At 66.9% G+C, this 222,728-nt stretch carries 219 protein-coding genes, 9 pseudogenes and 2 riboswitches (2 of these 230 running past the window's edge); of the genes and pseudogenes, 136 read left to right on the top strand and 92 right to left on the bottom strand.

The features are described from left to right. Together ACWPN3_RS15415 and ACWPN3_RS15420 are read right to left on the bottom strand one after the other, a co-directional pair. Nucleotides 1-242: the 5' portion of a hypothetical protein gene (locus ACWPN3_RS15415; RefSeq protein ID WP_098740047.1), read on the bottom strand. It extends 121 nt beyond the left edge of the window; only the first 242 of its 363 coding nucleotides appear in the window; the start codon lies at nt 240-242; its stop codon lies beyond the left edge, outside the window. A 384-nt stretch (nt 243-626) separates the two neighbouring features. Next, the gene (locus tag ACWPN3_RS15420) at nt 627-1,301 is read right to left on the bottom strand and encodes a hypothetical protein (protein WP_492261551.1); all 675 of its coding nucleotides are present in this window, start codon (nt 1,299-1,301) and stop codon (nt 627-629) included. Between the two features lie 475 nt (nt 1,302-1,776). Between ACWPN3_RS15420 and ACWPN3_RS15425 the strand changes: the two are divergent. Continuing rightward, nucleotides 1,777-3,630 (top strand): annotated as a pseudogene (locus ACWPN3_RS15425) ([protein-PII] uridylyltransferase); the annotation flags it as partial. 469 nt (nt 3,631-4,099) lie between these two features. Then, a complete protein-coding gene (locus ACWPN3_RS15430) occupies nt 4,100-4,522 on the top strand; it encodes a hypothetical protein (protein ID WP_492261552.1) in 423 nt (140 codons plus the stop codon). A 71-nt stretch (nt 4,523-4,593) separates the two neighbouring features. On the opposite strand, the gene ccoG is transcribed toward ACWPN3_RS15430, so the two are convergent. Together ccoG and ACWPN3_RS15440 are read right to left on the bottom strand one after the other, a co-directional pair. After that, nucleotides 4,594-6,111 carry a cytochrome c oxidase accessory protein CcoG gene (gene ccoG, locus ACWPN3_RS15435; RefSeq protein WP_492240391.1) on the bottom strand — a complete coding sequence of 506 codons (1,518 nt, stop codon included), beginning with the start codon at nt 6,109-6,111 and terminating at the stop codon, nt 4,594-4,596. A 342-nt stretch (nt 6,112-6,453) separates the two neighbouring features. Continuing rightward, a complete protein-coding gene (locus ACWPN3_RS15440) occupies nt 6,454-7,032 on the bottom strand; it encodes an HD domain-containing protein (protein WP_492240393.1) in 579 nt (192 codons plus the stop codon). Nucleotides 7,033-7,101: 69 nt separating this feature from the next. Here ACWPN3_RS15440 and ACWPN3_RS15445 point away from each other — a divergent pair, with 69 nt between their 5' ends. From ACWPN3_RS15445 to ACWPN3_RS15455, 3 genes are all read left to right on the top strand, one after another. Next, a complete protein-coding gene (locus ACWPN3_RS15445) occupies nt 7,102-8,292 on the top strand; it encodes a vWA domain-containing protein (protein ID WP_492240394.1) in 1,191 nt (396 codons plus the stop codon). 132 nt (nt 8,293-8,424) lie between these two features. Further along, complete coding sequence (locus ACWPN3_RS15450) at nt 8,425-8,712, top strand: hypothetical protein (RefSeq protein ID WP_492261553.1); 288 nt, start codon at nt 8,425-8,427, stop codon at nt 8,710-8,712. Nucleotides 8,713-8,932: 220 nt separating this feature from the next. Beyond that, nucleotides 8,933-9,367: a hypothetical protein gene (locus ACWPN3_RS15455; protein WP_492261554.1), complete on the top strand. Its 435-nt coding sequence runs from the start codon at nt 8,933-8,935 to the stop codon at nt 9,365-9,367. A 645-nt stretch (nt 9,368-10,012) separates the two neighbouring features. On the opposite strand, the gene ACWPN3_RS15460 is transcribed toward ACWPN3_RS15455, so the two are convergent. Then, nucleotides 10,013-10,825, bottom strand: a complete 813-nt coding sequence (locus ACWPN3_RS15460; RefSeq protein ID WP_492261555.1) for a DUF2189 domain-containing protein — start codon at nt 10,823-10,825, stop codon at nt 10,013-10,015. A gap of 334 nt (nt 10,826-11,159) precedes the next feature. Here ACWPN3_RS15460 and ACWPN3_RS15465 point away from each other — a divergent pair, with 334 nt between their 5' ends. Beyond that, nucleotides 11,160-11,675 (top strand): hypothetical protein, encoded by a 516-nt coding sequence (locus tag ACWPN3_RS15465; protein WP_492261556.1) that lies wholly within the window; start codon nt 11,160-11,162, stop codon nt 11,673-11,675. A 317-nt stretch (nt 11,676-11,992) separates the two neighbouring features. On the opposite strand, the gene ACWPN3_RS15470 is transcribed toward ACWPN3_RS15465, so the two are convergent. Further along, nucleotides 11,993-14,263: an SLC26A/SulP transporter family protein gene (locus tag ACWPN3_RS15470; protein WP_492261557.1), complete on the bottom strand. Its 2,271-nt coding sequence runs from the start codon at nt 14,261-14,263 to the stop codon at nt 11,993-11,995. A gap of 303 nt (nt 14,264-14,566) precedes the next feature. Between ACWPN3_RS15470 and ACWPN3_RS15475 the strand changes: the two genes are divergently transcribed. From ACWPN3_RS15475 to ACWPN3_RS15495, 5 genes are all read left to right on the top strand, one after another. Continuing rightward, nucleotides 14,567-16,672, top strand: a complete 2,106-nt coding sequence (locus ACWPN3_RS15475; RefSeq protein WP_492240401.1) for a multicopper oxidase family protein — start codon at nt 14,567-14,569, stop codon at nt 16,670-16,672. Between the two features lie 141 nt (nt 16,673-16,813). Continuing rightward, a complete protein-coding gene (locus tag ACWPN3_RS15480; RefSeq protein WP_109449406.1) occupies nt 16,814-18,259 on the top strand; it encodes an NADP-dependent isocitrate dehydrogenase in 1,446 nt (481 codons plus the stop codon). A 42-nt stretch (nt 18,260-18,301) separates the two neighbouring features. Next, nucleotides 18,302-18,853, top strand: a complete 552-nt coding sequence (locus ACWPN3_RS15485) for an RNA polymerase sigma factor (protein ID WP_109449404.1) — start codon at nt 18,302-18,304, stop codon at nt 18,851-18,853. Continuing rightward, nucleotides 18,853-19,653, top strand: a complete 801-nt coding sequence (locus ACWPN3_RS15490) for an anti-sigma factor family protein (RefSeq protein ID WP_492240402.1) — start codon at nt 18,853-18,855, stop codon at nt 19,651-19,653. The genes ACWPN3_RS15485 and ACWPN3_RS15490 overlap by 1 nt, the downstream gene beginning before the upstream one ends. A gap of 174 nt (nt 19,654-19,827) precedes the next feature. Next, the gene (locus ACWPN3_RS15495; protein ID WP_109047672.1) at nt 19,828-20,196 is read left to right on the top strand and encodes a GcrA family cell cycle regulator; all 369 of its coding nucleotides are present in this window, start codon (nt 19,828-19,830) and stop codon (nt 20,194-20,196) included. A gap of 99 nt (nt 20,197-20,295) precedes the next feature. Here the strand turns inward: ACWPN3_RS15495 and ACWPN3_RS15500 are convergent, their stop codons facing one another. The 9 genes and pseudogenes from ACWPN3_RS15500 to rpsF all read right to left on the bottom strand — a co-directional run bounded on the left by ACWPN3_RS15500 (nt 20,296) and on the right by rpsF (nt 27,690). Then, complete coding sequence (locus tag ACWPN3_RS15500; protein WP_492240403.1) at nt 20,296-20,739, bottom strand: NfeD family protein; 444 nt, start codon at nt 20,737-20,739, stop codon at nt 20,296-20,298. A 3-nt stretch (nt 20,740-20,742) separates the two neighbouring features. Continuing rightward, a complete protein-coding gene (locus tag ACWPN3_RS15505) occupies nt 20,743-21,699 on the bottom strand; it encodes an SPFH domain-containing protein (RefSeq protein WP_109449398.1) in 957 nt (318 codons plus the stop codon). A gap of 107 nt (nt 21,700-21,806) precedes the next feature. Beyond that, nucleotides 21,807-22,187 carry an oxidoreductase gene (locus ACWPN3_RS15510; RefSeq protein WP_492240404.1) on the bottom strand — a complete coding sequence of 127 codons (381 nt, stop codon included), beginning with the start codon at nt 22,185-22,187 and terminating at the stop codon, nt 21,807-21,809. A gap of 146 nt (nt 22,188-22,333) precedes the next feature. Beyond that, nucleotides 22,334-23,558 (bottom strand): annotated as a pseudogene (locus ACWPN3_RS15515) (NADP-dependent isocitrate dehydrogenase). Nucleotides 23,559-23,883: 325 nt separating this feature from the next. Then, nucleotides 23,884-25,152, bottom strand: a complete 1,269-nt coding sequence (locus tag ACWPN3_RS15520) for a class I SAM-dependent methyltransferase (RefSeq protein ID WP_492240405.1) — start codon at nt 25,150-25,152, stop codon at nt 23,884-23,886. 254 nt (nt 25,153-25,406) lie between these two features. Then, complete coding sequence (gene rplI / locus ACWPN3_RS15525; RefSeq protein WP_109449392.1) at nt 25,407-25,970, bottom strand: 50S ribosomal protein L9; 564 nt, start codon at nt 25,968-25,970, stop codon at nt 25,407-25,409. Next, entirely contained in the window at nt 25,970-26,767 is a 798-nt protein-coding gene (locus tag ACWPN3_RS15530; protein ID WP_492261558.1) for a DUF2232 domain-containing protein, read from the bottom strand. Before ACWPN3_RS15530 ends, rplI begins: the two co-directional genes overlap by 1 nt. 212 nt (nt 26,768-26,979) lie before the next feature. Continuing rightward, nucleotides 26,980-27,249 (bottom strand): 30S ribosomal protein S18, encoded by a 270-nt coding sequence (gene rpsR, locus ACWPN3_RS15535; RefSeq protein ID WP_012974291.1) that lies wholly within the window; start codon nt 27,247-27,249, stop codon nt 26,980-26,982. Continuing rightward, a complete protein-coding gene (gene rpsF, locus ACWPN3_RS15540) occupies nt 27,250-27,690 on the bottom strand; it encodes a 30S ribosomal protein S6 (protein WP_109047679.1) in 441 nt (146 codons plus the stop codon). A gap of 426 nt (nt 27,691-28,116) precedes the next feature. On the opposite strand from rpsF, the gene ACWPN3_RS15545 reads away from it, so the two are divergent. The 7 genes from ACWPN3_RS15545 (at nt 28,117) to ACWPN3_RS15575 (ending at nt 34,361) form a co-directional block, all read left to right on the top strand. Next, complete coding sequence (locus tag ACWPN3_RS15545; RefSeq protein WP_492240406.1) at nt 28,117-29,103, top strand: acyltransferase family protein; 987 nt, start codon at nt 28,117-28,119, stop codon at nt 29,101-29,103. Nucleotides 29,104-29,360: 257 nt separating this feature from the next. Next, nucleotides 29,361-30,302: an ACP S-malonyltransferase gene (gene fabD / locus ACWPN3_RS15550; protein ID WP_492240408.1), complete on the top strand. Its 942-nt coding sequence runs from the start codon at nt 29,361-29,363 to the stop codon at nt 30,300-30,302. Between the two features lie 41 nt (nt 30,303-30,343). Continuing rightward, nucleotides 30,344-31,081, top strand: a complete 738-nt coding sequence (fabG, locus tag ACWPN3_RS15555) for a 3-oxoacyl-[acyl-carrier-protein] reductase (protein WP_492240409.1) — start codon at nt 30,344-30,346, stop codon at nt 31,079-31,081. A gap of 188 nt (nt 31,082-31,269) precedes the next feature. After that, nucleotides 31,270-31,509 (top strand): acyl carrier protein, encoded by a 240-nt coding sequence (locus ACWPN3_RS15560; RefSeq protein WP_014247969.1) that lies wholly within the window; start codon nt 31,270-31,272, stop codon nt 31,507-31,509. A gap of 127 nt (nt 31,510-31,636) precedes the next feature. Next, the gene (fabF, locus tag ACWPN3_RS15565) at nt 31,637-32,899 is read left to right on the top strand and encodes a beta-ketoacyl-ACP synthase II (RefSeq protein ID WP_109449382.1); all 1,263 of its coding nucleotides are present in this window, start codon (nt 31,637-31,639) and stop codon (nt 32,897-32,899) included. Nucleotides 32,900-32,948: 49 nt separating this feature from the next. Then, the gene (gene mltG, locus ACWPN3_RS15570) at nt 32,949-33,956 is read left to right on the top strand and encodes an endolytic transglycosylase MltG (RefSeq protein WP_492240411.1); all 1,008 of its coding nucleotides are present in this window, start codon (nt 32,949-32,951) and stop codon (nt 33,954-33,956) included. Between the two features lie 114 nt (nt 33,957-34,070). After that, entirely contained in the window at nt 34,071-34,361 is a 291-nt protein-coding gene (locus ACWPN3_RS15575; protein WP_109449378.1) for a DUF2934 domain-containing protein, read from the top strand. Nucleotides 34,362-34,400: 39 nt separating this feature from the next. Here the strand turns inward: ACWPN3_RS15575 and ACWPN3_RS15580 are convergent, their stop codons facing one another. Further along, a complete protein-coding gene (locus ACWPN3_RS15580) occupies nt 34,401-34,640 on the bottom strand; it encodes a hypothetical protein (protein ID WP_109449376.1) in 240 nt (79 codons plus the stop codon). Between the two features lie 245 nt (nt 34,641-34,885). Then, nucleotides 34,886-36,889: a methyl-accepting chemotaxis protein gene (locus ACWPN3_RS15585; RefSeq protein WP_492240412.1), complete on the bottom strand. Its 2,004-nt coding sequence runs from the start codon at nt 36,887-36,889 to the stop codon at nt 34,886-34,888. Between the two features lie 215 nt (nt 36,890-37,104). On the opposite strand from ACWPN3_RS15585, the gene ACWPN3_RS15590 reads away from it, so the two are divergent. The 7 genes from ACWPN3_RS15590 to recG all read left to right on the top strand — a co-directional run bounded on the left by ACWPN3_RS15590 (nt 37,105) and on the right by recG (nt 47,747). Next, nucleotides 37,105-38,346 carry a methyl-accepting chemotaxis protein gene (locus ACWPN3_RS15590; RefSeq protein WP_492240413.1) on the top strand — a complete coding sequence of 414 codons (1,242 nt, stop codon included), beginning with the start codon at nt 37,105-37,107 and terminating at the stop codon, nt 38,344-38,346. Further along, complete coding sequence (locus ACWPN3_RS15595; RefSeq protein WP_492240415.1) at nt 38,343-39,269, top strand: CheR family methyltransferase; 927 nt, start codon at nt 38,343-38,345, stop codon at nt 39,267-39,269. The genes ACWPN3_RS15590 and ACWPN3_RS15595 overlap by 4 nt, the downstream gene beginning before the upstream one ends. After that, on the top strand, nt 39,266-40,714 hold the full coding sequence (locus ACWPN3_RS15600; protein WP_492240417.1) for a chemotaxis protein CheW: 1,449 nt from the start codon (nt 39,266-39,268) through the stop codon (nt 40,712-40,714). Before ACWPN3_RS15595 ends, ACWPN3_RS15600 begins: the two co-directional genes overlap by 4 nt. Further along, nucleotides 40,711-41,790, top strand: a complete 1,080-nt coding sequence (gene cheB / locus ACWPN3_RS15605; RefSeq protein ID WP_492261559.1) for a chemotaxis-specific protein-glutamate methyltransferase CheB — start codon at nt 40,711-40,713, stop codon at nt 41,788-41,790. Before ACWPN3_RS15600 ends, cheB begins: the two co-directional genes overlap by 4 nt. A gap of 56 nt (nt 41,791-41,846) precedes the next feature. Further along, nucleotides 41,847-42,269, top strand: a complete 423-nt coding sequence (locus ACWPN3_RS15610; protein ID WP_492240419.1) for a response regulator — start codon at nt 41,847-41,849, stop codon at nt 42,267-42,269. 38 nt (nt 42,270-42,307) lie between these two features. After that, nucleotides 42,308-45,250 (top strand): chemotaxis protein CheA, encoded by a 2,943-nt coding sequence (locus tag ACWPN3_RS15615; RefSeq protein WP_492240420.1) that lies wholly within the window; start codon nt 42,308-42,310, stop codon nt 45,248-45,250. Nucleotides 45,251-45,665: 415 nt separating this feature from the next. Then, nucleotides 45,666-47,747, top strand: coding sequence for an ATP-dependent DNA helicase RecG (gene recG / locus ACWPN3_RS15620; protein WP_492261560.1), 2,082 nt, complete (start codon nt 45,666-45,668; stop codon nt 47,745-47,747). Here recG and ACWPN3_RS15625 read toward each other — a convergent pair. Together ACWPN3_RS15625 and ACWPN3_RS15630 are read right to left on the bottom strand one after the other, a co-directional pair. Further along, on the bottom strand, nt 47,699-48,535 hold the full coding sequence (locus ACWPN3_RS15625; RefSeq protein ID WP_492240422.1) for a DUF502 domain-containing protein: 837 nt from the start codon (nt 48,533-48,535) through the stop codon (nt 47,699-47,701). The two genes, recG and ACWPN3_RS15625, sit on opposite strands and share 49 nt — an antisense overlap. Before the next feature lie 97 nt (nt 48,536-48,632). After that, a complete protein-coding gene (locus tag ACWPN3_RS15630; RefSeq protein WP_109447431.1) occupies nt 48,633-49,034 on the bottom strand; it encodes a hypothetical protein in 402 nt (133 codons plus the stop codon). Between the two features lie 213 nt (nt 49,035-49,247). Here ACWPN3_RS15630 and ACWPN3_RS15635 point away from each other — a divergent pair, with 213 nt between their 5' ends. Beyond that, nucleotides 49,248-49,982 (top strand): Crp/Fnr family transcriptional regulator, encoded by a 735-nt coding sequence (locus tag ACWPN3_RS15635; RefSeq protein ID WP_492240423.1) that lies wholly within the window; start codon nt 49,248-49,250, stop codon nt 49,980-49,982. A 131-nt stretch (nt 49,983-50,113) separates the two neighbouring features. On the opposite strand, the gene ACWPN3_RS15640 is transcribed toward ACWPN3_RS15635, so the two are convergent. Next, nucleotides 50,114-50,320 (bottom strand): hypothetical protein, encoded by a 207-nt coding sequence (locus ACWPN3_RS15640; protein ID WP_492240424.1) that lies wholly within the window; start codon nt 50,318-50,320, stop codon nt 50,114-50,116. Between the two features lie 44 nt (nt 50,321-50,364). Next, nucleotides 50,365-50,559 (bottom strand): hypothetical protein, encoded by a 195-nt coding sequence (locus ACWPN3_RS15645; RefSeq protein WP_247873041.1) that lies wholly within the window; start codon nt 50,557-50,559, stop codon nt 50,365-50,367. 260 nt (nt 50,560-50,819) lie between these two features. Between ACWPN3_RS15645 and hisE the strand changes: the two genes are divergently transcribed. Next, entirely contained in the window at nt 50,820-51,284 is a 465-nt protein-coding gene (hisE, locus tag ACWPN3_RS15650; RefSeq protein WP_492240425.1) for a phosphoribosyl-ATP diphosphatase, read from the top strand. Here hisE and ACWPN3_RS15655 read toward each other — a convergent pair. Then, on the bottom strand, nt 51,281-52,870 hold the full coding sequence (locus ACWPN3_RS15655; RefSeq protein ID WP_492240426.1) for a sensor histidine kinase: 1,590 nt from the start codon (nt 52,868-52,870) through the stop codon (nt 51,281-51,283). The two genes, hisE and ACWPN3_RS15655, sit on opposite strands and share 4 nt — an antisense overlap. A gap of 619 nt (nt 52,871-53,489) precedes the next feature. Between ACWPN3_RS15655 and ACWPN3_RS15660 the strand changes: the two genes are divergently transcribed. The 4 genes from ACWPN3_RS15660 to ACWPN3_RS15675 all read left to right on the top strand — a co-directional run bounded on the left by ACWPN3_RS15660 (nt 53,490) and on the right by ACWPN3_RS15675 (nt 57,388). Beyond that, nucleotides 53,490-55,250, top strand: coding sequence for a hybrid sensor histidine kinase/response regulator (locus tag ACWPN3_RS15660; RefSeq protein ID WP_492261561.1), 1,761 nt, complete (start codon nt 53,490-53,492; stop codon nt 55,248-55,250). Between the two features lie 118 nt (nt 55,251-55,368). Next, nucleotides 55,369-55,920 (top strand): SiaB family protein kinase, encoded by a 552-nt coding sequence (locus tag ACWPN3_RS15665; protein WP_109447419.1) that lies wholly within the window; start codon nt 55,369-55,371, stop codon nt 55,918-55,920. Further along, on the top strand, nt 55,917-56,342 hold the full coding sequence (locus tag ACWPN3_RS15670) for a DUF1987 domain-containing protein (RefSeq protein ID WP_492240429.1): 426 nt from the start codon (nt 55,917-55,919) through the stop codon (nt 56,340-56,342). Before ACWPN3_RS15665 ends, ACWPN3_RS15670 begins: the two co-directional genes overlap by 4 nt. Further along, entirely contained in the window at nt 56,339-57,388 is a 1,050-nt protein-coding gene (locus ACWPN3_RS15675) for a sensor histidine kinase (protein ID WP_492240431.1), read from the top strand. Before ACWPN3_RS15670 ends, ACWPN3_RS15675 begins: the two co-directional genes overlap by 4 nt. 9 nt (nt 57,389-57,397) lie before the next feature. On the opposite strand, the gene ACWPN3_RS15680 is transcribed toward ACWPN3_RS15675, so the two are convergent. The 5 genes and pseudogenes from ACWPN3_RS15680 to ftsH all read right to left on the bottom strand — a co-directional run bounded on the left by ACWPN3_RS15680 (nt 57,398) and on the right by ftsH (nt 62,672). Further along, nucleotides 57,398-58,159, bottom strand: coding sequence for a response regulator transcription factor (locus tag ACWPN3_RS15680; protein WP_109447415.1), 762 nt, complete (start codon nt 58,157-58,159; stop codon nt 57,398-57,400). 173 nt (nt 58,160-58,332) lie between these two features. Then, entirely contained in the window at nt 58,333-58,650 is a 318-nt protein-coding gene (locus ACWPN3_RS15685) for a PP2C family protein-serine/threonine phosphatase (RefSeq protein ID WP_492261562.1), read from the bottom strand. 181 nt (nt 58,651-58,831) lie between these two features. Beyond that, nucleotides 58,832-59,893: pseudogene (locus ACWPN3_RS15690) on the bottom strand (HAMP domain-containing protein); the annotation flags it as partial. 74 nt (nt 59,894-59,967) lie between these two features. Continuing rightward, the gene (locus tag ACWPN3_RS15695) at nt 59,968-60,714 is read right to left on the bottom strand and encodes a substrate-binding periplasmic protein (RefSeq protein WP_492240435.1); all 747 of its coding nucleotides are present in this window, start codon (nt 60,712-60,714) and stop codon (nt 59,968-59,970) included. Nucleotides 60,715-60,890: 176 nt separating this feature from the next. Beyond that, complete coding sequence (gene ftsH / locus ACWPN3_RS15700) at nt 60,891-62,672, bottom strand: ATP-dependent zinc metalloprotease FtsH (RefSeq protein WP_492261563.1); 1,782 nt, start codon at nt 62,670-62,672, stop codon at nt 60,891-60,893. A gap of 239 nt (nt 62,673-62,911) precedes the next feature. Between ftsH and ACWPN3_RS15705 the strand changes: the two genes are divergently transcribed. The 4 genes from ACWPN3_RS15705 to ACWPN3_RS15720 are packed head-to-tail and all read left to right on the top strand — an operon-like array spanning nt 62,912 to nt 66,178. Beyond that, nucleotides 62,912-63,736 (top strand): ABC transporter ATP-binding protein, encoded by an 825-nt coding sequence (locus tag ACWPN3_RS15705; RefSeq protein WP_109447407.1) that lies wholly within the window; start codon nt 62,912-62,914, stop codon nt 63,734-63,736. A gap of 7 nt (nt 63,737-63,743) precedes the next feature. After that, on the top strand, nt 63,744-64,544 hold the full coding sequence (locus ACWPN3_RS15710) for an ABC transporter permease (protein WP_492240437.1): 801 nt from the start codon (nt 63,744-63,746) through the stop codon (nt 64,542-64,544). Nucleotides 64,545-64,565: 21 nt separating this feature from the next. Further along, nucleotides 64,566-65,594, top strand: a complete 1,029-nt coding sequence (locus ACWPN3_RS15715) for an ABC transporter substrate-binding protein (RefSeq protein ID WP_492240438.1) — start codon at nt 64,566-64,568, stop codon at nt 65,592-65,594. Nucleotides 65,595-65,629: 35 nt separating this feature from the next. Continuing rightward, nucleotides 65,630-66,178, top strand: coding sequence for an ArsC/Spx/MgsR family protein (locus ACWPN3_RS15720; RefSeq protein ID WP_492261564.1), 549 nt, complete (start codon nt 65,630-65,632; stop codon nt 66,176-66,178). A gap of 6 nt (nt 66,179-66,184) precedes the next feature. On the opposite strand, the gene ACWPN3_RS15725 is transcribed toward ACWPN3_RS15720, so the two are convergent. Continuing rightward, nucleotides 66,185-66,580 (bottom strand): acyl-CoA thioesterase, encoded by a 396-nt coding sequence (locus ACWPN3_RS15725; protein WP_109447399.1) that lies wholly within the window; start codon nt 66,578-66,580, stop codon nt 66,185-66,187. 108 nt (nt 66,581-66,688) lie between these two features. Between ACWPN3_RS15725 and parE the strand changes: the two genes are divergently transcribed. The 3 genes from parE (at nt 66,689) to ACWPN3_RS15740 (ending at nt 70,335) form a co-directional block, all read left to right on the top strand. Beyond that, nucleotides 66,689-68,677, top strand: coding sequence for a DNA topoisomerase IV subunit B (gene parE / locus ACWPN3_RS15730; protein WP_492261565.1), 1,989 nt, complete (start codon nt 66,689-66,691; stop codon nt 68,675-68,677). Between the two features lie 138 nt (nt 68,678-68,815). After that, nucleotides 68,816-69,676, top strand: a complete 861-nt coding sequence (locus tag ACWPN3_RS15735; RefSeq protein ID WP_247873037.1) for a hypothetical protein — start codon at nt 68,816-68,818, stop codon at nt 69,674-69,676. Nucleotides 69,677-69,780: 104 nt separating this feature from the next. Next, nucleotides 69,781-70,335, top strand: a complete 555-nt coding sequence (locus ACWPN3_RS15740) for a hypothetical protein (RefSeq protein ID WP_109447395.1) — start codon at nt 69,781-69,783, stop codon at nt 70,333-70,335. On the opposite strand, the gene ACWPN3_RS15745 is transcribed toward ACWPN3_RS15740, so the two are convergent. Then, nucleotides 70,265-71,074 carry an alpha/beta fold hydrolase gene (locus tag ACWPN3_RS15745; RefSeq protein ID WP_492261566.1) on the bottom strand — a complete coding sequence of 270 codons (810 nt, stop codon included), beginning with the start codon at nt 71,072-71,074 and terminating at the stop codon, nt 70,265-70,267. The genes ACWPN3_RS15740 and ACWPN3_RS15745 overlap by 71 nt on opposite strands. A gap of 16 nt (nt 71,075-71,090) precedes the next feature. Continuing rightward, nucleotides 71,091-71,636, bottom strand: a complete 546-nt coding sequence (locus ACWPN3_RS15750) for a hydrolase (RefSeq protein WP_109447391.1) — start codon at nt 71,634-71,636, stop codon at nt 71,091-71,093. A gap of 257 nt (nt 71,637-71,893) precedes the next feature. On the opposite strand from ACWPN3_RS15750, the pseudogene ACWPN3_RS15755 reads away from it, so the two are divergent. Beyond that, nucleotides 71,894-73,463 (top strand): annotated as a pseudogene (locus ACWPN3_RS15755) (DEAD/DEAH box helicase). A 4-nt stretch (nt 73,464-73,467) separates the two neighbouring features. Then, nucleotides 73,468-73,710 carry an Lrp/AsnC ligand binding domain-containing protein gene (locus ACWPN3_RS15760; protein ID WP_085089209.1) on the top strand — a complete coding sequence of 81 codons (243 nt, stop codon included), beginning with the start codon at nt 73,468-73,470 and terminating at the stop codon, nt 73,708-73,710. A gap of 83 nt (nt 73,711-73,793) precedes the next feature. Here ACWPN3_RS15760 and ACWPN3_RS15765 read toward each other — a convergent pair whose 3' ends face one another. The 4 genes and pseudogenes from ACWPN3_RS15765 to ACWPN3_RS15780 all read right to left on the bottom strand — a co-directional run. Next, nucleotides 73,794-74,213, bottom strand: a complete 420-nt coding sequence (locus ACWPN3_RS15765) for a winged helix-turn-helix domain-containing protein (protein ID WP_492240442.1) — start codon at nt 74,211-74,213, stop codon at nt 73,794-73,796. A 17-nt stretch (nt 74,214-74,230) separates the two neighbouring features. After that, nucleotides 74,231-75,358 (bottom strand): PLP-dependent cysteine synthase family protein, encoded by a 1,128-nt coding sequence (locus ACWPN3_RS15770; protein ID WP_109447387.1) that lies wholly within the window; start codon nt 75,356-75,358, stop codon nt 74,231-74,233. Between the two features lie 92 nt (nt 75,359-75,450). After that, complete coding sequence (locus ACWPN3_RS15775; protein ID WP_492261883.1) at nt 75,451-75,957, bottom strand: methyl-accepting chemotaxis protein; 507 nt, start codon at nt 75,955-75,957, stop codon at nt 75,451-75,453. 424 nt (nt 75,958-76,381) lie between these two features. Continuing rightward, nucleotides 76,382-77,158, bottom strand: a pseudogene (locus ACWPN3_RS15780) (cache domain-containing protein); the annotation flags it as partial. 215 nt (nt 77,159-77,373) lie between these two features. Here ACWPN3_RS15780 and ACWPN3_RS15785 point away from each other — a divergent pair. Further along, on the top strand, nt 77,374-78,105 hold the full coding sequence (locus ACWPN3_RS15785; protein WP_109447385.1) for a DUF6065 family protein: 732 nt from the start codon (nt 77,374-77,376) through the stop codon (nt 78,103-78,105). 15 nt (nt 78,106-78,120) lie between these two features. On the opposite strand, the gene gmk is transcribed toward ACWPN3_RS15785, so the two are convergent. Together gmk and ACWPN3_RS15795 are read right to left on the bottom strand one after the other, a co-directional pair. Further along, a complete protein-coding gene (gene gmk / locus ACWPN3_RS15790; protein WP_109447384.1) occupies nt 78,121-78,768 on the bottom strand; it encodes a guanylate kinase in 648 nt (215 codons plus the stop codon). 39 nt (nt 78,769-78,807) lie between these two features. Next, nucleotides 78,808-79,674: a YicC/YloC family endoribonuclease gene (locus ACWPN3_RS15795; protein ID WP_492261567.1), complete on the bottom strand. Its 867-nt coding sequence runs from the start codon at nt 79,672-79,674 to the stop codon at nt 78,808-78,810. Between the two features lie 142 nt (nt 79,675-79,816). On the opposite strand from ACWPN3_RS15795, the gene ACWPN3_RS15800 reads away from it, so the two are divergent. Then, nucleotides 79,817-80,578 carry an SDR family NAD(P)-dependent oxidoreductase gene (locus tag ACWPN3_RS15800; RefSeq protein WP_492240445.1) on the top strand — a complete coding sequence of 254 codons (762 nt, stop codon included), beginning with the start codon at nt 79,817-79,819 and terminating at the stop codon, nt 80,576-80,578. An 8-nt stretch (nt 80,579-80,586) separates the two neighbouring features. On the opposite strand, the gene ACWPN3_RS15805 is transcribed toward ACWPN3_RS15800, so the two are convergent. Both ACWPN3_RS15805 and rnd read right to left on the bottom strand, forming a co-directional pair. Then, nucleotides 80,587-81,873, bottom strand: a complete 1,287-nt coding sequence (locus tag ACWPN3_RS15805; RefSeq protein ID WP_109447378.1) for an EAL domain-containing protein — start codon at nt 81,871-81,873, stop codon at nt 80,587-80,589. Nucleotides 81,874-82,172: 299 nt separating this feature from the next. Continuing rightward, the gene (gene rnd / locus ACWPN3_RS15810) at nt 82,173-83,363 is read right to left on the bottom strand and encodes a ribonuclease D (protein WP_492240446.1); all 1,191 of its coding nucleotides are present in this window, start codon (nt 83,361-83,363) and stop codon (nt 82,173-82,175) included. 356 nt (nt 83,364-83,719) lie between these two features. Here rnd and aspS point away from each other — a divergent pair. Next, nucleotides 83,720-85,547: pseudogene (gene aspS / locus ACWPN3_RS15815) on the top strand (aspartate--tRNA ligase). A 58-nt stretch (nt 85,548-85,605) separates the two neighbouring features. On the opposite strand, the gene ACWPN3_RS15820 reads toward aspS, so the two are convergent. Then, a complete protein-coding gene (locus ACWPN3_RS15820) occupies nt 85,606-86,460 on the bottom strand; it encodes an EcsC family protein (RefSeq protein WP_109447372.1) in 855 nt (284 codons plus the stop codon). A 245-nt stretch (nt 86,461-86,705) separates the two neighbouring features. Between ACWPN3_RS15820 and rpsB the strand changes: the two genes are divergently transcribed. The 15 genes and pseudogenes from rpsB to gloA all read left to right on the top strand — a co-directional run bounded on the left by rpsB (nt 86,706) and on the right by gloA (nt 100,912). Beyond that, nucleotides 86,706-87,488 carry a 30S ribosomal protein S2 gene (gene rpsB, locus ACWPN3_RS15825; protein WP_098739982.1) on the top strand — a complete coding sequence of 261 codons (783 nt, stop codon included), beginning with the start codon at nt 86,706-86,708 and terminating at the stop codon, nt 87,486-87,488. A 149-nt stretch (nt 87,489-87,637) separates the two neighbouring features. Next, a complete protein-coding gene (gene tsf, locus ACWPN3_RS15830) occupies nt 87,638-88,570 on the top strand; it encodes a translation elongation factor Ts (RefSeq protein ID WP_492240448.1) in 933 nt (310 codons plus the stop codon). A 66-nt stretch (nt 88,571-88,636) separates the two neighbouring features. Then, a complete protein-coding gene (gene pyrH, locus ACWPN3_RS15835; RefSeq protein ID WP_109447368.1) occupies nt 88,637-89,392 on the top strand; it encodes a UMP kinase in 756 nt (251 codons plus the stop codon). A 40-nt stretch (nt 89,393-89,432) separates the two neighbouring features. Continuing rightward, a pseudogene (gene frr, locus ACWPN3_RS15840) lies at nt 89,433-89,955 on the top strand (ribosome recycling factor). A 6-nt stretch (nt 89,956-89,961) separates the two neighbouring features. Then, a complete protein-coding gene (locus tag ACWPN3_RS15845) occupies nt 89,962-90,702 on the top strand; it encodes an isoprenyl transferase (RefSeq protein WP_109447365.1) in 741 nt (246 codons plus the stop codon). Beyond that, complete coding sequence (locus tag ACWPN3_RS15850; protein WP_492240449.1) at nt 90,644-91,537, top strand: phosphatidate cytidylyltransferase; 894 nt, start codon at nt 90,644-90,646, stop codon at nt 91,535-91,537. Before ACWPN3_RS15845 ends, ACWPN3_RS15850 begins: the two co-directional genes overlap by 59 nt. Then, complete coding sequence (locus ACWPN3_RS15855; protein ID WP_492261568.1) at nt 91,528-92,724, top strand: 1-deoxy-D-xylulose-5-phosphate reductoisomerase; 1,197 nt, start codon at nt 91,528-91,530, stop codon at nt 92,722-92,724. The genes ACWPN3_RS15850 and ACWPN3_RS15855 overlap by 10 nt, the downstream gene beginning before the upstream one ends. 36 nt (nt 92,725-92,760) lie before the next feature. After that, the gene (gene rseP / locus ACWPN3_RS15860) at nt 92,761-93,894 is read left to right on the top strand and encodes an RIP metalloprotease RseP (protein WP_492240451.1); all 1,134 of its coding nucleotides are present in this window, start codon (nt 92,761-92,763) and stop codon (nt 93,892-93,894) included. Nucleotides 93,895-93,921: 27 nt separating this feature from the next. Next, nucleotides 93,922-96,261: an outer membrane protein assembly factor BamA gene (bamA, locus tag ACWPN3_RS15865; protein ID WP_492261569.1), complete on the top strand. Its 2,340-nt coding sequence runs from the start codon at nt 93,922-93,924 to the stop codon at nt 96,259-96,261. Between the two features lies 1 nt (nt 96,262). Beyond that, nucleotides 96,263-96,907 carry an OmpH/Skp family outer membrane protein gene (locus ACWPN3_RS15870; protein WP_492261570.1) on the top strand — a complete coding sequence of 215 codons (645 nt, stop codon included), beginning with the start codon at nt 96,263-96,265 and terminating at the stop codon, nt 96,905-96,907. 228 nt (nt 96,908-97,135) lie between these two features. Beyond that, nucleotides 97,136-97,618, top strand: a complete 483-nt coding sequence (gene fabZ, locus ACWPN3_RS15875) for a 3-hydroxyacyl-ACP dehydratase FabZ (protein ID WP_109447354.1) — start codon at nt 97,136-97,138, stop codon at nt 97,616-97,618. After that, nucleotides 97,615-98,409 carry an acyl-ACP--UDP-N-acetylglucosamine O-acyltransferase gene (lpxA, locus tag ACWPN3_RS15880; protein WP_492240453.1) on the top strand — a complete coding sequence of 265 codons (795 nt, stop codon included), beginning with the start codon at nt 97,615-97,617 and terminating at the stop codon, nt 98,407-98,409. Before fabZ ends, lpxA begins: the two co-directional genes overlap by 4 nt. A 12-nt stretch (nt 98,410-98,421) precedes the next feature. After that, on the top strand, nt 98,422-99,279 hold the full coding sequence (locus ACWPN3_RS15885) for an LpxI family protein (protein ID WP_109447350.1): 858 nt from the start codon (nt 98,422-98,424) through the stop codon (nt 99,277-99,279). An 11-nt stretch (nt 99,280-99,290) separates the two neighbouring features. Next, entirely contained in the window at nt 99,291-100,520 is a 1,230-nt protein-coding gene (gene lpxB / locus ACWPN3_RS15890) for a lipid-A-disaccharide synthase (protein WP_492240454.1), read from the top strand. Next, the gene (gloA, locus tag ACWPN3_RS15895) at nt 100,517-100,912 is read left to right on the top strand and encodes a lactoylglutathione lyase (protein ID WP_098739969.1); all 396 of its coding nucleotides are present in this window, start codon (nt 100,517-100,519) and stop codon (nt 100,910-100,912) included. The genes lpxB and gloA overlap by 4 nt, the downstream gene beginning before the upstream one ends. Nucleotides 100,913-100,924: 12 nt before the next feature. Here gloA and ftrA read toward each other — a convergent pair whose 3' ends face one another. Beyond that, nucleotides 100,925-101,989, bottom strand: a complete 1,065-nt coding sequence (gene ftrA, locus ACWPN3_RS15900; protein WP_492261571.1) for a transcriptional regulator FtrA — start codon at nt 101,987-101,989, stop codon at nt 100,925-100,927. Nucleotides 101,990-102,059: 70 nt separating this feature from the next. Between ftrA and ACWPN3_RS15905 the strand changes: the two genes are divergently transcribed. Beyond that, complete coding sequence (locus tag ACWPN3_RS15905) at nt 102,060-102,458, top strand: rhodanese-like domain-containing protein (protein ID WP_492261572.1); 399 nt, start codon at nt 102,060-102,062, stop codon at nt 102,456-102,458. A gap of 9 nt (nt 102,459-102,467) precedes the next feature. On the opposite strand, the gene ACWPN3_RS15910 is transcribed toward ACWPN3_RS15905, so the two are convergent. The 3 genes from ACWPN3_RS15910 to gltX form a co-directional block, all read right to left on the bottom strand. Continuing rightward, nucleotides 102,468-102,641, bottom strand: a complete 174-nt coding sequence (locus tag ACWPN3_RS15910; RefSeq protein WP_158285394.1) for a hypothetical protein — start codon at nt 102,639-102,641, stop codon at nt 102,468-102,470. Between the two features lie 22 nt (nt 102,642-102,663). Beyond that, nucleotides 102,664-103,977 (bottom strand): citrate synthase, encoded by a 1,314-nt coding sequence (gltA, locus tag ACWPN3_RS15915; protein WP_174469813.1) that lies wholly within the window; start codon nt 103,975-103,977, stop codon nt 102,664-102,666. A 100-nt stretch (nt 103,978-104,077) separates the two neighbouring features. Beyond that, the gene (gene gltX, locus ACWPN3_RS15920) at nt 104,078-105,484 is read right to left on the bottom strand and encodes a glutamate--tRNA ligase (protein WP_492240457.1); all 1,407 of its coding nucleotides are present in this window, start codon (nt 105,482-105,484) and stop codon (nt 104,078-104,080) included. 156 nt (nt 105,485-105,640) lie between these two features. Between gltX and ACWPN3_RS15925 the strand changes: the two genes are divergently transcribed. Next, the gene (locus ACWPN3_RS15925; RefSeq protein ID WP_492261573.1) at nt 105,641-107,626 is read left to right on the top strand and encodes a ComEC/Rec2 family competence protein; all 1,986 of its coding nucleotides are present in this window, start codon (nt 105,641-105,643) and stop codon (nt 107,624-107,626) included. Then, nucleotides 107,580-107,795 (top strand): hypothetical protein, encoded by a 216-nt coding sequence (locus ACWPN3_RS15930; RefSeq protein WP_492261574.1) that lies wholly within the window; start codon nt 107,580-107,582, stop codon nt 107,793-107,795. The genes ACWPN3_RS15925 and ACWPN3_RS15930 overlap by 47 nt, the downstream gene beginning before the upstream one ends. 73 nt (nt 107,796-107,868) lie before the next feature. Here the strand turns inward: ACWPN3_RS15930 and lexA are convergent, their stop codons facing one another. The 8 genes from lexA to ACWPN3_RS15970 all read right to left on the bottom strand — a co-directional run bounded on the left by lexA (nt 107,869) and on the right by ACWPN3_RS15970 (nt 114,079). After that, the gene (gene lexA / locus ACWPN3_RS15935; RefSeq protein WP_109096268.1) at nt 107,869-108,594 is read right to left on the bottom strand and encodes a transcriptional repressor LexA; all 726 of its coding nucleotides are present in this window, start codon (nt 108,592-108,594) and stop codon (nt 107,869-107,871) included. 212 nt (nt 108,595-108,806) lie between these two features. Next, entirely contained in the window at nt 108,807-110,036 is a 1,230-nt protein-coding gene (locus ACWPN3_RS15940; protein ID WP_109096269.1) for a molybdopterin molybdotransferase MoeA, read from the bottom strand. 4 nt (nt 110,037-110,040) lie between these two features. Then, nucleotides 110,041-110,538, bottom strand: coding sequence for a cyclic pyranopterin monophosphate synthase MoaC (gene moaC, locus ACWPN3_RS15945; RefSeq protein WP_109096270.1), 498 nt, complete (start codon nt 110,536-110,538; stop codon nt 110,041-110,043). After that, on the bottom strand, nt 110,535-111,032 hold the full coding sequence (locus tag ACWPN3_RS15950; protein ID WP_492240460.1) for a GNAT family N-acetyltransferase: 498 nt from the start codon (nt 111,030-111,032) through the stop codon (nt 110,535-110,537). Before ACWPN3_RS15950 ends, moaC begins: the two co-directional genes overlap by 4 nt. A 4-nt stretch (nt 111,033-111,036) precedes the next feature. Beyond that, nucleotides 111,037-111,840, bottom strand: coding sequence for an indole-3-glycerol phosphate synthase TrpC (gene trpC / locus ACWPN3_RS15955; protein ID WP_492240461.1), 804 nt, complete (start codon nt 111,838-111,840; stop codon nt 111,037-111,039). Beyond that, the gene (gene trpD, locus ACWPN3_RS15960) at nt 111,840-112,874 is read right to left on the bottom strand and encodes an anthranilate phosphoribosyltransferase (protein ID WP_109096273.1); all 1,035 of its coding nucleotides are present in this window, start codon (nt 112,872-112,874) and stop codon (nt 111,840-111,842) included. Before trpD ends, trpC begins: the two co-directional genes overlap by 1 nt. Then, the gene (locus tag ACWPN3_RS15965) at nt 112,871-113,479 is read right to left on the bottom strand and encodes an anthranilate synthase component II (RefSeq protein ID WP_492240462.1); all 609 of its coding nucleotides are present in this window, start codon (nt 113,477-113,479) and stop codon (nt 112,871-112,873) included. The genes trpD and ACWPN3_RS15965 overlap by 4 nt, the downstream gene beginning before the upstream one ends. 147 nt (nt 113,480-113,626) lie before the next feature. Then, entirely contained in the window at nt 113,627-114,079 is a 453-nt protein-coding gene (locus ACWPN3_RS15970) for an STY0301 family protein (RefSeq protein ID WP_109096275.1), read from the bottom strand. Nucleotides 114,080-114,311: 232 nt separating this feature from the next. Between ACWPN3_RS15970 and ACWPN3_RS15975 the strand changes: the two genes are divergently transcribed. The 3 genes from ACWPN3_RS15975 to ACWPN3_RS15985 all read left to right on the top strand — a co-directional run bounded on the left by ACWPN3_RS15975 (nt 114,312) and on the right by ACWPN3_RS15985 (nt 115,918). After that, nucleotides 114,312-115,352, top strand: a complete 1,041-nt coding sequence (locus ACWPN3_RS15975; RefSeq protein WP_492261575.1) for a divergent polysaccharide deacetylase family protein — start codon at nt 114,312-114,314, stop codon at nt 115,350-115,352. Nucleotides 115,353-115,377: 25 nt separating this feature from the next. Then, nucleotides 115,378-115,596, top strand: a complete 219-nt coding sequence (locus tag ACWPN3_RS15980) for a heavy-metal-associated domain-containing protein (protein ID WP_492240464.1) — start codon at nt 115,378-115,380, stop codon at nt 115,594-115,596. 91 nt (nt 115,597-115,687) lie between these two features. Then, complete coding sequence (locus ACWPN3_RS15985; RefSeq protein ID WP_492240465.1) at nt 115,688-115,918, top strand: FmdB family zinc ribbon protein; 231 nt, start codon at nt 115,688-115,690, stop codon at nt 115,916-115,918. Here the strand turns inward: ACWPN3_RS15985 and ACWPN3_RS15990 are convergent. Further along, on the bottom strand, nt 115,915-116,712 hold the full coding sequence (locus ACWPN3_RS15990) for an alpha/beta hydrolase (RefSeq protein WP_492261576.1): 798 nt from the start codon (nt 116,710-116,712) through the stop codon (nt 115,915-115,917). The two genes, ACWPN3_RS15985 and ACWPN3_RS15990, sit on opposite strands and share 4 nt — an antisense overlap. A gap of 245 nt (nt 116,713-116,957) precedes the next feature. Between ACWPN3_RS15990 and ACWPN3_RS15995 the strand changes: the two genes are divergently transcribed. The 4 genes from ACWPN3_RS15995 to ACWPN3_RS16010 are packed head-to-tail and all read left to right on the top strand — an operon-like array spanning nt 116,958 to nt 120,034. Then, nucleotides 116,958-117,419 carry a cupin domain-containing protein gene (locus tag ACWPN3_RS15995; RefSeq protein ID WP_492240467.1) on the top strand — a complete coding sequence of 154 codons (462 nt, stop codon included), beginning with the start codon at nt 116,958-116,960 and terminating at the stop codon, nt 117,417-117,419. Continuing rightward, nucleotides 117,416-117,940 carry a bifunctional adenosylcobinamide kinase/adenosylcobinamide-phosphate guanylyltransferase gene (gene cobU, locus ACWPN3_RS16000; RefSeq protein ID WP_492240468.1) on the top strand — a complete coding sequence of 175 codons (525 nt, stop codon included), beginning with the start codon at nt 117,416-117,418 and terminating at the stop codon, nt 117,938-117,940. Before ACWPN3_RS15995 ends, cobU begins: the two co-directional genes overlap by 4 nt. Continuing rightward, entirely contained in the window at nt 117,937-118,551 is a 615-nt protein-coding gene (gene cobO, locus ACWPN3_RS16005) for a cob(I)yrinic acid a,c-diamide adenosyltransferase (RefSeq protein ID WP_492240469.1), read from the top strand. The genes cobU and cobO overlap by 4 nt, the downstream gene beginning before the upstream one ends. A gap of 37 nt (nt 118,552-118,588) precedes the next feature. After that, nucleotides 118,589-120,034 (top strand): cobyric acid synthase, encoded by a 1,446-nt coding sequence (locus ACWPN3_RS16010; RefSeq protein ID WP_492240470.1) that lies wholly within the window; start codon nt 118,589-118,591, stop codon nt 120,032-120,034. Between the two features lie 20 nt (nt 120,035-120,054). On the opposite strand, the gene ispH is transcribed toward ACWPN3_RS16010, so the two are convergent. After that, nucleotides 120,055-121,032, bottom strand: coding sequence for a 4-hydroxy-3-methylbut-2-enyl diphosphate reductase (gene ispH / locus ACWPN3_RS16015; RefSeq protein WP_174469829.1), 978 nt, complete (start codon nt 121,030-121,032; stop codon nt 120,055-120,057). Between the two features lie 235 nt (nt 121,033-121,267). On the opposite strand from ispH, the gene ACWPN3_RS16020 reads away from it, so the two are divergent. The 5 genes from ACWPN3_RS16020 (at nt 121,268) to gcvPB (ending at nt 126,677) form a co-directional block, all read left to right on the top strand. Next, on the top strand, nt 121,268-121,789 hold the full coding sequence (locus tag ACWPN3_RS16020) for a hypothetical protein (RefSeq protein WP_247872814.1): 522 nt from the start codon (nt 121,268-121,270) through the stop codon (nt 121,787-121,789). A gap of 150 nt (nt 121,790-121,939) precedes the next feature. After that, nucleotides 121,940-122,055, top strand: a riboswitch (glycine riboswitch). A 169-nt stretch (nt 122,056-122,224) separates the two neighbouring features. Further along, a complete protein-coding gene (gcvT, locus tag ACWPN3_RS16025; protein WP_492240471.1) occupies nt 122,225-123,337 on the top strand; it encodes a glycine cleavage system aminomethyltransferase GcvT in 1,113 nt (370 codons plus the stop codon). Nucleotides 123,338-123,389: 52 nt separating this feature from the next. After that, a complete protein-coding gene (gcvH, locus tag ACWPN3_RS16030; protein WP_492240472.1) occupies nt 123,390-123,764 on the top strand; it encodes a glycine cleavage system protein GcvH in 375 nt (124 codons plus the stop codon). A gap of 1 nt (nt 123,765) precedes the next feature. Further along, nucleotides 123,766-125,109 (top strand): aminomethyl-transferring glycine dehydrogenase subunit GcvPA, encoded by a 1,344-nt coding sequence (gene gcvPA / locus ACWPN3_RS16035; RefSeq protein WP_492240473.1) that lies wholly within the window; start codon nt 123,766-123,768, stop codon nt 125,107-125,109. Next, nucleotides 125,106-126,677, top strand: coding sequence for an aminomethyl-transferring glycine dehydrogenase subunit GcvPB (gene gcvPB / locus ACWPN3_RS16040; RefSeq protein ID WP_492240474.1), 1,572 nt, complete (start codon nt 125,106-125,108; stop codon nt 126,675-126,677). Before gcvPA ends, gcvPB begins: the two co-directional genes overlap by 4 nt. 56 nt (nt 126,678-126,733) lie before the next feature. On the opposite strand, the gene ACWPN3_RS16045 is transcribed toward gcvPB, so the two are convergent. Next, entirely contained in the window at nt 126,734-126,997 is a 264-nt protein-coding gene (locus tag ACWPN3_RS16045; RefSeq protein ID WP_492261577.1) for a hypothetical protein, read from the bottom strand. 140 nt (nt 126,998-127,137) lie between these two features. Between ACWPN3_RS16045 and ACWPN3_RS16050 the strand changes: the two genes are divergently transcribed. The 3 genes from ACWPN3_RS16050 to ACWPN3_RS16060 all read left to right on the top strand — a co-directional run bounded on the left by ACWPN3_RS16050 (nt 127,138) and on the right by ACWPN3_RS16060 (nt 131,463). Then, entirely contained in the window at nt 127,138-129,783 is a 2,646-nt protein-coding gene (locus ACWPN3_RS16050) for a glycosyltransferase (RefSeq protein WP_109096290.1), read from the top strand. Nucleotides 129,784-129,985: 202 nt separating this feature from the next. Continuing rightward, nucleotides 129,986-131,077, top strand: coding sequence for a phosphotransferase family protein (locus tag ACWPN3_RS16055; protein WP_492240476.1), 1,092 nt, complete (start codon nt 129,986-129,988; stop codon nt 131,075-131,077). Continuing rightward, nucleotides 131,077-131,463, top strand: coding sequence for a DUF6285 domain-containing protein (locus ACWPN3_RS16060; RefSeq protein ID WP_109096292.1), 387 nt, complete (start codon nt 131,077-131,079; stop codon nt 131,461-131,463). The genes ACWPN3_RS16055 and ACWPN3_RS16060 overlap by 1 nt, the downstream gene beginning before the upstream one ends. A gap of 41 nt (nt 131,464-131,504) precedes the next feature. On the opposite strand, the gene ACWPN3_RS16065 is transcribed toward ACWPN3_RS16060, so the two are convergent. Next, a complete protein-coding gene (locus ACWPN3_RS16065; RefSeq protein WP_492261884.1) occupies nt 131,505-131,978 on the bottom strand; it encodes a GGDEF domain-containing protein in 474 nt (157 codons plus the stop codon). Continuing rightward, the gene (locus ACWPN3_RS16070) at nt 131,860-132,522 is read right to left on the bottom strand and encodes a GAF domain-containing protein (protein WP_492261909.1); all 663 of its coding nucleotides are present in this window, start codon (nt 132,520-132,522) and stop codon (nt 131,860-131,862) included. The genes ACWPN3_RS16065 and ACWPN3_RS16070 overlap by 119 nt, the downstream gene beginning before the upstream one ends. Nucleotides 132,523-132,906: 384 nt before the next feature. Between ACWPN3_RS16070 and uvrB the strand changes: the two genes are divergently transcribed. The 3 genes from uvrB (at nt 132,907) to ACWPN3_RS16085 (ending at nt 136,938) form a co-directional block, all read left to right on the top strand. Next, nucleotides 132,907-135,048 (top strand): excinuclease ABC subunit UvrB, encoded by a 2,142-nt coding sequence (gene uvrB / locus ACWPN3_RS16075; protein ID WP_492240477.1) that lies wholly within the window; start codon nt 132,907-132,909, stop codon nt 135,046-135,048. Nucleotides 135,049-135,143: 95 nt separating this feature from the next. Further along, on the top strand, nt 135,144-136,043 hold the full coding sequence (locus ACWPN3_RS16080) for a lytic transglycosylase domain-containing protein (RefSeq protein WP_492240478.1): 900 nt from the start codon (nt 135,144-135,146) through the stop codon (nt 136,041-136,043). Between the two features lie 31 nt (nt 136,044-136,074). Then, nucleotides 136,075-136,938: an alpha/beta fold hydrolase gene (locus ACWPN3_RS16085; RefSeq protein ID WP_492240479.1), complete on the top strand. Its 864-nt coding sequence runs from the start codon at nt 136,075-136,077 to the stop codon at nt 136,936-136,938. Nucleotides 136,939-136,958: 20 nt separating this feature from the next. Here ACWPN3_RS16085 and ACWPN3_RS16090 read toward each other — a convergent pair whose 3' ends face one another. Next, on the bottom strand, nt 136,959-138,077 hold the full coding sequence (locus ACWPN3_RS16090; RefSeq protein ID WP_492261578.1) for an alpha/beta hydrolase: 1,119 nt from the start codon (nt 138,075-138,077) through the stop codon (nt 136,959-136,961). Nucleotides 138,078-138,317: 240 nt separating this feature from the next. Here ACWPN3_RS16090 and ACWPN3_RS16095 point away from each other — a divergent pair, with 240 nt between their 5' ends. Further along, the gene (locus tag ACWPN3_RS16095; protein WP_492240481.1) at nt 138,318-138,821 is read left to right on the top strand and encodes a hypothetical protein; all 504 of its coding nucleotides are present in this window, start codon (nt 138,318-138,320) and stop codon (nt 138,819-138,821) included. Between the two features lie 18 nt (nt 138,822-138,839). Here the strand turns inward: ACWPN3_RS16095 and ACWPN3_RS16100 are convergent, their stop codons facing one another. After that, on the bottom strand, nt 138,840-139,496 hold the full coding sequence (locus ACWPN3_RS16100; RefSeq protein WP_492240482.1) for a GNAT family N-acetyltransferase: 657 nt from the start codon (nt 139,494-139,496) through the stop codon (nt 138,840-138,842). Nucleotides 139,497-139,889: 393 nt separating this feature from the next. Here ACWPN3_RS16100 and ACWPN3_RS16105 point away from each other — a divergent pair, with 393 nt between their 5' ends. Then, a complete protein-coding gene (locus tag ACWPN3_RS16105) occupies nt 139,890-140,060 on the top strand; it encodes a hypothetical protein (protein ID WP_158285358.1) in 171 nt (56 codons plus the stop codon). Between the two features lie 91 nt (nt 140,061-140,151). Here the strand turns inward: ACWPN3_RS16105 and ACWPN3_RS16110 are convergent, their stop codons facing one another. The 4 genes from ACWPN3_RS16110 to ACWPN3_RS16125 form a co-directional block, all read right to left on the bottom strand. Further along, a complete protein-coding gene (locus tag ACWPN3_RS16110; RefSeq protein WP_109096300.1) occupies nt 140,152-141,498 on the bottom strand; it encodes a globin-coupled sensor protein in 1,347 nt (448 codons plus the stop codon). Nucleotides 141,499-141,852: 354 nt separating this feature from the next. Continuing rightward, the gene (rpoH, locus tag ACWPN3_RS16115) at nt 141,853-142,743 is read right to left on the bottom strand and encodes an RNA polymerase sigma factor RpoH (RefSeq protein ID WP_109096301.1); all 891 of its coding nucleotides are present in this window, start codon (nt 142,741-142,743) and stop codon (nt 141,853-141,855) included. A gap of 714 nt (nt 142,744-143,457) precedes the next feature. Then, nucleotides 143,458-143,868: a Ros/MucR family transcriptional regulator gene (locus tag ACWPN3_RS16120; RefSeq protein WP_109096302.1), complete on the bottom strand. Its 411-nt coding sequence runs from the start codon at nt 143,866-143,868 to the stop codon at nt 143,458-143,460. A 35-nt stretch (nt 143,869-143,903) separates the two neighbouring features. Beyond that, nucleotides 143,904-144,179, bottom strand: a complete 276-nt coding sequence (locus ACWPN3_RS16125) for an HU family DNA-binding protein (RefSeq protein WP_012974184.1) — start codon at nt 144,177-144,179, stop codon at nt 143,904-143,906. 435 nt (nt 144,180-144,614) lie between these two features. On the opposite strand from ACWPN3_RS16125, the gene ACWPN3_RS16130 reads away from it, so the two are divergent. After that, nucleotides 144,615-145,607, top strand: coding sequence for a TerC family protein (locus tag ACWPN3_RS16130; RefSeq protein WP_492241381.1), 993 nt, complete (start codon nt 144,615-144,617; stop codon nt 145,605-145,607). A 54-nt stretch (nt 145,608-145,661) separates the two neighbouring features. Here ACWPN3_RS16130 and ACWPN3_RS16135 read toward each other — a convergent pair whose 3' ends face one another. The 6 genes from ACWPN3_RS16135 to ACWPN3_RS16160 all read right to left on the bottom strand — a co-directional run bounded on the left by ACWPN3_RS16135 (nt 145,662) and on the right by ACWPN3_RS16160 (nt 152,145). After that, on the bottom strand, nt 145,662-146,120 hold the full coding sequence (locus ACWPN3_RS16135; RefSeq protein ID WP_492240483.1) for a hypothetical protein: 459 nt from the start codon (nt 146,118-146,120) through the stop codon (nt 145,662-145,664). Between the two features lies 1 nt (nt 146,121). Further along, nucleotides 146,122-148,074, bottom strand: a complete 1,953-nt coding sequence (locus ACWPN3_RS16140; protein ID WP_492240484.1) for an acetoacetate--CoA ligase — start codon at nt 148,072-148,074, stop codon at nt 146,122-146,124. Between the two features lie 243 nt (nt 148,075-148,317). Continuing rightward, on the bottom strand, nt 148,318-148,926 hold the full coding sequence (gene plsY / locus ACWPN3_RS16145) for a glycerol-3-phosphate 1-O-acyltransferase PlsY (RefSeq protein ID WP_492261579.1): 609 nt from the start codon (nt 148,924-148,926) through the stop codon (nt 148,318-148,320). A gap of 4 nt (nt 148,927-148,930) precedes the next feature. Further along, nucleotides 148,931-150,226, bottom strand: a complete 1,296-nt coding sequence (locus ACWPN3_RS16150) for a dihydroorotase (protein WP_492261580.1) — start codon at nt 150,224-150,226, stop codon at nt 148,931-148,933. Continuing rightward, nucleotides 150,226-151,200 (bottom strand): aspartate carbamoyltransferase catalytic subunit, encoded by a 975-nt coding sequence (locus ACWPN3_RS16155; protein WP_109096307.1) that lies wholly within the window; start codon nt 151,198-151,200, stop codon nt 150,226-150,228. Before ACWPN3_RS16155 ends, ACWPN3_RS16150 begins: the two co-directional genes overlap by 1 nt. A 57-nt stretch (nt 151,201-151,257) precedes the next feature. Next, complete coding sequence (locus ACWPN3_RS16160) at nt 151,258-152,145, bottom strand: transcriptional regulator GcvA (protein WP_098739923.1); 888 nt, start codon at nt 152,143-152,145, stop codon at nt 151,258-151,260. Nucleotides 152,146-152,318: 173 nt separating this feature from the next. Here ACWPN3_RS16160 and ACWPN3_RS16165 point away from each other — a divergent pair, with 173 nt between their 5' ends. From ACWPN3_RS16165 to ACWPN3_RS16190, 6 genes are all read left to right on the top strand, one after another. Then, nucleotides 152,319-152,558, top strand: a complete 240-nt coding sequence (locus ACWPN3_RS16165; protein WP_109096308.1) for a DUF1127 domain-containing protein — start codon at nt 152,319-152,321, stop codon at nt 152,556-152,558. Between the two features lie 3 nt (nt 152,559-152,561). Beyond that, on the top strand, nt 152,562-153,011 hold the full coding sequence (locus ACWPN3_RS16170; RefSeq protein ID WP_492240486.1) for a GFA family protein: 450 nt from the start codon (nt 152,562-152,564) through the stop codon (nt 153,009-153,011). Continuing rightward, the gene (locus ACWPN3_RS16175) at nt 153,008-153,421 is read left to right on the top strand and encodes a GFA family protein (RefSeq protein ID WP_492240487.1); all 414 of its coding nucleotides are present in this window, start codon (nt 153,008-153,010) and stop codon (nt 153,419-153,421) included. Before ACWPN3_RS16170 ends, ACWPN3_RS16175 begins: the two co-directional genes overlap by 4 nt. A 191-nt stretch (nt 153,422-153,612) precedes the next feature. Continuing rightward, a complete protein-coding gene (locus ACWPN3_RS16180) occupies nt 153,613-153,960 on the top strand; it encodes a cupredoxin domain-containing protein (protein ID WP_109096311.1) in 348 nt (115 codons plus the stop codon). A gap of 75 nt (nt 153,961-154,035) precedes the next feature. Further along, entirely contained in the window at nt 154,036-154,878 is an 843-nt protein-coding gene (locus tag ACWPN3_RS16185) for an FTR1 family iron permease (protein WP_109096312.1), read from the top strand. Between the two features lie 102 nt (nt 154,879-154,980). Beyond that, nucleotides 154,981-156,792 (top strand): monovalent cation:proton antiporter-2 (CPA2) family protein, encoded by a 1,812-nt coding sequence (locus ACWPN3_RS16190; RefSeq protein ID WP_492240488.1) that lies wholly within the window; start codon nt 154,981-154,983, stop codon nt 156,790-156,792. Here the strand turns inward: ACWPN3_RS16190 and ACWPN3_RS16195 are convergent. From ACWPN3_RS16195 to ACWPN3_RS16205, 3 genes are read right to left on the bottom strand one after another with little or no spacing between them, the layout of a single operon-like run. After that, nucleotides 156,789-157,586 (bottom strand): ABC transporter ATP-binding protein, encoded by a 798-nt coding sequence (locus ACWPN3_RS16195; RefSeq protein WP_109096314.1) that lies wholly within the window; start codon nt 157,584-157,586, stop codon nt 156,789-156,791. The two genes, ACWPN3_RS16190 and ACWPN3_RS16195, sit on opposite strands and share 4 nt — an antisense overlap. Continuing rightward, a complete protein-coding gene (locus tag ACWPN3_RS16200) occupies nt 157,583-158,479 on the bottom strand; it encodes an ABC transporter permease (RefSeq protein WP_109096315.1) in 897 nt (298 codons plus the stop codon). The genes ACWPN3_RS16195 and ACWPN3_RS16200 overlap by 4 nt, the downstream gene beginning before the upstream one ends. A 57-nt stretch (nt 158,480-158,536) precedes the next feature. Beyond that, entirely contained in the window at nt 158,537-159,517 is a 981-nt protein-coding gene (locus ACWPN3_RS16205) for an ABC transporter substrate-binding protein (RefSeq protein ID WP_492240489.1), read from the bottom strand. Between the two features lie 175 nt (nt 159,518-159,692). On the opposite strand from ACWPN3_RS16205, the gene ACWPN3_RS16210 reads away from it, so the two are divergent. Further along, nucleotides 159,693-160,085 (top strand): DUF983 domain-containing protein, encoded by a 393-nt coding sequence (locus ACWPN3_RS16210; protein ID WP_492240490.1) that lies wholly within the window; start codon nt 159,693-159,695, stop codon nt 160,083-160,085. A gap of 24 nt (nt 160,086-160,109) precedes the next feature. Next, nucleotides 160,110-160,418, top strand: a complete 309-nt coding sequence (locus tag ACWPN3_RS16215) for a hypothetical protein (protein WP_492240491.1) — start codon at nt 160,110-160,112, stop codon at nt 160,416-160,418. Nucleotides 160,419-160,527: 109 nt separating this feature from the next. On the opposite strand, the gene ACWPN3_RS16220 is transcribed toward ACWPN3_RS16215, so the two are convergent. The 3 genes from ACWPN3_RS16220 to ACWPN3_RS16230 all read right to left on the bottom strand — a co-directional run bounded on the left by ACWPN3_RS16220 (nt 160,528) and on the right by ACWPN3_RS16230 (nt 162,144). Then, complete coding sequence (locus tag ACWPN3_RS16220) at nt 160,528-160,695, bottom strand: RSP_7527 family protein (RefSeq protein ID WP_158285359.1); 168 nt, start codon at nt 160,693-160,695, stop codon at nt 160,528-160,530. 219 nt (nt 160,696-160,914) lie between these two features. Next, complete coding sequence (locus ACWPN3_RS16225; protein ID WP_492240492.1) at nt 160,915-161,289, bottom strand: hypothetical protein; 375 nt, start codon at nt 161,287-161,289, stop codon at nt 160,915-160,917. A 39-nt stretch (nt 161,290-161,328) separates the two neighbouring features. After that, nucleotides 161,329-162,144 carry a hypothetical protein gene (locus ACWPN3_RS16230; RefSeq protein ID WP_492240493.1) on the bottom strand — a complete coding sequence of 272 codons (816 nt, stop codon included), beginning with the start codon at nt 162,142-162,144 and terminating at the stop codon, nt 161,329-161,331. A 97-nt stretch (nt 162,145-162,241) separates the two neighbouring features. On the opposite strand from ACWPN3_RS16230, the gene ACWPN3_RS16235 reads away from it, so the two are divergent. The 8 genes from ACWPN3_RS16235 to moaE all read left to right on the top strand — a co-directional run bounded on the left by ACWPN3_RS16235 (nt 162,242) and on the right by moaE (nt 169,396). Next, nucleotides 162,242-163,012, top strand: a complete 771-nt coding sequence (locus tag ACWPN3_RS16235) for an SDR family oxidoreductase (RefSeq protein ID WP_492240494.1) — start codon at nt 162,242-162,244, stop codon at nt 163,010-163,012. A 416-nt stretch (nt 163,013-163,428) separates the two neighbouring features. Continuing rightward, complete coding sequence (gene uvrC / locus ACWPN3_RS16240; protein ID WP_492261581.1) at nt 163,429-165,447, top strand: excinuclease ABC subunit UvrC; 2,019 nt, start codon at nt 163,429-163,431, stop codon at nt 165,445-165,447. 78 nt (nt 165,448-165,525) lie between these two features. Continuing rightward, complete coding sequence (gene pgsA / locus ACWPN3_RS16245; RefSeq protein ID WP_109049932.1) at nt 165,526-166,128, top strand: CDP-diacylglycerol--glycerol-3-phosphate 3-phosphatidyltransferase; 603 nt, start codon at nt 165,526-165,528, stop codon at nt 166,126-166,128. Between the two features lie 11 nt (nt 166,129-166,139). After that, nucleotides 166,140-166,640 carry a molybdopterin-guanine dinucleotide biosynthesis protein B gene (mobB, locus tag ACWPN3_RS16250; protein WP_492240496.1) on the top strand — a complete coding sequence of 167 codons (501 nt, stop codon included), beginning with the start codon at nt 166,140-166,142 and terminating at the stop codon, nt 166,638-166,640. Nucleotides 166,641-166,670: 30 nt separating this feature from the next. Further along, entirely contained in the window at nt 166,671-167,342 is a 672-nt protein-coding gene (locus ACWPN3_RS16255) for an HAD hydrolase-like protein (RefSeq protein ID WP_492240497.1), read from the top strand. Between the two features lie 70 nt (nt 167,343-167,412). Beyond that, nucleotides 167,413-168,678 (top strand): molybdopterin molybdotransferase MoeA, encoded by a 1,266-nt coding sequence (locus ACWPN3_RS16260; protein WP_492240498.1) that lies wholly within the window; start codon nt 167,413-167,415, stop codon nt 168,676-168,678. A gap of 10 nt (nt 168,679-168,688) precedes the next feature. Beyond that, on the top strand, nt 168,689-168,940 hold the full coding sequence (moaD, locus tag ACWPN3_RS16265; protein ID WP_109096325.1) for a molybdopterin converting factor subunit 1: 252 nt from the start codon (nt 168,689-168,691) through the stop codon (nt 168,938-168,940). Nucleotides 168,941-168,943: 3 nt separating this feature from the next. Beyond that, a complete protein-coding gene (moaE, locus tag ACWPN3_RS16270) occupies nt 168,944-169,396 on the top strand; it encodes a molybdopterin synthase catalytic subunit MoaE (protein ID WP_492240499.1) in 453 nt (150 codons plus the stop codon). Between the two features lie 25 nt (nt 169,397-169,421). Here the strand turns inward: moaE and ACWPN3_RS16275 are convergent. Beyond that, a pseudogene (locus ACWPN3_RS16275) lies at nt 169,422-170,013 on the bottom strand (YqgE/AlgH family protein). A gap of 195 nt (nt 170,014-170,208) precedes the next feature. On the opposite strand from ACWPN3_RS16275, the gene ACWPN3_RS16280 reads away from it, so the two are divergent. From ACWPN3_RS16280 to ACWPN3_RS16290, 3 genes are all read left to right on the top strand, one after another. Next, nucleotides 170,209-172,296, top strand: coding sequence for a protein-disulfide reductase DsbD family protein (locus ACWPN3_RS16280; protein WP_492261582.1), 2,088 nt, complete (start codon nt 170,209-170,211; stop codon nt 172,294-172,296). Nucleotides 172,297-172,385: 89 nt separating this feature from the next. Next, nucleotides 172,386-172,739 carry a zinc ribbon domain-containing protein YjdM gene (locus ACWPN3_RS16285; protein ID WP_492261885.1) on the top strand — a complete coding sequence of 118 codons (354 nt, stop codon included), beginning with the start codon at nt 172,386-172,388 and terminating at the stop codon, nt 172,737-172,739. 141 nt (nt 172,740-172,880) lie between these two features. Then, nucleotides 172,881-173,363 carry a peroxiredoxin gene (locus tag ACWPN3_RS16290; protein WP_109049924.1) on the top strand — a complete coding sequence of 161 codons (483 nt, stop codon included), beginning with the start codon at nt 172,881-172,883 and terminating at the stop codon, nt 173,361-173,363. A 47-nt stretch (nt 173,364-173,410) separates the two neighbouring features. On the opposite strand, the gene rnhA is transcribed toward ACWPN3_RS16290, so the two are convergent. The 4 genes from rnhA to cysQ are packed head-to-tail and all read right to left on the bottom strand — an operon-like array spanning nt 173,411 to nt 176,495. Beyond that, a complete protein-coding gene (gene rnhA / locus ACWPN3_RS16295) occupies nt 173,411-173,887 on the bottom strand; it encodes a ribonuclease HI (RefSeq protein WP_492240502.1) in 477 nt (158 codons plus the stop codon). A gap of 4 nt (nt 173,888-173,891) precedes the next feature. Beyond that, the gene (locus ACWPN3_RS16300) at nt 173,892-174,875 is read right to left on the bottom strand and encodes a homoserine kinase (RefSeq protein ID WP_492240503.1); all 984 of its coding nucleotides are present in this window, start codon (nt 174,873-174,875) and stop codon (nt 173,892-173,894) included. A 13-nt stretch (nt 174,876-174,888) separates the two neighbouring features. Next, nucleotides 174,889-175,722, bottom strand: coding sequence for a ferritin-like domain-containing protein (locus tag ACWPN3_RS16305; protein ID WP_492240504.1), 834 nt, complete (start codon nt 175,720-175,722; stop codon nt 174,889-174,891). Then, entirely contained in the window at nt 175,719-176,495 is a 777-nt protein-coding gene (cysQ, locus tag ACWPN3_RS16310) for a 3'(2'),5'-bisphosphate nucleotidase CysQ (protein ID WP_109049920.1), read from the bottom strand. The genes ACWPN3_RS16305 and cysQ overlap by 4 nt, the downstream gene beginning before the upstream one ends. A gap of 159 nt (nt 176,496-176,654) precedes the next feature. On the opposite strand from cysQ, the gene ACWPN3_RS16315 reads away from it, so the two are divergent. Then, nucleotides 176,655-177,146 carry a GNAT family N-acetyltransferase gene (locus tag ACWPN3_RS16315; protein WP_492240505.1) on the top strand — a complete coding sequence of 164 codons (492 nt, stop codon included), beginning with the start codon at nt 176,655-176,657 and terminating at the stop codon, nt 177,144-177,146. A gap of 3 nt (nt 177,147-177,149) precedes the next feature. Here the strand turns inward: ACWPN3_RS16315 and ACWPN3_RS16320 are convergent, their stop codons facing one another. Together ACWPN3_RS16320 and ACWPN3_RS16325 are read right to left on the bottom strand one after the other, a co-directional pair. Beyond that, the gene (locus ACWPN3_RS16320) at nt 177,150-177,848 is read right to left on the bottom strand and encodes an EAL domain-containing protein (RefSeq protein WP_492261583.1); all 699 of its coding nucleotides are present in this window, start codon (nt 177,846-177,848) and stop codon (nt 177,150-177,152) included. Nucleotides 177,849-178,052: 204 nt separating this feature from the next. Next, the gene (locus ACWPN3_RS16325) at nt 178,053-180,389 is read right to left on the bottom strand and encodes a xanthine dehydrogenase family protein molybdopterin-binding subunit (protein WP_492240507.1); all 2,337 of its coding nucleotides are present in this window, start codon (nt 180,387-180,389) and stop codon (nt 178,053-178,055) included. A gap of 200 nt (nt 180,390-180,589) precedes the next feature. Between ACWPN3_RS16325 and ACWPN3_RS16330 the strand changes: the two genes are divergently transcribed. From ACWPN3_RS16330 to ACWPN3_RS16340, 3 genes are all read left to right on the top strand, one after another. Continuing rightward, entirely contained in the window at nt 180,590-181,324 is a 735-nt protein-coding gene (locus tag ACWPN3_RS16330; RefSeq protein ID WP_492240508.1) for an SOS response-associated peptidase, read from the top strand. Continuing rightward, nucleotides 181,302-181,880 carry a thermonuclease family protein gene (locus tag ACWPN3_RS16335; RefSeq protein WP_109096337.1) on the top strand — a complete coding sequence of 193 codons (579 nt, stop codon included), beginning with the start codon at nt 181,302-181,304 and terminating at the stop codon, nt 181,878-181,880. Before ACWPN3_RS16330 ends, ACWPN3_RS16335 begins: the two co-directional genes overlap by 23 nt. A 248-nt stretch (nt 181,881-182,128) precedes the next feature. After that, complete coding sequence (locus tag ACWPN3_RS16340) at nt 182,129-182,932, top strand: response regulator (RefSeq protein WP_492240509.1); 804 nt, start codon at nt 182,129-182,131, stop codon at nt 182,930-182,932. Nucleotides 182,933-183,027: 95 nt separating this feature from the next. Here ACWPN3_RS16340 and ACWPN3_RS16345 read toward each other — a convergent pair whose 3' ends face one another. Beyond that, nucleotides 183,028-183,285, bottom strand: coding sequence for a GlsB/YeaQ/YmgE family stress response membrane protein (locus tag ACWPN3_RS16345; protein WP_085089454.1), 258 nt, complete (start codon nt 183,283-183,285; stop codon nt 183,028-183,030). A 223-nt stretch (nt 183,286-183,508) separates the two neighbouring features. Further along, the gene (gene rpe, locus ACWPN3_RS16350) at nt 183,509-184,162 is read right to left on the bottom strand and encodes a ribulose-phosphate 3-epimerase (RefSeq protein ID WP_492240510.1); all 654 of its coding nucleotides are present in this window, start codon (nt 184,160-184,162) and stop codon (nt 183,509-183,511) included. A 279-nt stretch (nt 184,163-184,441) separates the two neighbouring features. On the opposite strand from rpe, the gene modA reads away from it, so the two are divergent. The 12 genes from modA (at nt 184,442) to ACWPN3_RS16410 (ending at nt 195,933) form a co-directional block, all read left to right on the top strand. Beyond that, on the top strand, nt 184,442-185,203 hold the full coding sequence (gene modA, locus ACWPN3_RS16355) for a molybdate ABC transporter substrate-binding protein (RefSeq protein WP_247872818.1): 762 nt from the start codon (nt 184,442-184,444) through the stop codon (nt 185,201-185,203). Nucleotides 185,204-185,213: 10 nt separating this feature from the next. After that, nucleotides 185,214-185,909: a molybdate ABC transporter permease subunit gene (modB, locus tag ACWPN3_RS16360; protein WP_109096341.1), complete on the top strand. Its 696-nt coding sequence runs from the start codon at nt 185,214-185,216 to the stop codon at nt 185,907-185,909. Nucleotides 185,910-185,911: 2 nt separating this feature from the next. After that, a complete protein-coding gene (modC, locus tag ACWPN3_RS16365; protein WP_492240511.1) occupies nt 185,912-187,033 on the top strand; it encodes a molybdenum ABC transporter ATP-binding protein in 1,122 nt (373 codons plus the stop codon). A gap of 735 nt (nt 187,034-187,768) precedes the next feature. Beyond that, on the top strand, nt 187,769-188,140 hold the full coding sequence (locus tag ACWPN3_RS16370) for an FtsB family cell division protein (protein WP_199237508.1): 372 nt from the start codon (nt 187,769-187,771) through the stop codon (nt 188,138-188,140). Nucleotides 188,141-188,334: 194 nt separating this feature from the next. Further along, on the top strand, nt 188,335-189,348 hold the full coding sequence (pdhA, locus tag ACWPN3_RS16375) for a pyruvate dehydrogenase (acetyl-transferring) E1 component subunit alpha (RefSeq protein WP_193548464.1): 1,014 nt from the start codon (nt 188,335-188,337) through the stop codon (nt 189,346-189,348). A 78-nt stretch (nt 189,349-189,426) separates the two neighbouring features. Then, nucleotides 189,427-190,815, top strand: a complete 1,389-nt coding sequence (locus tag ACWPN3_RS16380; RefSeq protein ID WP_109096344.1) for a pyruvate dehydrogenase complex E1 component subunit beta — start codon at nt 189,427-189,429, stop codon at nt 190,813-190,815. A 16-nt stretch (nt 190,816-190,831) separates the two neighbouring features. After that, complete coding sequence (locus ACWPN3_RS16385; RefSeq protein ID WP_492240514.1) at nt 190,832-192,160, top strand: pyruvate dehydrogenase complex dihydrolipoamide acetyltransferase; 1,329 nt, start codon at nt 190,832-190,834, stop codon at nt 192,158-192,160. A gap of 19 nt (nt 192,161-192,179) precedes the next feature. Further along, entirely contained in the window at nt 192,180-192,482 is a 303-nt protein-coding gene (locus ACWPN3_RS16390) for a chorismate mutase (protein WP_492240515.1), read from the top strand. Between the two features lie 15 nt (nt 192,483-192,497). Further along, entirely contained in the window at nt 192,498-193,895 is a 1,398-nt protein-coding gene (gene lpdA, locus ACWPN3_RS16395; protein ID WP_109096346.1) for a dihydrolipoyl dehydrogenase, read from the top strand. Nucleotides 193,896-193,937: 42 nt separating this feature from the next. Beyond that, entirely contained in the window at nt 193,938-194,423 is a 486-nt protein-coding gene (locus ACWPN3_RS16400; protein WP_492240516.1) for a DUF29 domain-containing protein, read from the top strand. A 61-nt stretch (nt 194,424-194,484) separates the two neighbouring features. Further along, complete coding sequence (gene lipA, locus ACWPN3_RS16405) at nt 194,485-195,441, top strand: lipoyl synthase (RefSeq protein WP_492240517.1); 957 nt, start codon at nt 194,485-194,487, stop codon at nt 195,439-195,441. Between the two features lie 36 nt (nt 195,442-195,477). Continuing rightward, nucleotides 195,478-195,933 carry a type II toxin-antitoxin system RatA family toxin gene (locus tag ACWPN3_RS16410; protein ID WP_109049901.1) on the top strand — a complete coding sequence of 152 codons (456 nt, stop codon included), beginning with the start codon at nt 195,478-195,480 and terminating at the stop codon, nt 195,931-195,933. A 33-nt stretch (nt 195,934-195,966) separates the two neighbouring features. Here the strand turns inward: ACWPN3_RS16410 and ACWPN3_RS16415 are convergent, their stop codons facing one another. Genes ACWPN3_RS16415 through ACWPN3_RS16425 form a run of 3 tightly spaced genes read right to left on the bottom strand, consistent with a single transcriptional unit; the run spans nt 195,967 to nt 197,910 of the window. Next, nucleotides 195,967-196,173, bottom strand: a complete 207-nt coding sequence (locus ACWPN3_RS16415; protein WP_282188100.1) for a 4-oxalocrotonate tautomerase — start codon at nt 196,171-196,173, stop codon at nt 195,967-195,969. A gap of 24 nt (nt 196,174-196,197) precedes the next feature. Continuing rightward, nucleotides 196,198-196,701 (bottom strand): CinA family protein, encoded by a 504-nt coding sequence (locus tag ACWPN3_RS16420; protein WP_109049900.1) that lies wholly within the window; start codon nt 196,699-196,701, stop codon nt 196,198-196,200. Between the two features lie 36 nt (nt 196,702-196,737). Next, the gene (locus ACWPN3_RS16425) at nt 196,738-197,910 is read right to left on the bottom strand and encodes a bifunctional 2-C-methyl-D-erythritol 4-phosphate cytidylyltransferase/2-C-methyl-D-erythritol 2,4-cyclodiphosphate synthase (RefSeq protein WP_492240518.1); all 1,173 of its coding nucleotides are present in this window, start codon (nt 197,908-197,910) and stop codon (nt 196,738-196,740) included. Between the two features lie 694 nt (nt 197,911-198,604). Between ACWPN3_RS16425 and ACWPN3_RS16430 the strand changes: the two genes are divergently transcribed. The 13 genes and pseudogenes from ACWPN3_RS16430 to ACWPN3_RS16490 all read left to right on the top strand — a co-directional run bounded on the left by ACWPN3_RS16430 (nt 198,605) and on the right by ACWPN3_RS16490 (nt 211,244). Further along, on the top strand, nt 198,605-198,916 hold the full coding sequence (locus ACWPN3_RS16430; RefSeq protein ID WP_492261584.1) for a hypothetical protein: 312 nt from the start codon (nt 198,605-198,607) through the stop codon (nt 198,914-198,916). Between the two features lie 156 nt (nt 198,917-199,072). Then, on the top strand, nt 199,073-200,059 hold the full coding sequence (gene dusB / locus ACWPN3_RS16435; RefSeq protein WP_492240519.1) for a tRNA dihydrouridine synthase DusB: 987 nt from the start codon (nt 199,073-199,075) through the stop codon (nt 200,057-200,059). Nucleotides 200,060-200,073: 14 nt separating this feature from the next. Further along, nucleotides 200,074-201,273, top strand: a complete 1,200-nt coding sequence (locus tag ACWPN3_RS16440; RefSeq protein ID WP_492261585.1) for a two-component system sensor histidine kinase NtrB — start codon at nt 200,074-200,076, stop codon at nt 201,271-201,273. After that, nucleotides 201,273-202,719, top strand: a pseudogene (ntrC, locus tag ACWPN3_RS16445) (nitrogen regulation protein NR(I)). The gene ACWPN3_RS16440 and the pseudogene ntrC overlap by 1 nt, the downstream one beginning before the upstream one ends. A 236-nt stretch (nt 202,720-202,955) precedes the next feature. Continuing rightward, complete coding sequence (locus ACWPN3_RS16450) at nt 202,956-204,569, top strand: HAMP domain-containing protein (protein WP_492261586.1); 1,614 nt, start codon at nt 202,956-202,958, stop codon at nt 204,567-204,569. Further along, nucleotides 204,508-205,275: a sensor histidine kinase gene (locus tag ACWPN3_RS16455; RefSeq protein WP_492261886.1), complete on the top strand. Its 768-nt coding sequence runs from the start codon at nt 204,508-204,510 to the stop codon at nt 205,273-205,275. Before ACWPN3_RS16450 ends, ACWPN3_RS16455 begins: the two co-directional genes overlap by 62 nt. Further along, nucleotides 205,265-206,665, top strand: coding sequence for a nitrogen assimilation response regulator NtrX (gene ntrX, locus ACWPN3_RS16460; RefSeq protein ID WP_109446139.1), 1,401 nt, complete (start codon nt 205,265-205,267; stop codon nt 206,663-206,665). The genes ACWPN3_RS16455 and ntrX overlap by 11 nt, the downstream gene beginning before the upstream one ends. A gap of 178 nt (nt 206,666-206,843) precedes the next feature. Further along, nucleotides 206,844-207,572: an HAD family hydrolase gene (locus ACWPN3_RS16465; protein ID WP_109446141.1), complete on the top strand. Its 729-nt coding sequence runs from the start codon at nt 206,844-206,846 to the stop codon at nt 207,570-207,572. 61 nt (nt 207,573-207,633) lie between these two features. Further along, nucleotides 207,634-207,882 carry an RNA chaperone Hfq gene (gene hfq, locus ACWPN3_RS16470; protein WP_012974114.1) on the top strand — a complete coding sequence of 83 codons (249 nt, stop codon included), beginning with the start codon at nt 207,634-207,636 and terminating at the stop codon, nt 207,880-207,882. A gap of 52 nt (nt 207,883-207,934) precedes the next feature. Next, a complete protein-coding gene (gene hflX, locus ACWPN3_RS16475; RefSeq protein ID WP_492241383.1) occupies nt 207,935-209,215 on the top strand; it encodes a GTPase HflX in 1,281 nt (426 codons plus the stop codon). A 163-nt stretch (nt 209,216-209,378) separates the two neighbouring features. After that, nucleotides 209,379-209,687, top strand: coding sequence for a hypothetical protein (locus ACWPN3_RS16480; protein ID WP_492240521.1), 309 nt, complete (start codon nt 209,379-209,381; stop codon nt 209,685-209,687). A 142-nt stretch (nt 209,688-209,829) separates the two neighbouring features. Beyond that, on the top strand, nt 209,830-210,393 hold the full coding sequence (locus ACWPN3_RS16485) for a hypothetical protein (RefSeq protein WP_492240522.1): 564 nt from the start codon (nt 209,830-209,832) through the stop codon (nt 210,391-210,393). A gap of 110 nt (nt 210,394-210,503) precedes the next feature. Next, nucleotides 210,504-211,244 carry an inositol monophosphatase family protein gene (locus ACWPN3_RS16490; protein WP_492261587.1) on the top strand — a complete coding sequence of 247 codons (741 nt, stop codon included), beginning with the start codon at nt 210,504-210,506 and terminating at the stop codon, nt 211,242-211,244. Between the two features lie 43 nt (nt 211,245-211,287). On the opposite strand, the gene ACWPN3_RS16495 is transcribed toward ACWPN3_RS16490, so the two are convergent. The 4 genes from ACWPN3_RS16495 to ACWPN3_RS16510 form a co-directional block, all read right to left on the bottom strand. Further along, nucleotides 211,288-212,115 (bottom strand): universal stress protein, encoded by an 828-nt coding sequence (locus ACWPN3_RS16495; protein WP_109446152.1) that lies wholly within the window; start codon nt 212,113-212,115, stop codon nt 211,288-211,290. A 115-nt stretch (nt 212,116-212,230) separates the two neighbouring features. Next, nucleotides 212,231-213,172 carry an ABC transporter substrate-binding protein gene (locus ACWPN3_RS16500; protein ID WP_492240524.1) on the bottom strand — a complete coding sequence of 314 codons (942 nt, stop codon included), beginning with the start codon at nt 213,170-213,172 and terminating at the stop codon, nt 212,231-212,233. Between the two features lie 17 nt (nt 213,173-213,189). Beyond that, on the bottom strand, nt 213,190-213,957 hold the full coding sequence (locus ACWPN3_RS16505) for an ABC transporter permease (protein ID WP_492240525.1): 768 nt from the start codon (nt 213,955-213,957) through the stop codon (nt 213,190-213,192). Beyond that, nucleotides 213,954-214,685: an ABC transporter ATP-binding protein gene (locus ACWPN3_RS16510; protein WP_492240526.1), complete on the bottom strand. Its 732-nt coding sequence runs from the start codon at nt 214,683-214,685 to the stop codon at nt 213,954-213,956. Before ACWPN3_RS16510 ends, ACWPN3_RS16505 begins: the two co-directional genes overlap by 4 nt. Before the next feature lie 47 nt (nt 214,686-214,732). Then, nucleotides 214,733-214,839: riboswitch (TPP riboswitch) on the bottom strand. A 235-nt stretch (nt 214,840-215,074) separates the two neighbouring features. Between ACWPN3_RS16510 and ACWPN3_RS16515 the strand changes: the two genes are divergently transcribed. The 3 genes from ACWPN3_RS16515 to ACWPN3_RS16525 all read left to right on the top strand — a co-directional run bounded on the left by ACWPN3_RS16515 (nt 215,075) and on the right by ACWPN3_RS16525 (nt 217,559). Beyond that, nucleotides 215,075-216,202 (top strand): acetoin utilization protein AcuC, encoded by a 1,128-nt coding sequence (locus tag ACWPN3_RS16515; protein WP_492240527.1) that lies wholly within the window; start codon nt 215,075-215,077, stop codon nt 216,200-216,202. 182 nt (nt 216,203-216,384) lie between these two features. Then, a complete protein-coding gene (locus ACWPN3_RS16520) occupies nt 216,385-217,008 on the top strand; it encodes a hypothetical protein (RefSeq protein ID WP_492240528.1) in 624 nt (207 codons plus the stop codon). After that, nucleotides 217,005-217,559 carry a hypothetical protein gene (locus ACWPN3_RS16525; RefSeq protein WP_492240529.1) on the top strand — a complete coding sequence of 185 codons (555 nt, stop codon included), beginning with the start codon at nt 217,005-217,007 and terminating at the stop codon, nt 217,557-217,559. Before ACWPN3_RS16520 ends, ACWPN3_RS16525 begins: the two co-directional genes overlap by 4 nt. A 108-nt stretch (nt 217,560-217,667) precedes the next feature. On the opposite strand, the gene ACWPN3_RS16530 is transcribed toward ACWPN3_RS16525, so the two are convergent. Next, nucleotides 217,668-219,314 carry a hypothetical protein gene (locus ACWPN3_RS16530; protein ID WP_492240530.1) on the bottom strand — a complete coding sequence of 549 codons (1,647 nt, stop codon included), beginning with the start codon at nt 219,312-219,314 and terminating at the stop codon, nt 217,668-217,670. Between the two features lie 435 nt (nt 219,315-219,749). On the opposite strand from ACWPN3_RS16530, the gene ACWPN3_RS16535 reads away from it, so the two are divergent. The 3 genes from ACWPN3_RS16535 to ACWPN3_RS16545 all read left to right on the top strand — a co-directional run bounded on the left by ACWPN3_RS16535 (nt 219,750) and on the right by ACWPN3_RS16545 (nt 221,934). Then, nucleotides 219,750-220,472 (top strand): hypothetical protein, encoded by a 723-nt coding sequence (locus tag ACWPN3_RS16535; RefSeq protein WP_247872957.1) that lies wholly within the window; start codon nt 219,750-219,752, stop codon nt 220,470-220,472. Between the two features lie 212 nt (nt 220,473-220,684). Then, on the top strand, nt 220,685-221,113 hold the full coding sequence (locus ACWPN3_RS16540) for a response regulator (RefSeq protein WP_109446168.1): 429 nt from the start codon (nt 220,685-220,687) through the stop codon (nt 221,111-221,113). A gap of 320 nt (nt 221,114-221,433) precedes the next feature. Next, nucleotides 221,434-221,934 (top strand): single-stranded DNA-binding protein, encoded by a 501-nt coding sequence (locus ACWPN3_RS16545; RefSeq protein ID WP_492261588.1) that lies wholly within the window; start codon nt 221,434-221,436, stop codon nt 221,932-221,934. Nucleotides 221,935-222,024: 90 nt separating this feature from the next. On the opposite strand, the gene ACWPN3_RS16550 is transcribed toward ACWPN3_RS16545, so the two are convergent. Beyond that, nucleotides 222,025-222,728, bottom strand: partial view of a LysR family transcriptional regulator gene (locus ACWPN3_RS16550; RefSeq protein ID WP_109446172.1) — the 3' portion only. 199 nt of this gene lie beyond the right edge of the window; the window shows 704 of its 903 coding nt (coding positions 200-903); the start codon falls outside the window, past its right edge — the gene reads right to left on this strand; the stop codon is at nt 222,025-222,027.

The following is a 222,728-nucleotide window of genomic DNA, read 5'->3' on the forward strand; positions in this document are numbered from 1 at the left end:
GACAGGTCGTCGCCGGTGACGAGGTCGGTCACCTGCCACATCAGCGTGTCGTCCACCGAGCGCGGGAACATCGCCGCCACCCGCAGCAGCCGCGCCATCAGCGCCGCCACCGTCTGCCGTCCCAGCCCGCGTTCGGCCAGCGCCAGCGCGTCGTTCAGCGCCGCCAGCTCCCGCCGTCCCTTCAGCGACGTCTCCTTCGCCGATGTCTCCGCCGCGCGTCCCGTGCTCGTCCGGCCGGTCATGGCCCGTCTCCCGCATTACGCTCCACACGGGACCAGTTTGACGACGCGATGGCGGTGCCGCTGTGACGGCGGTCACAACCGGCGGCATCAGCGGCGCCGGTGGCGCTTTTTTCAGTGCGGGCGTTCGTGCCCGCCGATCCGGCGCCGAGGGTCGGGAACGCGGTCGCTTCCCCACACTCCTGACGCCGGGGCCGCACCCGTCGGCGTTTCGGTGGCATTTTCCGGAAACTGGCGGCAGTCCGCACCGCCAGCCCGAGGGGCGGCATCGAGTGAAATCCGGATCAATCCCCTGATCGGGCCCCTGATCGGGCCCCTGATCTGGATTTCCTCGTCCCATCACTTCAATCGGCGCGAGGACTCCCGATTTCGCCGGCCGCGAACGGATTATTTGTCCACGCCGAAATCGAAGTAGCTGTCCATGGCGCCGGCAGCGAACCCGACCGCGCGGACTTGGCTGTTGTAGAAGATCATCGCGTATTCGCCCTCGTTCAGGGGAGCGTTCACCGCCACCGCGTAGAGGATGGAGCCTTTCGGGGCCTTCGATTGATCCGGCATCTTCTCGACCGAGGTCGGAACGACGCGGTCCTTGTTCACGCCGGTCGAGTAGCTCATATAGCCGCCGCCGACGATGACCTCGCGGGTTCCGTTGTCGCGCACGGCGAAATTGGCCAGCGTGAAGTAGCTCTCGGGCTGGGCATTGCTGGGAACGGCGATCACGAACATCGGCTGCTTGCCGGTCAGGCGCAGCGTCGCGCGAACACCTCTCAGCACCGCATATTGTCCGACACCACCAAAACCCAAGGCCCGCACGGCCGTCCGCAACTGCGGCGTGAGGTACTGCATCGATTTTTGCTGGCCGTTGTCGATCAGGATGACTTCTTCGGGGTTGACGGTGTTCCTTAACTTGATGGCGGAGAAATTGATTTTCACCGGCGCTTGCGCGGCCGGGTGGAATTCGAGCGTGGTGTTGGCACGATTTTGATTGCAGGCCGAAAGGCCAACGACGAGAGCCAAGGAAAGCAGGGAGTTCTGCAAAAATTTCAGAGACATGCCATTCATCTTCCAGTGACTCCGCGAAGTTGAGGAAAAGCGTCAGAACTGGAAAATCGATACGTAAATTGCGGGAACCTTCTCGTACGCAGCGAATTTTCTTACTGAAAAAGGGGGTATTGGTCCAGTGAAATCCTCCTCTAAAGCGATAGGCACCGTTAGGCGACAGCCAATGGATGATCGTCCTTGCAATGAGGCCGTCGCCGCGGTCGGCGCGCAACTTCTGCGGTCCGGTCGCCGCGCGGATCGGTCGGGCCGCGCCCTGCGCCGGGATTCGATCCTGGACGTGCTACCTGATCGTGCTACCTGATGGCTTTAACGCTATAGTGCGAACGGTGCGGCCCGTCCGGACCGCGCGAACGCCGAGGTTTTTCCTGACCGATGCTGTCCTCCCGCTCCAAGACGCCGGCCCCGCCAGAGTCGCCCGCGCCCGCCATCCCCAACAAGCGCGCCATCATCTCCCGCCGCAAGCTGTCGGGGGAGCTTGAGGATTCTGGTCGCCGAGCACGGCACCGGCGACAAGCTGCGCCCGGCGCTGATCGCCTGCCTGCGCAAGTCGCTGGCCGAGGGCAGGGCGGAGGTGCGGCGGCGCTTCGATGCCGGCGGATCGGGCGAGCAGTGCGTGCGGGAGAACTGCTACCTCGCCGACCGCGTGGTCGGCACGCTGGCCGACTTCACCGTCCGCTTCATCTTCCCCACCGCCAACCCGACGTCGGGCGAGGTGTTCGACGTGGTGGCCACCGGCGGCTACGGCCGCGGCGAGCTGGCGCCCTTCTCCGACATCGACCTGCTGTTCCTGCTGCCCTACAAGCGCACGCCGCGGGTGGAGCAGGTGGTCGAATACATGCTCTACATCCTGTGGGATCTCGGGCTGAAGGTCGGCCATGCCGTGCGCAGCATCGACGAGTGCATCCGCCAGTCCAAGGCCGACGTCACCATCCGCACGGCGATCCTCGAATCCCGCTATCTCTGGGGGCCGGGCAAGCTGTTCGCCGAGCTGCGCAAGCGCTACGACAAGGAGGTCGTCGCAGGATCCGGTCCCGAATTCGTCGAGGCCAAGCTGGCCGAGCGCGACAACCGCCACCTGAAGATGGGCGACAGCCGCTATGTGCTGGAACCCAACCTGAAGGACGGCAAGGGCGGTTTGCGCGACCTCCAGACCCTGTTCTGGATCGCCAAGTATCTCTACCGGGTCGAAGGGGTGGACGAGCTGGTCGGCAAGCATGTGCTGACGCCGGAGGAGGCGCAGCGCTTCGCCAAGGCGCAGAACTTCCTGTGGACCGCGCGCTGCCACCTGCATTACCTGACCGGCCGTCTGGAAGACCGCCTGACCTTCGACGTCCAGACCAGCATCGGTGCCGCCATGGGCTACACCGACCATGCCGGCACCAAGGGCGTCGAGCGCTTCATGAAGCATTACTTCCTGGTCGCCAAGGATGTCGGCGACCTGACGCGCATCTTCTGCGCCGCACTCGAAGCGGAATTGAAGCGCCCGCCCAAGTTCAACCTGCTGCGCCTGGCCTCGGTCGCAAGGCGCAAGGACGTGGACGGCTTCATCGTCGACGGCGAGCGGCTGAACGCCCGCAACGACAAGCAGTTCAAGGAGCAGCCGATCGACATGATCCGGCTGTTCCACACCGCGCAGATGAACGACATCGACATCCACCCGGCCGCACTCCGGTCGATCACCCGGTCGCTGTCGGCCATCGGCCCGAAGCTGCGCAACGATCCGGATGCCAACCGGCTCTTCCTCGACATCCTGACCGGGCCGAAGGATCCGGAGATCACGCTGCGCCGGATGAACGAGGCCGGGGTGATGGCCCGCTTCATCCCCGACTTCGGCCGGGTCGTCGCGCAGATGCAGTATGACATGTACCATGTCTACACGGTGGACGAGCACACGCTGTTCGCGCTCGGCATCCTGCACAAGATCGCGTCCGGCGAGCATGCCGACGAGCTGCCGCTGTCCACCGAGGTGATCCACAAGGTGGTGTCGAAGCGGGCGCTCTATGTCGCCGTCCTGCTGCACGACATCGCCAAGGGCCGCGGCGGCGACCATTCGGTGCTGGGCGCCCGCGTCGCCGAGAAGCTCTGCCCGCGCCTGGGATTGACGGCGGAGGAGACGGAGACGGTGGCGTGGCTGGTGCGCTGGCACCTCGCCATGTCGCACACCGCCTTCAAGCGCGACCTGGAGGACGACAAGACCGTCCGTGACTTCGTGGCGCTGGTCCAGTCGCCGGAGCGCCTGCGCCTGCTGCTGGTGCTGACGGTCGCCGACATCCGCGCGGTGGGCCCGCAGCGCTGGAACAACTGGAAGGCCACGCTTCTCCGCGAACTCTACAACCGCTCCGAAGAGCTGATGTCCGGCGGCATGACGGTGGAGGGCCGCGGCCGGCGCGATCCAGGCCGCCCAGGCTGCCCTGCGTGCCGAGCTGACCGACTTCGACGAGGCGGCTTTCGAGCATCACAAGGGGCTGGGCTATCCCGGCTACTGGCTGGCCTTCGACACCGACACGCTGGCCCATCAGGCCCGCATCGTCCGCGAGGCGGAGCGGGCGCAGCGCCCGCTGACGGTGGAGACCCGCGTCGACCGCGGCCGGGCGGTGACGGAGGTGACGATCTACGCCACCGACCACAGCGGCCTGTTCTCCCGCCTCGCCGGGGCGCTGGCCGCCTGCGGCGCCGACATCGTCGATGCCCGCATCTTCACCATGACCAACGGCATGGCGCTCGACGTCTTCTCGGTGCAGGACGCCGCCGGCGGCGGTGCCTTCGAGAGCGGCGACAAGCTCGCCAAGCTGTCGGTGATGATCGAGAAGGTGCTGTCGGGCCAGTTGAAGCCGCTGAACGAGCTGTCGACCCGCCGCACGCCCCATGCCAGCCGCACCCGTGTCTTCCATGTGCCGCCGCGCGTGCTGATCGACAACAACGCGTCGACCACCCACACGGTGATCGAGGTGAACGGCCGCGACCGTCCCGGCCTGCTCTACGACCTGACCCGTGCCCTGTCGAACCTGACCCTGCAGATCAGCTCGGCCAAGGTCTCGACCTTCGGCGAGAAGGCCATCGACGTCTTCTATGTGAAGGACGTCTTCGGCCTGAAGGTGACGCATGACGGCAAGCTGTCCAAGATCAAGGAACGGCTGCTGAGCGCGCTCGACGACCCCACCGGCGACGCTCCCCCGCCCGCGACGGTGAAGCGCACGCGGACGAAGGTGACGGGGGCGTAAAACACACCCTCTCCCTCGGAGCGGTAACCCTCTCCCCCCGGGAGAGGGCATGGACCCCCGGAAACAGCCGTCTACGGCGCCATGAACACGCTGGCGTGCTTGCCGGCCTCGCCGCTGCCCAGATCCTTGGCGATCACCGCGACATCCGTCGACCCGGACTTCACCGCCGCCGCCGGCACCTTCACGAACACCCGGAAGGTCGCCACCGAATCCGCCTCCGCGGTCAGCGTCAGGCTGCCGCCGCTGCCGGCCGCTTCATCGCCGGCCACCGACAGATGCGCATCGCGCAAGCCCTCGAGACTCACCGCATAGCTGCGGGCGATGTGCGTCTTGTTCAGCACCTTGATGGTATAGGCGTTCTGCACCGACCCGTCCGACAGCATGACGAACAGCGGCGCCCGGTCGCGCAGCACGCTGACGTCCAGCGTCGGCCGCAGCATCAGCGCGATGCCCATGGCGCACAGCACGATCAGCATGATCAGCGAATAGATCACCGTGCGCGGCCGCACCAGCTTCACCCGCTCCGGCTTGCCGTCGATCTTGGCGATCTGGTTCGACTGGGTGTCGAAGCGGACGAGGTCGATGGGCCGGCCGATCTGCCGCATCACGTCGTTGCAGGCATCGACGCACAGGCCGCAGCCGATGCAGGAGATCTGCTGTCCCTCGCGGATGTCGGTGCCGGTCGGGCAGACATGGACGCACTGCTTGCAGTCGATGCAGTCGCCCAGGCCCGCCGCCTGCCGGTCGTCCCAGCCCTGCGACTTGCGCAGCGGCGCCCGGCCTTCGCCGCGCCAGTCCTCATAGGTGACGAGGAAGGTGTCCTCGTCCACCATCGCCGACTGGAAGCTGCGCCACGGGCAGACATAGATGCAGATCTGCTCGCGCGCCCAGCCGGCGAAGAAATATGTCGTGAAGCTGAACAGCGCGATGAAGGTCGCCACCCCGCTGGTGATCTGCCCGTGCAGCAGCTCGCCCATCAGCGTCGGCGCGTCGTTGAAATAGAACACCCAGGCGCCGCCGGTCAGCAGCGAGATGCCGACCCACGCCGCATGCTTGGCGGTCTTGCGCGCCAGCTTGGCCCCGGTCATCGGCGCCTTGTCCAGCCGGATGCGGGTGGTGCGCGGGCCTTCGATCTTGCGCTCCACCCACATGAACAGGTCGGTCCACACCGTCTGCGGGCAGGCATAGCCGCACCAGATGCGCCCGGCCAGCGTGGTGGCGAAGAAGATGCCGAAGGCGCCGAGGATCAGGAGGCCGGTCAGGTAATAGACCTCCTGCGGCCAAATCTCGATCCACAGGAAATAGGCGCGGCGCCCGACCATGTCGATCAGCACCGCCTGGTCCGGGATGCCCGGCCCGCGTTCCCAGCGCAGCCACGGCGTGATGTAGTAGACCGCCAGCAGGACGATCAGCACCGCCCATTTCAGCTGCCGGAAGCGGCCCTTCACGTCGGCGGCATAGACCTTGGGCCGGTTGATGAACCAGTGGCGTCCCGGCTCCTCATGCGGCTCGGCATGGGAGGACGCGGCCGGTTTGCCGGCAGGGTCCGGGCGGCGGGTGAGGGTGGTGTCTTCTTGGCGAAGGGACATGGCATCTTTCCTCGGCCGTCAGCGGCACGGGTGGCGTCAGCGTCGTCCCTTCTCCATAAGACTTCCGTGATGGAGCCGCATTGCGCAATGTCAATCCGGCCCGCTTAATCTGGCGAACGCCCGCTTGAACCCGACGCATCGGCGATGCCGGCAAGATCGACACGGATTTCACGGATTAAAAACGGATTTCACGGAACCTCCCCGGTTCAGCGCGCTCCATATCCGGACATTCCCTCCCAAGGAGCGGCCCGATCCGTGTAATCCGTGTCAAAATCCGTGTAATCCGTGTGAATCGTTGCCTGCGGCGACACGGCTCTGCGGTCGGGCGACCGCCCTTCCGCCTCACACCGTCTGCCCGCGCAGCTCCGCCAGCCCGTCGTGGTAGGCGCGGTCGAACAGCGCTTCCAGCCGGGCGTCGGTGCCGCGCAGGCCGGCGACCACCGCATGGGCCCATTCAAAATACTCGACCTTGCGCGACAGCGGCCAGTCGGCGGGCGGGCTGTGCGCCATGGAGCGCAGGTTCGACACCTTGTCGGCCAGCTTCACCAGCTTGGCGCGGGTCGAGGCCTTGGGGGCGGCGTCGATCTGGTGCTGCTTGCGCTCGGCCTTCGACATGCGCTTGTCGTCGGTGGTCTCGGCGACGACCTGCACCACCTCGGTGCCGAACAGCTGCTCGATCTCCTCATAGCTGGCGTCGGTGTCCTCCAGCGTGTCGTGCAGCAGCGCCGCGATCACCACGACGGAATCCTTGCCCGCCGTCGCCTCCGCCACCAGCAGGGCGACCTCCGACAGATGGTTGACGTAGGGTTCGGCGCGCACGCCCTTGCGGCGCTGGTCGATGTGCTTGTGCGCGGCGAAATCCAGCGCGCGGGCGAAATCGAGGAGGGGAGCGCCTGTCGGGGAGGCGTTTGGCAAGGTCATGCTGTTCTCTCGGCTGGGGCATTGCAGTATCCTCCGCCCCGGGGACCCCGATGCCGAAGGACTGCGCCCATGTTCACGTCATTCTTCTTCGATCTGCGCAAGGCCGGCGTGCCCGTCTCGCTGACGGAGTACCTGACGCTCATGGAGGCCATGAAGCAGGGCACCGCGTCCTTCCGCGTCGAGGATTTCTATTATCTCAGTCGTGCATGCTTGGTTAAGGACGAACGCAACCTCGACCGCTTCGACCGCGTCTTCGGCGCCACCTTCAAGGGCCTGACCGAGGAGATGCCGGCCGCCGACGAGGTCCCCGTCACCGACCTGCCGGAGGAGTGGCTGCGCAAGCTGGCCGAACGCTTCCTGACCGACGAGGAGAAGGCGCAGGTCGCAGCACTCGGCGGCTGGGACAAGTTGATGGAGACGCTGGCCCAGCGTCTGGCCGAGCAGAAGGGCCGGCACCAGGGCGGATCGAAATGGATCGGCACCGCCGGCACCTCACCGTTCGGCGCCTACGGCTACAACCCGGAGGGCGTGCGCATCGGCCAGCACGAGAGCCGGCACCGCCGCGCCGTCAAGGTCTGGGACCGCCGCGAGTTCAAGAACCTGGACGACCGGGTCGAGATCGGCACCCGCAACATCAAGGTGGCGCTGCGCCGTCTGCGCAAGTTCGCCCGCAGCGGGGCGGCCAGCGAGCTGGACCTGCCCGGCACCATCCGCGCCACCGCCAACAACGCCGGCTGGCTCGACCTGAAGATGGTCCCGGAGCGGCACAACACGATCAAAGTGCTGCTGTTCCTCGACATTGGCGGCTCGATGGACGACCACATCCGCCTCGTCGAGGAGCTGTTCTCCGCCGCCCGCAGCGAGTTCAAGCATCTGGAGCACTTCTACTTCCACAACTGCGTCTATGAGGGCGTCTGGCGCGACAACGCCCGCCGCCACACCGAGCGGCTGTCCACCTGGGACGTGCTGCACACCTATCCCGCAGACTACAAGCTGGTCTTCGTCGGCGACGCCGCCATGAGCCCCTACGAGATCGTCTATCCCGGCGGCAGCGTCGAGCACTGGAACGAGGAGGCCGGGCAGGTGTGGATGCAGCGCCTGCTGTCGGTCTACGCCAAGGCGGTGTGGCTGAACCCGACCCCGCCGCAATACTGGGACTACACGGAAAGCACCCGCCTGCTCCAGCGCCTGATGGGAGGACGGATGTTCCCACTGACGCTGGAGGGGCTGGACGGGGCTATGCGGGAGTTGGGGAGGTAGTCCCTTGCATCGTTATATGTTGATGAATTAGTCTTTTAATGCCCGCTATTTCTTATTATACAGCTAAAAGTAGAAAGAAAAATGAATATATACCTTGAAGATTTGAGTGCCATCCCCTCAGTAATGGCGTCTATGAAGGCATCTCTCGACAGAAATGTTGTGATAGAGAGGGATCGTACAAATTTGGAATGGATGGAATTGAAGAAAGTTATTCTGAAAATTGAAGAAATGAGAATTTCCTTTTTCCCTTACGTGAGGAAAGATCATTATGATCTTGATTATATTGGAGAAGGTGTATCTGAATTAACTGATGGTCTAGAAGATTTACTGAAGTCGAAAGAGTTTTCTAAATTTTCATCTGTTCCTTGTCGTCTATCTGCGCCTGCGCGTAAAGTAATGTTTATTCAAAGTTTTTATTGAAGAAATTGGTCCTATGCCCACTGTCGGCCGGGCGGCATATATGTATTATAACGACACTCTGCTATCTGTTGATTTGCCAAAAAAAGCGAACCGAATTTGAGTTTGATGCGACTGCTATTAGGAAATTGCTTCCGCCGCAGAGAGTCGCCCCGGTTCAGTTCGATATGATGAATGGGAAAATAGTTATTCTTAGAGCTGGAAATGCAATCAGATAAAGAAGATGAAAAAGGGATTGCACTTGGGAAAGAAGCGATTTTTGAGCCAGGGTGCCAATTTAATAGAAAGGCTGGCAAAGTCGAATTGTGACAAGAGAATAATTGAGGGTTTGGAAAAACTAAATATGCAAATTGCAAACGAAGAAAATATTGTTCTGATTGGATTGTCAAATTTAACATGTGAAATGATAAGGAACTCTTCTGAAGGTGAGATGTCAGATGTAATTAATTCCATGTATCAGGCGCATACGCGTGGTGTCGATATGTATCTATCCCAATACCCAGATTGGAACAGATTTTTAGAGAATGCATCTTCTGCTCATCTCGATACCGATGACATTGAAAAGATTAAAGAGTCAGCTGAGTCTCTTGTTAACAAGCTTGAAAGGGATCGATCTGCTTCGGAGACCGGAAGTTCCCGAGACCTTAAAACATATTAATGAGCTTTTGTCTAATCCCAGCAGTGCGTCCGCAAACGTGCGGCTTTTGCAATGATGAGAACTATAGAGAACTTTGTAAGACAGGGCATATTTGTATGGAATTGAATTAATAGATCAGACGGCTAAGAAGACTATCGAGAATGTTTCATCTGCTATATCAAAGGCAGCTGCAATTGGTATTTTAGGTTTGGCGCTAGGTGTTGCAACTCAAATAGGTCCAGCAACTTCGAAGATAGGTGAAATGGCGTGGTTAAAAAGCGTATCTACAATGGTTCAGAAGCAAATTGAGAAACTTTCAAATTAGCGCGCCTCTACATTTTATTTCCGTAAAAGCAGGCATTGAATGTCGTTTTTCATTAATTTTATTGGTGAATTTTTCGAAGTGGCAGATTTTTAATTTCAATCTGGTCAGACAAGAACTTGCGTGCTGTGCGATGACTCGGCGGGTGGCGGCTGATCTTACAGTAGACGAAGGTGTAAACGGTTCAACGATCTCCGGATCGTCGTCCTTAGAGCTCGTTTGACAACCGCTTCAGTGGCAAACTCATCGAAGTAGCAGGCTTGCCATGGCGAGCTGTATCATGTCGCCGGAGACGTCGATCCGAGCTTCATAGTCTCGAACCAAACGTCTCCAACGGGTCATTCTCACCCCACCACCCGCCGATACAGGTGCCACGTCGCGTGCCCCAGCACCGGCATGACCACCGCCAGCCCGACGAAGGCCGGCAGGCACCCGACCGCCAGCATCGCCACCACGATCACGCCCCACAGCATCATCGGGCCAGGGTTCGCCATCACCGCGCGCACCGAGGTCTGCATCGCGATGATCCAGTCCACCTCGCGATCCAGCATCATCGGGAAGGACACCACGCTCAGCGCCAGGGTCGCCATTGCGAAGATCAGGCCGACGGCGTTGCCCAGCACGATCATCTGCCAGCCCTCCGGCGTGGTGAACAGCAGATGGACGAAGGCGCCGACGCTTCCGGGCTCCAGCCGGCCCAGCGTGTGGTCGTAGACGATCTGCGCCGCCCCCAGCCACAGCACATAGAGCGTCAGCATCAGCAGCCCCAGCGCCGCGATCGACCAGATCGCCCGCGACCGGAAGACATCCAGCGCGTTGACCCAGGAAACCGGCTGTCCGCGTTCCCGCCGCCGGCTCAGCTCGTAGATGCCGACGGCGGCGAGCGGGCCGACGAAGGCGAGGCCGGCGACCAGCGGGTAGAACAGCGGCAGCAGATCGCCGCCATAGGCGATGCGCGCCGTGACCAGCCCGACGAGCGGATAGATGACACCCAGGAACAGCAGCTGCGTCGGTGCCGCCAGGAAGTCGCGCCATCCCAATGCCAGCGCCTCGCCCAGGCTGAGGGTGTCGATGGAACGGATGCGGACATCCTCGGGCACCACCAGCATGTCTGTCAGCGGGACCTTATGCTCGGGCATGTACCAGCGGTTCGCCATGGCGGGACTCCTCCCTCTTCCTTGACCGGCCCGGTGGGGGCGTGGACGGGCAGTCGGTGGTGTCGCGAGGGCGGTTCGATCCGGCGAACGGGCGGGGCGGCGTGAGACTGTGCCGGCGAGGCGGGGACGGGGGATCGGGCCGCGGTCCGGCAGAGGATACACCCGCTGCCGAAATCGGGCGCGACGAATGATGGGTATACATACATTTTCGGGGAATGAGTCCGCGCAGCCCTTCGGACCAAGGAACCAAAAAAGAGGGGTTTTTAAACCTATCATTGCCGAGGGATCGCGGTTGATTTAGGATTAATAGCCCATATCTCCAAGGAGACGCCCCATGCCCGACTGCCTGCCCCCCACCGCCTCCCACCCCGCCGACCGCTTCCCCCGCTGGGCCGAGGAGCCGCCGGTTCCGCCCGAGGGCTCGCTCGTCCCCGGTTCGCGCTTCCACGAGGAACAGTGGGTGATGGCCGCCGGCATGCTGGCGCGCGGCGCGTCCTTCCAGCAGGTCGCCCGCGCCATGGGGTGCAGCCGCACCACACTGTGGCGGGCCTATTACGGCTCGCAGGCCTTCCGCCATCGCGTCTGGTGGGAGCGGCAGGCGCTGAACCGGGAGTCGGAGCTTCGGCTCGGCTCGCTGCGCGCCCTGGTGACCGAGCAGATCGAGCGGCTGGTCTCCGCCGGCGATCCCTCCACCGTGCGCTGGCTGGCCGAGCGGCTCGGCCTGTTCAGGGACTTCGACGATCTTGCCGCCCGGGCCGGCCGCCGACAAGCAGACCACCGACAAGCAGACCACCGACAAGCAGGCAGCCGCCCGGCAGGACCAGCCGGCGCCCCCGGCGACTGCGACTGAAGCCGCCGCCCGCGCTCCCCGGTCTCGACGACGACAGCATCCCCGGCGCGATCCGCGAGCATACCCCGCCCGATCCCAAGGTTATCGCCGCCATCGTCGCCCGGCCGGAGGCGGAAGGGCCGAAGGGTGCCTATCCCTGGACCTTCAACCCCGACGATCCCTATCCCAATCTCGGCTCGGCCCTGGAGCGCCAGGGCGGGGCAGGGGCGTTTCCCCGCCGCCGCTGAGCGGATGCGACAGTGGAACGCCGCCCGGAAAGCGGTTCACGGCGTTTCACACGTTCCATCCGCCCCAAACCGCAACCCCAGACCGCCGCCTCACACCGCCGCCTGTTCGATCAGCCGGTTCGCCAGCGTCACCTTCTGCGCCAGCGTGGTCGCCAGGATACGGTGCAGGACCAGCGCAAGTTCCGGATCCTCGCGCTCCAGCCGGGCGAGCGTCGCCGCGGTCAGCCGGTGGATGGTGGCGGGGGTTTCCACCACCACGTCGGCGCCGCGGGTCTGGCCCAGCAGCAGGGCGATCTCGCCGACCACCGCCCCGGCGGTCATGGTGCGCAGGCGCAGGCTGCGGCCGTCGGGCAGGGCGATCTGCACCTTCACCCGGCCGCGCCCGATGATGAAGACGTCGCTGGCCGCCTCGCCGGCGCGGATCAGCACCTCGTCCGGCTCCAGATTCAGGGTGTCCAGCGCCGCCACCGCATCGGCCAGCCGGGGGTGCGGGCCGGTCATCGCCTCCAGATGGCGCAGCAGCGGCGCGTCGGCTCCGCCGCCATCCGCGCTACTCTGGGCCAGCAGCGCCTCCTCGCAGGATTCCAGCGCATGGTCGAGGTCGGGGGCGCGGCGCAGCACCGGGTCGCGGTCGGGATCCAGGCCGCAGCTGCGGAAGGCGTCCTCCACCGCGTCGGGCAGGGCGCTCAGCACCAGCGTGGCGCCGGCCGCCCCGATCAGGTTGCGGATGCGGCGGAACACCCCGGCGGCGGCCGAATCCATGCCCTTGATGTGGCGGAAGTCGATGATCAGGAAGCGCAGAGGCTGCGCACCGGTCTGTCCACCTATCTGCGCCCCCGTTCGCTCCAGCCGGTCGCGCACCGGCCCGACGATCTGCTCGGCGGTGCCGAAGAACAGATAGCCCTGCAGCTGCATCGCCTCGATGGCCGCACCGGCGCCGGTCAGATGCAGGCTGGCCGCCGGGCTGCGGTCGACCCGGCTGCGCAGCTCCGCCCCGCTGTGCCGGCCGCGGATCACCGGCAGCCGGGAATAGCTGTAGACGAACATCGCCAGCGACACCGCCAGACCCAGCGCCAACCCCTCCATGAAGCCGATCCCGGCAATCGCCAGCACCACGGCCAGCACGATCAGCCACTCCGTCCGCGGCAGCCGGCGGCGCGCGTCGATCAGCCATTCCTGCAACAGCTCGACGCCGAGGAACAGGATCAGCCCGGCGGTCAGGAACACCGGCGTCACCGACACCAGCCACCCCGCGACGAACAGCCCGCCCAGGATCACCGCCGCGGTCGCCAGCCCGGCGCCGCGTCCGCTGGCGCCCATCCGCCCGGCCAGCAGCGTCATGCCCAGCCCGACATAGCCGGACGGCCCGCCCAGCGCGCCCGCCAGCAAATTGGCCGCCCCGGTGCTGCGCAGCTCGGCATCGGCATCGATGTCGCGGCCCTGCGCCGATTCCCCCTGCGCCAGCTCGATCCCGCTGACATTCAGCAGAAGGCCCAGCATGCCCAGCACCGCGACCGAGACCATCGCCGGCAGCGCCGCCGCCACCCGGCCCCAATCGGCCAGCGCCAGCACCTCCGTCGGCACCGGCAGGCTGAACCCGCCGCCGCCGGCCACGCCGGGCAGCCAGCCCCAGCCGCGCGCCTCCTCCGCCGTCAGCCCCATCAGGGGCAGCCCGGCATGGAAGGCCAGCGCCGCGGCCAGCAGGACCAGCGGCATGGCGAAGGGGCTGTCGCTGCGCCGCATCGCCAGCACCAGCAGCCCGGCCAGCCCGACCGCCGCCGCCGCGGTGACCGCCACCATCGGCGCCGCCAGCCCGGCGATGCCGGCGCCCAGCCCATGGCGTCCGCTGACCATCGCCAGCGCGCCTTCCACCAGAAGCCAGCCCGACCCGGCGAGGAATCCCGCCACCACCGGGTGGGGAAAGAAGCGCACCAGCCGCCCCAGCCGAAGCCGTCCCACACTCCAGAACAGCAGCCCGGTCACCAGCGTGCTGCCGCCCAGGATGGCGAAGGCGGTGGCGATCCTCACCCCTTCCGGCGCGCTCTCCAGTCCGGCGGCCATGGTGGCGACGGTGGAGGCCAGGATGGCGACGCCGGTCTCCTGCACCAGCGCGACGGAATTCGGCTGCGTGCTGCGCAGGGCGACCAGCAGCGCCAGGATGGCGGCGCTCAGCAGCACCACCCCGACCCCGGCGCCCAGCCCGGCCGCCAGCGGCCCGGTGAACAGCAGTGCTGCAATCGCCAGCCCGTTGCCCAGATTGTCGATACCCGCGATCAGCCCGATCATCGCCGATGCGATCAGGCTCCGGCCGGGGTTTGGAACGGGGCCGGTGGAGGGCTTCCGAATGGGGGAGTCGCTCATGATGTCGCGTTCGGTCCGGCTGGTCGGGCGGGTCTTGCGCAAAACGCTGCGTCACTGCGGCGCTTCGCCGTCACGGTTGCAGCAATGAGCGGAATTCCGCGGCACAGGCAAGCAATAAGCGGTGATGAATTGTGCTGCGCCACCCTGCATTGCGCCAGCCGCTTCGTCCCCTGTCGATCCACGGCCCTCCGTTCCGGCCGCATCCGGGCGGGCCGGCATATGTTTATGCGTGTGTCATCGTTGCAAAAATCAATTATCAGGAATCATATCTCCCGATATAGGACGTTGAGGAGGGAGTATTTCATGAAACATGCATATTTGTTTGGCCTGTTGATGCCCTTGGCGCTGGGCGCCGCCTCAGGCGCGCTGGCCGCCACCGCCGCGAAGGACGGTGCGGAGCCGGCCGGCGAAGCCATCGGCAATCCGCCACTGCTGACCAATTCCGAATCGCCGCGCGTCGGCTCTCTCCTGATGCGCCAGCCGCAGGCGACTGCCCGTCCGCACACCGGGCAGGCGCGCAATTACGACCTGTTCGTGTCCTTCACCGACGGCTATATCCGCAACCCGGCCCAGGGCCGTCCCGACGCCGTGCGGCTGCGCAGCTATCGCGGCACCAACGTCGATCCCAACCATCCCTATGTCGCCCCGACCATCGAAGCGACGCCGGGCGACACTGTGCGCATCAAGCTGCACAACCAGCTGCCGGCCGATCCCAACTGCACCGACCAGCCGGCGGCGGACATCAACAAGCCGCACTGCTTCAATGGCACCAACCTGCACAGCCACGGCGTCTGGGTCAGCCCGACCGGCAACAGCGACAATGTGCTGATCTCGCTCAATCCGGGCGTCGATTTTGAATATGAGTACAACATTCCGGCCGATCATCCGGCCGGCACCTTCTGGTATCACCCGCACCGCCACGGCTCGACCGCCCTCCAGGTCGGCAGCGGCATGGCCGGCGCGCTGATCATCCGCGGCGACCGTCCGCCGACGCGCGAGGCGAACGGCGATCTCGACACCCTGCTGACCAGCCCCAAAGGCGTGGCGATGACCGACCGGGTCCTGCTGTTCGAGCAGATCCCCTATGCCTGCACCAAGGACGGCAAGCTGAAGACCAACGCCGACGGCTCCATCGACTGGAGCTGCGCGCCGGGCGAGGTGGGCGAGGTCGTGTCCTACGACCAGTTCGGTCCGGGCACCTGGGAGCAGTCCGGGCGCTTCACCACCGTCAACGGCCGCGTCCGTCCGATGTTCGCCAACGCCAGGACCGGCGAGCCGGAACGCTGGCGCCTGATCCATGGCGGCGTCCGCTCCCCCATCACGGTGGAGTTCCGCAAGCTCGACCCGACCGGCTTCTTCCAGAGCGAGAAGACCCTGTCGGCCACCGGCCAGGACCGCTTCGCCAAGGAGCGCTGCGTCGGGCAGCCGGTGCCCTACATCCTCGCGGCCTCCGACGGGCTGACCATGGAGGAAGGGCAGGTGCGCACCAGCGTGCCGATGCAGCCGGGCTACCGCGACGATCTGCTGGTCAACTTCCCCGAACCCGGCATCTACTGCGTCATCAACAAGCCGTCCGCCGCCAACGCCAGCCCGGACCAGACCGCCACCTCCACCGGCGTGCTCGGCTTCGTCCGGGTGAAGGGCGACCGCGTCGTCAAGGATCCGGTGAAGGAGACCATCCGCCGGCTGACGGTCAACGCGACCAAATACGCGCCGTCGGTCGCCAAGGAGGTCATCGACGGGCTGACCGCCCGCTGCTTCGCCAAGACGATGGCCGACACCCCCTATTGCCCGCGCTTCTCGAAGTTCACCGCCCACCGGCCGATCACCGAGCATGAGGTGATGCACCAGCCCAAGCAGGAGCTGACCTTCTTCATCAACCTGCCGCCGGACGGGGGCAAGCGCACCAACCCGCTGTTCCAGGTCGCCGACAGCTTCGAGGTGGTGGAGAATCCTGACGGCACCTATGGCCCGAAGGGGGCGGCCGCCTACCGGCCGAACGTGGACAACCGGCCGGTGGTGCTGGGCACCGCCCAGCAGTGGGAGCTGGCCTCCTACTTCGTCAGCCATCCCTTCCACATTCACGTCAACCCGTTCCAGATCGTCTCGGTCATCGGTCCGGACGGCCGCGACGTCAGCGAGCCCGGGTCCGGCGACCCGGACTATGCCGGCATGAAGGGGGTGTGGAAGGACACCATCTGGGTGAAGAGCGACAACAGCAGCGCGCTGACCTCCACCGAGCCGCCCAAGGGCGTCTACAAGGTGACGGTCCGCACCCGCTACGAGCGCTTCATCGGCGCGTATGTGCTGCACTGCCACATCCTCGACCATGAGGACCAGGGCATGATGCAGAATGTCAGCATCGGCGTGCCCGATGGCCGCGGCGGCGTCGCCGGGGCGCATCACTGACCGGACGCGCGCACTCCCCGCTTCGGCAAAGCCGGGCGCGGGGAGTGCGCCCCACCCGATGCTGCGATCCGTCGCTGCCTCCAACCATTGAAAAAGGCCCCTGTTTGCGTCTACGGTCGCGCGTCCCCTTGGAGTGAGTGCATGCGCGATATCACCCCCGTCACGGTCGCACGCGGCGACGGCATCGGCTCGGAGATCATGGATGCCGTGCTTTATGTGATGAACGCGGCCGGCGCGCGTCTGAAGGTGGAAGAGGTTCCGGCCGGCGAGGCCGTCTACAAGCGGGGGCATCCTGGCGGGCTGGATGCCGCCGGCTGGGGCTCGATCCGCCGCACGCGGGTCTTCCTCAAGGGGCCGATCACCATGCCCCAGGGATACGGCAACAAGTCGCTGAACGTCGTCGCCCGCACCACGCTGGGTCTGTTCGCCAATGTCCGTCCCTGCGTTTCCTACCACCCCTATGTGCGGACCCGGCATCCGCGCATGGACGTGGTCATCATCCGCGAGAACGAGGAGGACCTCTACGCCGGCATCGAGCATCGCCAGACCGACGACGTGATCCAGTCGGTGAAGCTGATCTCGCGGCCGGGGTCGGAGCGCATCGTCCGCTACGCCTTCGACTTCGCCCGCTCCAACCACCGGCAAAAGGTGACGGCCTTCGTCAAGGACAACGTCATGAAGATGACGGACGGGCTGTTCCTGAAGATCTTCTACGAGATCGCGGCCGATTATCCGGAGATCAAGGCCGACCACATGATCGTCGACATCGGCGCCGCCCGTCTGGCCGACCAGCCGGAGCGCTTCGACGTCATCGTCACCCTGAACCTCTACGGCGACATCGTCTCCGACATCGCCGCCCAGCTGACCGGCTCGGTCGGGCTGGCCGGTTCCGCCAACATCGGCGAGACCTGCGCCATGTTCGAGGCGATCCACGGCTCGGCCCCGATGATCGCCGGGCAGGGCATCGCCAACCCCTCGGGCCTGCTGATGGCCGCCGTGATGATGCTGGTCCATATCGGCCAGGGCGACATCGCCGCCCGCATCCACAATGCGTGGCTGAAGACCATCGAGGACGGCATCCACACCGCCGACATCTACGCCCGCGGGCTGGGCCGGGTCCGCGCCGGCACCGCCGCCTTCGCCGAAGCGGTGGTGGAGCGGCTGGGCCAGACCCCGGTCACCATGCCGCCGGTGGGCTATTCCACCGCAAGGCCGGCCTATGACGGCATCAACCGGCTGTCCCCGCGCGTCCGCGCGCTGAAGGAACTGGTCGGGGTGGACATCTTCCTGCAATGGTCCGGCGGCCTGCCCGACGATCTGGCGGAGCTGGTGCTGCCGCTGTCGACCGATGCGTTGAAGCTGACCAGCATCTCCAACCGCTCGCAACGGGTCTGGCCGGACGGCAATGCCGACGTCTTCTGCACCGATCATTGGCGCTGCCGCTTCCTGGCGCAGCACGGTCCGGTGCAGCATGGCGCCATCGTCGAGCTGCTGGGCCGCCTGGCCGAGGCCAAGATCGACTTCACCCAGACCGAGAATCTCAGCAATTTCGACGGCAAGGCCGGCTTCTCCTCGCCGGGCCAGTGATCCGATGGGCGGCGTGGGAATAAAGCGGCGGGGCAGGGCGTCATGACAGACGACGACGCCATCCCCGGACCCGACATGAGCCCGCCCGACATCGACGACCGCGCCATCGCCGCGCATGTGCCGCGGCTCCGGCGTTATGCCACCGCCCTGGTGGGCAACCGGCCGGACGCCGACGATCTGGTGCAGGACTGCGTGGAGAAGGCGCTGGCCAACCGCCATGCGCTGCGTGACCCGTCGAAGCTCGGCGGCTGGCTGATGACGATCCTGCACAACCTGCACATCTCCAGCCAACGCGGCCGGCGGCGGCGCGGGGCCGAGGTGCCGGTGGAGGATCTGGCCGACGATCTGGCGCTGAGCGCCCCGCCAGCCGACCGCGGGGCGGTGCGCGATTTCGTCCGCGCCTTCGCCCAGCTCACCGACGAACACCGCACCATCCTGTTGCTGACGGGAATGGAGGGGCTGTCCTACCGCGAGGTGGCGGAGGTATTGGAATTGCCGATCGGGACGGTGATGTCGCGGCTGGCCCGGGCGCGCGAAAAATTGAGGCTCCTGCTGGACGGTGGTACCCAGCAGGTCGTCAGGAGGATCAAGTGATGAGCGGCATCAGCAATCCCGTGACCGAAGCCGAGCTGCATGCCTGGCTGGACGGCGAATTGCCGGAGGAACGGCTGGCCGCCGTCGAACGCCACCTCGCCGACTATCCGGAGGTCGCCCAGCGCTTCGAACGCTACCGTGCCCAGCGCTCCCTGTTGGGGCAGAGCTTCGGTCCGCTGATCGACCAGCCTCTGCCCGACCGCCTGACCCCGCCCTTCACCGCCCGCGACCATTCCGAAAAGCCGCTCCCGTCCCGTGGCCGTGCCGTCTGGTGGGGAACGGCGATTGCCGCCTCCCTTCTGGTGTTCCTCGCCGGCGGCGCCAGCGGCTGGGTGATGCGCGACCGCATCGGCGTGCGGGCCGAGCCGCCGACCGCCGCCTTCATCGCCGACGCCGTCGCGGCTCACCGCGTTTTCTCCGTCGAGGTCCGCCATCCGGTCGAGATCGGCGTTGAGGAGGAAGCGCATCTGGTCAACTGGCTGTCCAAGCGGCTGGGCAAGAATATGCGTTGCCCAAAAGTCACACGAGGGGGGTACCAACTGATCGGCGGCCGGCTTTTGGCCGATTCCGCTGGACCTGTTGCAATGTACATGTACGAGGATGCGGCCGGGCGTCGCATTACGTTGTATATCCGCCCCTCTCCCAACACCTCCGGTTCAGCGTTCCGGTTCGCCCAGGATGGCGGCGTCCGCGCTTTGTATTGGCAGGACAATGGGTTGGCTCTGGCCGTCGCCGGGGAAACCGATCGGGATACTCTGTCCGGCGTCGCCGAGGAGGTCTATGGTGCGCTGAATTCGTGAGTCTACCCACGGACTTATCAACAGGAATGTTGCCGCGCCCCCCTATCGTCCGCGGCCGTCATCTGGTAGCTTCCTCACCGGCTGGCACAAAATGTTGCGGCTTATGGAAAACGGCACTAGACCGTGACCTGTTTGCCACAGCATAACCGGACACCGGATCGGGAGTACTCGGGGATGAGTTGGACGGACGAGCGGATTCAACAGCTCAAGGACCTCTGGTCCCAGGGTTTGAGCGCGAGCGAGATCGCCGACATTCTGGGAGACATCACCCGCAACGCGGTCATCGGCAAGGCCCATCGACTGGGCTTGTCGGGCCGGCCGTCGCCCATCAAGAAGAAGCCGACCCGTGGCGCCACCATCCTCGCTCTGACGGAGCGGATGTGCAAATGGCCGGTCGGCGACCCCAAGCACCAGGATTTCCACTTCTGCGGCAAGACCGCCCTGCCGGGCATGCCCTATTGCGCGGAGCATGCCGCCCTGGCCTATCAGCCGGCGTCGGGCAGCAAGAAGCGTGAGGAAGACCGCAACGTCGGCGCTGCCTGACAGTCCGGCAAGATACCAACAAAAAAGCCCGCTCTCGGGGGAGAGACGGGCTTTTTTGTTGGGTGATTTGTGGGCCGGCTGGTTGCGTGGGGAGGAACCCTACCGGACCTCCGCCGCATCGCGCAGCACCAGAACCATCCCCTTATGGCCGGCGACCAGCATCGCCGCCCCGGCCGGCCGATCCGGTCCCTCGACCGACCACAACGTGTCGCCGACGAAAACCCGGCCCTGTCCGTTGACGATCGGTTCGCTCAGCGTCAACGCACGGCCGACCAGTTGACCGGCGCGGTCGTTGATCCGGGCGGCATCGCTGTCCGACGACGCATTGCGGCGGCGCGCATGGACCATGGCGACGGCAACGGCAGCCCCGGCGGCGACGGTGAAGAATCCGGCCTCGTTGACCAGTCCCCAATCATGCCACAGTGCGGTGACCAGCCCGGTCAGCATCGCCGCCCCGCCGAACCAGATCAGGAACAGGCCGGGGATCACCAGCTCGGCCGCGATCAGCACGGCGCCCAACGCTCCCCAAAGCAGAGGTGACATCCGTCACTCCCCATCCGCAGCGGATGCGGTCGGCGGCACCGACCAGGGATTGCGCTTGGTGGCGGCGGGAGGCTCCGGCGGTCTCGGCGGGGTCGCGTCGCGCAGCAACTCGCCCAGACCCGACAGGGCACCCGCCACGCCGGCCAGTTCCACCGGCAGGATCATCGTCTTCTGGTTGGGAGAGGCGGCGAATGCCTTTAACGCCTCCATGTATTTCTGGCCGAGGAAGTAGCCCAGCGCCTGGTTAGAACCCTGGGCCACCGCTTCCGAAACCAGCCGCGTCGCCTTGGCTTCGGCCTCCGCCAGCCGTTCGCGCGCCTCCGCCTCCAGCTTGGCGGCTTCCAGCTTGCCCTGCGCGATGCGGATCTGGCTTTCCTTCTCGGCGTCGGCCTCAAGAATCTGGGCGCGGCGAAGGCGTTCGGCCTTCAACTGCCGGCCCATCGCCTGGACGATGTCGTCGGGCGGGGTGATGTCGCGCAACTCGATGCGGGTCACCCGCACACCCCAGGAGGCGGTCGCCTCGTCCACGGCACGCAGCAGGTTGGCGTTGATCGCCTCGCGCTGGCTCAGCAACTCGTCGAGGTCCATGGAGCCCATCACTGTCCGGGTGGTGGTCATCGCCAGCGTCTGGATCGCCCGTTGCAGGTCGTTGACCTCGTAGGTCGCCTTCATCGGGTCGAGCACCTGGAAGTAGAGCACCCCGTCCGCGGTCACTGCGGCATTGTCCTTGGTGATGACGCTCTGTGACGGCACGTCCACCACGGTCTCGCGCATATCCACCTTGGCCCGGATCGAGCTGATGACAGGAAAGATCACGTTGAAGCCGGGATGCAGGGTCTCCTGATAGCGGCCCAGCCGCTCGACGATGAAGTTGAAGCCCTGGGGGACCGTGCGGACGCTCGTGATCGCCAGAATGACGACCAGCACGAACGCCGCGATGACCAGAATGCCGAGTTCCATCAATCGCCGCTCCTGACATGGACGGGCGTCGTCGCAGACGCCCTCGCACCCCATCATGAGCCAATTCGGAGAAGCTGCAAATCCCGCCCCTGCCTCGACAGCGTGCCTCAGTAATCCCGGGTGTCGTGCTTTAGCCGCACCAGTTCGCCGTTCAACAGCGACAACATCAACTGCACCACCATTTCATGGACGATCACGGTGTGGTGGTTGCCGGTCTCCTGCATCGCCTTGCGCAGCGATTCCCGCACCGCGGGCACGCCGGTGACATCGATCAGTACATCCAGACCATCGCCCAGTTCCGCCAGATCGTGGAAGTTGGTGGTGGTCTTCACGCCCCGGTGTTCGGCAAGGCGCATGCCCGGCGCCGCCGGATCGAGATCCGCCACACCCAGCAGTTCGACGAAGGGAGCGGCCAGCAGCTTGCGCAGCAGCGGCGTTCCGGTCTCGCCGGCACCGATGACGGCGACGCGGAACAGATCGTTGGGCATCGGGTTCATTCCTTTTTGAATTCGGACAAGAAAAAAGCGGGGAGTCGAAACTCCCCGCTCGAACCCTAGCCGAGCCGCGGTCCGGTTTGACCCGGACGCGGCGTCGCACCCTGTGAAGAAAGCGCCGGCTGAAGAAAGCGCCGACCTTACGACCAGGCGGCCATCTTCTTTTCCAGGTTGTCCGACAGCTTGTCCAGGAACTGCTTCGTGGTCAGCCACGGCTGCTGCGGGCCGATCAGGATGGCGAGAATCCTTGGTCATGAAGCCGGACTCGACGGTCTCGACGCAGACGCGCTCCAGGGTCTGGGCGAACTTGATCACGTCCGGAGTGTCATCGAACTTGCCGCGATAGGCCAGGCCCTGGGTCCAGGCATAGATCGAGGCGATCGGGTTGGTCGAGGTCTCCTTGCCCTTCTGGTGCTCGCGGTAGTGGCGGGTCACCGTGCCGTGGGCGGCCTCGGCCTCGACGGTCTTGCCGTCCGGCGTGACCAGGACCGAGGTCATCAGGCCCAGCGAGCCGAAGCCCTGCGCCACGACGTCCGACTCCACGTCGCCGTCGTAGTTCTTGCAGGCCCAGACGAAGCCGCCTTCCCACTTCAGGGCCGACGCGACCATGTCGTCGATCAGGCGGTGCTCGTAGACCAGGCCCTTGGCCTTGAACTGGTCGGCATAGGTCTCGTCGAAGACCTTCTGGAAGATGTCCTTGAAGCGGCCGTCATAGGCCTTCAGGATCGTGTTCTTCGTCGACAGGTAGACCGAGTAGCCGCGCTCCAGCCCGTACATGAAGCTGGAGTGGGCGAAGCCCTCGATCGAATCGTCGAGGTTGTACATGCCCATCGCCACGCCGGCGCTGGGATAGTCGAACACCTCATGCTCGATCTTCTGGCTGCCGTCGGCCGCTTCCCACTTGATCGTCATCTTGCCCGGGCCGGGGACGACGAAGTCGGTGGCCTTGTACTGGTCGCCGAAGGCGTGACGGCCGATGATGATCGGCTTGGTCCAGCCCGGAACGTAGCGCGGGACGTTCGAGCAGACGATCGGCTCGCGGAAGACGGTGCCGCCCAGGATGTTGCGGATCGTGCCGTTCGGCGACTTCCACATCTTCTTGAGGTTGAATTCCGTCACCCGCGCTTCGTCCGGGGTGATTGTCGCGCACTTGACGCCGACGCCATACTGCTTGATGGCGTTCGCGGACTCGACGGTGACCTTGTCATCGGTCTTGTCGCGGTTCTCGATGCCGAGGTCGTAATACTTCAGGTCGATGTCGAGGTAGGGCAGGATCAGCTTGTCTTTGATGAACTGCCAGATGATGCGCGTCATCTCGTCGCCGTCGAGTTCGACGACCGGATTGGCTACCTTGATCTTGGTCATGGGTGCGAGATCTCCCCGAACGGGTAAGGGCGTTGTCATTCCTTGGGAGCCGGGCGCGTCGTCCAGCGGGCGCTTGTTGCCGGGGAGCATGCCGCATGGGTGGCTCCCCGGTACCCCGGGCGGAAATCAATCGCGGTTATATAGCATCGCCCCGTGACGGAAAGGAAGGCGCGGCGGTGGTTCAGGCGTCGATGTCGCACGATTCCGCTTGCAACACGGCCCTGCGCCCGGCCATGATGGTCAATTGGTATTACCGGTTGGCTGGATTGTGGCCCTTTGACGGCGGAATGCCGTGCCGGGGCCGCAAATCCGACGACTGGAGCGGTCAGGTTGCCGACTCCGGTGTGCGGGAGGGCCGCCGTTCCACCGGATGACCGGCCGACGCACCGGCAAGGTCGCGCTCCGCATTCAGCATGTAGTCGCGGGTCAGGGGCACCGCTCCCTGCGAGCGTGCAACCTGGACCTGGAACACCATGTGCCCCTGCAGGCGGAAGGCCAGCTCGGCACCGGCCAGATAGAATTCCCACATGCGGCAGAACCGCTCGTCGTACAGGGACTTGGCCTCCTCCCAGCGGTCGAGGAAGCGGGCACGCCAGTGGCGCAGCGTTTCGGCGTAATGCAGGCGCAGCACCTCCAGGTCGGTGGCGAACAGGCCGGACCGTTCGATGACCGGCAGCACCTCCGACAGGGCAGGGGAGTAGCCGCCGGGGAAGATGTATTTGCGGATCCAGGGGTTGGTGCTCGCCGGTCCGTCGAGCCGGCCGATGGAGTGGATCAGCGCCACCCCCTCGTCGTTCAGCATCTCGCGTACCGCCGAGAAGTAATCGCGGTAATGCGGCACGCCGACATGCTCGAACATGCCGACCGAGACGATACGGTCGAAGGCTCCCCGATGGGCGGCGGCGAATTCGCGATAGTCGCGCAAATCGAAGGTGACCCGGTCGGCCAACCCCGCTTCCTCCGCCCGACGGCGGGCGACCGCCAGCTGTTCGGACGACAGGGTGATGCCGGTCACCCGTGCCCCGGTGTGCCGCGCCAGAAAGAGCGCCATGCCGCCCCAGCCGCAGCCGATGTCGAGCACCCGCATGCCCGGCACGATCAGCAGCTTGGCCGCGATGTGCCGCTTCTTGGCCTCCTGCGCCTCGTCCAGCGATAGTCCCGGCTCCGGGAAATAGGCGCAGGAATACTGCATGTCCCGGTCGAGGAAGAGTTGATAGAACTGGCGTGACAGGTTGTAGTGGTGTTCCACATTCTGCCGCGACCGCTGCATCGGGTTGTATTGCTGCACACGGCGCAGCATTGGAGACAGCGTTTCCAACGCCCGGCCCAGCGCACCCTGCACCTCGGCGCCGCTCATCAGCATCGCCAGCAGGTCGTAGATGGTGCCGCCCTCGATTGAAAAGCGGCCGTCCATATAGGCTTCGCCAAAACGCAGGCGGGGATTGATCAGCAGGTCACGCTCGACCTTGCGGTCATGGAGGCGAAGGGTCAGATGTGGAGGGCCGGAGCCAATCCGGTGATGCTTTCCATCGGCCGTAACAAGATTCAGGGTTCCGTCGCCCTTGGCGGCGGCAAGCAGACGAACCAGCAGCATGCCGAACTCCTTCCGCGGTGCCGTCCAAGCATCGCGCGCAAGGCGGGGTGCGACAATTCGTCAATCGGTCAGAGCTGCTACCCAATTGGGCATTGCTGCCCTATGCGCTGAGTTATGTGCGGCGACGCTCGCCGAGGACCTGAATGCGGAAAACCGCCCGGCCCCTGGTGGGGCGGGCGGCTCCCGGACGAGCGGTGCGACGGTGCCGCGAAAACCCCGAAGACCTCTTCGGGACTGCCGCGGCAGAAGGGCTATCAGCCCTCCTCTTCCTCGGTCGCGGTCTCTTCGACGAAGGTCTCTTCTTCCTCGTCGTCGTCGCGCAGGTCGGCGGCGGTGATCATGCCGCCGCGCTGGGCCTGCAGCTCGGCCTCTTCAGCCGAACGGGCGACGTTGACCGTGACCGTGATCGACACTTCCGGGTGCAGGACCAGGCGCAGCTTGAACAGACCCAGGGTCTTGATCGGGGTGTCGATCTGGACCTGCTTGCGGTCGGTCTTGTAGCCGGCGGCGGTCAGCGCGTCGGAGACGTCGCGGGTGGTCACGGAGCCGTACAGGACGCCGGTCTCGGCGGCCTGACGGATCACGACGACCGTCACGTTGTCCATCTTGGTCGCGACATGCTCGGCGTCCTTGCGGCGCTCGAGGTTCACGGCCTCAAGGTGGGCCTTCTGCTTCTCGAAGACAGCCAGGTTCGCCTTGGTGGCGCGCATGGCCTTCCGCTGCGGCAGCAGATAGTTGCGGGCGAAGCCGGGGCGCACATTGACGACCTGGCCCATCTGGCCGAGCTTCTCGACCCGCTCCAGCAGAATAACTTCCATCACTCGTCCTCCTGACCGGGGGCCGCGGGGGAAAACCGGCGGCGCAGCCCGATCCATTGCTCGATCATGCCCAGGCCGACCAAAAGCAGGATCGGCCACCCGAAGAGAAACAGCATCATGTAGAAGCCAACCAGGATCAGCGTTCGCGCCGATTTGCTGCTGGCGAATACATGAACCACCGAAAGCCCGGCGAAGGCGAACGGGATTGCCAGGATCAGGGCCAGATTGACCGCCAGGAACCCGACGGTTCCCGGTACGGCCGATGCCGCCGCCACCGACACCGCGAACAGCGGCGCCAACCAGCTCGGCAGTTCCAGCTCTGCCAGACGCATGGCAGGGCGCCGGTTGCGGCCGAACCGCATCAGCGCCCCCTGCGCCAGCACCGCGTTGACGATCGTCATGACAAGCCATGAGACCGCAACCAGTCCTGGCAGGACGGCCGCCACCCAGAATGCCTCGGGATCCGGAGCCGGCTGGCCCTGCGAGCGGAACGCCGGCTCGACAACTCGGGCCAGGGTCTGCCGCATCAGCCCTTCCAACCCACCGGGCTGGTCGAGCGTCAGGATCACCGCGGCGAGCAACGCCGCCACGCCCATCCCGGTCAGGCCCATCAGGACCCGGCCGGGCGGATACCATTCAAGGGAACCATCCTCCCGCGAGCGCGCCAGCAGCGACTGCCGCACCACCAGGATCGCCGGGGCAGCCCCGGTCACCAGGTAGGACAGCGCAACCAGCATGCTGCCGGAGGTGCCCAGCATCACCGCGGCGGCACCGGCCAGACCGGCCAGCGCCACCACCGGAACCCCCAGCCACAGTCCCGTCAGGAACAGGGGCAGGGGGGCCGAGATAGCCCAGGATCAGCGCACCCATCCCGCCGAACGTGACCGACAGGTAGAAGAACGCGCTCGCCAGACCGCCGCCGACGGCGACCACCAGCGGAACGGCCGGACCCAAGGCCATGGAAACCCCTTGAAGAACCTTCACCGAAACAATTCGGCCGTTGCCGGGCTTACTTCACCACGTAGGGGAGAAGGGCCAGGAAACGGGCGCGCTTGATGGCGCGGGCCAGTTCGCGCTGCTTCTTCGTCGAGACCGCGGTGATGCGGCTCGGGACGATCTTCCCGCGCTCGGAGATGAAGCGGGACAGCAGCTTGACGTCCTTGTAGTCGATCGCCGGGGCGTTCGCGCCCGAGAACGGGCAGGTCTTGCGGCGACGGAAGAACGGGCGGCGAGCGCCGCCGGTGCGGGCCGGAGCGCCCGTGGTCTGCTTGTCGGACATTTACGCGGACTCCCCTTCGGCGGCGGCAACGTTTTCCTGGCGACGCGGCGGACGCGGGCCACGGTCGTCGAAGCGACGCGGACCACGATCGCCACGCTCGCCGCGCTCACCACGCTCGTTGCGGCTCTGCATCATCGCCGACGGGTTGGCGTCGAGTTCGTCGACACGCACGGTCATGAAGCGCAGCACGTCTTCGCTGATGCTCATGTTCCGCTCCATCTCGGCGACGGCAGCGGCCGGCGCGTCGATGTTGAAGAGGGTGTAGTGACCCTTGCGGTTCTTCTTAATCTTGTAGGTGAGGGTCTTCAGACCCCAGTATTCGCTCTTGGCGATCGTGCCGCCGTTGTCGCGAACGATCTGGGCAAACTGCTCAGAGAGCTGCTCGGCCTGGGCGGCCGAAATGTCCTGGCGCGCGATCAGCACGCACTCATAAAGTGCCATTGCACTCCCCATGGCTGTTCATGGTCCGGCGCTGCGCCCCATCCCTCATGGATCGGATCAGCCGCCCGGGCCTAGCCGGCGGCGGACCGACGGCAAGGAGTTATGAAGCGGCGCAGTATGCACAGGCCGGCGGTGGTAGCAAGTGGAAAACCTTCCCACCTTTTGGAAAATCTATGTCGGCCATAGGGTGTTGTCCGGATGAACGGGGGTGCTGCCCGGATGAACACCGCTGCGCTTGCCGGGAATGGGCTGGGTAGGGGTGGGGCAAGGGTGGATATCGCGCGGGATACGGTCCGGCGCATTTGACCGAAGTGCAATACACTGCCCCAGGCGCCATGTTGCGACTGCCGTTCCCGGCGGAGCTATGCGTCGAATCGCCCACGCATGCTCCGCCGGCGGCATCACAGCCCGGTGCCTGGAGTAGCCATGCGCAAGAACATGTTGCCGTACCATGTCGTGGAACTGAGGGGGTTGGCCTGCATCCTGCTGGTCGCCTATCACGTGGTCGGCATTCCCGGATCCGGAATGCAGGTGGCGGAGGGGTCGATCTACCGCTACGCCACCGACAGCTTCGAGCTGATCCGTATGCCGCTCTTCACCTTCATCTCAGGCTTGGTCTATGCCCTGAACCCGGCCCGGAGCGACCGGCTGAAGACCTTCTTCGTCAAGAAGCTTCGCCGCCTGGGCTTCCCGTTCCTGGTGGTATCCGCCATCTTCTATTTCCTGCAGACGCATGCACCGGGCGCGAACGGAAGCTTCGTCCCCGAGTCGATGTGGCAGATCTACGTCTACCCCTATGCCCATTTCTGGTATTTGCAGGCGCTTTTCCTGATCTTCTCCGTCGTGGCGCTGCTCGACGCGCTCCATGCCATGGACAGGCCGGGCGGATTCGTGCTGGCAATGGCCGCAGCGGTGGCGGCCTGCCTGACGGTCCATGTCGAATCGAACATCCTTTCGATCAACGAGGCCTGCTTCCTGTTGCCGCACTTCCTGTTCGGGGTGGGCGTCACACGGTTCCGGGCGATGGTTCCGCGGCAGACGATGCAGGCGGCGGCCGGTGCTGCACTTGCCCTCGGTGTCGCGCTTCATCAGGCGTCGCTGTGGGGGTATCTGCCCCATTTCGGCTGGAACAGCGGCGTTGCCCTGTTGTGCGGCATGGGGGGAGCGGTGACGCTGCTGCATGCCATGCCGTCGAGCCGGATTTTCCGGACCGTCGGCGGCTCCTCCTATGCGATCTACCTGCATCATGCCCTGTTCGCCGCCGGCACGCGGGTGGTGCTGCACCATGTGGAGGCTCCGGACGGCGTGATTTTCTGGGGGGCTCTGCTTTCCGGCCTGATCGGCCCGATGGTGCTGGAGATGCTGGCGCAGGTCAGGCCATGGACCAGGGTGGCGCTGATGGGCAAGGCATGACCGCAGGCCTTTGATTTGCACTGCGGCAAACGGTGCAAGACCCGGTGGGCGGCACCTCTGTGCGAGCCCACGAACAACCCCTTCGGAATGGCGGTTTTTCGTGGGCTTTCTGCCTCAATACGTGGCGTTTTATCGCACCATTGTCGCTTTGGTCATCGCGCGTCGCTTGACTTGCTCAAAAGTGAGGGTATGACTGTCGCCCAATCCATGGTGCCGCCGCAGGGGCGGGGCGCATTCATCCAGGGTTTCACCGAAGCATGACCAGGGCGTTCGTCTTTCCGGGGCAGGGCAGCCAGGCCGTCGGCATGGGCCGCGAACTCGCCGAGGCGTTCGAAGTCGCTCGTCACACCTTTGAAGAGGTGGACGACGCGCTGAACCAGCGGCTGTCGCGCCTGATGGTCGAGGGCCCCGAGGCCGATCTGACCCTGACCGAAAACGCCCAGCCCGCCCTGATGGCGGTCAGCGTCGCGGTGATGCGGGTGCTGGCGAGCGAGGGCGGTGTCGATCTGTCCAAGCATGCCACCTTCGTCGCCGGCCATTCGCTGGGCGAGTATTCGGCGCTGTGCGCTGCCGGCGCCTTCTCGCTGGGCGACACCGCGCGCCTGCTGAAGCTGCGCGGCCAGGCGATGCAGAAGGCCGTTCCGGTCGGCAAGGGCGCCATGGCGGCCTTGCTGGGTGCCGATCTGGACCAGGCGCAGGGGATTGCCGCCGACGCGGCCCAGGGCGAGGTGTGCAGCATCGCCAACGACAATTCGGTCGGGCAGGTGGTGATTTCCGGCAGTGCCGACGCCATCGACCGTGCCATCGCGCTGGCGGCGGAACGTGGTCTGAAGCGCTCCGTGCGTCTGCCGGTGTCCGCTCCCTTCCATTGCTCGCTGATGCAGCCGGCCGCCGACGCGATGGCGGAGGCTCTGGCGAACGTCACGATTTCCGCGCCGGTGATTCCGGTGGTTGCCAACGTCACCGCTTCGGCGGTGTCCGATCCAAACGCCATCCGCCGCCTGCTGGTCGAGCAGGTAACCGGCATGGTCCGCTGGCGTGAATGCGTGCTCTATATGAAGGAGCAGGGCGTCGAACGGCTGGTCGAGGTCGGATCGGGCAAGGTGCTCGCCGGGCTGACCAAGCGCATCGACAAGGATATGGCGGCGGTGTCGGTCGGTACCCCGGCCGATGTCGAGTCGTTCCTGAAAACCCTGTGATTGTATCAGCACTCTGATAAATCAGCGTCATGAGGCCATCCATGTTTGACCTGACCGGCAAGTCGGCCCTCGTCACCGGCGCGTCCGGCGGCATCGGCGCGTCGATCGCCCGTGCGCTGCACGCCCAGGGCGCCGCCGTCGCGCTGTCCGGCACCCGCGTCGCCCCGCTGGAGGCCCTGGCCGCCGAACTGGGCGAGCGCGCCTTCGTCGTGCCCGGCAACCTGTCGGAAGCCGCCGCAACCGAGCAGCTGTTCAAGGACGCCGAGGCGGCGCTTGGCAAGGTCGACATCCTCGTCAACAATGCCGGCCTGACCCGCGACCAGATCGCCATGCGCCTGAAGGACGAGGACTGGCAGTCGGTGATCGACGTGAACCTGACGGCGGCCTTCCGCCTGTCGCGGGCCGCCATGCGCGGCATGATGAAGCGCCGCTGGGGCCGCATCATCAACATCACGTCGATCGTCGGCGTCACCGGCAACGCGGGGCAGGCGAACTACGCCGCCTCCAAGGCCGGCCTGATCGGCATGTCGAAATCGCTGGCGGCCGAACTGGGCTCGCGCAGCATCACCGTCAATTGCGTCGCGCCGGGCTTCATCGCCACGGCCATGACCGACGCCCTGAACGACGAGCAGAAGCAGAAGCTGCTCCCGTCTATCCCGGCCGGCCGCATGGGCCAGTCGGACGAGATCGCCGCCGGGGTCGTGTACCTCGCGAGCGAGGAGGCCGCCTACGTCACCGGCCAGACGCTGCATATCAACGGCGGCATGGCTATGATCTGATGAGGATCAGACGGGGCGGCATCGCCACGTGTGAAGAACGGCGCCAACCAGGGTCCCTCGCGGGTGCTGGTCAAGGCTGCTGAAATGTGTTATCGGACGGGGCTTTTCGCGGCAGGACGGCACGTTCTTCGCGTGTTGCTCCGACCGGATTATCCCGAGCGGTTTCAAGGATTGGAAGGTCTTAAAAGATGAGCGACATCGCCGAGCGCGTGAAGAAGATCGTTGTGGACCACCTGGGTGTCGAGGAGTCGAAGGTGGTGGAGAACGCCTCCTTCATCGACGATCTGGGCGCTGACAGCCTCGACACCGTCGAGCTGGTCATGGCCTTCGAGGAAGAGTTCGGTGTCGAGATCCCGGACGACGCCGCGGAGAAGATCCTGTCGGTGAAGGACGCCATCGACTTCATCAAGGCCAACGCCGCCGCCTGATCGGGCCGCGGGCATTGAGCCCCCGAGGGCCAGGCAAACCGCATTTGCAACACCAGCAGCGCGGGGCCTGGCCGTCGACGACCAGATCGTCGACAGTTTATTCGAGGAAAGGTCAAGGAACAGCCTCATGAGACGTGTCGTCGTCACCGGACTCGGTATGGTCACGCCGCTCGGCGTCGGCCACACGCTGAACTGGGAGCGGCTGATTTCCGCAACGTCGGGAATCCGCGGCATCACGGGGTTCGACGCTTCGGACCTGGCCTCCAAAGTCGCCGGGCAGGTCCCGCGCGGAAACGGTGAGGGCGAATTCAACGCCGACACCTTCATTCCGCCGAAGGACCAGCGGAAGATGGATGATTTCATCATCTTCGCCATCGCCGCGGCGCAGGAAGCAATCAAGGATTCGGGTTGGGTTCCCCAGACCGATGAGGAGCGCGAGCGGACCGGCGTCATGGTCGGTTCGGGCATCGGCGGCCTTCCGGGCATCGCCGACGGCGCCGTCACCCTGCACGAAAAGGGCCCGCGCCGCCTGTCGCCCTTCTTCATCCCGGCCTGCCTGATCAATCTGGCCTCCGGCCATATTTCGATCCAGCACGGCTTCAAGGGCCCCAACCATGCGGTCGTCACCGCCTGCTCGACCGGCGCGCACGCCATCGGCGACGCTGCCCGTCTGATCATGTGGGACGATGCCGACATCATGGTCGCCGGCGGTACGGAGGCGGCGGTCAGCCGTCTCGGCGTCGGCGGCTTCGCCGCCATGCGCGCGCTGTCCACCAACTTCAACGACACGCCCGAAAAGGCGTCGCGCCCTTATGACAAGGACCGCGACGGCTTCGTCATCGGCGAGGGTGCCGGTGTCGTCGTGCTGGAGGAACTGGAGCACGCGAAGAAGCGCGGCGCCACCATCTATGCCGAAGTCGTCGGTTACGGCATGTCCGGCGACGCGCACCACATCTCCGCTCCGGCGGAAGACGGCAATGGCGGTTTCCGCGCCATGAAGGCCGCGTTGAAGCGCGCCGGGATGAACCCGTCCGATGTGGATTACGTCAACGCCCACGGCACTTCGACGCCGCTCGGCGACGAGATCGAGCTGGGTGCGGTGAAGCGCCTGTTCGGCGACGCCATGGACAATCTGGCGATGTCCTCCACCAAGTCGGCCATCGGCCACCTGCTGGGGGCCGCCGGTGCGGTCGAAGCGATCTACTCGATCAAGGCGATCAACCACGGCATTGTGCCGCCCACGCTCAATCTGGAGAATCCGTCCGAGAGCTGCCTGGGCGTCAATCTGGTGCCGAAGGTGGCGCAGGAGCGCCGCGTGCGCGCCGCACTGTCGAACTCCTTCGGGTTCGGCGGCACCAATGCCTCGCTGGTGTTCAAGGAATTTGCGTAAACGAAGCGCCGCACCCGCGTTGCGGTCTGCAGTCTTCAAGAGGTGAGCGATGGGCTGGGGTCTCCGGATTTTTGCGGGGACGCTGGTCCTCGCTGTCGGTGCGGCGGGCGGAGTCGGCGTCTGGGGCTACCAGCGCTATTCGGCCCCCGGACCGTTGGAGCAATCCGAAACGGTCGTCATCCCGCGTGGCAGCGGGCTGGAGGCCATTGCCATCACGCTGGGCGACTCCGGCGTGATCGGTTCGCCGCTGGTGTTCGCCGCCGCGGCCAAGCTGTCCGGCACCTTCCGTGAACTGAAGGCCGGCGAATACCAGTTCCCCGCGGGAATCAGCATCGAAGGCGTCCTGGAGCAGATGCGCCAGGGCCGCACCGTTGTGCGTCGCTTCACCGTGCCGGAAGGGCTGACCTCCGCCCAGGTGGTCGCACTGCTCGCACGGGAAACCGGACTGACCGGCGATCTGCCCAAGCCGCCGAAGGAAGGCTCCCTTCTGCCGGAGACCTACCACTTCGCCTATGGCGACAGCCGCGCCGCTCTGATCGAGCGGATGCAGACGGCGATGACCCAGGCGCTTGCGGAGGCCTGGAAGAACCGCGACCAGAATTTGCCGTTCGAAACGCCGCAGCAGGCGTTGACTCTCGCCTCCATCGTCGAGAAGGAGACCGGCATCGCTGCGGAGCGGCCGCGGGTGGCGGGGGTTTTCGTCAACCGGCTGGAAGCCGGCATGAAGCTGCAGTCCGATCCGACGGTGATCTACGCGCTGACCGATGGCAGCGGCGAGCTGGGACGGGCACTGACCCGCAATGACTGGAAGTTCGAGTCGCCCTACAACACCTATGTCACCACCGGCCTGCCGCCGGGGCCCATCGCCAATCCGGGCAAGGCCTCGATCCAGGCGGTGATGAAGCCCGAACGGCACGAATTCCTGTATTTTGTCGCCGACGGCACCGGCGGCCACGTCTTCGCCAAGTCGCTGGCCGACCACAACCGCAACGTCACCAAATGGCGCGAGGTCCAGCAGAGCCGCCAGCCCGAGCACGGCGAAACGTCATCGGAGTGACGGCCGATTGATCGGGCGGAGGGCCGATAACGTTTCGCCTTGTTGCGCGCATTCGAGGAATTCGGCAGTCTTTGCATTGCAGCAAAACTGACCACCATTCCCCGGGGAGATGTAATGAGTGTGGATGTCGAAAAGCGCATCCGTGATCGCGCCTATGCGATCTGGCTGGAAGAGGGCTGTCCCCATGGCCGCGATGCCGACCATTGGGTCCAGGCAGAACGCGCGGTCCTGGCCGAAGCGGTTGCCGTTCCCGATCACGCGCCGGTCGTTGCCGTGGTGAAGGCTCCGCGCAAGACCACCAACGCCAAGCCGCGCGGTGTGGTGAAGCCCGCTGAAGCGGAAGCCGTGCCTGCCGAGCCCCCGAAGACGCGCAAGCCGCGGACCCGCAAGGCGGTCACCGCCTGATCTGTCGCGGCCTGACCGGTCGCAGGATGGCTTCCGGGGTCAGGCGGCGTTCGAAGCCTGCGGCAATTGCAGGTTGGAAATGACCATCACCCCGGCGGTCGTGCCGTAAGACTTGCGGGCGGCGCGCAGGGCCTCCAGCGCTTCCGCAAGGCTTTCCTCGGCGAAGCCCGGAGCCAGCCCGGCCAGTTCCCGCTCCGTCAAATCGATGAAGGCGTCCAGCAGGCGCGCGTGGATGCGGCTGGCCAGGCGGACTTCATCGGCGACCTTCTGTGCGGGCATGGGGAACTCCCTTGGTGTCGTGTGGGTCTAATGTTCGGTAGAGCGTCTTCTCGGGATCGAGCGTTCCCGCAAACCGATTAGGCATGGAATAGGGTTAAAAGAACTTTAAATGCCATGTAATCCCGGCTGGGATTAAGAATTACCACTTCGGAGACTGCGGCCAGGCGGGCCTGGGCAGAAGCATGCGGCGCCGGAAACGCTTCCCAGTCTCACTCCCTATTCAGAATTTCGGCAAAGGCCAAGCTTCAGCCGGCCTGAAAGCGCGACACCTGACGTCGTGTTTCATCGGCGAGGCGGGAGAGGTGCACCATCGTCGCGGCGATCTCCTCCGACGCGGCGGCATTCTTGGAGGCGACGGTACGCACGCTCTCAACCGACCGCTCGATCTCGCGGACGGAGGCCTGCTGTTCTTCCATGGCGACCGCAACCGACTGAAAGGCGCCGTCGATGCGGTCGACCCGTTCGGCCAGACCGTCCATCCGGCGCCGCGCCTGTTCGGTGACGGCTTTGCCCTCTTCGGCCAGTGCGGCGGCGGCCTCGACGATCTCGGCAATCTGGCGGGCGCTTTCGACGGCGTTGTCGGCGAGCTTGCCGACCTCTTCGGCGACCACCTCGAAGCCCTTGCCCTGCTCACCGGCGCGGGCGGCCTCGATGGAGGCATTGACCGACAGGATGTTGGTCTTCACTGCGATCTGGGTGATCGCCTCGGTGATGCGGCCGATGCGGCGGCTGTTGTCGGCGATGGTCTGCGAGACGCGCAGCAGCCGCGCCATGTCCTGCCGTCCACCGTCGGCGAAGTCGGCGGCATCCTTCACCATGTCGGACGCATCGCGTGTGCTGTCGGTGACATGGGCGATGGCGCGGGCCGATTGTCCGACCGCGGTCGCCACCTGATCCAGATCGTCGGTCTGTTCGGAGGCGCCGTCCGACACATGGGCGATGGCGGTGCTGGCCTGCCCGGCGGCGACGGCGACCTGGGTCGCCTGCTCGCCGATGGTGTGGAAGGCCGTGCCGGTTTCCTGCAGTAGGGCCACCATCTCGCCATACGCCCCATGAAAGTCCGGGGTTTGCTGCGCCCCGACCGTCTCGGGCGATCCCACCGGCTTGCCGGACAGCCTGTGCATCTCGCCATGCAGTCCGTGCAGCACCCGGATGACGGTGGCGACGGCACGGCCGATCGATCCCAGCTCGTCCTGCCGGCCGGTGTTCGGCACCGCCACCGTCAGATCGCCGTCCGACAGGCGCTGGACCGCCGCGGTGGTGGCGGCGATGGGGCCGGTCAGGCTGCGGGCGATCAGGATGGACAGGATCGTGCCGGCGGCCAGCGCGCCGAGCGCGCCGCTCCACAACAGCATGACTGCACGCGACCGCCCGGCCTCGCGCTCGGCCGTCTGGGCCGCCACCAGCTGCGTCACCTGATCGTTGACGATCCTGGCGGCGTCGCGCATGGCGTCCCGCGCGGCGTTGCGCCGTACGACGATGTCGGCCACCAGCAGGAACTCCGTCTCCACCCCCATGATGGCGGCGGTCAGCTTCTCCGACTCGCGCAGCGCTTCCCCGTCGTTGGCCGCCTTGCGGACATCGCCGACGACCGCCAGCAGCCGGTCGATGCTGGCGCTGAGGGAGTTGCGGCCTGAACCGCCATGGTCGATCAGGAACTGTTGCACATCCAGCAGAGCGCCACGGGTGTCCTGGATCAGCCGCCCGGCGATGGCGACCAGCAGCGCCGAGGATTCCAGCGCCGTCACCGCCGCACGGTCGCCGGGGTCCGCTTTCACCCGCGCCAGCGCGTCGGCATAGCGTGCCGATTGCTCGTGCGTCAGCGTCTGGGCGATCACCAGCAGGGCGGCGGTCTGCTTGCGCAGCTTTGCCAGGCTGGCGAAGCGGTCGACCTCCAGCCCGACCACCTCGTCGAAGGATTTGCGATAGGCCGCCAGCTTTTCCAACGCCTCGCGCAACGCTTCCGGGGGGACCGCGTGATCGGGCAGGGCCAGCAGAGCCTCGGCCTCCGTCCTCAACTGGTCCGTCAGTTGCCGTACCCGCCGGCTGGCCGAAGGGTCGACGTCCAGCAGGTAGCGCGATTCCTCCTGCCGGGCGCTGTACAGCAGGGTGTCCAGACGGGCGGTCTGGGCGGCGATCTCCACCCGCGAGGCGTAGGTGTTCAGCCCGCTCCAGCCGACGACGGCGACGGCGAGCGTCAGCAGCAGGACGGCGGCGAAGCCCAGGGCGATGCGGGTGGCGATGGACATGCCGGTGGGGGTCCGATCAAGGCCGCCCCTTGGGCGGCGCCGGGTTGAGCGATGGGCGGACGGCGGAAGCCCCGCGTGATCTGCGGCATCCCGGTCCATCTGCCGGATTCACCTTGCTTCGGTTGGGGTGCATCCGGCAAGTCATAAGGGTGGCGTGCGGTCTCCGCGAGATGTCGCGGGATGCCGCTGGTCGTTCGTAAGGAGTCTGTACCGCGATGTCCCTTCCGGCCAGCTTGCGGATCCTTCCCCGCTTCGGACTCGCCGTTCTTCTGCCCGCGGCAGCAGCGCTCGTTCCCCTTCTGCTTCCCCAGGCGGTTCCGGATGCCGCGCCGCAGACCGTCTGGCTCGCCACAGGCGGTACGCTCGCCCTGGCGCTGCTGATCGGCTGTGTCCTGGCGTTCGATCTGTCGGACGCGATGACGCGGCTGGAGGCGGCCGCGGACCGCCTCGCCGCCGGAACGCCGGACCCCGGGATGCCGGCTCTTGGGATGCGGAACGATGCATCCGCGTTGTCCGTCCGCGGCGACGAGGCCGGAGGCATTGCCGCGGCGCTCGCCCGTGTCGTGCGGACCCAGGACAGCCTGCATGCGACCCTCCGCCGCCTGACGCATGAGGCCGACGGCGACGCACCGGCCGCAACGCCTCTCCCCGGCCGCTATGGCGAGATGGCGGCGCTGGTGGAGGATGCTCGTGCCTCCTTCCGGAACATCGGCCAGCAGGCGGCCCAGGTCGCCGTCGCCGCCGGGCAGGCCAGCACCGCGGTGTCGCAGGTCGCCGACGGTGCCGCCATCCAGACCGAGGATCTCGACCGGGTGGTGAACGCGGTCGGCCGCTCCGTCCGGGCCATCGCCGACGTCACCGACAGCACCCGCGCCGCCTCCGACATGGTGCGGGTCACCGCCGGATTCGCCGACCGCGGCAAGGCGGAGATGGCGCGGCTGGTCCGTGTTTCCCAGACCATCGGGGACAACAGCCGCCGCATCGGCCGCATCACCGAGGCGATCACCCAGATCGCGGTGAAGACCAACATCCTGTCGGTCAACGCCTCCATCGAGGCCGCCCGCGCCGGCGAGCAGGGCAAGGGCTTCGAGGTGGTCGCCGAGGAGGTCGGCAAGCTCGCCGACAACGCCGTCGAGAGCGCCCGCCAGATCGCCGAGATCGTCGAGGCCGCCGCCGCGATGGCGGAGGAGGGGATGGCTGCCACGGCGGAAGTGGTGCAGATGATGGACGGCATCGCCGAACGGGTCACACAGATCGACCGCATGGTCCAGTCGGTCGCCGCGGCCATGGCCCACCAGCAGGACCATATCGTCGAGATCGAATCGAACGTCGGCAACATCCGCACCGTCGCCTCCAAGAACGCTGCCGCGTCGGAGGAGATCACCGCGACCATGGTCCATCTGTCCCGGCTGGCCGACGACACGCGGCGGCTGGCCGAACGCTTCCGGGCGTCGTGACCGGCGGCGCCGCTCCTCCTGAGTCCGGGTCGGATGGACCGCTGCACGATCTGGTGCGGCGGCTGCTGGAGGATGTCCGGCGCAAGGCGGGGATTCGCCACGACCGCCCGCTGGAGCGCAAGCTGGTGCGCATCCTGGCGGCGATGCCGCTGGCGGTGCTGGAGGACTGGGTGGCGCAGATCGAAGGGGCGCCGGCCGACAGCCCGGACTGGTTGAGCCTGATCGAGAATCTGACGATCCACGAAACCTATTTCTTCCGCGACCTGCCGCATCACGCCTATCTGCGCGGCCATCTGCTGCCGCGCCTGATCGCCGAACGCGCCACGACCCGAAATTTGCGGCTGTGGAGTGCCGGCTGCGCCACCGGGGAGGAAGCCTACGGTCTCGCCATCGTGACGCTGGAGGCCCTGGCCGACGCCGGGCAGGCACGCCGTACCGCACAGGGGCTGGAAACCGACTGGACCGTCGAGGTTCTCGGCACGGACCTCAGCCGCATCGCCGTGCGGCAGGCCGCCAATGCCTGCTATGGCGGCGAGGGGTTGGGGCCCTTCCGCGAAATGCCGTCGGACTATGAAAACTGGTTCGTCCCGCTGGGGGCGGAGGCGCCGCTGCACCGGCGGGTGCATGGCGATGCCCGCCGGGTGGTGCGCTTCGCCCGCCACAATCTGATGGACGCCGACTTGCCGGATGAGGTGCCGGCCGGTGGCTTCGATCTCGTGTCCTGCCGCAACGTCATGATCTATTTCGACGACGACAGCCGCGAACGGGCGCTCTCCCTGCTGACCGCGGCGGTGGCGCCGGGCGGCTGGCTGGTTCTCGGCACCACCGACCGGCTGCCGGACGACTGTTGCCGGAGCAATGGCTTCGAACGCCATCGCGGCGACCGCGCGCTCGCTTACCGGCGGAGAGAGGCGGCGGCATGACGACCTGCGGCTATCTCACCTTCGACATCGCCGGCACGCCCTTCGCCGTCGCCGCCGATCGGGTGGAGGAGGTGGCGGAGCCGACCGGCATCACCCGGCTGCCCTTCGCCCCGCCGCAGGTGGAGGGGCTGGCGAATGTCGCCGGTCGCATCCTGCCGGTGCTGGACGTCACCGGCTACCCGTCGCTGCGGCTGGCCTGGGGCGGCGGACGGCGCGGCGGACTGCTGATCGTGCTGCGCGCCGGAACCGGCGTGCTGGCACTCCGCGCCGGCCGCATCGGCGGCACGTTGACGGCGGAGCGGGTGGAGCTGTGCGCGGCGGAGCCGGAGGATTGCGGAACACCGGTGGCCGGCCGGCTGCGCCATGGCGACCGGTCCCTGCGGTTGCTCGATCCCGATCTGATGCGGCTGGGGCGCGGCGGGGCGCTCGCCGTTCCGGGGCTGGCGGATGCCGATGCGCTGTCCGGCGGTGCAGCGGAGCCGCCCGACCCGTCGCGCGAGCGCGCCAGCATCCGCCTGCTGATGGTGGAGGTCGCCGGCCAACCCCATGCGCTGGAAATGGACGATCTGCTGCTGGTCTTCCCCCTCGGCGACCTGCGTCCGCTACCCCATGCGCCGGCACTGGTGCGGGGCGTGGCGCGGGTGCAGAAGCGGTCGATCCTGGTCACCGATCCGCTCGGTGCCGGTGCCGGCGCCGGTATCGGGGATCGGCCCGGCGGCTACGCCGTCGTCCTGCGGACGCGGCGGGGGCCGGTGGGCGTCCGGGTGGACGGGGTGCGGGGCGTGGTGCGCGTGCCGCTGGACCGCCTGCGCGCGGGCGAGGCCGGGACGGCGGCCCGGATCTTGGATTACGATGGACTCTGGCTCGACGTGAGGAGCGTGGCGCGCATGCTGGGCGATCAACTCGACGACATCGGCCGCTTCGTACCCGAGGGTAGCGATCCCGACGACGATCTGGCGGAAAGCCGCCTGCCGCGCCGCTTCTACCGCCGCTTCCTCACCCTGGTGGTGGAGGCCCGCATCTATGCGCTGGAGTTCGAGAAGGTCCGCCGCGTGGTGGAGGTGTCCGACCGGCTGCGTTTGCCACAGGGCGCCGAAAGCTTCGACGGGCTGACCGATGTTGACGGCCGCATCCTCCCGGTTCTCGATCTCCGCCGGTTGCTGGCGCGGGCGCCGGTCGGCGCGCCTCCTGCCACGCCCGGCATCGCCGTTCTGGTAGAGATCGACGGCGGGACCGTGGCGGTGATCGCCGACGAGATCCAACGCATCCGCAAGATCGACAGCGAGGATGTCGACCCGCTGTCCGACCGCCTGACCGCCGCGGTGATCCGCCTGGACAATGCCCTGATCCCGGTTCTGCGGCCCGAGGGGTTGACCGCCGCCGCGGCTGCCGGCACCAGGGTGCTGCCCATCGGAGACGCCCGGAGCGAGGTTGCCGCGCCATGACCGACCCGCGCATCCGCCTGCTGGTGGTGGACGACAGCAATTTCGTCCGCATCGCGCTGCGCAAGATGCTGGAGCCGGCGCCCGACATCGAGATCGTCGGCGAGGCGCGCAACGGTGCCGAGGCCTTGCGCCTGTCGCGGAAGCTGAAGCCGCATGTGGTGGCCATGGACCTGAACATGCCGGTCATGGACGGAATCGAATCGGTTCAGGCCATCGCCGCGGAAAAGGGCCCGCCCTGCATCATGGTTTCCAACGAAACGTCGGAGGGGGCGGCCGCCACCATCCGGGCGCTGGAAACCGGGGCGGTGGATTTCATCTGCAAGAACAGCTCCTTCATCACCTTCGACATGGCGTCCATCGAACGCCAGCTGACCGAGAAGGTGCGCCACTGGGGCCGCTGGCGCATGGCGCTGACGGGGGAGCGGGCCGCCGATTCCGTTCCGGCTTCCGTGGCCGAGCCCGCACCCGAACCGCCTCCGTCTCTGCGTCCGTCCGTCCGCGGACACCGCCCCGACCTCGTCGTCATCGGCGTGTCCACCGGCGGGCCGGTGGCGCTGGCGGAGTTGCTGGGCGCGCTCGGACCGCTGCCCTGTCCGCTGGTGGTGGCGCAGCACATGCCGGCCAGCTTCACCGCCGGTTTCGCCGCGTCGCTCGCCCGGTCGCTCGGCCGGCCGGTGGGGGAGGGGGCCGACGGTGAGACGCTCGACCCCGCGGCCGTCACCATCCTGCGTGGCGGCGGCGACTGGGCCGTGCGCCGCAGCACCTCCGGCCGCTTCACCCTGCATGCCGCCGACCCGGCCGGCGCCATCTACCACCCCTCGGCCGACCGGCTCTTCCGCAGCGCCGCGGAAGCGGCGGAGTCGCCGGTCGCCGTCGTCTTGACCGGCATGGGCGACGACGGCAGCAACGGTGCGACGGCCTTCGCGGAACGCCGCTTTCCCGTTCTGATCCAGGATCCGGCGACCTGCGCGGTCGACGGCATGCCCAGGGCGGCAATCCGTGCCGGTATCGCCACGGAGGTGTTGCCGGTTACGTCAATCGCCCGCAAGCTGAACGCTCTCTTCACACTCTCCTGACAATCGGGAAGACCCCGGAAGCCGACAGGCGCTGCAAACATAGGAAGTTTTTACTCATGGCGAAGCCGACGATCCTGCTGGTCGATGACTCGGTGCTGATGCGCACCATCATCGGCGACATCGTGCGCGCTGACGACGAGCTGTCCCTCGTCGGTGCGGCCGAAAACGGCAAGGTGGCTCTGGAGATGGTCAAGAGCCTGAAGCCCGACATCGTCCTGCTCGACATCGAAATGCCGGAGATGTCGGGTCTGGAGGTGATGGAGCATCTGTCGCTGATGTCGCGCGCCAAGGTGATCATCATCTCCTCCGTCGCGCAGGTCGGCTCGCCCGAAGCGAACGAGGCCCGAGCCCTGGGTGCGGTGGAGATCATCGCCAAGCCGTCCGGCACCATGAGCCTCGACCTTGCCCACAAGAAGGGCCACGACATCGTCGCCGCCATCCGCCGCGCCGCCGGCTTGCCCCCGCCCTTGAAGCCCTGAGTCTCCGGTTCGGCGCCTTCTTTTGTGAGCGGTGACCCATGACCAGCGAACTGATCGAGACCCTGTGGCGACAGTTCGGCGTCGAGGCCGGCGAACATTTCGACCTGCTGGAAAAGCTGCTGTCCGCCGGCCCCGGCGACGGGCCGGAGGCGGAACGGATCGCTGCCCTGTTCCGCTCCTTCCATTCGCTGAAGGGGGCCGCCCGCGCCATGGACCTCTTCGCGATGGAGGCGGTGGCGCACCGGGCGGAAACCATCCTCGGCCGTGTGCGCGGCGGTGCGCTGGCGCTGACGGAGGAGGTCGCCGCCCCGCTGCTGGAGGCTCTGGACGCGCTGCGCGGGCTTGCCGAGGCCGGCATGCGCGACCGCCGCGACGGGCAGGCGCCGGCCGACCTGCTGGCGCGGCTCGACGCGCTGGGCGGGGAGGGGCCCGCCGCCAAGCCCGTTCCCGCCCCGCCGCCGCCCCCGCCGGTGCGTCTGCACGAGAACGAGCGGATGCTCGGCCTGTTCGTCGGGCTGCTGCATGACGGGATGGCGACGCTGACCCGCGCGCTCGACCTAGACAGCCTGGACGAGGAGGGGCTCCGCAGCGTCGACGACACAGCCGACCGGCTGGAGCTGGCCTGCGAGCGGCTGAACTTCCTGCCCTTCGCCGACACGCTGCGCCGGTTCCGCGAGGCGCTGGCCGCCCGTGATGCCGACGCTATCCTGCGCGAGCTTCAGGCCGTCGCCACCGCCAGCGCCCGCATCGGGCGACTGACCGGCAAAGATGCCGGTGCGGCGATCCTGGCGACCCTGCTGGCCGACCACAACGCCCAGATCCTTGCCCAGGGCGGCGCCCGCGCCGATGCGCTGCTGGCCGATCCGTCGGTGCTGGCCGATGCGTCCGTTGCCGCCGAACTTGCCGGGCTGCTCGACCGTATGGCGGCGACGCTGGACATCGTCCGGCTGCCGCGCGGCTCCGCCCTGCTGCGGGTGCTGGCCGATGTGATGCGCCGTACACCCGCCGCCGACCATGCCGACTGGCCGATCCTGATGGCCGACGCCCGCACCATGATCGCCGATCTGGCGGCGCGGGCAGCGTGCGATCCGGCCGGGGATTTGGACGCGGACGGGGTGGCTGCGCTGGAAGGCCGCCTGCGCACCTTCGTCGATGCCGTCTCGGCCGAGCGGGAGGCGGGCGAGGCGCGCCGTCCGCTGAACGCCGACGATCTTTCGGCCCTTGGGCTCGATCCCGGCCTGCTGCGCTTCCTGTCGCCCGACAGCACCGCCGACCTGCGCGCCGCCATCGCCGATCCGGAGATGCGGCTCTACGAGGTCACCGCCTTTCTGGAAACCTCGCCGGAGGTCGCGTCCGGGTTCGTCCAGTGGATGGGCAGCAAGGTGCGCGCCATCACCAACTGGCCGGAGTTCATCGACGGCAAGACCTGGCTGCGTGTGCTGATCGCCTCCCCGCAGGAGCTTCCCGCCCTGGCGGACGCCCTCGCCGGCATCGACCCCGGCGGCGGCTTCCTGCGCATCCGCGCCTGCGCGCCGTCCGATCCGGCCGGGGATGGCGGGGAGCCGGTCACACCTGACCTGCCGGTCCCTGCCGATGCGCGGACCCTGCCTGCGGTGCAGTCCGCCGGTGCACCGGTGACGACCGCTGCCCCGCAGCCTGCCGCCCCATCCGCCCGCCCGGCGGCCCCCGCCGCTGGTGGCGTGCTGCGCGTGCCCGGCGAGGTGATCGACCGCTTCATGGCCCGCATCGACGGCATGGTCCTGCTGTCCGGCGACCTCAACGCCACGGCCAACGACCTGCGGCTGGAGTCGGCGCTCGCCGCCTTGACCGAGCGGCTGGGTGCCGGCGATCCCGACCTGCGTCTCCTGCGTGAGGCGGTCGAGCATCACCGCCGCGACCTGCTGGACCTCGACGCCCAGCTCAGCCGCTCCGTCGACCGGCTGCGCGAGGCGGCGCTGGACCTGCGCGTCGTTCCCATCGAGACCCTGTTCAACCAGTTTCCCCGCGTCGTGCGCGAACTGGCACGCGGGCAGGGCAAGTCGGTCCGCTTCGCCACCGAGGGCGGCGAGGTCCGCATCGACAAGAGCATGGTCGAGATGCTCTACGACCCGCTGATGCACATGGTGCGCAACGCCATCGACCACGGCATCGAGCCTGCCGCCGACCGTGAGGTGGCCGGCAAGCCGGCCCAGGCCACGCTTTCCCTGCGCGCCATCCAGCGCAACAGCCGCGTCGTGGTCGAGATCGTCGACGATGGCCGCGGCATCGCGACGGAGGCGGTGCGCGCCAAGGCGGTGAGCCAGGGCCTGATCGGCGAGGAGGACAGCCTGCACCTGTCGCCCGATGCGGTGCGGGAATTCATCTTCGCCCCCGGTTTCTCCACCGCCGACACGGTGACCGAGACGTCCGGCCGCGGTGTCGGCATGGATGTGGTGCGCAATGCCATCACCCGGCTGGGCGGCAGCATCGCCATCCGCACGCGGGACGGGGCGGGCACCGCCTTCGCCATCGACCTGCCGCTGTCGGCGGCGATCCTGCGCACCCTGCTGGTCCAGGTCGACGATCAGGTGCTGGCGATCCCCGACCGCTTCGTCGAGGAGGTCTGCGGCTTCACCGCCGACGATTTCCACCGCGTCTCCGGCTGCTGGACCGTCATGCGCCGCAAGCGGGTACTGCCGGTGGTCCGCCTCGCCGATGCGCTGGGCTTTCCCGCCGAGGGGGAGTGGCCGCTCTGCGGCCCCGGCCAGCGCCTCGTCGTCGTTCTGCGCCAGGGCGGCCGCCGCATCGGGCTGGAGATCGACAGGCTCCTGCGCCGCGGCGACCTGTTCGTCCGCGAAAGCCATCCCGGCCTCGCCGAGGTGCCCGGTGTCGGCGGCGTCTCCCTGCTGAACGACGGCCGCATCGTCATTATCCTGGACGGCGACGAACTCTATCGCCTCGCCGCGCTGGCCCAGCGGCGGGAGGCCGATGCGCCGGCCTGATGCACCCGTTCGGCTTGGCCGGTTCATGAAGGGAAATTCATGGTTGAGTCAGGTTGGGGACAGGGCGGACGGGCTAATGTCCTTCTTGTGACGCGGTCGGGCCAGCCCCCCTGAAACACCGGCCCGTCACAATTGAGCGTCTTCTTATCTGGTGTCTCTTCCCGATGGTTCCCTGCCATCGGACCCGACCGTCCGGTTCTCCCGTTTGCCTCCGGACGGTACCTATCGGCGGAGCGCGTCCAAGCCAATTTCCTGGCCGACGTTGCCCCCCACCATAGGCCCCCTGGCCTTGGGTGCGCTCCGCCGTCCCTTCTTTTCCCCGCCTTTTCCCCAATGCCGTTCAGCAGCCTTGACGCAGGAAGGCCCACCCGGCTTTCTGGTGGCCGTCGAAGGCTTTTCCGGTAGCGACCCGCCCGTGCGTCCCGCCATCCTGTTTCCGCTGTTCAAACCGGTCACGGCACTTCCCGGCCTCGGCCCCCGGCTGGGCAAGCTGGTGGAGAAGCTGGCCGGCGCCCATGTGGTCGACCTGCTGTGGCATCTGCCCTGCGGCGTGGTCGACCGCCGCTTCTCGCCGACGATCGCGCAGGCGCCGCATGGGCGCATCGCCACCCTGACCGTGCGCATCGATTCGCACGCGCCGCCGGTGAACCCGCGCCATCCCTACAAGATCCGCTGCACCGACGAGACCGGCGTGCTGGAGCTGGTCTACTTCCATATCCGCGGCGACTGGCTGTCGAAGCAGATCCCCGCCGGCACCACCATGGTGGTTTCCGGCAAGGTGGAGTGGTTCAACGACACCGCCCAGATCACCCACCCCGACGCCGTCGTCCCGGTCGACGCCAAGGAAGATCTGGAACTGGTCGAGCCGGTCTATCCGATGACCGCCGGCCTGCCGGCCAAGACCTTGCGCAAGGCGGTGCGCGCGGCGCTGAACGATGTCCCGCCGCTCGACGAATGGCAGGATCCGGCATGGCTGGCCCGCCGCCAGTGGCCGAGCTGGGCCGAGGCGCTGAAGCGCGCCCACACGCCGGAGGATGAGGGCGACCTCGCCGCCACGGCCCCCATCCGCTGTCGCCTCGCCTATGACGAACTGCTGGCGAACCAGCTCGCCCTGATGCTGGTGCGCGCCAGCCAGCGCCGGCTGGCCGGGCGGGCGACCCAGGGCGACGGCAGCCTGCGCCGCGCCGCGCTCGCGGCGCTGCCCTTCTCCCTGACCGGTTCGCAGGCCGGGTCGCTGGAGGAGATCTATGCCGACATGGCCGCCGAGCGGCGGATGCTGCGGCTTCTCCAGGGCGATGTCGGCAGCGGCAAGACCGTAGTCGCGCTGATGGCGATGCTGAACGCGGTGGAGACCGGCGCCCAGGCCGCGCTGATGGCGCCCACGGAAATCCTCGCCCGTCAGCATGCCGAGAGCCTGGCGCCGCTGTGCAGGGCGGCCGGCGTCGAGATCGGGCTGCTGACCGGGCGCGACAAGGGCAAGGCACGCCAGGCTGTGCTCGACCGGCTGGCCTCCGGCGAACTGCCGCTGCTGGTCGGCACCCATGCCCTGTTCCAGGAGGATGTCGCCTTCAAGGATCTGGCGCTGGCGGTGATCGACGAGCAGCACCGATTCGGCGTCCATCAGCGCCTTCAGCTGTCGGCCAAGGGGCGGGCGGTCGATGTGCTGGTGATGACCGCCACCCCGATCCCGCGCACTCTGACCCTGACCGCCTATGGCGACATGGACGTGTCGCGCCTGACCGAGAAGCCGGAGGGCCGCAAGCCGGTGCAGACCGTCACCATCGCGCTGGACCGGCTGGAGGAGGTCGTCCACGGCATCCAGCGCAAGGTGGCGGAGGGGGCGCGGGTCTATTGGGTTTGCCCGCTGGTCGACGAATCGGAGCAGAGCGACCTCGCCGCCGCGACCGAGCGCCATGCCTTCCTGCGCGCTACCTTCGGCGACCGTGTCGGGCTCGTCCATGGCAAGATGCGGGGGCCCGACAAGGACGCGGTGATGGCCGCCTTCGCCGAAGGCAGCCTGGACGTTCTGGTCGCCACCACGGTGATCGAGGTCGGCGTGAACGTGCCGGAAGCGACGGTGATGGTGATCGAGCATGCCGAACGCTTCGGCCTCGCCCAGCTTCACCAGCTGCGTGGCCGGGTCGGCCGTGGCGAGAAGCCGTCGAGCTGCCTGCTGATGTTCGAGTCGAACCTGACGGAGACGGCGCGGGCACGGCTGAAGACCCTGCGCGACACCGAGGACGGCTTCGTCATCGCCGAGGAGGACTTGCGCCTGCGTGGTGCCGGCGAGGTTCTGGGCACCCGCCAGTCGGGCCTGCCGGGCTTCCGGATGGCCGACCTCGCGGTGCATGGCGACCTGCTGGCGGTGGCGCGCGACGATGCCCGGCTGGTGGTGGAGCGCGACCCCGACCTCGCCAGCCCGCGCGGGGAGGCGCTGCGGACCCTGCTCTACCTCTTCGAACGCGATGCGGCGGCCAAGACCTTGCGGTCGGGCTGATCGCCGTCCAGATCCTCATCGTCGGGATCGGCCGGTATTTCCACCAGGGTGGGGCGGCGGTCGGGCGGGACGACGATGCCGCCGGACATCACCAGCTTCAGCCCATCCTCGACGGTCATGTTCAGCACGGTCACCTCGCGCCGCGGCACCATCGCCAGATAGCCGGCGGTGGGCGGCGCGCAGGGGATGAAGACGTTGACGATGTCGTCGGCTTCGCCGGCCAGCTTCACCTGCACCTCGGGGTGGGCGCTGCCGGTGATGAAGCCCAGCGACCACACGCCGGGGCGCGGATACTGGATCGCCACCACCTCGCGGAAGGCGTTCGACTTCTTGGCCAGCACCGTCTCGAAGATCTGCTTCACCCCGCCATAGACGGAGCGGACGACCGGCATGCGTCCGACCACCCCCTCGCCGACACCGAGCACCAGCCGGCCGACATAGCCGGCGGCGAAGGCGCCGATCAGGGTGACGGCGATGATCACCACCAGAACGCCGATGCCGGGGATCGAGAAGGGCAGGTAGTTTTCCGGATTGTAGACGCTGGGGATCAACGGTCGGATATAGCCGTCGATCAGCGACACGAACCACCATGCGATATAGACGGTGATGGCGATGGGGGCCGTCACCAGGATGCCGGCCAGGAAATAGGCCCGCAGCCGTCCCATCAACCCGATGCCCTCGCGGCGGTGCCGCGCCGGCTCCCCCATCTGGCCTTTCGCCTGGGGCTTGCCCTGGGACTTCGGGTCGGCCTTCACCTCGGCCTTCGGTTCAGTCTGATCTCCGCTCACGCCTGCCCATCCGCCCATCGTCCATCCGCGCCATAGTGGGGCAAGCGCCGTCCGCTCTCAACTGCCGCGTAAGGGAACGCGGGAATTGGGAAAAGCGTCAGCCGACCAGCGAGCTCGCGATCACGGACAGCAGCGTGACGGCCCCGGCGATGGCGGCGCCGTCGACATGGTTGGGGAAGGCGCGCCAGAACTCGTCCTTCGAGACTGGTTCCGGTGCGTCGTATTCGTCCATCGACAGGCCGGCGGCGAGGCTGCCGCAGGTGTGGTCGGCGATGGCGCCCGACAGATGCGCCATGGCGACGGCGAGATAGCAGAACTTCACGAAATCCAGCAGGAAGCCCAGCGTGCTGCTCGCCTCGCCCAGCGGGCTGGCGGTGAAGCCGGTGGCGGCGACCGTGCTCGCCATGGCGATGGCCGCCGCGAAGGGGATCAGGGCGACCGACAGCAGCCGTTGGCGGTCGATGCGGCGGGCGGTGGGCACGGGGAACAGGGTCGGCATGGTCGGCGCTCCGGGCAACGATGGGTTCGGCAAATGGGAAATTCGGCGAGGCGTCACCCCCTTCTGCGCGCTTGGCGTTAACGGAGGGTTGACACCGGCCAATAGTCACAGCGCCTTCCACCTTTGCGCAGGTCACGCTATCCTTCGGGGCAACATACAGTCCGGGGCGAAGCCGGAATCTTCCGCGCCAAAGACCGACATGACGAAACCAGAATGACCAAGCCCGACAGCCCGGCCGATGGGCTGGCCGAGGCATCCGCCGCCGGCCTGGACCGCATCGCGCTGCTTCGACCGCTGTCCGCCGACCAGCGCGCCGCGGTGGCGCGCCAATGCCGCTGGCGCCGCTTCGCTCCCGACGAGCAGCTGATCGACCATTGGGCCGAGACCCGCGACGTCGCCTTCCTGGTCGAAGGGCGGGTGCGGGTGCTTAGCCATTCGGCCGGTGGGCGCGAAATCAGCTTCAACGACATCGAGGCGGGGGAACTGGTGGGGGAAATGTCGGCGCTGGACGGCCGTCCGCGGTCGGCGTCGGTGGTGGCGCTGGGGGAGGGCGCCTTGGTCGCCTTCCTGCCGGCCAAGCCTTTCCAGGCTTTGGTGACCGTCCATCCGGAACTGGCGATGGCGACGATGCTGCGGCTGTGCGACAAGCTACGCGGGGCCACCGACCGCATCATGGAACTGTCGACGCTCGGCGCCAACAACCGCGTCCATGCCGAACTGCTGCGCCTTGCCAAGCGTGGCTCACGCCAGGGTGCCTCGGCGATCATTGCGCCGATTCCCGTCCATTCCGACATCGCCGCCCGCGTCAGCACCACGCGTGAAACCGTCGCCCGCGTTCTGAGCGACCTGACCCGCGACGGGCTGCTGGAACGCCGTCCCGACGCGCTGGTGGTGCGCGACCTGTCACGGCTGGAAATGCTGGTCGAGGATGTCCGCGGCGGCGCCTGAGAGCGCGGGCAGGGAAACGGACCCTGAGAACGGACCCTGAAAAAGAAAAGGCCGCGGCAGCCCGTATGGTCGGGCCGTGCCGCGGTCGCCTTTCAAACCCTCAAGACTTTTTTTGCTTTTTTGTACCGCGATCAGCGGTGCAGAGACCGGACCAGGATCGCCACCGGGGTGGCCAGGGCCCATTCGGTCAGGAACGCGGCAACCGGACGCAGCAGGATCGCCGCGGGCGTGGCCTCGAACCAGTCGGCGGCGAAATCGCGGACCGAATGCTGGGGCTGGGCGTCGCCATGGATGCCATGATCGCCATGATCGCCATGATGAAGGCTGAGGATGCTCATGATCGTCTCCGTCGGCTGAAAATGTCGGAAGGGGTGGCGGGGTGTCAGCGCTTCAGCAGGCCGAGCAGGTAGCCGGCCGGGGTGGCGGCAACCCATTCCTGCAGAAAGGCGCCGACCGGACGCAGGACCAGATAGGCCGGGGTGGCTTCAAACCAGGCCACCGGGAATTCGGCGACGGCATGCAGGGCATCGGTCGAAGCGTGGTGTTCGGTGCCGGGCTGGAAAGTGGTGGTGGTCATCGTTGTCTCCATCGGGCTGTTGAGGAGACTATATACTGGTATACCCAATGCCAAATACGCGGCCTTTGCATTGCTGGATGCTGCAAAAATTACAGCTATACAGAGGTTTCCTTTGGCAAATCGTCATTATACAAACCAATCAGCATTACGAACTATCAACCCACGGCGACGCCTTCCGGACTGTTCGCCCGCATCCCTAGGATGTTCGGCCGACCAACCAACATCTTGACAGTGCTGCCGGAAAAAACGACTTCAGGGGGATGGTTCAGTACATCGGCCCCGATCCGCTCCGCAGTCTCTACGACGCCGTCCAGACGATGCGGCGCGAACCGTCTGCCATTCCCGAGACTTCCCGCACCGGAAAGCTGCTGGCCCAAGGCCGCGCCCGCATGGCGCGCAAGGTGGGAGAGGAAGCGATCGAGGTGGCGATCGAGGCGATGCGCGGCGACCGCGGCGCGCTGGTGATGGAGGCGGCGGACCTGCTGTACAATCTGGTGGTCCTGCTGGCCGACCTCGATGTCGCCCCCGACGAGATCCTGGCGGAACTGCGGCGGCGCGAGCTGGCCTACGGCATAGCCGAGAAGCTGCCGAAATCGGACGACCCCATCAATGGTGTCGCCGCCGGCCATGACAGGCCGCTTTCCCCCAAATCCAATCCGGACAAATCCAGTTCGGACAAGTCCAATTCCGACAAGTCCAATCAGGCCAAACGCTGCAAGCGTTAGGCGGGGTCCGCCTCCCGCGGGAAGACCAGATCGAACCGCGTGCCCACTCCCCTGGCGAAATGGTATTCGCCGCGGATTTGCCGGCTGAAGGCCCGGATCAAATCCATGCCCATCGACCGCCGTCCGGGCGGGGCGGCATCCTCCGGTTCCGGCGCGCCGGTGCCGTCATCCTCGATGGTCAGGTGCAGCGATCCGTCTTCCGCCGTCACCGCGATGTCGATGGTGCCGGAGCAGCGGCCCGTGAAGGCATGCTTGTAGGCGTTCGACACCACCTCGTTCAGGATCAGGGCGAAGGGCACCACGCGGTTCAGGTCGAGGCTGACGGGCTCGACCCGGTGCCTGATGACGATGGTCCGGCCGGGGCGGCTGTGGAAGCTGTTGAGGTGCCCGGCCAGCGCCTCGACGAAATTGTCGAGCCGGACCGCCGACACGCCGGTGGAGCGGTAGATCTGCTCGTGGATCAGACCCATCGTGTTGATGCGCGTCAGGGCTTCGCTGAATGGCGCTTCCAGTTCGGGCGACCGTTGCGCCTGCAACTCCAGCAGGCTGAGAATGACCTGCAGGTTGTTCTTCACCCGGTGATGAATGTCGCGCAGCAGCACTTCCTTGTCGGCAAGTGCCTGATCGAGATGGCGGGTGCGCTCGGCTATGCGCCCCTCCAGCGCCTCGTTGGCGCGGCGCAGCGCCACCTGCGCATTGGCGGCCTGCCGCGACCGGTGCAACGCGATGCCGCCCAGCAGGCCCAGCAGGCCGAGCGCCGGGAAAGCCGTCAGGACATAGGGCAGCACCCGGTCGAGCCAGGCGGCCTCGATGGAGGCGACATCGGTGCCATAGACCACGTAGACGGGCAGGTCGGGCACCTTGCGGCGGGCCAACAACCGCTCCACCCCGTCGGAGGGGGTGACCGCGCGGAAGATGCCGTTCCTGTCGGGGGTGGAGATCAGCTCCGGGAAGCGTCCGATGGCGGCGCTGTCCTCCGGCGCGATCATCGGATTGCGGACCAGCACCTCGCCATCCTCGCGCATCAGCAGGATCACATCGCGGGACCCATGCAGGACCGAACGGTAGAAGTCGGTGAAATAGCTGGGAAGCAGCGAGATCTGCGCCACACCCTGGAACCGGTGGCCGGGCAGCTCCATCCGCCGGCTCAGGGTGAAGACGACCTCCGGCACGATCTTGCCGTTCAGCCGCGGGCCGATGTGAAGCATCGTGCCGGGATTCAGATGGGCGCGGAAATATTCGCGGTCTCCCGCGTTCAGCGGGCGCATCGGCCATTCGTAGCTGCTGGCGCGCACCCGCCCGGTCTCGTCGGTGATCCAATAGGACTGGACCTCCGGCGATTGCGCGGCCATCGCCTTCAGCCGCTCGAACAGCAGGGGAGTGCCGTCGATCCGGTCCCAGCCCAGATCGTCCACCATCCATTCCATGTGCGACAGGGTGGAGGCATGGATGCCCAGCGTCCTGGCCGCATGTTCCTCAAGAACGCGGGCGATGGCGATGCTGCGGTTCTCCGCCTCGGAGATCACTTGGTTGCGATACTGGTAGGCCGAAAACACCAGAAGGGCGCCGGTGAGGAGGAGCGACACCGCCAGCAATGCGCCCACAGCCAGGGACGCCGCCTTGCGCCCCCCCGTTCCGCAACCCGGCTTCCCGCGGCATGTGAGTCCTGTTCGAGGCCGGCAGGGGTCATCGGGGCGAGGTGGTCCTTCCACTAAAGGGGATGGCCTTACAGGAGATGGCCTTAGAGGAGATGGGCTGGGCGCGAGAATAGCTCAACCGTTGCATTCCGTCATCCAACAACCATGTCGGGTTAAGAGTGGATACTATTTCCCCGAATGGTGGGCCTCGTCCAGCCTTCCGCCAGATCGGGTGGCCGTCCGGCATTCACGCCCTGGGGCTTCTGCCGGCGGAGCATCCCCGCAGCATGGACAAAGGAATCCTCCATCCTCTCTCCTGGTGGGCAACCATCCCGTGATCAGTGTCGCACCCGCTCCGTCCTTTGCACAGCTTCCGTTGTGTGTCTGGGCAATGAACTCTTGCAAAACATTGACGAACTGACACAGCGCTGTTCGCTCATATGCGACAAATTGAAACGAATGTTGTCGATTCGTCCGATCTGACTTGGAACAGGCACCGGACGGTGGTTCCATTGTGCTGCGGTGAGGGCGGTCATGCGCAGTGGTGTGGGGGCGGCGGATGATGGGGATGGTCGGTGGGCTGGACGACGAGCTGCTGTTCGGCCCGGAAGACAGCGCCGTAACGGTGGCGACGCCCCAGCGGCCCTCCGGGCTGCCCTGGCCCGTTCTGGTGGTGGACGACGATCCCCAGGTCCATGCCATGACCGCGGTTCTGCTGCGCGACTTTGATTTCGACGGACGCCCGTTCGAGGTGGTGAGCGCGCTGTCGGCGGAGGAGGCGAAGGCGGTCCTCGCCCGGCGGCCGGACCTGCCCATTGCCCTGCTCGACGTGGTGATGGAGACGGAGGATGCCGGCCTGAAACTGGTCCGCCACATCCGGGAGGAACTGGGCAACCACCGCATGCGCATCATCCTGCGCACAGGCCAGCCGGGACAGGCGCCGGAACGCGACGTCATCGTCGGCTATGACATCAACGATTACAAAGCCAAGAGCGAGCTGACCGCCCAGCGTCTTTTCACCACCCTGGTCAGCGCGTTGCGCGCCTGGCGCGACATCGTGACGATCGAGCGCAACAGGCAGGGGCTGGAACGGATCCTCAGCGCATCGGCCCCGCTGTTCGAGATGCGGCCGATGCGCAGCTTCGTCCAACGGCTGGCGGAGCAGATCGCCCGCGTCGTCGATCACGGCGCCGCGCCGGCGGTGCTGGCCTGCCGGCCGGTTGCGCGTGCCGACGGCGGCCTGACCGACGAAATCGTCGCCGGGCTGGGTCCGTTCGCCGACAGCATCGGCATGCCGGTGGGCGACGTCCTGACTGCCACCGCCGCCGCGGAGGTGGCAACTGCGCTCGCCACCCAGTCCAACCTCTACAGTGACGACCATTGCGTCCTGGTTTTCCGCACGCGCGAGCATGGCGTGACTGTCTTCCGGCTGGAACGGACGGAGCCCTATGTCGCCGACGAGCACCGCCTGCTGGAGCTGTTCTGCAACCGCGTCGCCATCGGGTTCGACAATGTCTGCCTGTATGAGGAACTGATGGCGCTGAACCGCTCGCTGGAACAGCGGGTGGAGGATCGCACGCTGGAACTGGCCGCCAACCAGAAGGCGCTGATCCTGGCGAAGGAGCGGGTGGAACGGGCGCTGGAGCGCGAACTGCTGGCGCGCGACCAGCAGCGCCAGTTCCTGGGCATGGTCAGCCACGAATTCCGCACGCCGCTCGCCATCATCGACAGCGCCGCCCAACTGCTGGCGATGCGGGCCGGGCAGGTGGAGCCGGAGATGCTGGAACGGCTGGCGGTGATCCGCGGCAGCGTGCAGCGCCTGACCGGCCTGATCGACTCCCATCTGACCGACGAGCGGCTGCAGAGCAACGCCCTCGTCGTGGAGCGGGCCGAAATCGATCTGCCGGACCTGATCCGCACCGTCGTCCAGCCTTTCCGCGTCGCCTACCCCGACCGCGAGTTCCGGCTGACCTTGGACCGCTTGCCGCCGCGGGCGGAGATCGACGCCAACCTGATCGGTCTGGTGATCAGCAATCTGGTCAACAACGCCCTCAAATATTCCGGACCGGGTGGGCCGATCCTCCTCAGCGGCGACACCGACGGCGCCATGGCGGTGATCGAGGTGACGGACCATGGCCGCGGCATTCCAGAGGTGGAGCTTCCGCGCCTGTTCGACCGCTTCTTCCGCGGGACCGGCGCCTCCGGAGTGCCGGGCACCGGCATCGGGCTGCACACCGTCCAGCAGATCGCCCTGCTGCATGGCGGCGCGGTCGCCGTCGACAGTGTGCCGGGGAAGGGCTCGACCTTCCGGATCGTGGTGCCGGTGTGATGCAACGCGTTGGCGCGCCTGCTTCCATGTCGCCTCTCCGAAAGTCTGTGGCCCTTTGTCATAGGAGGTGACATAGTCGGGCGGAACCCCGGTATCCGTGGAACCTCAGGCTACAGCCATGCTTGCCCAGCAATATGCGTCGATTAAGCGCGATCTCGACGACAAGGGGATCGTGTTCTCTTTCAGCGGTTATTTGTCGGAGGGGATACTTTATTCCCTGGGTGAGGCTCTGCGCGAGAAGATGGCCTTGGAAGCAGCCGACGGACCCACCATCCGCCGTGTCTTCTCCGTCTTCGTCGAGCAGATGCAGAACATCATCCGCTACTCGGCGGAGAAGGTGTCCGGCACCGCCGGCCGCGCGGTGGAACTCAGCGCCGGAATGGTCACCATCGGCATGGAACGCGGCAAGGTCTTCATCGTCTGCGGCAACACCGTGCGCAACAGCGAAGTGCCCCGTCTGAAGGAACGGCTCGACCATCTGAAGAGCCTGGATCGCGACGGCATCAAGACCTACTACCGCGAACAGCTTCGCGAGGAGCCGGACGACGGCAGCCGCGGCGCCACGCTGGGATTGATCGAGATCGCCCGGCGGGCCAGCGATCCCATCGATTACGATTTCAACGCGATGGACGCCGACCGCAGCTTCTTCTGCCTCAAGGTCAGCGTATGAACGTCCGGGCCGAGCACCACGCGATGGGCTGCCTGACCATTCCCGCCACCGGACGGACGCCGGGCGTGTCGTTCGATTTCGCCAGCGGCCATCTGCGGATGACCGGCGAGTCCTATCCCGACGATGTCGCAGCGTTCTTCGGCCCGGTATTCGAGGCGCTGCGCGGCTTTCTCGGCGATCCAGATGGCGGTCCCATCCGCTTCGACATGGAGCTTCTCTACTTCAACAGCTCCAGTGCCAAGGCGCTGATGAACATTTTCCAGATGCTCGAGACGGTGGCCAAGGGCGGGCGGCCGGTGACGCTGACATGGTGCGTCGAGGAGAGTGACGAGTCCATGCGCGAACTGGGCGAGGATTTCGCGGAGGATTTGCGGCACGTCGTCTTCCAGATGCGGGAGATGCCCGCCGGCGGCCCGCCATGAGCTTCAATCTCTTCGCCGCGGAGGAGGAGGCCCTCGCCAAGGCCCGCGCTCTGGAAACGAGGCTGGGCACGCTGGCGCCGGACTGCCTACCCGAATTCCGCGACCTGATCGCCGCCTTTGAGCTCAGCACGCGGGAGCAGCAGCGGCTTGTGCGGGTCAGCGACCGGTTGCAGGCCCAATTGAGCGACGCCATCCACGAGTTGGATCGCCAGCGCAGCGAGGCGGAGGCGGCACTCGATCACCTGCGCGAGGCGCAGGAGGCGATGGTCCAGTCGGAGAAGCTGGCGTCGCTCGGCGCGCTGGTCGCCGGCGTCGCCCATGAGATCAACACGCCGGTCGGCATCGCCGTGTCCTGCGCCTCGCATCTGGCCGACGCCACCCAGGCGATGCGCCGGCGCGCAGACGACGGGACCTTGGGCAAGGCGGAGTTCGCCCGCTACCTCGCGACGGCGGTCGACACCACCGATCTGATCCTCGGCAATTGCGAAAGGGCGTCTCAGTTGATCGCCGGCTTCAAGCAGGTGGCGGTGGACCGCGCCAGCGCGGTCCGGCGAACCGTCAATCTCGCCGCCTATATCCAGGACACGCTGGTCAGCCTTCAGCCCAAGTTCCGGCCATCGGGCCATGCGGTGGCGGTCTATTGCCCCGCCGACCTGGAACTGGACAGCTATCCCGGCGTGCTGTCGCAGATTTTGTCGAATCTGGTGATGAATGCGCTGACCCATGCCTTCGTCGACGGGCAGGCAGGGGGGATGGCGATCACGGTGGATTGTCCGGACGCCGACACCGTCCGCATGTGCTTCGCCGACAATGGCCGCGGCATGAGCGAGGAGCACAGTGCCCGGGTGTTCGAGCCCTTCTTCACCACCAGGCGCGGTCGCGGCGGCAGCGGGCTTGGGCTCCACATCGTCCACAATCTGGTGGTCGGTGTTCTGATGGGCTCGATCACGGTGTTAAGCGCGCCCGACCTGGGCACCAGTTTCACCCTGCAGTTCCCACGCCGGACACCCGACCGCGAACTGCCGGTCGAGGCTCTGACGATGTAGAGCCGGGACTCAGCCCTGGCCCGTCCCGACCACCCGGATCGGGGCGGAGAACACGTAACCGACGCCATGCACCGACTTCAGCGGCGCAGGACCGCCGATGGCGCCCTCCACCTTGTGGCGCAGGCGGCCGACAACGGTGTCGATGGAGCGGTCTTCCGGGTTCCAGCGGCGATTGTACAAGGCCTGCGAGATCTGGTCGCGGGTCGCCGGCTTGCGTGCCTGGGCGGCGAGCAGGCTGGTCAGCTTCATCTCCATGCTGGTCAGGCTGATGCGGATGCCGGCGGGGTTGGTCAGGCTCCATTCCGTCGGGTCCAGCGACCAGCGCGCCTCGTCCGCCCCGTCGCCGGCGGCCTCGCCGGACGCCACACCGTTGGCGGACTGGGCGGCCGACTCCGCGGCGCGCTCGCTCAGCCGCCGCAGCAGCGACTTCACCTGCGCTTCCAGTTCGCGAAGCTCGACCGGCTTCACCAGATAGGCGTCGGCGCCGATCTCCAGCCCGACGATGCGGTCGACCGTCGAACTGCGGGCGGTGACCATGATGATGCCGGCGCCATGATGGTCGCGCAGCCGGGCGGCGATCTTGAACCCATCCTCGTCGGGCAGATTGACATCCAGGATGACGATGGCGGCGGTGCGGGTCTGCAACAGCCGGTCCAGTTCCGTCCCGTCCCGTGCGCCGATGGCATCGAATCCGCAGCTCGACAGATACTCCACCATGTCGGACCGCAAAGAATTCTCATCTTCGACCACGACGATCGTCGGACCGGCCATGCCGTGTTCTCCCTATCACCACTCCAGCGGGTGCAACATACCCCGGAATGCCTAAATTTTAAAACAAACTTGAGAGGTAGCCGCTGCTCCCGCTGCTCCCGCTGCGTGTGCGTCACAACCCGTCACAATATATGACATGTCTGTAACAGATACGCACAATCGGTCCAGGACTTTTACGCCGCCCGGCGGCCGGACCCTGTGCTGGAGACGGCGACTGCGTCCGTCAGCCGCACGCGGAAACCGAACAGGGTGATGTCGTCACGCTGTTCGCGGCCGCACTGGAACCGGTCGAGCGAGCTTTCCACATCGGTCTTCAGACGGTCGAGTGGCGTGTGGGCGCCTTGGCTCAACAGCTCGTGCAGCCTGATTCGGCCAAAGCTGCGTCCCCGCTCCCCGCCATTCTGGTCGACCAGCCCGTCGGTGCTCATCAGGAAGGTCTGGCCGGGCCGCAGGGCAACGCTGTGGTTGGTGAAGGGCGAACTCGGCGCCACCGCCGACCGGCTCTCTGCCGGTCGCGTGAAATGCGCTCGGACGATAGCCCAGGCTGCGGCGGTTGCCCCGCAGTTCCGTCACGCCGCAGTCCACCCCGCCGTCCACGCTGCCGTCCACGCCGCCCTCGGCAACGACCAGCAGCGGGATACGGGCGCCGGCAAAGACCAGTTTGCCCGCGGCCGGCCGGATGTGGCACAGCCCCAGGTCGAGGCCGTTGTCGAAGCAGTCGGCTCCGCCGCGCGCTTCCTCCTCTTGGTGCAGGGCGGCGCGGACCTTGCGGTCGACGGCGGCAAGCACCGCGGCCGGGTCCGCTGCGCCAAGCTGGTCCAGCACATTGTTGAGGATCGCGCTGGCGGTCATGGTCATGAAGGCGCCGGGGACGCCATGGCCGGTGCAGTCGGCCACCGCGACCACGAATCCGTCCTCGACCTCGCGGCAGACATAGAAGTCGCCGCTGACCACGTCGCGCGGGCGCCACAGAACGAAATGTTCGGTCAAGCCGGCCGACAGCGTGCCGGCTGACGGCAGGATGGCCGACTGGATCAGCTGGGCGTAGTTGATGCTGTCCATGATGGCGCGGTTGGTGGCGGCCAGCGCCTCCGTCCGGTCGCGGACCCGGCTTTCCAGGGTGCTGGTGTGGTCCTGCACCGTCGCCGCCATCCGGTTGAAGCCATCGGCAAGCACACCGATCTCGTCGCTCCGCCCGGCATCCATGCGGGCGCCGTATTCTCCGCGCGCCATGGCGCCGGCCAACTGCGTCAGGCGGCGCAGCGGACGCAGAACCATCCGGTTCAGCGTCAGCCCCAGCGCCGCCATCGCCCCCAGCAGCGACAGCAGAAGCAGCCCGGCGACCGGGATCAGCGCATCCAGCGTGGCTTGCCGCACCTCGGCCGTCGAATAGGCGATGCTGAGATGCCCGACCGTCTGCACCCGCCCTTCACGCCCGTGCAGAAGGATGGGGCGTTCGACGGTGACGATGCCGTCGGTATCCTCGGCCTTTCCTGTGGTTTTTCCGACCACGGTCCGTGCCAGCGGTTGCTCCCGGTCCGTCTCGAAGACGGAAATGGAGAGGATCGCCGGATCGCGGGCGGTCAGCGCCTCGATCATGCGCTGGGCGCTGCGGTTGTCCATTTCCCAGACGAAGCCGCTGAGCGCGTCGGCCTGGGTGGCGGCGACCAGCTCGGCCCGCCGCAGCAGATCCTGATGGCGCTGTCCTTCGACGATCTGCGCCGACAGCAGCATCGCGATGGTGCCGATGCTTGCCGTCGTCAGCAGGATGGCCCCGGCCACCCGCGCAAGCAGGGAGGATCGCCGTTTCAAGACAGGATTCCGCTGCGCCGCCAGAGGGTTTCCAGGCGCCCGTCCGCCTCCAGACGGTCGAGCAGCGCATTGAGCCAGCCGGTGGTGAGCGCCGCACCGTGCCGGATCAGGATGGTGTGCTCGTAAATCTGATCGGTGCGGTCGGAGACCAGGATCTGCCGGGCCAGATCCGGTTCGCGCTGCAGGAAACGGGTCAGGAAGGATCGGGTGACGATGGCCAGGTCGGCCCGCCCGGCGACGACGCTGCGGACATTGCCCTCATGCGTCACCGTGACGCGGGTGCGATAGCGCTGCTCCAGCCGCTTGGGGTCGGCATCGAAGCCGGCGAAGGCATAGTGATAGCCGAGCCGTCCGAGAATCGTCTTCCCGTTCAGATCGTCGAAATAATTCTGGTCGATCCCCGGCGCCGCCCTGGCGATGAACACCTCCGCGTCGCGCAGAAAGGGGCGGGTGGCGTCGACCGGACGGTCCTGCCAGCCCCAATTGCGGCACTCGAAGGCGATCATGTCGAACCGCCCCTGTTCCAGATCCTCGTAACGGCGCTGCGGGGCGGTCCTGACCGTCTCGAACCGGAATTCACCCTGCGCGCCGTTCAGCAGTTCCAGAAAGTCGCGGGTGATGCCGCCGCCGGTTTCGTCGACATAGGGCGGGAACTCATAGGCGCCGACCTGGACGACCGTGGCCGTCGCGTGTGCCGGGGCCGGCCGAAACCCGAGGAGCGGAAAGCTGCAGAGAAAGGGCAAGGCGGTTCCAAGAACCGTCCGGCGGGATATCGGCCCCGACATTGCGCCCCTCTCGTGCTACCTCGAACAGAACAGGGCTAGTCTACCCCGGTATGCACTCACCCCGCAATGCGGGACATTTCCTTATCAAGTCCGGGCAGATATTCGTTCCGGCTCGGTAACTTTCTCTCGGGGTCTTAAGCCGCCTCGGTGGCCCTTTCCGTCTGGGCGTCGGCCAGCGCGGCAATCTCGCCGCCGGTCAGGGTCTCGCGCTCCAGCAGGGCCTGGGCGATGCCGTCCAGGGCGGAGCGGTCGGTGCGCAGCAGGCGGCGGGCATGGTCCATGCCTTCGTCGGTGATGCGCCGGACCTCCTCATCGATGCGCCATGCCGTCCGTTCGGACCGGGCTCCGGGCTCCGCCGCCGCATGGGCGACGAAGCCGATCTCCTCGCTCATTCCCCAGGCGGTGACCATCCGCCGCGCCAGGTCGGTGGCGGCACGGAAGTCGGCCTCGGCCCCGGTGGTGACCTGATCGGCGCCGAAGGCGATCTCTTCCGCCGCGCGGCCGGCCATTGCGACGGCGATGTCGGCCATCAGCTTGGCGCGCGAGACCGAGACGCGGTCGCCCTCCGGCAGACGCACCACCATGCCCAGCGCGCCGCCGCGCGGGATGATGGTGGCCTTGTGGATCGGGTCGGCCTGCGGGCAGCGCAGCGACACCAGCGCGTGGCCGGCCTCATGCACCGCGATCAGCCGCCGCTCGTGCGCCGTCAGGGCGAGGCTGCGGCGCTCGGTGCCCATCAGCACGCGGTCCTTGGCGGCCTCGTAATCGGCCATGGTGACGATGACGCGGCCCTGGCGCGCCGCCGACAGCGCCGCCTCGTTGGTCAGGTTGGCCAACTCCGCGCCGGAGAAGCCCGGCGTGCCGCGCGCCACCGTGCGGGCGCAGACGTCGGGGGCCAGCGTCAGGCGCCCGGCATGAACGCCGAGGATGGCCTCGCGCCCGGCAACGTCGGGCAGGCTGACATGGATGTGGCGGTCGAAGCGGCCGGGGCGCAGCACGGCGGGGTCCAGCATCTCCGACCGGTTGGTGGCGGCGATCACCACCACCTCGCCACCCTCGACGATGCCGTCCATCTCGACCAGCAGCTGGTTCAGCGTCTGCTCGCGCTCGGAATGGCTGGTCAATTCGCCGCGCTTGCCGGCCAGCGCGTCGATCTCGTCGATGAACAGGATGCAGGGGGCGTTGGCACGGGCGGTCTTGAACAGGCTGCGCACGCGCGCAGCACCCAGCCCGACGAACATCTCGACGAAATCCGATCCCGACGCGGCGAAGAAGGGGACGCCGGCCTCGCCCGCCGCCGCCTTGGCCAGCATGGTCTTGCCGGTACCGGGCGGGCCGACCAGCAGGATGCCCTTCGGCACGCGCGCACCGGCCATGGCGAAGCGGCGCGGGTCCTTCAGGAACTGTACCGTCTCGCGCAGCTCCTCCTTGGCCTCGTCCACGCCGGCCACGTCGGCGAAGACGGTCTTGGTGTCCTCCGGCCGCACGCGGGTGGCGCGGCCCATGCCGAAGAACTGCCCGCCGCTCATCAGCAGCCCGCCGATCAGCAGCGCCACCACCACGAAGGGAGCGGTACGGTCCAGCACGCCCACCGTCTGCGCCATCAGCCCGCCGGGACCCTCGTCGAAGGCGATGGCGACCTTGTGGGCCCGCATCTCCTTCAGCAGATCGTCGGTCACCGGCATGACGACACGGTAGCGGCTGCCGTCCGTACCGACCGCATGGCCGGTGCCGTTGGCGAAGGTGATCGAGCCGAGTTCGCCGCGCCCGGCCTGTTCGATCAGCGCGCTGTAGGTGGCCGGCCGTTCATCCGCCCGCTGGTGGTGATCGTACCAGGCGGCGAAGCCGAGCCACACGGCAAGCAGGGCGGCCAGGACAGCAAGTGCGATCAACGGGCGTTTCGGCAGCGTGGGCATGTCGGCTCCGCAAAGGGAAAAGGACTGGCTTTCGATCTATGCCATTGATGCTGGAGGGCAGGGCATGGCGGCAACCGATAAGGCCCCGCGTCTCTTCTTTGACACCGTAAGCGGTGCATTTCCGGAATGGCTCCTTTCGGATTCTACGGAGATCTCAATCGGTTGCCGATAGGCTTCTCTTCGGACAGTATGGTCCTCCAACCAAAGCATACCGCCCGAACGATAAGGACCACACCGACATGGCCGAGGCCGCCGCCGCGGCGCCCGCCCTCCAGCTGGAAGGCGTGACCTGCACCTTTCCCTCACCCGACGGCCGGGGACGTTCCTACACCGCCGTCCAGGGCGCCAGCTTCACCGTGGCCGACGGGGAGTTCGTGTCGATCGTCGGCCCGACCGGCAGCGGCAAATCGACGATGCTCAACGTCGCCGCCGGCCTGCTGAAGCCCAGCGAGGGCCGCGCGCTCTCCTTCGGGCAGCCGGTGACCGGCATCAATCCCAAGGCCGGCTACATGTTCCAGGCCGAGGCGCTGATGCCCTGGAAGTCGGCGCTCGACAATGTCGCCGCCGGGCTGGAGTTCCGCGGCGTGTCGAAGGCGGAGGCGCGGGAGCGCGCGCTGCCCTGGCTGTCGCGCGTCGGGCTGGAAGGGTTCGGCAACCGCTTTCCGCACCAGCTTTCCGGCGGCATGCGCAAGCGCGTGGCGCTGGCCCAGACGCTGATCGTCGATCCGAAGATCATCCTGATGGACGAGCCTTTCTCGGCGCTCGACGTCCAGACCCGCCAGATGATGGAGAACGAGCTGCTCGACCTGTGGGCGGCCGACCGCAAGTCGGTGGTCTTCATCACCCACGACCTGGAGGAGGCCATCGCCATGTCCGACCGGGTGCTGGTGCTGTCTGCCGGGCCGGGATCGCGGCTGATCGGCGAATACCGCATCGGCCTCGACCGGCCGCGCGACGTGGCGGAAATCCGCATGACCCCGCAGTTCCTCGCCTTGCACCAGGAGATCTGGGCGCAACTGCGCGACGAGGTGCTGAAGGGCTACGCCCAGACCAAGCTGCGGTGACGACATCATGAGATCCCACGCCAAACGCCTGCCCAGCCGTCCGGTCATCCTGCTGCTGCAGCTGGCTGTCCTGATCGCTTTCTTCCTGATCTGGCATGTCCTGACAGACACCAAGATCCTCAGCCCCTTCTTCTTCGGCACGCCGGGGGCGGTGCTGGCCCGCACCTGGGCCGACTTCGCGTCGGGCGTCATCTGGTACCATCTCGGCATCACGCTGCTGGAGACCGCGCTGGCCTTCATCATCGGCACGGTGGCCGGCATCGCCTTCGGCTTCTGGTTCGCCCGCGCGCCGTTGGTCTCCGTCGTCTTCGACCCCTACATCAAGGCGGTCAACGCGCTGCCCCGCGTGGTGCTGGCGCCGATCTTCGCGCTGTGGCTCGGGCTCGGCATCTGGTCGAAGGTGGCGCTGGGGGTGACGCTGGTCTTCTTCATCGTCTTCTTCAACGTCTACCAGGGCGTGAAGGAGGTCAGCCCGGTGGTGCTGTCCAACGCCCGCATGCTGGGCGCCAGCTCCCGCGACCTGTTCCGCCATGTCTATCTGCCCTCGGCCCTGTCCTGGGTCTTCTCCTCACTGCACACCGCCGTCGGCTTCGCCATGGTCGGCGCGGTGGTGGGCGAGTATCTGGGCTCCGCCGCCGGACTCGGCTACCGCATCCATCAGGCGGAAGGCGTGTTCGACACGGTCGGCGTCTTCTCCGGCATGCTGGTGCTGACGATCTTCGTCGTCCTGATCGATGCCGCCGTCACCATGATCGAGAAACGGCTTTTGCACTGGCGCCCGCAGGACACCGGCGCCGGGCAGCATTGAAATTCAAAAGGGAGGAAACCCATGAAACTCAAATCGCTGATCGCGGCCGCCGCGGTCGCTCTCACTCTTGGGACGGCCGGGCTGGCCGCAGCCCAGCAGAAACTCGAAAAGACCGACATCAAGATCGCCGTCGGCGGCAAGCCGCTGCTTTATTACCTCCCGCTGACGCTGGCCGAGCGGCTGGGCTATTTCAAGGACGCCGGGCTTAACGTTGAGGTCAGCGACTTCGGCGGCGGGGCCAAGAGCCTCCAGGCCCTCGTCGGCGGCTCCGCCGATGTCGTGACCGGCGCCTACGACCACACCATCCAGATGCAGGCCAAGGGCCAGCCCATCGTCGCGGTGACGCAGCTCGGCCGCTATCCCGGCATCGTGCTGGCGTCGGTCAACAAGTCCGGCACCGTCAAGTCGGTGCAGGACCTGAAGGGCAAGAAGGTCGGCGTCACCGCTCCCGGCTCCTCGACCAACTTCATGCTGAACCATGTGCTGACTTCGCTCGGCTTGAAGCCTGAGGATGCCTCGGTCATCGGCGTCGGCGGCGGCCCCAGCGCCATCGCGGCGATCAAGCGCGGCGAGATCGACGCCATCGTCAATCTCGACCCGGTGATCAGCCAGGCCCAGGCCGACGGCGACATCACCATCCTGGCCGACACCCGGACCGAGAAGGGCACGATGGACGTCTATGGCGGCCCCTATCCCGCCGCCGTGCTCTACATGAAGCCGGACTTCATCAAGGAGAACCCGAAGACCACCCAGGCGCTGGCCGACGTCTTCGTCCGCACCATGCTGTGGCTGAACAAGGCCAGCACGGACGACGTGCTGAAGGTGCTGCCGGAGGAGTATTTCCTGGGCAACAAGTCGCTCTACGCCCAGGCCTTCGAGCATTCCAAGCCGACCTACTCGCCGGACGGCCGCTTCACCCAGGAGGGTGCCGACGCGGCCCTGAAGGTGCTGAAGGCCTTCGACCCGGCGGTTGCGTCCGCCAGCATCGACCTGTCCAAAACCTACACCAACCAGTATGTCGAGGATGCACTGAAGCGCCTCCAGAACTGAGTCGCCGGGCTCGCTCCGGAATACCCATAGGAAAAATGTGGGCGCGGCATTCTGTCGCGCCCTTTTCATGCTGCGCCGCCGTTAGACTGGACGAAATCGGTCCTGATTGCTCCCGGATCAGGACCGCCCATCCAGCAGCGGAGTGTCCCATGGCCGAAGTGATTTTCTACGGACTGGCCGGTTGCCCGGCGAACGCCAAGCAGAAACAGCAGTTGGCCGCCGCCGGCCACACGCTGGTGGACCGCGACCTCGCCACTGCCGACCTGACTGCCGCGGAACTGCGTGCCTTCTTTGGCGGCAAGGAGGTCGATGCCTGGTTCAACCGCCGTGCCGCCGCGGTGAAATCCGGTGCCGTGACGCCCGGCGCCCTCGACGAGCCCGCCGCGCTGGCGGCGATGCTGGCCGACCGCGACCTGATCCGCCGTCCGCTGATCCAGGTCGGCGACCGCCGCGAGGCCGGTTTCGACCCCACCACTCTCCACGGCTGGATCGGCCTGACCTCCGCCGAAAGCTGCGACGACAAGCATGCCCGCGGCCAGTGCGACCACGGACACCAGCATTTCGTCAAGGCGCCGGCAGCCTGAGGCTGCTTACTCCGGCGGCACTTCGCGCGGCTTGCGGTCCTCGCCGATGGCGACATAGGTGAACATGCCCTCCGTCACCTTAATCGGGTCGGAGCCGGACCGTTCGCGCCGCACCCAGGTTTCGACGCGGATGCGGATCGAGGTGCGGCCGACCTTTTCGATCCGGGCGAAGCAGCTGACCTCGTCACCGACGAAGACCGGCTTGTGGAAGGTCATCGCCTCGATCCCGACGGTGGCGACGCGGCCATGGCTGCGCCGCACCGCCACCGTCCCGCCGGCCAGATCCATCTGCGCCAGCAGCCATCCGCCGAAGATGTCGCCGTTCGGATTGGTGTCCGCCGGCATCGCGATGGCCCGCAGGGCAGGGCCGTTGTCGAAGTCATATCCGTCCGCTGCGCTCATGCTTCCTCCGGCGTCAAAAAAATTTCGCCCACAAAACCATGTGGCGACGCAGTATAAGCGGCCCAGGATGCGCTTGCGCACCCCTGACGAAATTCCTATCATCCCGTCATGAGCGATCTTTTCGAGAACACGGCCCCCAAGGCCGACAGCTATTCCGCCCAGGACATCGAGGTTCTGGAGGGGCTGGAGCCTGTCCGGCGCCGGCCGGGCATGTATATCGGCGGCACCGACGACCGCGCGCTGCACCATCTGGTGGCCGAGGTCCTGGACAACGCCATGGACGAGGCGGTGGCCGGACATGCCAGCCGAATCGACCTGGAGCTGACCGCCGACTATACGGTGATGGTGCGCGACAACGGGCGCGGCATCCCCATCGACGACCACCCGAAATATCCGGGCAAGTCGGCGCTGGAGGTCATCATGACCACGCTGCACTCCGGCGGCAAATTCTCCAACAAGGTCTACCAGACCTCGGGCGGCCTGCACGGCGTCGGCCTGTCGGTGGTCAACGCTCTGTCGGACCGGCTGACCGTCGAGATCGCCCGCGAAAAGCAGCTCTACGTGCAGGAATACAGCCGCGGCCTGCCGCAGGGGCCGCTGGCCCATCGCGGCAACGTCAACCGGCGCGGCACCACCATCCGCTTCCACGCCGACCCGGAAATCTTCGGCGAGACCGCTCATTTCGAACCGCACCGGCTGTACCGGCTGGCGCGCTCCAAGGCCTATCTCTACCGCGGCGTGGAGATCCGGTGGAGCTGCGATCCGGCCCTGCTGTCGGTCGACGCCACCACCCCGGCCTCGGAAACGCTGCATTTCCCCGGCGGCCTTCAGGATTACCTGACCGCCGCGCTGAAGGACCGCAAGACGCTGACGCGCTTGCCCTTCTCCGGAGCGCTCGACTTCCCCAACGGCCAGGGCCGGGTGGAATGGGCGGTGGCGTGGCCCGACGATGACGAAGGCTTCTCGCACACCTACTGCAACACCGTGCCGACCCCGCAGGGCGGCACGCGCGAGGCCGGCCTGCGCACCGCGCTGACCCGCGGCCTGAAGGCCTATGGCGAGCTGACCAATAACAAGCGGGCCGGACAGGTCACCGCCGACGACGTGATGGGCGACGCCTGCGTCCTGCTGTCCGTCTTCATCCGTGAACCGCATTTCCAGGGCCAAACCAAGGAAAAGCTGGTGACGGCGGAGGCGCAGCGCCTCGTCGAGACCGCGGTGAAGGACCATTTCGACCATTGGCTGTCCGGCGATCCCCAGAGCGCCAACGGCCTGCTGGAACGGCTGATCGAAAAGGCCGAGGAGCGGGCGCGGCGCAAGCAGTCCAAGGAGATGACGCGCAAGTCGGCGACCCGCCGCCTGCGCCTGCCCGGCAAGCTGGCCGACTGCTCGCGCAACTCGCCCGAGGGCACCGAGCTGTTCCTGGTGGAGGGCAATTCGGCCGGCGGTTCCGCCAAGCAGGCCCGCCAGCGCGAGACCCAGGCGATCCTGCCGCTCCGCGGCAAGATCCTGAACGTCGCCAGCGCGTCGGTCGACAAGATGAAGGCCAACCAGGAGCTGAACGACCTGACCCAGGCGCTCGGCTGCGGCATCGGCAAGGATTTTTCGACCGACAAGCTGCGCTACGAGCGGGTCATCATCATGACCGACGCCGACGTCGACGGCGCCCACATCGCCTCGCTGCTGATGACCTTCTTCTACCGCGAGATGCCGGGGCTGATCCAGGAGGGCCACCTCTACCTTGCCCTGCCGCCGCTCTACCGTCTCAGCCACGGCAACAAGCAGGTCTATGCCCGCGACGACGCCCACAAGGACGAGCTGCTGTCGAAGATGTTCAAGGGCAAGAAGCCCGACATCAGCCAATTCAAGGGCCTGGGCGAGATGATGCCGGCCCAGCTGCGCGACACGACGATGGACCCGTCCAAGCGTTCGCTGCTGCGCGTGGTCGTGCCCAACGCCGCCGACCCGGAGGAAAAGCCGGAATGCGAGCGCACGCGGTCGCTGGTCGAGGATCTGATGGGCAAGCGTCCGGAGCTGCGCTTCAAGTTCATCCAGGATAACGCCAAGTTCGTGAAGGCTGACGACATCGACGTGTGACGGGGGGAGGGTTAACTCCCTCCGCCCAAAAGCCGTCTTTCAAGCGTTCCAACCCGTATCGCGGCACGGGTTTCCGGTGGTAAATTCGGTGAAAAGTTCCCGGTTGAAGCGAGGTGCCACCGATATATCCTTCTGGAAATGGCTATTCCCGAGACTTTCTCTCGTCACTTAGCCAATTCCTCCAGGAGGCGCATGTATCCCTCGGAAACTGACGGAACACATATCCCGGTTGACGCCATCCCTCCCGAAATTCTGGCGGATGCGCTGGCTCCGCTGACTCCCTTCGTCACCGACTTGTTCATACCGCATTACCAATCCTGCGAGGTTGGACGCTGGCGGCTTCAGGTGGTTCCTCTCCTGCTAAGTCCCGGCTACTGGAATCCGGCCCGGCTGACCAGGAATACCGCGATTCTCAGCCGGCGCGAGGTCGGTCAGGACTATCGAACCTGGATGTCGATGACGCCGATGGAAATCGAAAGCCAGGAGATCGGTGTGCGCGCCGCCACCGGCCACACGGTGGTGATGGGGATGGGCATGGGCTGGGCGGCGGTGAACGCGGCGCTGAAGCCGGAGGTGACGAGGGTCACCGTTGTCGAACTGGACCCCGACGTCATCGAGATGAACCGGCTCATCGGTCTGTTCGACCAGCTTTCGGCCGACATCGTGGCGAAGATCGACGTGGTCAATGCCGACGCGATGGAATATCGCTCCGGCACCCCGGCCGACATGCTGATGACCGACATCTGGCTGCCAATCAACGGCGACGAGCGGATGGAGCAATCCCGGGTGATGGCGCGCAACACCGACGCGCGCCAGGTCTATGTTTGGGGGCAGGAACTCGCCATCGCCCGCCGCGCCCGCGTGCTGGGGCTGGAATTGACGGACGTGACGGTGGCGCGCATCGTTGCGGAGTTCGATCTTTCCCTTGTAGGTCCGGAACGTCCCGACTATCCGGGCCTGATCGCCCGCGCCGCCGAAAAGTGGTTGAGAGACGTGTGACGGCGCCTGTCGGCGGAGCAGGGGAGCACTCGCCCTTGTGGCAACTGCACCCCATATCCGGCCAAACGATACCGATGCCAGCCACATCAACGGACACCCCGATCATGCGCACGCTCCCGCCGCTCGCCGCCCTTCTGCTGGGCGTCTCCGCCCTCGCCGCCTGTACCAACGAGCGGGTGGTGGCGAGCGAGCCGACGCCGGCCTATACGCGCAGCGAGGTGGCTTATGCGGCGAGCGACCGCGATCTTCGGGTGGTCCTGCACGGCAACCCCTTCGGCCTGACGCCCGACCGCTTTGCCGAGAAGGTTCTGCCCCACATGCAGGACCGGGTGTTCGGCGTGAGGACCAACCTCACCACCACGCCCAACGACACGGCGCGGCGCGAGTACAAGGTGGTGCTGGCCTTCAACGTATCGGAAAACATGCTGAACTCGGCCCTCTGCACCGAAGGGCCGATCCCGACCGCACCGCCGGGCGGACCGATTATCGTCCAGGGGGCGTTCTGCCGGTCGGGTGGCGCGCTGACCTCCGCCACCGGCTGGCTCGACCGGCCGCAGGGCCCGGACGATCCGGATTTCCGCAGCCTGATCAGCGACATGACCTTCTCTCTGTTCCCGAGCCAGCGCTCGGATCTGCTCTGCGGCAGGCCGGACTGCTGAAAAAGTTGCAGTCCCGCAGCAGCCAGTCGCGCATCAGGGCGGTGACCGCTTGCGGCTGCTCCATCGCCGACAGGTGGCCGCAGTCTTCGATCACCACCAGCCGCGCGCCGGGAATGGCCGCCGCCATCTCCTCGTGCAGGGCCGGCGGCGTCAGGATGTCCTGGCGGCCGCAGACGACCAGCGTCGGGCAGCGGATGGCGGCCAAGCCCGGCCGGCTGTCCGCCCGGTTGATGATCGCCTCCTGTTCCCGCGCATAGCCGTCGACGCCCACCCGTTCCATCTGCGCCAGGACGGAGCGGACGAAGCCCTCGTCGGCAAGCCGTTCGGGATGGATCAGGCGGGGCAGGGCGGCGCGGATGACCTGCCCGTAGCGGCCCTGGCGGGCCAGCGCCACCGCCTCCCGCCGCGTGGCCGTCGCCTCCGCCGTGTCGGGGCGGGCGTTGGTGTCGAGCAGGGCGAGCCGCTCCACCCGCTCCGGCGCCCGGCGCAGGATCTCCAGCGCCACATAGCCGCCCATCGACAGGCCGGCGACGGCGAAGCGGTCCGGCGCCTGGGCCAGCACCTTGCCGGCCATCGCCGCGATGCCGTCGCAGTCGGCCAGCTCGACCACCTGCGGATCCGCCAGCTCGCCGAGATGCCGGACTTGATGCTCCCACAATGCGGCGTCCAGCGGCATGCCGGGCAACAGCATCAGCGCGGGGCGACGGCCGGAGTTCGCAGAAGTGGAGGTCGGGGACATGGGATTTCTCCTGCGCTCACTTCACCAGCGCGCTGACGAGCTTGAAGACGGGGGTGCCGGCGCGCTCCATCCACTCGAACAGCACCATTTCGGTGGTGACGATGGTCACGCCGGCGGTGCGCATCCGTTCCAGCGCCATGGCGCGGTTGTCGGGCGTGCGCGACGATACGGCGTCGGCCACCAGATAGACCGCATGGCCCTGCTGGCGCAGTCCGAGCGCCGTCTGCATCACGCACACATGGGCTTCCGTCCCGCACAGCACGATCTGCGGGCGCTTCAATTCCGCCAGCGCGGCGTTGAAGGCCGGCTCGCCGGTGGAGCCGAAGGTGATCTTCTCGATCACCGGGGTTCCGGGCGGCAGGTCGGCGCGCACCGCTTCCACCGTCGGCCCCAGGCCGCGGGAATATTGCTCGGTCACCAGCACCGGCACCGACAGGGCGGCAGCGCCCTTCAGCAGCATTCCGGTATTGCGGACGACGCGGACGGCGTCGTGGATGGCCGGCAACAGCCGTTCCTGCACATCCACCACCACCAGCACCGAGTCCTGGGCACGAAGAATCATCAAATGCTCTCGACCGTTCCATTTGAAGCGGGCCACCCCGGTTCAGGGTGCCGGCAAGCGCCGCGACTCGCGGCATTGCCGGACGACAACCTAGCGCAGGGGAGCGATTTCGCCAACGCGGCGTATTTTCGCGTCAATTTTCGGCCTCCGAACATCGGATCTATTGACATGTAGCTTTGACTTCCTATTCTTCGGCCTCATCCAGGCATCGGGCGTCGAACGCTCGATTTGCGCACTCCAGAACAGAAACAGGTTGGATGCTTTTTTCGGAACTTGGGCTTGGCCCTGACGTCCTGCGCGCCATCGAGGACAAGGGTTACACCCAACCGACGCCCATTCAGGAACAGGCAATTCCCTGTGTCCTGCAACGCCGCGACGTGCTGGGCTGCGCGCAGACGGGCACTGGCAAGACGGCGAGCTTCACCTTGCCCATGATCGACATCTTGGCGTCGGGCCGTGCCCGCGCGCGGATGCCGCGGTCGCTGATCCTGGAGCCGACGCGCGAGTTGGCCGCCCAGGTGTCGGAAAGCTTCGAGACCTACGGCAAGTACCACAAGCTCAGCATGGCGCTGCTGATCGGCGGCGAGACCTTCACCGAACAGGTGAAGAAGCTCGACCGCGGCGTGGATGTTCTGATCGCGACTCCGGGTCGTCTCATCGACCTGTTCGAGCGCGGCAACATCATGCTGAACGACATCAAGGTCTTCGTCATCGACGAGGCCGACCGCATGCTCGACATGGGGTTCATCCCGGACATCGAGCGCATCGTCAGCAAGCTGCCGAAGAACCGCCAGACCCTGTTCTTCTCGGCGACCATGCCGCCGGAAATCCGCCGTCTGGCCGATGCCTTCCTGACCCAGCCGCTTGAGATCTCCCGTTGCTCCGCCCGCTTCTCCGGCGGAAACGGTGACCCAGGCACTGACCCTCGTGCATGAGATGGACAAGCGCAAGGCGCTGCGCCATCTGCTGCAGACCGAGGACGTCAAGAACGCCTTCATCTTCTGCAACCGCAAGCGCGACATCGCCGTGCTGCAGAAGTCGCTGGAGCGCCACGGCTTCAATGTCGGCGCGCTGCATGGCGACATGGTGCAGTCCAAGCGGACCGAGACGCTGGAACGCTTCAAGCAGGGCGAGATCACGCTGCTGGTCTGTTCCGACGTCGCCGCCCGCGGCATCGACGTCCAGGGTCTGAGCCATGTCTTCAATTTCGACGTGCCGCTGACCCCCGACGACTATGTCCACCGGATCGGCCGCACCGGCCGCGCCGGCAAGCAGGGCCGCGCCTTCATGCTGGCGACGCCCGACGACACGAAACTGGTCGGCGCGATCACGCGCCTCATCAAGCGGGAGATCCCCATGATCGCCATCGACGGCCTGGAAACGGCCGAGTTCGGCGAGGAAGACAGCAGCTCCCGTGGCCGTGGCCGTGGCCGTGGCGGTCGTGGAGCCAAGACCGACTCCCGTTCGGAAGCCCGTCCGCCCCGTGGTGGCCGTGAAGAGCGCGCCCCGCGCGAGGAAGCTGCGCCCCGCGAAGAGCGCGCCGCCCGCGAGGAGCGTCCCGTCCGTGAGGAGCGCCCGATGCGTGAAGAGCGTCCGGTCCGTGAGGAGCGTCAGCCCCGCGAATCGCTGGCTGCCGCCGAATCCCGCCGCAGCAACGACCCGCGCCGGGATCGCGACCGTGACCGTGATCGCCGCCGTCGCCGTGACGACGACGAAGACGACGTGCCGGTGATCGGTTTCGGCGACCATATGCCGGCCTTCATGTTGCGTTCGGCCCGTCCGCGTCCGTCCAGCGAGACCTCGACCGATCCGTCGCAGGAGGGCTGAGCCCGTGCAGACCATCTTCGTCATGGTCAAATGCGATCTCGGACGCGCCTATGAGGTCGCCGATCAGGCTGTGCAGCTGATCGAACAGGTGTCGGAGGTGCATTCCATCTCCGGCCAGTACGATCTGCTGATGAAATGCTACCTGAAGCAGGACGACGATATCGGCCGCTTCGTGACAGAGCATGTGCAGACACTGCCCGGCGTGCGGGACACCTTCACGCTGATTGCGTACAAGGCGTTCGCATAGACGCTTTCGCACAGCCTGTTCCTGTGTGCGGATATGACAAGGCCGGGCAGTTGCCCGGCCTTTTTCGTTGTCGTGAAGCCCGGTCATTTGTCCGGACCACATCCAGGCCCGACGGCGGGATCGTTCGCGAAGCTGCCGTCAACGACCCGGCTGTCCGTCCCATAATCGGGATTGGTCCCTGCCGCCAGCGCCGCCAGCCGGTGGGCGGTCGCCACATGCGCTTCGCGTTCGACCGCACGGTAATGGTCGATCACCTGTTCGCCGAAGGCGGTCAGCACCGTGCCGCCGCCATGCTTGCCGCCGACCGCGGCGCTCACCACCGGTTCGCTGAAGATGCGGTTCAGGTCGTCCACCAGCAGCCACGCCCGCCGGTAGGACATGCCCAGCGCCCGTCCGGCGGCGGAGATGGAGCCGGTGTCGCGAATCTGCTCCAGCAGCGCGATCTTGCCCGGCCCGATCGAGCCGCCGCTCTCGAAATCGATGCGGATTCTCATGCGGGTCATGGCTGTCGGCTTCCCCCTCAACGCTCGGCCGAGTCCAGACCGTCGCCGCTCCAGGCGCCGGTGCGGAAGAAGGCGTCGATCCGCTCGCACCAGGGATCGATGTCCAGCCCGGCGGCCTCCAGCCAGTCGCGGTTGAAGTAGGTCCCCATATAGCGGTCGCCCGGGTCGCAGATCAGCGTGGCGACGCTGCCCTGCCGGCCCTCGCGCATCATTCCGGCGATCAGCTCGATGGCGCCCACCAGATTGGTGCCGGTGGAACCGCCGCAGGCGCGGCCCAGCCGGTCGCGCAGCACCCAGACGGCGGCGATGCTGGCGGCGTCGGGCACGCGGATCATCCGGTCGATCACCGTCGGCTGGAAGGACGGCTCCACCGTCGGGCGCCCGATGCCCTCGATGCCGGAGCCACGGCCGACGCCGGCCTTCGGATCGTTGTCGCGGAAGCCGGCGAAGAAGGCGGAATGCTCGGGATCGGCGACGCAAACCCGCGTCGGCAGCCGGCGATAGCGCACATAGCGCCCGAAGGTGGCCGAGGTGCCGCCGGTGCCGGCGCCGCAGACGATCCAGTCCGGCACCGGATGCGGCTCCTGTGCCAGCTGTTCGAAGATCGACTGGGCGATGTTGTTGTTGCCGCGCCAGTCGGTGGCGCGCTCTGCATAGGTGAACTGGTCCATGAAGTGGCCGTCGCAGTCGCGGGCCAGCCGCTGCGCCTCGGCGCAGACCTCCGACGCGCGCTCCACCATATGGCAGCGGCCGCCATAGAACTCGATCTGCGCGATCTTGGCCGGCGAGGTGTTGCGCGGCACCACGGCGACGAAAGGCAACTCCAGCAGCTGGGCGAAGTAGGCTTCCGACACCGCGGTGGAGCCGGACGAGGCCTCGATCACCGTCGTGCCGGCGCGCACCCAGCCATTGCAGATCGCGTAGAGGAACAGCGACCGCGCCAGCCGGTGCTTCAGGCTGCCAGTGGGATGGGTCGACTCGTCCTTCAGATACAGCGTGATCCCCTGCGCCGCCGGGATCGGCATCCGGAGCAGGTGGGTGTCGGCGGAGCGGTTCACGTCCGCCTCGATCCGGCGCAGAGCCTCGTCGAGCCAGCCCCGGCGGGCGACGGTGGGAGCGGCTGCGGCGGGGGAGGGGATGGTCATGGCGTCATATCCGGCGATTGGCTGCCCCATCCATAGCGCGGAATTTTACCGAATGCATCCGGTAGAATAACCCTCCCCGCCAGGGTGGAAAGTCAGCCCTGCCGGATGCGGGCAACGAAGGCCGACACCTCGCCCAGCATGCGGTCGGCACGCTCGCCCACCGCGCGGGCCGCGGCGGCCACTTCGGCGGAGGCCTGGCCGGTGGCGGTCGCGTGGCTGCACACCAGGTTCAGGCTGTCGGACACCGAGCTGACGCCCTGCGCCGCCTCGTTGACGTTCTGGCTGATGTCGCGGGTCGCCGCTCCCTGCTCCTCGATGGCGGCGGAGATGCTGGAGGCGACGTTGTTCACCGTCTCGATGGCGCCGCCGACGCCGCGCATCGCCTCGACAACGGACGACGTGGCGTCGGTCATCGCGGCGATCTGCGCCTGCACGTCGTCGGTCGCCTTGGCGGTCTGGTTGGCGAGATTCTTCACCTCGCTGGCAACCACCGCGAAGCCCTTGCCGGCCTCTCCGGCGCGGGCCGCCTCGATGGTCGCATTCAGCGCCAGCAGGTTGGTCTGCTCGGCGATGGAGCGGATCAGGTCCACCACCTCCACCGTGCGGCGGGCGACACCGTCCAGCTGTTCGATCAGGGCATAGGTGCGGCGTACGTCCTCGACGGCGCGGGCGGAGCCGGTCGTCGAACTCGGCGATCTGCTGCGCGATCTCGCGGATGGAGGCGGCCAGCTCCTCGGTGGCGCCCGCCACCGCCTGGACGTTGCCGGAGGTGGTCCCGGCGGCGCGGGCGGCGCCGTCCATCAGCCGGGTGGTCTGCTCCGCCCCGCTGCTCATCGCGCCCGAGGTGTGGGTCAGCTGCCCGGCCGACTCGGCGACGGAATGGACCAGCGCACCGACCGTGCTCTCGAACTCGTCGGCCAGCCGCCGCATGGTGGCGCGGCGGCCTTCCTCGGCTTCCCGTTCCAGCGCGGCATGGCGGCGGCGCAAATCCTCGGCTTCGATGGCGCTGAGCCGCAGGGTCTCGACCGAGCGGGCCAGGGCCCCAACCTCGTCGGCCCGGTCGGCGCCGGCAACCTCGGCGGCCAGATCGCCCTTAGCGATGCGGTCGGTGGCGTGGGCGATGCCGTCCAGCCCCTTGCCGATGCGCGACACCAGACGGAAACCGAACAGCCCGAGCAGCAGGGCCGCCGCCAGCGTCACCAGCAGCGTCTTGATCAGCGTGGCACGGAAGGCGGCGTCGACATCGTCGATGTAGACGCCGGTGCCGATCATCCAGCCCCACGGCTCGTAGATCGCGGCGTAGGCCAGCTTCGGCATCGGCTCGGTCCCGCCGGCCTTGGGGAAATTGTAGATCAGGGTGCCGTCGCCGCTGCGGGCCGCATCGATCAGGCCGCGGATCACCAGCACGCCGTTGCTGTCCTTGAAGTCGGCGAGCTTGCGGGTGCCTTCCAGGTCGGCGCGGACGCCGTGGAACACGTTGGTGCCGTCGAATTCGTACCCGAACATGTATTCGTTGCCGAAGAAGCGCAGGGCCCGCAGCGCACCCTTGGCAAGGGTCTGTGCCTCCTCCCGGCTGAACTCGCCCTTGGCGGCACGGGCGTCATAGGACTTCATGATCGACAGCGAGGTCTGAACCACCGCCTGGATGGAGTTGCGGTAGCCCTCCACCATGGTTTCGCGCTTCGAGGTCGCCGACCAGATGCCGCCCACCAGAATGGCGACGAGGAACAGCCCCTGGAGGATCAGGAGCTTTGCCTTGATGCTGTGAAGTTTGCCGATCATCGCCCTGTTCCACCCCATGAGCGCGATGCCGCATCCGCCGCCCGATGGCGCGTGACGGTGCGGTCCGCTAATCAAAAGAACTCTAATACAACGGGTCGGTCATACTGGAGTACTGTCCGTCGACGCAATGCCCGACGTCGAGCCAGGGGTAGTCCGGATGGTCGCGAAACGGGTTGTGATCATTGGAGCATCAGGGTTACACCGGATAAAGAAGTCTGTCAGGATGCGACGCCATGACGCTGATCGCTTATCCCCTCTCGGGCGCGATGCCCGACATCCGCCCGGCCCGCCCGACCCGCGACTGGATCGACGCCCTGCCGGAACAGTATGGCTACCGCTGCCTGCCGCTGAACATCGCCAGCATGCATGGATGGGAGGTTTGCTGCCCTGTGCGGGCCACCGCCGTGTGGAACGGCGGAACGGGGCTGGATGCCATCACCGTCACGGCCGACGAGCAGCATCCCCTGCTGCCGGCCAGCCATTTCGGCAGCGGCGTCCTGACCTTCCATGTCGCGGCGCTGTTCCGCACGCCGCCGGGCATCAACCTGATGGTCACCGGCCCGCTGAACCATCCGAAACACGGGATCCTGGGTCTGTCGGGAATCATCGAGACCGACTGGTCGCCCTATCCCTTCACCATGAACTGGAAGTTCACCGCTGCCGGCGTTCCGGTGACCTGGGAAAAGGGCGAGCCCTTCGCCCATCTCATGCCGATCCAGCGCGGTCTGGTGGAAAGCCTGACGCCGGAGGTTCGCGACCTGGACAGCGATCCGGAGACCGCGGCTCAGTACCGTGCCTGGGCGACCTCGCGCAGCCAGTTCAACAGCGACCTGCAGACGCCGGGCAGCACCGCCGCGCAGGAACGCTGGCAGAAGGGCTATTACCGCGGCAGGAAGCCGGACGGAAGCGACGGCCCGCCCGACCATGAAATCAAGGTGCGGGCGAAGCCGTTTCCAAACAAATAGATATCAAACAAACAGTTACAGCGTGTCCTGAATGCTGCGCACGAACTCCGGCAGGCCGACCTGACGGCGGCGGCGCAGCCGTTCGGCATGCAGGATGGACTCAACCGCGGCGATGCTCTCGGTCACGTCGCTGTTGACGATGACATAGTCGTATTCCGGCCAGTGGCTGATCTCGTTGGACGCCTTCGCCATCCGGTTGGCGATGACCTCCTCGGAATCCTGGCCGCGGCCGCGCAGGCGGCGTTCCAGTTCGCTGACCGACGGCGGCAGGACGAAGACGCTGACCAGATCGTCGCGGGCGTTCTGCGCCAGCTGCTGCGCGCCCTGCCAGTCGATGGCGAACAGCACGTCGCGGCCGGCGCCCAGCGCGTCCTCCACTGCCACGCGGGGCGTGCCATAGCAGTTGCCGAAGACGCGGGCATGTTCCAGCAGGTCGCCGGTCTCCGCCATGCGGTCGAAGCGCGGCTGATCGATGAAGTAGTAATCCAGCCCTTCGACCTCGCCCGGACGCATCGCGCGGGTGGTCACCGACACCGACATGGTGATGCCGGCATCGCGGTCCAGCAGCCCGCGGGCGATGGTGGTCTTGCCGGCCCCCGACGGTGAGGACAGCACCAGCATCAGGCCGCGGCGGTGGATCGGGGATGTGTTGGACGCAGCCATGGCGGTCACTCGCAGTTGCCAGTCATTCGGGAACGATGGTCATTCGATGTTCTGCACCTGCTCGCGAAGCTGCTCGATGGAGGCTTTCAGCGACAGGCCGATGCGGGTCAGTTCGACGTCCGCCGATTTGGAGCAGAGCGTGTTGGCCTCGCGGTTGAACTCCTGGCACAGGAAGTCGAACCGGCGGCCGATGGCGCCGCCTTCCGCCATCATGTCGCGCGCGGCCTGGATATGGGCGCGCAGGCGGTCCAGCTCCTCGCGCACGTCGGCCTTGCCGATCAGGATCGCCGCCTCCTGGGCCAGCCGCTCCTCTGACAGGGCGGGGAAGGAGCCGAGGATCGCCGCGACCTGGGTGCGCAGCTTCTCGCGCAGCGCGTCCGGCTGGGTCGAGGCGCAGGCCGACGCCGCGTCGACCAGCCGGGCGATCTCGTCGAGATGGCCCTTCAGCACATCGGCGATGCGGGCACCCTCGGCGAGGCGGTTGACCGACAACTGGTCGATCAGCCTGGACAGGTCGCCCTTCAACGCCAACTCGACGCGCTCGCGCGCCTCGGTTTCATCCTCTTCGACCGGCTCGATGATGCCGCGGACAGCCAGCAGCGAATCCAGCCGCGGCGCGGCGGCCCCGGCCCCCTCGATCTCCCGCGCGATCTCCAGAACCTGGGCCAGAAGCTCGCGGTTGATGCGCAGCTGCGACACCGCCTGGGCGCGGTTGACGGTCAGCGTCAGGTTGACGTTGCCGCGGGCCAGCCGCTTCGGCACATCGGCCCGGGCCGCCGCCTCGACGCTGTCGAAGCCGGACGGCAGGCGGCACCGCAGATCCAGGCTGCGGCCATTGACGCTCTTGGCCTCGAAGGTCCAGGAATAGCCGTCGCCGTGCCCGTCGACGCGTGCGAAACCGGTCATGCTGGCAATGACGGGGCGATGGGCTGGCAACGGCGGCCTCACTTGAAAAGCGGTGTCGAATGATGTCGTGCTTATAAACGCGACATCACCCCACAACAAGCGTCGGCGCCATAGGGCAGCCGACGGTCAGGGCGGAAATCCCATGAAGCAGCCGCGGTCCATCGTCATCACCGGAGCCTCCAGTGGCATCGGCGAAGCCCTGGCTGTCCTCTACGCCGCCCCCGGAGTCCGACTTGCCCTGAGCGGCCGCGACTCCGCAAGGCTGGAGGGCGTGGCGCAACGCTGCCGCGCCGCCGGTGCCCTGGTCGAGACGACGGTGATCGATGTGTCCGACCGCAAGGCGATGGCGGACTGGTTGGCTCGGGTCGATGCGACCTCGCCGGTCGACCTGCTGATCGCCAATGCCGGCATGTCGGCTGGCACCGGCGATGGCGGGGAGACGGAGGAGCAGGCGCGGCGCATCCTGGCGGTGAACATCGACGGCGTTCTGAACAGCATCCACCCGCTGCTTCCGGCGATGCGGGAGCGGCGGAGCGGACAGATCGCCATCATGGCCTCGCTGGCCGGCTTCCGCGGCCTTCCCGGCGCGCCCGCCTATTGCGCCAGCAAGGCGATGGTCCGGGTCTATGGCGAGGCGCTGCGCGGTGATCTGGCCGGGGAGGGGATCGGTGTCTCGGTCATCTGTCCGGGCTTCGTCAAAAGCCGGATGACGGCGGTGAACCGCTTCCCGATGCCGTTTCTGATGGAGACCGATGCCGCGGCCAGGGTCATCCGCCGCGGGCTGGAGCGCAACCGGGCGCGAATCGCCTTCCCCTGGCCGATGATGGCCGCGGTCTGGCTGCTTGCCCTTCTTCCCCCAGCCTGGACCGATGGTCCGCTGCGGCAGGCTCCGCGCAAGACCTGAACGCGCGCTCAGTCCACCTTGGCGTGGGCGATGGCTTCGCGGACGCTGACGCCCTTGCGCATGATGTTGTCGACCGCACGGCCCTGGACCAGGTTGATCCCCATCTTGTGGGCATAGACCAGGCTGGTGACGCTGTCGCAGCGGGCCAGGATGAATTTGCAGCGGTCCTGTTCGGCGATGCGGTCGCGGAAATACTTCTCGAACGACGGGTCCATCTCCAGCATGTCGTTCGACCAGAAGATCTTGGCGTAGTCGGCGTTCAGATATTCCAGGTCGAAATTCGTCACCCAGAACGGGTTTAGCCCGTCGACCGCGATCTGGTAGCGGCGGTCCTGGGCGAACTCCACCACCTCGTTGAACAGCGACAGGTTTTCGATCAGGTCGCCCTTCGACACCTCAAGCACCACCTGCCCGCGGAAGTCGATCGGCAGCCGCTCGTCGAACTTCACGAATCCGGTCGAAATGACGGTGGACAGGTTGATGTTGATGCCGATCCGCCGCCCCCGCATGAAGCTGAGCCCATGGTTCAGGGCCCGCAGCACTGACTGGTCGAGATTGGCGGTGAAGTAGTTGAACAGCCACTTGTTGGCGGTGATGTCGTAATCCGGGCAGAGCCGTTCCTGAAGAAGCTTGATCGAGATGTAGAGCTCAAAATACTCCATCTCGGCTTCGCCGCTGCCGATGTTGGCAATGCCCTGGTTGAACAGGAAGGGCGACAGGTCGAACATCTGCATCGAGCGTTCGAGCTTGCCGAGTTCTTCCAGCGTGATCGGCGGCTTGGTCTCGGTGACGTGGCTGCCGGTTTCGTTCGCCTGCAATTCTTCGATGAAACGGATGACGTTGATGAAATTCAACGCCAGTTCCATGATCGAATAGAGCGAATATTCCTTGTAGGGGTTGGGGCCGGTCAGCGTCGTCTTCGACAGGAAGACCTGTTCGACCGTCTGGCAGACGTCGGTCACGCCGGTGAGCTTCAGCCCCTTGTAGAGGATGATGACGTCGCCGTTGGAAATGTTGAAGGACTGCAGATAGGACGCCTTGCTCGCCAGCTCCTGGATGATGGAGCGCACCATCATCTGGCTGCTGGGGTCGCGGTCCTTCAAAAGCGACAGGTGCATGTGGATCAGACGCATGCCCTGCAGCTCGTTCTTCGCCGACCGCAGCAGATTCAGCAGTTTGTCGTTGTCGAAGTCCGGCTTCTGATCCTTGGCGGCTGCGACGGCGGCCTGCTTCTCCGTGGTGGAAAGCCGGACACGGTCCCGTCCAATGGGTGGTCTGCCGCCAAACTTGCTCATACCTTGCTCACTCCCACAACAAGCGTCACGCCTGCCAACCACCCGTATCTACGGCCGCTCGTTGTTCGGCGGCCTTTTGCTTTCCATCCGGGCCTGTCTGCCCGGGTGGCGTTGTCGGCAGGCCGCCAGGCCGGGCATGCCCCGGTCGGCATACCCCGGTCCGCTCGATGCTGCGAAGCCGAACCGATCTTAACGGTAACTTTCTTTAAAAAGCCCTTAAGGCTGAAGTCCGGGCGCAGGAGGTACCCGGACCGCAGCAAAAGGCGTCACAGTCATCGAAGCGACGCCATCCGAAAAGGTCAAGTTTCCGGTTCCGGCGGAACCGCCGACGGGCGTGGTTCGCCAGCAGGAACGATGCGGACGCGACGATCTATGACCGCAAGTCCGATCTTTCCATGCTTCAAGGCAAGTGCATCATTGCCGAAGAGTTCGCGCCGCCATCCCTGCATCGCCGCAATGTCTGCGCCATCGTCGGCCGCCAGGGCCTCCAGATCGGCGGACGACGCCACCAGCTTCGCCGCGACATTGTTCTCGTCGCACTTCATCTTCAGCAGGACGCGCAGAAGCTCGACGATCGGTTGCAGGCCGGGCGGCGGCTCCTCGCGCGGTTCGACGCGGGGCAGGGCGCTGTCCGGCAGATCCAGCCCGCCCTTGACCGCGGCCAGCACGTCGGCGCCCTGCCGCCCCTCGGCGAAGCCCCGTCCCAGCCCGCGCGTGCGGGCGAGGTCATCGACGGTGGTCGGCGCATGGGCGGCGATTTCCAGCAGGGCCTCGTCGCGCAGGATGCGGGACCGCGGCTGGTCGCGGCGCTGGGCCTCGCGTTCGCGCCAGGCCGCCAGCTCCTTCAGGATCGCCATGAAGCGCGGCTTGTTGGTGCGCACCTTCAGCCGCAGGTAGGAGCTCTCCGGATCGACTTGGTAGGTGGCCGGATCGGTGAGGATCGCCATCTCCTCCTCCAGCCAGTGCGACCGGCCGGAGCGGGCGAGGCGGCGCTTCAGCTTCTCGTAGGCCGGGCGCAGATGGATGACGTCGGACAGGGCGTAGGTCAGCTGCCGCTCGGTCAGCGGGCGGTGCGACCAGTCGGTGAAGCGGCTGGACTTGTCGATGCGTGCGCCGGCCAGCTTGGTCACCAGCGTTTCGTAGCCCACGCTCTCGCCGAAGCCGCAGACCATCGCCGCGACCTGGGTATCGAACAGCGGATGCGGGATCTGGCCGGACAGATGCCAGAAGATCTCCACATCCTGCCGGGCGGCGTGGAACACCTTCAGGACCGTCGGGTCGCTCATCAGCGCGAACAGCGGCGCCAGGTCGATGCCCTCGGCCAGCGGGTCGATGGCGACCGCGCCGTCGGGCCCGCCGACCTGGACGAGACACAGTTGCGGCCAATAGGTCTTTTCCCGCAGGAACTCGGTATCGACCGTGATGTATTCGGTCCCTGCCAGCGACTGACAGAAGGCCTGGAGGGCGTCGGTTGTCGTGATGAGCGTCATGGTTGCTTCATACACGACCGAACGGGTGCTTGAAAGTCCGGCGAAGCGCGAAGGCGATGCGTTTTCCGGGACGGCCGGCCGGGCGGGCAGGGGGCGGATGGCTCCGGCCGGATTTTCCCGGTCCGCTTACCCCGCAGCCGCCAGAGTGTTAAACTGGCGGTCGACGACCCGAGCTCTGGCGGATGGAACAGGTGAACAGGGGCGCGCAGAGTGTTTCACAGCGTTCCAAATGTCGCGTTCCGGCCCTGTCCGCTGCACGCTCCGTCCTATCGCGGCTTGACTTTCGCCCGCGTCCGGTGTGGTGTGTCGGACCGCTTTTTCCGCCGGAATCCGCCCTTTTCAAGGTGTTTCGACCCATGCACCCCTACCGCACGCACACCTGCGGCCAGCTTCGTGAAGAGAATGCCGGTGAAACCGTCCGCCTGTCGGGCTGGATGAACCGGAAGCGCGACCATGGACAGCTGCTGTTCATCGACCTGCGCGACCATTACGGCCTGACGCAGTGCGTGGTCGATACTTCCAACCCGGCCTTCGAGGTCGCGAACCGGCTGAAGCTGGAATCGGTCATCACCGTCACCGGCAAGGTGGTGAAGCGCACGGCCGAGACCATCAACGACAAGCTGCCCACCGGCCGTATCGAGATGCAGATCGCCGAGCTGACCGTGGAAGGCGAGGCGGAGCAGATCCCGCTGCAGGTCAACCAGGACACCGATGCCGGCGAGGACGTCCGCCTGCGCTACCGCTTCCTCGACCTGCGCCGCGAGCGCATCCACGAGAACATCATGCTGCGCTCGCGCGTGATCGCCTCGGCGCGCCGCCGCATGATCGACCAGGGCTTCACCGAATTCCAGACGCCGATCCTCACCGCCTCCTCTCCGGAAGGCGCGCGTGACTATCTGGTGCCCAGCCGCAACCATCCCGGCAAGTTCTACGCCCTGCCGCAGGCGCCGCAGCAGTTCAAGCAGCTGCTGATGGTCGCCGGCTTCGACCGCTACTTCCAGATCGCCCCCTGCTTCCGCGACGAGGACGCCCGCGCCGACCGCAGCCCGGGCGAGTTCTACCAGCTCGATTTCGAGATGTCCTTCGTCACCCAGGAAGACGTCTTCGCCGCCATCGAGCCGGTTCTGCACGGCATCTTCGACGAGTTCGGCAGCTTCCGCCGCGAACTCGAAGCCGGTCATCGACGGCCTGCCGTTCCGCCGCATCTCCTACGCCGAGTCGATGCTGAAGTACGGCAACGACAAGCCGGACCTGCGCAACCCGCTGGTCATCACCGACGTGACCGAGGTGTTCAAGCGCGACGACGTGGAATTCCGCGCCTTCAAGCAGACGCTGGAGAAAGGCGGCGTCGTCCGCGCCATCCGCGCGCCGAAGGTCTCCGACCGTCCGCGCAGCTTCTTCGACAAGCTGAACGACTGGGCCCGCGGGCTCGGTGCTCCCGGCCTCGGCTACATCGTCATGGAGGCCGGCGGCGGCAAGGGTCCGATCGCCAAGTTCGTGCCGGAAGCCGCCCAGGCCGCCCTGCGCGAGCTGGCCGGCCTCGAGGACGGCGACGCGATCTTCTTCGTCTGCGACCAGCCCGGCCCGGCGGCCAAGCTGGCCGGCTTCGCCCGCACTCGCATCGGCGAGGAGCTGGACCTGATCGAGAAGAACGCCTTCCGCTTCTGCTGGATCGTCGACTTCCCGATGTACGAGCTGGACGAGGAGACCAACAAGGTCATCTTCAGCCACAACCCGTTCTCCATGCCCCAGGGCGGCCTGAAGGCGTTGCAGGAGAAGAACCCGCTGGAGATCAACGCCTACCAGTACGACATCGTCTGCAACGGCGTGGAACTGTCCTCGGGCGCGATCCGCAACCATCTGCCCGAAGTGATGTACAAGGCCTTCGACATCGCCGGCTACCCGCCGGAGGAACTGGAAGCCCGATTCGGCGGCATGCTGAGCGCCTTCAAGCTGGGCGCCCCGCCGCACGGCGGTTCGGCCCCGGGCATCGACCGCATCGTCATGCTGCTGGCCGACGAGCCGAACATCCGCGAGGTCATCGCCTTCCCGCTGAACCAGCGGGCCGAAGATCTGCTGATGCAGGCCCCGGCTCCGGTCGACACTGCGCGTCTGCGCGAGCTTCACCTCAAGCTCGACCTGCCGAAGCCGAAGGTGGCCGCTCCGACGGCGCCTCAGGCGTAAAGGACGAGTATTCCCGAGAATTGGAGAGGCCGCGCCATTGAGGCGCGGCCTTTTTCAGTTACGGAAACATCCTCGACTTTCCGGCGATTTTCCTGGCTTTGATGCTATCGATGGCATCGATAAAGCTCTGCCGCGTTGCTTCCTGACCGAATTCGGCCTCGATGGGCTTCAGAGTGAACATGACGGCCGCCATCGATTGGTAGAAGGACATGTAGGTCAGGTTCAGCCCGGCGCCGGCCACGGCCCCGGCGATCGGTACCGATTGCGCCACGATCTTCGGCGACAGCGTTATCGCGAAGCGGCTGGCGATCTTCGTGATCATTTCAGCCAGCTTCGGCGCGGCAATGTTCGCTCCAACTCGCGAGGCAACGAAGAGGGCGTCCGCCTCGTCGTCATCGTCCAGGGGACCGCCAAGCGCGAAGACCTGGAGACAGGCGAGCTGTACCGCCGGGTCCTTCAAATCCGCACCCATGGAGCGGGCCACGTCGGCGATGGACCGAAGGATCGCTGTGGTGGTCACGGGCAATTCCGCCAGAATCCCCGGCGCCCCGAAAAAGCCACCCGCCGCACCGGTCGCGGCACCCAGCAACTTGTAGAGGCCTTTCGACGCCTCCTTGCCCGTCTCGCCATCCATGTTCAGGATCGCGACCTTGAACGCCTGGTCGAGCGCCGATCGAAGCGTATCGTGCAGGGAACTGCGAATGCCCTCGGGCAGCAGGTTCAACGTGCCGTCGACGGTGCTGCCCAGCTTGGCAACCGCGGACATCAGGATGCCCTGCGCCGCCATATATTGCTCTGCGGCGCCCTCCACCGCGGACAAGGCTTTCGAGTCCAAAGTCATCTGGTTCATCCACTGAAATAGACCGCGATACGCTGCGCCGCCGGTCTGACGGGAGCGGCCGAGGCTGAGCATCTGGCGCCCCTATAACGATGAGAATGCGGAGAGAGGATCACAACGACAAAAAGACTCTCCGTACCTGCGTGGCTGTTGCCAAAGTGATGCAAGAGAGCTATGTAAGCGCCGTCGTCAAAACCTCACGCGGGCTGGCGGACCCTCGGTTTTACCCCGATGGCCCGATCCGGTGTCTTCAGCCATGGTTTCCATGCGCTGTCGACAATGCCCGCGGCGGAGCAACCGGAAAAAGGGATTTTTTCCACATGACCATGCCCACCTTCACCATGCGCCAGCTGCTGGAAGCCGGTGTCCACTTCGGCCACCACACCCGCCGCTGGAACCCGAAGATGAACCAGTACATCTTCGGCGTGCGCAATGGCGTGCACATCATCGATCTCGAGCAGACCGTCCCGATGCTGCACCGCGCCCTGCAGGCCGTGCGTGACGTCGTCGCCGGCGGCGGCCGCGTCCTGTTCGTCGGCACCAAGCGCCAGGCCCAGGAGCGCATCGCCGAGGCCGCCGCCAAGTGCGGCCAGTACTACGTCAACCACCGCTGGCTCGGCGGCATGCTGACCAACTGGAAGACGATCTCCCAGTCGATCAAGCGCCTGCGCGAGATGGAAGAGCGTCTGGGCGGCGACACCTCGGGCCTGACCAAGCGCGAGATCCTGGAGCTGACCCGCGAGCGCGACAAGCTGGAGCGTGCGCTGGGCGGCATCAAGGAGATGGGCGGCCTGCCGGACGTCATCTTCATCATCGACACCAACAAGGAGTCGATTGCGGTCAAGGAAGCCAACAAGCTGGGCATCCCGGTCATCGCGGTCCTCGACAGCAACTCCGATCCGGACGGCGTGGCCTTCCCGATCCCGGGCAACGACGACGCGCTGCGCGCCATCGAGATGTACTGCGACCTGACGGTCGGCGCCGTGCTTGACGGCCTGCAGGCCGAGATGAGCGCCGCCGGCATCGACGTCGGCGCCGCCGAGGACGCCCCGGCCGAGCAGCTGCCGGAAGAAGAGACCGCCGAGACTGCCGCCCAGGCCTGACCCTGACGGTTGAAGGGCAGCCGGGCCTTATGACCTATGGCCCGGCTGCCTTTTTTATGGGCTGCCTTTTTGATGGGTTGCCACCCGTTTTGACTTTGTGACTCAATCCGATCCGCCTGCCGGATCGCTTGGAAGGAAGAGGGCGCAACATGGCCGAGATTACCGCCTCGCTCGTCAAGGAACTGCGCGAGAAGACCGGCGCGGGCATGATGGACTGCAAGAAGGCGCTGAACGAGACGCAGGGCGACCTCGAGGGCGCCGTCGACTGGCTGCGCAAGAAGGGCCTCGCCGCCGCCGCCAAGAAGTCGGGCCGCGTCGCCGCCGAAGGTCTGGTCGCCGTCGCCACCGCCGGCACCAAGGGTGCCGTCGTCGAGGTGAACGCCGAGACCGACTTCGTCGCCCGCAACGACAAGTTCCAGGCTTTCGCCGCCAAGTCCGCCGAGCTGGCCCTGGCCACCGGTGGCGATGTCGAGACCCTGAAGGCCGCCGCCTATCCGGGCACCTCGCACACCGCCCAGGACGAGCTGACCAGCCTGATCGCCACGGTCGGCGAGAACATGAACCTGCGCCGCGCCGTCACGCTGTCGGTTTCGGCCGGTGTCGTCGTCAGCTACGTCCACTCGGCCATCGCGCCGGGCCTGGGCAAGATCGGCGTTCTGGTCGCCCTGGAGTCGACCGGCGATGCCGGCAAGCTGGCCGACCTTGGCAAGCAGATCGCCATGCACATCGCCGCCGCCCGTCCGGACGCGCTGGACATCGCCGACGTCGACAGCTCGTCGCTGGAGCGTGAGCGCAGCGTGCTGGCCGAGCAGGCCCGTGCTTCGGGCAAGCCGGAAGCCATCATCGAGAAGATGGTGGAAGGCCGCGTCCGCAAGTACTACGAGGAAGTCTGCCTGCTGGAGCAGACCTATGTGATCGACGGCGAGACCAAGCTCCGCAAGGTGGTTGAGAACGCCGCCAAGGACATCGGCGCCCCGGTCAAGGTCACCGGCTTCACCCGCTTCGCGCTGGGCGAAGGCATCGAGAAGGCCCAGTCGGACTTCGCCGCCGAAGTTGCCGCCGCCGCCGGCGGTCAGGGCTGAGACCGGCAAGGTCGAACGCTTAGATCCGCAAGCCGTATTCTGAAACAGCAAGGGAGCGTTCCCCCCATGGTCGATACCACCGGGACCACCACGCCGGCCGGGAGCGCCCGCTACAAGCGCGTTCTCCTCAAGGTGTCGGGCGAAGCGCTGATGGGTCAGCGCGACTATGGCCTGGACCCGGAGATGGTCAACCGCATCGCCAACGAGGTGAAGGCGGTGATCGGGCTCGGCGTCCAGGTCTGTCTGGTCATCGGCGGGGGGAACATCTTCCGGGGTGTGAAGGGTGCGGCGAGCGGCATGGAGCGTGCCTCGGCCGACTATATCGGCATGCTCGCCACCGTGATGAACGCGCTCTCGATGCAGAGCGCGCTCGAGCGGATGGGCGTCAGCACGCGGGTGCAGTCGGCCATCCCCATGTCGACGGTCTGCGAGCCCTACATCCGGCGCCGCGCCGTCCGCCACATGGAAAAAGGCCGGGTGGTGATCTTCGCCGCCGGCACCGGCAATCCCTTCTTCACCACCGACACCGCTGCGGCGCTGCGCGCCTCGGAAATGGGTTGTGACGGTCTGCTGAAGGGGACGCAGGTCGATGGCGTCTATACCGCCGATCCGAAGAAGGATCCGACGGCCGAGCATTACGAACGCCTCACCTACATGGATGTCCTGACCAAGGAACTCCAGGTGATGGACGCTTCGGCGATCGCGCTGTCGCGCGAGAACCACATTCCCATTCTGGTCTTCTCGATCCACACGCCCGGCGCCTTCGCCGAAGTGATGCAGGGCCGTGGCAAGCACACCATCATAACGGAAGAAAGGGAGTAGGCCCGTGGCTGCGCCCGACCTATCGGATCTGAAGCGCCGCATGGAAGGCGCGCTTGAACTCGTTTCGCAAGGAACTGGGCGGCCTCCGTACCGGCCGCGCCTCTTCCAACCTGCTGGAACCGGTGATGGTGGAGGCCTATGGCAGCCGCATGCACCTGCGCGAGGTCGCGACGGTCTCCGTTCCGGAGCCTCGCCTGATCTCGGTCCAGGTCTGGGACCGCGGCATGACCAAGGCGGTCGAGAAGGCCATCCGCGACAGTGGACTGGGCCTGAACCCGCAGGCCGAAGGCCAGGTTATCCGCGTGCCGCTGCCGGATCTGACGCAGGAGCGCCGCGCCGAACTGGCGAAGGTCGCCCACAAGTATGCCGAGCAGTGCCGGGTCGCCATCCGCAACATCCGTCGCGACGGCATGGACGGCCTGAAGAAGGCGGAGAAGGCGAGCGAGATCACCCAGGACGAGCACAAGGTCCAATCGGACAAGGTGCAGGTTCTGACCGACCAGCACATCAAGCTGGTCGACGATTCGCTTGCGCAAAAAGAAAAGGAAATCATGCAGGTCTGATCCGGAATGCGCGACGCGGACGACAACCGGTCCAACACGGCTCCTGGGCACGTCGCCATCATCATGGATGGCAATGGGCGCTGGGCCAAGGCGCGCGGCTTGCCGCGCACCGCCGGGCACAAGAAGGGCGTGGACGCCGTCCGCCGCACCGTGGAAGCGGCGCGCGAACTTGGCATCGGCACTCTGACCATCTTCAGCTTCTCCTCGGAGAACTGGCGCAGGCCGGAAGAGGAGATCAGCGACCTGATGGGCCTGCTGCGCTTCTATCTGCGCAGCGAGGTTGCCGAACTGCACCGCGGCGGTGTCCGCCTGCGGGTGATCGGCGACCGGACCCGCCTGTCCGAGGACATCAACCGGCTGATCGACAATGCCGAGGCATTGACCCGCGACAACCGGACCATGACCCTCGTCGTGGCTCTCAGCTATGGTTCGCGCCTGGAGATCGTCCATGCGGCGCGCCGGCTTGCGGAAGAGGTCGCTGCCGGCCGCCTCTCGCCGGAGTCCATCGACGAGGACGCGCTGTCGGCCCGGCTCTACACGTCCGACATTCCCGACCCCGACCTGATCATCCGCACCAGCGGCGAGAAACGGATCAGCAATTTCCTGCTCTGGCAGGCGGCCTATGCCGAGTTGGTCTTCGTCGATACGCTCTGGCCCGATTTCACCAAGCGCGATCTGGAGGCGGCGATTGAAGAGTTCCACCGACGGGAACGCCGCTTCGGCGCCACCACCGCCGGGTCCCGCTGACAGCGCGGCGCCCGCCGCCGCGGCTCCGGTCAAGCCATCCAAGACAGGCGACCTCAAGGTCCGTGTCCTGTCGGCGCTGGTCATGGCGCCGGTTGTTCTTGGCGCCGTCTGGGCCGGCGGCTGGGTATTCCATGCCCTGATCGCCTTCGGATCGGTGATTGCCGTTTCCGAATGGACCAGCATCGTTCCCAGTTCCCGCCGGCTTCCCGCACGCCTGATGGCGAGCATCGGAATCCTGGTTGCGCTGATGGTGCAGATCGTCGCCGGTCCGGCTGCCGGGTTGGGAGCGGCGGCTGCCTTCGCGGTTTTGACCGCCATCGTCGGCGGCGGCTCCGACCGCGGCCTGCTCGGCTTCGGTGTGCTGTATGTCGCAGTCGGGATGGCCGGCCTGATGTGGCTGCGCGATCTGCCCGACAGCGGGCTCTCCCTGTTCCTCTTCGTCCTCATTGCCATCTGGGCTACCGATATCGGCGCCTACGCCGCCGGGCGCAGCATCGGCGGCCCGAAGCTGGCGCCGCGCATCAGCCCCAAGAAGACCTGGGCCGGCCTGATCGGCGGCATGGCTGCGTCCGCCCTGTTCGGCTGGCTGGTGGCGCTCGCCTTCGGGGCGGCACGTCCCGACATCGCTCTGGCGGTCGGCGCGGCCACCGCCGTGGTCGGGCAGGCCGGCGACCTGTTCGAATCGGCGGTCAAGCGGCGCTACAATGTGAAGGACAGCGGCCAGCTCATTCCCGGGCATGGCGGCATCCTCGACCGCATCGACGGGCTTCTGGCCGCTGCCCCGGTGCTGGCCTTGTTCCACGCGGCCGTTGGATCGGTTCTGTCATGGTGGTGAAAGCGGATGCGCCGCGCAGCGTGACGATTCTCGGGTCGACCGGCTCGGTCGGCACGCAAACCGTCGACCTCGTCTCCCGCGACCCGGAGCGCTTCCCGGTTGAGGCGCTGACCGCCAACCGCAACGTCACCCTTCTGGCGCAGCAGGCGCGGCAGTTGAATGCCCGCATGGCCGTGGTCGCCGATCCTGCTGCCTATGCCGAGTTGAAGCAGCTTCTATCCGGTACCGGCATCGAGGTCGCCGCCGGCTCCGAAGCGGTCGCCGCCGCGGCGGAACGGCCGGCCGACTGGGTGATGGCCGCCATCGTCGGCGCCGCCGGTCTGGAGCCGACGCTCGCCGCCATCCGGCGCGGCGCCATCGTCGCCTTCGCCAACAAGGAGGTGCTGGTCTGCGCCGGCGCCCTGATGATGGAGGAGGTCAAGGCGCACGGCGCTACGCTTCTGCCGGTCGACAGCGAGCACTCGGCGATCTACCAGGTCTTCGATTTCGAGCGCACCGACAGCGTTTCCCGCCTGATCCTGACCGCATCCGGCGGTCCCTTCCGCGCCAAGGACCGCGCCTTCATGGCGGCGGCGACGCGCGAGCAGGCGGTGGCCCATCCCACCTGGGACATGGGCGCCAAGATCTCGGTCGACAGCGCCACGATGATGAACAAGGGGCTGGAGCTGATCGAGGCCCATTTCCTGTTCGGCATTCCCGAAGAGCGCATCGATGTGCTGGTCCACCCGCAGTCGGTCATCCACTCCCTGGTGGAGTATGTCGACGGCTCGGTGCTGGCGCAGCTCGGCACGCCCGACATGCGCACGCCCATCGCCTATGCCCTCGGCTGGCCCGCCCGCATTGCCACCCCGGCGGAGCGGCTGGATCTGGTCAAGGCCGCGACGCTGACCTTCGAGGCGCCGGATCCCGTGCAATTCCCGGCACTTCGGCTGGCCCGGGCTGCCTTGCAAAGCGGTGGGGGCGCTCCTACTATACTCAGTGCCGCCAACGAGGTGGCCGTCCAGGCGTTTCTCGACCGCCGGATCGGCTTTCTCGACATCGAACGGATCGTCGAGGAGACGTTGACGGCGTTGCCCCACCGCCCGCTGCGCGATCTCGCCGCCGTGCGGGAGGCCGACGCGGATGCGAGGCGGGATGCCGCCGGCCGTGTTGCGGCCATCGGTGCGACGGCGGTTGGCAGCCGATGATCCGTGTTCGAGGCGCTGGAAGGCGCAAGGGTTGAAATGGACGTTATCGGCGGTTTCTGGACCTCGGTGTTGGCCTTCCTTCTGGTCCTCACCGTGCTCGTGTTCGTGCACGAGCTTGGTCACTATCTGGTCGCGCGGCGCAATGGCGTGCGGATCGAGACCTTCTCCATCGGCTTCGGGCCGGAGATCTTCGGCTTTACCGACCGTGCCGGCACGCGCTGGAAGTTCAGCGCTCTGCCGCTCGGCGGCTACGTCAAGATGTTCGGCGACGCCGATCCGGCCAGCACGCCGGGCGCGCATCTGACCGCAATGTCAGCGGAGGAGCGTGCGGTCTCCTTCCACCACAAGCGGGTGGGGCAGCGCGCGGCCATCGTCGCTGCCGGTCCGATTGCCAATTTCGTCTTTTCCATCGTCGTGCTGGCCCTGCTGTTCATGACGGCCGGCCAGTCCTTCACCCCGCCTGACGTCGGCGGCATCCAGCCAGGCAGTGCCGCGGAGCGGGCCGGCATCCAGCCGGGCGACCTGATCCTGTCGGTCGACGGCACCGGCGTCCAGCGATTCGAGGAAATCCGCCAGATCGTTTCGATCCGTCCCGGCCAGCCGCTGGCGGTCGAGTTGAAGCGCGATGGCCGGGTGATGACCCTGACCGCGACGCCGGATTCGCAGACCGTCACCGACCAACTCGGCAACGCCCATCAGATCGGGCTGCTCGGGATCAGCCGCGGCAGCGTCGGTATGATGCGCCACGATCCCCTGACCGCCGTCTGGCAGGCGGGACGAGAAGTCGCAGGCATGATCACCGGCACCTTCACCGCGCTGGGCCAGATGGTCCAGGGATCGCGCGGGACGGAGGAGCTGGGCGGGCCGCTCCGCATCGCCCAGATGTCGGGCGAGGTGGCCCAGTCCGGCTGGTATCCGCTGGTTTGGTTCATGACCTTCCTGTCGGTCAATCTGGGGCTGATCAACCTGTTCCCGGTCCCGATGCTCGATGGCGGACACCTGCTTTTTTACGGGATCGAAAAGCTGCTCGGCCGGCCGTTGGGAGCGCGAGCGCAAGAATACGGTTTCCGAATTGGATTGGCCTTGGTATTAACGCTCATGGTCTTCGCCACGTGGAACGACTTGGTTCAGTTGCGCGTGGTCGATTTCTTCCGGGGACTGGTTTCCTAAAGCCAGCCCCTTGCCAGGGAGCGTGATTTGCCGGTGTCGAGCAAAGTTCTGGTGGCGGGCCTGCTGGCCGGCTGCGCCATGACGACGGTGTCTGTCGCCCACGCCCAAACCGCATCCTCGCCCGGACGGGCGACGGGTGCCACGGGGTCCATGGTCGCCCAGGTGTTCAGTGGCGGTACGGTGCGCGACATCCGGGTCGAAGGCACCCAGCGAATCGAGCCCTCCACGGTCCGCTCCTATCTGACGATCCAGCCGGGCGACCCGTTCGATCCCGACCGGATCGATCAGTCGTTGAAGTCGCTGTTCAACACCGGCCTGTTCGCCGACGTCGTGCTGAAGCGCGAGGGCGATGCACTGGTCGTGACGGTCGCCGAAAACCCGATCATCAATCGCATCGCGTTCGAGGGGAACCGGCGCATCGACAAGGAGACGCTGGATAAGGAAATCCAGCTGCGTCCCCGCGTCGTCTACACGCGCACCCGTGTCCAGTCCGACGTCCAGCGCATCCAGGACATCTATCGCCGCCAGGGCCGCTTCGGCGCGACGGTCGAGCCGAAGATCATCCAGCTCGACCAGAACCGCGTTGATCTGGTGTTCGAGATCAACGAGGGCGTGCGCACCGGTGTGCGCGGCATCACCTTCATCGGCAACGAACATTTCTCGGACGGCACCCTGCGAGAGAACGTCCAGACGAAGGAATCGGCCTGGTGGCGCTTCCTGACGTCGGATGACAATTACGATCCCGACCGGTTGAGCTACGACCGCGACCTGCTGCGCCGATTCTATCTGAAGGAAGGCTATGCCGACTTCCGCGTGGTGTCTGCGGTCGCCGAGTTGACGCCGGACAAGTCGGACTTTTTCATCACCTTCACCATCGAGGAAGGTGAGCGTTACAAATTCGGCAAGGTCGACATCAACACCTCGCTGAAGCAGCTCGATCCGGCCGTTCTGCAGAACAGCGTGCTCACCACCGAGGGCGATTGGTACAACGCCCAGAAGGTTGAAGACACCATCACCAAGCTGACGAACGCTGTCGGCGATCTGCAATACGCTTTCGTCGATGTCCGGCCGCGGATCACGCGCAACCGCGAAACCCACACGATCGACATCACCTACGAGATCAACGAAGGGCCGCGCACCTTCGTCGACCGCATCGACATCTCGGGCAACGTCCGCACGCTCGACAAGGTGATCCGTCGCGAGATGCTGCTGTCCGAAGGCGACCCCTTCAACTCCTCGAAGTTGAAGCGCTCGGAACAGCGCATCAAGGATCTTGGTTTCTTCGAGCGCGTGAACATCACGACCGCCGAGAGCAGCGCGCCCGACCGCACCGTGGTCAATGTCGATGTCGCAGAGCAATCCACCGGTGAAATCTCCATCGGTGCCGGCTTCTCGACCTCCGACGGTCCGCTGGGTGACTTCTCGATCCGCGAGCGCAACCTGCTTGGCCGCGGTCAGGATCTGCGTCTGGGTGCGACCCTGTCGGGCCGGCGCCAGCTGTACGATATCTCCTTCACGGAGCCGTACTTCATGGACCGCGACCTGTCGGCCGGCGTCGACGTGTTCCGGACACGCTACAACTACCAGGATGAAAGCTCGTTCAACGAGAAGAACACCGGATTCGCCCTGCGCCTCGGCTATCCGCTGACCGAGCGCCTGCGCCAGCGCGTCTACTACCAGCTGCAGGACACGCTGATCGAGGAAGTGCCGACGACCGCGTCGAAGTACATCCAGGAGCAGCGCGGCGAACGGCTGACCTCGCTGATCGGCCAGGAGCTGACCTACGACGTCCGCAACAGCAAGCTGACGCCGACGGAAGGTTATTTCATCCGCCTGACCAACGACATTGCCGGCCTCGGCGGCTCGGTGCGCTTCCTGCGGAACAAGCTGGCCGGTGGATACTATCTGCCGCTCGGCGATGACCAGTGGGTGCTCAGCACGACCGGTGAGATCGGCTACATCCACGGTCTCGGCAAGAAGGTGGATCTCGGCGACCGCTTCTTCATCGGCGGCGATACCCTGCGCGGCTTCAACACCGCCGGCATCGGCCCCCGCGACGTTTCGACCGGCGACGCGCTGGGTGGTACGCGCTATGCCCGTGCGTCGGTGGAGATGAGCTTCCCGTTCGGCCTGCCGGAGGAATTCGGCCTGCTCGGGCATGCCTTCACCGACGTCGGCACCCTCGGCAAGGTCGACATCGAAGATCCGAACGTGAAGGATGACGAGAGCATCCGCGTTTCCATCGGCACCGGTGTGTCGTGGAAGTCGCCGTTCGGCCCCATCCGGCTCGACGTTGCGCTGCCGATCCGCAAGGAAGGCTACGACAAGAAAGAGCTCGTCCGCTTCAGCTTCGGAACCAGGTTCTAAGATGCAATCCACGCTGTCCAAGACGCGGCTTCGCGTCGCCCTTCTGTCGGTCGTCACGGCTGCCGGTCTCGTTCTTACCGCAGGTGCTGTTCAGGCCCAGTCGGCGCCCAAGGCCGAGGCTCCCAAGGCGGAAGCTCCCAAGACCGATGTGCCGGCGCCGGGTGCGGAGCTGAAGGCTCCGGTCATTGCCGTGATCGACGTGCAGAAGATCATGCAGGAATCGAACGCGTCGAAGGGCATCACCAAGTCCTTCGAATCGCTGCGCGACTCCTACCAGAAGGAAATCTCCGCGCTGGAGGACAAGCTCCGCAAGAACGAGGACGAACTGCGCAAGCAGCAGACCGTTCTTTCGCCGGAAGCGCTCGCTACCAAGCGCCGCGACTTTGAAAAGCAGGTCGCCGACGTCCAGAAGACGGTGCAGACCCGCAAGCGCGCCCTGGAAACCAGCCTGAACGAGGCGATGGCCGTCGTTCACAAGACGATGGTCGAAGTGGTCGCCGACATTTCCCGTGAGCGGGGTGCCAATCTCGTCCTGGCCCGCCAGCAGTTCGTTCTGGTCGACACTCAACTCGACGTTACCGACATGGTGATGGAGCGGGTGAACAAGAAGCTGCCGCAGGTTGCACTGAACGTTCCGAAGCAGTGATGCAACTCTGACCGGGGCCGCTGCCATCCCGGGTGGAAGGCGGCGGCCCCGTTCTGTTTCCGGTCTCGGTGCTCTTCCGGGTTCGGCGTTGCGGTCGCCGCGGAAATGGGGCAAGAAGGCGGAGCAAACAAGAAGGTGCCGGTGGCCCCCATCGGGGCGGCGGTGCCCATTCCCTGAAACGGGGAAAACTGAACTCTATCGGTTGGTGGAAAGGCGGGCGGCCGGGCAATGGACGTGACGGCGGACAACAGCGCACAAAGCAACAAGATCGACGACATCGACATCCTGCGGATCATGAAGATGATTCCGCATCGCTACCCGATCCTGATGATCGACCGGGTGATCGATGTCACGCTGGGCGAAGGCGCCACCGGCGTGAAAAACGTCACGATCAACGAACCCTTCTTCCAGGGGCATTTCCCGTCGCGTCCCGTGATGCCGGGCGTGCTGATCATCGAGGCGATGGCCCAGACCTCCGCCGTTCTGGTGGTTGCCACGCTGGGTCCGGATGCCGAAGGCAAGCTGGTCTATTTCATGACCGTCGACGAGGCGCGTTTCCGCCGTCCCGTCACCCCCGGCGACACCATCCACATCCACGTCACCAAGCAGCGCCAGCGCGCCAACGTGTGGAAGTTCAAGGGCGAGGCCAAGGTCAACGGCGTCCTCGTCGCCGAAGCCGTCTATTCCGCCATGATTCTGGACGAAAAATGACCGTTACCATCCATCCGTCCGCCATCGTCGATCCCGCGGCCAAGCTGGGGGAAGGGGTCAGCGTCGGCCCCTTCTGCGTCGTTGGTCCCGACGTCACGCTGGGCGATGGCGTTCGGCTGGTTTCGCATGTGGCGGTCGCTGGGCGCACCAGCATCGGTGCGGACACCGTCATCTACCCCTTTGCGTCCATCGGCCATCGCCCGCAGGATCTGAAGTTCCATGGCGAGCCGTCGGAGCTTGTCATCGGTGCCCGCAACCAGATTCGCGAGCATGTGACGATGAACCCGGGCACCGAGGGCGGCGGCATGATCACCCGCGTCGGGGACGACGGGCTGTTCATGATGGGCTCGCATGTGGCCCATGACTGCGTCGTCGGCGATCATGTCATCATGGCCAACAACGCCACCCTGGGCGGCCATGTGACGCTGGGCGACTATGTCATCATCGGCGGGTTGTCGGCGGTGCGCCAGTTCGTGCGCATCGGCTCCCACGCCATGATCGGCGGCATGTCGGGCGTTGAGAACGACGTGATTCCCTTCGGTCTCGTGATGGGCGACCGGGCGCGGCTTGCCGGCCTGAACCTTGTGGGGCTGGAGCGTCGCGGCTTCAAGAAGGACGACATCCACGCCCTGCGTGCAGCCTATCGCATGCTGTTCGGTCCGGAAGGCACCTTCGCCGAGCGGGTCGACGGGGTCGGGCGCGATTTTGGCGAGCGGGCGCTGATTTCGGATGTTCTGTCTTTCATCCGGGCCAAGGAAGCCCGGTCTCTTTGCCAGCCGCGCGAGAGCTGAGGCAGCCGGCCGATGGCCGATACCGCGCAAAGCACAGGATCGCCGGCGGCTGGACCCAAGCTGGCGATCCTCGCCGGCGGCGGCACGCTGCCCGCCCGCATCGCCGAAGCGGTGCGTGGGCAGGGCCGTGAAGTCTTCATCATCGCCTTCGACGGTCATACCGATCCGCAGACGGTCGCGGGGCTTCCGCATCTCTGGAGCCGTTTCGGCGCTGCCGGCACGATCCTGCGCCGCCTTCACGAGGAAGGTGTCGGCGAGGTCGTGCTCGCCGGTCCCGTCAGGCGACCGTCCTTTACCGAACTGATGCCGGATTGGCGCACCGCGCGCTTTCTCGCCCGCGTCGGGACACGCGCTTTGGGCGACGACGGCCTGCTGCGCGCCGTCGTGCGCGAGGTCGAAGAGGACGGGTTCCGTGTGGTCGGTTTGCACGAACTGCTGAAGGATCTGCTGACCGTTGCGGGACCGGTCGGCCGGCTGATGCCCGATGCCGACGCGGAACGCGACATTGCCCGCGGGATCGAGGTTGCCCGTGCCCTTGGCGCGCTCGACGTGGGGCAGGGAGCGGTGGTTCAGCAAGGCATCGTCCTCGCGGTCGAGGCGATTGAGGGGACCGATGCGATGCTTGGCCGCTGCGCCGGAGTGATCCGGCCGGGCCTTGGCGGGGTGTTGGTCAAGGTGAAGAAGCCCCGGCAGGACCGCCGCATCGACCTGCCCACCATGGGTGTCACCACCGTGGAACGTGCTGCGGCCTCGGGGCTGCGTGGCATCGCGGTCGAAGCCGGCGGCAGCCTGCTGGTCGACCGTGCCGCGGTGGCCGAGGCGGCAGACCGTCTTGGCCTGTTCGTCGTCGGCATCGAGATTCCGCAATGACTGCCGGTGACATGGATGACGATGTTGTTGGCGATGCACCGACGCTGTTCCTGATTGCGGGCGAGCCGTCCGGCGATGCGCTTGGCGCCCGGTTGATGGCGGCGGCGAAGCGGCTGACCGGCGGCAAGGTGCGCTTCGTCGGCATCGGCGGCGAGCGGATGACGGCGGAAGGGCTGGTCAGCCTCTTTCCGATGGCGGAGCTGACACTGTTCGGCATTTTCGAACTGCTGCCCCATTTGCCGAACCTGATCCGTCGCATCGACCAGACGGTGGCTGAAATCCTGCGCATGCGTCCCGACGCGGTGGTCGGTATCGACTCGCCCGGATTCACGGTGCGCGTTGCGAAGAAGGTCCGTGCGGCCGATCCGGCAATTCCGTTGGTCCATTACGTGGCTCCGACGGTCTGGGCATGGAAGCCCAAGCGCGCGGCGAAGTATGCGGCCATCTACGATCACCTTCTTGCGGTGCTTCCGTTCGAGCCGCCCTATTTCGAGAAGGAGGGGCTTGCCTGCACCTTCGTCGGCCATTCGGTTGTCGAGGGTCGGGCGGGCAGGGGAGACGGTCCGGGATTCCGGCAACGCCATGGGATTGCCGCGACCGACCGTGTCGTGGCCGTGCTTCCAGGCAGCCGCAAGGGCGAGGTGTCGCGCTTGCTGCCGGATTTCCGAGCGACGTTGGAACTGCTGCGCCCGTCCCATCCCGATCTGGTGGCGGTGGTGCCGACTGTGGCGACGGTGCGCGACCGTGTTGCTGCCGCCATTGCTGACTGGCCGGTCCGAACCCTTCTTGTCGAGGGGGACACGGAGAAATACGACGCCTTCGCCGCGGCGGAGGTGGCGCTTGCCGCTTCCGGGACGGTGGCGTTGGAGTTGGCGCTTGCCCGGCTGCCGACGGTCATCGCCTATCGCCTCAACCCGGTGACGGTCGCGCTCTATCGGCGGCTGATCCGGGTCAAGTATGTGAACCTCGTCAACCTGATGCTCGACCGCATGCTGGTTCCGGAACTGCTGCAACAGGACTGCCGCCCCGATAAGCTGGCGGCCGAAGTGGGGCGCCTGCTGGACGATCCGAAGGCGCGCCAAGTGCAGGTCGACGGCGTCGCCGAGGTTGCCCGCTGGCTGGGGCAGGGAGATATCCCGCCGAGCGAACGGGCCGCGCGCGCCATTCTGGACGTTGTCGCAGAGCACCGCTCGATCAGGCCCCTAGAGGGCAAACCCCGAACGGGAGAACAGAGACCATGAGCGAATTCCGTCTGTTGCATACGATGCTGCGCGTGTTGGATCTGGAGAAGTCGCTGGACTTCTACACCCGGCTGCTGGGTATGAAATTGCTGCGCCGAAACGACTTTGAGGGCGGCCGTTTCACCCTCGCCTTCGTCGGCTATGGCGAAGAGTCCGACACCGCCGTCTTAGAACTGACCCACAACTGGGATCAGAAGGAGCCGTACGAGATCGGCACCGCCTATGGCCACATCGCGCTGGGCGTACCGGACATCTACGGCACCTGCGAGAAGCTGGCGGCCGAAGGCGTGAAAATCCCGCGTCCGCCCGGCCCGATGAAGCACGGAACCACGGTGATCGCCTTCATCGAGGATCCGGACGGCTATAAGGTCGAGCTGATCGAGCGGAAGTGACCGTTCGCGACATTACCGCTTTCGGGAAAGGGCGTGGTCGGTGACGGCCGCGCCCTTTTTCGATGCGGTCGGCTCATCGACAGGAATCCGGCGGAATCGCGTCCGGTAACTTGCCGGGCTGAGGCCCAGCCTTTGCCGGAAATGATGGCGCAGGGTGGAGGCGGAACCGAAGCCGGTCAAGGTCGCGACCTCCTCCACTGGCAGGCTGCTGCATTCCAGCACCTCGCGGGCGCGGGCGAGACGTTCGGTCAGCAGCCAGTCGCCGGGGGTGGTGCCGGTCATCGCCTGAAAGCGGCGCAGAAAGGTCCGCAGGCTCATGCCCGCCCGCGACGCCATGCTGGACAAGCTATGGTCCTCTGCCAGCGTTTCCCGCAGATGGTCGAGCAGGGGGGCCAGGCGCGCACCCTCGCGGGCAATCGGCACGGGCGTTTCGATGAACTGCGCTTGGCCGCCTTCGCGGTGGGGCTGCACCACCAAGCGGCGGGCGACGCTGTTCGCAGCCTCCGGGCCGAAATCGCGACGAACAAGATGCAAGCAGAGGTCGATGCCGGCCGCGCTGCCGGCCGAGGTCAGAATGTTGCCTTCGTCCACATACAGCACATCGGGCACCACCCGGATGTCGGGATAGAGGTCCGCAAGCGCTGCGGCATATCGCCAGTGAGTGGTCGCCCGGCGGCCGTTGAGCAGACCGGATGCGGCGAGAACGAAAGCCCCGGAGCAGATCGACAGGATGCGGGCGCCCCTGGCGTCGGCCTGTCGAAGGGCGGCAGTCAATGCAACGGGAACCGGCTCCAGTGCGCCGCGCCATCCGGGAATGACGATGATGTCGGCTTGGTCGAGCAGGTCGAGACCGCCATCCGCCTCGATGCGGATGCCTCCCATGGCACGCAACGGGCCGTCGTCGAGTGCCGCAACGGCGAAGCGATACCAATCCGGTCCCAACTCCGGACGGGGAAGGCCGAACACCTCGACGGCGACACCGAACTCGAAGGTGCACAGACCGTCATAGGCGAGTGCGACCGCCAGCGGGGAAATGGCTTTTGGCATGAACTGCACGATAGCTGGCAACCGCGCCACTTTCCAGCCGATGCCGTCACAGGGAAGATTGGATCCTCATCATTCATCGGGCAATTGCGAAGAGGATAGCATGGCCAGTCTCGTCAGCGAAATACCCGCCGCTCCTTCCGAACAGGCGGAGGCGCACTTTGCCAGGCGCCTGTCGCTGGAAACCGATTGCTGGGATGTTCACGACTCATCGAAGTCCGGGGCGCCGGATTTCGTCCTGCTCGATGTCCGCGGGCCGGCAGCTTACGCGCGTGGCCATGTGCCGGGTGCCTTGAACCTGCCACATGGCAAGATCACGGAGCGGCGGATGGCCGAGTGGCCTGATGGGACGCTGTTCGTGGTGTATTGCGCCGGCCCCCATTGCAACGGGGCGGATCGTGCGGCATTGCGTCTGGCACGGATCGGGCGGCCGGTCAAACTGATGATCGGCGGCGTGACCGGCTGGATCGACGAAGGCTTCGCGTTGGAAAGCGACGGCTGAGGGACTGCCTCAGACGAAGACGATCCCGGCGATCAGCGCCAGGATCAGCAGATAGACGATCAACCGGCGGACGCGCCAGCCAAGCGGCGCCCGATTGTCGTTGGCCGGCGGGCGCAGACGCACCCGCCGGGCCGGAACGATGTACGCAGTCGGGTCCTGGGCGGCTCCGTTGGAGCCGCCCATTCCGATATGGGCTGTGGGCCGGTTAGCCACGCTCGGCCAGCGGCACGAAGGGCCGCTTCACGTCGCCGGTGTAGAGCTGACGCGGACGGCCGATCTTCTGCACCGGGTCCTCGATCATCTCCTTCCACTGGCTGATCCAGCCGACGGTGCGGGCCAGCGCGAACAGCACGGTGAACATGCTGGTTGGGAAGCCCATCGCCTTCAGGATGATGCCCGAGTAGAAATCGACGTTCGGATAGAGCTTCTTCTCGATGAAGTACTCGTCCGACAGGGCGATCTTCTCCAGCTCCATCGCGATGTCCAGCAGCGGCTCGTCCTTGATGCCGAGCTCGCCGAGAACCTCGTGGCAGGTCTGGCGCATGACCTGGGCGCGCGGGTCGTAGTTCTTGTAGACCCGGTGGCCGAAGCCCATCAGGCGGAAGTTGTCGTTCTTGTCCTTGGCGCGGCGGACGAACTCGGGGATGCGCTCCACCGAGCCGATCTCCTCCAGCATCTTCAGCACGGCTTCGTTCGCACCGCCATGGGCCGGACCCCACAGCGAGGCGATGCCGGCGGCGATGCAGGCGAACGGGTTGGCGCCCGACGAACCCGCCAGACGGACGGTGGAGGTCGAGGCGTTCTGCTCGTGGTCGGCGTGCAGGATGAAGATCTTGTCCATCGCCTTGGACAGGATCGGGTTGACCTTGAACGGCTCGCAGGGCGTGCCGAAGGTCATGTAGAGGAAGTTTTCCGCGTAGGACAGGTCGTTGCGCGGATACATGAAGGGCTGGCCGGTCGAGTACTTGTAGGCCATCGCCGCGATCGTCGGCATCTTGGCGATCAGGCGGTGCGCGGCGATCTTGCGCGCGGTCGGATCGTTGATGTCCAGCGAGTCGTGGTAGAAGGCCGACAGGGCGCCGACGACGCCGCACATGATCGCCATCGGGTGGGCATCACGGCGGAAGCCGCTGTAGAACTTGGTCAGCTGCTCGTGCACCATCGAGTGGCGGCGCAGGATGTTCTCGAACTCCGTGCGCTCGGCCGCGGTCGGCAGGTGGTTGTTGAGCAGGAGGAAGCAGACTTCCGGGAAGGTCGAATGCTCGGCCAGCTCATCGATGGCGTAGCCGCGGTGCAGCAGCACACCCTCGTCGCCGTCGATGTAGGTGATGCCCGATTCGCAGCTGCCCGTGGAGGTGAAGCCCGGATCGTAGGTGAAATAGCCGGTCTCGGCGTAGAGCTTGCGGATGTCGATCACGCTCGGCCCGACGCTGCCGTGCATGATCGGCATCGTGACCTGCTTGCCCGTCTTATTGTCGATGAGGGTAACGGTGTCCTTGCCGTCCTCAGTCTGGGTCATCTCGGCACGTCCTTATCGTTGAGGGTCGGGCTTAGCGCCCTTTTTTCGTCGGCGCAGCATAGTTCCATGGCTGCCCGATGGCAACGCACGGAAATGACCATTATGCTGCACCCGCTGCATCGCGGATGCGAGAAAGCGTCGCTTCCCGACCCAGCAGTTCAGCCACCTCGAAGATCGGCGGCGATACCGTCGAACCGGTCAGCGCGGCGCGCAGCGGCTGCGCCACTTTGCCCAGCTTTTCGCCCCGTGCCTCGGCGAAGGCGCGGACCTGGGATTCGAGCGCGGCGGCGGTGAATTCCGGCTCGGCGGCGAAGGCTGCCGCCAGTTCCTTCAACAGAGTGCGGCCCTTTTCATCCAGCAGAGCGGTTGCTTTTTCGTCATAGCTGAGCGGCCGCGGCGCAACGTAGAAGCGTGCGCTCTGGGCCAGATCGACGACAGTGCGGGCGCGCTGCTTCAGCCCATTCATCGCCCGCGTCAGAAGGTCGCGTTCCGCCTCGGACAGGTTGCGGCCGAGATCGGCCTCCAGCCTCGGGGCGATCAGGCCGAGCAGGCGGGAATCATCGGCCAGACGCATATAATGGGCGTTCAGATTCTCCAGTTTGGCGAAGTCGAAGCGCGACGCCGACCGGCCGATGCTCTCCAGGTTGAACCACTCGATCGCCTGTTCGGTCGAGATGATCTCGTCATCGCCGTGCGACCAGCCGAGCCGCAGCAGATAGTTGCGGACCGCCTCCGGCAGATAGCCCATGTCGCGGTAGGCATCGACGCCCAGCGCGCCATGGCGCTTGGACAGCTTGGCGCCGTCCGGCCCGTGGATGAGCGGGATATGGCCGAAGCGCGGCAGGTCCCAACCCATGGAATTGAAGATCTGGATCTGGCGGAAGGTGTTGGTCAGATGATCGTCGCCGCGGATGACGTGGGTGACGCCCATGTCGTGGTCGTCCACCACCACCGCCAGCAGATAGGTCGGCGTGCCGTCGGCGCGCAGCAGGATCAGGTCGTCGAGCTGGGCGTTCTGCACCGTCACCTCGCCCTGGACGAGGTCGTTCAGGACGGTCTGGCCTTCCTGCGGCGCCTTCAGGCGGATCACCGGTGCCACGCCCGGAGGGGCGTCGGACTCGGGACGGTCACGCCAGCGGCCGTCGTAGCGCATCGGCTGGCCGGCGGCCTTCTGGGCGGCGCGCATCTCCTCCAGCTCTTCCGGGCTGCAATAGCAACGATAGGCCTTGCCGGCGGCCAGCATCTGGTGCGCGACCTCGGCATGACGGTCCTTGCGCCCGAACTGGCTGACGGCATCGCCGTCCCAATCCAGGCCCAGCCACTTCAGCCCGTCGATGATGGCGTCCACCGCCGCGTCGGTGGACCGTTGCCGGTCGGTGTCTTCGATCCGCAGCAGGAACTGACCGCCGGTGTTGCGGGCGTACAGCCAGTTGAACAGGGCGGTGCGGCCACCGCCGATGTGCAGAAAGCCGGTCGGCGACGGAGCGAAGCGGGTGACGACGGTCATCGGTCTCTCAATTTCCGGTTCGGCGCTGGTATGATGCGCCGGTGGTTCGACACCGTGGTTTAACACAGCCACCCGGCTTGGAGGCAATGCGATGCGCGCATGGACGGTCGTTGAGGGGCTCGCGGGTGGCATCGCTGCGCCCGGAATCCGTTACCGGTGACGGCCGCCGGCTGGCCGGAGGAGGAAACCGACGGCCCCCCGGCGCTCGGCGGAGGCTGGCGGCGCCTGCTGGCGCGCGTGGGTGGGCGACTCGTGGCGCTCGCGGAGGCGGAGGGCGAGCGCTGGGTGCTGTGGCTGCCCGTCGCCTTCGGGGCGGGGGTATCGTTCTATTTCGGCCTGCGGCAGGAGCCCGACTGGTGGATTGGCGCGGCTGCGGTCGGCGGCTGCGCGGTGCTGGTTCTGGCGCTGCGGCGATGGTTCGCCATGACCGGTGTGGCGATGGCGCTGTTGATGCTGGCGGCGGGGTTCCTGGTGGCGCAGGCGCACACCATCCGCATGGCGGCACCGGTGCTGAGCCGCAGCATCGCCGGGGCGACCGTCACCGGCCGGGTGATGGCGGTGGAACGGCGGCCGGGCGCGACGCGGATCACACTGCGGGAGGTGAGCGTCAGCAGGCTGGCGCCGGAACGGACGCCGGCCGCCGTGCGCATCCGCCTGTCGGACCGCTTTCCGGCACCAGCGCCCGGGTCGGTGGTGCGGCTGCGGGCGACGCTGCTGCCGCCGCAGGCGCCGGCCGAACCAGGCGCCTTCGACTTCCAGCGGCGGGCCTGGTTCATGGGGCTGGGCGGCACGGGCTTCGCCACCGGTGCGCCGGAACTGGTCGAGGCGCCGCCGGTGACGGGATGGAGCACGGTCGCCATCGCCTTCGAGAAGGCGCGCGGCGCGATTGCCGAGCGGGTGGCGGCAGCCATCGGCGACCCGGTGGAGGCGAGCGTCACCACGGCGCTGCTGAACGGCGAGGAGTTCGGCATCCCGGAAGCGACGATGGACGACTTCCGCAACAGCGGGTTGGCGCATCTGCTGTCGATCTCCGGCCTGCATGTCGGCATCGCCGCCGGCATCCTGTTCTATGTCGTGCGGGCGTTGCTGGCGTCGGTGCCCTACATCGCGCTGCGGTGGCCGATCAAGAAGATCGCCGCGCTGTTCGGCATCCTGTCGGCGCTTGGCTACACGCTCCTGGTCGGGGCGCCGCTGCCGACGGTGCGGTCGGTGCTGATGACCGGCATGGTGATGGGAGCGATCATGCTGGACCGTCACCCGTTGAGCATGCGGCTGGTCGCCTTCGCCGGGCTGGTCACCATGGCGATGGATCCGGAGGGGATGCTGGGCCCGAGCTTCCAGATGTCCTTTGCCGCGGTGGTGGCGCTGATCGCCGCCTTCGAGAAGGGCAGCGCCAGGCTGGCGGACTGGCGGCGCGATGCGGGATGGATCGTGCGCGGGCTGTTCTATGTCGGCGGGATCCTGCTGACCAGCGTGGTGGCGACGCTGGCGACCTTGCCCTTCTCGCTCTTCCATTTCCAGCAGATCGCCTTCTATGGCGTGCTGTCGAACCTGATCGCCATTCCCATCACGTCCTTCTGGGTCATGCCGTGGAGTCTGATCGCCTACGCGCTGCTGCCCTTCGGACTGGAGGCGCCGGCGCTGATCGCCATGAACTGGGGCGACCGGGCGGTGATCTGGACGGCGGAATTCTTCGGCCGTCTCCCCTGGGCTTCGCTGACCGTGCCGGCGATGCCGGCGGAAGGCTTTGCGGTGCTGGTGATGGGAGGGATTCTGGCTCTGTCTTTGGACGCGCTGGTGGCGGTGGCTGGGGATGCTGCCGGTCCTGGCCGGGCTGGCCTCGCCGATGCTGGCGGTGCGGCCGGATGTGCTGGTGGCCGGCGACGGGACGGTGATGGCGGTCAGGCTGCCGGACGGACGACTGAGCGCATCGGTCAAGGGCGGCGGCCGGATGACCGAAACCTGGCGGGAGCGCGATGGCGAGCGGTCGGTGGCCGATCCCTGGCCGGCCGACGGGGGATGGAGCGGGGGAGGGCGGTCGCTGGACTGCGACGCGTTTGGCTGCCTGTACCGGGTGCAGGGAAAGACAGTGGCGTTGCCGCGGCTGCCGGATGCGCTGGACGAGGACTGTGGGGCAGCTGATGCGGTGGTGACGGCGGAGGTGGCGCGGCGCTGCCGGGCGGATCTGGTGGTGGACCGCTGGACCCTGCGCCATGAGGGCGCGCATACGCTGACGGTGACCGCCGAGGGGGTGACGGTGGAGACGGTGCGCGGGCTGCGGGGAGATCGGCCCTGGACCGGAGGAAAGTGAGAGGAACTTGGACATCGCCGATCCCATCCGCCGCGGGGACGGAGGAGAGGATCGGCGGTTGGGCTCGAAAAGCTCAGTACTTGCGCACGAGACCGACCAGCTTGCCCTGCACGCGGACGCGGTCGGCGCCGAAGATGCGGGTTTCATAGGCGGCGTTGGCGGGTTCCAGGGCGATGGTGTTGCCCTTGCGGCGCAGGCGCTTCAGCGTCACTTCGCCCTCGTCCACCAGAGCGACGACGATGGTGCCGTTCTCCGCCGCATCGCAGCGCTGGATGACGATGGTGTCGTGGTCGAGGATGCCGGCCTCGATCATCGAGTCGCCGGAAACCTCCAGCGCATAATGGTCGCCACCGGTCAGCATGGAGGCGGGGACATCGACGAAGGCGCTGTTGTCGCGCAGCGCCTCGATGGGCGTACCGGCGGCGATCCGGCCATAGAGCGGGAGCTGCACCGTCTCGTTCGCGGCGGCCGGCGTCGGTGCGGGGGGAGCGGCGTCGCGGCCGGCGAAGGCGAAATCGCCCTTGATGACGTTGGGCTGGAACTTCGGCTTGGGAGCCGCGGTCCGGTTGCGGGAAGCGTCGAGACCCTCGGGAAGGCGCAGAACCTCCAACGCACGGGCCCGGTGGGGCAGGCGGCGGATGAAGCCGCGCTCCTCGAGCCCGGTGATCAGGCGATGGATACCCGACTTGGACTTCAGGCCCAGGGCGTCCTTCATCTCGTCGAACGACGGCGAGACACCGCCCTGGCCAAGCCGTTCGTGGATGAACAGCAGCAATTCGTGCTGCTTGCGCGTGAGCATGGATGCCTCCCGGCCTCGGCCAGACTGAAGATGGAACAAAAACTAAACGTTGCTCCATGTTCTAGTTTGGTTCCTGCCGCGCGTCAAGCCCTCCATCGGCATCTTTTAGAACTTGAGGGGAACATCTGGAACGGCATGAAACAGTTTTCCGGGTGATGTTCAACTGTTCCAGCCGGCCGTTCCGGCGCTCTGCTCAGGCGCTCTGCTGAAGTCTAGATGCTGAGCGCCCCATCCGTCAAAGGAAGCACTGTCACCATCGCGCCGGCCGGTTCCGGGTCGGCATGGGGCGGGCGGGGGATCAGGCAATCGGCCTGGGCGTACAGGGTGGTGATGGCGCTGTCCTGCCGGGCGAAGGGTGTCACGGTCAGGACACCGTCCGGGCCGGCGGCCAGCGTGGCGCGCAGATACTCCTCGCGCCGGTCGTTGGCCCTCAACGGGCCGGTCAGGCGGGCGCGCAGCGGCAGACGGTCGTCCTCCGGCGGCAGGCCCTGCAGCACGCGCAGGACCGGGCGGAGGAACAGGAGCGCCGTGACGCCGGTGGACACCGGGTTGCCGGGCAATCCCAGCAGCGGCACAGACCCGGCACGGCCGAACATCAGCGCCTTGCCCGGACGCATCGCCACCGTCTGCACCTCCAGCGCCACGCCGCGTTCGGCAAGCACATCGCGCACGAGGTCGTAATCGCCCTGTGCCGCCCCTCCGGTGGTGACCAGCAGGTCGCAACCGGCCGCACCCTTCGCCAGTGCCGCCACGCTCTCCGCCGTGTCCCTGGCGACGCCCAGATTGTGGGCGATCCCACCCTGGGCGGTCACCAGGGCGCAGAGGCCAAGCGCATTGGTGCTGACGATCTGGCTCGGACCCAGCGGGTCGCCGGGCAGGGCGATCTCGTCGCCGGTGGCAAGCACGGCGATGCGCGGCCGGCGATGGACCGACAGCCAAGGCACGTTGCCGCCGGCGGCCAGCGCGATGTCGCGCGCGGTCAGGCGCCGGCCCTTTGGCAGAAGCTCCTGACCGGCCGTGAAGTCGAATCCGGCCTCGCGGACGAAGCGGCCGGCGGCCACGGCGCGGCCGATCCGCACGGTGGCGTCGTCGGCGCTGCAATCCTCCTGCATCACCACGGCGTCGGCACCGCCGGGCAGGGGCGCGCCGGTGAAGATGCGCACCGCCTCGCCCCGGCCGACGCTGCCGGTGAAGGCATGGCCGGCGGCGGATTCGCCGATGCGGCGCAGCGGGACGGGGGCCTCGGCGGTCGCAGCGGCGATGTCGGCGGCACGCACGGCCCAGCCATCCATGGCGGCGGCGTGAAAGGGCGGCTGGGTCAGCCGGGCGACCACCGGTTCGGCCAGCACACGGCCGAGCGCGTCGGGCAGGGCGACGGTTTCCGCCGGGAGGGCGGCGAAGGCCGACAGGATGCGGGCGCGCGCCTCGGCGACGGAGATCATCGCGTCAGGCTCCGGTGGAGGAGGATGTGGACGCGCCCCACTCGCCGCTCTTGCCGCCGGCCTTGTGCAGCAGGCGCACATCGGTGACGGTCATGCCGCGGTCCACCGCCTTGCACATGTCGTAGACCGTCAATGCTGCGATGGTGACGGCGGTCAACGCCTCCATCTCCACGCCGGTCTGGCCCTTCAGCTTGCAGGTCGCCGTCACGTCCACCGCGTTGCGGGCGGGGTCGCAGGACAGGTCGACCTTGACCGAGGTCAGCATCAGCGGGTGGCACAGCGGGATCAGGTCGGGCGTGCGCTTGGCCCCCATGATGCCGGCCAGCCGGGCGACCGACAGCACGTCGCCCTTCTTCACCCCGCCCTGCATGATGAGATCAAGGGTTTCCGGCTGCATCAGCACGGTCGCCGCGGCTGTCGCGGTGCGTTCGGTGTCGGCCTTGTCGGAGACGTCGACCATCACCGCCTTGCCCTCGGCGTCGAAATGGGTGAAGCCGGTCATCGGGCGGTCTCCGTCAGAAATTTTTCCATGAAGACGCTGACGCCATTGTCTTCGTAGCAGGCATAGGGGCCGCGGTCGGTGAAGCCGGCCTTGCGGTAGAGCGCCAGCGCTTCGGGCTGGTGGATGCCCGATTCGAGCAGCAGGGCGTCCAAGCCCTCCGCCCGCGCCAGATCCTCCAGCCGGGCGAGCAGACGGTCGCCGATGCGCTGTCCGCGGGTGGCGGGATCGACATACATCCGCTTGATCTCGCCATAGCCGGTCGGATCGACGCGGAGTGCGGCGCAGCCGACCGGAACGCCGTCCTTGCGGGCGACGAGGAAGCGCAGGTCCGGCGCTTCCAATTCGCCGATGTCGAGCAGGTGGCAGGTATCCGCCGGATAGAGATCCAGCAGATAGCGGTCGAGCGCCGCCACCAGCGCGATCACGGCATCCTGGCGCGGGCTCTCCGCAGCGATCAGCACATCGTCTGTCACATCGGCCACCATCTCGGTCATCGCATCACACCGGAGCCAGCAGGGCACGGGTGGCGGCGGTCACATCGGCCTGCCGCATCAGCGATTCGCCGACCAGGAAGCAGCGCGCCCCGACCTTCGCCATCCGCGCCAGATCGACGGGGTTGTAGAGCCCGCTTTCGGCCACCAGCATGCGGTCGGCCGGCACGTTGGCGGCCAGTTCCTCCGTCGTCGCAATATCGACCGCCAAGGTCTTGAGATTGCGGTTGTTGACGCCCAGCAGCGGCGTCCTCAGCAGCAGCGCGCGGTCCAGCTCGGCGCGGTCATGCACCTCGACCAGCACGTCCAGGCCCTGGGCGATGGCGGCGTCCTCGATCTCCGCCGCCTGGGCGTCGGACAAGGAGGCCATGATGATCAGGATGCAGTCGGCGCCCAGCGCGCGGGCTTCGACGATCTGGTAAGGATCGACCATGAAGTCCTTGCGCAGAACCGGCAAATCCACTGCGGCACGGGCCGCCACCAGATATTCGTCCCTGCCCTGGAAATAGGGCTCGTCGGTCAGCACCGACAGGCAGGTGGCACCGCCCTCGCGGTAGGCACGGGCCAGGGCCGGCGGGTCGAAGTCGGCGCGGATCAGGCCCTTGGACGGGCTCGCCTTCTTGATCTCGGCGATCAGCCCGTAACGCCCGGCCTCGACCGCGGCGCTCAGCGCCCGGATGAAGCCACGCGGCGGGTTGCTCTCGTTGGCGGCCCTGGCGGCGGCCTCCACCTCCGACAAAGGGCGGGCGGCCTTGCGGGAGGCCACCAGGGCGCGCTTGTCGTCGTTGATGCGGGTCAGAACGTCGCTCATCAGGCCACTGCCTCGTTGGTGATGGCGACCAGCCGGCGCAGCCGGTCGCGGGCGCCGCCGCTGTCGATGGCGTCGGCGGCCAGGGCGACACCGTCCTTCAGGGTCGCGGCCTTGCCGGCCACCAGCAGGGCGGCGGCGGCGTTCAACAGGACGATGTCGCGGTAGGGGCTGCGCACCCCGTCGAACAGGGCATGGATCGCCTCGGCGTTGACCTGGGCGTCGCCGCCCTTCAACTCCTCGATTCGGGCGCGGGGCAGGCCGGCATCCTCCGGCGTCACCTCGAACACCGTCACCTCGCCGTCCTTCAACTGGGCGACGGTGGTGGGGCCGGTGGTGGTGATCTCGTCCAGCCCGTCGGAGCCATGGACGACCCAGGCGGCCTCGGAACCCAGCCGCTTCAGCACCTGGGCCAGCGGCTCCACCCACTGCTTGGAGAAGACGCCAAGCACCTGCCGCCTGGCGGTCGCTGGGTTGGCGAGCGGACCCAGCAGATTGAAGACGGTGCGGGTGCCGAGCTCGACGCGGGTCGGGCCGACGTTGCGCATGGCGAGGTGGTGGCGCGGCGCCATCAGGAAGGCGATGCCGGCGTCCCACAGCGCCTTGCGGACCAGCGCGAAGTCGCAGTCGAGGTTGACGCCGAGCGAGCCGAGCACGTCGGCGGCACCGGACTTCGACGAGATGGCGCGGTTGCCGTGCTTGGCGACAGGCACGCCGCAGGACGACACCACCAGCGCGGCGGCGGTGGAGATGTTGTAGGTGCCCGCACCGTCGCCGCCGGTGCCGCAGGTGTCGATGGTGCCGGGAGGCGCTTCGACCGGGATCGCCTTGGCGCGCATGACGCGGGCGGCGCCGGTGATCTCGTCCACCGTCTCGCCGCGGACGCGCAGCGCCATCAGGAAGCCGCCCATCTGCGACGGGGTGGCGTTGCCGGACATGATGATGTCGAAGGCGAAGCCAGCCTCGGCCTCGGTCAGGGCGGCGCCGGTGGCGACCTTGCCCAGGATGGCCTTCATGTCGGACAGATCGCCGCTCATGCCGCGGTCTCCAGGCCCGCGTTCACCGGGCGGGGACGGGTCAGATCCAGGAAGTTCTGCAGGATCTGGTGGCCGTGCTCGCTCTCGATGCTTTCGGGATGGAACTGCACGCCGTGGATCGGCAGCTCGCGGTGGGCCAGCGCCATGATCAGGCCGTCGGCGGTCTCGCCGGTCACCTCCAGGCAGGCCGGCAGCGAGTCGCGCTCGACGATCAGCGAATGGTAGCGGGTGGCGCGGAACGGGCTGGGCAGGCCGGCGAGCACGCCGCGGCCCTCGTGCCGGATGTTGTCGACCTTGCCGTGCATGGGAACCGGCGCGCGGATCACCCGGCCGCCGAAGGCCTGCCCGATGGACTGGTGGCCGAGGCAGACGCCCATCAGAGGCAGGCGGGCCTTGGCGGCGGCGTCGATCAGGGGCAGGCAGATGCCGGCGCGGTCGGGATCGCAGGGGCCGGGGGACAGGACGATGCCGTCGGGGCGGAGCGCCATCGCCTCGTCCACCGTCAGGGCGTCGTTGCGGCGGACCTGCACGTCGGCGCCAAGCTCGCCGAGGTAATGGACGAGGTTGTAGGTAAAGCTGTCGTAGTTATCGATGAGCAGCAGCATGCGCCTTCCGCCTTCCACCTTTGCCCGGCCACCGTCGCCCGGGTCGTCCGGGCCGTTCCGGCCCCGTTCCAACGAGGGACACCCTAGCGGCTGAAAAGGGGGATTTCCAGCCTCCGCGCAGAACTTTGCCCCTGGGCCCCCGCGTCCTCACCGGCAGTCGAGCTGCGGCGGCGTCTTCGGCTCGTCCAGGACGTTGCCGCGGATGTCGGTTTCCAGCGTCAGGGTGCAGCGGCGGGTCTGGCGCGGCAGGTCGGCGGCGAGCGTCGCCTCGGTGCCGCGATACCGGCAGAGCACGAAGAGCTTGCCGCGCTGCGCGGCGTCGAACTCCCAGAGCTGGACCAGACGGCGCGCATGCCTGGTCTCGCTGTCGGGCGCCAGGGTGGTGCGCGCGGCGCTGGCCATCTGCTGGGCGCGGTCGCCCTCGATCAGGGTGATGCCGATGAAGCCGTGGCTGTCACGGCCCGGATAGGGCGCCCAGCCGCCGGGCGCCTCCGGCTGGGCGGTCACGCTGACGGTCGGCGGGCATTGCGGGCCGCCGGCAGCCAATGCCGGAGAGGCGGTGGCCAGCAGCAGCGGGACGATGACGAGGAAAGGGCGCATCGGGCGGTCTCCGGAGACTGGTCGGGCCAGTGGAAAGACGGTGCCGTTGCGGCGGCCGTCTTGTGTCGTTTGAGCAATTGCGGTCGCGGCGGCAGGGTGCCACTGTGCGCCGCCCCGGTCGCAGGATGGACATCGTCACCATGGCCCGCAAGGCGCCTTCGAAAGCCCGCAAGGTTCCGCTTCCCCCTTTCTGTCGAATCCCTTCGTCCTGGCTCTGGCGGCAGTCGCCGCGGTGTTCGCTGTGGCGATCGGCGTGGCGACGCTGACCGGCGGACGGTCCGGCGGCGAGCGTGTCCAGCAGGCCTCCGTTCAGCAGAGTCCGGCCCAGCAGGCCCCACCCCAGCAGGCTGCCGTGCCGCCGGCTCCCCCCTCGCTGCCGGCGGCGAAGGCGGAGGCCCCGGCGCCCGCACAGCATGCGGCGGACGGCCCGGAGCATGCGGTGCCGGAAAAGCCGGCCCAGGCGGAAGCGCGTCCGCCCGCCACCACCGTGGCGATGCTGCCACCGCCGGTTCCCCCGGCCCAGCCGCCGGTGCAGGCGCCTTCGGGCAATGCGGCATTGTGGCGCAGGAATGCGCTGCCGGCCGAGGTTCCGCAGGGCCGGCCGATCATCGCCATCGTCATCGACGACATGGGGCTGGACCGCAAGCGCTCGTCCCGGATGGCCGGGCTTCACGGCCCGCTGACGCTGTCCTGGCTGCCCTATGCCCGCGACCTGTCGGCCCAGTCGAAGGCGGCCCGCGCCAACGGGCATGAGCTGATGCTGCACATGCCGATGGAGCCCAGCGTGAAGGCCGATCCCGGTCCGAACGCGCTGCTGGTCTCGCTGGACAAGGGCGAGATCGTGAAGCGGTTCCGCGCGGCTTTGGACAGCTTCGATGGCTATGTCGGGGTGAACAACCATATGGGCAGCCGATTTACCGCCGACCGCGCGGCTCTGGCGCCGGTGCTGACGGAACTGCACCGGCGCGGGCTGCTGTGGCTGGACAGCCGGACGACGCCCAACAGCGCCGGAATCGGGCTGGCGCAGGAACTGAAGATGCCCTGGATCGGGCGCGACGTGTTCCTCGACAATGTCGAAACCGTGGCGGCGGTGAAGGCCCAGCTGACCAAGACCGAACAGGTTGCGAAGCGTCAGGGCTACGCCGTCGCCATCGGCCACCCGCATGATGCGACAATCGAGGCTCTGGCGTCCTGGTTGCCGGATGTGCAAAAGCGTGGCTTCGTTCTTGTCCCGGTCAGCGCGGTGGTGCGGACGCACCATGCCGGAGGTTGACCCGACCCAAAGGAAGCCCGTGGCGATGCCTGTAACGATGACCGATGCGTACAAGGTGGATGGGATGACCTGTGGCGGCTGCGCCCGCTCCGTTTCCAACGCGATCACCAAGGCGGCCCCGAATGCCGCGGTGACCGTCGATCTCGCAACCGGCACAGTCGTGGTCGCCGGCAGCATCCCGGCCGAACTGGTGCAGCAGGCGGTCGAGGCTGCGGGATTCGATTTCGGCGGAGCGGCGGCCTGATCGTGCTGCTGTTGCGGCGCAACAAAACCGTTTTCTTGTTGTGGGTATTGCGGCATGCTCGGACCGATGCGATCCGTTCCGCGAGGGTGCGATGCCGCTCTATTCCTACCGTTGCCAGTCCTGCGGCCAGGGGTTCGAGACCCTGGTCCGCTCCGGTGAGATGCCTGCCTGCCCGTCCTGCGGCGGTGCAGATCTGACCCGCCAGCTGTCGAACGTGGCGCCGGAGGGCAAGTCCGGTGCCATCCTCCAGTCCGCCCGCCGGCAGGCTTCCAGGGAGGGGCATTTCAGCAACTATTCCCGGTCGGAACGGCCGAAGGTTTAGACAGGGGCGGGCAGGGTCAGACGGCCGAGCCGGACGGGGCGGTTTCGGCCGTCACGGTCGCTGCGATCCACGTCTCCAGACGCTCGGCCGCCGCCTGCCAGTCCTGTTCCAGCATCATCGCATGGCCCATGCCCGGCATGAACACCGGCTGGGTGCCCAGCGCTATGGCGGTGGCGACGATCTCGGCGGGCGGGAACAGCAGAATCCTCCTCGGCCCCCATCACCAGCACCGGCATGTCGCGCGGCGGCAGGATTGGGAAGGGGATCCAGCCGCCGATGTCGAGCAGGACGCGGCGCGATTCCTCCTGAAGATAGCTCTCGTACTTGGCCGCTTCGGCGTGCGGCATCTTGTCGGAGAACATGGCCCGGCGGATGGCCTCGGGGTTGATTGCGGTCTCGCCGAAGGCCATCAGCATCGACATCTGCTGGAACACGTAGGGCGAACGCCAGGCCAGCCCCATGGTGGAGGTCAGCAGGCCGTAGGGCGGTGCCGACGCCATCAGCACGCCGGTCGGAAAGCGGCGCTTCGCCAGCGCGCGCTGCACCACCATGCCGCCCATCGAATGGCCGATCAGCACCGGGGGAGCGGACAGGCGGCCCGCCGCCTCCAGCACGTCGTCGACATAGTCGGCGATGCCGAACTCATGCAGCCGGTCGCGTCCTTCGCTGTTGCCGTGGCCGCGGAGCGAGACGGCATGCGCCTCCCATCCCCGTTCGGCGAACCAGGGCAGGAACTTGGCGTCCCGAATCCAGGCGCCGCTGAAGGCGCCATGGACGAACAGGAGCGGCGGCAACTTGGCAGTTCCGGAGGGGGCAGTTCCGGAGGGACGGCGGCTGATGATTTCCAGGCGGGACATCGGATCGCAGGTTGTTGTTTTGCACCGCAATAAGCATGGTGGGCGAAACGGCGCCTGTCCAGCGGCGGCACCGGCAACCCTGCTTTGTAAAGGCCTGCTTTGTAAGGGGACTTGGCAGCGTTTGACGCCGCCGGTCCGGTTTGCGACAGTCCGGACCCACAACACAGAGCCGGAGAGCGCCCGTGCCGAACCCACCGGTCCTCGACCCCGCGACGCTGACCGCCGAAACCGGCACCACCGACTATCCGCAGCCCTTCCGGCCGCAGGTCGCCGGGCGGCACCGGGTGGTGCTGGGCGATCCGCTGGGGCTGATCAATTTCGGCGTCAACCTGACCACGCTGGCGCCCGGCGCCTCCTCCGCCCTGCGCCACTGGCACAGCCGGCAGGACGAGTTCGTCTATGTGGTGGACGGCGACCTGACGCTGGTGACCGATGCGGGCGAGACGCTGCTGACCGCGGGCATGTGCGCAGGATTTCCGCATGGCGTCGCCGACGGGCACCGGCTGATCAACCGCAGCGACCGGCCCGCCAGCTATCTGGAGGTCGGCGACCGCAGCGGCGGCGACGAGATCGATTATTCCGACGAGGACATGGTCTGGCGCGACGGCGCCTACCACCACCGGGACGGGACCGTCTGGGAATGAGTGCCGACGTCACCCTGGTGCTGGGCGGCGCCCGCTCGGGCAAGAGCCGTTATGCCGAGGGGCTGGTGACGGCGCTGGGCGGGCCGCGCATTTACATCGCCACCTCGCAGGTGTGGGACGCCGAGATGGCCGAGCGGGTGGCGCAGCACCGCGACGACCGCGGCCCGGACTGGAGGACGGTGGAAGAGCCGCGCGACCTGACCGGAAGCTTGCGCCGGCAGGCCGCCGAGGGCACCGGCGTCCTCGTCGATTGCCTGACCCTGTGGCTGACCAACCTGATGATGGCTGAGGCCGACATCGCGGCGGAGACCGCGGCGCTGGTGGAACTGCTGCCGACGCTTCCCGGCCGGGTCGTGCTCGTTTCCAATGAGGTCGGGCTCGGCATCGTGCCCGACAACGCGCTGGCGCGCCGCTTTCGCGACCATGCCGGCCGCCTGCACCAATCCATCGCGGCCGTGGCGCCGCGCGTCGTGCTGACCGTCGCCGGTCTGCCGATGTTCGTGAAAGGGACTCCTGCATGACTGCCGATACAGACGAGCTGAACCGCCGCCACGCCGAGAAGATGAAGCGGCGCAAAGCGTTGCAGGAGCGGGCGCTCGCCTCCAAGACGGTGGAGAAGGGCCTGCTGATGGTCCACACCGGCAAGGGCAAGGGCAAATCGACAGCCGCGTTCGGCCTGATGATGCGCGCCGTCGGCCATGGCTTGCGCGTCGGCATGGTGCAGTTCGTCAAGGGCGCCTGGTCCACCGGCGAGACGGTGGCGCTGGAGCGCTTCGAGGATCTGGTCGATTTCCACACGATGGGCGAGGGCTTCACCTGGGACACCCAGGACCGCGCCCGCGACATCGCCGCCGCCGAAGCCGCCTGGACCAAGGCGAAGGAGCTGATGGCCGACCCGCGCTATCGCCTGATCGTGCTGGACGAGCTGAACATCGTGCTGCGCATGGATTATCTGCCGTTGGACGAGGTGCTGGCGACGCTGGCCGCCCGCCGGCCGGACCTGCATGTCTGCATCACCGGCCGCAACGCCAAGCCAGAACTGATCGCCGCCGCCGACCTCGTCACCGAGATGACGCTGGTCAAGCATCCGTTCGAGGCCGGGGTGAAGGCCCAGGCCGGCATCGAGTTCTGACGCCATGCCGTCACAGCCGATACGATCTAGGGCGATCATGCTGCAGGGCACCGGTTCCGACGTCGGCAAGTCGCTGCTGGTGGCCGGGCTGTGCCGGGCGCTGGTGCGGCGCGGGCTGAGCGTCCGGCCGTTCAAGCCGCAGAACATGTCCAACAACGCCGCGGTCACGGCGGACGGCGGCGAGATCGGCCGTGCCCAGGCGCTCCAGGCGCGGGCCTGCGGCGTGGCGCCCAGCGTCCACATGAACCCGGTGCTGCTGAAGCCGCAGTCGGACATCGGCAGTCAGGTGGTGGTGCGCGGCGTGGTGGTCGGCACCGCGCGCGCCGCCGACTATCAGGCCCGCAAGCGCGAACTGCTCGGCACCGTTCTGGACAGTTTCGAGCGGCTGCGGGGCGAGGCCGACATCGTGGTGGTCGAGGGGGCCGGCAGCCCGGCGGAGGTCAATCTGCGGGCCGGCGACATCGCCAACATGGGCTTCGCCACCGCCGCCGACGTGCCGGTCCTGCTGGTCGGAGACATCGACCGTGGCGGCGTGATCGCCAGTCTGGTGGGCACCCACGCACTTCTACCGAAATCTGAACAGGAGCGCATCAAGGGCTTTCTGATCAACAAGTTCCGCGGCGATGTTCGCCTGTTCGATGAAGGGCTGCGGATCATCGAGAGCCACACCGGCTGGCGCGGATTCGGCGTGGTGCCCTGGCTGAAGGAAGCGGCGACCCTGCCGGCCGAGGACGCGGTGGCGCTCGACCGGCCGCGGGAGGCCGGCAATGGGGCGCTGCGGATCGCCGTGCCGATGCTGTCGCGCATCGCCAACTTCGACGATTTCGATCCGCTGGCGCAGGAGCCGGGCGTCGCCCTGACCATGGTGCGTCCGGGTCAGCCGCTGCCCGGCGATTGCGATCTGGTGATCCTGCCCGGTACCAAGGCGACCGTCGCCGACCTTGCCTTCCTGCGGGCGCAGGGCTGGGACATCGACCTGATGGCCCATTGGCGGCGCGGCGGCCGGGTGCTGGGCATCTGCGGCGGCTACCAGATGCTGGGCCGGCGCATTGCCGATCCCGACGGCATCGAAGGCCCGCCCGGCGAGGCCGCCGGGCTCGGGCTGCTGGATGTCGAGACGGTGCTGAAAGGTCCCAAGGTGCTGGAGGAGGCCCGCGGCACGGAGCGGCGCACCGGTGCCGCGGTGGCGGGCTACGAGATGCATATGGGCCGCACCGAGGGGGCCGACCGGGCGCGGCCGATGCTGGAGCTTGCCGGCGGCGGAACCGATGGGGCGGAGTCGGCGGACGGGCGGGTGGCGGGCTGCTACCTGCACGGCCTGTTCACCGCCGACGGCTTCCGCTCGGCCTATCTGCGCCGGCTGGGAAGCGCCGGGTCGGATCTCGGCTATGGTGTGGCGGTCGAGCGGGCGCTGGACGCGGTTGCCGACCGGCTGGAGAGCGTGCTGGATGTGGACGGGCTGCTGACAGTTGCGCAGGGGTGAGGGAAGGGGGCGACGCCCCCTCAAACCGCCTCCTGCTCCACCGATAACGCGCGCGGCAGCTTGAAGACGATGTTCTCGGTCGCGGTGCGCAGTTCTTCCACCGTCACGTCGAAGCGGCTGCGGGCAGCCTCGATGACCTCCTCCACCAGCACTTCCGGGGCGGACGCGCCGGCGGTGATGCCGAGGCGGGCGACGCCGGCCAGCGCGCTCCAGTCGATGTCGGCGGCGCGCTGGACCAGCTGGGCGGCCGGGCAGCCATGGGTCTTCGCCACCTCGACCAGACGCTTGGAGTTGGAGGAGTTCGGCGCGCCCAGGACCAGCAGCGCCTCCACCTTCGGCGCGATGGCCTTCACCGCCGCCTGACGGTTGGTGGTGGCGTAGCAGATGTCCTCCTTCTTCGGCCCGGCGATGGCGGGGAAACGGGCCTGGAGCGCGGCCAGGATCTCCGTGGTCTCGTCGACCGACAGGGTGGTCTGGGTGGCGTAGGCGAGGTTTTCCGGGTCGCTCACCTCCAGCGTCGCGACGTCGGCCACCGTCTCCACCAGCACCACAGCGCCCGCGGGCAGCTGGCCCATGGTTCCGATGACCTCGGGATGGCCGGCATGGCCGATCAGGACGATCTGCTTGCCGTCCTCGTGATGGCGCTCGGCCTCGCGGTGGACCTTGCTGACCAGCGGGCAGGTGGCGTCGAGATAGAACAGCCCGCGCGCCTCCGCCGCCTGCGGCACCGATTTCGGCACGCCATGGGCGGAGAAGACCACCGGGCGGCCGTCCGGCACCTCGGTCAGCTCATCGACGAAGACGGCGCCCTTGGCCTCCAGGCTTTCGACCACGAAGCGGTTGTGGACGATCTCGTGCCGCACATAGACCGGCGCCCCGAAGCGCTCCAGCGCCGTCTCGACGATCTGGATCGCCCGGTCCACCCCGGCGCAGAAACCGCGCGGTGCCGCCAGCAGGATGGTCAGGGGCTGGCGGGTTGGGGAATTGGTCGTGGTCATATGCGCTGTACCGCCCTTGCGTGGATTGGGTCGCCCTTAGGTAATCCTGTGCTGAACGGTCACAAGGGATAGAACCGCCGCGCGGTCTTGTGCCGGTCAAGCTGGGACACTAAAGTCGCGATCCAACAGCCCGTTAACCGATCAGGCCGAACCGATGGACCGCCGCGACCGTAATATAGGAACCCCCGCCCGGAAAAGCCCGCTGGCGTCCCTCTTTGGGATGGGCCGCCCTGCGTTGCTCGCGGCCGGGGCCGTTCTGGTGCTTTCCGGCTGCTCCGGCATGGGGTTGGGGCCGACGAACCCGTCGGAAGCGGCGCTGGCCTGCCCGAAGGTCAACATCGTCCGCGACCTGCAGGAAGTGACGGTGTTCCGTCCCGGCGGCAAGGATCTGACCGATCTGGAGTCGCGCGCCGCCCTGACCGATTTCACCGGCAGCTGCGACTACACCAGCAGCGGCGTCACCGTGAACGTGAACGTCTATCTGGTGGCGGAACGCGGTCCGGCGCTCCAGGGCACCACGGCCAAGTACCAGTATTTCGTCGCCGTGGCCCAGCCGGACGACACGCTGGTGTCGAAGGCCTATTTCGACACCGACGTGACCTTCGTCCCCGGCCAGCCGCGCGCCGGCACCCGCGAGGAACTGACGCCGAAGATCCCGCTGCCCAAGGACGCCAACGCCAAGGACTGGAAGATCTATCTCGGCTTCCAGCTGACGCCCGAGCAGCTGAACTTCAACCGGACGCAGGTGAAGAAGTAAGCGCTTCTGCTCATCGGTGCCGGAACCTTCTCTTTCCGACTGTCATTCCCGTCTCAGAGGGGATGACGGTCGGGGCAGGGCGGGCGTGGAGCCCAATCCCTCCAATTGACAAACCTGTCCATTCGCGACAGTGTGCCGCCATCACGCCGATGATCCCTCGCGGGAGAGATCGCTTGTGAGTCTGTCGTAAATCGGCAGGTCCGCAGGCGGCGCCGAAGGAGCAACCGCCCCCGGAAACTCTCAGGCAAAAGGACCGCAAGGGGATAAGGCAACTCTGGAAAGCAGCCTCGGCGCCCAGTCGCCGCGACTCACCGAAGGAGTAAACCGGGTGCCCGGCTCGACCGGACGGCGGTGAATCTCTCAGGTCCAAGACAGAGGGGGCAGCTTCCTGCACCGATCCCGGTGCGGGTGCCGTAACCCTGTCGGAGGACCAGCGTGACCGAGGCCGCAACCGCTCTCAAGACCACCCCGCTGCACGCGCTCCATGTCGAGCTTGGCGCCCGCATGGTCCCCTTCGCCGGCTATGACATGCCGGTGCAGTATCCCCTGGGCATCCTCAAGGAACACCAGCACACCCGCGAGAAGGCCGGGCTGTTCGACGTGTCCCACATGGGGCAGGTCCGCCTGACCGGCGCCGATCCGGCCGCCGCATTGGAAACGCTGGTTCCCGGGGACATCAAGGGGCTGGCGCAGGGCCGCATGCGCTACACGCTGTTCCTGAACGAGCAGGGCGGCATCCTCGACGATTTGATGGTGACCAATGCCGGCGATCACCTTTTCCTGGTTGTGAATGCCGCCTGCAAGGAGCAGGACGTCGCCCACCTGCGCGAGAAGCTGGCCGGCAAGGCCGAGGTGGAGCTGCTGGACGATCTGGCGCTGATGGCGCTCCAGGGTCCGATGGCGGCCGAGGTGATGGCCCGCTTCGTCCCGGAAGCCGCCACCATGAAGTTCATGAGCTACCTGTCCGCCACCTTCAAGGGCGTGCCGGTGATCCTGACCCGCTCCGGCTACACCGGCGAGGACGGCTACGAGATCTCCTGCGACAAGGCGGACGCGGAGATGATCGCCCGTGCGCTGCTGGGCGAATCGGAGGTCGAGGCCATCGGTCTGGGCGCCCGCGACTCGCTGCGGCTGGAGGCCGGGCTCTGCCTCTACGGCCACGACATTGACACCACCACGACGCCGGTCGACGGTGCGCTGGAATGGACGCTGCCGAAGCGCCGCCGCGCCGAGGGCGGTTTCCCCGGCTACGACATCATCCACCGGCAGTTGACTGAGGGCGCCGCGCGCCGCCGCGTCGGCATCCAGCCGGAAGGCCGACAGCCGGCCCGCGAGCACACCGAAATCCAGGATGCCAAGGGTACCGTCATCGGCGAGATCACCAGCGGCGGCTTCGGCCCGACCGCCGGCGCGCCGGTCGCCATGGGCTATGTCGACATCGCGAACTCCGCGGTGGGCACGCCTCTGACTCTGATCGTGCGCGGCAAGCCGCTGCCCGCCCGCGTCGCCGCCACGCCCTTCGTGCCGCAACGCTATTACCGGGGCTAATGCCTCGGCGTTTCCAACCACAAGCAACCGTTTCGAACAGGGAAATCTTCAGATGACCAAGAAATTCACCAAGGACCACGAGTGGGTTCAGGTCGATGGCGATGTCGCCACCGTCGGCGTCACCGATTTCGCCCAGAGCCAGCTGGGAGACGTGGTGTTCGTCGAGCTGCCCGAGGCCGGCCGCGTGCTGGAGAAGGGCAAGGAAGCCGCCGTCGTCGAATCGGTGAAGGCCGCCAGCGACGTCTACGCCCCGGTGTCCGGCACCGTCGTGGAGGCCAACCAGGCCCTGGTGGACGACCCGTCGATGGTCAACAGCGCCGCCGAAACCGATGGTTGGTTCTTCAAGCTTCAGCTCAAGGACGCCTCCGAACTGGATGGTCTGATGGACGAAGCGGCCTACAAGGCCTTCGTGGAGGAATCCCACTAACATGCGCTATCTGCCCCTGACCGAGGCCGACCGGCAGTCGATGCTGGAGGCCATCCGCGCAACATCGGTCGAAGACCTGTTCCGCGACGTTCCAAAGGCGGCCCGTCTGGCCGGCCCGATCGGGGGCTTGCCCAACCATATGGGCGAGCTTGAGGTCGAACGGCTGCTCGGCTCCATGGCGGCCAAGAATGTGCCGGCGGGGTCGGTGCCGAGCTTCCTCGGCGCCGGCGCCTACCGTCATCATGTTCCGGCCACCGTCGACCATCTGGTCCAGCGCGGCGAGTTCCTGACCGCCTACACGCCGTACCAGCCGGAGGTGAGCCAGGGCACGCTTCAGGTCCTGTTCGAGTTCCAGACCCAGGTCGCGCTGCTGACCGGGATGGATGTGGCCAACGCCTCGATGTATGACGGCGCCACCTCCTGCGCCGAGGCCGTCATGATGGCCAACCGCGTCACCCGGCGGAAGAAGGCGATCCTATCCGGCGGCCTGCACCCGCATTACCGCGACGTGACCACCACCGACGCCCGCTTCATCGGCTTCGAGGCGGTGGCATTGCCGGCCGCCCCGACCGGCGGCGAGGATCTGCTGGCGCTGGTCGACGACAAGACATCCTGCGTCGTCGTGCAGAACCCGGACGTGTTCGGCCATGTCCGCGACTACACCGATCTGGCCGCCGCCTGCCAGGCCAAGGGCGCGCTGCTGATCGTCGTGGTGACCGAAGCGCTGTCGCTCGGCCTGCTGACGCCGCCGGGCGACATGGGCGCCGACATCGTCGCGGCGGAAGGACAGTCCTTCGGCAACGCGCTGAACTTCGGCGGCCCCTATGTCGGGCTGTTCGCGGTGAAGGACAAATATGTCCGCCAGATGCCGGGCCGCCTGTGCGGCGAGACGGTGGATGCCGACGGCCGCCGCGGCTTCGTGCTGACGCTCTCTACCCGCGAGCAGCACATCCGCCGCGAGAAGGCGACCTCGAACATCTGCACCAACTCCGGTCTGTGCGCGCTGGCCTTCTCGATCCATGTCAGCCTGCTGGGCGAAGCGGGGATCACGCAGCTGGCCCAGCTGAATCACGCCAAGGCGGTCCAGATGGCCGACAAGCTGGCGGCGGTTCCGGGTGTCGAGGTGCTGAACGACGGCTTCTTCAACGAATTCACCGTCAAGCTGCCGAAGCCGGCCGCCGCGGTGGTCGAGGAACTCGCCAAGCGCCGCATCCTCGGCGGCGTGCCGGTGTCGCGCCTTTATCCGGGCGAGATGGAAGACCTGCTGCTGGTCGCCGTCACCGAGACCAACACCGACGCCGACATGGACGCCTTCGCTGCCGCTCTGAGTGAGGTTCTGGCATGAGCATGAACAACCAGGGCCGTCCGTCGGCCATTCCGGCCGGTGCCGCCTCGTTCGACGGCGTGACCGGCACCGTCACCGGCAACCGCGGCCTCCAGATCGAAGAGCCGCTGATCTTCGAGCAGGACAGCGCAGGCCGCACCGGCGTCGATCTGCCCGAATTGCCGAAGGTGGCCTCGCGCCTGGGTGCGGTGAAGCCGCGCGCCAAGGTGGGGCTGCCCGGCCTCGCCGAGCCGCAGGTGGTCCGCCACTACACCCGCCTGTCGCAGAAGAACTACGCCATCGACAGCGGATTCTATCCGCTGGGCTCCTGCACGATGAAGCACAACCCGCGCCTGAACGAGAAGATGGCGCGGCTGCCGGGCTTCTCCGACGTGCACCCGATGCAGCCGGTCAGCACCGTGCAGGGTGCCCTGGAACTGATGGACCAGCTGGCCTATTGGCTGAAGACGCTGACCGGCATGGCCGCCGTGACGCTGGCGCCCGCCGCCGGTGCCCATGGCGAAATGTGCGGCATCATGGCGATCCGCTCCGCCCATGAGGCGAAGGGCGACAGCGGTCGCACCAAGATCCTGGTGCCGGAAAGCGCCCACGGCACCAACCCGGCGACCGCCGCCGCCTGCGGCTACAGCGTCGATGCCATCCCGGCGACCGCCGACGGCCGCGTCGATCTGGAGGCGCTGAAGGCCAAGCTCGGTCCCGACGTGGCCGGGCTGATGCTGACCAACCCGAACACCTGCGGCCTGTTCGAGCGCGATATCATCGAGATCGCCGAGGCGGTGCATGCGGCCGGCGGCTATTTCTACTGCGACGGCGCCAACTTCAATGCCATCGTCGGGCGGGTGCGTCCGGCTGACCTCGGCATCGACGTCATGCACATCAACCTGCACAAGACCTTCTCCACCCCGCATGGCGGCGGCGGTCCGGGGTCGGGGCCGGTGGTGTTCGCGGAGTCGCTGGCGCCCTACATCCCGGTGCCCTACGTCACCCACGGCAAGGACGGCTTCGCGCTGGTCGAGAACGCCGGCGAAGGCCCCGCCTTCGGCCGCATGAAAGCCTTCCACGGCCAGATGGGCATGTTCGTCCGCGCCCTGTCCTACATGCTGAGCCATGGTGCCGACGGGCTGTGGCAGGCGTCGGGCGATGCGGTGCTGAACGCCAACTACGTCATGGCGCGGCTGGAGGACGTCATGACGGCCTCCTTCGAGGGGCCGTGCATGCACGAGTGCCTGTTCGACGACCGCTTCCTGAAGGGGACGGGGGTCACCACGCTCGACATGGCGAAGGCGCTGATCGACGAGGGCTTCCACCCGATGACCATGTATTTCCCGCTGGTCGTCCACGGTGCCCTGCTGATCGAGCCGACCGAGACGGAAAGCAAGGCCAGCCTGGATCAGTTCGTCGATGCGCTGCGTGCGCTGGCCGAGCGGGCGAAGTCTGGCGATGTCGCCTATTTCCAGGCCGCGCCGCGTCTGACTCCGCGCCGTCGTCTGGACGAAACCGCTGCGGCCCGCAAGCCGGTGCTGCGCTGGACCCCGCCGGTGCCGGCGGAGGCTCTGGCGGCGGAGTAAGGGTGGAAACGACGCTCCCCCTTCCTGCATAGGAAGGGGGAGCGTCTTCCTGACGCTTACCTGTCGGACTTGTCGACGAACTTGTCGGCCTTCTTCTGATCCTCGGCGGCCTCGCGGGCCATTTCCTCGCCGATTTTCGGATCGATGCTCTTGGCTTCCTCGATCAGGTCGCGCGCCTTGCGGGCATCGCCGTCGGCGGCCTTGTCCAGCGCCTGCTCGGCCAGATCGTGGGCCTTCTTGTGTTCGGGGCTGTCTTCGTGGCGGGTGGCCATGGGGCGTTCTCCTTTGGCTTGAGCATTGAGAAAACTGTCGTTGTCCAACAGGAGCCGCCTGCCGGGGTTCCGCTCTCCGCACTGCACAAAAAATTTTTGGAAGTGACGGAATAGGGAAGTCGGTCCACCCGTTTGTGTGGCTGTCCGGTGGCGAGCGGCCACCCAGCAACAGGGCACGCGAACTCCCCATGAGCAACCCGAAGAACTCGATCCGGCGCGCAGCCATCGCCGCCGCCATGCTGGCCGTGACTGCGGGCCACGCGTCCTTCTGGTCCTGGCGCAATGCGCCGACGCCTGTGGAGGCGGAGCCGGGACGTATCGAATCGGTGTCCTATTCGCCGTCGGGCCGCAGCTATGACCCGAACCACCAGCCGGTGGTGCCGCGCAAGGACATTGAGAAGGACATGACCGCCATCGCCGGCTTCGCCGACGGCGTCCGTACCTACTCGACTCTCGGCTCGCAGGGCGAGGTGCCGGAGATCGCGGTGTCCAAGGGGCTGGACGTCACGCTCGGCATCTGGCTGAGCAAGGACAAGTCCCGGAACGAGCGGGAGGTGCTGCACGGCATCGCGCTCGCCAAGGAATTCCGCGGCATCAAGCGCATCGTCGTCGGCAACGAGACGCTGCTGCGCGCCGAACTGACCGATGCCGAACTGGCCTCCTACATCAAGCGCGTGCGCGCCGCCGTCCCGGCCAACATCAAGGTCGGCACCGCCGACGTGTGGTCGGAGATGGTCAAGGCCGACGCCACGGTGAAGGCGTCCGACTTCATGGGCGTCCACGTCCTGCCCTACTGGGAAGGCGTGCCGGTGTCCGATGCGCTGACCTGGATCCGCGACCGGCTCGACACCGTGCGCAAGGCCCATCCGGGCAAGGCGCTGTTCGTCGGCGAGGTCGGCTGGCCGTCGGGCGGCGAGAACTTCCATGACGCCTACCCGACGCCGGAGGCCCAGGCCGCCGTCGTCCGCGGCTTCGCGGCGGAAGCCAACGCGCTCGGCCTGCATTACAACGTCGTCGAGGCCTTCGACGGAATCTGGAAGTCGACCATCGAAGGCTCGCCCGGCCCGACCTGGGGCGTGCTGGATGCCGACCGCCAGCCGAAATGGTCGATGACCGGTGCCGTCGCCGCCCCCTATGGCGAGCGGGTCGCCGCGGGCGTCGCCATCGCCGTCGGCCTCGCCCTGTCGGCCTTCGCCGTGTTCCGCCGCCGGACCAATGCCGGCTTTGCACTGGCCGCCTCGCTGGGCGCCAACATCATCGGCTTCGCCATCGGCTCCGCCGTCGCCGGCGCCTTCTCGGAATATCTGACCTTCGGTGCGGTCACCACCTGGGGCTCGGCCTTCGCGCTCGGCACCCTGATGATGAGCGTCGCCTTCGCCGATCTGGTGGACGTCGCCCGCCGGTTGCTGACCGGCCGCGCCCCGGCCCTGCTGCCGCACGCGGTGCCGAGCACCGAGCACAAGCCGATGGTCTCGATCCACGTCGCCGCCTGCCGCGAGCAGCCGGACGTGCTGAACGCTACGCTGGCCTCGCTGTCGCGGCTCGACTACCCGAACTATGAGGTCGTCGTCCTGATCAACAACACCGAGGAGGAGCATCTTGTCCGCCCGGTGGAGGAGATGTGCCAAGCGCTGGGGCCGAAGTTCAAGTTCCACTGGTACAAGAAGATCTCCGGCTTCAAGGCCGGCGCCCTGAACGCCGCGCTGCGCCACACCGATCCGTCGGCCGAGATCGTCGCCGTGCTGGACGCCGACTACACCGTGTCGCCCGACTGGCTGTCGAAGCTGGCTCCGACCTTCGCCGATCCGTCGGTCGGGATCGTCCAGGCTCCGCAGGAACACCGCGACGGCCACGAGACGGTGCTGAAGTCGGCGATGACCGCCGAGTACCGTCCCTTCTTCGACGTCGGCATGCAGGAAGGCGTGTCGAGCCAAGCCTTCATCTGCCATGGCACGATGATCATGCTGCGCCGCTCGGCGATGGATCAGGTCGGCGGCTGGTCGGAAGCCGGCATCTGCGAGGACACCGAACTGGGCCTGCGCATCCTGTCGGCCGGCTACCGCGCCGCCTACACCGACGAGCGGCTCGGCGCCGGTCTGGCCCCGGACAACTTCATGCAGTTCCGCAAGCAGCGTGACCGCTGGGTGTTCGGCTCGACCCAGATCGTTCGCGCCCACTGGAAGAAGTTCCTGCCGGGTGCGGCCGAGCTGAGCGCGCGGCAGAAGCTGGGCTACGTCACCAACTGGATCCGCTGGTGGTCCGATGCCGTCGGCCTGTTCGCCGCCGCCGCCGCCGTGGTCTGGACCTTCGCCTCGCTGGTTCTGCCGCTGCACCTGCCGCCGGTGGCCGCCACCGCCGCCGTGCTGGGTGCGCTGGTCCTGCGCGCCGGTTCCAGCCTGCTGGCCTCGCGCTATGCCTCGGGCAACAGCTGGAAGGAAAGCCTGGGTGCCTGCGCCGTCGGCATGGCGCTGTCCACCACCGTCGCCCTGGCCGTTGTCCGCGGCCTGTTCCGCAAACAGGACGCCTTCCGGGTGACCGCCAAGGGTGGCAAGCGCACCGCCGGCCGCTTCTGCGCCAAGCCGGAAGCCTGGCTCTCGGCCGCTCTGGTCGCCTCGGCCGCCACCGCCGCCCTGGTCAACCCGCTGGGCACCCTGTCGCTGGAACTGTGGTCGGTGCTGCTCGCGGCCATGGCGGTGCCGAACCTGATGGCCGTCGCCTTCGGCATCGGTGACATGCTTCCGGTCCGCGAAGCCAAGCCGGCCCCGGTTCCGGCGGTCCAGCAGGGCAACACGGCCGGCCAGGAGCAGGGCACGAGCCACCCGGTCGCCGCGTAAGGCCTCTCCTCCTTCCCTCATGCAAAAACGGCCCCTTCCCCGCCTGACCGGTGGGGGAGGGGCCGACTTTTTTGGGGGTGGAATCGCTTTTCCCACCAAGGTGAAACTTGTCTGCAACAGCGCTTCGTGCCTACCATCGGCGGCTCAAACCGATAAAGACGCGCGAACCAACGCGCCCAGCCACCTTCGGAGGGAGAATGTCATGCACGTCGTGAAAGCGTCCGACCAGTCCCCGCCTTCGCTGTTGTCCGGCGACAACCGGGTTCGACTGGAGCAATGGCTGGCCGCGCAGGCCGGCGCATCCCGCGTCACGGTGACGGAGGATGGACGGCTCGGCGGCGGGGCGATCTCCCTGAATCTGGCAGTGACTCTGGATATTGTCGGCGGGCCGCTGGCCGGGCGCCATGCCTGCGTGCTGCGGGCCGAAGGTGGCGGGCGTATCTCGGCCAGCATCGGCAAGCTGCGGGAGTTCGTGGTGCTGCGCGCCGCCTTCGCGGCCGGAGTGATAGCGCCGGAGCCGCTGTTCGGCTGCGACGATCCGGCGGTGCTGGGCCATGACTTCTACATCATGCGGCGGGCCGAAGGGCTCGGTGCCGGCCATGCGGTGACGCGGTCGGATACGGCGCAGCCGGAACTGGCGCGCGAACTTGGGCGGCAGCTTGGCCTGCTGCACCGGATCAGGCCTGATACCGAGGGGCTGGAGCGGCTGGGCGAGGCGCCCGACTGCCCGGCGCAGGAGACGCTGGCGCAGTACCGCCGCTGGTTCGGCGATCTGGGACGGCGCGATCCGGTGATTGCCTGGGGGCTGCGCTGGCTGGAGGTCAACGCGCCGCAGCCGGGTGCGGTGGTGCTGTGCCACCGCGACTTCCGCACCGGCAATTATCTGGTCAAGGACGGCGCGCTGACCGCGATCCTGGATTGGGAGTTCGCCGGATTCAGCGACCCGATGGAGGATCTCGGCTGGTTCTGCGCCCGCTCCTGGCGGTTCCGCCGGCCCGACCGCGAGGCGGGCGGCATCGCCGACCGGGCCGACTTCTATGCCGGCTATGAGGAAACCTCAGGCCGCCGCGTCGATCCGGCGCGCGTCGCCTACTGGGAAACGGCGGCCTATCTGCGCTGGGCGGCGATCGCGGTGGAACAGGGGCTGCGCCACAGCTCGGGTGCCGAGCGCTCGCTGGAACTGGCGTTGACCGGACGGATGCTGCCGGAAATCGAGATGGACATGCTGCGCCATCTGCGTGCCATCAGCGCTCTCGGCGGCATGGCGGCGGGTGCCGTGGAGAAGGTGGCCTGATGCGCGCCAATCCCGATGCCCGCGGCCTGATGGAGATCGCCGCCTCAACCTTCCGTGCCGACGTGCTTCCCCATGTGGCGCCGGAGGCCCGGTTCGCCGCGCTGATGGTCGCCAACGCGCTGGAGATCGCCGAGCGCGAGTTGAAGGGGCTGGACGCTGCCGGCCATTCGATGCTGGGCGCGCTCGCCCTGCTCTATGGCGAGGATGCCGACGACGCGCTGTCCGGCGACGACCTGCGCAAGCGGGTGGAGGCCTTGCAGCACCGCCTGTGCATCGAGATCGCCGCCGGCGATTTCGACCAGGAGGGGCAGGACGTGCTGATGGACGCGCTGGAGGCCATCGTCGAAGCGCGGCTGGGCATCTCGAACCCGAAGGCGCTGGGGTAAAGGTACCGAGGGCGGGACGCTCCCGGCGCCCCGCTTCCCGGTCAGGCTCTCTGTGCCTTCCGTTCGCGCTTGACCTCATACATGGCGGCATCGGCCTTCCGCAACGCTGCGTCCACGGTGATGGTGCGTGGATCGACGGCGGTGGGGCCGAAGCTTGCGCCGGAATAGTGCAGGGTGACGCCCCGCAACTCGTAGTCGCCGATCAGCAGCGGCGCCAGACGGTTGCAGAGGGTCTCCGCTGCCGCCTGACCCGCAGCATCGTCGGATGGGCCAAGGCCGGTGACGATGAATTCGTCGCCGCCGAAGCGTCCGAGGATGTCCCCAGACCGGAGGCCTGCCGACAGGCGCGTGCCCACCTCGATCAGAAACGCATCGCCGACTTCATGGCCGTGACGGTCATTGATCGCCTTGAAGCCATCCAGATCGATGAAGGCGATCAGCACAGTCTGCCCTGTCGATTCGGCTCCGGCGAACAGACGGTCCATCTCCTTCAGAAGGAAGCGCCGGTTGGGCAATCCGGTCAGGACGTCGGTGAAGGAATGGGCCTCCAACGCGCTGTTGACCGATTGCAGGTTTTCGAGAAGTTGTTCCCGTTCCACATGCAGGCCGATCAGCGAGGAAAACAGGCGAAGAGTTCTGTTCCCCCTTCGGGGTCAGCGGCTTGCGTTCCGAACCGGCCGCGCACAGCGTTCCAAACAGCGTGCCGTCATTCAGCCTGACCGGCGTGCTGACATAGGTCTGGATGCCGAGAGCCTTGGCGGCGTCGCAATCGCCCCACAGCGCCGGCACGTCTTCGGTATGGAATCTTCCTTCGTCGAGCGCGCGTTTGCACAGTGTTCCCTCCCAGGGGACGACAAGCCCTTCGGGGATCTGCATCGTCTTGGTGTTGTAGGCGAACAGAACGCGCTGTATGCCCATTTCCTGGTCGATGCAGGTCAGATAGGTGGCCTCCAGTTCCGTTACCGCTTCAAGCAGGCTCAGCAGCGGGCGGGTCAAATCCTCAACCGACCGAGCGGAGGACAGGGTCTCGGAAATCTCGGAGAAAAACTTGTCTGACATGGAGGATCCGTCGACTGCACGACAATAGTGGGTCTATGAAACGTTGTGGCCGTACATGAGGAAGGGCCAAATGCCGTCGGACCATCCCGGATACGCTTGGTGAACCGCCTCAACTTCATACTCTGAACAGTATGATGCCATAACCTAATGCAGCGTTCAAGTTGGGGCGTCTGTCCATGCCGTGTCATCAACTTCCAAGCCATTTGTCCGAGGCGTTGAAGTCCGGGCGAGTGCACCGCGGGCAAGCGCACCAGACCGTCGGAGGCGTGGCAGGGCATGGGCCCTATCGCAATTCCCGCCAAGCCTGCGCTCGACAGACGGGGGCAATGCAGCCATATAATCGGTTCCCGTTCCGTACCATTCCTTCGATCGGATCGCCGCCCCATGGCAAGCCCTGTCCTGTCCGCCATTCCCGCCAAGCCTCTCGCGAAGCTGGAAGCCGGAAAGCAATTCGTCATCGTGTCGGACTACACGCCTGCGGGCGACCAGCCCAACGCCATCGAGGAACTGACCGGCGGCCTGCGGCAGGGCGAGAAGGACCAGGTGCTGCTGGGCGTCACCGGGTCGGGCAAGACCTTCACCATTGCGCATGTCATCCAGACGGTGCAGCGCCCGACGCTGGTCCTTGCGCCCAACAAGACGCTGGCGGCACAGCTGTATGGCGAGATGAAATCCTTCTTCCCGAACAACGCGGTGGAATACTTCGTCTCCTACTACGACTACTACCAGCCGGAAGCCTACGTTCCGCGCACCGACACCTATATCGAGAAGGAATCGTCGATCAACGAGCAGATCGACCGCATGCGCCACTCGGCGACGCGGGCCCTGCTGGAACGCGACGACGTCATCATCGTCGCGTCGGTGTCCTGCATCTACGGCATCGGTTCGGTCGAGACCTACTCCGAGATGACGGTGGACCTGCGCAAGGGCGAGGTGATCGCCCAGCCGGAGCTGCTGCGCAAGCTGACCGAGCTTCAGTACAAGCGCAACGACGCCGCCTTCGGCCGCGGCCTGTTCCGCGTCCGCGGCGACACGGTGGAACTGTTCCCGGCCCACATGGAAGACCGGGCGTGGCGCATCTCGTTGTTCGGCGACGAGATCGAGGCCATCCACGAGATCGACCCGCTGACCGGCGAGAAGCTGGCGGCATTGGAGGCGGTGCGCGTCTATCCGAACAGCCACTATGTGACGCCGAAGCCGACACTGAATCAGGCGATCAGCCAGATCAAGAGGGACCTCAAGGAGCGGCTGGAGGAGTTCGCTGCCGAAGGCAAGCTGCTGGAGGCGCAACGGCTGGAGCAGCGCACGACCTTCGACATCGAGATGATGGCGGCGACCGGCTCCTGCGCCGGCATCGAGAACTATTCCCGCTACCTGACCGGCCGCGCCCCGGGCGATCCGCCGCCGACGCTGTTCGAATATCTGCCGGGCGACGCGCTGCTGATCGTCGACGAGAGCCATGTCATGGTGCCGCAGATCGGCGGCATGTACCGTGGCGACTTTATGCGCAAATCGACGCTGACCGACTACGGTTTCCGCCTGCCCAGCGCCAAGGACAACCGCCCGCTGAAGTTCGAGGAATGGGAGGGCATGCGGCCACAGACGGTCTTCGTCTCCGCCACGCCCGGTCCCTGGGAAATGGAGCGCACCGGCGGCGTCTTCACCGAGCAGCTGGTCCGCCCGACCGGCCTGATCGATCCGCCGGTGATCATCCGCCCGACCGAAACCCAGGTCGACGACCTGATCGGCGAGTGCAAGGAGGTGGTCGCCAAGGGCTATCGCGTTCTGGTCACCACCCTGACCAAGAAGATGGCGGAGGCGCTGACCGAATACATGCACGAGGCGGGATTGCGCGTGCGCTACATCCACTCCGATGTGGAGACGCTGGAGCGCATCGAGATCATCCGCGACCTGCGGCTGGGTGCTTATGACGTGCTGGTCGGCATCAACCTGCTGCGCGAGGGGCTGGACATCCCGGAATGCGCTCTGGTGGCGATCCTCGACGCTGACAAGGAAGGCTATCTGCGGTCCAGGACCTCGCTGATCCAGACCATCGGCCGTGCCGCCCGCAACGTCGACGGACGGGCGATCCTCTACGCCGACAAGATCACCGACAGCATGAAGTACGCCATCGACGAGACGGCACGCCGCCGCGAGAAACAGATGGCCTACAATCTGGAACACGGCATCACGCCGGAATCGGTGAAGAAGGCCATCGGCGACATTCTGGAAAGCGTGTACGAGCGCGGCGACCATGTGACGGTCAAGACCGGCCTGAACTCCAACGAACTGGTCGGGCACAACCTCAAGAGCGTCATCGCCGACCTGGAAAAGCGCATGCGGGCCGCCGCCGCCGACCTGGAGTTCGAGGAGGCCGCCCGTCTGCGCGACGAGTTGCGCCGGCTGGAAGCGATGGATCTGGGGCTGGAGACTCCCGGCAGCATCGGCATCAGCAGTGCCCGCCAGGGTCGCGGCATTCCGGAAGGGGCGCCGAAGAAGCAGGACAGGCGCCGGCGGGGGCCGTGATCCACCTGTTGTTGACCCACCCTTGTCCTGAACAGGTTGCAACACCATACTTCCGCTTCCCGTAGGGTGGCGCGGGATCGCAGGAGGGTCGTGGCTTGTTCGTTCGTCGTGTCGTGAGGGTGCCGCTGATTGCGCTGGCGCTGTGTGGCGTCGGCATCGGGTCGGCATCCATCGCCGCGGCGGCGGATGCGAAATCGGCGGCGAAGCCGAACGCAGTGGCCGAACTGCCGCCGCCGTCGCTCAAGACCAAGTCCGGCGATTGCGAACTGGCGGAGCAGGGCAACGCCGATGCGGCATTCCGGCTGGCCCGCCGTTATCTGTTCGGCAAGGGGGTGCGCAAGGATCGCCGGCTCGGCACCGCCTGGCTGCGCGCCGCCGCCTCGCGTGGACATCCGGAGGCGCGGCGGCTGGTCAATTATGTTCCCGGCCGCATGGGGCGCATCCGTCCCTGGTGCCGCCCCGGCGCTGGCCCGGTGCGGGAGATGGGGCCGCCCCCGGCGGATGTGGTGGCCCTGGTCAACGGCATCGCGCCGAAATACGGCATCGACCCGGCGCTGGTGCTGGCGGTGATCCAGGCGGAGAGCGCCTTCCGCACCGATGCGGTGTCGCCCAAGGACGCCGCCGGGCTGATGCAACTGATCCCCGACACGGCCGACCGTTTCGGCGTCGGCGATGTCTTCGACCCCAAGCAGAACATCACCGGAGGGGTGAAGTACCTGCGCTGGCTGCTGGCCTATTTCCAGGGCGACGTGACGCTGGCGCTGGCCGGCTACAATGCCGGGGAGGGGGCGGTGGACCGCTACAAGGGCGTTCCGCCCTATGACGAGACGCGCAACTACGTCCGCATCATCCGCCGCATCTATGAAAACACCCGCCATCCCTTCGACGGGTCGGTGGCGGAGCCGTCGTCGGCCATGCCAGCCATCCGTGCCGCGGCGGAACGCGCGGTCGAGGCGGAGTTGCCACGCGGCGCCAAATCGCCGAAAAAGGGATAGTCCCGTCAATTCTGAACAGGAGTGCCCGCCCGTGCCGATGTCCGAACGCAACGTCCTCGGCCTCAGCGCCGCCGGGTTCCACAGGATGGCCTACACCCAGTGGGGGCGTGACGATGCCGCGCGCACGGCGGTCTGCGTCCATGGGCTGACGCGCAACGGCCGGGATTTCGACCGGCTGGCGCTGGCCCTGGCGGATGGCTGGCGGGTGGCCTGCCCCGACGTGGTCGGGCGCGGCCGCAGCGACTGGCTGCCGGTGCCGGCGCTCTACGGCTATCCGCAATACTGCTCCGACATGGTGGCGCTGATCGCCCGCATGGGGGTGGAGACGGTCGATTGGATCGGTACCTCGATGGGCGGGCTGATCGGCATGACCCTGGCGGCGCAGGCGAACAGCCCGATCCGCCGCATGGTGATCAACGATGTCGGCCCCTTCATTGCCCAGGCCGGGTTGCAGCGGATCGCCGATTATGTCGGCAAGGACCCGGTGTTCGAGGATCTGCCGGCGCTGGAATCCTACCTGCGTTTCGTCCTGATGGGCTTCGGCACAATCGGTGACGAGTGCTGGCGCCATATGGCGCAGCACAGCGCCCGGCCGCTGCCCGACGGGCGGTTCCGCTTGGCCTACGATCCGGCCATCGGCGATGCGTTCAAGACCGCGCCCATCGGCGATGTCGATCTGTGGGCATTGTGGGATCGGGTGCGCTGCCCGGTCTTGGTCCTTCGCGGCGCGGACTCCGATCTGCTGAGCGCCGAAACGGCGGAGCGGATGGCGGAACGTGGACCGGGAGCCGCCGGTCTGGTGCAGGTGGTGGAGTTTGCCAACACCGGCCACGCCCCGTCCCTGATGACGGACGAACAGATCGCCATCGTCCGCAGCTTCCTGGCGGAGGGCTGAGCACCCTCCGGGGCAGGCAATCAATTCACCCGGCGCAGCACCGTGTCGAGCCGGCCATGGCCGTCCTTGTCGAGCCAGCTGGCGGCGACGCGGCCGTCGGGGCGTAGGCGGTAGCGCAGGATGTTGCGGCCCTTTTCGTCGAAGACCAGCTCGCCATTCTCGATGCGGCCCTTGCGGCGCACCCGTTCGGCGGGCTGGTCCGATTCCATGCCGGCGCCCAGCACATAGTCGGCATAGACGGCGTCGCCCTCGGCCTTCTCCACCGACAGGGCAACCTCGCGGCCATTGATGTAGCTGCCGTACCACATGCCCATGTAGGGGCGCAGCGTGGCCGTCGCGTCGTTGCCCCTGGCCGAGCCCGATGCGTTCGCGGGCAGAGCGGCCTGCAGCATCTCGGCACTCGGGCTGCGTCCCCAGGTCTCGTCGCAGGGCGGATCGTTGGGGGTTGGCGGCTCCTCCGCGAAGCGGACGATGCAGGCGCCGAAGCGGCGGACGAACAGCCCGGTGTTGGCGGCGCCATGGCCGGTCAGCAGCGACGGCTGGTCGACGATCAGGCTGCTCAACCCGCGCTGGGTCAGGATGTTGCGGGCCGGTTCGGCGCGCCCGCCCGGATCGAAATCGTCGCCGTGGAAGAAGAACATCATCACCCGCGCCCGGCGGACCTCGCGCAGGATCGGCCAGAGCTGGGCGGCGTTCTCGCGGTAGCTGTCGAACGCCTCGGTGAAGTTGCCGAAGGCGGCCGGTGCAGTGGCGATGACGGCGTCGATGGCGTTGGTCTGGCCGGCAGCGATCAGCGAGATAAAGGCGCCGAATGACTGGCCGGTCAGGGCGACCCGGCGATAGCCCTTGGCCTTCAGCGCCTCCGAATAGCCGGCGAGCGCGCGGGAGCTGTTGGGCAGGGTGTCGCTGACCCGCATGCGGTCCAGCCGGTACACGTCCCAGCCGGCGTCGCGCATCGCTTTCATGAAGAGCGGGGTGGGGGCTTCCGAATCTTCGGAGTCCACCGAGCGGCCGTGGCTCCAGACCACCGCGCCGCGGGCCTTTGCCGGACCGGCCAGCGAGGCCTCGCCGTAGGCGGATTTGAGAACGATCTGGGCCATTGCCGGGTGGGCGACCGTCAGGCCCCCGGCGACAGCCAATCCGATCGTCGCGACCAGTGCGAGAACACCCCCCCGAATCGTCCGCCTCATGCCCAGCGATCCCCCTGAACTGCTTAGTCGCTTCAGGATTGCCGCCGTTCGTTAACGCGACCTTTCCATGGTTTTCACTGTCACGCACGGACGCTTTTTGTCACAGGCTATTTTCGCAAATAAGAATGACTCGCAATTAGTGACGGGAAGCGGTAGGGTCTTCCTGCAACCGGATGAAGGAGTATCGGCATGTGCGGGACGGTGGATGAGGGGCGGTACTCGCCTTGGACGGTGGCGGACCTGACGACCGCCGAACGGGCATTGCTGACCGGCGTGCGCCAGTGGTTCCGTGCTGGCACCGCCGGGGCGATGGCATCGATGCGCATCGGTCTGAATGTGGCCGGCGTGCCGAACACCGCACTGCTGCCGCTCTTCGCCCTGCTCGGCACCTTTGCGGTTGCCGGCGCCCGCCGGCCGGAGATCCGCTGCCCGGCCTGCAGCCGGATCAGCATCGACGAAGCCGCCCTGCTGGACTCCCTCGCCGCGGTGCAGAGTGGCGATGCGGAGGTCGCGACACAACTGCTCGACCGCTGGCTGCCGCCGGTCGCACTGCTCATGGCGACCGACGCGATGGCTGAACTGGGCGGCGTGCTGGATGGCGCACGCATCTTCCTGCCGCGCCGACGGGCGGCACGGCTGGTGACGCCGGCAACCGGCCCGACCATGGGCGACATGGCGATGGCGGCCGAATAGAGAGTGGCGGAGCAGGGGTCAGTCGCCCGCCATCTTCAGGCTCTGGCTGCGGTCCGAGGGGGCGCCGGTCGCGCCACTGGCTTCGGGCAGCCGTTTGTGCAGAAGCCACTGGTCGATGGCGACGCGAACCAGCCGGCCTTCCGGCGTGTGGTAGAGAAAGTGCCCGCGCTCCCGCCCGCAATGGTCGTACCCCAGCCGTTCGTAGAAGGGCAGCACGCCGACATTGTCGCGGTCCACCCCCAGTTCGGCGAAGGGCACGCCACGCTGGAACACCACCCGTTCGGCTGCCCGCACCAGCCGGACACCGATGCCGATGCCACGGAAGGGCTGGAACACCCGCAGTGCCCATAGGGTCGCTCGGCCGCTCGGCCGCTTGCGCAGGAAATCGATGCAGATCTGGCCGACCGGAAAACCGTTGACGTCGGCCAGCAGCATGGCGCCGTCACCGCGTTCCTGAAGATGGAATGCGCCGGCGATGATTTCGCGATGGGGTGTGTGCAGGCCGTACCATTCGAGCGTCGACAAATCCTCCTGCCTTGCCGGACGGATGGTCAGCGGCAAATCGAGCGTCTCGCTGTTCCCGCCCTCACTGCCGTCCTCCTCTGCCGCATCCAGTCCGAAGTGAGCGTTGGTGGCTGTGCCGCGGATGCCGACGCGGCGCTGTGCTGTTGCCATGATGCCGATGCCTCGCAGGTTTTTCCCCGCACTGTGCCGCCGATGGATCGGATGGCGGCTTCGCTGACAACCCTACACGCCATGCGGACGTTCCCACGCTGCGCGGTTGGGATAAGGCTTTCGGTGGGACACCCCATTTTCGTGGTTTTATATAAAACAAATAAAATTTTACTATAATAAGAAATTACTGGGCGCTGCTTGTGTTGTGGAGAGGGTTTGTTCTCTGGGATGAAAGCTGATCTATGAAAACAGCAATGGGTTGAATGCCGGAAGTCTTATTGACGTTGTAAGACGCAGTTTGATAAATCTGTCGGAAGAGATTAACTCTCTCTTGCGTATGAAGAATAAAGCAATTTTACCTAAAATTCTCAACATCAGGCGGGGGATTGCATCATGACGAGAATCGTCAATCTGGGGCGTACCGGTTTGTTCGTGGCGATGCGCGGTGGAGTAATGACCAGCCTGGGCGGTCACAGCCATTGGCGCAGCGCCGACGAGGTTCGCCGCGCCGCGCTGGCGGAGAATGTTCCGGTCAGCGATCTCGTGGTCCGCACGCTGGCTTGAGCGGTCGCATCGCCGCAAAGCCCGGACATTAAAAAAAGGGCGCGTTCCTTGGGGAGCGCGCCCTTTCCTCGAACCTGCACCGTGAAGCGGATCAGCCGGCGCGGACGCGGGTCAGGAAGCGCTCGACCTCGGACCTCAGGGTACCCGACTGGCGCGACAGTTCGTTGGTCGCCTCCAGAACCTGACGGGCCTCTTCACCGGCATTGTTGGCCGATGCGTTTACCGCGACGATGGTTTCGCTGACCTCGCGGGTGCCGATCGAAGCCTGCTGCACGTTGCGGGCGATCTCCGTCGTGGCGGCACCTTGCTCTTCCATGGCCGTGGCGATGGAGGTGGAGATCTCGTTGATGCGGGCGATGGTGCCGGAGATCGAGCGGATGGCCCCGACCGCCTCCTGCGTCGCCCCCTGGACGGCGCCGATCTGCGAGTTGATCTCCTCCGTCGCCTTGGCGGTCTGGTTGGCGAGGCTCTTGACCTCGCTCGCCACGACGGCGAAGCCCTTGCCGGCCTCCCCGGCACGTGCCGCCTCGATGGTGGCGTTCAAGGCAAGCAGGTTGGTCTGGCTGGCGATGTCATGGATCAGCTTGACCACCTGCCCGATCCGGCTGGCAGCATCTGCCAAGCCCTGAACGGTGGCGTTGGTCCGCTCGGCCTCGGTCATCGCGGCGTTGGCGATGGCCGCCGACTGGGTCACCTGATGGCTGATTTCGCCGATCGAGGCGGTCAGTTGCTCAGCCGCCGCGGCGACGGTCTGGATGTTGACCGAGGCCTCCTCGGCGGCGGCGGCGACCTGGGTCGACTGCTCGCTGGTGGTTTCCGCCGTGCGGCTCATCGCCTGGGCAGTGCCCTGCAACTGCTGGGCTGCACTGGCCACCGCCTGGACAACGCCCTTGACCTCGCGTTCAAAGCTGTCGGCAGTGCTGCCCAGTTCCCGCGCGATGATCGCCGCGGTGTTCAGGTCGATATAGACGGAGGTGGCGAGATCCATGTCCAGGAACACCGCCTTGTTGATCGCCTGGAGAAGCTGCGACAGCTTTTCCGGCTTCTTGCGGTAGATCTGGGTCGCCAGTTCAATCAGCTTGTTCAGGGTGAAGCAATAGGCGCCGGTGTACCAGCGCGGTTCGAGCCCGATGCGCTGGTGGGTCTGGCCGATTTTCAAAACCTGATTGACGTAGGCCTCGTCGAAGGTGCCGGTGAAGACGTTGCGCAGCCAATGCTGCTTCTGCAGGTCGCGGGCGCGGCCGGTCACCACGGGATTGACCAGCATCGGCGCCACCTGCGGCACGGCGCGCAGGTAGCCGTAGAACTCTTCCAGAATTTGATCGATGCGCTGCGCCAGATAAGGCTGGAACTCCCGCAGGGTTGCCTTCGTCGCTTCGTCGATGCGCAGGAAGGTGATGCGGTCGATAATCGATTGAGTCTGGGCAGCGTTCGACATGGAGCCCTCTCCCATATGTGATATGACTAGCGTACTATAAATTGGCGAAAATGCAATTTTCTCCGCGGGCCGCACATCATGCGCAAGCATTCCCAACTTTGAACCTGTCACTTTGTCGCATGGCATCTTCAAGCGGCAGCAAGGGCAACGGATCGCGGCCGGTTGGGATCGAAGCCGAAACAGTCCATAAAAGAAAAGGCCGGCGAGCCCAGGGGCACCGCCGGCGTGAAGGTTACAGGTCTGGAGGCAACAGGCGGGCCGACAACCCGCTGGAACGATGCGGAGCACGGCAAAGCCGGTCCCGCATATGTCCCGTCCGGCAGTGTGGCAGACGGACGGGAAAACGATGTCCGGTCAGGCCACCATGGGGGTGACCGGGCGGCGCAGGGCCTGTGCGGCGCTGAGCACCGCCTTCTGGAGCTTTTCGAAAGCCCGCACTTCGATCTGGCGAACCCGTTCGCGCGAAACCGAGAATTGCTGGCTCAGCGCTTCGAGGGTCGAAGGGTCGTCCTTCAGGCGGCGTTCAAAGAGGATGCGGCGTTCGCGGGCGTCCAACCGGTCCAGCGCCTGTCCGACCAGCCGGCGGCGCAGCGCCAGTTCGTCGGCCTCGGCCAGCATGGCATCCTGGGTGGGCCGGTCATCGGCCAGCAGTTCCAGCCAATTGGTTTCGCCATCCGACGAGAGGGTGGCGTCGAGCGAGCTGTCGTTGGCGGCGAGGCGGCGGTTCATTTCCACCACCTCGGTCTCCGGCACGTCCAGTTCGGCGGCGATGGTGGCGACGGTCTCCGGCGACAGGTCGCCCTGTTCCAGCTCGGCCATCTGGCTCTTCAGGCGGCGCAGGTTGAAGAACAGCTTCTTCTGCGCGGCGGTGGTGCCCATCTTCACCAGCGACCAGCTGTGCAGGATGTATTCCTGGATCGCCGCGCGGATCCACCAGGTGGCGTAGGTGGCGAAGCGGAACCCGCGCTGCGGATCGAATTTCTGGGCCGCCTGCATCAGGCCGACATTGCCCTCTGCCACCAGATCGACCAGCGGCAGGCCATAGCCGCCGAAGCCGCGGGCGATCTTGATGACGAGGCGGAGATGGCTGCCAACGAGCTGTTCCAGGGCCTGCGGATTGCCGCGCTCCCGCCAGGCGATGGCGAGGTCGCGCTCGACATCCGGGGCAAGGATCGGGAAGCGCTTCGACTCCTCGATGTAGCGGGTCAAGCTGGCGTTTTCACCGATCAGCAGTTTCTTCAGCACGTGTTTGCCTCCTCTCCAACGCTTCCCGAAACGGCCTCTTTCGCAAGGCCGGCCCGGTCGGGGCCCATGGCGGGGATCGCCTTAGAGGCGATGATCCATTGGCGGACGCAGGAATATCGTCCGTCTTTATCGGCTCTGGCCGGCTTTGGTTTGTATTGGGGTCTGTATTTGCTTGGCGTCTTAAGGAACTGCGTCCTTATGACACTGTTAATGTGGCCGCAGAAATGCGACGGATCAACCCTGTAAAGGGCGTGTTCCGGGTGTTTTTCGGCGTATACCCAGGCTCTTCTTCCACCCGCACCGGCAGTCTGGAGGAGGGGCATTTCTATGACCCCTGACCTTCGGCCGGGTGACGTACGGGCGAGCGGTTCATCCCCAATCGGCCGGCCGGACGTCGGACCGGACAACATCGCTATACCGCATCTGCGAAAGGGAACGGAGGCAGGCAGTTCCCGGGTCGACCGGATTGGCGGGAGGCGACTATGCCTCTGCGATGAGGATGGTGATAGAACCGCCCGTGGTTCCTCAACCATACCGGAACCCTAGATGGGAAGGCCGAGCCACTTCGCCACCAGAACATTGGTCATATGACAACAATGGGCAAGGAGGTAGCCCGGGGGGAGTGGGGCGGCGCCGGGCGGAGCCGGGGCCGGGCAAAGAAAAAGGCGCGTCCCGAAGGACGCGCCCGATCGAGCAGCGATGGACGGAGAGCCGTTATTCGGCCGCCGCACGCTTGCGGCCAAGCCCGAGCTTGGTCGCCATCTCCGAACGCGCCTTGGCATAGTTCGGGGCAACCATCGGGTATTCCGGCGGCAGGCCCCACTTGGCGCGGTATTCGTCCGGCGTCATGTCATAGACGGTCTTCAGATGCCGCTTGAGCATCTTCAGCTTCTTTCCGTCTTCCAGACAGACGATGAATTCCGGCGTGACCGACTTCTTGATCGCGACGGCCGGGACCAGTTCGGCCTTGGCCGGGGCCGGCTTGTCGTCGCCCAAATTGCGGAAGGCGATCTGGACGCTGTTGATCAGCGTGGGCAATTCCTGAACCGGCACTGAGTTGTTGCCGACATAGGCGGCAACGACCTTGGCGGTCAGCGATTGCAGTTCGGTTTGATCGATGGTCATGGCTGCGATCCCCTTGTGACGCGGATGCGGGCGGATCAGCCGTTCACCAGATCGCGCAGCTGCTTGGCCGGCTTGAACTTCGGAGCCTTGGAGGCGGCGATCGCCACGACTTCGCCGGTGCGCGGGTTGCGGCCTTCACGGGCGGCACGCTCGGCCACCTCGAAGATGCCGAAACCGGCCAGGCGCACATCTTCGCCGCGGCCCAGCGCGCCGGAGATGCCCTCGAACACAGCCTGAACGACCTTGGCCGCGTCGGCCTTCTTGATGCCGGCGTTGGTGGCGACGGTTTCGATCAGCTCGGCCTGGTTCATGCAAAACTCCATTTGTTCGGTTTGGTTTCGGTTTTTCGGAGTTATTGGCAGAACGGCACCATCCGCACAAGAGCGAACACAGATTGGGCAACCGTTGGTGTTTTTCTTGCGCATCATTCGTTCGCCATCTGTGGCGTCGCTGCATCAAGTAGCGGGTCCGGATGGCGTTTCGTTCGTCATCGCCGCAGATTTCCAGGGCTTTGGCATCTCAGGCACGCTGTCGGGACTGCGACTCGCAAAGGTCAGCGAAAGACGCTGAGCGCTGCTTTTGCTTGTCGGGTGCGTTCGCTCCTTATCGCGGTCTTGACCCGCGGCAGAGCGACACCATCTGCTGGCAAGTTCGGGTCCGGGCCCCTCTGACGATCGAGGCGTCGGTCGTGATGTCGGAACCGCTTGATCTCTCCGCTCACGCAGCGTCATCAAGTGGGTTTTACGATGGACAGTTTGTTAGCGACTGTTTTTCTCGAATTTATGGGAAAGCCGGTCTGGATTTGGTTGGTATTCGTCGGCATTGTCCTGACCCTTCTGGTCCTGGACCTTGGTGTTCTGAACCGCCGCGACCATGTCATCGGCGTCGGCGAAAGCCTGAAGCTCTCGGCCTTCTACATCGCGGTCGCTATGCTGTTCGGCGGCTGGGTCTGGTGGTCGATGGGCGGCGAAGCCGGCTTGCAGTATTACACGGGCTTTTTCGTCGAAAAGAGCCTGTCACTCGACAACGTCTTCGTCATATCGCTGATATTCAGCTACTTCGCGGTGCCGCGTGAATTGCAGCACCGGGTGCTTTTCTGGGGCATCCTGGGCGTCATCGTGCTGCGCGGCCTGATGATCGGCGCCGGCGCGGCGCTGGTGTCGGAATTCCACTGGATTCTCTATCTCTTCGGCGCCTTCCTGGTGCTGACCGGCATCAAGATGCTGTTCGCCAAGGACGAGGAGACCAACCTGGGCGAGAATGTCGCGCTCCGGTTCGTGAAGCGCCACATCCGCGTCACCGACCGCTTCCACGGCCATCACTTCCTGATCAAGGAGCCGGTGGGCGACAGCGGCACGATGCGCTGGACGGCGACGCCGCTGCTGCTGGCGCTGATCATGGTCGAACTGGCCGATCTGGTCTTCGCGGTGGACAGCGTGCCGGCGATCTTCGCCATCACCACCGACCCGTATCTGGTCTATACCAGCAACATCTTCGCCATCCTGGGCCTGCGCGCGCTGTATTTCGCCCTGGCCGCGATGGTCCACCGTTTCCGTTACCTGAAATATGCCCTGGCGCTGGTGCTGGTGTTCATCGGCGGCAAGATCTTCTACACGCAGGTCTTCGGCAAGCCCGACCCGCTGATCGCGCTTGGCGTGACCTTCGCTCTCATTGGCGGCGGCGTGGCGGTGTCGCTGTGGAAGACCAGCCGCGAAAACAAGGCGGTGGCGGCCGAGTAACCGCGACGGTCGACGCTGGGGGGCGGCACGCCGATGCCGCCCTTCCCGTCCGTCTCAGAACCCCAGCTTCGCCAGTTCGGCGATGCTGTCCGCGGCAGTGCGGTGGAGGATGAAGCGTCCGCCGGCCGTTTCCCAAGGCTCGCGGGCCTTCTCGCGGTCGTCGACCAGGATGGCGCCGGGAGTGGCATAGCGGGCCTTGTCCCGGGCCATGCAGGTGATGACCGGGATGTCGGCCCCCAGCATGCGGGCGACCCAGCGCGTCTTCTGCGCAGGCGCCCAACTGCCCAGCGGCAGGCCGGTCAGGATGGTCGGCCGGTGCGGTGCGCAGAAGCTCCAAAGCTCCTGCGCGTCGTGCATGAACTCCAGCGTGCCGAAGAAGTCGGCATGCCGGGACAGCGCCCGCCACATCTCCTTCATCGCCAGCTGTTCCGGCCGCTTGCCGGTGACCGCGACGACGCCGCGGTCGAAATCGGCAAGCACGCCGTCGAGGTCGAGGAACAGCGGCGGCGCCATGTCAGGCCCCGCTCAGTTCCGTCCGCTCGCGGAACTCGTCGAGCGCCTGTGGGTTGGACAGCGCCTCGGTGTTCTTGATCGGCCGGCCGTGGACGGCGTCGCGCACCGCCAGTTCGGTGATCTTTCCGGAGCGGGTGCGCGGGATGTCGGTGACCTGCACGATCTTCGCCGGGACATGGCGGGGCGAACAGTTGTCCTTGATCCGCTTGCGGATGGTGGCGGCAAGGGCCTCGTCCAGTGTCATCCCTTCGCGCAGAACGACGAACAGCACGACGCGCACGTCGCCGTCCCATTCCTGGCCGATGCAGACCGCCTCCATGATTTCCGGCAACTGTTCGACCTGGCGGTAGATCTCCGCCGTGCCGATGCGCACGCCCCCGGGGTTGAGCACCGCGTCCGACCGGCCGTAGATTACCCAGCCGCCATGCTCCGTCTGCTCGATGAAGTCGCCATGGACCCAGATGTTGGGGAAGCGGTCGAAATAGGCGGAGCGGTATTTCGACCCGTCCGGATCGGCCCAGAAGCCGATGGGCATGCTTGGGAAGGGGCGGGTGCAGACCAGTTCGCCCTTCTCGCCGCGGACGGCATGGCCGTTGTCATCGAAGGCTTCCACCGCCATGCCGAGGCCGCGCGTCTGGATCTCGCCCTTCCACACCGGAGAGATCGGGTTGCCCAGCACGAAGCAGGACATGATGTCGGTGCCGCCGCTGATCGAGGCGAGATGGAGGTCCTGCTTGATCGAGCGATAGACGAACTCGAAATTCTCTGGCATCAGCGGCGACCCGGTTGAGGCCAGGGCGCGGACGCTGGCCAGCGAATGGGTCTTCAGCGGCTCCAGCCCGGACTTTTCCAGCGACTGGATGAACTTGGCCGAGGTGCCGAACAGCGTCACCTGCTCCGCATCGGCATAGTCGAACAGGATGTTGCCGGTGGGAGCGAAGGGCGAGCCGTCATAGAGGACGAGCGTCGTGCCGCTGGCCAGTCCGGTCACCAGCCAGTTCCACATCATCCAGCCGCAGGTGGTGAAATAGAACAGCCGGTCGCCGGGCTTGAGGTCGCAGTGCAGCCGATGTTCCTTCACATGCTGAAGGATGGTGCCGCCGGTGCCGTGGACGATGCATTTCGGCTTTCCGGTGGTGCCGGACGAATAGAGGATGAACAGCGGGTGGTCGAATTCGACCCGTTCGAAGGTCGGCTCGGCCACCGGATGGGGCGCCATGAACTCCTGGAAGCCGACGGCGCCGGGGATCGCCGACAGGTCGGGCGCCTTGTCGACATAGGGGACGATGATGGTGGCGACGACGGTCGGCAGATCCTTGAGGACTTCGGCCACCTTGGCGCGGACGTCGTGGCTCTTGCCGTTGTACCAGTAGGCGTCGGGGGCGAAGACCACCTTCGGCTCGATCTGGCCGAAGCGGTCGGTGATACCCTGGATGCCGAAATCGGGCGAGCAGGAGGACCACACCGCGCCCAAGCTGGTGGTGGCGATCATCGCCGCCAGCGTTTCCGGCATGTTCGGCATGATGGCGGCGACACGGTCGCCCTTGCCGACGCCCTTGGCCTTCAGCGCCTGCTGCAGGCGGGAGACGGTGGCCTTCAGCTCCGCCCCGCTCCAGCGATACTTCACCTTGTCCTCGCCCCAGAAGACGACCGCAGTGTCGTCCGGCGCGCTGGCCAGCAGGTTCTCGGCATAGCTGAGGCGGGCTTCCGGGAACCAGCGGGCGCCCGGCATTTTGTCGCCGTCCAGCAGATCGACGCCACCGAGATCGCCGGTCAGCCCGGCCCATTCCCACAGGAAGCGCCAGAACCGTTCCTTCTCCGCGATCGACCAGTTGTAGAGCGCGTCGTAATCGTCCAGCCGCAGTCCGAATCGCGCATTCGCCGCCTCGCGGAAGACGGTCAGGTTGGCCTGCGCGATGCGCTCCTCACTCGGGCTCCACAGCGGAGTGTCCATTCTCGGTTCCCTCAGCGTCTCGTTTTCCGCCGGCCCCAGCGGCCGGCTCTCCTGCCGGGTTGCTTGTTCGTGCCCCGGATTGCCGTGCAGCATAGCGCATGGCCGCACCGGTTGTCTGCGTCCGGGTGGGCGAAATCGGATAGGGTGACGGAGGGCAACGGTAACGGAATCAAGGCGCTGCAAAAGAAAAGGGCGGGGAGTTTCCTCCCCGCCCCCCGTGCCTTCGGTCAATCGGACCGCCGGTCAGGCGGCCTTCTTCTTGCCGGCGCCGATCTTCGGCTCCTCGCCTTTCAGCAGGCGCCGGATGTTCGCCTCGTGCCGGATGAAGACCAGCACGGCGATGAACAGGCAGAGGCCGGCGACCAGCGGTCCGCCGAAATACCAGCCGGTCAGCGGGCTGAGGCCGAGAGCCGTCAGCGCCGACAGCGACGAGATGCGGAACAGCGCCGCCATGACGATCCAGGTCAGGCAGGCCAGCAGCCCGACCGGCCAGGACACGGCCAGCAGGACGCCGATTGCCGTCGCGACACCCTTGCCGCCCTTGAAGCCCAGCCAGACCGGGAAGCTGTGGCCCAGCATGGCGCCGCCGGCGGCCAGAACCGCCGCCTCCGGCCCGGCCCACCACAGAGCCAGCAGAGCCGCGATGGCGCCCTTGCCGCTGTCGAGCAGCAGGGTCGCCAGCGCCAGCGGCTTGTTGCCGGTGCGCAGCACGTTGGTGGCGCCGATGTTGCCGGAGCCGATCTGGCGGATGTCGCCCAGGCCGGCCATCCGGGTCAGCACCAGCCCGAAGGGGATCGAGCCCAGCAGGTAGCCCAGCAGGGCGGCAAGCACGCCAGCGATGGGAGTCAGCACCGGATCAGCCCTCCGCCTGCCAGACGGTGCGGCCGTCGACGATGGTGCGCAGCGGCCGGCCCTGGACCGGACGGTTCTCGAAGGGCGAGTTCTTCGACTTCGACTTGAAGCGGCTGACGTCGATCTGCCATGGCACGTCGGCATCGAAGACGACCAGATCGGCCGGCCCGCCCTTGACGATGCGGCCGAGCGGCAGGTCGAGGATCGCCGCCGGGTTGGCGGTGACGCAGGCCAGCGCCTTCAGGAGCGGCATCCTGCCCTTGTGCACCAGTTCCAGCGTCAGCGGGAACAGGGTCTCCAGCCCGATGACGCCGGGGGCGGCCTGGGCGAAGGGCAGGCGCTTCTGGTCCTGGTCCTGCGGCACATGGTCGGACGCGATGGCGTCGATGGTGCCGTCGGCCAGCCCCTCGACGATGGCGCGGCGGTCCATCTCGCCGCGCAGCGGCGGTGACACCTTGGCGTAGGTGCGGTAATCGCCGACGTCGGTCTCGGTCAGGGCGAAGTAATGCGGGGCGGTGTCGCAGGTCACCTTCAGCCCGCGCGCCTTGGCGCGGCGGATCAGGTCGACCGACTCGCTCGTGGTGACGTGGGCGAAGTGCAGGCGCCCGCCGGTCAGCTCGGCCAGCCGCAGGTCGCGCTCGATCATGATGATCTCGGCCTCGCGCGGGATGCCGACGAGGCCGAGGCGGGTGGCGATCTCGCCGGAGTTCATCATGCCGCCCGACGCCAGCGAGGGCTCTTCGGGGTGCTGGACGATCAGCTTGCCGAAGGTCTTGGCGTAGCTCAGTGCCCGGCGCATCGTTTTGGCGCTGACGATGGCCTTGATGCCGTCGGTGAAGGCGACCGCACCGGCTTGGCCCAGCAGGCCCATCTCGGTGATCTCGTTGCCTTCGGTGCCGCGGGTGGCGGAGCCGTAGGCGAAGACCTTGACCAGCTTCACCTCGCGGGCACGCCGCGCGATGAACTCCAGTCCCGCGACCTCGTCCAGCACCGGGTCGGTGTTGGGCAGCAGCGCCATGGCGGTGATGCCGCCGGCCGCCGCGGCGCGCGACGCGCTCTTGATCGTGTCCTTTTCTTCCTCACCCGGTTCGCCGATCAGCACGCGCATGTCGACGAGGCCGGGGGCGAGGCACTGGCCGGCAAGGTCGATCACCTCCGCGCCCTCGGGCGTGGAGTTGTTGAACAGGCCGGGGCCGAAATCGGCGATGGTCTCGCCATCGATCAGCAGGTCGCCGCGTTGGTCGAGGCCTGTTGCCGGATCGAGCAGGCGGGCGTTGCGGTAGACGGTACGCGCACTCATCAGACGGCTCCCGCAAGGTCGGACTGGCGGCGTTCACGGGTCAGCAGGTCGAGCACGGCCATGCGGACGGCCACGCCCAGCTCCACCTGATCGAGGATCATCGAGCGCTTGAGATCGTCTGCGACCTCCGAATCGATCTCCACGCCGCGGTTCATCGGACCGGGGTGCATGATGACCGCGTCGGGCTTCGCCACCTCCAGCTTCTCGTAATCGAGGCCGTAGAAGTAGAAGTACTCGCGGGTGGAGGGGACGTACTGGCCGCTCATCCGCTCGGTCTGAAGGCGCAGCATCATCACCACGTCGGCATCGCGCAGGCCGGCCTTCATCGAGTGATGGACCTCGACGCCCAGCCGTTCGATCTGCGAGGGCAGCAGGGTCGGCGGCGCCACGCAGCGCACGCGGGCACCCATGGCGTTCAGCAGGTGGATGTTGGAGCGCGCGACGCGGCTGTGCAGGATGTCTCCGCAGATCGCCACGATCAGCCCGTCCAGCCGGCCGAGGCGGCGGCGGATCGCCAGGGCGTCGAGCAGAGCCTGGGTCGGGTGTTCGTGGTGGCCGTCGCCCGCATTGATGACCGAGCAGTTGACCTTGTCGGCCAGCAGCTTGACGGCACCCGAATCGGCGTGGCGCACCACCAGCGCGTCGAGGTGCATGGCGTTCAGCGTCATCGCCGTGTCGATCAGGGTCTCGCCCTTCTTCACCGAACTGCTGTCGGTCGACATGTTGATGACATCGGCCCCCAGCCGCTTGCCGGCCAGCTCGAAGCTGGTGCGGGTGCGGGTGGAGTTCTCGAAGAACAGGTTCACCTGCGTGCGGCCGTCCAAAAGGTTGGACTTCTTCACGGGTCGGCGGTTCTGCTCGACATAGCCATCGGCGAGGTCGAGAATCCGGGTGATCTCGCCGGCCCGCAGCCCCTCGATTCCGAGAAGGTGGCGGTGCGGGAAGACCGTGTCGGGGGGCGGGTTCGCGCTCATGGGCGCGGACTATAGGAGCGGTCCGTTACGCCCGCAAGCCGCTCCATGCGAAGGGTTTCACACCGCTCCCGCTTCCTCGAACAACCAGTCGTAGAAGGCCTTCACCTTGGGCCGGGAAAAGTAATGCTGCGGTGCCACGACGTAATAGGCGAGGCTTCCCGGCAGCCGCACATCGAACAGGCGGACCAGCCGTCCGGCGGCGATGTCGTCGGCCACCAGCACGCCGCGGGCCAGCGCTATGCCATGGCCGTTGATCGCCGCCTGGAGCGTGAAGGACGAATCGTCGAAGCGCAGGCCGCGTTCGGTGTCCACCCCCTCGATCCCCGCCACCCGGCACCACACCGCCCAGGAAATGTTGTAGTCGTCGTGCAGCAGTGTGTGGTGCCGCAGATCCTCCGGATTGACCAGAGGCCGCTTGCCGGACAACAGGGACGGATGGCCGACCGGGAAGATGTCCTCGGTCAACAGCCGTTCGACCCGCAGATCCGGCCACAGTCCGTTGCCGAAGCGGATCGCCAGATCGACGTCGTGACGGGCGAAATCGACCACCTGCGCCGTGCTGTGGACCCGCACATCCATATCGGGATGACGCTTCTGGAAGCGGACCAGCCGCGGCACCAGCCATTTGGACGCGAAGCTGGGCATGGTGGAGATGGTCAGCGTGCCGCTGCTGTCGGCGCGGATCAGCCGGTCGGTCGCCTGGGACAACGTGTCCATCGCCTCGCGCACCGGCGGCAGGTAGCTCTGCCCCGCCTCGGTCAGCGCCAAAGCCCGGTTCATTCGGCGAAACAGCGGTAATCCGAGCCACTCCTCCAGAGCCTTGATCTGATGGCTGACGGCGGCTTGCGTCACATGCAGCTCTTCGGCGGCCTTTGTGAAGGAAAGATGGCGGGCGGCGGCTTCAAAGGCGCGCAGCGCGTTCAGCGGGGGCAGGCGGCGGGACATGGGGCGGTTCTGGGCCGGAGGTGGATTCGGATTAGCAGGGCTAATCGATTCTATGAGAAAGCGTCGTTTGTCGGCAAGCGTCCCGTGCCCCATCCTCAGTTCCACAAGCGATCACACTGAACGGAGCGGCGAGGCCGATGCCCCGCTCCCCCTCCAGCGAAGGAAAGAGGATCATGGCAAAGGGAACGCAGTCGCAGTTTTCCGCCGCAGAGCTGTTCGTCGCCAAGCCGGTGCAGGCCAACCCCGGTCTGGGCGAGCGCGTTGTGTCGCTGTTCGACCGTCTCGCAACCTGGAACGAGCGCCGCCGGCAGCGCCGTGCGCTGGAGGCATTGCCCGATCATCTGTTGTCGGACATCGGCATTTCCCGTGCCGATGCCGACCATGAGGCCGAGAAGCCGTTTTGGCGGGGTTGAGCGATGACCGACGCGACGGCAGGGGGAGAGCAGGTCTGGACCGGCGGTTGCCTGTGCGGCGGTGTGCGCTATGCCATCGACACGCATCCTGAGCCGATCTCCTTCTGCCACTGTTCCCAGTGCAGGCGCCAGCACAGCCATGTCGGCGCCTACACCGGCCTGCCGCGTGCGGCGTTGCGTCTGCTGAACGACGCCACGCTGACATGGTATGCCTCTTCCGACCGGGCGCGGCGCGGCTTCTGTGCGCGTTGCGGTGCCGGGCTGTTCTGGGAGGCGCTCAACCAGAGCGGCGCCGAGGATGGTCCGCGCATCACCGTGACCGCCGGCAGCCTGGACGATGCGTCGGGGCTCCGGGTCGAGCGCCACATCTTTGTCGACCACAAGGGCGCCTATTACGACATCGGCGACGACGGCGTCGAACGCCGGGCCAGCACGGGAGAGACGGTGGAATGAGCGAACAGGGCAGGGCACTTTCCGGGGGCTGCCTGTGCGGTGGCGTGCGCTTCCTGCTGGCCGAACGGCCGGACGGGGTGGTGACCTGCCATTGCGGGCAATGTCGCCGTTTCCATGGTCATATCGGCGCCTACATCACCGTGCCGCGCGACACGGTCGCCTTCGATGCCGACGCGACCCTGTCCTGGTACCGCTCGTCCGGCATCGCGGAGCGTGGATTCTGCGGCCGGTGTGGATCGTCGCTGTTCTGGAAGGGCGACGGCAAAAGCGAGATCGAAATCGCGGCCGGCAGCCTGGACCAGCCGACCGGGTTGACGACGCTCCGCCATGGCTATGTCGCCGGCAAGGCCGACTACTACGAGATCGCCGACGGGCTGGAACAGTTCCCGGGGTCGTCGGAACCGGAATAGACGGGCCGGGATTTCAAGCACGGAAAGTCAGCGAGGACAGTTGTTTGTGGACGGCCGCATTCCTGCCGGGTGCGCGTTTCCGTCGCAGGTGCGTTGCGGAGCCTGCGGGTGCCTTTTCATTTGACCCTCGGTGGTTGGGGTGAGAATGATTTTCAGAAGCAAAGGCCCCCAGCCCCCGAGGTTTTCCGCGAATGCGCCGTGTTTCCCTGCTCTCCGCCGCCTGCGCCATGGCTCTGTCCGGCGCTGCGTTCCTGAGCGCCGCTCCGGTCCGGGCCGACGATGCGATCACCATCGTCATCAAGGACCACAAGTTTGAACCGGCCGAGGTCAAGGTGCCTGCCAACAAGCGGGTGACCCTGCTGGTCGACAACCAGGACGCCACGTCGGAAGAGTTCGAGAGCGGCGAGATGAAGGTCGAGAAGATCGTCGGCGGCCGCAAGCAGATCAAGGTCATGGTCGGTCCGCTGAAGCCGGGGCGCTATCCCTTCTTCGGCGAGTTCCACGAGGCGACGGCGCAAGGTGCCGTGATCGCCGAGTGACGCAGTCTTAAGACCGTTCGATGCAGTCTTAGGGCGCAGTCTTAAGCCAGAGACCGCCCCGTACCGGAGACGACCATGCTCGCCAGTCTGATCATCGTCTTTCGCGAGGTCCTCGAAGCGGGCCTCATCGTCGGCATCGTGCTGGCCGCCACCCAGGGGGTGGCCGGGCGCGGCCGGTGGATCGCGCTCGGCATCGTCGGCGGCATCATCGGGTCCTGCATCGTCGCCGCCTTCGCCGACGGCATCAGCTCGCTGTTCGCCGACACCGGGCAGGAGCTGTTCAACGCCACCGTCCTGCTGATCGCCGTCGTCATGCTGGCTTGGCACAATGCCTGGATGGCGCAGCATGGCCGCGAGCTGGCGCGTGACATGAAGGCGGTCGGCCATGCGGTGCGGAGCGGCGAGAAATCGCTGGCCGCACTGGCCATCGTCATCGGCGTCGCCGTCCTCCGTGAAGGGTCGGAGATCGTGCTGTTCCTGACCGGAATCCTGGCCTCGGAGGAGGGCGGCATCGCCACTGTGGCCGCCGGTGGGCTTGGGGGCGTGGCGCTCGGTGGGCTTGTCTCGATCCTGCTCTATGCCGGGCTGGTGCAGATCCCGACGCGGCACCTGTTCGCCACAACCACCTGGCTGCTGACACTGCTGGCCGCCGGCATGGCCGCCACAGCGGTCAATTTCCTGGCGCAGGGCGGTATGCTGAATGCAGGCGGGACGGTGCTGTGGGACAGCTCGGCCATTCTGCGCGACAACAGCCTGATCGGGCAGGCGTTGCATGTTCTGGTCGGCTACACCGACCGTCCGACCGAGGCGCAGCTGATCGCCTATGTCGGCGTGGTCGTCGGCATTCTGCTGCTGACCCGCTGGGCGGCCGGCAATTCGCCGTCCAACCGGTCGCGGGTTGCGTCCGCCGCGGAATGATCAATAGCATGACGGTGTAGGGCCGGGCTGACGGTCAAGCGTCTGGCCTTGCCCGTTGAAATCGCGTCATAGTGCCGCTGCGACAGTCGAGCGGCGGGGAATATGGCGGAGCTTGTGACGTTGGTTGTGCTGCTGGCGGCGATGGTGGTCGCCGTGCCGGTGGCGAAAAGGTTCGGGTTCGGGGCGCCGCTCGGCTATCTCGCTGCCGGACTGGCGGTGGGGCCTGCGGGCCTTGGGCTGGTGACCAATGTGGGGGCGATCGCCCACGCCTCGGAACTCGGCGTCGTCATGCTGCTGTTCCTGATCGGGCTGGAGTTGCGGCCCGCCCGCCTGTGGGTCATGCGCAAATCGGTGCTGGGGCTGGGCGGTGCGCAGGTCGCCGTCACCGGTGCGGTAATCGCCGCGCTGTGCGGCTGGGGGCTGGGGCTCGCCTGGCCGACCGCGGTGGTGCTGGGCTTCGGTTTCGCCCTGTCCTCGACCGCCATGGCCCTGCCGATGATGGCGGAGCGCGGTCTGCTCGCCAACCAGTCCGGGCGCAACGCCTTTTCGATCCTGCTGTTCCAGGACCTCGCCATCATCCCGGCGGTGGCGCTGCTGCCGCTGCTGGGCAACGGCTCCGTTCCGCAGGCCGACGGCGCCTGGATGGCGGTGGCCAAGGCGGTGGTCGCGGTGGTGCTGGTTCTGATCGGCGGGCGCTATCTGCTGCGGCCGATCTTCCATGCCGTCGACCGGGCCGGCGCGCCGGAGATCTTCACCGCCACCGCCCTGCTGATCGTCATCGGCACCGCCGTGCTGATCCAGGAGGCCGGCCTGTCGATGTCGCTGGGCGCCTTCATGGCCGGCGTCCTGCTGTCGGATTCGGAATACCGGCACGAGGTGCAGGCGGACATCGAGCCGTTCGAGGGGCTTCTGCTCGGCCTGTTCTTCGTTTCGGTCGGGATGGGGGCTGACGTGCCGACGCTGATGGCGCACCCGATCCGCTTCCTCGGCCTTGCCGTGGCGTTGCTGGTGGTGAAGGGGGCGGTTCTGCTGGTTCTGGCCCGCATCGCCGGTGTGCCCTGGGCCGGGGCGGGGCGAATGGCGACGGTGCTGAGCCAGGGCGGCGAGTTCGGCTTCGTCCTGTTCGGGCTGGCGGTCGGCGGCGGCGCCATGGCGGGGGAACAGGCGTCGGCGGCCATGCTGGTGGTCACGCTTTCGATGCTGGCGACCCCCTTCCTGTTCGCCGCGGAAGAGCGCTGGCTCGCGCCGCGCCTGATGAGCGGCAAGCCCAAGCGGCCCTTCGACACCCCGCCCGACGAGAATCCGCCGGTCATCATCTGCGGCTTCGGCCGGGTCGGGCAGGTGGTCGGCCGCGTGCTGCGGATGCGCGGCATCGCCTTCACCGCGCTGGAGAGCAGTGCGGCGCAGGTCGACTTCGTTCGCAAGTTCGGCAGCAAGGCCTATTACGGCGACCCGACGCGCGTCGAGCTTCTGCGCGCCGCCGGGGCGGACAAGGCCAGGGTGCTGGTGGTGGCGCTGGACGACATGGAGCAGTCGCTGCGGGTGGTGGAGATGGCGACGCGCCATTTCCCCAACCTGACCATCTTCGCCCGCGCCCGCAACCGCCGCCATGTCCACCATCTGATGGACCGCGGCGTCACCCACATCGTGCGCGAGACCTTCGACAGCAGCATCCGGCTGACCGGCGACGTGCTGCGCCAGATGGGCATGCCGGAGGGTGAGGTCGGGCGGACGCTGGAGACCTTCCGCGCCCATGACGAGCGCACCCTGATCCGCCAGCATGCCGTCCACAATGACGAGACCAAGCTGATCCAGACCTCGCGCGATGCCGCCGCCGAGCTTCAGTCGCTGTTCGAGGCAGACCGCGAGGACGCCGTGCAGGGAGAGGCGGAACCGAGAACCGCCAGCGCCTAACCGATCAGCAGGCTGTCGTCGCTGATCTCCGCCCCGCCGCGCTGTTTGGCGAACAGCGCCAGCAGGTGCGGCACGTCCAGTCCGGCGCGCTCCTCTCCCGCCACGTCCAGCACGACGCGGCCCTCGTGCAGCATCAGCGTGCGGTCGCCATAGTCGAGCGCCTGCCGCATCGAATGTGTGACCATCAGCGTGGTCAGGCGGTTGTCGCGGACGATGCGGCGGGTCAGATCCAGCACGAAGTCGGCAGTGGCCGGGTCAAGTGCCGCCGTATGCTCGTCCAGCAGCAGGATCTTGGAACCGGCGAGCGTCGCCATCAGCAGGCTGACCGCCTGACGCTGGCCGCCGGACAGCAGGCCCATGCGGTCGTGCAGCCGGTTCTCCAGCCCCAGCCCTAGCGCAGCGATGCGGTCGCGGAAGCCCTTGCGGCGGTCGCCGCCCAGCGCCGGCGCCAGACCGCGGCGGCGTCCGCGGGCAGCGGCGAGTGCCATGTTCTCCTCGATGGTCAAGGTGGCGCAGCTGCCGGCCATCGGATCCTGGAAGACACGGGCCACCAGACCGGCGCGGCGCGGCGTGTCCCAGCGGGTGACGTCGGTGCCGTCGATAGCGATGCGCCCCTGCTCCGCCAGAACGTCGCCGGCCAGCGAGCCGAGGAAGGTCGACTTGCCGGCGCCGTTGGAGCCGATGACGGTGACGAACTGGCCTTCGGGAATGGTCAAATCGACGCCGCGCAGTGCATGCTTTTCCAGCGGCGTGCCGCGCCCGAAGGTGACATGGATGTCTTCGACGACGATCATCGGGCGGCTTTCGTGCTACGGCTGGCCTTCGCCTTCAGGCGCGGCAGGATCAGGGCGACGGCGACCAGCACCGCGGTCACCAGATTGAGGTCGGAGGCCTGCAGGCCGATGGCGTCGGCCGACAGCGCCAGCTGGACCGCGAGACGGTAGAGGATCGACCCGGCGACGCAGCCGATCAGCGCCAGGGCCAGGGCGCGGGCGGGTAGAACGGTCTCGCCGACGATCACGGCGGCCAGCCCGACGACGATGGTGCCGATGCCGGTGGTGACGTCGGCGAAGCCGTTGGTCTGGGCGAACAGGGCGCCGGCCAGACCGGTCAGGGCGTTCGACAGGGCGATGCCGGCATAGACATGGGCATCGGTGTCGACCCCCTGCGCCCGCGCCATCCGCGCATTCACGCCGGTGGCCCGCATCGCCAGCCCGAACTCGCTGCCCAGGAAGCGGGCGAGCAGCAGGACGACCGCCGCGACGATGACGCCGACCACCAGCGGACGGACGATGTGGTCGGGAATCCCCAGCCCATAGAAGGGCGTCAGCACGGTGTCCTGCATCAGCAGCGCGACGTTCGGCCGGCCCATGACCCGCAGGTTGACCGAGAACAGCGCGATCATCGTCAGGATGCTGGCGAGCAGATGCAGGATCTTGAAGCGGACGTTCAGCGTCGCCGTGACCAGCCCGGCCGCCGCACCGGCAAGTGCCGCCGCGAGGCTGGCCAGCCACGGGTTGACCCCGGCGATCAGCAGCACCGCGCAGACGGCCGCCCCCAGCGGAAAGCTTCCGTCCACCGTCAGGTCGGGGAAGTCCAGGATGCGGAAGGACAGATAGACGCCAATGGCGACCAGCGCGTAAACGAGGCCGATCTCGATGGCGCCGAACAGGGCGATTTCAGTCATTGCGGTGCTTTTGAAAGGGCTTGGCGGGGGAAGCGTTCCGCTCCCCCTGATGTTCGCTTACTGCCCGACAACCTTCGTCGCGCGCTTCACCACCGCGTCGGGCAGGGTGACGCCCATGGCGGCGGCGGACTTGGGATTGACGAACAGGTCGGTGCCCTTGGCGAGCGCCACCGGGATGTCGCCCGGCTTCTCGCCCTTCAGGACGCGGGCGACGATGGCGCCGGTCTGCTTGCCGACCTGGAAATAATCGAAGCCGACCGAGGCGACCGTGCCGCGCGCGACGCTGTCGGTGTCGGCGGAGAAGATCGGCAGCTTCGCCTGCTGGCCGACCGCGATCACGCTTTCCAGGGCCGAGACGACGGTGTTGTCGAGCGGGATGTAGACGGCATCGGCCTTGCCGACGAGGCTGCGCACCGCCTGCTGGGCATCGGACGATTTCGGCACGGAGGCCTCGACGACGCTCAGGCCAACCTTGGCCGCCTCGTCCTTCAGCGCCTTGACCAGCACGATGGAGTTGGGCTCACCGGGGTTGTACAGCACGCCGATGCGCTTGACCTGCGGCAGGATCTCGCGGATCAGCGCCACATGCTCGCCCACCGGGGCCATGTCGGACAGGCCGGTGATGTTGGCGCCGGGCTTCTCCATCGACTTCACCATCTGGGCCGAGATCGGATCGGTCACCGCAGTGAAGACGACGGGGATGTCGCGGGTCGCCGCCGCCACCGCCTGGGCCGAAGGAGTGGAGATCGGCACGATCACGTCCGGGCGGGATCCCACGAACTGGCGGGCGATCTGCGCGGCGGTGGCCGGATTGCCCTGCGCGCTCTGGTATTCCACCTTCAGGGTCTGGCCCTGGACGAAGCCGGCGTCCTTCAATGCCTCCACGATGCCGTCGCGGGTGGCGTCGAGCGCCGGGTGCTGGACGATGGCGGTGATGGCGACGGTCTTGCTCTGCGCCATGGCCGAAACCGGCGCGGCGATCGGACCGACGAAGGCGGCGAGTGCCGCCGCGGCGCACAACAGGCGGGTGAAGGACATGGCTTGGAAATCTCCGCAACGGAAAGGTCTTCCCCTAGACCGCGCGGGCGCCGCCGTCAACTCGGCAGCAGGGGCGTCCAGGCCAGGATAGGGCGGCATGCCGGCCCTGCCCGCAATCGGGAGTGTGGTTTGCCGAAGAAGAGCCTATATTGTGGGCAACACGGAAGGAGTGGCCATGATCGCAGGGACCGGAACGGCTCCGTCGAAGTTTCTCGCCTCCTTCCGCGGCCTGATCGGCTGCTGCCCCAATTGCGGGCGCGGCCGGCTGCTGCGGAACTTCCTCAAGCCGGTCGACCGGTGTTCGGCCTGCGGCGAGGCCTATGGCCATCTGCGTGCCGACGACGCACCGCCCTGGATGACGATCCTGATCGTCGGCCACATCGTCATTCCCGCCCTGCTGTCGGTTGAGCAGAGCTACGAGCCCCCGACCTGGGTGCATTTGACGATCTGGCCGTCGCTGACCCTGTTGCTGACGCTGCTTCTGCTGCCGCGCTGCAAGGGGCTGGTGCTGGCGCTGCTGTGGAGCACCGGCGCACCGGGGTCGGAACATGGCGAAGGAGTCGGTTGACGGGAATTCCCGCCAGGATCAAGCTTGCTACCGATCATTGCGGTGATGGGTGGTCAAGTGTGGATCATGAACAGGCCATCAGGTATCGGCAGCCTTCTCATCGGCTTGAATCCGTCGTTGGCGGAAAGGATCGGCCCTTTGGGACTGGGAACGGTTTGCGGCGCCATCGTTGCGACCGCAGGTCAGGCAATTGTGTGGGGTTTCGCCCATGCCGGGATTCTTGAGGGCAGCCGGTGGTTCCTGGGCTTTCCTGTGCTGATCGGAGCCTATTGCGGCGCTCTGAATGGATGGAAGGGCTGGAGACAGAGTTTCGACGGTACCAGCCGTTTTTGAGCGGGTTTTAGAGTGTCCGGACATGAAAACGGCACCGTGCGGTTCAGGCGCGGTGCCGTAACTCTATGTGCAAACAGCCTCCCGCCGCTCGCGGCAGGGCAGCCTGCCGTCAGCGCGCGCTCGGCAGGGCGGTGCCATGGTCGGCGCGGGCGCCGGACAGGCTGGCGCGCAGACGGCCGAACAGCTCGCGCAGGTACTCGGCGCGCATCCGGCGGGCGGCCAGCATGATTTCGTCGTGGCTCCGGGGATCGCGGACTTCGTTGATTGACATGGTCATGGCTCTGGGAATCTCCACGTGAGGTGAGAGACGTCCACTCCCTTTGGCATTGTTTGCTTTGTGAAGATCAAGATAGGGCAGAGCCGCTGTCCCATGAAGCGCGGTCCGTGCAAGGCCGACCGACGTTTTCCGTATCAGCTTCCTCAATCAACGGAGGTGCGAACTATTGCCGCAGGACACGGTTCGCAGCGGACTGCGGGCAACAGTTCGCCTGTCCGGTCACTCGCGGTCGCGCGCGCCGTCCACCGCGACGTTGCGGTCGGAGACGATGCGGTCGCTGTGGCGTTCTCCCGCCTGCCCCTGCGGCCGGTCGGGCTGGCGCGGCGGCAGCGGGCCGGTGCCGAGACCGCCGGCCTCCTCGCTGCCGGGGATGCCGAAATCCTCGTCGGGCTGGTCGACAGGGCCGTCGGCGCCGGGACCGATGATGCGCTGAAAGCCTTCGATCTCCTCGTCAACGTCCAGATGATCGCGCGTCTCGCGGATGTCGAGCGGGATGTCGCGCTCGTCGATGCCGCCGTTGTCACCGGGAGCATTGTCGCCGGGGCCGGTGGCGTTGCCGGTCTTGCGGCCGTCATTGCGGTCATTGGTGGCCATGGGTGCTCTCCCGTCTGCTGTGTCGAGGTTTCGCTTTCCTCAACAGGGCGGAAGGGCACTTGTCACCGACCGCACGTCGAACCAGCCGCCGACGCTGTGGCGCAGATCGTGCCGACGGTCCTGCTCGGGCGCCGGGGCGATGTCCCACAGCCAGGACATGTCGGGGGCGGGAAGGGCAAGGCCCCAGGTCGAATCCTCCACCTCGGTCACGGTGCCGCCATGGATCCAGGAGGCATCGATGTCGGTGAACAGTGCCGCATGTTCGGCGATGGCTGTCAGCCAGCACAGATGGCCATGGACCATGCGCTGGGCGAAGGCCATCCGCTCCGCCGCCGGGATCTTCGGCGCACGGCGTTCCACCGCCTCCAGCGGCAGCAGGGGCAACTGGGACAGCAGGTTGCAGGAGAGAGCGAAACGGAAGGGGGCTTCCTCCGGCAACGGCGCAACGAAGCCGGTCGGCAGCGGGCTGCGGCTGTCGAGCGCCGCCGCAAGCGGAGCCAGGGCGCCGCTGACGTCCATCTCGACCAGCCGGACGTTGGGCAGGGCCGCGGCCCGGCGGCGGACGGCGCGGCTGTGCAGGATGTCGACCAGCACCACCTCGTCGAAGCGGGCCGTCAGCCTTTCCAGCGGGATCTCGATCAGCAGCCCGGACCCGGCGACCAGCGCCCGCCCCCCCGGAGTCGCCCATTCCATGGCCTGTTCGACGAAACGGTGGCAGGCGGCGACGTGCGGCGCCCATGCCCGTCTCTGCCGCCGGTAGCGGGCGCCCAGCGCCACCATCTCCGACAGATAGCCGAACCTGCGGGCCAGTGGCGGGCAGGGTGTGGTCAGATATTCCAAGGCTTCGCGCAACATCGCCGGCCAATTCCCTCCAGTCGGTCTTTCCCTGGCGCCTCGCTTTTTGGCCCTCTCACCCCTTGACCCGCGAGGGTGGCAAGGTACCTATGGCGCCATGGTCGAGATCAAGAGGAAAGCGGCCCTTGTCACTGGGGCCGGCAAGCGCATCGGGCGGGCCATCGCGCTCGATCTGGCGGGGCAGGGATGGGACGTCGCCGTCCATTACCGAAGCTCCCGCGCGGAGGCCGACGCCGTCGTGGCGGAGATCGAACGGGCGGGCGGACGGGCCGTGGCCTTCGCTGCCGATCTGGACCGCGAGGCCGAGGTGAAGACCCTGGTGCCGGCGGTGACGGAGCAGCTCGGTCCACTGACCCTGCTGGTCAACAACGCATCCCGGTTCGAACGCGACGAGGTTCCCGACGTGACCCGCGAATCGTGGGACGCGCATATGGAGGCCAACCTGCGGGCGCCCTTCGTGCTGTCGCAGGACTTCGCGTCGCGGTTGCCGGAGAGCGAGAGCGGGCTGATCGTCAACATCATCGATCAACGCGTCTGGAACCCCACGCCGCATTTCGTCTCCTACACCCTGTCGAAGATGGGGCTGTGGGCGCTGACCCGGACGATGGCGCTGGCGCTTGCCCCGCGGATCCGCGTCAATGGCATTGGTCCCGGTCCGACCCTGCGCAACGACCGCCAGACGGTGGAGGAGTTCGCCGAACAGTGGGACTCGACCCCGCTGCGGCGCGGCACCACGCCCGAGGAGGTTTGCGCCGCCATCCGCTTCATGATCGCCGCCCCGGCGATGACCGGACAGATGATCGCGCTGGACGGTGGGGAGCATCTGGGATGGGCGCAGCCGGCGCATGGCTTCGTGCCCACCGAATGACGGCGTGTTACAGCGCCTGAACATGGGTGGACGCACCAGCCCCGGTGCCGGACGGTGGGCGGGATCGAGGCGGTCGATGGCGGGGGCGAGGAAAAGGACCGCGCGTTTTACACAGGTGCCCCACCCCGCGCAAGAGGCGCCTGCGCCGCAGCGACGATTTTGTGTCAGCGCGTCAATTCCCGCCATTGACTTGAAGCTGCCCTAGTGAAATCAATGACTTAGCAAAAATGCTCAAAAAATAGGCATAAGCATGCGATCCCTTGCGGCGCCTAGCTCCGGGCGGGCTACTCCCTCCGTTATCGACAAACTTATCCACAGGTTTCGTGGATATTCTTTCGGAGGGGTAAGTCGATCCACATGCGACCTCCCTGTGCCCAACAGTTGACCCGCGGCGGCCGCTCGACGACATTCTGGTCATGTCCGAAACGCATTCCTCACACCCCCTGGATTCCCCCTCGGCCGACGATGCCGCAGCTGGTTTCGCTGAAGATCGCTCGGCCGAAGACGGTTCGACCGATTTGGCCGCCCCGACCGACGCGGTGCCGGCAGGGGAGGGTGCCGTCGCGCGCCCGAAGCGGCGCCCGGCCGACATCGACCGGGGCGTCGAGACCATCCGGGAGCATCTGAAGACCCTGCCGCAGACGCCGGGCGTCTATCGGATGCTGGCAGGCGACGGGGCGGTCCTGTATGTCGGCAAGGCGCGCAACCTCAAGCGCCGGGTGACCAACTACACCCAGGTGGGAAAGCTGCCGGTCAGGCTCCAGCGCATGGTCGCGGAGACCGAGACGATGGAGTTCGTCAACACCCACACCGAGGTGGAGGCGCTGCTTCTCGAATCGAACCTGATCAAGAAGCTGATGCCGCGGTACAATGTGCTGTTGCGGGACGACAAGACGTTTCCGCACATCATGATCACCAAGGACCACGACTATCCGCAGCTGACCAAGCATCGCGGCGCCCGTGGGCGCGACGCCGATTATTTCGGTCCCTTCGCCTCGGCCGGGGCGGTGAACCGCACGATCACGGCTCTGCAGCGCGCCTTCCTGCTGCGCAACTGCGCCGACACGGTGTTCGCCGCCCGCACCAGGCCCTGCCTGCAATTCCAGATCAAGCGCTGCACGGCGCCCTGCGTCGGCCGCGTCACCCCGGAGGAATACCAGGCCCAGGTCAATCAGGCGCGCGCCTTCCTGTCGGGAAAGAGCCGGGACATCCAGACGGAGTTCGCGGACCGGATGATGGCCGCCTCCGATGCGATGGATTTCGAGACGGCGGCGCGCTACCGCGACCGTATCCGCGCCCTGACGGCGATCCAGGCCCACCAGGACATCAATGTCGAGGGGGTGGTGGAGGATGCCGATGTCATCGCCGCCTATGCCGAGGGCGGGGTGACCTGCATCCAGGTCTTCTTCTTCCGCGGCGGCCGCAACTATGGCAACCGCGCCTACTTCCCCAGCCACGACAAGGCGGCGGATACCGACGAGGTTCTCGCCGCCTTCATCGCCCAGTTCTACGAGAACAAGGCGGCGCCGCCGCTGGTGCTGGTCAGCCACGCCCTGCCGGAACTGGACCTGCTGAGCGAGGCGCTGGCGGTCCGTGCCGGGCACAAGGTGGAGTTGGCGGAGCCCAAGCGCGGCGAGAAGCGCCGGATCGTCGAGCATGCGCTGACCAACGCGCGCGAGGCGCATGGCCGCCGGCTGGCCGAAAGCTCCAGCCAGGCGCGTCTGCTGGAGGGGGTGGCCGCCGCCTTCGGGATGGATTCGCCGCCGGAGCGGGTGGAGGTCTACGACAACTCCCACATCCAGGGCGCGCACGCCATCGGCGGGATGATCGTCGCCGGTCCGGACGGCTTCATCAAGAACGCCTACCGCAAGTTCAACATCCGCACGGAGGGTGCCGCCGGCGACGACTTCGCCATGATGCGCGAGGTGCTGACCCGCCAATTCGGCCGGGCGGTGAAGGAGGATCCGGAACGCAGCCTGGGAAGCTGGCCCGATCTGGTGCTGATCGACGGCGGTCTCGGCCAGTTGAACGTCGCGCTTGAGGTGTTCGCGGAGCTTGGCATCGACGATGTGACGCTGGTCGGCATCGCCAAGGGGCCGGACCGCGATGCGGGGCGCGAGCATTTCTTCATGGAGAACCGTCCGCCTTTCCAGATGGAGATGCGCGATCCGGTGCTGTACTTCCTGCAACGGCTGCGCGACGAGGCGCACCGCTTCGCCATCGGCACACACCGGGCCAAGCGGACCAAGGCCATCGGCAAATCGCCCATCGACGAGATCGCCGGCATCGGTCCCGCCCGGAAGAAGGCCCTGCTGCACCATTTCGGCAGCGGTGCCGCCGTGTCGCGCGCCGGGCTTGCCGATCTGGAGGCGGTGGAAGGGATCAATCGGACCGTTGCGAAAAAGATATACGATCACTTCCATCCCGATGGTTAGAATGCAGGCACACGAATTCAGCCGGCTCTCTCACGGGCGCCGTGCGGCGACATCCTCCAGCGGTTCGAGTTCTCCGTCATGCTGACCAGCCTGCCCAACCTGCTGACCCTGTCGCGCATCGCGGTGATCCCGGTGGTGGTCGGGCTGTTCTATGTGCCGGAGGCGTGGGCCGCCTACACCGCCTGCTCGCTCTATGCGGCGGCTTGCATCACCGACTGGTTCGACGGCTATCTGGCGCGCGCCTGGGCGCAGGAAAGCGTGATCGGCAAGTTCCTGGACCCCATCGCCGACAAGCTGCTGGTGGCGGCGACGCTGATCATGCTGGCGGGCTTCCACCGGCTGACCGGCCTGTCGATCCTGCCGGCGGTGGTGATCCTGCTGCGCGAGGTTCTGGTGTCGGGCCTGCGCGAGTATCTGGCCGGCCTGCATGTCGGCGTGCCGGTGACCTGGCTGGCGAAATGGAAGACGACGATCCAGATGATCGCGCTGGGCTTCCTGATCGTCGGCGACTATGGTCCGGCCGAACTGCCGGTGACCTTCATCGGCACGGTCGGCCTGTGGATCGCCGCGGCGCTGACCTTCTACACCGGGTGGGATTACATGCGCGCCGGGTTGACCCACATGATGGCGGAGCAGCCGGCCAAGCCCGGTGCCGCCCGTTCGGCCCGAAGCGCCGGTTGAAAGTTTCCGACATGAAGATTTTCGGGCTGACCGGCTGGAGCGGCAGCGGCAAGACCTCGCTGATGGTACGCCTCATTCCCGCGCTGACGGCGCGTGGCCTGCGGGTTTCGACGGTCAAGCATGCACACAAGGGCTTCGACATCGACCATCCCGGCAAGGACAGCCACAACCATCGCATGGCCGGCGCCACGGAGGTTCTGGTCAGCTCTCCCCGCCGCTGGGCGTTGATGCACGAACTGCGCGACGCCGAACCGGAACTGACGCTGGACCAACTGATCGGCAAGATCGCTCCGGTCGATCTGCTGCTGATCGAGGGATTCAAGCGCGACCGGCACGAGAAGATCGAGGTCTGGCGGGCCGATGTGGACAAGGCGCTGATCGCACCGGACGACCCTACCATCGTCGCGGTGGCGAGCGACAGCGCGGTTCCGGGATGCCCGGTTCCGGTGCTGGACCTCAACGATGCGGATGCGGTCGCGGCCTTCATCGTTGCGCGTTGCGGGTTGGAGTGAGGCTGAGCCTTCACGCGGTCAGACGGTAATATGGGCGGCATTTCCTCCTTCACCCGGCGGGCGCCCGGCCCTGATGTCTATCGGCTCGCCATCTTCGATTTCGACGGGACGCTGGCCAACTCCTTTCCCTGGTTCGTCGGCGTTCTGAACGGTGTCGCCGACCGCTATGGCTTCAACCGCGTACAGGCGGACGAGGTCGACCTGCTCCGTGGTTATGACGCGCGGCAGATCATGCGGCACCTGCGGGTGCCCGGCTGGAAGCTTCCTTTCATCGCCAACCACATGCGCCGGCTGATGGCGAGCGACATCGACGGCATACGGCTGTTCGACGGCGTGCCGGATATGCTGTGGGCGCTGACCGACCGGGGGGTGACGGTCACCATCGTCAGTTCCAATTCCGTCGAGAACGTCCGCCGCATCCTGGGGCCGGAGGCGGCGGGGCTGGTCGTTCATTACGGCTGCGGCGCCTCGCTGTTCGGCAAGGCGGCGAAGTTCCGCAGGATGCTGCGCATCACCGGCGTTCCGGCGTCCCAAGCCATCACGATTGGCGATGAGCTGCGCGACATCGAGGCGGCCCGGACGGTGGGTATCGCCTGTGCCGCTGTCGCCTGGGGCTACACGCGCGGCGATGCGCTGGCGGCGCTGCGGCCGGATCGGCTGCTAAGTCGGGTCGATGAGATCCCCCGGCTGTTCGGCGGCTGAATGCCACGTCCCGGAAAGCGCGCCTTTTCCCTCTTCGCACCCGGCGTCGCAACGGACTAGAGTGGCGGCCATGGTGCAACTCGACAATGACTGCTTCGCCTTCGGCGGACCGATGATGGCGCTGGAGCCGGCGCTGGCGCTGCTGGCCGGACGGGTCGGGCCGGTGACGGCGACCGAAGCCGTGCCGCTGTCCGATGCGTTGGGACGGGTTCTGGCTGCCGATCTGGTGGCGCCCTTCAATGTGCCGCCGCACGACAACGCCGCGGTGGATGGCTATGCCGTGTTCTTCGACGACCTCGACGCCGATGCCTCCACCACTCTGCCGGTGACGGCGCGGGTGGCGGCCGGGCAGTGGCTCGGCCGGCCGGCGGCGCGGGGGGAGGCGGTGCGGATTTTCACCGGCGCGCCGATGCCCACCGGCATGGACACCGTCTTCATGCAGGAGGATTGCCGCAGCGCCGGGACCGGACGCGATGCAACCGTCACCCTGCCACCCGGCATCCGCCGTGGCGTGAACCGTCGGCTGGCGGGAGAGGATGTGCGCGAGGGCTCGGTCGTGCTCTCGGCCGGACGCCGCCTGCGGCCGGAGGACATCGCGCTCGCCGCTTCGCTCGGCCATGCGGTGCTGGGCGTGCGCTGCCGCCTGCGGGTGGCGGTGTTCTCCACCGGCGACGAGCTGCGGCAGCCAGGGCAGGCGCTGGAGCCCGGTGCCGTCTATGACGCCAACCGCTTCGCCCTGATCGCGCTGCTGACCCGGCTGGGCTGCGCCGTCACCGATCTCGGTATTCTGCCCGACCGGTTCGAGGCGATCCGCGACGCTCTGGCGGAGGCCGCGGCCGGCCATGACGCGCTCATCACCTCCGGCGGCATGTCAACCGGCGAGGAGGATCACGTCAAGCCGGCGGTCGAGGCGAACGGGCGGCTCGATTTCTGGCGGTTGGCGATCAAGCCGGGACGGCCGGTGGCGCTGGGGCGGGTGCGCGATGCCGTGTTCGTCGGCTTGCCCGGCAATCCGGTCGCGGTGGTGGTGACCTTCCTGCGCATCGCCCGGCCGATTCTGCTGACGCTGATGGGGGCATCCGGTGAGGCGCCAAGGCCGATCCCGGTGCGCGCGGGCTTTGCCCACAAGAAGAAGCCCGGCCGGCGCGAGTTTCTGCGCGGGTCGCTGATGCGCGGCGTAGACGGTACGTTGGAGGCGACCAAATACCCGCGCGATGGGGCCGGCGTGCTCTCGTCGCTGGTGGAGTCCGAGGGGTTGATCGAACTGCCCGAGGATCTGGCGCGGGTCGAGCCCGGCATGACCGTCGATTTCCTGCCTTTCAAAGAATTCCTGTAGAGGTCGCGTGATGAAGATTCTCTATTTCGCCTGGCTGCGCAGCAAGATCGGCGTGCCGACCGAGACGGTGGACCTGCCGGCGGAGGTCGCAACGGCCGGCGATCTCGTCGAATGGCTGAAAACCCGCAGCCCCCGTCATGCCGAGGCGCTGGCCAACAGCAAGGTGGTCAAGGTGGCGGTGAACCAGGAGCATGTGCCCTACGACCACCCGATCTCGGCCACCGACGAGGTGGCGCTGTTCCCGCCGGTGACGGGAGGCTGACAGATGGCGATCCGCGTCCAGGCCGGGGATTTCGATGTCGGCGCCGAATATGCCGCCTTCACCGCCGGCCGCACCAGCGTTGGCGGGGTGGCGATGTTCGTCGGGCTGGTGCGCGACGTCGCCGGCGGTGCCGCCGTCAGCGCCATGACGCTGGAACATTACCCCGGCATGACCGAGAAGCAGTTGGAGACCATCGAGGAGGAGGCGCGCCGCCGCTGGCCGCTGGACGATGTGCTGGTGATCCACCGCCATGGCCGGTTGGAGCCGGGCGACCGCATCGTGATGGTCGCCACCGCGTCGGCCCACCGGGACGCTGCCTTCGAGTCCTGCCGCTTCCTGATGGACTGGCTGAAGACCAGGGCGCCCTTCTGGAAGCTGGAAGCCACGCCGGAGGGCGAGCGCTGGGTCGAGGCCAAGGACAGCGACGACGCAGCGGCAGCGCGGTGGGCGACGTAAAGGATCGCCGGGAGGCCGGGCGCGCTCAGGCGTGCCCGGCTTCGCCCGACAGCATGGAGACGCTGACACCCAGCTTGCCGATGGCGCGTTCCCATTTGGCGTCCAGGTCGGTATCGAACAGCAGCTTCTCGTCGCAGGGCACGTTCAGCCAGCCGTTCGCTTGGAATTCGGCGTCGAGCTGCCCCGGACCCCAGCCGGCATAGCCGAGCAGCAGCAGGTTGCGGCGCGGGCCGCGGTCTTCGGAAATGGCGCGCAGGATGTCGATGGTGGCGGTCAGGGCCACGTCGTCGTTCACCACCAGGGTGCCGTCGCGGACATAGTCGGTCGAATGCAGGACGAAGCCACGGCCCGAACTCGACGGGGCCGCCGTAATGCACCGGCAGGTTGTTGACCGGCTGCGCGATGTCCATGTCGAGCTGTTCCAGCAGATCCTCGAACGTGATCGACCCGAACAGCCGGTTGACCACCAGCCCCATTGCGCCGTCTTCATTGTGGGCGCAGACATAGATGACCGTACGCTGGAAACGCGGGTCCTCCATTCCGGGCATGGCGATCAGCAGCTGGCCGGTCAGCGATTCCGTGGTCTTGGAGTCCGGAGACTTGGTCAGGCGCGGCATGGGCGATTATCCTTGTCGTCGGTCCGGTGCGGGAAACCGCTGCCCGTACCCACGTGCGGTTGTGGTTGGCGCTCTGGCGACGCTTTCACCGGAGTGTGACAGCACCGGCCGAGCTTTGTCACCATTATATGGGCTATCATATAGGGTGTCGGGGACGCGGATGCGCCCCTTCCAGGGAAGAGAACAGTGCGCGCGATGAAAAGACATGCCCTCGCCCTTCTGCTGAGTCTGGCCGCGCTTGCCGGTGGCGGTACCCCTGTTTTTGCGCAGGATGCGGTCGGGGCCTGGACCAAGGCAGGACCGGTGGAGGCGCGTCTGGTGTCGGCGGTGCGCGGCACCGGCGATCTGGCGGCGCTGCCGTTGGGACTGGAACTGCGGCTGGAGCCGGGATGGAAGACCTATTGGCGCTCCCCCGGCGATGCCGGCTTTGCGCCGCGCCTGGACTGGAGCCGCTCCGGCAATCTGGGGGAGGCGACGCTGTCCTATCCGGCGCCGCACCGCTTCTCGGTTCTGGGATTTGAAACGGCGGGCTATGACACGGCGGTTCTCTTCCCGATCGAGGGCAAGCCGGCGACGCCCGGAAAGCCGGTCGATCTGGCGCTGACCGCCGAACTGCTGGTCTGCTCGGAAATCTGCGTGCCGCAAACTCTGGAGCTTGCCCTTGCTCTTCCGGCCGGGCCGGCCGAGCCCAGCGACGTCGCCAACGACGTGGCGCGTGCGCAGGCGCTGGTGCCGAAGGGGCCGAACGGTCTGCTGCGCATCAACTCCGTGCAGGGCAAGGGGGGCGCCCTGGAGGTCGAGGCGACCGCCGCCGATGGCTTCGTCTCCCCCGATCTGTTCGTTGAGACGGACCCGCCGCTGACCTTTTCCGCCCCCAAGACGGTCTTTTCCGACAATGACCGCCATGTCCGCCTGACCCTGACGGTGACCGATCCGCAGCAGGGCCTCGATCTCGCCGGGCGCGCGATGACGCTGACCCTGGTCGACGGCGACAAGGCGGTCGAAGCACCGGCAACCGCGTCGGCCGGCGGCGCCGCGTCGGTGCCCGGTGGTGTGGGTCTGCTGGCGATGCTGGGGGTGGCCCTGCTAGGCGGCCTGATCCTGAACCTGATGCCCTGCGTGCTGCCGGTGCTGTCGCTGAAGCTGATATCGGTGGTCAAGCATGGCGGGCAGGCGCCGGCCGCCGTGCGTGCCGGCTTCCTGGCGAGTGCCGCCGGTATCCTGACCTCGTTCCTGCTGATGGCTTCTGTACTGGTCGGGGTCAAGGCGGCGGGCGGGGCGGTCGGCTGGGGCATCCAGTTCCAGCAGCCGCTGTTCCTGGTCTTCATGGTCGTGCTGGTCACGCTGTTCTCGGCCAACCTGTGGGGCCTGTTCGAGGTGCCGTTGCCGCGCGCCATGGCCGACCGGCTGGGCGGCGACGGGCTGGCCGGGCCGTTCGCCACCGGCATGTTCGCGACCCTGCTGGCGACACCCTGTTCCGCGCCCTTCCTGGGCACGGCGGTGGGATTCGCCCTGTCGAAGGGGCCGGTGGAGATCTACGCGATCTTCGCGACTCTGGGCGTCGGGTTGGCTCTGCCCTATCTGGCTGTCGCGGCATGGCCGCGGGTGGCGGGCTGGCTGCCGCGTCCGGGGAGCTGGATGGCGACGCTGAAGGCGGTTCTGGGGTTCGCGATGATGCTGACGGCGCTTTGGCTGCTGTCGGTGCTGACCGCGCAGATCGGCGATGTGGCCGCGGCCACGGTCGGGCTGATGATGGCGGCGCTGGTGCTGTCACTGTGGGTCGGGCGGAGCGCGCGGGGCGCCGCGCGGACGGCGGGGCCGGCGCTGGCCGGCGTACTGGCGGTCACCGCCTTCGCCATGCCGGCGGCGGTCGGTCCGTCGGCCGGTGCGGCGCCGGTGCTTGCCGAGTCCAAGGCACGCTGGGTCCCCTTTGCCGAAGCCACGATCCGCGAGCATGTCGCCGCCGGACGCACGGTGTTCGTCGACGTGACCGCCGATTGGTGCATCACCTGCCAGGCAAACAAGAAGCTGGTGCTGAATCGCGGCGAGGTTGCCCAGCGGATGGACGACCCGGCCGTCGTGGCGATGCGCGCCGACTGGACCCGCCCGGACGCGACGATCGCGAAGTTCCTGTCCGACCATGGCCGTTACGGCATTCCCTTCAACATCGTCTATGGCCCCGGCGCACCGGACGGCCTCGCTCTGCCGGAATTGCTGAGCGAAGGCGCGGTGTTGGAGGCGTTGAGCAAGGCGGCGGGCAAGTCAGCAGGCAAGGGTGTCTGAGCAGGGTCCGGAAAAGGCCTATGGCCGTTGCGGCTATTCTGCGGTAACAGGGCGGCTCCGGGAGAGCATCCCGCGCCAAGAGGACGATGATGGACGATCAGATCAACTGCCCGCAGTGCAGCTCCGAAAACGCCTACAATGACGGCAGCCTGTGGAACTGCCCGGACTGCGGGCATGAGTGGAACCCCGACACGGCTGCCGCGGCCGTGGATGGCGAAGCCGGGCAGGGCGTGCGCGATGCCAACGGCAACCCGCTGGCCGACGGCGACAGCGTCACCGTCATCAAGGACCTGAAGGTCAAGGGATCGTCGCTGGTGGTCAAGGGCGGGACCAAGGTGAAGAACATCCGTCTGGTGGACGGGGCCGACGGGCACAACATCGCCTGCAAGATTGACGGCATCGGCGCGATAAATCTGAAGTCGGAGTTCGTGAAGAAGGCTTGATCACGGTTGTGCCGTCTGGTCAGCCGCGCCTTGCGGGCGCTCGCCGCGAGGGATAGAAGGGATGCAGGGCCGGGCTCCGCAAAGAGGGTCCGGCCGGACCCGAAAACGGGCCAAACCCAAAAACCGGAAGGGTTAGAGACGATGAGCATCCAGGTTGGCGATACCATTCCGTCCGTCACGCTGAAGTGGCTGACCGACAACGGCATGCAGGAAGTCACCACGGACGAGCTGTTCAAGGGCAAGAAGGTCGTCCTGTTCTCCGTTCCCGGCGCCTTCACCCCGACCTGCTCCGCCAAGCACCTGCCGGGCTTCGTCCAGCAGGCCGACGCGCTGAAGGCCAAGGGCGTGGACAGCATCATCTGCCTCGCCGTCAACGATCCCTTCGTGATGCGCGCCTGGGGTGACAAGGGCAGCGTCGGCGACAAGGTCAAGATGCTGCCCGACGGCAACGCCACCTTCACCACCGCTCTCGGCCTGACCATGGACGGCTCGGCCCATGGCCTGGGCACCCGCGGCCAGCGCTTCGCCCTGGTGGCCGAGGACGGCAAGGTCACCCATGTCGCCGTCGAGGCCCCCGGCAAGTTCGAGGTGTCGTCGGCCGAAGCCGTGCTGGAAAAGGTCTGATCGTAAAGCGCCCCCTCCTCGGGAAGGTCCGGGGAGGGGGCGCCTGTTCAGCTTCTGGCCCGCACGTCGGCCACGCCGCGCCGCGCCAGTTCGTCGGCACGTTCGTTTTCGGGGTGGCCGGCGTGTCCGCGCACCCAGTGGAACTCGATCTCGTGCTGCCGTTTCGCCTCTTCCAGGCGCTGCCACAGATCGACGTTCTTCACCGGCTTCCTGTCGGCGGTCATCCAGCCCTTGGCCTTCCAGCCATGGATCCACTTGGTGATGCCGTTCTTCACATATTCGCTGTCGGTGAAGAGACGGACGGTCACCGGCTTCTTGAGGGCCTCCAGCGCCATGATGGCCGCCATCAGTTCCATGCGGTTGTTGGTGGTCGCCGGCTCGCCGCCGTAAAGCTCCTTCTCCACCTCGCCATAGCGCAGGATGGCGCCCCAGCCGCCGGGGCCGGGATTGCCGCTGCAGGCGCCGTCGGTGAAGATGTCGACGGTCTTGCCGCCGGCTTCGGGCGAAATGGTGCTGTCCGTCATGCCGTCAGCTCCTGCCCGCATCCGAGTCGTCGAGGAAATAGTCGCCCAGACCGCGGACCGACTGGTGGAAGCGCAGCTTGCGCAGATATTCCAGCGGATCCTTCGGCCGCACGAAGGCGCCCGGCGGGTGGTTTAGCCAGTCATAGAGACGGGTCAGCAGGAAGCGCACGGCGCTGCCGCGGCAGAGCCAGGGCAGGGCGTCCAGCTCCTCGCGGGACAGCGGCCGGACCTTGCGGTAGTTGGACAGCAGCAGCCGGGCCTTGGTGGCGTTGAACGAGCCGTCGATCTCGAAACACCAGGCATTGATGCAGATCGCCACGTCATAGACGAGGAAGTCGTTGCAGGCGAAATAGAAGTCGATCAGGCCGGACAGGCTGTCGCCGCGGAAGAAGACGTTGTCCGGGAACAGGTCGGCGTGGATGACGCCCGAAGGCAGACCGACCGGCCAGTTGGCCTCCAGCGCCGCCAGTTCGGCATCCAGGGTGGCGCGCAGGCCGGGGGCCACCTCATCGGCGCGCTCGGCCGACTTGGCGAACAGATCCTTCCAGCCGGGCAGGGCCAGCGCGTTCGGCCGCTCCATGCGGAAATCGCCGACCGCCAGATGCAGCCGCGCCAGTGCTTCGCCCAACTGGGCGCAATGCTGCGGCGTGATCCGGCGCGGCCACATGCCGGCCAGGAAGGTGACGATCACCGCCGGGCGGCCGCACAGCTCGCGCAGAGCCACGCCGTCGCGCGCCGCCACCGGCAGCGGGCAGGCGATGCCCTTGTCCGCCAGATGCTCCATCAGGCCGAGGAAGAAGGGCAGATCCTCCTTCCGCGTGCGCTTTTCATAGAGCGTCAGGATGTAGGGTCCGCGTTCGGTCACCAGCAGGAAGTTGGAATTCTCCACCCCCTCCGCGATGCCCTTGCACGACAGCACCGCGCCCAGATCGTACTGGGCGGCGAAGGTGCTGAGATCCTCGTCGGTGACTTCGGTGTATACGGCCATGATATGCAGCGCCTTACCGGGTTTCCGGCTTGCGGTCAATTTCGGGAGTGATCGGCTCGTAATATTCCGGGCCGAAGCCGGCCAATTGACGGCTGGCGGTGTTGAACGGGCGCTTCAGCCCGCCGCGGAAATGGCGGCCGACCAGCTCCTGCCACAGGGCGACCGGCTCCGCCCCGCGGTCGGCACAGAGATGGACGAACCATCGGCGGCCGGCGGCGACGTGGCCGATCTCCTCGTCATGGATGGTCTGGAGCAAATCGGCACTCTCCGCGTCGCCGAAATCGCGCAGGCGGCGCACGGTCTCCGGCGTCACGTCCAGTCCCCGCGCCTCCAGCACCATCGGCACCACCGCCAGCCGGGCGGCGAGGTCGTGGGCGGTCTCGGTCGCCGCCTGCCACAGCCCGTCATGGGCCGGCAGGTCGCCATAGGAGGACCCCAGCGCGTTCAGCCGGGTTTCCAGCATCTGGAAATGCCGAGCCTCGTCGTCGGCCACCTGGATCCAGTCGTCGGTGAAGCCCTTCGGCAGGCCGAGAGGCGCGAATCGGGCGACGATGTCCCAGGCGAGATCGATGGCGTTCAGTTCGATGTGCGCCAGCGCATGCAGCAGGGCGATGCGGTTCTGGGCACTGCCGCCGCGCCCGCGCTTGGGCATGTCGCGAGGCAGCTTCAGCTCCGGCCGGTCGGGACGGGCAGGGCGGTCGGGCGGCGGTGCCGGCACGTCGGGCGACAGAAGACCGTCGCGCCATGCGGCGGCGTGACGGCGGGTCAGGCGCACTTTCTCCAGCGGCGCCGCGGTGGTGAGCACCGCGGTCGCCGCTTCACCCAGGCACGATACGGAAGATGTCATTTCCAGCCGTAGGCGACGAAGTTCGGATTCAGGATGTCGTCCTTGCCATAGACCAGGGGCGAGCCGTCCGGCTGTTCCACCCGGCCGCCGGCACCGATCAGCACGGCGTGGCCGGCGGCGGTGTCCCATTCGCTGGTCGGTCCGAAGCGCGGGTAGAGGTCGGCCTTGCCGCTCGCCACGGTGCAGAATTTCAGCGAGCTGCCGCAGGATACCCGGTCCTTCACCGCATAGTTGCCGAGGAACTCGTCCAGCACCGACCCGCTGCCGTGGGACCGGCTGGCGACGACGGTCAGCCCGTCGGCCGGCGGGTTGCGGACGGAGATCGCGTGGTCGTGGCGGCCTTCCGCGCAATGGACGGCGGTGCCTGGGCCGGCCGCGGCATAGAGGTCGCCGGTGGCGGGAGCGTAGACGACGCCCAGCACTGGGGCGCCATTCTCGATCAGGGCGATGTTCACGGTGAACTCGCCGTTGCGGGAAATGAACTCCTTGGTGCCGTCGAGCGGATCGACCAGCCAGAACCGGCCGCCGGAGATGTCGGGCTTATGGCCGGCGGCCATCGCCTCCTCCGCGACAACCGGGACGCCGGGCAGCAGATGGTGCAGCGCCGGAACGATCACCGCCTCCGCCGCATGGTCGGCCTGCGTGACAGGGCTGCCGTCGACCTTGGTGGCGACGTCGATGCCGTCGTTGTAGAAGCGCAGGATGACCTGACCGGCCTCGTGAGCGATGGTGCGGACCGTCGGCAGCAGGCGCGCCACAGCGGCATCGGGCATGGGGTGAACTCCCTATGGTATGAAGAGTCAGCATACCGTGCCCGATGGCGGGCCGGAAGCTCTTGAACGGGTGTGGAACGGAGAAGGCGGATGACGGCCGGGTTACAGTCGCACGGTGAACGGGGAGAGGGCCGCGGAGCATCGGCCCTATGGCGTGCTATGACCGCGGCCGATCTGGATCGGGTCCTCGCCATCGCGGACATCGTGCATCCGGCCTATCCCGAGGAGCGCAGCGTGTTCGAGGAACGGCTGGCGCTTTACCCCGCCGGCTGCCGTGTGGCCGAGCGCGGCGGAGAGGCCATCGGCTACGGCGTCATGCATCCCGGCAGGCTCGGCGTGCCGCCGCCCCTCGATACGCCGCTCGGCAGCCTGCCGGCCGATGCGGACTGCCTGTATCTGCATGACATCGCGCTGCTGCCGGAGTCGCGCGGCACCGGCCTGGGGGCGGCGGTTCTGGGCTATGCGCACGGGCTGGCGGCGCGGGAGGGCTGGCGGTGGCTGGCGCTGACCTCCACGCCGGGCGCGCGGAGCTATTGGGACCGGGCCGGTTTCACGCCCTATGCGGACGGTGGGCCGGCGCTGGAGGCCAAGCTGGCCAGCTATGGCGGGGGAATGAGCTACATGACCGCACCGGTTCGGGCGTGGGAGTGAGGCTCAGGCGGCCAGCATCGCCATTTCCGGATCGGTCACCACGGCCTGGAAAGCCGGCTTGGCGAACAGGTAGCCCTGCATCAGGGTGACGCCAAGATCGCGCAGGGTCTTGGCCTCGTCCGCCGTCTCGATGCCCTCGGCGATGGGCGTGATGGCGAGATCCTCGCACACCGCCAGGATGGCCTTGACGATGCTGCGCCGTGCCCGCTCGGTGTCGATGTTGCGGGTCAGCTCCATGTCCAGCTTGATGATGTCGGGCTGGAACTCGGCCAGCAGGTTCAGGCCGGAATAGCCGGAGCCGAAATCGTCGATGGCGGTCAGGAAGCCCTGGCGCTTGTATTCGTTGAAGATGCTTTTCAGATGGTCGTGGTCCACCACCCGCTCGTTCTCCGTCACCTCGAAGATGATGCGGTCGGTGGGGAAGCCGGTGCGGCGGGCGGCGGCCAGCGTGGCGCGGATGCAGGCTTCCGCCTTGTAGACGGCGTTCGGCAGGAAATTGATCGACAGGCGGGCGCCGTTCATCGGCAGGGACGATGCCAGTTCGATGGCCTTGATGCGGCAGGACTGGTCGAAGGCATAGCGGGTGGAATCGGTCACCTGTCCCAGGACCCAGCCTGCGCCCTGACCCTCAAGACCGCGCACCAGCGCCTCATGCGCCCAGACACCGCCATTGGCGACGTCGACGATGGGCTGGAACGCCATCGTGAAGTCCAGATCGAGACGGTCAGCACATTGTCCGCCACACCCACCGTCACCAAACGCCATCGCCCTACCCCTGCCAGTCAATAGATTGCCACCTTTAGGTAAGGAACAATGCCATGGATTTCATCCGACGGAGGTGTGGCAAGTGCCGCACCTTCCGACTAGGACTTTCCCTTACCGTTCCGGTAAGCCTCGCTAAACAGCCTACTCCGCAGCCATCCGGGTTTCGGCACGGCGGATTGCCGCCCACACGGTTTCCGGCGTCGCCGGCATGTCGATGTGGGTGATGCCGAGGTCGGACAGCGCATCGACCACCGCGTTGATGATGGCTGGCGGCGCGCCGATGGCGCCGGCCTCGCCGGCGCCCTTCATGCCCAGCATGTTGGTGGTGCTGGGCACGCTGTTCAGCTTCACCTCGATCGGCGGCATGTCGACCGCCCGCGGCATCTGATAGTCCATGAAGGAACCGGACAGAAGCTGGCCGCTGTCGGGATCGAACACCACGCGCTCCTGCAACGCCTGACCCAGCCCTTGCGCCACGCCGCCATGGATCTGGCCGATCACCAGCATTGGGTTGATGACCGTGCCGAAATCGTCGACGACGCTGTAGCGCAGAACCTCGACGATGCCGGTGGCGGGATCGATCTCCACCTCGGCAATGTGGCAGCCGTTGGGGAAGGTGCTGGCCGGTGGGGTCCAGCGCGCCATCTCGGAGAAGGCGATGCCGCCGGTGCCGCCGTCTGCCGCCTTCGCCGCCACCTCCTTCAGAGACACCGAGCGGTCGGTGCCGACGATGGTGAAGCGGCCTTCGGCGAACTCCACATCGACCTCCGCGGTTTCCAGCAGGTCGGCAGCAACGGCGGTCGCGGCCTTCACCACCTTGGCCGCCCCCTCCGCCAATGCCGAGCCGCCGACCGGGACCGAGCGGGAACCGCCGGTGCCGGACCCCCAGCTGACTCGGTCGGTGTCGCCCTGCACCACCTCCACATCTTCCGGCGGGACGCCGAGCCGGTCGGCGAGGATTTGCTTGTAGGCGGTCTCGTGCCCCTGGCCGTTGGTCTGGGTGCCGATCATCAGGACGACCTTGCCGTCTCCGTTGACCTGGACGGTCGCCTGCTCCGGCCCGCCGCCCGAACAGGCCTCGATGTAGGTGGCCAGGCCGGCACCACGCAGCTTGCCGCGGGCCTTCGCCTCCGTCTTGCGGGCGGGCAGGCCGGCCATGTCGGCAAGGATCAGCCCGTCCTCAAGATTCTGGACGAATTCGCCGGTGTCGTAGACCTGCCCCATCGGCGTGGCATAGGGCATGGCGCTGGCCGGAATGAAGTTGCGCCGCCGGATCTCCGCCGGACCGAGGCCGGTGACGCGGCCGGCATGATCGATCAGCCGCTCCAGCAGATAGGCCGCTTCCGGCCGCCCGGCGCCGCGATAGGCGTCCACCGGCTGGGTGTTGGTGAAGACGCCCTTCACCCGGACATAGACGGCAGGCGTCCTGTAGGAGCCGACCAGCATCGCCGATCCGGCATCGGTCGGAATGAAGGGGCCGTAGTTGGACAGGTAGGCGCCGAGATTGGCGACGGTATCGACCCGCAGCCCGAGGAAATGCCCGTCGGCATCGAGCGCGAGGCGTGCCGTGCTGACATGATCGCGGCCATGGTCGTCGCTGATGAAGCCCTCGATCCGGTCGGCCGCCCATTTCACCGCGCGGTTCAGACGGCGGGCGGCGAACAGGCAGGCGACATATTCGGGATAGTTGAACAGCTTCATGCCGAACCCGCCGCCGACATCGGTGGTCAGCACGCGGATGCGCTGTTCCGGTTCGTTCAGGATCTTGGCGAACTGCTTCTGCAGGCCATGCACGCCCTGGCTGGTGACATAGATCAGCAGCCGGCCGGGTGCGCCGTCCGCCCCGGATTCGACGCCGGCGACGCAGGCGCGGCCCTCCATCGGATTGGCGACGACGCGGTTGTTGACCAGTTCCAGCTCGATCACGCGGTGGGCGCCGGCCAGTGCGGCCTCCACTGCCGCCTCGTCGCCGGTGTCCCAGTCGAAACAGAGGTTGTCCGGCGCCTCGTCCCACACCAGCGGGCGGCCGGGCTCCAGCGCCTCCAGCGTGCCGGTGACGGACTGGCGGTCTTCGTAATCGATCATCACCAGCTCGGCGGCCTCGCGCGCGGCCTCCAGCGTTTCCGCCACCACCATTGCGACCGGGTCGCCGACATGGCGGGCGAAGCCGCGGGCCAGCGCCGGGCGGGGCGTCTGGACATAGTCCGACCCGTCGCGCTGCTTCAGCGCCGCCTGGCAGGGGATCATGCCGATCTTCTCGGTATCAAGATCGGCGACGGTGTAGACCGCCAGCACGCCGGGCTGCGCCAGCGCTTCCGACGCATCGACCGCGCCGATGGCGGCGAAGGCATGGGGCGAGCGGACGAAGGCCGCATAGGCCTGTCCGGGAAGAGACACGTCGTCGGTATAGCGGCCGCCGCCGGTCAGCAACCGGGCGTCTTCGGTGCGCGGAACCGCCTGTCCGATGCCGAACTTCATGGGTGAACTCCCGCCTTCCGGTGCGATGCGATTGGTCTGCCCCGCGAAGATAGGCCGGCTTGAGCGCCAGGGAAACCCCGGCCGCCGGTATGGGTGACGGTTGTCCGTTGCAAGGATTGTCGGTGGAACGCAGCGACGTTTGGGAATGCGGCTGGCGCACGGAACCTTCCGGGGCCATATTCCAGGGCATGTGTGGACGAATGCTTCTCACCACCCCGGTCAGCGAGGTCCAGCGACTGTTCGGCGTTCCCGAACGGCTGAACCTGATGCCGCGGTGGAATATCGCCCCGACCCAGGACATTCCCATCATCCGGCGGGAGGAGGACGGCCGCCATCTGGCAATGGTCCGCTGGGGGCTGGTGCCGCCCTGGGCCGACGATGCCGCCATCGGTGGCCGCATGATCAACGCGCGCGGCGAATCGGTGGCTGACAAGCCGGCCTTCCGCGATGCTTTCCGCAAGCGCCGCTGCCTGGTCCCGCTGGACGGATTCTATGAATGGACCAGCGTGGGGGAGGGGGCCAAGCCGCGCAAGCAGGGCCATGTCATCCGCCGCCGCGACCGCGGCCTGTTCGCGCTCGCGGGCTTGTGGGAACGCTGGCGCGGACCGAAGGGCGCCGCTCCGCTCGATCCGCCGCTGGAAACCGCGACGGTGGTGACGACAGCTACCAATGCCACACTGTCATTCCTGCATGACCGCATGCCGGTGGTGCTCGACCCCGCCGACTGGGATGCCTGGCTGGACCCGGCCACCCCGCTGCCGGTGCTGGAGCGGCTGATCCGCTCGGCACCGGAGGAGTGGCTGGACGTCGTGCCGGTGGGGCCGAAGGTCAACAGCGTCCGCAACGACGACTGCTCCTGCCTCGACCCGCCGCAGGAGACCGTGCCGGCGAAAGCGAAGGACAAGCGGGGCGATGACCAGCCGAGCCTGTTCTGAGGCGATGGCGCTGGCGGCGGCCATGAGGGTTGCGGCGGTCGTTGCGGTGCTGTTGCTGGCCGGCTCCGCCGCGGCGCAGACCAACCAGTCGGCCAAGAGCCGCGGCCCGATTGCCAACACACCGGACCAGACGATCAAGGGCACCGCCATGGCGGTGGAGGGCGATCTGTTGACCGTCAATGGGACGGCGGTGCGGCTGATGGGCATCGATGCGCCCGATCCGGGGCAGAAGTGCAAGAACCGCTACGGCCACGAGTTGGACTGTTTCAAGGTCGCCACCGCGGTGCTTGCCAACATGGTGAAGGGCGAGGAGGTGACCTGTACCGTCACCGAACAGGACCGCACCGGCGAGAAGAAGGGCGAATGCCGCGTGCGCGGTGTCGATCTGGGGGCTGCGATGGTGGCGCGCGGCTGGGCCTTCCAATATGCCAGCCTGTCGCCCGCCTATCAGAAGGGCGAGGCCTATGCCCAGAGCAAGCGGCTGGGGCTGTGGGCCGGGCAGGTGGAAAAGCCCTGGCAATGGCGCAGCAGGCAGATTCGCCAAAACGCCAAGTGATGCGTGCGCCAAGTGACACGTGCGTAAAGTGACCGGAAGCCAAGCGACCGGCCGGCTCGACCCTGATCGGAGCTTACTGACCGGGCGATGACCGCCCACACCCCCATTTCCCAGTCGACCCCTCCGCCGGTCGTGGTCAGGATCCGGAAAAGACGACGGACGATCATCAAGCAGGTTCTGTGGCCCGATTGGACAGGGCCGGCGCGATTCCAGAGCGGCAACTCCCACCGGGGAGCGGAGTCACGGGTATGCTCGTTTACGAATGCGAACTGTTCGAGGTGGTTCCGGTGCTGCGCCGCTATGCGCGCGCATTGACCGGCGCCACAGACCGTGGCGACGCGCTGGTAACCCGCTGTGTCGAGGCTGCGGTGATGGCACCCACCCGTTTCGGGCTGGACCGCGGCGGCGACGGCGCCCGCCTGTCGATGTACGCCCTGTTGAACCTGCTGTTCGACCGCTCTCCTGAGGAATTCGGGCCGCCCGGCCGCCCGTTGCCCTCTCCCCATCCCATCGAACGTGCCCTGGCCGAACTGCCGGAGCCCGACCGTCGCCTGTATCTGCTCACCGCACTGGAGGGGCTGTCCCTGCCGCAGGCGGCGAAGGTCCTGCAATTGAGGACGGGGGAGGCGATTGCGCGGCTGAAATCGGCCCGCGCGCGGGTGCGCAGCACCATGGTGCAGCGGGTCATGGTGGTCGAGGACAATGTCCTGCTGGCGATGGAACTGGGGGCGCTGGTCGCGGAAATGGGCCATGTCGTCTGTGGCACCGCCGGCAACGAGCCGGAGGCGCTGGCGCTGCTGGATGCCGAAAAGCCGACATTGGCCCTGCTGGACGTCCGGCTGGCCGATGGCGGCAGCGGGATCGAGATCGCCCGGCGGCTGAAACGCGTGCGCGACCTGCGCACCATCTTCGTCACTGCGTTCGACGATGACATCCTGGCCCGCGATGCCCGCCATCTGGGGCAGATCGTGCGCAAGCCCTTCACCAATGCGGGCATCCAGGCCGCCATCTCCCGCGCCATCTTCATGCCGCAGCCGGTGGCGTTGGCCTGATGCCGATCACGCAATGAAAAAGGGACCGCCGGTCGTCCCGCGGTCCCTTTTTCATGTCCGACCTGCAGGCAGGCCGGCATTTCTCTGAACCGTCCTTACACCGTCGTGCGGCGGCCGGCGATCATGCGGTAGATGGCCAGGATGATGATCGCGCCGACGATGGCGCCGATGAAGCCAGCACCTTCACCCGGCCGGTACCAACCGACGGCAGCACCCAGATAGGTGGCGACGAAGGCGCCGGCGATGCCCAGCAGGGTGGTGATGATGAAGCCGCCCGGATCGCGACCCGGCATCAGGAACTTGGCGACGATGCCGGCGAGAAAGCCGATGATGATCGTCCAGAGAATGCCCATGGTGATTTCCCTTCCGTTGCGGGACCGTCTTCCCATGCCCAATAACGGGCAAAGAGGGATTTGGTTCTCGCCACCGGCGGATCTTTTGGACTGGTATTCTTTCGGTAGGGCAGAACCTGCCGGCCCTACGCCGTATCCTCCCGACCGCCTCTCCGAACGAAAACAGTCCCGAAAGCGCTCCCTGATCGGGGGCGCTTTCGGGGCCGCAGTCATTCTGACCGGGTCAGCGCAGCGCGCTGATGTTGGCGGCGTACTGCTCCGGCCCACCGGTGAAGGTGGCGGTACCGGCCACCAGCACGTCGGCGCCGGCCTCGATGGCCAGACGCGCGGTTTCCGGGTTGATGCCGCCGTCCACCTCAAGGTCGATCTGCTTGCCGAGCGCGTCGATGCGGGCGCGCAGGTCACGGATCTTCGGAAGCTGGCTCTTGATGAAGCTCTGGCCGCCGAAGCCGGGATTGACCGTCATCACCAGGACGAGGTCGATGTCCTCCAGCACATGCTGGATGGCGTCCACCGGCGTGGCAGGGTTCAGCGACACGCCGGCCTTCTTGCCCAGTGACTTGATCAACTGGATGGTGCGGTGCAGGTGCGGACCGGCCTCCGGATGGACGGTGATGATGTCAGCACCGGCCTTGGCGAAGTCCGGAACGAAGAGATCCACCGGCGAGATCATCAGATGGACGTCGAAGACCTTGGCGGTGTGGGGACGCAGCGCCTTCACCACGCCCGGCCCGATGGTCAGGTTCGGCACGAAATGGCCGTCCATCACGTCGATATGGATGTAGTCGGCGCCGGCGGCATCGACCGCGCGGACCTCCTCGCCCAGCCGGGCGAAATCGGCGGAGAGAATCGAGGGGGAAATCTTGACGGCGCGCATGGGGCTTTCCTGGTGCGGGAGGTGGCTTGGACCGGGTCCGATCAGCCGAACTTCCTATCACGGCGTAGCAAGGCAAGTCATGACATGATGTGAACGCCCGATATGCGTGCACAGGTTCGGCGTTTGAGATCCGGATCCAGCGTCGGCCAAACCGTTTGCGCTTTACCGCAAATGCGAAGCGCTGTATCCGTTGGAATATAGATGAAATGTCTAATCCGGCAGGAGGTGGCGATGGTTGGGTTGCATGGGGCTCTTGGGCGCGGCCGATTCAGGTCGGCGATGTCGGCGGTCATTCTCGGTGTCGGGCTGACGCTCGCGGCACCGGCGGCGATGGCGCAGGATGTGCTGGTGCTGGCGGCGGCCTCCACCAAGAATGCGGTGGAAAAGCTGGCCTCGCAGTTCAAGGCGAAGACCGGGGCCACCGTGACCTCCTCCTTCGCCGCTTCGTCGGCACTGGCCAAGCAGATCGAGAACGGCGCTCCGGCGGACATCTTCATCTCGGCCGATCTCGACTGGATGGACTATCTCCAGCAGCGCAGCCTGATCAAGACCGACAGCCGGGTGAATCTGCTCGGCAACGAGCTGGTGGTTGTGGTGCCCAAGGGATCAACTCTGAAGCCCGACCTGTCCAAGGGCGGCAAGCTGGCGGAGCAACTGGGCGACGGGCGGCTCGCCACCGGCGACCCGTCGAACGTTCCGGTCGGGAAGTACGCCAAGGCCGCGCTGGAGAAGCTGGGCCAGTGGGCGGCGGTCGAACCGAAGCTGGCGCGGGCCGACAGCGTGCGCGCGGCCCTGGTTCTGGTCAGCCGCGGCGAGGTGCCGGTCGGCATCGTCTATCGCACCGATGCCGCCGTCGATCCGGGGGTGGAGGTCGCGGCAGCCTTTCCGCCCGACAGCTATCCGCCGATCACCTATCCGGCGGCGCTGGTTGCGTCCTCGAAGAATGCAGCTGCCGCGTCCTTCCTCGACTACATGAAGTCGCCGGACGGCATGGCGGTCTGGACGGAATTCGGCTTCGTCCCGGCACCCAAAGCACCGTAAGCTCAGCGGCATGGAAATCCTGACGCCGATGGAGACCACCGCGTTGCTGCTGAGCCTGCGTGTCGCGGGCGTCGCCATCGCGTTGGGATTGCCGCTCGCCGTGCTCGCCGCCTGGGTGCTCGGCCGTTATTCCTTTCCGGGCAAGACGCTGTTCGACGGGCTTGTCCATCTGCCGCTGGTCCTGCCGCCAGTTGTCACCGGCTATATCCTGCTGGTGACGATGGGGACGAAGGGAGTGGTCGGCGGCTGGCTGTACCACACCTTCGGGATCAAGCTGATCTTCACCGCCGAAGGCGCCTCGCTGGCGGTGGCGGTGACGTCCTTCCCCCTGATGGTGCGGGCGATCCGCCTGTCGGTGGAGGCGATCGACGGTGGGCTGGAGGCGGCGGCGCGCACGCTTGGCGCCGGGCCGGTCGACCGTTTCTTCACCATTCTGCTGCCGCTGATGGCGCCCGGACTGCTGTCCGGCGCCATCGTGGCCTTCGCCGCGGCGATGGGCGAGTTCGGAGCGGTGATCACCTTCGTGTCCAACATCCCCGGCAAGACGCAGACCCTGCCGCTGGCGATCTACGCCGCGACGCAGGAACCCGGCGGCGATGCGGTGGCCGCAAGGCTGGCGGCGATCTCCTTCACCGTGGCTTTGCTGGCGCTGATGCTGTCTGAATTCCTGGCGAACCGGGTTCGCCGCCTGATCGGGCAGGTCTGATCATGCTCGACCTGCAAATCCGCCAGAGGCTGGGCGCCTTCACGCTCGACGTCGCCTTTGCCGCCGAGGAACGCGGCGTGACGGCGCTGTTCGGCCGCTCCGGGTCCGGCAAGACCTCTGTCATCAATGCGATTGCCGGGCTGACCCGGCCGGACGAGGGGCATATCCGCGTCGGCGACACCGTGTTCTTCGACAGCGCCCGGCGCATCGACGTGCCGGTGGAGAAGCGGCGCATCGGTTACGTCTTCCAGGATTCCCGGCTGTTTCCGCACATGACCGTCCGCAGCAATCTTGAATACGGCCTGCGCCGTGTGCCGGTAGCGGAGCGGCGCATCGCCTTCGGCCCGGTGGTGGATCTGCTAGGGCTCGGCCATCTGCTGGACCGCCGGCTGCGCGGCCTGTCCGGCGGCGAGCGGCAGCGCGTCGCCTTCGGCCGCGCCCTGCTGGCGCAGCCGCGCCTTCTGCTGATGGACGAGCCGATGGCCTCGCTCGACGCCGCCCGCAAGGCGGAGATCATGCCCTACATCGAGCGGCTGCGCGACGAGATGAACATTCCGATCGTCATGGTCAGCCACGCGCTGGACGAGGTGGTGCGGCTCGCCACCACCATGGTGCTGATCGGGGAGGGCAGGGTGCGTGCGTCCGGACCGGTCGGAACGGTGATGGGCCGGCTGGACCTGTCGGCGGTGACCGGCGCGCAGCATGCCGGTGCCGTGCTGGACCTGACGGTCGAGGCCCATGTTCCGGAAGACGGTCTGTCGGTGCTGGCCTTCGACGGCGGACGGCTGACCGTGCCGCAGATCGACCGCCTGCCCGGATCCCCAGTGCGGCTGCACATCCATGCCCGCGACGTGATCGTCGCATTGCAGCCGCTGGCCGGCGTCAGTCTGCGCAATGCGCTGGCCGCGACGGTGATCGAGTTGGCGGAAGCCGGCCCCTCCTCCGCCGACGTGCGGCTGGCGGTGGGCGGTTCTTTCCTGATCGCGCGCATCACCCGTGCGGCGGTGCGCGAGTTGGGACTGATGCCGGGCCGCGAAGTGGTGGCGCTGGTCAAGGGCGTCGCCTTCGAGCCTGACAGCGGCGGTGCCGTGTCGGACCGGCACGGGCGGGTGGTGGACGTATAAGCGGACGGCCCCTCACCCGCGAACGGGAGAGGGGCCGCAAATTCACAGTTTTTAGTGGCCGCCGATTTTACTGCCCGCCCGAGGGGGTGGCGGATTCCGCCGGTGCTGCCGCCGCCGCCGGCCGACCCGCCGGCGGTCGATCCGCCCGGCACGGTTTGGGTGGCACCGGTGGTCTCGTTCATCGAGTTGCCGGAGGTGCCGCCCTGCACCGGCACGCCGGTCGAAGGCGGCGGGACGGTGGTGGAACCGCTGCTCGACCCGCTGCTGGTGGTCGGGCTGGTCTGGTTTGACGCGTTGGAATTCTGGGCATTGTGGTCGTCGCAGGCGGCCAGACCCAGAAGCAGGGCGGGCAGGGCCACGATCAGAAACTTGCTGCGCATGAGTGTTGCTCCTCAGCCAGTGGGCGGCGCCATCGACGGGACTTGCTGTGCGAGTACGAGGCGGACTCGGTACGGCCCCGGTGATGTCGTATGCGTCCAAACACGCCACCGCCGGTTTCATTCCATGGACCTTGGTGCTATGCCGGGTGGGTGCCTGTTCCGATGAACAGGTTCCGGTCACCGGATGCTTACGGTGACTGATGAGAACTTTACGGGAACATCGTCGCGACTTGTGGCCTGGGCGCCACGGATGTCCATTATTGGGTTGCGCAAAGAACACGAACCTTTTGCGACTTGGTTTTTCCATCTTTTTCGTTTGACCGGTGGAAAGTCGCTGTGATTCCATCATGCCACCATGACGATGATCGCCGATCTCACCGACACACTCGCCCGCGCCGCCAAAAGCGCGATCCGCCAAGCAATCATGCCGGCGCTGTGCGCCTGCGTGGTCGCCTACTTCGCCTACTACGCGGTCCATGGCGACCGCGGGCTGGTGGCGATGAAGCAGATCCAGGGGGAGATCGCCCAGGCCGAAGGGGTCCTCAACCAGCTCCGCACCGAGCGGGAGGACATGGAACGCCGTGCGCAGCTGCTGCGCGGCGACGGCCTCGACCGCGACATGCTGGAGGAGCGGGCGCGCCTTATGCTGAACTTCGCGAACGCGCGCGACGTCATCGTAAAGCTGCCGAAGCTGGCGGAACAGGAAGGGTCCGGCCAGCAGAAGTAAGGGGATATCAGCCGATTAACCGTTTCGCGGTTAATCTGAAATAGCGCTGCAAAAACAGACGTTTGCGCGCCTCCTGAAGCTCGTGTACTGTGCGCGCCATATTCGCTTCCGGTGCGGGCTCTCGTATGCCCGCAACGCGCGGCGGCAAAAGGTTTTGTCAATGACCTTTGCCGCTTGAACCCTGGGGAGGAATCATGGCCGCGTCCCGACGCCGTTCCACCAAGGCGCTGACCGACACCGCGCCCGCTCAAGCCGTCTCTTCCGAAGAGCTTCTTCATTATTATCGCGAGATGCTGCTGATCCGCCGCTTTGAAGAAAAGGCGGGCCAGCTGTACGGCATGGGTCTGATCGGCGGCTTCTGCCACCTCTACATCGGCCAGGAAGCCGTCGTGGTCGGCGTGCAGGCCGCCCTGAAGGATGGCGACAGCGTCATCACCAGCTACCGCGACCATGGCCACATGCTGGCCTGCGGCATGGAAGCCAAGGGCGTGATGGCCGAGCTGACCGGCCGCATTGGAGGCTACTCCAAGGGCAAGGGCGGCTCGATGCACATGTTCAGCCAGGAGAAGAACTTCTTCGGCGGCCATGGCATCGTCGGCGGGCAGGTCCCGCTCGGCACCGGTCTGGCCTTCGCGCACAAGTACAGCAACGACGGCGGCGTGGCCGCCGTGTATTGCGGCGACGGCGCCATCAACCAGGGCCAGGTCTACGAGAGCTTCAACATGGCAGCGCTGTGGAAGCTGCCGGTGCTCTTCATCATCGAGAACAACAAGTACGCCATGGGCACCTCGCAGGAGCGCGCCTCCGCCGGCGAGCTGCACCAGCGCGGCGCCGCCTACGGCATCCCCGGCTATCAGGTCAACGGCATGGACGTGCTGGAGGTCAAGGCCGCGGCGGACCAGTGGGTGCCGCACATCCGCGGCGGCAACGGCCCCGTCATCCTCGAGATGAAGACCTACCGCTACCGCGGCCACTCGATGTCCGACCCGGCCAAGTACCGGACGAAGGAAGAAGTCGAGAAGATGCGGTCGGAATCCGATCCCATCGATCAGCTGAAGGCGAAGATCCTGTCCGGCAACCACGCCGACGAGGACAAGCTGAAGGAGATCGACCGCGAGGTGAAGGCGATCGTCACCGAATCGGCCGAATTCGCCCAGCAGAGCCCGGAGCCCGATCCGTCGGAGCTGTGGACCGACATTCTCGTCTGATCCTGACGTCAACGATAAGCGGGAGCGGCGCCTTGTGGGACGGGAAACCGGACTCCCCGCGCCGCCGGAGGTTGAGGAATGCCGATCGAAGTGCTGATGCCGGCCCTGTCGCCCACGATGACCGAGGGCAAACTGGCGAAATGGCTGAAGAAGGAAGGTGACCAGGTGAAGTCCGGCGATGTCCTCGCCGAGATCGAAACCGACAAGGCGACCATGGAGGTCGAGGCGGTCGATGAAGGCCGCGTCGGCAAGATTCTGATCGCCGAGGGCACCGACAACGTCGCCGTGAACACCCCCATCGCCGTCCTGCTGGAAGAGGGCGAGGACGAGAGCGCGCTGAGCAAGGGCGGCAACGCCCCGACTGCCGCCGCTCCGGCCGCCCCCGCTCCTGCCCCGGTGGCGGAAGCCGCTCCGGCTCCGGCACCCACGGTGCCGGCGGCTCCGGTCGCGGCGCCCGCGTCGGACGAGGACAAATTCATGGCCAAGACCGTCAAGAAGACGGTCCGCGAAGCGTTGCGCGACGCGATGGCCGAGGAAATGCGCCGTGACGACAAGGTGTTCGTCATGGGTGAGGAGGTCGCACAGTACCAGGGCGCCTACAAGGTGACCCAGGGCCTGCTGCAGGAGTTCGGCGAGCGTCGCGTCATCGACACGCCGATCACCGAGATCGGTTTCGCCGGTCTTGGCGTCGGCGCCGCCTTCAAGGGCCTGAAGCCGGTCGTCGAGTTTATGACCTTCAATTTCGCCATGCAGGCGATCGACCACATCATCAACTCGGCCGCCAAGACGCTGTACATGTCGGGCGGACAGATGAGCAACTCGATCGTGTTCCGCGGCCCCAACGGCGCCGCTGCCCGCGTCGGCGCCCAGCACTCGCAGTGCTACGCCTCGTGGTACGCGCACTGCCCGGGCCTGAAGGTCGTGTCGCCCTGGTCGGCGGCCGACGCGAAGGGCCTGCTGAAGGCGGCGATCCGTGACGCCAACCCGATCGTCTTCCTCGAGAACGAGATTCTCTACGGCCAGAGCTTCGAGGTTCCGGAGGACGAGGAGTTCGTGCTGCCGATCGGCAAGGCCAAGATCGAGCGCGCCGGCAAGGACGTGACGATCACCGCCTTCTCGATCATGGTCGGCCATGCCCTGGCCGCCGCGGAGATCCTGGCCAAGGAAGGCATCGACGCGGAGGTCATCAACCTGCGCACGATCCGTCCGTTGGACACCGAGACCATCGTCAACAGCGTCAAGAAGACCAACCGCCTCGTCTCCGTCGAGGAGGGCTGGCCCTTCGCCGGCATCGGTTCGGAAATGTGCGCTCTGATGATGGAGCAGGCGTTCGATTATCTCGATGCGCCGGTGGCCCGCGTGGCCGGCCTGGACGTGCCGATGCCCTACGCCGCCAACCTGGAAAAGCTGGCGCTGCCGCAGGTCGATCACATCGTCAAGGCCGCCAAGCAAGCCTGCTACCGCTGAGAGGAGGGCTGATAGGATGACCGTTCAGATTCTGATGCCTGCCCTCTCGCCCACGATGACCGAGGGCAACCTCGCCAAGTGGCTGAAGAAGGAAGGCGACACGGTGAAGTCCGGCGACGTGCTCGCCGAGATCGAGACCGACAAGGCCACCATGGAAGTCGAAGCGGTCGATGAGGGCCGCATCGGCAAGATCCTGATCCCGGCCGGCAGCCAGGGCGTGGCGGTGAACACCCCCATCGCCATCCTGCTGGAAGAGGGCGAGGACGAGAGCGCGCTGGCGTCCGCCGGTTCCGCTCCGGCCCCGGCAGCTGCCGCTCCGGCCGCTGTGCCGGCGCCCGCGGCAGCTCCGGTTGCCGCCGCTGCTCCGGCCGCTCCTGCTGCCGCTCCGGCGGCAGGTGGCGAGCGCGTGTTCGCCAGCCCGCTGGCCCGCCGTATCGCCGAGCAGGCCGGCGTCGACCTGAAGACCGTCAAGGGCACCGGCCCGCACGGCCGCATCGTCAAGGCCGACGTCGAGGCCGCCAAGGCCGCCGGCCCGGCCAAGGCCGCTGCCGCCCCGGCCCCTGCTTCGGCTCCGGCTGCCGCCGCTCCGGCTCCCGCAGCGGCTCCGGCCCCGGCGAAGGCCGAAGGCGTGGATGCCAAGGCGCTCGCCGACAAGCTCGGCATGGCCTACACCGCCGTGCCGAACAGCGGCATGCGCAAGACCATCGCCAAGCGTCTGGGCGAGGTGAAGCGCACGGTTCCCGACTACTTCCTGACGGTGGATGTCGAGATCGACGCGCTGATGAAGGTCCGTGCCGAGCTGAACGGCCGGTCCGACGCCTACAAGCTGTCGGTGAACGACTTCATCATCCGCGCCGTGGCTCTGGCGCTGAAGAAGGTCCCGGCGCTGAACGCCGCCTGGACCGACGAGGCGATGCTGCAGTACAGCCACGCCGACATCTCGGTCGCCGTCGCCACCCCGACCGGGCTGATCACCCCGATCGTCAAGAAGGCGGAGACCAAGGGGCTGGCCGACATCTCCAACGAGATGAAGTCGCTGGCCAAGAAGGCGCGCGACAACGCGCTGAAGCCGGAAGAGTATCAGGGCGGCACCATCTCCATCTCCAACCTGGGCATGATGGGGATCAAGCAGTTCCAGGCGATCATCAACCCGCCGCAGGCCTGCATCCTGGCGGTCGGCGCCAGCGAGCAGCGCCCGGTGGTGAAGGACGGCGCTCTGGCCATCGCCACGGTGATGAGCCTGACCGGCACCTTCGATCACCGCGTGGCCGATGGCGCCGTCGGTGCGGAATTCCTTGGAGCGGTGAAGAAGCTGCTCGAGGATCCGCTCTCGATGCTGCTCTGACGGCTGGAGGACCGGTTCCATGTCGAAAAGCCTTGCCCCGCTCCGCGCCGAGATCGACGCCATCGACGACGAGATCGTCGCGTTGCTGGGCAAGCGCCTGTCCGTCGTCCACCGCGTCGCAGCGGTGAAGATGGCGGAGAACCTGCCGGCCGTCCTGCCCGACCGCGTCGAAGCGGTCAAACGGCGGGCGGCCGAGGCAGGCAAGGCCTACGGCCTGGATCTGGACTTCATGGCCACCCTGTACCAGACGATCATCGACGAGGCGTGCCGGGTCGAGGAAGGCATCTTTGCCGCCGGCCGCGAGGATGCGCCTCGCTCCTGAATGGGGAGAACACCCTTGGCCGACATCAATTACGACGTCATCGTCATCGGCGGCGGACCGGGCGGTTACGTGGCGGCGATCCGCGCCGCGCAGCTGGGCCTGCACACCGCGGTCATCGAGCGTGAAAACCTGGGCGGCATCTGCCTGAACTGGGGCTGCATCCCGACCAAGGCGCTGCTGCGCTCGGCCGAGGTGCTGCATCTCGCCAAGCACGCGTCCGATTATGGTCTGGTCATCCAGAACCCGTCCTTCGACCTCGACAAGGTCGTCGCCCGCTCGCGCAAGGTCGCCGGGCAGCTGAACGGCGGCGTCAAGCACCTGCTGAAGAAGAACAAGGTCGCGGTGATCGAAGGCTCGGCCAAGCTGCTCGGCAAGGGGCAGGTGGCGGTTTCCAAGGGCGAAGCCCCGGTCGGCACCTTCGGCGCCAAGCACATCATCATCGCCACCGGTGCGCGCGCCCGCACGCTGCCGGGCCTGGAGGATGACGGCAAGCTGGTCTGGACCTACCGCAAGGCGATGACCCCGGACAGCATGCCGAAGTCGCTGCTGGTCATCGGCTCCGGCGCCATCGGCATCGAGTTCGCCAGCTTCTACAACGCGCTCGGCGCCAAGGTCACCGTTGTCGAAGTGATGGACCGCATCCTTCCGGTGGAGGATGAGGAAATCTCCGGAATGGCCCGGAAGGCCTTTGAGAAGCAGGGCATGCGCATCATCACCGGCGGCAAGGCCGGCAACCTGCGCAAGGCCGCCGACAGCGTGACCGTGGCCGTCGAAGCCGGCGGCAAGACCGAGGACATCACGGTCGACCGCGTCATCGTCGCCGTCGGCATCAGCCCGAACACCGAAGGCCTCGGCCTGGAGAACACCAAGGTCAAGACCGACCGCGGCCACATCCAGACCAACGGCATGTGCGAGACCGACGAGCCGGGCGTGTACGCCATCGGCGACGTGACCGGCGCGCCCTGGCTCGCCCACAAGGCCAGCCATGAAGGCGTGATCGTCGCCGAGCACATCGCCGGCAAGCATCCGCATGCGCTGAACGTCCGCAACATCCCGGGCTGCACCTATTCGCACCCGCAGATCGCGTCGGTCGGCCTGACGGAGAAGAAGGCGAAGGAAGCCGGCTACGAGATCAAGGTCGGCCGCTTCCCGTTCGTCGGCAACGGCAAGGCCATCGCGCTCGGCGAGCCGGAAGGCCTGATCAAGACCATCTTCGACGCCAAGACCGGCGAGATGCTGGGTGCCCACATGATCGGTGCGGAAGTGACCGAGCTGATCCAGGGCTACGGCATCGCCAAGTCGTCGGAGCTGACCGAGGCCGAGCTGATGCACACGGTGTTCCCGCACCCGACCTTGTCGGAAATGATGCATGAGTCGGTCCTTGATGCCTATGGCCGGGCGATCCACTTTTAACTGATGTTTCCGAGGTGACGTTCTTCCCAGCCGGATGGGGCCATGGACCGCAGCAGCGCCGCGTATGACGAGGATTTCTATGCCTGGACCCAAGCCCAGGCGCAGGAGCTTCGCCGTGCCGGCGCCGAGCGGAACAATGCCCCGGTCGACTGGGGGAACGTCGCCGAGGAGATCGAGAGCATGGGCCGCAGCCAGAAGTCCGAGATCGACAGCCGGCTGCGGGTCCTAATGACCCATTTGCTGAAGTGGTTGTTTTGTCAGGATCTGCGCGAGCGGTGCGAACGCGGCTGGCGTCGAACGATACGCGAGCGGCGCGACCGACTGGTGGATGAGATTGCTGCCAGCCCCAGCTTGCGGCCCTATATCGCCGCTGTGTTCGAGAAGATCTATCGCAAAGCCCGGCTGGATGCCGCCGACGAGGCGGATACCCCTGACGGCCATTTCCCGGTCGAGCCGCCTTTCACGCTTGACCAGGCGCTCGATCCGTCCTATCCGGCCGAACTGTTTCCGCCGGAATGGCGGGTTTGACATCCTCATCGCACCTATTGTCGGGGCCGGGCATCGCGTCGGCCATCGGGAGCTTTAGACCATGACCCTCGTCGACCAAACCGAGAAGCTGCGCCACCCCGAGAAGGCCCACAAGCCCGACAACCCTATCCAGCGCAAACCGGCCTGGATCCGGGTCAAGGCCCCGATGAGCCAGGAATACAACGAGACCCGCCAGTTGATGCGCGGTCTGAAGCTGAACACCGTGTGCGAAGAGGCCGCCTGCCCGAACATTGGGGAGTGCTGGAAGCAGAAGCACGCCACCTTCATGATCCTGGGCTCCATCTGCACGCGCGGCTGCGCGTTCTGCAATGTCGAGACCGGGCGTCCGGATCTGCTCGACCCGCATGAGCCGGAGAAAGTCGCGGAGGCCGTCGGTCAGCTGAAGCTGTCCCACGTCGTCATCACCTCGGTCGACCGCGACGATCTGACCGACGGCGGTGCGGAGCATTTCGCCCGCACCATCCGCGCCATCCGTGCGGCGTCGCCGACGACCACCATCGAAATCCTGACCCCCGACTTCCAGAAGAAGAAGGGTGCGGTCGAGGTGGTGGTGGAGGCCAAGCCGGACGTGTTCAACCACAATCTGGAAACCGCGCCGCGCCTCTACCCTACGATCCGTCCCGGCGCGCGCTACTTCGCCTCGCTGCAGCTGCTGGCGCGGGTGAAGGAGCTGGATCCGACGATCTTCACCAAGTCCGGTCTGATGGTTGGCCTGGGCGAGACGAAGGAGGAGATCGGGCAGGTGATGGACGATCTTCGCTCCGCCGATGTGGACTTTCTGACGATTGGGCAGTATCTCCAGCCCACGCCCAAGCATGCGGCGGTGGATCGCTTCGTGACTCCTGAGGAGTTCGACGGTTATTCCACTGTTGGCCGCGGCAAGGGCTTCCTGCTGGTGGCCTCGTCGCCGCTGACGCGCTCGTCCTATCATGCGGGTGCGGATTTCGAGAAGCTGCGCGAAGCCCGGCTGCGCAAGCTGGGGGTCGCGGCCGCCTGATCCAGGCGGCTCAATAAGAAAGGACACGATACGGGCATGCCGACGCACGCGGAGAAGAAGGTTCTTCCCTACACGCCCCAGCAGATGTACGACCTGGTCGCCGATGTGGAGAAGTATCCGGAGTTTCTGCCCTGGTGCCTGGCGGCCCGCATCCGCAAGCGCGAAGACAACGTGATGTTCGCGGACCTGATCATCGGCTTCAAGATGGTCCGCGAACGCTTCACCTCGCGGGTGGAGCTGCACGAGCCCGACTGCCGGATCAACGTTCAGTACACCGACGGGCCGTTCCAGTATCTGAACAATCACTGGATCTTCAACGAGCATCCCGGTGGCTGCTGCGTCGACTTCTTCGTCGATTTCGAGTTCCGCTCGAAGATGCTGCAGAAGATCATGGGGCTGCTGTTCAACGAGGCTGTCCGCCGCATGGTCCAGGCCTTTGAAACGCGCGCGGCCCAGCTTTACGGGCCGGGCCGGGCGACGCAGCCGGCCTGACGCCGGCCGCGGACGATTGAGACGGGTGGTCGGTCAGCTCTTGTCCGACCACAGCTCCCCGCCGCTCGCCCAATCGCTCTTCTTCACATCCTGAAAGATAATGTCCACCGCGGACGGCGAGCAGCCGAGGACCTTCACGGTCGCCTCGGTCAACGCCTTGGCATAGTCGCGCTTCTGTTCGACGGTGCGTCCTTCGAACAGCTGGATGTTGATGGTCGGCATCGGGTCTTTTTCCCTCATTGTGAAGAGTTTGTCGGCAAGTCTTCAGCGCAGGCTTCCGGTCGGCCGGGCGAGCCGAAGCCGCTCCAGCGCCGCCTGGACCGTCGCCATCCTCACGGCGTCGCGGTCGCCGGGGAAGGTGTATTCCTTGGCCTTGGCGGCTCCGCCGCGCACGGCCGTCGCGACATAGACCCGGCCCACCGGCTTGGTTTCCGTGGCCCCGCCGGGGCCGGCGATTCCCGTCACCGCCACCGTCACGTCGGCGCGCGATTTCGCCAGCGCGCCGACCGCCATGGCGACCGCCACCTCGGGACTGACGGCGCCATGGGCATGCAGCAGGCTGGCGGGGACGGCCAGCACTTCGGTCTTGGCGATGTTGGTGTAGGTGACGAAGCCGCGGTCGACCACCTTGGACGAGCCGGCGATATCGGTCAGGGCACCGGCGATCAGGCCGCCGGTGCAGGATTCGGCGGTCGCCAGCATAAAGCCGGCGAGGCCGTATTCGGCGAGAGTCTGGGCGGCGAGGTCGCGGATGATCTCGGGAAACATGACGGCCTCTCCCGGTTCGTGTCGTCGGACAGGATGTTAGCCCGGAAGTCGGACGGTCGCCACAGCCTGGGCCGCAATGCCCTCGCGCCGGCCGGTGAAGCCCAACTGCTCGGTGGTCGTCGCCTTGACGCTGACCCGTCCGACCTCGATGCCCAGAATCTGGGCAATACGTTCCGCCATGGCGGCGCGGTGGGGTCCCACCTTCGGCCGCTCGCAGATGACGGTCACGTCGGCATGGGCGATGACGCCGCCGCGCTCCGCCACCAGATCGGCGGCATGGCGCAGGAACTTGGCGCTGTCGGCACCGCGCCAGCGCGGATCGGTCGGCGGAAAGTGGCTGCCGATGTCGCCGGCAGCCATCGCCCCGAGGATGGCGTCTGTCAGGGCATGCAATCCGACATCCGCATCCGAATGGCCTTCCAGCCCATGGCTGTGCGGCACCCGCAGGCCGCAGAGCGTCACGAAATCGCCGTCGGTGAAGCGGTGGACATCGAACCCGCTGCCGGTCCGCACGTCCCACAGGCTGCTCATGATCGCGCGGGTGGCGCGGCTCAGGTCGTCGGGGGTGGTCACCTTGAAATTGTCCTCCTTGGATGGAACTAGCGCCACGGCCAGCCCGGCGCGCTCCGCCACTGCGGCATCGTCGGTCAGCGACAGGCCGGCGGCGGCGCGGTGGGCTTCGAGAATGGCGGGGAAGCGGAAGCCCTGCGGTGTCTGCGCCCGCCACAGCCCGTCGCGGTCCACGGTGCCGGCGATGGCGTCACCGCTCCCGCGCTTGAGCGTATCGGCCACCGGAACCGCAGCGATGGCGCCGGGCGAGCTGTCCAGCGCCGCGATCACCGCAGCGATGGTGTCGGCATCGATCAGGGGGCGGGCGGCGTCATGGATCAGGACGAGGTCGGGCGCGCCGTCGGCAGCCAAGGCCTCCAGCCCATTGCGGACCGAGTCCTGACGGCTGGCGCCGCCGGCAACCGGGTCGGGCAGGGCAAGCCCGGACAGGACGGCGTCATAGGCATCGCGCCATGTCGGGTCGATGACCACGCGCACGCCGGTGACCTGCGGATGGCCCAGGAAGGCCTCCACCGTCCGGCGCAGCACCGGTTTGCCGGCGAGGTCGAGATACTGCTTCGGCCGCTCGGCCCCGAACCGCTGTCCGGATCCTCCGGCCACGATCAAAGCAATACAGCTGGGGGCGATGCAGGTGGGCATAAGGCAAACCGTAAGATATGATAGCCACTTGACGGAAACGTCGCGGAGCCTAGCCTGTCGCCGTGGTTCCGCCAAGTGCCGAGCCTTGCCGCCGAGACGCTCCGGACAATGTCAGGGAGCCGGCCGGCACGCTCGGCAGCATGATGGCGGGAAGACGGGAGTGCATTCGGGTCCATGTCGCAGAACATTCTTTTGAGCCTGACGGCGTTGGTGGCCCTGGTGCCTGCCGCCCTCTACCCCTACCGGCGCATCGCGGGGCAGGGCGTGGACGGGCGTGGCTGGGCCTTCTGGGGCGCGTTGTTGCTCGCCGCCGCCGGGCCCGGCATGTGGGCGATCCTCCAGGTCGCCGGCCAGTGGCAGACTGGATTTTCGACGGCATTGTGGGTGACGACGGCCGCCTGCATGGCCCTGTTCATCGGGCTTAGCCTGTTCCATGCCACCGCCTGGAGGCTGGCGCCGCTGCTGCTGCCCTATCTGCTGGTGGTCTGCCTGCTCGCGACCCTGACCGAGGATGCGCCAGCGCCAATTCTACGCGGCAACGCGCCGGGCGTGTGGATCGACCTGCACATCGCCGTGTCGGTCTTCACCTATGCCCTGCTGACGCTCAGCGCCGTGTCGTCCTTCGCCGCGGTGATCCGAGACCCGGGCGCTGAAGTCCAAGCGGCCGACCCCGCTCAGCCGCTTCCTGCCGCCGGTGGCGGAGAGCGAGCGGCTGCAACTGCGCCTGCTGATCGCGTCCGAAGTGGTGCTGGGTGCCGGCCTCGCCACCGGCATGGCGGTGCTCTATTTCGAGCAGGGTTTGCTGTTCCGCACCGACCACAAGAGCCTGCTGTCGCTGGCGACCTTCATCGTGATCGGCGTGCTGCTGCTTGCCGAATACCGGACCGGGGTTCGCGGAAAGACGGCGGCGCGCACCATGCTGATCGTCTACCTGCTGGCGACGCTTGCCTATCCCGGCGTCAAGTTCGTCTCGAACGTACTGATCGGCCAGTGGACCTGGAGCTGAGCCGGAAGTCGGCACAAGCCGATGCAAGATCATGGGTTTAGGGCAGGGCCTGAGAGTGGCGGTGGGGCTTCGCCCTTGCGCACGACTGTCGCCGCGTGATAACTTGCCCAAATTGACGGCACTTTGTTGATTTGCCCATCAATCGGGCAGGTGAGAATGACCATACAAATCGGACCCATCACGCTCGCCGGACCGGTGATCCTGGCGCCCATGTCGGGTGTCTCCGACCTGCCGTTCCGCCGTCTGGTGAAGCGCGCGGGCTGCGGCCTCGTCGTGTCTGAGATGATCGCCAGCCAGGCGATGATCCGCGAGAACCGCCAGACCCTGCGCATGGTGGAAACCGAGCCGGAAGAGTTTCCGATGGCGGTCCAGCTCGCCGGCTGCGAGCCCGTGGTGATGGCCGAGGCGGCGAAGCTGAACGAGGATCGCGGCGCCGCGGTCGTCGACATCAATTTCGGCTGCCCGGTCAAGAAGGTGGTGAACGGCCATGCCGGCTCGTCCCTGATGCGGGACGAGGCACTGGCCGGCCGCATCTTGGAGGCGGTGGTGAAGGCCGTCGGCATTCCGGTCACGCTGAAGATGCGGCTGGGCTGGGACGAGACCAACCGGAACGCCCCCAACCTCGCCCGCATCGCCGAGCAGTGCGGCATCAGGATGGTGACGGTCCATGGCCGCACCCGCATGCAGTTCTATACCGGCACCGCCGACTGGACCTATGTCCGCCATGTGAAGGAGGCGGTGAAGATCCCCATCGTCGTCAACGGCGACATCGCCAGCTTCGAGGCGGTGGACCGTGCGCTTGCCGAATCCGGCGCCGACGGCGTGATGATCGGGCGCGGCAGCTATGGGCGTCCCTGGTTCCCGTCTCAGGTCATGCATTACATGCGCACCGGCGAAATGCTGCCTGACCCGCCGCTGCCCGAGCAGATGGACACGCTGCTGGAGCATTTCGACAGCATGCTGAGCCATTACGGCACGGACGGCGGCATCAAGGTCGCCCGCAAGCATGTCTCCTGGTACTCGACCGGCCTGCGCGGCTCCAACGAGTTCCGGCAGGAGATCAACCAGCTGGGCGATCCCGGCGCGGTGCGCGACCGCATCCGTGCCTTCTATGAACCGGCAATCGAAAGGATGGCCGCCTGATGGATCCCGTACCGATGACCGCTCCGGGCCAACGTGGCCGCAACCGGTCGGGTGCCGCCAGGGCGCCGCGGCTGGACTCGCTGGTGGTGCTGAACAGCCTGCCCGATCCAGTGCTGGTGGTGGACGGCAACGGCGACATCCGCTTCGTCAATCTGGAAGGGCAGGAGTTCTTCGACCTGTCGGCCAACGCCATGGAAGGCATGCCGCTGCCCGACCTGCTGCCGCCGGACAGCCCGGTGATGGGTCTGATCGAACAGGTGCGCCGGGGCAGCCGCCGGGTGTCGCAGGACGGTGTCATCATCGATACGCCCCGCATCGGCCCGCACCATGTGACGGTGCAGGTGGCGACCATGGGCGACCCGCCCGACCATGTGGTGCTGACCATCCATGAGCGGTCGCTCGCCCGCAAGATCGACCACTCGCTGACCCACCGTCATGCCGCGCGCTCCGTCACCGCCATGGCGGCGATGCTGGCCCATGAGGTGAAGAACCCGCTGTCCGGCATCCGCGGCGCCGCCCAGCTGCTGGAGGAGAACGCCAGCGACCAGGACCGGGTGCTGACCCGCCTGATCTGCGACGAGGCCGACCGCATCGTCGCGCTGGTCAACCGGATGGAGGTGTTCTCCGACGAACGGCCGCTGGAGCGGGCCGCGGTGAACATCCACACCGTTCTGGAACATGTGCGGAAAGTGGCCCAGAGCGGCTTTGCCCGAAAAATACGCTTTGTCGAGCGCTACGACCCGTCATTGCCTCCTGTTTACGGCAATCGCGACCAACTTGTGCAGGTTTTCCTGAATCTGGTTAAAAATGCGGCAGAGGCTGCACCGAAATCGGGCGGCGAGATCACGCTGACGACCTCCTACCAGCATGGTGTGCGTATGGCGCTGCCCGGCGGGGATGTGCGCCGGCACCTGCCCCTGCTGGTGACGGTTCAGGATAACGGCGACGGTATTCCGGAAGACCTTCAGTCCAACCTGTTCGATCCGTTCGTGACCAGCAAAGTGAACGGGACTGGCCTTGGTCTTGCATTGGTGGCGAAACTGATAGGCGACCATGGCGGAACCATCGAGTTCGACAGCCAGCCTCGCCGGACCGTCTTCAAGGTGTCGCTGCCGATGTACGATGATTCGAAATACGATGAACCGAAACTTTCCGGGGACTCGAAGATTTCTGACGCTGGCTTGCAGTCCAAGGGCGGCCGGGGAACTCGTTGATGAGCGCAGCGACCATTCTCATCGCGGATGACGACCGCGCCATCCGCACCGTCCTGACCCAGGCCCTGGCCCGGCTCGGGCACGAGGTCCGCACCACCGGCAACGCCGCGACGCTGTGGCGCTGGGTGGCGGACGGGCAGGGCGATCTGGTCATCACCGACGTTGTGATGCCGGACGAAAACGGCCTGGACCTGATCCCGCGCATCAAGAAGCTGCGTCCCGAAATGCGCGTCATCGTGATGAGCGCGCAGAACACGCTGATCACCGCGGTTAAGGCGGCGGAGCGTGGGGCCTTTGAATATCTGCCCAAGCCCTTCGACCTGAAGGAACTGGTTTCCGTCGTCGAACGGGCACTGAACACCAACACCCCGCCGGCCGCCATGCCGGGCGGCGACGTGGAGGGCGAGGAACAGCTGCCGCTGATCGGCCGCTCGCCCGCCATGCAGGAAATCTACCGGGTGCTGGCCCGCCTGATGGGCACCGACCTGACGGTGATGATCACCGGCGAGTCCGGGACCGGCAAGGAGCTGGTCGCCCGCGCGCTGCACGATTACGGCAAGCGGCGCAACGGCGCCTTTGTCGCCATCAACATGGCCGCCATCCCGCGCGAACTGATCGAATCCGAACTGTTCGGCCACGAGAAGGGCGCCTTCACCGGCGCGACCAACCGGTCGACCGGCCGGTTCGAGCAGGCGCAGGGCGGAACGCTGTTCCTGGACGAGATCGGCGACATGCCGCTCGACGCCCAGAACCCGGCTGCTGCGCGTGCTGCAGGAGGGCGAATACACCACCGTCGGCGGGCGCACCGCGATCAAGACCGACGTGCGCATCATCGCGGCGACCCACCGTGACCTGCGCACCCTGATCCGCCAGGGGCTGTTCCGTGAGGATCTGTTCTACCGCCTGTGCGTGGTGCCGATCCGCCTGCCGCCGCTGCGCGAGCGGACGGAAGACATCCCGCTGCTGGTCCGCCATTTCCTGAATCTCGGCATCAGCCAGGGACTTCCGGCCAAGAGCATCGACCAGGCGGCGATGGACCGGCTGAAGCGCTATCGCTGGCCCGGCAACGTCCGCGAGCTGGAGAATCTCGTCCGCCGCCTTGCCGCGCTCTATTCGCAGGAGGTAATCGGGCTGGATGTCGTGGAGGCGGAACTCGCCGACGCCACCCCGGCCGCCCAGCCGGTGGAGGAGCCGCAGAGCGAGGGCCTGTCCTCGGCCGTCGAGCGCCACCTCAAGGACTATTTCGCCGCCCACAAGGACGGCATGCCGTCCAACGGCCTGTATGACCGGGTGCTGCGCGAAATCGAACGGCCGCTGATCTCGCTGAGCCTGTCGGCGACCCGCGGCAACCAGATCAAGGCGGCACAACTGCTCGGCCTGAACCGCAACACGTTGCGCAAGAAGATCCGCGACCTCGATATCCAGGTGATGCGCGGCATCAAGTAGGCCGCATCCGGCAGCGCGTGCGGGGAGGCTCGGCATCGCAGCCGATCCGTGCCAAAATTGTGACACAGCGCAGTCAGGGGCGGCGGGCAAACCGCCGCCCATTCACCACTTGGCGCCTTCTGCACCTTTTCTGACGCCGTCCGGCGTAGACTATGCTGTCCGAAAGGCAGATTCGTTGAGGCTTGGCAGGGCCGCAACAGAGGTGTATCTTTCCGGCAACAGATTAGCGCCGGACCATGCCACCGAATTCCGACATCGCAGCAGCCGGCCAAAGGCCGGTCTGGCAGAAGATTCTTCAATGGTCCAGGCGGGTCGGCCTGGGCAAGCGGTTGGCCTTTGCCCTGTCGCTGGCGGCCCTGGCCGCCGGCTTCGCCACCTACGCGGCGATGACGGAAAGCGCGCCGTTCGGACAGGCCAACCCGCGGACCGTCACGCTTCTGCTGACGCTCGACCTTGCGATCCTGCTGACGCTGGGCGTGCTGATCGCCCGGCGCATCGTCGCCATCCTGATCGGGCGGCGGCGCGGGCTCGCGGGCTCGCGGCTGCACACCCGTCTGGTGCTGGTGTTCAGCGTGCTGGCGGTGGCGCCGGCCATCATCATGACCGTCTTTTCCACCTTGTTCTTCTATGTCGGGGTGCAGAGTTGGTTCAGCGACCGTGTCCGCACGGCGGTGAATGAATCCCTGGTCGTCGCCAGCGCCTACCTGCACGAGCACCAGCAGAACATCCGCGCCGACGCACTGGCGATGGCCAACGACCTGTCGCAGGAGGCGCGTTTCTCCAGCGACCCCGAGCGGTTCGAGCAGGTCGTCGCCACCCAGGCGATGCTGCGCGCGCTGTCGGAGGCGATCGTCTTCAACGGCACCACCGGCGCCATCGTCGCGCGGGCCGGCTACACCTTCACCCTGGAATTCGAGCCCATTCCGGAAGACAAGATCCAGCAGGCCCGCACCGGCGAGGTCGCGCTGATCGTCAAGGAATCCGACGACCGCGTCCGTGCCCTGGTCAGCCTGGACCGGGTGTCGGACACCTTCCTCTATGTCGGCCGCATGGTGGAGCCGCGGGTGCTCCAGCACATGGCCTCGGCCGAAGGGGCGGTGAAGGAATACACCGCGCTGGAGAACCAGCGCGGCAGCCTGCAGGTCACCTTCACGCTGATCTTCCTGGTGGTGGCAATGCTGCTGCTGCTGGCGGCGGTGTGGGCCGGGCTGAATTTCGCCACCCGTCTGGTCCGCCCGATCAGCGCTCTGATCGGTGCCGCCGAGCGGGTGCGCGCCGGCGACCTGACCGTCCGCGTGTCGGAACCGCCGGGCGAGGACGAGTTCGTCCTGCTGTCGCGCGCGTTCAACCGCATGACCACCGAGATCGAGGGGCAGCGGCGGGAGCTGCTGTCGACCAACCGCCTGCTCGACGAGCGCCGCCGCTTCACCGAGACGGTGCTGTCCGGCGTGTCGGCCGGTGTGCTGGGTGTCGATGCCGACGGCGTCATCAACCTGCCGAACCTGTCCGCCGCCCGCCTGCTGGGCGAAGAGGATCCGGAGCGGATGATCGGCATGTCGCTGGTCGAGCTGCTGCCGGACATCGGCGACCTGCTGGAAAACGCGCCGAAGAAGCCCGGCCGCGTGGTGCAGGACCAGAATCCAGATCCGGCGTCCGGGCAAGACGACGCTGACGCTGCTGGTCCGCATCGCGGCGGAGGTGCGCGACGGCACCGTGCGCGGCTATGTCGTCACCTTCGACGACATCACCGAACTGGTGTCGGCGCAGCGCAAGGCGGCCTGGGCCGACGTGGCACGCCGCATTGCACACGAGATCAAGAACCCGCTGACGCCGATCCAGCTGTCGGCTGAGCGGCTGCGCCGCAAATATCTGAAGGAGATCTCCAGCGATACGGAGGTCTTCACCATGTGCACAGACACCATCGTCCGGCAGGTCGACGACATCCGCCGCATGGTGGACGAATTCTCCGCCTTCGCGCGGATGCCGCAGCCGGTGATGAAGCCGGTCAACATCAACGATCTGGTCCGGCAAGCGGTGTTCCTGCAATCGAGCGCGCACTCCGGCAGGATCCGCTTCGACACCCGGCTGCCGTCGGGGCCGCTGACGGTGGCCTGCGACAGCCGGCAGATCTCGCAGGCGCTGACCAACCTGTTGCAGAACGCGGCCGACGCAATCGAGGGTCGTACGCCTCCAGCGGACGGGTCGGACCTGCCGCCCGGAGAGGTGGCGATTGCGGTGGAGGACGACGGCGAGAAGGTCGTCGTCACCGTTCAGGACAACGGGAAGGGCCTGCCCGGCGGCGAACAGCGCGACCGGCTGACCGAACCCTATGTGACGACGCGGGCCAAGGGCACCGGGCTGGGGCTCGCCATCGTCAAGAAGATCATGGAGGACCATGGCGGCGTGCTGACCCTTGAGGACCGCGAAGGCGGATCCGGGGCGCGCGTGACCCTGGTCATTCCACACCCGGTTACGGTCGCGAACGACGCGGGCGGCCGTGACGACAGGCCGGCGGAGACCGGCGGAGAGATGAGGCACGAAGCCCATGGCGCATGACATTCTGATCGTCGACGACGAAGCCGATATCCGGATGCTGATAGCCGGCATCCTGAACGACGAAGGCATCAAGACGCGCGAAGCCGCCGACGCCGATCAGGCCTTCGCCCAGGTGGCGGCGCGTCGGCCGAGCCTCGTCGTGCTCGACATCTGGCTCCAGGGCAGCAGGCTGGACGGCTTGCAAATCCTGGAACAGCTGATGCGGGATCATGGCAACCTGCCGGTGATCATGATCTCCGGCCACGGCAACATCGAAACCGCGGTCCAGGCGATCAAGGTCGGCGCCTACGACTTCATCGAAAAGCCGTTCAAGGCCGACCGCCTGCTGCTGATGGTGGACCGCGCCATCGAGGCGGCACGGCTGAAGCGCGAGAACCAGGAACTGAAGCTGCGCGCCGGCGGCGACGCGGAATTGATCGGCAAGTCTTCGGCGGTCAATCAGGTGCGCCAGTCCATCGACAAGGTGGCGCCCACCGGCAGCCGCGTCCTGATCTCCGGCCCTCCCGGTGCCGGCAAGGAGGTGGTGGCGCGGCTGATCCACGCCCGCTCGCGCCGGGCCGGCGGTCCCTTCGTCGGACTGAACTGCGCCACCATGCGGCCGGAACGGCTGGAGATGGAGCTGTTCGGCACCGAGGCCGGCGTCGATGGTCCCGGCCGCAAGATCGGCACCTTCGAGCAGGCCCATGGCGGCACGCTGCTGCTGGACGAAGTCGCCGACATGCCGCTGGAGACCCAGGGCAAGATCGTCCGCGCCCTTCAGGAACAGGTGTTCGAGCGCGTCGGCGGCGGACAGCGGGTCGAGGTCGACGTGCGCGTCATCGCCACCTCCAACCGTGACCTCCAGGCGGAAATCGAGCAGGGGCGCTTCCGCCAGGATCTGTTCTACCGTCTGTCGGTGGTGCCGATCCGCGTGCCGTCGCTGGCCGAGCGGCGCGAGGACATCCCGGTGCTGGCCCGCCATTTCATGCAGCGGTCCGCCGAAGCGTCCGGCCTGCCGACCCGCGAGTTCGGCGAGGACGCCATGGCCGCCCTCCAGGCCTATGACTGGCCGGGCAACGTGCGCCAGTTGCGCAACGTGGTGGACTGGCTGCTGATCATGGCCCATGGCGATCCCAAGGAGCCGATCCGCGCCGACACCCTGCCGCCGGAGATCGGCGCCATCACCCCGACGGTCCTGAAATGGGACAAGGGCGGCGAGATCATGGGCCTGCCGCTGCGCGAGGCCCGCGAGGTGTTCGAGCGCGAATATCTGCTGGCCCAGGTCACCCGCTTCGGCGGCAACATCTCCCGCACCGCGTCCTTCGTCGGCATGGAACGCTCGGCCCTTCACCGCAAGCTGAAGTCGCTGGGCGTCCATGGCAGCGAGAAGGGGAAGATGTTCCTCGAGTGATCGGTGCAATCGCTCGACGCCAATGGCTTCTCCGTCCGTCCGTCATTCCCGCGACGGCGGGAATCCAGCGTCTGCACAGAAGTTGCTGTGGGGCAACCTGGATCCCCGCCGTCACGGGGATGACCTCCAGGTGAGGGCGGCCTCGTGCCGCCCTTCCCACGTCTACCGGAGCATCTCCTTGTCCTCCCCCATCACCCTGCCGCGCGCCGTCCTCTATGACTGGGACAATACCCTGGTCAGCAATTGGGACACGGTGCGCGAGGCGCTGAACCATGCGCTGGTGTCCTTCGGTCTCGCCCCCTGGAGTGCGGAGGAGGCGCGCGAGCGGATCAAGGCATCGCTGCGCGACAGCTTCCCGCGCATTTTCGGCGAGCGCTGGACCGAGGCGCGCGACCTGTTCTACGCCTATTTCGCCGCCCACCATCTGGACGGGCTGACGCCGTTGCCGGGTGCCGAGACGCTGCTGCGCCATTTCCACGAGCAGGGCGTCTATCAGGCCGTCGTCTCCAACAAGAACGGCAGGTTCCTGAGGGCGGAGGCCGATGCGCTGGGCTGGACCCGCTATTTCGGCAAACTGGTCGGCGCCCAGGATGCCGAGTTCGACAAGCCGCACATCGCCCCGGTGCGGATGGCGCTGGAGCCGGCGGGGATCGCGCCGGGTGGGGATGTCTGGTTTCTCGGCGATGCCGACATCGATATGGAATGCGCCCATGGCGCCGGTCTCGTTCCGGTGCTAATAGGGCTGGGCGAGGGGAGTGGCTTCGACCGCTTCCCGCCCGCCCATCGCCACACCGACTGTACGGCGCTTCACCGCGTCCTGTATGGCTTGGTGGACGGCAATGGTGATACCATATCCCTGCAGACGGCTGTCGAGACGGTACCGACGCGGACCACACCTACACCGTGAAACGGGGAGCGGACCGCCTAGCAAAGGGGTCCCAAGAACATTGAAGAAGGGGGCATGAAAAATGTCTGAAAAAAGCCAGAACGTGCAGGACGTGTTTCTCAATCACGTCCGTAAGAACAAGACTCCCGTAACCGTCTTTCTCGTGAACGGCGTGAAACTCCAGGGCATCATTACTTGGTTCGACAACTTCTCGGTACTTCTGCGGCGCGACGCGCATTCCCAGCTCGTCTACAAGCACGCAATCTCCACGGTCATGCCGGCCCATCCCATTCAACTTTTCGAGCCGCCCAAGGAAGGTGAAAGCGTCTGATCCCTTGACCAATGGTAACGGCGCGGCCCCTGACGGCGCCGCGCGGGCCATCGTGGTCCACCCCGTCCTCCGCAGTGAGGCGGACGGGGACATGCGCCCTCCCGAATCGCGGCTTGAGGAGGCGGTCGGTCTTGCCCAGGCCATTCAGCTGGACGTCGTCCATGCGGAATGCGCCAAGGTGAACCGGCCGCAACCGTCGACCCTGCTTGGCTCCGGCACGGTGGAGCATCTGGCACAGGTGGTGGAAGAGGCCGAGGCTTCGCTCGTCATCCTCGACCACGCCCTGTCGCCGGTTCAGCAGCGCAACCTCGAGCGGTCGCTGAAGGCGAAGGTCATCGACCGCACGGGCCTGATCCTGGAGATCTTCGGTGCCCGCGCCCGGACGCGTGAGGGCATGCTCCAGGTCGAGCTGGCCTCCCTGACCTACCAGAAATCCCGGCTGGTGCGGTCCTGGACCCACTTGGAACGGCAGCGCGGCGGCTTCGGCTTTCTCGGCGGCCCCGGCGAATCGCAGCTTGAGCTTGACCGCCGCCTGATCGGCGACCGGATCATCAAGATCAAGAAGGAACTGGAGGAGGTGCGGCGCACCCGCGGCCTTCACCGCAAGGCACGTGCGAAGGTGCCTTATCCCGTGGTGGCCCTGGTCGGCTATACCAACGCCGGCAAATCGACGCTGTTCAACCGGTTGGCGAATGCCGACGTCTTCGCCCAGAACCTGCTGTTCGCGACACTCGATCCCACCATGCGGCAGGTGACCCTGCCGTCGGGGCGCAAGGTGATCCTGTCGGACACGGTCGGCTTCATCTCCGACCTGCCGCACGGCCTCGTCGCCGCCTTCCGCGCCACGCTGGAGGAGGTTGACGCCGCCGACATCATCCTGCATGTCCGCGACATCGCCCATATCGACAGCGACGCCCAGAAGGCCGACGTCCATGAGGTGCTGTCCGACATGGGCATCGACCCGGAAGCGGACGACCGGGTGATCGAGGTGCTGAACAAGATCGACGCGCTGGACGAGGAAAGCCGCGCGGCGATCCTGGCCCAGACCGGCCGCAATCCGCGGGCGGTGGCGGTCTCCGCCCTGTCCGGCGAGGGGATCGACAACCTCGACCGCCTGCTGGACCAGCGGATGAACGTCAACCGGCAGGTCGTCGACCTTTCGGTCGACCTTGGCGACGGGGCGGCGCTCGCCTGGCTTTACGCCAAGGGCGAAGTGCTGGACCGGCGCGACGACGAGGAGCATGCGCATCTGCATGTCTCCATCGACCCTGTCGATCTTGCCCGGTTTGAAAAGCGGTTCCAGCCCGACAGTCAGCCTGAGCCGCAACCTTAGGCGGTACGTCCGGGTATCCTGGCTAAACGGAAAGGGGTGCAGAGAGGCCTATGACCTGTTGCACCCCACTCCGGTCTTAAGACGAATGCGGCGTGGTTATTTCCCCGTTGGGGTCCGATGATGGGAATGGAGCGGTCGTGCTCCCCCTTGAGGAGGACTGCCAATGCGGTTGCAAACCGATCCGTCGTGCTTCTCGATTACGGCATTTCTCGCCGATCAGGTAGCTCTCGTCGCCCGTCAGGAAAATCTGCCGCCGGGTGCGGCCCTTCTGCGTCTGCAGGAGCTTTCGCGTACGCCGGAAGGCCGTGCCACCCTGATGCATCTGATCGAGGCCGCCGGCGAACGGGAACCGAATGCCGATGAGGCAGCGAAGATTTCGGCGATTTGCCGTGAACTGACCGCCTGGGGCTATGGCGGCTTCACCGGCGGGCCCCGCCATGAGCCTCGCCACGATCAGCGCGCCGCGGCATGATGCGGCATGACGGTGATTTGACACATGCTTGAGGGATGACGGCGCCTGCGATGGCAGGTCATAATGAGCCGTTCGCCATCGCCGCGGTCCCGAATTGCTCCGTTCCCCTTCACGAACCATCCTGACCGGTGCCGGCCGTCTGATGCCGGCGCTGCCGTTGTTGCTGGCGTTCGTCCAGCCACTGGCGGCGGCGGAGCCGTTGCGACCGGGAACGCCGCTGCCTCCCGGCTATGTGGAAGAACCGGAAACCCCGCCTGAAGACCCGCTTCCTCCGCCGCCGAAGCCGCTGTCGGTGGCGCCCGACGAACCGCAGGTCGTCGCCCCCGATGCCGCCGGTCTGCTGAAGGAGTGCAAGCAGCAGACCTTCACCGACTGTTTCCGCCTGTGGCAACCGCCTCCTCCTCCTCCTCCACCGCCGCCGCCGGAGCCCGAGAAGGATACCGCCGCGGCGCCTCCGCCACCGCCGCCACCCGACCCCAAGGCGCCACGCCAACCGGCGCAGGGCGGACCGGTGCCGCCTCCGCCAGCCGATGCGGCCAAGGAAGCCGCCGCCGCCGCGGCCGACCGTGCCACCTTCGATGCGCTGTCGAAGGCGCTGAAGGACAGCGGACTGGACGGCAAGGTGCTGCTGACCGATCCGAAGGGCGGCGATCCTATGTTGAAGCTGGACAGCGTGCCCGGCAGCAAGCCGGCGGCAAAGCGCTGACCCTCTCCGAACTCAAGCCGTAAAGGGCCAATCGACCATGACGGGTTTCCCGCTTCCCGACATTGACTGCGTCGCGGATTCTGATCCGCTCCGTCGCCCGGACGGAGATCATGCCCTATTTCCAGAAGCTCGACGCCGCCGGCATCCGGCAGAAGACCGGCCCGACCGACCTCGTCACGCTGGCGGACGAGGCGGCGGAGCGGGCCTTGACCCCGGCGCTGTCGGCGCTGCTGCCGGGCAGCCGCGTCGTCGGGGAGGAGGCCGCATCCGAGGACGAGCGCGTGCTCGAACGCATCCATGGCGACGACCCGGTCTGGATCATCGACCCGGTGGATGGCACGATCAACTTCGCCCAGGGACGGCCGATGTTCGCGGTGATCGTCGCGCTTGCCTGCAAGGGTGAGACGATCGCCGGCTGGATTCACGATCCGGTCGACGGCCGGATGGCGACGGCGGTGAAGGGGCAGGGGGCTTGGCTCGACGGGCGCCGCGTCCATGTCGCGCCGGCCGTGCCGTTGCGGCAGATGGTGGGCGCACTGTCCACGCGCTTCTGCAGCGAGGAGATGAGGCTCAGATTGGAGGAGCGCAGCGTCGGGCTGGCGGAGCGCGTCTGCCTGTCGAGCGCCGCCCAGGAGTATCTGCGGCTGTTGGAGGGACGGGCGCAGTATTCGCTCTATCACCGGCTGATGCCCTGGGACCATGCGGCCGGCGTTCTGCTGCATGCCGAGGCGGGCGGCCATTCGGCGCTGATCGACGGGACACCCTACCGGCCTGGACTGTTGAACGGCAGCATCCTGCTGGCGCCCGACCGCGAAAGCTGGCAGGCGCTGCACGGACAGCTTTTCGGCTGAGTGCGTCCTTGGGGCAGGAGGGCGACAGCCCTCCCGCGCCCCTTCAATGTGCCAGCAACGCCGGCAGGGCCAGCCCGTCCAGCACCGTGCGGGTCGCCCCGCCCAGAACCAGTTCGCGCAGGCGGGAGTGGCCGTAGGCGCCCATCACCAGCAGGTCGGCGCCCTGGTCGGTGCAGCAGGACAGGATCATGTCGCCGACCTCGCCGCCGGACGCGATGACCGATTGCGGACGTGCGGCGATGCCGTGGCGGTGCAGCCACTCGACCAGGGTCGCGGCTTCCCTGCTCTGTTGCCCGAGCGGCTCCACGGTCAGCACGGTGACGGATTCCGCAGTTTCCAGAAAGGGCATGGCGGCGCGGACCGCACGGGTGGATTCGCGCGTGTTCTTCCAGGCGATCAGCACATGGCGGCCGATGGGCGCCGCCGCCGGCTGCTTCGGCGGCAGGACCAGGACCGGCGTGGCGGTCTCCAGCGGCAAACGGTCGGGGATGTGGTGCAGAGACACCCGCTCGCCGGCCCGCACCGCCGCGGATTGCGCGACCACGATCAGGTCGGCATAGGCGGCGCGCTCTGCCAGCAGATCGACGTGGTCACCCTCTTCGACCGTCCAGTCGTAGGGCAGCCCGTCAAGCGACTTGCGGACCTCCTGCTCGATCCGCTCGGCATTCTCATGGGCGATTGCGGTCGCCTCCGCCATGAAGCCATAAGACGCGGCGCGGCCGGTGGCGCCCGCCGGCATCGACACCGGGGTGGCGATGTAGAGCGCCTGGATATGTGCGGAGAAACGCTTGGCCAAAGCCGCGGCCACCGCCAGACGGCTGGCGTGGGCGTCGTCGTTGGCCATGTGCAGCAGGATGGTCTTGATCGGCATGCCCTCGCGTCTCCCAACATTATGATCGGTCCACCATCAGCCGGCGGAGCGGTTTCCCTCTAGGTAACGCTCCGCCGGGGTCGATGGCAACGCCGGTCAAGGGAAAGGCAGGCGGTTACTTCACAACCACCGCATATTGGTCGATCGGCGCCACGGCCTTGATCAGACCGCGGGCCTTGAGGAACTCGGCGAAGCGGGTGTAGCGCTCGGCATCCAGGGCGGCCGGGCTGTGGGCGAAGCGCGGTAGCGTGTCGGCCCAGGCGCGGCGGTTCAGCTCGTCGTTCAGTTCGGGCCGGCCCTTGACGAAGGCGGCCTGCGACTCCTCCGGATGGTTCAGGATGTAGAGCGTCGCCCGCTCCACCGCCGCCAGGAAGCGCTTGAAGCGGGGATCGTTCGCCTTGTCCTTGCGGGCGACCAGAATCAGCTCGTCATAGGGCGGAACGCCCTCTTCCTCGGGATAGAAGGCACGGCCAGGGTGTTTCTCGATCTCCATCTGGTTCAGTTCAAAGTTGCGGAAAGCACCGACCACCGCATCGACCTGGCCCGACAGCAGCGACGGCGACAGGGAGAAGTTGACGTTCACCAGCTCGACATCCTTCAGGCTCAGCCCCTGCTTCTCCAGCATGGCGCCCAGCAGAGCGTCCTCGAAACCGGCGATGGAGTAGCCGACCTTGCGGCCCTTCAGATCCTTCAGCGTCTTCACCGGCCCGTCGCGCAGCACGACGACGGAGTTCAGCGGCGTGGACACCAGCGTGCCGATGCGGACCAGGGGCAGTTCCTCGGCCACCTGCAGGATCAGCTGCGGCTGGTAGGAGACGGCGATGTCGGTCCCGCCGGCGGCCACCAGCTTCGGCGGGTCGTTGGGATCGGCCGGGGCGGTCAAGGTGACCTCGAGACCGGCATCCTTGAAGAAGCCCTTCTCCTGCGCCACCACCAGCGGGGCGTGGTCCGGGTTGACGAACCAGTCCAGCATCACGGACAGCTTGTCCTGGGCCAGCGCGGGAAGCGAGGTCATCAGGCCGGCGGCGATCAGGCCGGCGGTGAAAAGATGCTTCATCGAGTGTCTCTCCCCCTTCAAGGGTTGGCGTCTTCGGCAGGTTGGGTATCGGGTTGCCAGGGCAGGGCACGGCGGGCGAGCGCATCGACGGCGGCATAAAGCGAGACGGCGAAAAGTCCCAGCACCAGCACGGCGGCGAACAGAAGGTCGATCTGCATGCGGGCATTGGCGTGCAGCATCAGGTAGCCGAGACCGGAGGACGACCCCACCCATTCGCCGATCACCGCCCCGATGGGCGCCACCGCGGCGGCGACCCGCACGCCGGACCAGAAGGCGGGCAGGGCGGCCGGCAGGCGGATGCTCCACAGGATCGCGGCGGGCGAGGCGCCCATGGTGCGGGCAAGGTCGAGCCAGCCGGGATCGGTGCGCCGCAGCCCGTCGAACAGCGCGGTCGTCACCGGGAAATAGATGACCAGCACCGCCATGGCGATCTTGGACGCCATGCCGTAGCCGAGCCACAGCACCAGCAGCGGCGCCAGTGCGAAGACCGGGATGGCCTGACTGACCAGAAGCAGCGGCATCAGCCAGCGCCGCGCCGTGCGGAACCGCGCGAGCAGCAAAGCGCTAACCCCGCCCAGCACGACGCCGGCCACGAGCCCGATCAGAATCTCGGCCAGCGTGGTCAGGCCATGGGTCAACAGCAGGGGAGCCTGCCGCTGCATGGCGTCCGCCACCGCCAGCGGACCGGGCAGCAGGTAGCGCGGCAGCCCGGTGGCCCAGACCAGCGCCTGCCAGCCGGCGACCAGCACCAGCAGGGTGATCGCGCCGCGCAGCAGCGCCTTCATTCCGCCAGCCTCCGCAACAGTTCGGCCTGATGCGCCAGCAGGTCCTGATCGTCGACGCGGCGCGGCACCGGGCCGGAGGGCTCCAGCGCCGGTCCCATGATGGCCGGCCGGCCGGTCATCACATGCAGTCGGTCGCCGATGCGCAGCGCCTCCAGCGGGTCGTGGGTGACCATCAGGACGGTGCGGCCGGCCAGCGTCTCCGCCGCGGTTTCCTGCAAACGCAGCCGGGTGATGGCGTCGAGCGCGGAGAAGGGCTCGTCCATCAGGACCAGCGGTCTGTCCTCCATCAGGGTGCGGGCCAGCGCCACGCGCTGCTTCTGCCCGCCGGACAGGGCGGCCGGACGGTCGCGCTCGCGCCCCGCCAAACCGACGCGGTCCAGCAGCGCACGGGCCTGCTCCACCCGTGCCGGGTCGGGACGGCGATGGCGCAGCCGGTCGCCCAGCAGGACATTGTCGAGCACGGTCAGCCAGGGCAGCAGCAGGTCCTGCTGCGCCATGTAGGCGATCCGGCCGGCCAGCGGCTGCCAGTCGCCGGTGACCACCTCGGTCGGCGGCTCCGGCTCGGCCAAGCCGGCGAGGATGCGCAGGAGCGTGGTCTTGCCGACGCCGCTCGGCCCCAGCAGGCAGGTGGTCCGCCCGGCCGGCAGCTCCAGCGTCAGCTCGGAGAACAGCAGTGTGCCGCCATAGGTCAGCCGCGCGCGCGAGATGGTCACCGAAAGCGGCGTCATCGCAGGCACGCGGGCATGCATCGTGGACTGGCGGAGATGGAGAGGGTGCGGTCCCGCATCACTGATCCCTACGCCGGCATGAACCGGATCAGGTTCCAGGGGTCGTCCCGCAACAGGACCTCTCAGCCGCCCATCGGCTCCCCCCAGTGAAGGCGGCGACTATAGGCGCGGACGATCCGTGACCGCAAGCATTGCCGGATGCAGCTTCCGGGATGCGGAAGCGGGCTGCTTGACCGCACCGCCGCAGCGCCTAGTTTCTGACGGGCATCTAAGCAGGTTTTCCGAACTCCGCCCACAGGCGGGCGGGCTCGGGAAACCTGCAAAACCATAGAGTCCGCAGGTTTCTCCAGGCCGGGCCTGTTGCCCGATCTGGAGAAACCTGATTAGGAGTGCCCGTCCTGACCACGCCCTTCCGCACACCGTTGTTCATCGGCGGGGAAATCTACCGCGGCTCGACCTATGGGCCGAAGCATCCGCTGGCGATTCCGCGCGTGTCGACCGCCATCGACCTCAGCCGCGCCATGGGCTGGCTGCCGGACGAGGTCTATCTCGACACCCATGTGGCGAGCGAACGCGAACTGGCGCGCTTCCACACATCCGACTACATCGCCGCGCTGAAGAGGGCGGAGGCCGAGCAGCGGGTCGACGAGGCGACCGCCGCCCGCCACAATCTCGGCAAGCTGGAGAATCCCATTTTCGCCGAGATGTACCGGCGGCCGGCCCACAGCAGCGGATCGGCGTTGCAGGCGGCCAGGATTCTCGGCGACCGGCCCGCCGGTCTGGTCTATGCGCCGGCCGCCGGGACGCATCATGCGCGGCGGGACCGGGCAAGCGGCTTTTGCTATTTCAACGCGCCGGTACTGGGCATTCTGGAATTGCTGGACCATGGGCTGGAGCGGGTCCTCTATGTCGATCTCGACGCCCATCATGGCGATGGGGTGGAGGAAGCCTTCGCCGACGACGACCGGGTGCTGACCGTGTCCATCCACGAGGACGGACGTTGGCCCTACACCGGCAAGGTGGAGGACCGCGCCGGCGGCATGGCTCGCAACCTGCCGGTCCCGCCGGGCTTCAACGACAGCGAGATGGAGCATGTGATGGAGGCGGCGGTCCTGCCTCTCGCCCGTGCCTTCCGACCGCAGGCGATGGTGATCCAGACCGGCGCCGATGCCTTGGCCGAGGATCCGTTGAGCCGGCTGGAGCTGTCCAACCTTGCCCTGTGGGACGCCGTCGCGGCGCTGCTTCCCCTGGCGCCGCGGGTGCTGGTGGTCGGAGGAGGCGGCTATAACCCGTGGTCGGTCGGGCGTTGCTGGGCCGGGATCTGGGCGGTGATGAACGACATCGATCCCGCCGTGCGTCCGACCGCGGAGGCGGAGGCGGTGCTGCGCGCCCTGACCTGGAACCGTGCCGCCGGCCGCAACCCGCCGGAACATTGGTTCACCACGCTGGGCGACGAACGGCGTCCCGGTCCGGTGCGGGATGCTGTGAAGCGGGTGGTGGAGATTGCAATGTCCTGAAGGGTGGAGGTGTCCTGCCCCGCAGCCGACCGACTCATTCCGACGAAATTCGAACCAACCTGTGACGATTCGTTGACGGGGTCGGATTGTTCGTTGATTCTTACTTCTGCTGCGCCGGTGCAGCTTCCGCATCGGGTGATGCGGGCTTCGGCGGGATTTGCGGTAGGAGAACGGGCGGGCGGATGTCGAACACCACGCTGTTCCTGATCGCCATCGTCATCATCATGCTGGCTGCCGTCCCGGTCGCCATGATGCTGAAGGATTTCCTGCCGAACATCATGGAAAAGAGCAACGGCCTGGACCAGATCGAGAACCGCATCTACGTCCTTCATGCCGAGGCGCAGGAGCTTCAAAACCGGGTGAACCATCTGGTCCAGCGTCGGAACAGCCAGTCTTCCGACCGCAACCGGCTGGAAAGCGATATCCGCAAGGCGGAAAAACAGGTTCGGGACCTGTCGGACCAGCCGCCGATGTTCGTGCATGAGGTCGGCGACCCGCAGGCCGGACTGATGAAATTCGTCGCGACGGTGACGCAGGAAAAGGCATCGGCCGCTGCCCGCGCCGCCGGCGAGCGGGCGCAGGTCAACCCCATCTGGCGCTGCACGAACGTGGCCGAGGTCTGGGCGTCGAGCTTCGACGAGGCCAAGCAGATGTGCGACGTGGCCTTTCCGTTCAAAATGGGTTTCCAGAAGACGTTCATGCGCGGCGATGCGCGGGCCGGTGGGATGGCCGGAGGCAGGGCCGCCGGCAAGGGGGTGCCGACGCCGCCCGCAACCGCCCGGGCGAAGGCGGGTGCCGCCACATGATGATCAACTTCATCATCGTCCTGGCCATCGTCGCCATCGGCGCCTGGCTCGGCAACATCTTGATGAGCGTCGAGCAGCGGGTCTCGCAGGCGCGCCAGCGCGTCCGCGGTGTCCGCAACAACCTCGACAAGCTGGATGCCACCATCCACCGCCTGCATCGGGAGGAGGAGACTCTCCATGCCGAGATCGAGGAGCTGACCCGGGAGATGGTGGAACTGTGCAAGAAGCAGGTGGAGGTGCAACAGCGCCTGACCGAAGCGCAGTCGAAGCGTCGCCCCCAAATCCTGATCCTGACCGACCGGCGCAATCCCGGCGACAAGGAATGGCTGGTCACCGTGGTGAACCAGCAGATCGGCGAGATCGATGCCGCCCACCCGTTGGCCGTCGAATGGGCACGTGGGCGCCAGTATCTGGTCTGGGCGGAGTCGGACCGCGAGGCCGGCGAACGTGCCAACCGCCGCTTCAGCGCCCGGCCCGGCTATCAGGTGCGGTCGGTGGCCCCGGTGAAGGACGATCTCTACAACGCCAGCCCGGCCCAAAGCGCGGCTTAGAGCACGGCGGAAACAAGCACCGCCCAGTCTTCGGAAAAAGCAAAAGGCCCTTCTTCCGGTCGCGGAAGAAGGGCCTTTGCGCTGCTCGGTCTACTCCGAACCCGGACGTCAGCGCGCCTTGGCGGTGGCCGGGGTCTGGCGGAAGGCGTCGTGCAGGTAGGGCGACAGCGACTGGCGCATGTTGCGCAGCCATTCATGGATGATGATCAGCGAACGGGAGGCGACCGGCGGGGTCATGCCCAGCTTCACCAGATCCTCGCGGGTCATCGTCGCCACCTGATCCAGCCGGTGGCCGGTCAGGCGCGCCCAGGCCGGGGCGGTGCAGGGCTGCATGGAGATCACCTGCAGGCCCTCGCGTTCCACCATCTCCGCCTTGCGGCGGGCATACTGGCTGTCCTCCAGCTGGGAGAACGGGCCGGAGAAGCCGTTTTCCACAAGGACGCGCTTGGCCTTCGGGGCGATGGTCGCCACCCGCTCCAGCGTCGTCATGCCGGTGGACAGCGAGGCGAGGTCGACGGTCACCGGGACCATGAAGGTCAGCCGTTCGCCTTCGCCAACGTAATAGTCGAAGCCCGACACCTCGGCCCAATTGAAGAACCACTGCGAGATGTTGCCGCCGAAGTCGTACAGGCGGCCACCGCGCTGCAATTCCGGCCCGATCAGGTCCCAGAACTCGTAGAAGCCGTCGCCCGAGCCCATCATGTTCATGAAGTCCTGGGTGATGCGGCGGTGTTCGACCACGTCCGGGCCGAACAGGCGGGCGAGACGCTCGTTCACCTCGTACTCGACGACCTTCAGCTGCAGGCCTTCCAGCATGGCGGTCGCCATCAGGTGATGGGACAGCAGCGTCTTGCCGACGCCGCCGCGGTCATTGAGGACGAAGATCGTGCCCAGCATGCGATCGCCTTTCCAGTATGCGTTTGTTGAGTCGTCTTGGGTCATCGTGGCAGGCATCGGCGGGAATACAGGAGAGCCGGTGCCCGGCGCAACCGCCGTGGACGTCTGATGGGAAGCCGGCTGCGGTTCCGGCCTGGTCATTGCGGGTTCGGGAGGCGTTTCATCCTCCCCGGTTCCGGTCTCGTCCTCCGCCGGCCGGTCTTCGGCAACGGCGGTCGCCGGTGCGAGAAGGTCCAGGGCAGGGGAGGCGGGTTGTGAGGGTTCCTCGACTGCCTTCGGGGCCGGTTTGCCCTCTTCGGCGGGCGCAGGCTCTTCCTGAGTTGGCGGCTCATCCGCGACAGCGTTCGCCCGGGCATCCTCGCCGTCAAGCTCGCTATCAGGATCTGTCGTCTCGGTCAGCAGTTCCGCATCGGAGTCGGCAGCCTCCGTCACGGGCTCGACGGCGGAATCGCTCCCGCCATCCTTCCCGTCTTCCTTCTCGGGGCCATCCTCATCCGGGCCGTGCTCATCCGCATCTGCCGCTTCGTCCTTCAGGCCGGCGGACAGGGCGGCTTCATGCACGGCTGCCAGGGTTTCGGCGGGAAGGGCTGCGGCGCCATGGTCGCCGGCGGCCTCGCCGCGTCCTTCGTTTCCGACGAGGAAGAAGGCGGAGCGCAGGGTAACGGGAGAGATCGGCTGGTTGTCGCGGGCAGTCACCCCCAGCTTGGCCAGCAGATCGGAGATCTCGGCCCAGGACAGGCCGCGCTCGCGCATCAGCCCGATGTCGGCATAGCTTTCGCGCACCGCCTGCATGGCGCTGCGGTTGCCAGCCGGGCGATCGGCAAGGAGCCGTTCAAGTTCCGAGCGGTCGATCGACACCGTATGGGATTCCGGCAAGATGAAATGGCGACGGGGAAGCGCCTGGATGTTGGATCGCAAGGAATCCATTCCCCTGGGGCCGAAAAAATAGTACAAGCGGCCATCACGCGCAAACGGTTTCCAAACGACATCAACGGCGCTAAACAGTGTTGCCCGATCGTGAACCCATCGGTGACGCCGGGCAACTTCGCCGACGCTCCGGCAAATGGCGCCATGACGTTGGCTTTTGGAACCGCCTGCCGGTTGCGCGGGTTGCCATAAGGGTGGGCGCCGCCGTTTCCGACGGATCGGACGTCTTCATCGGGCTGGGCTTGGAACCGGGGTAAGGCCAGGATGCCTCACGATTTTGGTTCGTCACGCGACCGGCGATCCGCACCCTTGCCGGGGGCGGGCATCGGCTTTCACGAGTTGCGGCAAGCGTGCGAAATCTCTGCATTGCGCGAGGATCTGGAGCGGCTGGCCCACGAGGCCGGCGCCCTGCGTGATGGCGTGGAGCAGGCCGTGGAGACGGTACGCGACCGTTTTGCCGCGCTCACCGCCGAGGAAATGGCCGACCCGATGGTGCTGGCGCCGCTGCTGCAACTGGCGGTCACCACCCTGCTGGAAATTCGCGAGCAGGCCCGGCAATTGAACACCCAAACCGGCCCGTTGTCTGACGACGAGCGTCCGTCCTGGTTGGGAGCCGCCGACGCTCCCCGCCTGCGACAGCCTGCCGCGATGGCCTGGGGGAAGGCGGCCGAAGAGGGAATGTCCGACGAAGGAATGTCCGGCGGCCGGGGCGGCGATGATGGGCTGGAGCGGAACGACGAACCGCTTCAGGCCGTTGGCGCGCCGCCGCGTCCGGCCGATTTGCCGGTGGCCGATTTGCCGGTCCGGCCGTCCCGGCCGGCTCTGGCTCCGCCGGCTTCGCAAGCGTCTCCATCTCCCGGCCCCCTGGAACCGGCCCTGCCGCAGGCTGCGGCGGTAAAGCCATCCAGCCCAGCCTCTCCGTCGTCGGCCCCGGCGCTTGCCCGACCGGCCGAAGGGCAGGCACCCTGGCTTGCCAGAGAACCGGCGCCACCACCGCCGCCATCCCGTGCGGCAACGGTGCGGGCCACCGCCAACGCTGGCCAAAGACCCAAGGGTGGAATTGACTGGCTGGGTCCGGCCGGACGCTGACATCGGCTAAAAGCCCGATTCTGACAGGCGTCGGACGCGCTGCGATTCGCGGCGCCCTCGCCCCCTTCTGCGCTCCACGCGAAAGGTCAGATTCTGAACGATTGAGCTTGCAAATTCGGGGAGGTTCTAGTACAAACGGCGTATCGGTAAACGAAATTTTACCAAGATTTGCCGCATACCGCGCAACAGTTGCAAAGTCCGAGGTCGGTCGCATGCTCCGGGTCGACGCCATCGCCAAGCAGCATCTGCCCCACCGCACCCGTACGCCAGGGCAGCCGTTGCGCGTCATTCTGGTGGAGCATGACCCCGCCATCGCCGACGCCCTGTCGGTGGCGATGGCGGATTTGGGGCACACCGTCTGCGGCATTGCCCGGACAGAGTGTGAGGCGGTCGAACTGGCACTGCGCGAACGGCCGGACCTTGCAATGACCGATGCGCATCTCGGCGGCGGGGACGGCATCGCAGTGGCGCGCCGGCTGAATCTGGACCACGGATTGCGGTCCATCTTCCTGTCGGGCAACAGCGACCATGGCACCATGGCGCGCATCACCGAAACCTATCCGCTGGGCGTGGTGCACAGGCCCTTTTCGCATGCACAGCTGAAGATCGCCCTGGATCTGGCGGCGCGCCGCCTGCGCTGATCACAGCGTCGACTGCCGGGTTTCCTGCGCTAAGCCGAAGGATTCGGTTTTCCCGCGCCTGTTCCTCTGCTATATTTGTTCATGGAGTGTTCTGGTGCGGAGCGGCAGGGCGAGTGCGCCGGTCCGAACATCGCCGGAGCATTTCCGACGGCGGTTGACCGGCGTCGGTCCCTCGTGCTTCGTTGCGCGGGACCGGGGGGATGGTCGCCATTGAACAGCCGGCCCTGCGAATGGGAACCCTCGGCATCTGGGTGCCTCCGCCGGGCATCCTGACGGGTCGGCATGGATGCTGGGACACTCGCGCTTAGGAGCAACGAGCGATGAATGTTTGGACGTTTACGGGACGCCTGGGCGCGGACGGCGAATTGCGCACGACCCAGAGCGGCGAAAAGGTGCTGGGTTTCCGCGTCGCCAACGATGTCGGCTTTGGCGAGCGCAAGACGACTCAATGGGTCGATTGCTCGATATGGGGTCGCCGCGCCGAGTTGCTGGCTCAGCACCTGACCAAGGGCAAGAGCGTCGTCGTTTCGGGCGAAGTGACCCTGCGCGAGTATGAGAAGCGTGATGGCACCCGCGGCGCCGGCCTGTCGGTGCGCGTGGCCGAAATCGACTTCACCGGCGGCGCCCGTGAAGAGGGTGGCGGCGGCAGCTTCGGCGGCGGCGGTGGCGGCTACGAATCGCGTGGCGGCGGAAGCGGCGGCGGCTATGGCGGCGGCAGCGGTGGTGGTGGCAATTACGGCGGCGGCTCCTCGGGCGGCAACCGTGGCGGCGGTGGCGCTCCGCCCCGTCACGAGGATCTCGACGACGAGATCCCGTTCTGACGCAATCCGCCGAAGCGGTGCGTTCCATCGGCCGGATGCCAGTCATCCGGCCGATTTCTTTTTCGGCATCCGGCAAGTCAGTTCGGCAAGTCAGCCGGCCAGCATCGCGCGCAAGCGCGGGGCCATATGGTCGAGAAAGGCCCGGACACGGCGTGGCGCACGGTCGCGGCCGGTATAGACGGCGTGGATTTCCTCGGTGTCGACCAGCGTGTCGTCCAGCACCGCGACCAGCCGTCCCTCGCGCAAATCGTCTCTGACGTGGTATTCGGCGAGCCGCGCCAGCCCCAACCCCAGCAACGCCATATGGCGAACCGTCTCGCCATTGTTGGCCAGGATGCGGGTCGGCACCTCGCGGTCCACCAGCCGTCCGCCGGACTTCAGCGGCCAGACCGCGGCGGCACGGCGGAAGTTGAAGCCCAGACAGTCATGCGCCTCCAGATCCGCGGCGGTCATCGGTACGCCTTTGCGGTCCAGATAAGCGGGGGAGGCGACGATCCTGCGCCGGACGACGCCCAGCCGCTGGGCCAGAAGCGCCGAATCGCTCAAGGGGCCGGCACGGAAGGCGACATCGACACGGGCGGCATAGAGATCCACCACCTCGTCGGTCATCGTCACGTCCATCGTGATGCCGGGATGGTCGCGCAGGAACTCGGGCAGCAGCGGCAGCAGGCAGTGCTGGCCGAACGGCACCGAGGCGTTGGCGCGGATCAGGCCGGTCGGCGCGCGGGCGCCGCCAGCAATCTCCGCATCCAGCGCGTCCAGCTCTCCCAGCAGCGTCTGTGCCCGCTCCCGAT

This window comes from Azospirillum sp. UENF 111221 (assembly GCF_058780625.1).

Coding starts and splice junctions, on each gene's coding strand:
- ACWPN3_RS15420 (WP_492261551.1), bottom strand. CDS start 1,301: ATGAATGGCATGTCTCTGAAATTTTTGCAGAACTCCCTGCTTTCCTTG.
- ACWPN3_RS15430 (WP_492261552.1), top strand. CDS start 4,100: ATGATCGAGAAGGTGCTGTCGGGCCAGTTGAAGCCGCTGAACGAGCTG.
- ccoG (WP_492240391.1), bottom strand. CDS start 6,111: ATGTCCCTTCGCCAAGAAGACACCACCCTCACCCGCCGCCCGGACCCT.
- ACWPN3_RS15440 (WP_492240393.1), bottom strand. CDS start 7,032: ATGACCTTGCCAAACGCCTCCCCGACAGGCGCTCCCCTCCTCGATTTC.
- ACWPN3_RS15445 (WP_492240394.1), top strand. CDS start 7,102: ATGTTCACGTCATTCTTCTTCGATCTGCGCAAGGCCGGCGTGCCCGTC.
- ACWPN3_RS15450 (WP_492261553.1), top strand. CDS start 8,425: ATGAAGGCATCTCTCGACAGAAATGTTGTGATAGAGAGGGATCGTACA.
- ACWPN3_RS15455 (WP_492261554.1), top strand. CDS start 8,933: ATGAAAAAGGGATTGCACTTGGGAAAGAAGCGATTTTTGAGCCAGGGT.
- ACWPN3_RS15460 (WP_492261555.1), bottom strand. CDS start 10,825: ATGGCGAACCGCTGGTACATGCCCGAGCATAAGGTCCCGCTGACAGAC.
- ACWPN3_RS15465 (WP_492261556.1), top strand. CDS start 11,160: ATGCCCGACTGCCTGCCCCCCACCGCCTCCCACCCCGCCGACCGCTTC.
- ACWPN3_RS15470 (WP_492261557.1), bottom strand. CDS start 14,263: ATGAGCGACTCCCCCATTCGGAAGCCCTCCACCGGCCCCGTTCCAAAC.
- ACWPN3_RS15475 (WP_492240401.1), top strand. CDS start 14,567: ATGAAACATGCATATTTGTTTGGCCTGTTGATGCCCTTGGCGCTGGGC.
- ACWPN3_RS15480 (WP_109449406.1), top strand. CDS start 16,814: ATGCGCGATATCACCCCCGTCACGGTCGCACGCGGCGACGGCATCGGC.
- ACWPN3_RS15485 (WP_109449404.1), top strand. CDS start 18,302: ATGACAGACGACGACGCCATCCCCGGACCCGACATGAGCCCGCCCGAC.
- ACWPN3_RS15490 (WP_492240402.1), top strand. CDS start 18,853: ATGAGCGGCATCAGCAATCCCGTGACCGAAGCCGAGCTGCATGCCTGG.
- ACWPN3_RS15495 (WP_109047672.1), top strand. CDS start 19,828: ATGAGTTGGACGGACGAGCGGATTCAACAGCTCAAGGACCTCTGGTCC.
- ACWPN3_RS15500 (WP_492240403.1), bottom strand. CDS start 20,739: ATGTCACCTCTGCTTTGGGGAGCGTTGGGCGCCGTGCTGATCGCGGCC.
- ACWPN3_RS15505 (WP_109449398.1), bottom strand. CDS start 21,699: ATGGAACTCGGCATTCTGGTCATCGCGGCGTTCGTGCTGGTCGTCATT.
- ACWPN3_RS15510 (WP_492240404.1), bottom strand. CDS start 22,187: ATGCCCAACGATCTGTTCCGCGTCGCCGTCATCGGTGCCGGCGAGACC.
- ACWPN3_RS15520 (WP_492240405.1), bottom strand. CDS start 25,152: ATGCTGCTGGTTCGTCTGCTTGCCGCCGCCAAGGGCGACGGAACCCTG.
- rplI (WP_109449392.1), bottom strand. CDS start 25,970: ATGGAAGTTATTCTGCTGGAGCGGGTCGAGAAGCTCGGCCAGATGGGC.
- rpsR (WP_012974291.1), bottom strand. CDS start 27,249: ATGTCCGACAAGCAGACCACGGGCGCTCCGGCCCGCACCGGCGGCGCT.
- rpsF (WP_109047679.1), bottom strand. CDS start 27,690: ATGGCACTTTATGAGTGCGTGCTGATCGCGCGCCAGGACATTTCGGCC.
- ACWPN3_RS15545 (WP_492240406.1), top strand. CDS start 28,117: ATGCGCAAGAACATGTTGCCGTACCATGTCGTGGAACTGAGGGGGTTG.
- fabD (WP_492240408.1), top strand. CDS start 29,361: ATGACCAGGGCGTTCGTCTTTCCGGGGCAGGGCAGCCAGGCCGTCGGC.
- fabG (WP_492240409.1), top strand. CDS start 30,344: ATGTTTGACCTGACCGGCAAGTCGGCCCTCGTCACCGGCGCGTCCGGC.
- ACWPN3_RS15560 (WP_014247969.1), top strand. CDS start 31,270: ATGAGCGACATCGCCGAGCGCGTGAAGAAGATCGTTGTGGACCACCTG.
- fabF (WP_109449382.1), top strand. CDS start 31,637: ATGAGACGTGTCGTCGTCACCGGACTCGGTATGGTCACGCCGCTCGGC.
- mltG (WP_492240411.1), top strand. CDS start 32,949: ATGGGCTGGGGTCTCCGGATTTTTGCGGGGACGCTGGTCCTCGCTGTC.
- ACWPN3_RS15575 (WP_109449378.1), top strand. CDS start 34,071: ATGAGTGTGGATGTCGAAAAGCGCATCCGTGATCGCGCCTATGCGATC.
- ACWPN3_RS15580 (WP_109449376.1), bottom strand. CDS start 34,640: ATGCCCGCACAGAAGGTCGCCGATGAAGTCCGCCTGGCCAGCCGCATC.
- ACWPN3_RS15585 (WP_492240412.1), bottom strand. CDS start 36,889: ATGTCCATCGCCACCCGCATCGCCCTGGGCTTCGCCGCCGTCCTGCTG.
- ACWPN3_RS15590 (WP_492240413.1), top strand. CDS start 37,105: ATGTCCCTTCCGGCCAGCTTGCGGATCCTTCCCCGCTTCGGACTCGCC.
- ACWPN3_RS15600 (WP_492240417.1), top strand. CDS start 39,266: ATGACGACCTGCGGCTATCTCACCTTCGACATCGCCGGCACGCCCTTC.
- cheB (WP_492261559.1), top strand. CDS start 40,711: ATGACCGACCCGCGCATCCGCCTGCTGGTGGTGGACGACAGCAATTTC.
- ACWPN3_RS15610 (WP_492240419.1), top strand. CDS start 41,847: ATGGCGAAGCCGACGATCCTGCTGGTCGATGACTCGGTGCTGATGCGC.
- ACWPN3_RS15615 (WP_492240420.1), top strand. CDS start 42,308: ATGACCAGCGAACTGATCGAGACCCTGTGGCGACAGTTCGGCGTCGAG.
- ACWPN3_RS15630 (WP_109447431.1), bottom strand. CDS start 49,034: ATGCCGACCCTGTTCCCCGTGCCCACCGCCCGCCGCATCGACCGCCAA.
- ACWPN3_RS15635 (WP_492240423.1), top strand. CDS start 49,248: ATGACCAAGCCCGACAGCCCGGCCGATGGGCTGGCCGAGGCATCCGCC.
- ACWPN3_RS15640 (WP_492240424.1), bottom strand. CDS start 50,320: ATGAGCATCCTCAGCCTTCATCATGGCGATCATGGCGATCATGGCATC.
- ACWPN3_RS15645 (WP_247873041.1), bottom strand. CDS start 50,559: ATGACCACCACCACTTTCCAGCCCGGCACCGAACACCACGCTTCGACC.
- hisE (WP_492240425.1), top strand. CDS start 50,820: ATGGTTCAGTACATCGGCCCCGATCCGCTCCGCAGTCTCTACGACGCC.
- ACWPN3_RS15660 (WP_492261561.1), top strand. CDS start 53,490: ATGGTCGGTGGGCTGGACGACGAGCTGCTGTTCGGCCCGGAAGACAGC.
- ACWPN3_RS15665 (WP_109447419.1), top strand. CDS start 55,369: ATGCTTGCCCAGCAATATGCGTCGATTAAGCGCGATCTCGACGACAAG.
- ACWPN3_RS15670 (WP_492240429.1), top strand. CDS start 55,917: ATGAACGTCCGGGCCGAGCACCACGCGATGGGCTGCCTGACCATTCCC.
- ACWPN3_RS15675 (WP_492240431.1), top strand. CDS start 56,339: ATGAGCTTCAATCTCTTCGCCGCGGAGGAGGAGGCCCTCGCCAAGGCC.
- ACWPN3_RS15680 (WP_109447415.1), bottom strand. CDS start 58,159: ATGGCCGGTCCGACGATCGTCGTGGTCGAAGATGAGAATTCTTTGCGG.
- ftsH (WP_492261563.1), bottom strand. CDS start 62,672: ATGCCCACGCTGCCGAAACGCCCGTTGATCGCACTTGCTGTCCTGGCC.
- ACWPN3_RS15705 (WP_109447407.1), top strand. CDS start 62,912: ATGGCCGAGGCCGCCGCCGCGGCGCCCGCCCTCCAGCTGGAAGGCGTG.
- ACWPN3_RS15710 (WP_492240437.1), top strand. CDS start 63,744: ATGAGATCCCACGCCAAACGCCTGCCCAGCCGTCCGGTCATCCTGCTG.
- ACWPN3_RS15715 (WP_492240438.1), top strand. CDS start 64,566: ATGAAACTCAAATCGCTGATCGCGGCCGCCGCGGTCGCTCTCACTCTT.
- ACWPN3_RS15720 (WP_492261564.1), top strand. CDS start 65,630: ATGTGGGCGCGGCATTCTGTCGCGCCCTTTTCATGCTGCGCCGCCGTT.
- ACWPN3_RS15725 (WP_109447399.1), bottom strand. CDS start 66,580: ATGAGCGCAGCGGACGGATATGACTTCGACAACGGCCCTGCCCTGCGG.
- parE (WP_492261565.1), top strand. CDS start 66,689: ATGAGCGATCTTTTCGAGAACACGGCCCCCAAGGCCGACAGCTATTCC.
- ACWPN3_RS15735 (WP_247873037.1), top strand. CDS start 68,816: ATGGCTATTCCCGAGACTTTCTCTCGTCACTTAGCCAATTCCTCCAGG.
- ACWPN3_RS15740 (WP_109447395.1), top strand. CDS start 69,781: ATGCGCACGCTCCCGCCGCTCGCCGCCCTTCTGCTGGGCGTCTCCGCC.
- ACWPN3_RS15745 (WP_492261566.1), bottom strand. CDS start 71,074: ATGTCCCCGACCTCCACTTCTGCGAACTCCGGCCGTCGCCCCGCGCTG.
- ACWPN3_RS15750 (WP_109447391.1), bottom strand. CDS start 71,636: ATGATTCTTCGTGCCCAGGACTCGGTGCTGGTGGTGGTGGATGTGCAG.
- ACWPN3_RS15765 (WP_492240442.1), bottom strand. CDS start 74,213: ATGACCCGCATGAGAATCCGCATCGATTTCGAGAGCGGCGGCTCGATC.
- ACWPN3_RS15770 (WP_109447387.1), bottom strand. CDS start 75,358: ATGACCATCCCCTCCCCCGCCGCAGCCGCTCCCACCGTCGCCCGCCGG.
- ACWPN3_RS15785 (WP_109447385.1), top strand. CDS start 77,374: ATGACGCTGATCGCTTATCCCCTCTCGGGCGCGATGCCCGACATCCGC.
- gmk (WP_109447384.1), bottom strand. CDS start 78,768: ATGGCTGCGTCCAACACATCCCCGATCCACCGCCGCGGCCTGATGCTG.
- ACWPN3_RS15795 (WP_492261567.1), bottom strand. CDS start 79,674: ATGACCGGTTTCGCACGCGTCGACGGGCACGGCGACGGCTATTCCTGG.
- ACWPN3_RS15800 (WP_492240445.1), top strand. CDS start 79,817: ATGAAGCAGCCGCGGTCCATCGTCATCACCGGAGCCTCCAGTGGCATC.
- ACWPN3_RS15805 (WP_109447378.1), bottom strand. CDS start 81,873: ATGAGCAAGTTTGGCGGCAGACCACCCATTGGACGGGACCGTGTCCGG.
- rnd (WP_492240446.1), bottom strand. CDS start 83,363: ATGACGCTCATCACGACAACCGACGCCCTCCAGGCCTTCTGTCAGTCG.
- ACWPN3_RS15820 (WP_109447372.1), bottom strand. CDS start 86,460: ATGCTCAGCCTCGGCCGCTCCCGTCAGACCGGCGGCGCAGCGTATCGC.
- rpsB (WP_098739982.1), top strand. CDS start 86,706: ATGACCATGCCCACCTTCACCATGCGCCAGCTGCTGGAAGCCGGTGTC.
- tsf (WP_492240448.1), top strand. CDS start 87,638: ATGGCCGAGATTACCGCCTCGCTCGTCAAGGAACTGCGCGAGAAGACC.
- pyrH (WP_109447368.1), top strand. CDS start 88,637: ATGGTCGATACCACCGGGACCACCACGCCGGCCGGGAGCGCCCGCTAC.
- ACWPN3_RS15845 (WP_109447365.1), top strand. CDS start 89,962: ATGCGCGACGCGGACGACAACCGGTCCAACACGGCTCCTGGGCACGTC.
- ACWPN3_RS15855 (WP_492261568.1), top strand. CDS start 91,528: ATGGTGGTGAAAGCGGATGCGCCGCGCAGCGTGACGATTCTCGGGTCG.
- rseP (WP_492240451.1), top strand. CDS start 92,761: ATGGACGTTATCGGCGGTTTCTGGACCTCGGTGTTGGCCTTCCTTCTG.
- ACWPN3_RS15870 (WP_492261570.1), top strand. CDS start 96,263: ATGCAATCCACGCTGTCCAAGACGCGGCTTCGCGTCGCCCTTCTGTCG.
- fabZ (WP_109447354.1), top strand. CDS start 97,136: ATGGACGTGACGGCGGACAACAGCGCACAAAGCAACAAGATCGACGAC.
- lpxA (WP_492240453.1), top strand. CDS start 97,615: ATGACCGTTACCATCCATCCGTCCGCCATCGTCGATCCCGCGGCCAAG.
- ACWPN3_RS15885 (WP_109447350.1), top strand. CDS start 98,422: ATGGCCGATACCGCGCAAAGCACAGGATCGCCGGCGGCTGGACCCAAG.
- lpxB (WP_492240454.1), top strand. CDS start 99,291: ATGGATGACGATGTTGTTGGCGATGCACCGACGCTGTTCCTGATTGCG.
- gloA (WP_098739969.1), top strand. CDS start 100,517: ATGAGCGAATTCCGTCTGTTGCATACGATGCTGCGCGTGTTGGATCTG.
- ACWPN3_RS15905 (WP_492261572.1), top strand. CDS start 102,060: ATGGCCAGTCTCGTCAGCGAAATACCCGCCGCTCCTTCCGAACAGGCG.
- ACWPN3_RS15910 (WP_158285394.1), bottom strand. CDS start 102,641: ATGGGCGGCTCCAACGGAGCCGCCCAGGACCCGACTGCGTACATCGTT.
- gltA (WP_174469813.1), bottom strand. CDS start 103,977: ATGACCCAGACTGAGGACGGCAAGGACACCGTTACCCTCATCGACAAT.
- gltX (WP_492240457.1), bottom strand. CDS start 105,484: ATGACCGTCGTCACCCGCTTCGCTCCGTCGCCGACCGGCTTTCTGCAC.
- lexA (WP_109096268.1), bottom strand. CDS start 108,594: ATGCTCACGCGCAAGCAGCACGAATTGCTGCTGTTCATCCACGAACGG.
- ACWPN3_RS15940 (WP_109096269.1), bottom strand. CDS start 110,036: ATGATCTCCGTCGCCGAGGCGCGCGCCCGCATCCTGTCGGCCTTCGCC.
- moaC (WP_109096270.1), bottom strand. CDS start 110,538: ATGACCGGCTTCACCCATTTCGACGCCGAGGGCAAGGCGGTGATGGTC.
- ACWPN3_RS15950 (WP_492240460.1), bottom strand. CDS start 111,032: ATGACCGAGATGGTGGCCGATGTGACAGACGATGTGCTGATCGCTGCG.
- trpC (WP_492240461.1), bottom strand. CDS start 111,840: ATGAGCGACGTTCTGACCCGCATCAACGACGACAAGCGCGCCCTGGTG.
- trpD (WP_109096273.1), bottom strand. CDS start 112,874: ATGAGCGGCGATCTGTCCGACATGAAGGCCATCCTGGGCAAGGTCGCC.
- ACWPN3_RS15965 (WP_492240462.1), bottom strand. CDS start 113,479: ATGCTGCTGCTCATCGATAACTACGACAGCTTTACCTACAACCTCGTC.
- ACWPN3_RS15970 (WP_109096275.1), bottom strand. CDS start 114,079: ATGCGCCCTTTCCTCGTCATCGTCCCGCTGCTGCTGGCCACCGCCTCT.
- ACWPN3_RS15980 (WP_492240464.1), top strand. CDS start 115,378: ATGCCTGTAACGATGACCGATGCGTACAAGGTGGATGGGATGACCTGT.
- ACWPN3_RS15985 (WP_492240465.1), top strand. CDS start 115,688: ATGCCGCTCTATTCCTACCGTTGCCAGTCCTGCGGCCAGGGGTTCGAG.
- cobU (WP_492240468.1), top strand. CDS start 117,416: ATGAGTGCCGACGTCACCCTGGTGCTGGGCGGCGCCCGCTCGGGCAAG.
- cobO (WP_492240469.1), top strand. CDS start 117,937: ATGACTGCCGATACAGACGAGCTGAACCGCCGCCACGCCGAGAAGATG.
- ACWPN3_RS16010 (WP_492240470.1), top strand. CDS start 118,589: ATGCTGCAGGGCACCGGTTCCGACGTCGGCAAGTCGCTGCTGGTGGCC.
- ispH (WP_174469829.1), bottom strand. CDS start 121,032: ATGACCACGACCAATTCCCCAACCCGCCAGCCCCTGACCATCCTGCTG.
- gcvH (WP_492240472.1), top strand. CDS start 123,390: ATGACCAAGAAATTCACCAAGGACCACGAGTGGGTTCAGGTCGATGGC.
- gcvPA (WP_492240473.1), top strand. CDS start 123,766: ATGCGCTATCTGCCCCTGACCGAGGCCGACCGGCAGTCGATGCTGGAG.
- gcvPB (WP_492240474.1), top strand. CDS start 125,106: ATGAGCATGAACAACCAGGGCCGTCCGTCGGCCATTCCGGCCGGTGCC.
- ACWPN3_RS16050 (WP_109096290.1), top strand. CDS start 127,138: ATGAGCAACCCGAAGAACTCGATCCGGCGCGCAGCCATCGCCGCCGCC.
- ACWPN3_RS16055 (WP_492240476.1), top strand. CDS start 129,986: ATGCACGTCGTGAAAGCGTCCGACCAGTCCCCGCCTTCGCTGTTGTCC.
- ACWPN3_RS16060 (WP_109096292.1), top strand. CDS start 131,077: ATGCGCGCCAATCCCGATGCCCGCGGCCTGATGGAGATCGCCGCCTCA.
- ACWPN3_RS16070 (WP_492261909.1), bottom strand. CDS start 132,522: ATGTCAGACAAGTTTTTCTCCGAGATTTCCGAGACCCTGTCCTCCGCT.
- uvrB (WP_492240477.1), top strand. CDS start 132,907: ATGGCAAGCCCTGTCCTGTCCGCCATTCCCGCCAAGCCTCTCGCGAAG.
- ACWPN3_RS16095 (WP_492240481.1), top strand. CDS start 138,318: ATGTGCGGGACGGTGGATGAGGGGCGGTACTCGCCTTGGACGGTGGCG.
- ACWPN3_RS16100 (WP_492240482.1), bottom strand. CDS start 139,496: ATGGCAACAGCACAGCGCCGCGTCGGCATCCGCGGCACAGCCACCAAC.
- ACWPN3_RS16105 (WP_158285358.1), top strand. CDS start 139,890: ATGACGAGAATCGTCAATCTGGGGCGTACCGGTTTGTTCGTGGCGATG.
- ACWPN3_RS16110 (WP_109096300.1), bottom strand. CDS start 141,498: ATGTCGAACGCTGCCCAGACTCAATCGATTATCGACCGCATCACCTTC.
- ACWPN3_RS16120 (WP_109096302.1), bottom strand. CDS start 143,868: ATGACCATCGATCAAACCGAACTGCAATCGCTGACCGCCAAGGTCGTT.
- ACWPN3_RS16125 (WP_012974184.1), bottom strand. CDS start 144,179: ATGAACCAGGCCGAGCTGATCGAAACCGTCGCCACCAACGCCGGCATC.
- ACWPN3_RS16130 (WP_492241381.1), top strand. CDS start 144,615: ATGGACAGTTTGTTAGCGACTGTTTTTCTCGAATTTATGGGAAAGCCG.
- ACWPN3_RS16135 (WP_492240483.1), bottom strand. CDS start 146,120: ATGGCGCCGCCGCTGTTCCTCGACCTCGACGGCGTGCTTGCCGATTTC.
- ACWPN3_RS16140 (WP_492240484.1), bottom strand. CDS start 148,074: ATGGACACTCCGCTGTGGAGCCCGAGTGAGGAGCGCATCGCGCAGGCC.
- ACWPN3_RS16150 (WP_492261580.1), bottom strand. CDS start 150,226: ATGAGTGCGCGTACCGTCTACCGCAACGCCCGCCTGCTCGATCCGGCA.
- ACWPN3_RS16155 (WP_109096307.1), bottom strand. CDS start 151,200: ATGAGCGCGAACCCGCCCCCCGACACGGTCTTCCCGCACCGCCACCTT.
- ACWPN3_RS16160 (WP_098739923.1), bottom strand. CDS start 152,145: ATGTCCCGCCGCCTGCCCCCGCTGAACGCGCTGCGCGCCTTTGAAGCC.
- ACWPN3_RS16165 (WP_109096308.1), top strand. CDS start 152,319: ATGGCAAAGGGAACGCAGTCGCAGTTTTCCGCCGCAGAGCTGTTCGTC.
- ACWPN3_RS16170 (WP_492240486.1), top strand. CDS start 152,562: ATGACCGACGCGACGGCAGGGGGAGAGCAGGTCTGGACCGGCGGTTGC.
- ACWPN3_RS16175 (WP_492240487.1), top strand. CDS start 153,008: ATGAGCGAACAGGGCAGGGCACTTTCCGGGGGCTGCCTGTGCGGTGGC.
- ACWPN3_RS16180 (WP_109096311.1), top strand. CDS start 153,613: ATGCGCCGTGTTTCCCTGCTCTCCGCCGCCTGCGCCATGGCTCTGTCC.
- ACWPN3_RS16185 (WP_109096312.1), top strand. CDS start 154,036: ATGCTCGCCAGTCTGATCATCGTCTTTCGCGAGGTCCTCGAAGCGGGC.
- ACWPN3_RS16190 (WP_492240488.1), top strand. CDS start 154,981: ATGGCGGAGCTTGTGACGTTGGTTGTGCTGCTGGCGGCGATGGTGGTC.
- ACWPN3_RS16195 (WP_109096314.1), bottom strand. CDS start 157,586: ATGATCGTCGTCGAAGACATCCATGTCACCTTCGGGCGCGGCACGCCG.
- ACWPN3_RS16200 (WP_109096315.1), bottom strand. CDS start 158,479: ATGACTGAAATCGCCCTGTTCGGCGCCATCGAGATCGGCCTCGTTTAC.
- ACWPN3_RS16205 (WP_492240489.1), bottom strand. CDS start 159,517: ATGTCCTTCACCCGCCTGTTGTGCGCCGCGGCGGCACTCGCCGCCTTC.
- ACWPN3_RS16210 (WP_492240490.1), top strand. CDS start 159,693: ATGATCGCAGGGACCGGAACGGCTCCGTCGAAGTTTCTCGCCTCCTTC.
- ACWPN3_RS16220 (WP_158285359.1), bottom strand. CDS start 160,695: ATGACCATGTCAATCAACGAAGTCCGCGATCCCCGGAGCCACGACGAA.
- ACWPN3_RS16225 (WP_492240492.1), bottom strand. CDS start 161,289: ATGGCCACCAATGACCGCAATGACGGCCGCAAGACCGGCAACGCCACC.
- ACWPN3_RS16230 (WP_492240493.1), bottom strand. CDS start 162,144: ATGTTGCGCGAAGCCTTGGAATATCTGACCACACCCTGCCCGCCACTG.
- ACWPN3_RS16235 (WP_492240494.1), top strand. CDS start 162,242: ATGGTCGAGATCAAGAGGAAAGCGGCCCTTGTCACTGGGGCCGGCAAG.
- uvrC (WP_492261581.1), top strand. CDS start 163,429: ATGTCCGAAACGCATTCCTCACACCCCCTGGATTCCCCCTCGGCCGAC.
- pgsA (WP_109049932.1), top strand. CDS start 165,526: ATGCTGACCAGCCTGCCCAACCTGCTGACCCTGTCGCGCATCGCGGTG.
- mobB (WP_492240496.1), top strand. CDS start 166,140: ATGAAGATTTTCGGGCTGACCGGCTGGAGCGGCAGCGGCAAGACCTCG.
- ACWPN3_RS16255 (WP_492240497.1), top strand. CDS start 166,671: ATGGGCGGCATTTCCTCCTTCACCCGGCGGGCGCCCGGCCCTGATGTC.
- ACWPN3_RS16260 (WP_492240498.1), top strand. CDS start 167,413: ATGGTGCAACTCGACAATGACTGCTTCGCCTTCGGCGGACCGATGATG.
- moaD (WP_109096325.1), top strand. CDS start 168,689: ATGAAGATTCTCTATTTCGCCTGGCTGCGCAGCAAGATCGGCGTGCCG.
- moaE (WP_492240499.1), top strand. CDS start 168,944: ATGGCGATCCGCGTCCAGGCCGGGGATTTCGATGTCGGCGCCGAATAT.
- ACWPN3_RS16280 (WP_492261582.1), top strand. CDS start 170,209: ATGAAAAGACATGCCCTCGCCCTTCTGCTGAGTCTGGCCGCGCTTGCC.
- ACWPN3_RS16285 (WP_492261885.1), top strand. CDS start 172,386: ATGGACGATCAGATCAACTGCCCGCAGTGCAGCTCCGAAAACGCCTAC.
- ACWPN3_RS16290 (WP_109049924.1), top strand. CDS start 172,881: ATGAGCATCCAGGTTGGCGATACCATTCCGTCCGTCACGCTGAAGTGG.
- rnhA (WP_492240502.1), bottom strand. CDS start 173,887: ATGACGGACAGCACCATTTCGCCCGAAGCCGGCGGCAAGACCGTCGAC.
- ACWPN3_RS16300 (WP_492240503.1), bottom strand. CDS start 174,875: ATGGCCGTATACACCGAAGTCACCGACGAGGATCTCAGCACCTTCGCC.
- ACWPN3_RS16305 (WP_492240504.1), bottom strand. CDS start 175,722: ATGACATCTTCCGTATCGTGCCTGGGTGAAGCGGCGACCGCGGTGCTC.
- cysQ (WP_109049920.1), bottom strand. CDS start 176,495: ATGCCCGATGCCGCTGTGGCGCGCCTGCTGCCGACGGTCCGCACCATC.
- ACWPN3_RS16315 (WP_492240505.1), top strand. CDS start 176,655: ATGACCGCGGCCGATCTGGATCGGGTCCTCGCCATCGCGGACATCGTG.
- ACWPN3_RS16320 (WP_492261583.1), bottom strand. CDS start 177,848: ATGGCGTTCCAGCCCATCGTCGACGTCGCCAATGGCGGTGTCTGGGCG.
- ACWPN3_RS16325 (WP_492240507.1), bottom strand. CDS start 180,389: ATGAAGTTCGGCATCGGACAGGCGGTTCCGCGCACCGAAGACGCCCGG.
- ACWPN3_RS16330 (WP_492240508.1), top strand. CDS start 180,590: ATGCTTCTCACCACCCCGGTCAGCGAGGTCCAGCGACTGTTCGGCGTT.
- ACWPN3_RS16335 (WP_109096337.1), top strand. CDS start 181,302: ATGACCAGCCGAGCCTGTTCTGAGGCGATGGCGCTGGCGGCGGCCATG.
- ACWPN3_RS16340 (WP_492240509.1), top strand. CDS start 182,129: ATGCTCGTTTACGAATGCGAACTGTTCGAGGTGGTTCCGGTGCTGCGC.
- ACWPN3_RS16345 (WP_085089454.1), bottom strand. CDS start 183,285: ATGGGCATTCTCTGGACGATCATCATCGGCTTTCTCGCCGGCATCGTC.
- rpe (WP_492240510.1), bottom strand. CDS start 184,162: ATGCGCGCCGTCAAGATTTCCCCCTCGATTCTCTCCGCCGATTTCGCC.
- modA (WP_247872818.1), top strand. CDS start 184,442: ATGTCGGCGGTCATTCTCGGTGTCGGGCTGACGCTCGCGGCACCGGCG.
- modB (WP_109096341.1), top strand. CDS start 185,214: ATGGAAATCCTGACGCCGATGGAGACCACCGCGTTGCTGCTGAGCCTG.
- modC (WP_492240511.1), top strand. CDS start 185,912: ATGCTCGACCTGCAAATCCGCCAGAGGCTGGGCGCCTTCACGCTCGAC.
- ACWPN3_RS16370 (WP_199237508.1), top strand. CDS start 187,769: ATGACGATGATCGCCGATCTCACCGACACACTCGCCCGCGCCGCCAAA.
- pdhA (WP_193548464.1), top strand. CDS start 188,335: ATGGCCGCGTCCCGACGCCGTTCCACCAAGGCGCTGACCGACACCGCG.
- ACWPN3_RS16380 (WP_109096344.1), top strand. CDS start 189,427: ATGCCGATCGAAGTGCTGATGCCGGCCCTGTCGCCCACGATGACCGAG.
- ACWPN3_RS16385 (WP_492240514.1), top strand. CDS start 190,832: ATGACCGTTCAGATTCTGATGCCTGCCCTCTCGCCCACGATGACCGAG.
- ACWPN3_RS16390 (WP_492240515.1), top strand. CDS start 192,180: ATGTCGAAAAGCCTTGCCCCGCTCCGCGCCGAGATCGACGCCATCGAC.
- ACWPN3_RS16400 (WP_492240516.1), top strand. CDS start 193,938: ATGGACCGCAGCAGCGCCGCGTATGACGAGGATTTCTATGCCTGGACC.
- lipA (WP_492240517.1), top strand. CDS start 194,485: ATGACCCTCGTCGACCAAACCGAGAAGCTGCGCCACCCCGAGAAGGCC.
- ACWPN3_RS16410 (WP_109049901.1), top strand. CDS start 195,478: ATGCCGACGCACGCGGAGAAGAAGGTTCTTCCCTACACGCCCCAGCAG.
- ACWPN3_RS16415 (WP_282188100.1), bottom strand. CDS start 196,173: ATGAGGGAAAAAGACCCGATGCCGACCATCAACATCCAGCTGTTCGAA.
- ACWPN3_RS16420 (WP_109049900.1), bottom strand. CDS start 196,701: ATGTTTCCCGAGATCATCCGCGACCTCGCCGCCCAGACTCTCGCCGAA.
- ACWPN3_RS16425 (WP_492240518.1), bottom strand. CDS start 197,910: ATGCCCACCTGCATCGCCCCCAGCTGTATTGCTTTGATCGTGGCCGGA.
- dusB (WP_492240519.1), top strand. CDS start 199,073: ATGACCATACAAATCGGACCCATCACGCTCGCCGGACCGGTGATCCTG.
- ACWPN3_RS16440 (WP_492261585.1), top strand. CDS start 200,074: ATGACCGCTCCGGGCCAACGTGGCCGCAACCGGTCGGGTGCCGCCAGG.
- ACWPN3_RS16450 (WP_492261586.1), top strand. CDS start 202,956: ATGCCACCGAATTCCGACATCGCAGCAGCCGGCCAAAGGCCGGTCTGG.
- ntrX (WP_109446139.1), top strand. CDS start 205,265: ATGGCGCATGACATTCTGATCGTCGACGACGAAGCCGATATCCGGATG.
- hfq (WP_012974114.1), top strand. CDS start 207,634: ATGTCTGAAAAAAGCCAGAACGTGCAGGACGTGTTTCTCAATCACGTC.
- ACWPN3_RS16480 (WP_492240521.1), top strand. CDS start 209,379: ATGCGGTTGCAAACCGATCCGTCGTGCTTCTCGATTACGGCATTTCTC.
- ACWPN3_RS16485 (WP_492240522.1), top strand. CDS start 209,830: ATGCCGGCGCTGCCGTTGTTGCTGGCGTTCGTCCAGCCACTGGCGGCG.
- ACWPN3_RS16490 (WP_492261587.1), top strand. CDS start 210,504: ATGCCCTATTTCCAGAAGCTCGACGCCGCCGGCATCCGGCAGAAGACC.
- ACWPN3_RS16495 (WP_109446152.1), bottom strand. CDS start 212,115: ATGCCGATCAAGACCATCCTGCTGCACATGGCCAACGACGACGCCCAC.
- ACWPN3_RS16500 (WP_492240524.1), bottom strand. CDS start 213,172: ATGAAGCATCTTTTCACCGCCGGCCTGATCGCCGCCGGCCTGATGACC.
- ACWPN3_RS16505 (WP_492240525.1), bottom strand. CDS start 213,957: ATGAAGGCGCTGCTGCGCGGCGCGATCACCCTGCTGGTGCTGGTCGCC.
- ACWPN3_RS16510 (WP_492240526.1), bottom strand. CDS start 214,685: ATGACGCCGCTTTCGGTGACCATCTCGCGCGCGCGGCTGACCTATGGC.
- ACWPN3_RS16520 (WP_492240528.1), top strand. CDS start 216,385: ATGTCGAACACCACGCTGTTCCTGATCGCCATCGTCATCATCATGCTG.
- ACWPN3_RS16525 (WP_492240529.1), top strand. CDS start 217,005: ATGATGATCAACTTCATCATCGTCCTGGCCATCGTCGCCATCGGCGCC.
- ACWPN3_RS16540 (WP_109446168.1), top strand. CDS start 220,685: ATGCTCCGGGTCGACGCCATCGCCAAGCAGCATCTGCCCCACCGCACC.
- ACWPN3_RS16545 (WP_492261588.1), top strand. CDS start 221,434: ATGAATGTTTGGACGTTTACGGGACGCCTGGGCGCGGACGGCGAATTG.